Source organism: Enterobacter cloacae complex sp. HYC003_NIDB (assembly GCF_056673375.1).
This window is the reverse complement of record NZ_CP114220.1, coordinates 3,094,546-3,325,231: the sequence shown is the minus strand read 5'-3', so window position 1 is coordinate 3,325,231 and position 230,686 is coordinate 3,094,546. Positions and strand designations below refer to the sequence as shown.

At 56.0% G+C, this 230,686-nt stretch carries 192 protein-coding genes, 2 tRNA genes, 4 pseudogenes and 1 riboswitch (2 of these 199 running past the window's edge); of the genes and pseudogenes, 112 read left to right on the top strand and 86 right to left on the bottom strand.

Going from position 1 to position 230,686, the window contains the following annotated elements:
• From glnP to rhtA, 4 genes are all read right to left on the bottom strand, one after another.
• Positions 1-579: the 5' portion of a glutamine ABC transporter permease GlnP gene (gene glnP / locus O1722_RS15835; protein WP_003858462.1), read on the bottom strand. 81 nt of this gene lie to the left of the window's left edge; 579 of the gene's 660 nt are visible here — the first part of the coding sequence; it begins with the start codon at positions 577-579; its stop codon lies beyond the left edge, outside the window.
• 93 nt (positions 580-672) lie between these two features.
• Positions 673-1,416 carry a glutamine ABC transporter substrate-binding protein GlnH gene (gene glnH / locus O1722_RS15830; protein ID WP_033486359.1) on the bottom strand — a complete coding sequence of 248 codons (744 nt, stop codon included), beginning with the start codon at positions 1,414-1,416 and terminating at the stop codon, positions 673-675.
• Positions 1,417-1,777: 361 nt separating this feature from the next.
• Positions 1,778-2,281, bottom strand: coding sequence for a DNA starvation/stationary phase protection protein Dps (dps, locus tag O1722_RS15825; RefSeq protein WP_000100801.1), 504 nt, complete (start codon positions 2,279-2,281; stop codon positions 1,778-1,780).
• A 298-nt stretch (positions 2,282-2,579) separates the two neighbouring features.
• Complete coding sequence (gene rhtA, locus O1722_RS15820) at positions 2,580-3,467, bottom strand: threonine/homoserine exporter RhtA (protein ID WP_017384917.1); 888 nt, start codon at positions 3,465-3,467, stop codon at positions 2,580-2,582.
• Positions 3,468-3,821: 354 nt separating this feature from the next.
• Between rhtA and ompX the strand changes: the two genes are divergently transcribed.
• Entirely contained in the window at positions 3,822-4,340 is a 519-nt protein-coding gene (gene ompX, locus O1722_RS15815) for an outer membrane protein OmpX (protein WP_003858450.1), read from the top strand.
• Between the two features lie 113 nt (positions 4,341-4,453).
• Here ompX and O1722_RS15810 read toward each other — a convergent pair whose 3' ends face one another.
• Positions 4,454-6,037: a phosphoethanolamine transferase gene (locus O1722_RS15810; RefSeq protein WP_032653046.1), complete on the bottom strand. Its 1,584-nt coding sequence runs from the start codon at positions 6,035-6,037 to the stop codon at positions 4,454-4,456.
• A gap of 269 nt (positions 6,038-6,306) precedes the next feature.
• Entirely contained in the window at positions 6,307-6,435 is a 129-nt protein-coding gene (gene mntS, locus O1722_RS15805; protein ID WP_017384915.1) for a manganase accumulation protein MntS, read from the bottom strand.
• A 183-nt stretch (positions 6,436-6,618) separates the two neighbouring features.
• Between mntS and mntR the strand changes: the two genes are divergently transcribed.
• The 7 genes from mntR to iroN all read left to right on the top strand — a co-directional run bounded on the left by mntR (position 6,619) and on the right by iroN (position 16,149).
• Positions 6,619-7,092: a manganese-binding transcriptional regulator MntR gene (gene mntR, locus O1722_RS15800; RefSeq protein ID WP_015571059.1), complete on the top strand. Its 474-nt coding sequence runs from the start codon at positions 6,619-6,621 to the stop codon at positions 7,090-7,092.
• On the top strand, positions 7,089-8,198 hold the full coding sequence (locus O1722_RS15795) for an anion transporter (RefSeq protein ID WP_017384914.1): 1,110 nt from the start codon (positions 7,089-7,091) through the stop codon (positions 8,196-8,198). The genes mntR and O1722_RS15795 overlap by 4 nt, the downstream gene beginning before the upstream one ends.
• Positions 8,199-8,299: 101 nt before the next feature.
• Positions 8,300-9,394, top strand: coding sequence for an HlyD family secretion protein (locus tag O1722_RS15790; protein ID WP_033486357.1), 1,095 nt, complete (start codon positions 8,300-8,302; stop codon positions 9,392-9,394).
• Complete coding sequence (locus tag O1722_RS15785; RefSeq protein ID WP_015571056.1) at positions 9,391-10,962, top strand: DHA2 family efflux MFS transporter permease subunit; 1,572 nt, start codon at positions 9,391-9,393, stop codon at positions 10,960-10,962. The genes O1722_RS15790 and O1722_RS15785 overlap by 4 nt, the downstream gene beginning before the upstream one ends.
• Positions 10,962-12,485: an efflux transporter outer membrane subunit gene (locus O1722_RS15780; RefSeq protein WP_033486356.1), complete on the top strand. Its 1,524-nt coding sequence runs from the start codon at positions 10,962-10,964 to the stop codon at positions 12,483-12,485. The genes O1722_RS15785 and O1722_RS15780 overlap by 1 nt, the downstream gene beginning before the upstream one ends.
• A 102-nt stretch (positions 12,486-12,587) precedes the next feature.
• Complete coding sequence (locus O1722_RS15775) at positions 12,588-13,628, top strand: aldo/keto reductase (protein ID WP_015571054.1); 1,041 nt, start codon at positions 12,588-12,590, stop codon at positions 13,626-13,628.
• Between the two features lie 346 nt (positions 13,629-13,974).
• Positions 13,975-16,149, top strand: coding sequence for a siderophore salmochelin receptor IroN (gene iroN / locus O1722_RS15770; protein WP_086523929.1), 2,175 nt, complete (start codon positions 13,975-13,977; stop codon positions 16,147-16,149).
• A 44-nt stretch (positions 16,150-16,193) separates the two neighbouring features.
• Here iroN and O1722_RS15765 read toward each other — a convergent pair whose 3' ends face one another.
• The 4 genes from O1722_RS15765 to iroB form a co-directional block, all read right to left on the bottom strand.
• A complete protein-coding gene (locus O1722_RS15765; RefSeq protein ID WP_032670272.1) occupies positions 16,194-17,150 on the bottom strand; it encodes an alpha/beta hydrolase in 957 nt (318 codons plus the stop codon).
• 83 nt (positions 17,151-17,233) lie between these two features.
• Positions 17,234-18,463 (bottom strand): alpha/beta hydrolase-fold protein, encoded by a 1,230-nt coding sequence (locus O1722_RS15760; protein ID WP_032670271.1) that lies wholly within the window; start codon positions 18,461-18,463, stop codon positions 17,234-17,236.
• 101 nt (positions 18,464-18,564) lie between these two features.
• Complete coding sequence (gene iroC / locus O1722_RS15755) at positions 18,565-22,224, bottom strand: salmochelin/enterobactin export ABC transporter IroC (RefSeq protein ID WP_058686644.1); 3,660 nt, start codon at positions 22,222-22,224, stop codon at positions 18,565-18,567.
• A gap of 141 nt (positions 22,225-22,365) precedes the next feature.
• Positions 22,366-23,481 (bottom strand): salmochelin biosynthesis C-glycosyltransferase IroB, encoded by a 1,116-nt coding sequence (gene iroB, locus O1722_RS15750; protein WP_033486354.1) that lies wholly within the window; start codon positions 23,479-23,481, stop codon positions 22,366-22,368.
• 670 nt (positions 23,482-24,151) lie between these two features.
• On the opposite strand from iroB, the gene etsA reads away from it, so the two are divergent.
• From etsA to O1722_RS15720, 6 genes are all read left to right on the top strand, one after another.
• Positions 24,152-25,339 carry a macrolide efflux RND transporter periplasmic adaptor subunit EtsA gene (etsA, locus tag O1722_RS15745; RefSeq protein ID WP_023303343.1) on the top strand — a complete coding sequence of 396 codons (1,188 nt, stop codon included), beginning with the start codon at positions 24,152-24,154 and terminating at the stop codon, positions 25,337-25,339.
• The gene (locus O1722_RS15740; protein WP_023296167.1) at positions 25,336-27,276 is read left to right on the top strand and encodes a MacB family efflux pump subunit; all 1,941 of its coding nucleotides are present in this window, start codon (positions 25,336-25,338) and stop codon (positions 27,274-27,276) included. The genes etsA and O1722_RS15740 overlap by 4 nt, the downstream gene beginning before the upstream one ends.
• Positions 27,277-27,279: 3 nt before the next feature.
• On the top strand, positions 27,280-28,650 hold the full coding sequence (etsC, locus tag O1722_RS15735) for a macrolide efflux RND transporter outer membrane subunit EtsC (RefSeq protein ID WP_032653059.1): 1,371 nt from the start codon (positions 27,280-27,282) through the stop codon (positions 28,648-28,650).
• A gap of 184 nt (positions 28,651-28,834) precedes the next feature.
• Positions 28,835-30,211, top strand: a complete 1,377-nt coding sequence (locus O1722_RS15730; protein WP_033486353.1) for a glycoside hydrolase family 1 protein — start codon at positions 28,835-28,837, stop codon at positions 30,209-30,211.
• A gap of 51 nt (positions 30,212-30,262) precedes the next feature.
• Positions 30,263-31,585: a PTS sugar transporter subunit IIC gene (locus tag O1722_RS15725; RefSeq protein ID WP_023296170.1), complete on the top strand. Its 1,323-nt coding sequence runs from the start codon at positions 30,263-30,265 to the stop codon at positions 31,583-31,585.
• Positions 31,586-31,599: 14 nt separating this feature from the next.
• Entirely contained in the window at positions 31,600-32,316 is a 717-nt protein-coding gene (locus O1722_RS15720; protein ID WP_015571043.1) for a GntR family transcriptional regulator, read from the top strand.
• A 41-nt stretch (positions 32,317-32,357) separates the two neighbouring features.
• On the opposite strand, the gene ldtB is transcribed toward O1722_RS15720, so the two are convergent.
• Positions 32,358-33,278 (bottom strand): L,D-transpeptidase, encoded by a 921-nt coding sequence (gene ldtB, locus O1722_RS15715; protein WP_015571042.1) that lies wholly within the window; start codon positions 33,276-33,278, stop codon positions 32,358-32,360.
• Between the two features lie 222 nt (positions 33,279-33,500).
• Here ldtB and O1722_RS15710 point away from each other — a divergent pair, with 222 nt between their 5' ends.
• The gene (locus O1722_RS15710; RefSeq protein ID WP_003858434.1) at positions 33,501-35,096 is read left to right on the top strand and encodes an ABC-F family ATPase; all 1,596 of its coding nucleotides are present in this window, start codon (positions 33,501-33,503) and stop codon (positions 35,094-35,096) included.
• Positions 35,097-35,188: 92 nt separating this feature from the next.
• On the opposite strand, the gene O1722_RS15705 is transcribed toward O1722_RS15710, so the two are convergent.
• Together O1722_RS15705 and O1722_RS15700 are read right to left on the bottom strand one after the other, a co-directional pair.
• Positions 35,189-37,552, bottom strand: a complete 2,364-nt coding sequence (locus tag O1722_RS15705; protein ID WP_033486352.1) for a glycoside hydrolase family 31 protein — start codon at positions 37,550-37,552, stop codon at positions 35,189-35,191.
• Between the two features lie 17 nt (positions 37,553-37,569).
• Positions 37,570-38,871, bottom strand: a complete 1,302-nt coding sequence (locus tag O1722_RS15700; protein WP_100151222.1) for an MFS transporter — start codon at positions 38,869-38,871, stop codon at positions 37,570-37,572.
• 286 nt (positions 38,872-39,157) lie between these two features.
• On the opposite strand from O1722_RS15700, the gene O1722_RS15695 reads away from it, so the two are divergent.
• Positions 39,158-40,231 carry a LacI family DNA-binding transcriptional regulator gene (locus O1722_RS15695; RefSeq protein ID WP_033486349.1) on the top strand — a complete coding sequence of 358 codons (1,074 nt, stop codon included), beginning with the start codon at positions 39,158-39,160 and terminating at the stop codon, positions 40,229-40,231.
• Here the strand turns inward: O1722_RS15695 and O1722_RS15690 are convergent.
• The 4 genes from O1722_RS15690 to O1722_RS15675 all read right to left on the bottom strand — a co-directional run bounded on the left by O1722_RS15690 (position 40,228) and on the right by O1722_RS15675 (position 46,005).
• Entirely contained in the window at positions 40,228-41,484 is a 1,257-nt protein-coding gene (locus tag O1722_RS15690; protein WP_033486348.1) for a DUF1479 domain-containing protein, read from the bottom strand. The two genes, O1722_RS15695 and O1722_RS15690, sit on opposite strands and share 4 nt — an antisense overlap.
• 150 nt (positions 41,485-41,634) lie before the next feature.
• Positions 41,635-42,450, bottom strand: coding sequence for a Cof-type HAD-IIB family hydrolase (locus tag O1722_RS15685; protein ID WP_032671264.1), 816 nt, complete (start codon positions 42,448-42,450; stop codon positions 41,635-41,637).
• 218 nt (positions 42,451-42,668) lie between these two features.
• Positions 42,669-45,101, bottom strand: coding sequence for a formate C-acetyltransferase/glycerol dehydratase family glycyl radical enzyme (locus O1722_RS15680; RefSeq protein ID WP_033486346.1), 2,433 nt, complete (start codon positions 45,099-45,101; stop codon positions 42,669-42,671).
• 4 nt (positions 45,102-45,105) lie between these two features.
• Positions 45,106-46,005: a glycyl-radical enzyme activating protein gene (locus O1722_RS15675; RefSeq protein WP_032671261.1), complete on the bottom strand. Its 900-nt coding sequence runs from the start codon at positions 46,003-46,005 to the stop codon at positions 45,106-45,108.
• 127 nt (positions 46,006-46,132) lie between these two features.
• On the opposite strand from O1722_RS15675, the gene fsa reads away from it, so the two are divergent.
• Positions 46,133-46,795 carry a fructose-6-phosphate aldolase gene (fsa, locus tag O1722_RS15670; RefSeq protein ID WP_033486343.1) on the top strand — a complete coding sequence of 221 codons (663 nt, stop codon included), beginning with the start codon at positions 46,133-46,135 and terminating at the stop codon, positions 46,793-46,795.
• A gap of 132 nt (positions 46,796-46,927) precedes the next feature.
• On the opposite strand, the gene moeB is transcribed toward fsa, so the two are convergent.
• Together moeB and moeA are read right to left on the bottom strand one after the other, a co-directional pair.
• The gene (gene moeB / locus O1722_RS15665; protein ID WP_023303354.1) at positions 46,928-47,680 is read right to left on the bottom strand and encodes a molybdopterin-synthase adenylyltransferase MoeB; all 753 of its coding nucleotides are present in this window, start codon (positions 47,678-47,680) and stop codon (positions 46,928-46,930) included.
• Position 47,681: 1 nt separating this feature from the next.
• A complete protein-coding gene (gene moeA, locus O1722_RS15660) occupies positions 47,682-48,914 on the bottom strand; it encodes a molybdopterin molybdotransferase MoeA (protein WP_033486341.1) in 1,233 nt (410 codons plus the stop codon).
• A gap of 189 nt (positions 48,915-49,103) precedes the next feature.
• On the opposite strand from moeA, the gene iaaA reads away from it, so the two are divergent.
• From iaaA to gsiD, 5 genes are read left to right on the top strand one after another with little or no spacing between them, the layout of a single operon-like run.
• On the top strand, positions 49,104-50,042 hold the full coding sequence (iaaA, locus tag O1722_RS15655) for a beta-aspartyl-peptidase (RefSeq protein WP_015571030.1): 939 nt from the start codon (positions 49,104-49,106) through the stop codon (positions 50,040-50,042).
• Between the two features lie 11 nt (positions 50,043-50,053).
• Positions 50,054-51,925 carry a glutathione ABC transporter ATP-binding protein GsiA gene (gene gsiA, locus O1722_RS15650; RefSeq protein ID WP_033486340.1) on the top strand — a complete coding sequence of 624 codons (1,872 nt, stop codon included), beginning with the start codon at positions 50,054-50,056 and terminating at the stop codon, positions 51,923-51,925.
• 23 nt (positions 51,926-51,948) lie between these two features.
• Complete coding sequence (gene gsiB, locus O1722_RS15645) at positions 51,949-53,487, top strand: glutathione ABC transporter substrate-binding protein GsiB (RefSeq protein WP_015571028.1); 1,539 nt, start codon at positions 51,949-51,951, stop codon at positions 53,485-53,487.
• Between the two features lie 5 nt (positions 53,488-53,492).
• Entirely contained in the window at positions 53,493-54,413 is a 921-nt protein-coding gene (gsiC, locus tag O1722_RS15640; protein WP_006809475.1) for a glutathione ABC transporter permease GsiC, read from the top strand.
• A gap of 1 nt (position 54,414) precedes the next feature.
• On the top strand, positions 54,415-55,326 hold the full coding sequence (gene gsiD, locus O1722_RS15635) for a glutathione ABC transporter permease GsiD (RefSeq protein ID WP_033486338.1): 912 nt from the start codon (positions 54,415-54,417) through the stop codon (positions 55,324-55,326).
• Positions 55,327-55,389: 63 nt separating this feature from the next.
• Here the strand turns inward: gsiD and rimO are convergent, their stop codons facing one another.
• A complete protein-coding gene (gene rimO, locus O1722_RS15630; RefSeq protein ID WP_017693743.1) occupies positions 55,390-56,715 on the bottom strand; it encodes a 30S ribosomal protein S12 methylthiotransferase RimO in 1,326 nt (441 codons plus the stop codon).
• A 217-nt stretch (positions 56,716-56,932) separates the two neighbouring features.
• Between rimO and bssR the strand changes: the two genes are divergently transcribed.
• Positions 56,933-57,316 (top strand): biofilm formation regulator BssR, encoded by a 384-nt coding sequence (gene bssR / locus O1722_RS15625; protein ID WP_003858412.1) that lies wholly within the window; start codon positions 56,933-56,935, stop codon positions 57,314-57,316.
• A 106-nt stretch (positions 57,317-57,422) separates the two neighbouring features.
• Positions 57,423-58,541 carry a PQQ-dependent sugar dehydrogenase gene (locus tag O1722_RS15620; protein WP_033486337.1) on the top strand — a complete coding sequence of 373 codons (1,119 nt, stop codon included), beginning with the start codon at positions 57,423-57,425 and terminating at the stop codon, positions 58,539-58,541.
• On the opposite strand, the gene O1722_RS15615 is transcribed toward O1722_RS15620, so the two are convergent.
• Positions 58,542-59,168: a glutathione S-transferase family protein gene (locus tag O1722_RS15615; RefSeq protein WP_017384888.1), complete on the bottom strand. Its 627-nt coding sequence runs from the start codon at positions 59,166-59,168 to the stop codon at positions 58,542-58,544.
• Between the two features lie 243 nt (positions 59,169-59,411).
• Between O1722_RS15615 and dacC the strand changes: the two genes are divergently transcribed.
• Entirely contained in the window at positions 59,412-60,617 is a 1,206-nt protein-coding gene (gene dacC / locus O1722_RS15610) for a serine-type D-Ala-D-Ala carboxypeptidase (RefSeq protein ID WP_058686662.1), read from the top strand.
• A gap of 86 nt (positions 60,618-60,703) precedes the next feature.
• Here the strand turns inward: dacC and deoR are convergent, their stop codons facing one another.
• From deoR to O1722_RS15595, 3 genes are all read right to left on the bottom strand, one after another.
• The gene (gene deoR / locus O1722_RS15605) at positions 60,704-61,462 is read right to left on the bottom strand and encodes a DNA-binding transcriptional repressor DeoR (RefSeq protein ID WP_017384886.1); all 759 of its coding nucleotides are present in this window, start codon (positions 61,460-61,462) and stop codon (positions 60,704-60,706) included.
• Between the two features lie 67 nt (positions 61,463-61,529).
• The gene (gene ybjG / locus O1722_RS15600) at positions 61,530-62,138 is read right to left on the bottom strand and encodes an undecaprenyl-diphosphate phosphatase (protein ID WP_015571025.1); all 609 of its coding nucleotides are present in this window, start codon (positions 62,136-62,138) and stop codon (positions 61,530-61,532) included.
• 7 nt (positions 62,139-62,145) lie between these two features.
• Complete coding sequence (locus O1722_RS15595; protein WP_023303358.1) at positions 62,146-62,874, bottom strand: phosphatase PAP2 family protein; 729 nt, start codon at positions 62,872-62,874, stop codon at positions 62,146-62,148.
• Positions 62,875-63,041: 167 nt separating this feature from the next.
• Between O1722_RS15595 and O1722_RS15590 the strand changes: the two genes are divergently transcribed.
• A complete protein-coding gene (locus O1722_RS15590; RefSeq protein ID WP_017693739.1) occupies positions 63,042-64,274 on the top strand; it encodes an MFS transporter in 1,233 nt (410 codons plus the stop codon).
• Positions 64,275-64,363: 89 nt separating this feature from the next.
• On the opposite strand, the gene O1722_RS15585 is transcribed toward O1722_RS15590, so the two are convergent.
• The gene (locus tag O1722_RS15585) at positions 64,364-65,176 is read right to left on the bottom strand and encodes a Cof-type HAD-IIB family hydrolase (RefSeq protein ID WP_022650681.1); all 813 of its coding nucleotides are present in this window, start codon (positions 65,174-65,176) and stop codon (positions 64,364-64,366) included.
• A complete protein-coding gene (locus O1722_RS15580) occupies positions 65,166-66,380 on the bottom strand; it encodes an MFS transporter (RefSeq protein WP_033486336.1) in 1,215 nt (404 codons plus the stop codon). The genes O1722_RS15585 and O1722_RS15580 overlap by 11 nt, the downstream gene beginning before the upstream one ends.
• Positions 66,381-66,462: 82 nt before the next feature.
• Here O1722_RS15580 and O1722_RS15575 point away from each other — a divergent pair, with 82 nt between their 5' ends.
• Complete coding sequence (locus O1722_RS15575) at positions 66,463-67,020, top strand: TetR/AcrR family transcriptional regulator (RefSeq protein ID WP_032647831.1); 558 nt, start codon at positions 66,463-66,465, stop codon at positions 67,018-67,020.
• A gap of 288 nt (positions 67,021-67,308) precedes the next feature.
• Here the strand turns inward: O1722_RS15575 and O1722_RS15570 are convergent, their stop codons facing one another.
• On the bottom strand, positions 67,309-68,994 hold the full coding sequence (locus tag O1722_RS15570) for an aspartate:alanine antiporter (protein WP_026080732.1): 1,686 nt from the start codon (positions 68,992-68,994) through the stop codon (positions 67,309-67,311).
• 274 nt (positions 68,995-69,268) lie between these two features.
• On the opposite strand from O1722_RS15570, the gene O1722_RS15565 reads away from it, so the two are divergent.
• A complete protein-coding gene (locus O1722_RS15565) occupies positions 69,269-69,643 on the top strand; it encodes an inner membrane protein YbjM (protein WP_017384878.1) in 375 nt (124 codons plus the stop codon).
• Positions 69,644-69,673: 30 nt separating this feature from the next.
• Here the strand turns inward: O1722_RS15565 and O1722_RS15560 are convergent, their stop codons facing one another.
• Positions 69,674-69,943 (bottom strand): GrxA family glutaredoxin, encoded by a 270-nt coding sequence (locus tag O1722_RS15560; RefSeq protein WP_006809455.1) that lies wholly within the window; start codon positions 69,941-69,943, stop codon positions 69,674-69,676.
• 185 nt (positions 69,944-70,128) lie between these two features.
• Here O1722_RS15560 and nfsA point away from each other — a divergent pair, with 185 nt between their 5' ends.
• From nfsA to rlmC, 9 genes are all read left to right on the top strand, one after another.
• Positions 70,129-70,851: a nitroreductase NfsA gene (gene nfsA, locus O1722_RS15555; RefSeq protein ID WP_015571015.1), complete on the top strand. Its 723-nt coding sequence runs from the start codon at positions 70,129-70,131 to the stop codon at positions 70,849-70,851.
• 64 nt (positions 70,852-70,915) lie between these two features.
• Positions 70,916-71,818 carry a 30S ribosomal protein S6--L-glutamate ligase gene (gene rimK, locus O1722_RS15550; protein WP_017384877.1) on the top strand — a complete coding sequence of 301 codons (903 nt, stop codon included), beginning with the start codon at positions 70,916-70,918 and terminating at the stop codon, positions 71,816-71,818.
• Positions 71,819-71,881: 63 nt separating this feature from the next.
• Complete coding sequence (locus tag O1722_RS15545) at positions 71,882-72,358, top strand: YbjN domain-containing protein (RefSeq protein WP_100151223.1); 477 nt, start codon at positions 71,882-71,884, stop codon at positions 72,356-72,358.
• Positions 72,359-72,708: 350 nt separating this feature from the next.
• A complete protein-coding gene (gene potF / locus O1722_RS15540; protein ID WP_015571013.1) occupies positions 72,709-73,821 on the top strand; it encodes a spermidine/putrescine ABC transporter substrate-binding protein PotF in 1,113 nt (370 codons plus the stop codon).
• 143 nt (positions 73,822-73,964) lie between these two features.
• Entirely contained in the window at positions 73,965-75,098 is a 1,134-nt protein-coding gene (potG, locus tag O1722_RS15535) for a putrescine ABC transporter ATP-binding subunit PotG (RefSeq protein WP_033486335.1), read from the top strand.
• A 9-nt stretch (positions 75,099-75,107) separates the two neighbouring features.
• On the top strand, positions 75,108-76,061 hold the full coding sequence (gene potH / locus O1722_RS15530) for a putrescine ABC transporter permease PotH (protein ID WP_017693731.1): 954 nt from the start codon (positions 75,108-75,110) through the stop codon (positions 76,059-76,061).
• Complete coding sequence (gene potI / locus O1722_RS15525) at positions 76,058-76,903, top strand: putrescine ABC transporter permease PotI (protein WP_003858378.1); 846 nt, start codon at positions 76,058-76,060, stop codon at positions 76,901-76,903. The genes potH and potI overlap by 4 nt, the downstream gene beginning before the upstream one ends.
• A 42-nt stretch (positions 76,904-76,945) precedes the next feature.
• Complete coding sequence (locus tag O1722_RS15520; RefSeq protein WP_085929694.1) at positions 76,946-77,443, top strand: YbjO family protein; 498 nt, start codon at positions 76,946-76,948, stop codon at positions 77,441-77,443.
• Between the two features lie 40 nt (positions 77,444-77,483).
• A complete protein-coding gene (gene rlmC, locus O1722_RS15515) occupies positions 77,484-78,614 on the top strand; it encodes a 23S rRNA (uracil(747)-C(5))-methyltransferase RlmC (protein ID WP_033486334.1) in 1,131 nt (376 codons plus the stop codon).
• Between the two features lie 90 nt (positions 78,615-78,704).
• Here the strand turns inward: rlmC and O1722_RS15510 are convergent, their stop codons facing one another.
• Positions 78,705-79,154 (bottom strand): hypothetical protein, encoded by a 450-nt coding sequence (locus O1722_RS15510; protein WP_033486333.1) that lies wholly within the window; start codon positions 79,152-79,154, stop codon positions 78,705-78,707.
• Between the two features lie 428 nt (positions 79,155-79,582).
• Between O1722_RS15510 and O1722_RS15505 the strand changes: the two genes are divergently transcribed.
• On the top strand, positions 79,583-80,290 hold the full coding sequence (locus O1722_RS15505; RefSeq protein ID WP_022650690.1) for a response regulator transcription factor: 708 nt from the start codon (positions 79,583-79,585) through the stop codon (positions 80,288-80,290).
• The gene (locus O1722_RS15500) at positions 80,274-81,743 is read left to right on the top strand and encodes a sensor histidine kinase (RefSeq protein ID WP_033486332.1); all 1,470 of its coding nucleotides are present in this window, start codon (positions 80,274-80,276) and stop codon (positions 81,741-81,743) included. The genes O1722_RS15505 and O1722_RS15500 overlap by 17 nt, the downstream gene beginning before the upstream one ends.
• Positions 81,744-81,819: 76 nt before the next feature.
• Here the strand turns inward: O1722_RS15500 and artJ are convergent, their stop codons facing one another.
• The 6 genes from artJ to O1722_RS15470 form a co-directional block, all read right to left on the bottom strand.
• A complete protein-coding gene (gene artJ / locus O1722_RS15495; protein WP_015571008.1) occupies positions 81,820-82,551 on the bottom strand; it encodes an arginine ABC transporter substrate-binding protein ArtJ in 732 nt (243 codons plus the stop codon).
• A gap of 179 nt (positions 82,552-82,730) precedes the next feature.
• On the bottom strand, positions 82,731-83,399 hold the full coding sequence (gene artM, locus O1722_RS15490) for an arginine ABC transporter permease ArtM (protein WP_003858369.1): 669 nt from the start codon (positions 83,397-83,399) through the stop codon (positions 82,731-82,733).
• Positions 83,399-84,115, bottom strand: a complete 717-nt coding sequence (artQ, locus tag O1722_RS15485) for an arginine ABC transporter permease ArtQ (RefSeq protein ID WP_003858367.1) — start codon at positions 84,113-84,115, stop codon at positions 83,399-83,401. The genes artM and artQ overlap by 1 nt, the downstream gene beginning before the upstream one ends.
• 6 nt (positions 84,116-84,121) lie before the next feature.
• A complete protein-coding gene (artI, locus tag O1722_RS15480) occupies positions 84,122-84,853 on the bottom strand; it encodes an arginine ABC transporter substrate-binding protein ArtI (RefSeq protein WP_006174322.1) in 732 nt (243 codons plus the stop codon).
• Positions 84,854-84,871: 18 nt separating this feature from the next.
• Positions 84,872-85,600 (bottom strand): arginine ABC transporter ATP-binding protein ArtP, encoded by a 729-nt coding sequence (gene artP / locus O1722_RS15475; protein ID WP_006809439.1) that lies wholly within the window; start codon positions 85,598-85,600, stop codon positions 84,872-84,874.
• Positions 85,601-85,826: 226 nt separating this feature from the next.
• Entirely contained in the window at positions 85,827-86,345 is a 519-nt protein-coding gene (locus O1722_RS15470) for a lipoprotein (RefSeq protein WP_015571007.1), read from the bottom strand.
• Between the two features lie 97 nt (positions 86,346-86,442).
• Here O1722_RS15470 and O1722_RS15465 point away from each other — a divergent pair, with 97 nt between their 5' ends.
• The 3 genes from O1722_RS15465 to O1722_RS15455 all read left to right on the top strand — a co-directional run bounded on the left by O1722_RS15465 (position 86,443) and on the right by O1722_RS15455 (position 88,482).
• Positions 86,443-86,766: a heavy metal-binding domain-containing protein gene (locus O1722_RS15465; protein ID WP_033486330.1), complete on the top strand. Its 324-nt coding sequence runs from the start codon at positions 86,443-86,445 to the stop codon at positions 86,764-86,766.
• On the top strand, positions 86,763-87,593 hold the full coding sequence (locus O1722_RS15460) for an N-acetylmuramoyl-L-alanine amidase (RefSeq protein WP_033486329.1): 831 nt from the start codon (positions 86,763-86,765) through the stop codon (positions 87,591-87,593). The genes O1722_RS15465 and O1722_RS15460 overlap by 4 nt, the downstream gene beginning before the upstream one ends.
• Positions 87,594-87,858: 265 nt before the next feature.
• Positions 87,859-88,482 (top strand): helix-turn-helix domain-containing protein, encoded by a 624-nt coding sequence (locus O1722_RS15455; RefSeq protein WP_023303371.1) that lies wholly within the window; start codon positions 87,859-87,861, stop codon positions 88,480-88,482.
• On the opposite strand, the gene O1722_RS15450 is transcribed toward O1722_RS15455, so the two are convergent.
• Positions 88,479-89,117, bottom strand: a complete 639-nt coding sequence (locus tag O1722_RS15450) for a hypothetical protein (protein ID WP_033486328.1) — start codon at positions 89,115-89,117, stop codon at positions 88,479-88,481. The two genes, O1722_RS15455 and O1722_RS15450, sit on opposite strands and share 4 nt — an antisense overlap.
• On the bottom strand, positions 89,117-90,679 hold the full coding sequence (locus tag O1722_RS15445; protein ID WP_033486327.1) for an ExeA family protein: 1,563 nt from the start codon (positions 90,677-90,679) through the stop codon (positions 89,117-89,119). The genes O1722_RS15450 and O1722_RS15445 overlap by 1 nt, the downstream gene beginning before the upstream one ends.
• Positions 90,680-90,937: 258 nt before the next feature.
• Here O1722_RS15445 and gspC point away from each other — a divergent pair, with 258 nt between their 5' ends.
• The 15 genes from gspC to O1722_RS15370 all read left to right on the top strand — a co-directional run bounded on the left by gspC (position 90,938) and on the right by O1722_RS15370 (position 107,188).
• Positions 90,938-91,711: a type II secretion system protein GspC gene (gene gspC, locus O1722_RS15440; RefSeq protein WP_050515863.1), complete on the top strand. Its 774-nt coding sequence runs from the start codon at positions 90,938-90,940 to the stop codon at positions 91,709-91,711.
• 13 nt (positions 91,712-91,724) lie between these two features.
• Positions 91,725-93,641 carry a type II secretion system secretin GspD gene (gspD, locus tag O1722_RS15435; protein ID WP_032653096.1) on the top strand — a complete coding sequence of 639 codons (1,917 nt, stop codon included), beginning with the start codon at positions 91,725-91,727 and terminating at the stop codon, positions 93,639-93,641.
• A gap of 14 nt (positions 93,642-93,655) precedes the next feature.
• On the top strand, positions 93,656-95,134 hold the full coding sequence (gene gspE / locus O1722_RS15430) for a type II secretion system ATPase GspE (protein ID WP_032653098.1): 1,479 nt from the start codon (positions 93,656-93,658) through the stop codon (positions 95,132-95,134).
• Positions 95,134-96,342, top strand: coding sequence for a type II secretion system inner membrane protein GspF (gspF, locus tag O1722_RS15425; protein ID WP_033486326.1), 1,209 nt, complete (start codon positions 95,134-95,136; stop codon positions 96,340-96,342). Before gspE ends, gspF begins: the two co-directional genes overlap by 1 nt.
• Before the next feature lie 3 nt (positions 96,343-96,345).
• A complete protein-coding gene (gene gspG, locus O1722_RS15420; RefSeq protein WP_003858352.1) occupies positions 96,346-96,795 on the top strand; it encodes a type II secretion system major pseudopilin GspG in 450 nt (149 codons plus the stop codon).
• Entirely contained in the window at positions 96,795-97,280 is a 486-nt protein-coding gene (gspH, locus tag O1722_RS15415; RefSeq protein ID WP_032670233.1) for a type II secretion system minor pseudopilin GspH, read from the top strand. Before gspG ends, gspH begins: the two co-directional genes overlap by 1 nt.
• The gene (gspI, locus tag O1722_RS15410; protein ID WP_015571001.1) at positions 97,273-97,653 is read left to right on the top strand and encodes a type II secretion system minor pseudopilin GspI; all 381 of its coding nucleotides are present in this window, start codon (positions 97,273-97,275) and stop codon (positions 97,651-97,653) included. The genes gspH and gspI overlap by 8 nt, the downstream gene beginning before the upstream one ends.
• Positions 97,650-98,309 carry a type II secretion system minor pseudopilin GspJ gene (gspJ, locus tag O1722_RS15405; RefSeq protein ID WP_033486325.1) on the top strand — a complete coding sequence of 220 codons (660 nt, stop codon included), beginning with the start codon at positions 97,650-97,652 and terminating at the stop codon, positions 98,307-98,309. The genes gspI and gspJ overlap by 4 nt, the downstream gene beginning before the upstream one ends.
• Positions 98,306-99,316 (top strand): type II secretion system minor pseudopilin GspK, encoded by a 1,011-nt coding sequence (gene gspK, locus O1722_RS15400; RefSeq protein WP_033486324.1) that lies wholly within the window; start codon positions 98,306-98,308, stop codon positions 99,314-99,316. Before gspJ ends, gspK begins: the two co-directional genes overlap by 4 nt.
• Positions 99,317-99,331: 15 nt before the next feature.
• The gene (gspL, locus tag O1722_RS15395; RefSeq protein WP_033486322.1) at positions 99,332-100,465 is read left to right on the top strand and encodes a type II secretion system protein GspL; all 1,134 of its coding nucleotides are present in this window, start codon (positions 99,332-99,334) and stop codon (positions 100,463-100,465) included.
• Positions 100,462-100,947: a type II secretion system protein GspM gene (gene gspM / locus O1722_RS15390; protein WP_033486321.1), complete on the top strand. Its 486-nt coding sequence runs from the start codon at positions 100,462-100,464 to the stop codon at positions 100,945-100,947. The genes gspL and gspM overlap by 4 nt, the downstream gene beginning before the upstream one ends.
• A complete protein-coding gene (locus tag O1722_RS15385; RefSeq protein WP_033486319.1) occupies positions 100,944-101,741 on the top strand; it encodes a prepilin peptidase in 798 nt (265 codons plus the stop codon). The genes gspM and O1722_RS15385 overlap by 4 nt, the downstream gene beginning before the upstream one ends.
• Positions 101,742-101,996: 255 nt before the next feature.
• Positions 101,997-104,699, top strand: coding sequence for a glycosyl hydrolase family 18 protein (locus O1722_RS15380; RefSeq protein WP_033486318.1), 2,703 nt, complete (start codon positions 101,997-101,999; stop codon positions 104,697-104,699).
• Between the two features lie 102 nt (positions 104,700-104,801).
• Positions 104,802-105,242: a type III secretion system invasion protein IagB gene (iagB, locus tag O1722_RS15375; RefSeq protein WP_017384854.1), complete on the top strand. Its 441-nt coding sequence runs from the start codon at positions 104,802-104,804 to the stop codon at positions 105,240-105,242.
• Between the two features lie 134 nt (positions 105,243-105,376).
• Positions 105,377-107,188 (top strand): glycoside hydrolase family 19 protein, encoded by a 1,812-nt coding sequence (locus tag O1722_RS15370; RefSeq protein ID WP_017693713.1) that lies wholly within the window; start codon positions 105,377-105,379, stop codon positions 107,186-107,188.
• A 138-nt stretch (positions 107,189-107,326) separates the two neighbouring features.
• On the opposite strand, the gene O1722_RS15365 is transcribed toward O1722_RS15370, so the two are convergent.
• From O1722_RS15365 to aqpZ, 8 genes are all read right to left on the bottom strand, one after another.
• Complete coding sequence (locus tag O1722_RS15365; protein ID WP_017384852.1) at positions 107,327-108,340, bottom strand: NAD-dependent epimerase/dehydratase family protein; 1,014 nt, start codon at positions 108,338-108,340, stop codon at positions 107,327-107,329.
• A gap of 92 nt (positions 108,341-108,432) precedes the next feature.
• Positions 108,433-109,869, bottom strand: coding sequence for an SDR family oxidoreductase (locus O1722_RS15360; RefSeq protein WP_032653116.1), 1,437 nt, complete (start codon positions 109,867-109,869; stop codon positions 108,433-108,435).
• 10 nt (positions 109,870-109,879) lie between these two features.
• Complete coding sequence (ltaE, locus tag O1722_RS15355) at positions 109,880-110,881, bottom strand: low-specificity L-threonine aldolase (protein ID WP_015570991.1); 1,002 nt, start codon at positions 110,879-110,881, stop codon at positions 109,880-109,882.
• Between the two features lie 38 nt (positions 110,882-110,919).
• Positions 110,920-112,638 carry a ubiquinone-dependent pyruvate dehydrogenase gene (poxB, locus tag O1722_RS15350; RefSeq protein ID WP_017693711.1) on the bottom strand — a complete coding sequence of 573 codons (1,719 nt, stop codon included), beginning with the start codon at positions 112,636-112,638 and terminating at the stop codon, positions 110,920-110,922.
• Between the two features lie 239 nt (positions 112,639-112,877).
• Positions 112,878-113,846: an NADH oxidoreductase gene (hcr, locus tag O1722_RS15345; protein WP_017693710.1), complete on the bottom strand. Its 969-nt coding sequence runs from the start codon at positions 113,844-113,846 to the stop codon at positions 112,878-112,880.
• Positions 113,847-113,856: 10 nt separating this feature from the next.
• Positions 113,857-115,509 carry a hydroxylamine reductase gene (hcp, locus tag O1722_RS15340; RefSeq protein WP_017384847.1) on the bottom strand — a complete coding sequence of 551 codons (1,653 nt, stop codon included), beginning with the start codon at positions 115,507-115,509 and terminating at the stop codon, positions 113,857-113,859.
• 144 nt (positions 115,510-115,653) lie between these two features.
• Positions 115,654-116,553, bottom strand: coding sequence for a LysO family transporter (locus O1722_RS15335; RefSeq protein ID WP_015570988.1), 900 nt, complete (start codon positions 116,551-116,553; stop codon positions 115,654-115,656).
• Positions 116,554-116,729: 176 nt separating this feature from the next.
• Positions 116,730-117,425, bottom strand: coding sequence for an aquaporin Z (aqpZ, locus tag O1722_RS15330; RefSeq protein ID WP_026080729.1), 696 nt, complete (start codon positions 117,423-117,425; stop codon positions 116,730-116,732).
• A 291-nt stretch (positions 117,426-117,716) separates the two neighbouring features.
• On the opposite strand from aqpZ, the gene O1722_RS15325 reads away from it, so the two are divergent.
• A complete protein-coding gene (locus tag O1722_RS15325; RefSeq protein WP_017693708.1) occupies positions 117,717-119,375 on the top strand; it encodes an ATP-dependent endonuclease in 1,659 nt (552 codons plus the stop codon).
• Here O1722_RS15325 and O1722_RS15320 read toward each other — a convergent pair.
• Positions 119,372-120,328: a VirK/YbjX family protein gene (locus O1722_RS15320; protein ID WP_033486314.1), complete on the bottom strand. Its 957-nt coding sequence runs from the start codon at positions 120,326-120,328 to the stop codon at positions 119,372-119,374. The two genes, O1722_RS15325 and O1722_RS15320, sit on opposite strands and share 4 nt — an antisense overlap.
• A gap of 159 nt (positions 120,329-120,487) precedes the next feature.
• Here O1722_RS15320 and macA point away from each other — a divergent pair, with 159 nt between their 5' ends.
• Together macA and macB are read left to right on the top strand one after the other, a co-directional pair.
• A complete protein-coding gene (macA, locus tag O1722_RS15315) occupies positions 120,488-121,603 on the top strand; it encodes a macrolide transporter subunit MacA (RefSeq protein WP_033486313.1) in 1,116 nt (371 codons plus the stop codon).
• Positions 121,600-123,540 (top strand): macrolide ABC transporter ATP-binding protein/permease MacB, encoded by a 1,941-nt coding sequence (gene macB / locus O1722_RS15310; RefSeq protein WP_015570984.1) that lies wholly within the window; start codon positions 121,600-121,602, stop codon positions 123,538-123,540. The genes macA and macB overlap by 4 nt, the downstream gene beginning before the upstream one ends.
• Before the next feature lie 70 nt (positions 123,541-123,610).
• Here macB and cspD read toward each other — a convergent pair whose 3' ends face one another.
• The gene (gene cspD / locus O1722_RS15305; RefSeq protein ID WP_006809408.1) at positions 123,611-123,832 is read right to left on the bottom strand and encodes a cold shock-like protein CspD; all 222 of its coding nucleotides are present in this window, start codon (positions 123,830-123,832) and stop codon (positions 123,611-123,613) included.
• 267 nt (positions 123,833-124,099) lie between these two features.
• Here cspD and clpS point away from each other — a divergent pair, with 267 nt between their 5' ends.
• Together clpS and clpA are read left to right on the top strand one after the other, a co-directional pair.
• Positions 124,100-124,420, top strand: coding sequence for an ATP-dependent Clp protease adapter ClpS (clpS, locus tag O1722_RS15300; protein ID WP_006174393.1), 321 nt, complete (start codon positions 124,100-124,102; stop codon positions 124,418-124,420).
• Positions 124,421-124,447: 27 nt separating this feature from the next.
• Positions 124,448-126,727, top strand: coding sequence for an ATP-dependent Clp protease ATP-binding subunit ClpA (gene clpA / locus O1722_RS15295; protein WP_006809407.1), 2,280 nt, complete (start codon positions 124,448-124,450; stop codon positions 126,725-126,727).
• 204 nt (positions 126,728-126,931) lie between these two features.
• Here the strand turns inward: clpA and infA are convergent, their stop codons facing one another.
• From infA to trxB, 5 genes are all read right to left on the bottom strand, one after another.
• Positions 126,932-127,150: a translation initiation factor IF-1 gene (infA, locus tag O1722_RS15290; RefSeq protein ID WP_002211347.1), complete on the bottom strand. Its 219-nt coding sequence runs from the start codon at positions 127,148-127,150 to the stop codon at positions 126,932-126,934.
• 284 nt (positions 127,151-127,434) lie between these two features.
• Positions 127,435-128,139: a leucyl/phenylalanyl-tRNA--protein transferase gene (gene aat, locus O1722_RS15285; RefSeq protein WP_023296218.1), complete on the bottom strand. Its 705-nt coding sequence runs from the start codon at positions 128,137-128,139 to the stop codon at positions 127,435-127,437.
• Between the two features lie 45 nt (positions 128,140-128,184).
• Positions 128,185-129,906 carry a heme ABC transporter ATP-binding protein/permease CydC gene (gene cydC / locus O1722_RS15280; protein WP_003858307.1) on the bottom strand — a complete coding sequence of 574 codons (1,722 nt, stop codon included), beginning with the start codon at positions 129,904-129,906 and terminating at the stop codon, positions 128,185-128,187.
• Positions 129,906-131,672 carry a heme ABC transporter permease/ATP-binding protein CydD gene (gene cydD / locus O1722_RS15275; protein WP_033486311.1) on the bottom strand — a complete coding sequence of 589 codons (1,767 nt, stop codon included), beginning with the start codon at positions 131,670-131,672 and terminating at the stop codon, positions 129,906-129,908. Before cydD ends, cydC begins: the two co-directional genes overlap by 1 nt.
• Positions 131,673-131,786: 114 nt before the next feature.
• The gene (gene trxB / locus O1722_RS15270; protein ID WP_003858303.1) at positions 131,787-132,755 is read right to left on the bottom strand and encodes a thioredoxin-disulfide reductase; all 969 of its coding nucleotides are present in this window, start codon (positions 132,753-132,755) and stop codon (positions 131,787-131,789) included.
• A gap of 543 nt (positions 132,756-133,298) precedes the next feature.
• Here trxB and lrp point away from each other — a divergent pair.
• The 10 genes from lrp to O1722_RS15220 all read left to right on the top strand — a co-directional run bounded on the left by lrp (position 133,299) and on the right by O1722_RS15220 (position 147,296).
• Positions 133,299-133,793 carry a leucine-responsive transcriptional regulator Lrp gene (gene lrp, locus O1722_RS15265; protein WP_000228469.1) on the top strand — a complete coding sequence of 165 codons (495 nt, stop codon included), beginning with the start codon at positions 133,299-133,301 and terminating at the stop codon, positions 133,791-133,793.
• A gap of 135 nt (positions 133,794-133,928) precedes the next feature.
• On the top strand, positions 133,929-137,597 hold the full coding sequence (locus O1722_RS15260) for a DNA translocase FtsK 4TM domain-containing protein (RefSeq protein ID WP_033486289.1): 3,669 nt from the start codon (positions 133,929-133,931) through the stop codon (positions 137,595-137,597).
• Between the two features lie 127 nt (positions 137,598-137,724).
• Positions 137,725-138,339 carry an outer membrane lipoprotein periplasmic chaperone LolA gene (gene lolA / locus O1722_RS15255; protein ID WP_003858270.1) on the top strand — a complete coding sequence of 205 codons (615 nt, stop codon included), beginning with the start codon at positions 137,725-137,727 and terminating at the stop codon, positions 138,337-138,339.
• Positions 138,340-138,348: 9 nt separating this feature from the next.
• Positions 138,349-139,692: a replication-associated recombination protein RarA gene (gene rarA / locus O1722_RS15250; RefSeq protein ID WP_023296220.1), complete on the top strand. Its 1,344-nt coding sequence runs from the start codon at positions 138,349-138,351 to the stop codon at positions 139,690-139,692.
• 93 nt (positions 139,693-139,785) lie between these two features.
• Positions 139,786-141,078, top strand: a complete 1,293-nt coding sequence (serS, locus tag O1722_RS15245; RefSeq protein WP_003858266.1) for a serine--tRNA ligase — start codon at positions 139,786-139,788, stop codon at positions 141,076-141,078.
• Positions 141,079-141,289: 211 nt separating this feature from the next.
• The gene (dmsA, locus tag O1722_RS15240; RefSeq protein WP_033486286.1) at positions 141,290-143,734 is read left to right on the top strand and encodes a dimethylsulfoxide reductase subunit A; all 2,445 of its coding nucleotides are present in this window, start codon (positions 141,290-141,292) and stop codon (positions 143,732-143,734) included.
• A 10-nt stretch (positions 143,735-143,744) separates the two neighbouring features.
• Positions 143,745-144,362 carry a DMSO/selenate family reductase complex B subunit gene (locus O1722_RS15235; protein ID WP_017384545.1) on the top strand — a complete coding sequence of 206 codons (618 nt, stop codon included), beginning with the start codon at positions 143,745-143,747 and terminating at the stop codon, positions 144,360-144,362.
• Position 144,363: 1 nt separating this feature from the next.
• A complete protein-coding gene (locus O1722_RS15230; protein WP_017693703.1) occupies positions 144,364-145,227 on the top strand; it encodes a dimethyl sulfoxide reductase anchor subunit family protein in 864 nt (287 codons plus the stop codon).
• Between the two features lie 275 nt (positions 145,228-145,502).
• Complete coding sequence (locus O1722_RS15225) at positions 145,503-146,651, top strand: MFS transporter (protein WP_003858254.1); 1,149 nt, start codon at positions 145,503-145,505, stop codon at positions 146,649-146,651.
• A 123-nt stretch (positions 146,652-146,774) separates the two neighbouring features.
• Positions 146,775-147,296 carry an anti-virulence regulator CigR family protein gene (locus O1722_RS15220; protein ID WP_017384833.1) on the top strand — a complete coding sequence of 174 codons (522 nt, stop codon included), beginning with the start codon at positions 146,775-146,777 and terminating at the stop codon, positions 147,294-147,296.
• A gap of 36 nt (positions 147,297-147,332) precedes the next feature.
• Here the strand turns inward: O1722_RS15220 and pflA are convergent, their stop codons facing one another.
• From pflA to ycaO, 4 genes are all read right to left on the bottom strand, one after another.
• A complete protein-coding gene (pflA, locus tag O1722_RS15215; RefSeq protein ID WP_003858250.1) occupies positions 147,333-148,073 on the bottom strand; it encodes a pyruvate formate lyase 1-activating protein in 741 nt (246 codons plus the stop codon).
• Positions 148,074-148,276: 203 nt separating this feature from the next.
• Positions 148,277-150,559, bottom strand: a complete 2,283-nt coding sequence (gene pflB, locus O1722_RS15210) for a formate C-acetyltransferase (RefSeq protein ID WP_015570975.1) — start codon at positions 150,557-150,559, stop codon at positions 148,277-148,279.
• A 51-nt stretch (positions 150,560-150,610) separates the two neighbouring features.
• Complete coding sequence (gene focA, locus O1722_RS15205; protein ID WP_017384832.1) at positions 150,611-151,468, bottom strand: formate transporter FocA; 858 nt, start codon at positions 151,466-151,468, stop codon at positions 150,611-150,613.
• A gap of 406 nt (positions 151,469-151,874) precedes the next feature.
• The gene (gene ycaO / locus O1722_RS15200) at positions 151,875-153,635 is read right to left on the bottom strand and encodes a 30S ribosomal protein S12 methylthiotransferase accessory factor YcaO (protein ID WP_023303388.1); all 1,761 of its coding nucleotides are present in this window, start codon (positions 153,633-153,635) and stop codon (positions 151,875-151,877) included.
• Between the two features lie 127 nt (positions 153,636-153,762).
• On the opposite strand from ycaO, the gene O1722_RS15195 reads away from it, so the two are divergent.
• The 13 genes and pseudogenes from O1722_RS15195 (at position 153,763) to O1722_RS15135 (ending at position 168,557) form a co-directional block, all read left to right on the top strand.
• Complete coding sequence (locus tag O1722_RS15195; protein ID WP_017693700.1) at positions 153,763-154,455, top strand: DUF421 domain-containing protein; 693 nt, start codon at positions 153,763-153,765, stop codon at positions 154,453-154,455.
• 162 nt (positions 154,456-154,617) lie between these two features.
• Positions 154,618-155,777 (top strand): annotated as a pseudogene (serC, locus tag O1722_RS15190) (3-phosphoserine/phosphohydroxythreonine transaminase).
• 68 nt (positions 155,778-155,845) lie between these two features.
• The gene (gene aroA, locus O1722_RS15185; RefSeq protein ID WP_017384828.1) at positions 155,846-157,129 is read left to right on the top strand and encodes a 3-phosphoshikimate 1-carboxyvinyltransferase; all 1,284 of its coding nucleotides are present in this window, start codon (positions 155,846-155,848) and stop codon (positions 157,127-157,129) included.
• A 185-nt stretch (positions 157,130-157,314) separates the two neighbouring features.
• Positions 157,315-157,818 (top strand): annotated as a pseudogene (cmk, locus tag O1722_RS15180) ((d)CMP kinase); the annotation flags it as partial.
• Between the two features lie 92 nt (positions 157,819-157,910).
• The gene (gene rpsA, locus O1722_RS15175) at positions 157,911-159,584 is read left to right on the top strand and encodes a 30S ribosomal protein S1 (RefSeq protein ID WP_003858235.1); all 1,674 of its coding nucleotides are present in this window, start codon (positions 157,911-157,913) and stop codon (positions 159,582-159,584) included.
• Positions 159,585-159,754: 170 nt separating this feature from the next.
• A complete protein-coding gene (gene ihfB, locus O1722_RS15170) occupies positions 159,755-160,042 on the top strand; it encodes an integration host factor subunit beta (RefSeq protein ID WP_003858233.1) in 288 nt (95 codons plus the stop codon).
• A gap of 211 nt (positions 160,043-160,253) precedes the next feature.
• Complete coding sequence (locus O1722_RS15165) at positions 160,254-162,518, top strand: ComEC family protein (protein WP_033487283.1); 2,265 nt, start codon at positions 160,254-160,256, stop codon at positions 162,516-162,518.
• A 36-nt stretch (positions 162,519-162,554) separates the two neighbouring features.
• Positions 162,555-164,303 carry a lipid A ABC transporter ATP-binding protein/permease MsbA gene (gene msbA, locus O1722_RS15160; RefSeq protein ID WP_017693697.1) on the top strand — a complete coding sequence of 583 codons (1,749 nt, stop codon included), beginning with the start codon at positions 162,555-162,557 and terminating at the stop codon, positions 164,301-164,303.
• Positions 164,300-165,277, top strand: a complete 978-nt coding sequence (gene lpxK / locus O1722_RS15155; RefSeq protein ID WP_032670208.1) for a tetraacyldisaccharide 4'-kinase — start codon at positions 164,300-164,302, stop codon at positions 165,275-165,277. Before msbA ends, lpxK begins: the two co-directional genes overlap by 4 nt.
• Before the next feature lie 43 nt (positions 165,278-165,320).
• Positions 165,321-166,550, top strand: a complete 1,230-nt coding sequence (locus O1722_RS15150; RefSeq protein WP_033487282.1) for a winged helix-turn-helix domain-containing protein — start codon at positions 165,321-165,323, stop codon at positions 166,548-166,550.
• 45 nt (positions 166,551-166,595) lie between these two features.
• The gene (gene ycaR / locus O1722_RS15145) at positions 166,596-166,778 is read left to right on the top strand and encodes a protein YcaR (RefSeq protein WP_003858220.1); all 183 of its coding nucleotides are present in this window, start codon (positions 166,596-166,598) and stop codon (positions 166,776-166,778) included.
• Positions 166,775-167,521 (top strand): 3-deoxy-manno-octulosonate cytidylyltransferase, encoded by a 747-nt coding sequence (kdsB, locus tag O1722_RS15140; RefSeq protein WP_015570964.1) that lies wholly within the window; start codon positions 166,775-166,777, stop codon positions 167,519-167,521. The genes ycaR and kdsB overlap by 4 nt, the downstream gene beginning before the upstream one ends.
• A 142-nt stretch (positions 167,522-167,663) precedes the next feature.
• Positions 167,664-168,557, top strand: coding sequence for a YcbJ family phosphotransferase (locus O1722_RS15135; protein ID WP_032670205.1), 894 nt, complete (start codon positions 167,664-167,666; stop codon positions 168,555-168,557).
• Here the strand turns inward: O1722_RS15135 and elyC are convergent.
• Positions 168,534-169,313 carry an envelope biogenesis factor ElyC gene (gene elyC / locus O1722_RS15130; RefSeq protein WP_015570963.1) on the bottom strand — a complete coding sequence of 260 codons (780 nt, stop codon included), beginning with the start codon at positions 169,311-169,313 and terminating at the stop codon, positions 168,534-168,536. The two genes, O1722_RS15135 and elyC, sit on opposite strands and share 24 nt — an antisense overlap.
• A 120-nt stretch (positions 169,314-169,433) precedes the next feature.
• Here elyC and cmoM point away from each other — a divergent pair, with 120 nt between their 5' ends.
• The 7 genes from cmoM to O1722_RS15095 all read left to right on the top strand — a co-directional run bounded on the left by cmoM (position 169,434) and on the right by O1722_RS15095 (position 180,070).
• Positions 169,434-170,213 carry a tRNA uridine 5-oxyacetic acid(34) methyltransferase CmoM gene (gene cmoM / locus O1722_RS15125; RefSeq protein WP_003858212.1) on the top strand — a complete coding sequence of 260 codons (780 nt, stop codon included), beginning with the start codon at positions 169,434-169,436 and terminating at the stop codon, positions 170,211-170,213.
• 3 nt (positions 170,214-170,216) lie between these two features.
• A complete protein-coding gene (mukF, locus tag O1722_RS15120; RefSeq protein WP_015570962.1) occupies positions 170,217-171,539 on the top strand; it encodes a chromosome partition protein MukF in 1,323 nt (440 codons plus the stop codon).
• Positions 171,520-172,224, top strand: coding sequence for a chromosome partition protein MukE (mukE, locus tag O1722_RS15115; protein WP_033487281.1), 705 nt, complete (start codon positions 171,520-171,522; stop codon positions 172,222-172,224). The genes mukF and mukE overlap by 20 nt, the downstream gene beginning before the upstream one ends.
• On the top strand, positions 172,224-176,672 hold the full coding sequence (gene mukB, locus O1722_RS15110) for a chromosome partition protein MukB (RefSeq protein ID WP_033487280.1): 4,449 nt from the start codon (positions 172,224-172,226) through the stop codon (positions 176,670-176,672). Before mukE ends, mukB begins: the two co-directional genes overlap by 1 nt.
• A gap of 179 nt (positions 176,673-176,851) precedes the next feature.
• Positions 176,852-178,675, top strand: a complete 1,824-nt coding sequence (ldtD, locus tag O1722_RS15105) for a L,D-transpeptidase (RefSeq protein ID WP_032647901.1) — start codon at positions 176,852-176,854, stop codon at positions 178,673-178,675.
• A gap of 175 nt (positions 178,676-178,850) precedes the next feature.
• On the top strand, positions 178,851-179,402 hold the full coding sequence (gene mepK, locus O1722_RS15100) for a peptidoglycan L,D-endopeptidase MepK (protein WP_003858202.1): 552 nt from the start codon (positions 178,851-178,853) through the stop codon (positions 179,400-179,402).
• A gap of 20 nt (positions 179,403-179,422) precedes the next feature.
• Positions 179,423-180,070, top strand: a complete 648-nt coding sequence (locus tag O1722_RS15095) for an MBL fold metallo-hydrolase (RefSeq protein WP_032619969.1) — start codon at positions 179,423-179,425, stop codon at positions 180,068-180,070.
• Positions 180,071-180,123: 53 nt separating this feature from the next.
• Here the strand turns inward: O1722_RS15095 and O1722_RS15090 are convergent, their stop codons facing one another.
• From O1722_RS15090 to pncB, 4 genes are all read right to left on the bottom strand, one after another.
• A complete protein-coding gene (locus tag O1722_RS15090) occupies positions 180,124-181,314 on the bottom strand; it encodes an amino acid aminotransferase (RefSeq protein ID WP_017384820.1) in 1,191 nt (396 codons plus the stop codon).
• 184 nt (positions 181,315-181,498) lie between these two features.
• The gene (ompF, locus tag O1722_RS15085; protein ID WP_017384819.1) at positions 181,499-182,557 is read right to left on the bottom strand and encodes a porin OmpF; all 1,059 of its coding nucleotides are present in this window, start codon (positions 182,555-182,557) and stop codon (positions 181,499-181,501) included.
• A 606-nt stretch (positions 182,558-183,163) separates the two neighbouring features.
• Complete coding sequence (asnS, locus tag O1722_RS15080) at positions 183,164-184,564, bottom strand: asparagine--tRNA ligase (RefSeq protein WP_015570955.1); 1,401 nt, start codon at positions 184,562-184,564, stop codon at positions 183,164-183,166.
• A gap of 168 nt (positions 184,565-184,732) precedes the next feature.
• Complete coding sequence (pncB, locus tag O1722_RS15075; RefSeq protein WP_033487278.1) at positions 184,733-185,935, bottom strand: nicotinate phosphoribosyltransferase; 1,203 nt, start codon at positions 185,933-185,935, stop codon at positions 184,733-184,735.
• 254 nt (positions 185,936-186,189) lie between these two features.
• On the opposite strand from pncB, the gene pepN reads away from it, so the two are divergent.
• Positions 186,190-188,802 (top strand): aminopeptidase N, encoded by a 2,613-nt coding sequence (gene pepN / locus O1722_RS15070; RefSeq protein ID WP_032671214.1) that lies wholly within the window; start codon positions 186,190-186,192, stop codon positions 188,800-188,802.
• A gap of 100 nt (positions 188,803-188,902) precedes the next feature.
• Here the strand turns inward: pepN and ssuB are convergent, their stop codons facing one another.
• The 5 genes from ssuB to ssuE are packed head-to-tail and all read right to left on the bottom strand — an operon-like array spanning position 188,903 to position 193,143.
• Positions 188,903-189,673: an aliphatic sulfonates ABC transporter ATP-binding protein gene (gene ssuB / locus O1722_RS15065; RefSeq protein WP_015570909.1), complete on the bottom strand. Its 771-nt coding sequence runs from the start codon at positions 189,671-189,673 to the stop codon at positions 188,903-188,905.
• Positions 189,670-190,461, bottom strand: a complete 792-nt coding sequence (gene ssuC / locus O1722_RS15060) for an aliphatic sulfonate ABC transporter permease SsuC (RefSeq protein WP_003858185.1) — start codon at positions 190,459-190,461, stop codon at positions 189,670-189,672. The genes ssuB and ssuC overlap by 4 nt, the downstream gene beginning before the upstream one ends.
• Positions 190,462-190,470: 9 nt before the next feature.
• Positions 190,471-191,616, bottom strand: a complete 1,146-nt coding sequence (gene ssuD / locus O1722_RS15055) for an FMNH2-dependent alkanesulfonate monooxygenase (RefSeq protein ID WP_017384817.1) — start codon at positions 191,614-191,616, stop codon at positions 190,471-190,473.
• On the bottom strand, positions 191,613-192,575 hold the full coding sequence (locus O1722_RS15050) for a sulfonate ABC transporter substrate-binding protein (protein WP_033487277.1): 963 nt from the start codon (positions 192,573-192,575) through the stop codon (positions 191,613-191,615). Before O1722_RS15050 ends, ssuD begins: the two co-directional genes overlap by 4 nt.
• Positions 192,568-193,143 carry an NADPH-dependent FMN reductase gene (gene ssuE, locus O1722_RS15045; protein WP_032671211.1) on the bottom strand — a complete coding sequence of 192 codons (576 nt, stop codon included), beginning with the start codon at positions 193,141-193,143 and terminating at the stop codon, positions 192,568-192,570. The genes O1722_RS15050 and ssuE overlap by 8 nt, the downstream gene beginning before the upstream one ends.
• Positions 193,144-193,391: 248 nt before the next feature.
• Between ssuE and pyrD the strand changes: the two genes are divergently transcribed.
• Both pyrD and zapC read left to right on the top strand, forming a co-directional pair.
• Positions 193,392-194,402 carry a quinone-dependent dihydroorotate dehydrogenase gene (gene pyrD, locus O1722_RS15040; protein WP_015570907.1) on the top strand — a complete coding sequence of 337 codons (1,011 nt, stop codon included), beginning with the start codon at positions 193,392-193,394 and terminating at the stop codon, positions 194,400-194,402.
• Between the two features lie 166 nt (positions 194,403-194,568).
• Positions 194,569-195,111 carry a cell division protein ZapC gene (gene zapC / locus O1722_RS15035; protein ID WP_015570906.1) on the top strand — a complete coding sequence of 181 codons (543 nt, stop codon included), beginning with the start codon at positions 194,569-194,571 and terminating at the stop codon, positions 195,109-195,111.
• Here the strand turns inward: zapC and O1722_RS15030 are convergent.
• Positions 195,108-196,217, bottom strand: coding sequence for a YcbX family protein (locus O1722_RS15030; protein ID WP_017384813.1), 1,110 nt, complete (start codon positions 196,215-196,217; stop codon positions 195,108-195,110). The two genes, zapC and O1722_RS15030, sit on opposite strands and share 4 nt — an antisense overlap.
• A 98-nt stretch (positions 196,218-196,315) precedes the next feature.
• Here O1722_RS15030 and rlmKL point away from each other — a divergent pair, with 98 nt between their 5' ends.
• From rlmKL to rmf, 6 genes are all read left to right on the top strand, one after another.
• The gene (gene rlmKL / locus O1722_RS15025; RefSeq protein ID WP_033487276.1) at positions 196,316-198,424 is read left to right on the top strand and encodes a bifunctional 23S rRNA (guanine(2069)-N(7))-methyltransferase RlmK/23S rRNA (guanine(2445)-N(2))-methyltransferase RlmL; all 2,109 of its coding nucleotides are present in this window, start codon (positions 196,316-196,318) and stop codon (positions 198,422-198,424) included.
• Positions 198,425-198,436: 12 nt separating this feature from the next.
• On the top strand, positions 198,437-200,344 hold the full coding sequence (locus O1722_RS15020) for an ABC transporter ATP-binding protein (RefSeq protein WP_023296269.1): 1,908 nt from the start codon (positions 198,437-198,439) through the stop codon (positions 200,342-200,344).
• Positions 200,345-200,357: 13 nt separating this feature from the next.
• On the top strand, positions 200,358-201,611 hold the full coding sequence (gene pqiA / locus O1722_RS15015) for a membrane integrity-associated transporter subunit PqiA (RefSeq protein ID WP_017693685.1): 1,254 nt from the start codon (positions 200,358-200,360) through the stop codon (positions 201,609-201,611).
• Positions 201,612-201,615: 4 nt separating this feature from the next.
• Positions 201,616-203,256 (top strand): intermembrane transport protein PqiB, encoded by a 1,641-nt coding sequence (gene pqiB / locus O1722_RS15010; protein ID WP_015570901.1) that lies wholly within the window; start codon positions 201,616-201,618, stop codon positions 203,254-203,256.
• Complete coding sequence (pqiC, locus tag O1722_RS15005) at positions 203,253-203,819, top strand: membrane integrity-associated transporter subunit PqiC (RefSeq protein WP_017384809.1); 567 nt, start codon at positions 203,253-203,255, stop codon at positions 203,817-203,819. The genes pqiB and pqiC overlap by 4 nt, the downstream gene beginning before the upstream one ends.
• 254 nt (positions 203,820-204,073) lie before the next feature.
• Entirely contained in the window at positions 204,074-204,241 is a 168-nt protein-coding gene (rmf, locus tag O1722_RS15000; protein WP_003858162.1) for a ribosome modulation factor, read from the top strand.
• Positions 204,242-204,312: 71 nt separating this feature from the next.
• On the opposite strand, the gene fabA is transcribed toward rmf, so the two are convergent.
• Positions 204,313-204,831, bottom strand: coding sequence for a bifunctional 3-hydroxydecanoyl-ACP dehydratase/trans-2-decenoyl-ACP isomerase (gene fabA, locus O1722_RS14995; RefSeq protein WP_000227926.1), 519 nt, complete (start codon positions 204,829-204,831; stop codon positions 204,313-204,315).
• Between the two features lie 68 nt (positions 204,832-204,899).
• Positions 204,900-206,660, bottom strand: a complete 1,761-nt coding sequence (locus O1722_RS14990) for an AAA family ATPase (RefSeq protein ID WP_033487273.1) — start codon at positions 206,658-206,660, stop codon at positions 204,900-204,902.
• A 186-nt stretch (positions 206,661-206,846) separates the two neighbouring features.
• Here O1722_RS14990 and matP point away from each other — a divergent pair, with 186 nt between their 5' ends.
• A complete protein-coding gene (matP, locus tag O1722_RS14985) occupies positions 206,847-207,299 on the top strand; it encodes a macrodomain Ter protein MatP (RefSeq protein WP_006809347.1) in 453 nt (150 codons plus the stop codon).
• 65 nt (positions 207,300-207,364) lie between these two features.
• Here matP and ompA read toward each other — a convergent pair whose 3' ends face one another.
• Positions 207,365-208,417, bottom strand: coding sequence for a porin OmpA (gene ompA, locus O1722_RS14980; RefSeq protein WP_017694761.1), 1,053 nt, complete (start codon positions 208,415-208,417; stop codon positions 207,365-207,367).
• Between the two features lie 356 nt (positions 208,418-208,773).
• Entirely contained in the window at positions 208,774-209,283 is a 510-nt protein-coding gene (gene sulA / locus O1722_RS14975; protein ID WP_026094322.1) for an SOS-induced cell division inhibitor SulA, read from the bottom strand.
• A gap of 216 nt (positions 209,284-209,499) precedes the next feature.
• Here sulA and O1722_RS14970 point away from each other — a divergent pair, with 216 nt between their 5' ends.
• Complete coding sequence (locus O1722_RS14970; RefSeq protein ID WP_017384804.1) at positions 209,500-210,126, top strand: TfoX/Sxy family DNA transformation protein; 627 nt, start codon at positions 209,500-209,502, stop codon at positions 210,124-210,126.
• Here O1722_RS14970 and yccS read toward each other — a convergent pair.
• Positions 210,083-212,245, bottom strand: coding sequence for a YccS family putative transporter (yccS, locus tag O1722_RS14965; RefSeq protein WP_015570895.1), 2,163 nt, complete (start codon positions 212,243-212,245; stop codon positions 210,083-210,085). The two genes, O1722_RS14970 and yccS, sit on opposite strands and share 44 nt — an antisense overlap.
• An 18-nt stretch (positions 212,246-212,263) precedes the next feature.
• Positions 212,264-212,710, bottom strand: coding sequence for a YccF domain-containing protein (locus O1722_RS14960; protein ID WP_003858149.1), 447 nt, complete (start codon positions 212,708-212,710; stop codon positions 212,264-212,266).
• Positions 212,711-212,832: 122 nt separating this feature from the next.
• On the opposite strand from O1722_RS14960, the gene helD reads away from it, so the two are divergent.
• Positions 212,833-214,887 carry a DNA helicase IV gene (helD, locus tag O1722_RS14955; RefSeq protein ID WP_033487272.1) on the top strand — a complete coding sequence of 685 codons (2,055 nt, stop codon included), beginning with the start codon at positions 212,833-212,835 and terminating at the stop codon, positions 214,885-214,887.
• A gap of 53 nt (positions 214,888-214,940) precedes the next feature.
• Here helD and mgsA read toward each other — a convergent pair whose 3' ends face one another.
• Positions 214,941-215,399, bottom strand: coding sequence for a methylglyoxal synthase (gene mgsA / locus O1722_RS14950; RefSeq protein WP_003858146.1), 459 nt, complete (start codon positions 215,397-215,399; stop codon positions 214,941-214,943).
• 80 nt (positions 215,400-215,479) lie between these two features.
• Positions 215,480-216,142, bottom strand: a complete 663-nt coding sequence (gene csgI, locus O1722_RS14945) for a curli synthesis inhibitor (protein WP_015570892.1) — start codon at positions 216,140-216,142, stop codon at positions 215,480-215,482.
• A 171-nt stretch (positions 216,143-216,313) separates the two neighbouring features.
• Between csgI and O1722_RS14940 the strand changes: the two genes are divergently transcribed.
• Positions 216,314-216,727, top strand: coding sequence for a CoA-binding protein (locus tag O1722_RS14940; RefSeq protein ID WP_006809337.1), 414 nt, complete (start codon positions 216,314-216,316; stop codon positions 216,725-216,727).
• A gap of 32 nt (positions 216,728-216,759) precedes the next feature.
• Here O1722_RS14940 and hspQ read toward each other — a convergent pair whose 3' ends face one another.
• Positions 216,760-217,077: a heat shock protein HspQ gene (gene hspQ, locus O1722_RS14935; protein WP_017693678.1), complete on the bottom strand. Its 318-nt coding sequence runs from the start codon at positions 217,075-217,077 to the stop codon at positions 216,760-216,762.
• A gap of 60 nt (positions 217,078-217,137) precedes the next feature.
• Positions 217,138-218,328, bottom strand: coding sequence for a 23S rRNA (cytosine(1962)-C(5))-methyltransferase RlmI (gene rlmI, locus O1722_RS14930; RefSeq protein WP_033487271.1), 1,191 nt, complete (start codon positions 218,326-218,328; stop codon positions 217,138-217,140).
• Positions 218,329-218,421: 93 nt separating this feature from the next.
• Between rlmI and yccX the strand changes: the two genes are divergently transcribed.
• Positions 218,422-218,703: an acylphosphatase gene (yccX, locus tag O1722_RS14925; RefSeq protein WP_023296278.1), complete on the top strand. Its 282-nt coding sequence runs from the start codon at positions 218,422-218,424 to the stop codon at positions 218,701-218,703.
• Here yccX and tusE read toward each other — a convergent pair.
• Positions 218,700-219,029, bottom strand: coding sequence for a sulfurtransferase TusE (gene tusE, locus O1722_RS14920; protein ID WP_003858129.1), 330 nt, complete (start codon positions 219,027-219,029; stop codon positions 218,700-218,702). The genes yccX and tusE overlap by 4 nt on opposite strands.
• Before the next feature lie 88 nt (positions 219,030-219,117).
• On the bottom strand, positions 219,118-219,777 hold the full coding sequence (gene yccA, locus O1722_RS14915; RefSeq protein WP_003858127.1) for an FtsH protease modulator YccA: 660 nt from the start codon (positions 219,775-219,777) through the stop codon (positions 219,118-219,120).
• A 270-nt stretch (positions 219,778-220,047) separates the two neighbouring features.
• Here yccA and O1722_RS14910 point away from each other — a divergent pair, with 270 nt between their 5' ends.
• Together O1722_RS14910 and O1722_RS14905 are read left to right on the top strand one after the other, a co-directional pair.
• A complete protein-coding gene (locus tag O1722_RS14910) occupies positions 220,048-221,676 on the top strand; it encodes an ABC transporter substrate-binding protein (protein ID WP_033487270.1) in 1,629 nt (542 codons plus the stop codon).
• Positions 221,677-221,820: 144 nt separating this feature from the next.
• Positions 221,821-221,908: transfer RNA gene (locus O1722_RS14905), tRNA-Ser, on the top strand.
• 60 nt (positions 221,909-221,968) lie between these two features.
• Here O1722_RS14905 and O1722_RS14900 read toward each other — a convergent pair.
• Genes O1722_RS14900 through O1722_RS14890 form a run of 3 tightly spaced genes read right to left on the bottom strand, consistent with a single transcriptional unit; the run spans position 221,969 to position 224,762 of the window.
• A complete protein-coding gene (locus O1722_RS14900; protein ID WP_015570887.1) occupies positions 221,969-222,730 on the bottom strand; it encodes an ABC transporter ATP-binding protein in 762 nt (253 codons plus the stop codon).
• The gene (locus O1722_RS14895; RefSeq protein ID WP_032671208.1) at positions 222,727-223,758 is read right to left on the bottom strand and encodes a FecCD family ABC transporter permease; all 1,032 of its coding nucleotides are present in this window, start codon (positions 223,756-223,758) and stop codon (positions 222,727-222,729) included. The genes O1722_RS14900 and O1722_RS14895 overlap by 4 nt, the downstream gene beginning before the upstream one ends.
• The gene (locus tag O1722_RS14890) at positions 223,755-224,762 is read right to left on the bottom strand and encodes an ABC transporter substrate-binding protein (protein ID WP_033487269.1); all 1,008 of its coding nucleotides are present in this window, start codon (positions 224,760-224,762) and stop codon (positions 223,755-223,757) included. The genes O1722_RS14895 and O1722_RS14890 overlap by 4 nt, the downstream gene beginning before the upstream one ends.
• A gap of 173 nt (positions 224,763-224,935) precedes the next feature.
• Between O1722_RS14890 and O1722_RS14885 the strand changes: the two genes are divergently transcribed.
• On the top strand, positions 224,936-226,549 hold the full coding sequence (locus tag O1722_RS14885; RefSeq protein ID WP_033487268.1) for a mechanosensitive ion channel family protein: 1,614 nt from the start codon (positions 224,936-224,938) through the stop codon (positions 226,547-226,549).
• A gap of 40 nt (positions 226,550-226,589) precedes the next feature.
• Here the strand turns inward: O1722_RS14885 and O1722_RS14880 are convergent, their stop codons facing one another.
• Complete coding sequence (locus O1722_RS14880; RefSeq protein WP_023315777.1) at positions 226,590-227,108, bottom strand: LuxR C-terminal-related transcriptional regulator; 519 nt, start codon at positions 227,106-227,108, stop codon at positions 226,590-226,592.
• Positions 227,109-227,362: 254 nt separating this feature from the next.
• On the opposite strand from O1722_RS14880, the gene O1722_RS14875 reads away from it, so the two are divergent.
• Positions 227,363-227,450: transfer RNA gene (locus O1722_RS14875), tRNA-Ser, on the top strand.
• A gap of 42 nt (positions 227,451-227,492) precedes the next feature.
• Here the strand turns inward: O1722_RS14875 and O1722_RS14870 are convergent.
• Positions 227,493-228,510: pseudogene (locus O1722_RS14870) on the bottom strand (magnesium transporter).
• A gap of 60 nt (positions 228,511-228,570) precedes the next feature.
• Positions 228,571-228,740, bottom strand: a riboswitch (M-box (ykoK) riboswitch).
• Between the two features lie 159 nt (positions 228,741-228,899).
• Between O1722_RS14870 and O1722_RS14865 the strand changes: the two are divergent.
• Complete coding sequence (locus O1722_RS14865) at positions 228,900-229,403, top strand: DedA family protein (RefSeq protein ID WP_015570881.1); 504 nt, start codon at positions 228,900-228,902, stop codon at positions 229,401-229,403.
• Position 229,404: 1 nt separating this feature from the next.
• Here the strand turns inward: O1722_RS14865 and O1722_RS14860 are convergent, their stop codons facing one another.
• Positions 229,405-230,154 (bottom strand): SDR family oxidoreductase, encoded by a 750-nt coding sequence (locus O1722_RS14860; RefSeq protein ID WP_033487266.1) that lies wholly within the window; start codon positions 230,152-230,154, stop codon positions 229,405-229,407.
• A 100-nt stretch (positions 230,155-230,254) separates the two neighbouring features.
• Between O1722_RS14860 and O1722_RS14855 the strand changes: the two genes are divergently transcribed.
• Positions 230,255-230,614: a winged helix-turn-helix transcriptional regulator gene (locus O1722_RS14855; protein WP_017384779.1), complete on the top strand. Its 360-nt coding sequence runs from the start codon at positions 230,255-230,257 to the stop codon at positions 230,612-230,614.
• Between the two features lie 66 nt (positions 230,615-230,680).
• On the opposite strand, the pseudogene O1722_RS14850 reads toward O1722_RS14855, so the two are convergent.
• Positions 230,681-230,686: pseudogene (locus tag O1722_RS14850) on the bottom strand (winged helix-turn-helix transcriptional regulator) (its annotated part continues 174 nt past the right edge of the window); the annotation flags it as partial.

The window sequence follows — 230,686 nt, the reverse complement described above, 5'->3', positions numbered from 1 at the left end:
CGCACTCCAGATTTCCAGAGCGCGGAAGTTACCCGCGATGATCTCCTGGCCCTGACGGGTCAGCTCGGCCACGCCGATAACAATAAACAGCGAGGTGTCTTTAATGCTGATGATCCACTGGTTACCCAGCGGCGGCAGCATGCGGCGCAGCGCCAGCGGCAGGATCACGTGACGAATGGTTTCGCGACGGGAAAGACCTAACGCCAGGCCGGCTTCGCTGAAGCCTTTATGAATCGACAGCACCGCACCGCGGGTAATTTCCGCAATGTAGGCGCCGGAGTTGATCATGATGGTGACAACGGCGGCGCTGAACGGGTCGATGCGCAGGTCGGTGAAGGCCATCGGCAGGGCGAAGTAGATGAACATGACCTGCACCACAATGGGGGTGCCGCGGATCACTTCGATGAAAACCAGTGCGATGTGGTTTGCAATCCAGCCGCCGTAGGTGCGGGCGAAACCGGCCACCAGACCGATAATCAACCCGCCAACCAGACCGAGGACCGAAATCCACAGGGTCATTTTAGCGCCTTCAAGCAAGAGAGGAATGGCAGGCCAGATGGCGCTCCAGTCAAACTGCATGATGTATTCCTATATACCGTGGTGAAAAACAAAAAACGTAGGCCCGGTAAGCGGAAGCGCCACCGGGCGTTACAAACCTGAAGTCAGGTGAAATTATTTAGGCTCGGTACCGAACCATTTTTTGTAGATTTCGTTATAGGTGCCGTTCTCTTTCAGGGTTTTCAGCGCGCCGTTAACTTTGTTACGCAGGTCGTCGCTGCCTTTCGGGAACGCAATACCGTACTGCTGAGCTTCCAGGGAATCACCTACCGCTTTGAACTTGCCATTACCGGCGGTTTTGATGAAGTAAAGGATGTTAGGCGTGTCGTGCAGCACCGCGTCAGCGCGGTTGGTGCCCAGTTCCATGTAAGCGTTGTCGATGTTCGGGAACTGACGCAGGTCTTTGGTTTTGATGTTGGCTTTCGCGTAATCAACGGAGCCGGTTCCGCTCTTCACGGCGACCACTTTACCGTCGAGATCTTTCACGCTTTTCACGTCGTTGTTATCCGCTTTCACCATCACCAGCAGGCCGCTTTTGTAGTAGCCGTCAGAGAAGTCGATGGCTTTTTTACGCTCTTCGGTAATGGTGATGCCTGCCAGCGCCAGGTCAACGTTTTTGGTTTGCAGTGCCGGGATAATGCCGCTGAAATCCATTGGCTTCAGGGTGTAATCCAGTTTGAGTTCTTTTGCGACAGCGGCCCACAGATCCACGTCAAAACCAACGTATTTATCACCCTGTTTGAATTCAAACGGTACGAACGCCGTGTCAGTCGCCACAACCAGTTTGTCGGTAGCCTGCGAGGACACCGCAAACGCCAGGGTAAGTGCAGCCAGTGAAACTTTTAATACAGACTTCATAGCATTTCCTTTTATATCCACGGGGCGATCCCCTGCGAGAACCTCAGGCACAATGAAAAAATCGTGCCAATTTTACAAGCTGTTGTTTTGCAAAAGGGATGATGTCACGCATTGCACAAAAAGCGTGGCAATTCTGCCAGGTTGCACCAGAATGGAGCACCGTTTTGGTGCGCTTCGTTAAGGTCTTCTGACAGGGGGATATTTAGCGCAGAATCTGACGAAAAAACAATCTTCCGTTAACGGTTGTGTGAGGTGATTATTACATTTTATTCACTTTTGCGGCCGTTGCGGGCAAAAGTGCGCACCATAAATGTGCAAAACCCCCGCCAGGGGCGAGGGTTATTCGGACAATCCGCAGGGATTATTCGATGTTGGACTCAATGAACCACAGGAACTGATCCAGGTCGCGTGATGCGGCAGTGAAGATATCAGCGGTATCTTCATCTTTGGCTTCGCCAATCGCTTTACGAACATCGTTCGCCACAATCGCATAACGATCCGCCAGCTCTTTCAGGTGATCCTGAACGGTATGGATATCCAGCGGATAGCTTTTCAGTGGCGTTTTGCTGTTGATCACCTGTGTGGTACCCAGTGCCACGCCACCCAGCTGTACGGCACGTTCGGCCATGGTATCCAGGTGAGTCACCAGTGCTGTGCGGAAGCCATCCAGCATTTCATGAACGGCAATAAAGTTTGCACCGCGCATATTCCAGTGGGCCTGTTTGGTGATCAGCGAAAGATCGATGAACTGGACCACCTGGCGATTCAGCAACTCGATGGTCGCTTTTTTATCGCTATCCGATACATCGTTACGGGTATAAAGCAGATTAGACGCTTTCGTTTTCACCAGTTTAGCGGTACTCATAATCTCATATCCTCTTGATGTTTGTGTCCCAGGTAATTACGGGACTAAGTATAGCACCGGATTTTTTCTCTGCGATTTGGCTCTGCCTATTGGTTTAATAGTGAAAGGATGGTTGTATTCTCAATACTTTGAAAAATAAGTGTTTTATTTAAATTGATGCAGATCAATCTTAATTCACTTTCCAGGAAGGCGAGCAGGTGAAATATTTTGGCAATATGAGAGAGTTTGTAAGAAATTATTTGAGCTACTGACGTGGCGTATATTCTGCATGGCGGGTTAGCCATGCAGAATTTAAGGCTTAGTTGAGGTCTATTTTTTCCACTTTAGGTTCCGGACGCATGGTCAGGGTGGAGCCCATTGACGCCGCGATAATGGAACAGAGCGCCAGCGTTTGTACCAGGGTCAGGGTTTCACCGAGGAAAATCATTCCTGAGATGGCGGCCAGCGCGGGCTCCATGCTCATGAGCGTACCAAAAATGCGTGTGGGCAGGCGCGTCAGGGCGATCATCTCCAGAGAGTAGGGCAGCGCCGTGGAGAGAATGGCAACCGCCAGCCCAACCGGCAGGATTGACCATTGCCATATTGAGTCTGTCGCTTGTGCCATTCCAATCGGGACAAAGATAACGGCGGCAATCAGCGAGCCTAAGGCGACCGTCGCGGGGCCGTGCTCTTCCCCCGCACGCTGGCCAGTAAGAATATACACCGCCCAGCATGCCCCCGCGCCCAGCGCCAGAGCTGCCCCTGTCAGATCGATTTGTGAAACGCTTTGCCCGAGCGGCAGCAGGAACCATAGCCCCAGCACGGCCAGTACGACCCAGATAAAGTCTACCGGACGACGAGAAGAGAAGAGGGCAACCGCCAGCGGGCCGGTAAATTCAAGCGCGACCGCGATCCCCAGCGGGATCGTCTGAATAGAGAGATAGAACATGTAGTTCATCCCTCCCAGCGCCAGCCCATAAAAAAGCAGTGGCAGTCGCTGCTCCTTTTTAAACCGTAGCCGCCAGGGTTTAAAAACAACCACGAGGATCAGGGTGCCTAATGCGATACGCAGCGCCGTGACGCCGGGCGCACCAACCAGCGGAAACAGCGATTTTGCCAGCGACGCGCCGCTTTGTATGGACATCATCGCGATAAGTATGACTGCCACCGGCATCCAGACCGACGATTTACGAGGTAAACCTGGCATCCTTTCTCCTGTCAATTTATGTCAAATGAGGTAAAAGTCGCAGTGTAATGGAAATAAGCTGCAACGGTTGAGCTACTGTTGAAAAAAATCCAGGGAAAATCCGTAAAATGAGAAAACGTTGATGATTTTATCGCCTGAAAGATTAGGAATAATCTGGATGAACTAAATGGCGATGACGCGCACTATTAGCATTTACAGGTGAAAATCTGGAGTTATTTGAACGAGATAGCTGGTGCTGGAAATGTTCTGTTACAGGAAAGGTCGCATTAGACATCGTGAATGACAAAGAGTTTCACAGAATTTTTTGATATATTTAAAACTTACGGACTTACTTGAAGCACATTTGAGGTGGTTATGAAAAAAATTGCATGTCTTTCAGCACTGGCAGCTGTTCTGGCTGTTTCCGCAGGTACCGCTGTAGCGGCAACTTCTACTGTAACCGGTGGTTACGCTCAGAGCGATATGCAGGGCGTGATGAACAAAACCAACGGTTTCAACCTGAAGTACCGTTACGAGCAAGACAACAACCCGCTGGGTGTGATCGGTTCTTTCACTTACACCGAGAAAGATCGTACTGAAAATGGCTCTTACAATAAAGGTCAGTACTACGGCATCACCGCGGGTCCTGCTTACCGCCTGAATGACTGGGCAAGCATCTACGGTGTTGTAGGTGTTGGCTACGGTAAATTCCAGCAGACCGAAAACCAGGGTCTGAACCGTACTGCAAGCAACAGCGACTATGGTTTCTCCTATGGCGCAGGTATGCAGTTCAACCCAATCGAAAACGTTGCTCTGGACTTCTCCTATGAGCAGAGCCGTATCCGCAACGTTGACGTTGGCACCTGGATCGCGGGCGTAGGTTACCGCTTCTAATCACTTCGGTGAGCCAGTAAAAAATCCGCCCAATGTGGCGGATTTTTTTGTTTGTACCCTCTCCTCGTGGGAGAGGGCCGGTGAGGGCATCAGCCCGCACGAAACGGCAGAAATTACTTACTCTTAATATCGAAAATATCGGTCCCAAGATGGTTATAGTCGACTTTCTGTAACTTAAAGTTGGTAATGTAAACTGGCGGGCCCTTCTTCCCGGAGATAAACGGATAATCATTTTTTATCTCTTTCGCCTTAATCCCCGTCCATTGTGAGAAGAATTTCAGGAAATCGTTCGCGGAACGGCGCGCTTTGATGATGCGATGCGTTTTGTCATCACTCGACAGCACCATAAACGGTACCTGGAAGTTTTGCTGGAACTTGTCATCGTGTGCCAGATACTGCACCTGTTTACCGCGCTCCTTAAATGCCAGACCGTGGTCAGAGAAATAGACCATCGAGAAGCTGTCGCCGCTGTTGCGCAGCTGTGCGTACAGCTTGCTGAGCAGATCGTCGGTTTGCGTCATGGTGTAGAGATAACACGAGGTCTCTTTGGATTGCACAAACTCCGCATATTTTCCCCCGGTACGATCGCATGCCTGCGGGTGTGACCCCATCAGGTGCAGGACAATCAGCTGCGGCTGGGTGCGCTGAGTAGCAAAGACCTGCGCCGTCATTTTTAGCAACGCTTCATCTTTTGTGTTTTTATCGGCTTCGAAATCACCGCTTTTCAGGAACTGTACCTCGTCGGCACGCTTCGCGATGCTGGCGATGGCGGTATCATACTCGCCGATCTGTCCCTGGTTAGAGAACCACCATGTCTGAAAACCTGCCCGGTTGGCCAGGGTGACAAAATTATCCTGAAACTGCGGTTTTCCATCCACCACGCGGTTGAGCGTCAGACCGAGTGATTTCTGCGTCGAGCCGCTGGCCGCCACGTAGTCGGTAAACAGCGTACCGTTAACGGAGCTGGCAAACGGCGTGTTATCCCAGTGACCGCCAAACGCGCCGAGCGCATCGCGACGCGCGCTTTCCCCGATCACCACCACGTAAGTGTGATACTTCGGTTTCACCGCCAGCACGTTCCAGGTATCTTTCATGGTGGAAAGCTCGGCCATACGCGCCTGCTCGTCGAGCACTTCCTCGTTATTCACCACCACGTCTTTGACGAAGCGAAACACCGGATACCCGGTATCTTTAAGCTTAAACACGCCGCCCCAGGCCAGATTTTGTACCGGTGCAACAAAAAACGTCACCACGCTAAAGGCCAGGCACAGGCTTTCAATTTTACCCCATGCCTTTTTCCCGACGGGCTTACGACGAACCGCAATCACACCGAGGGCAAAAATGAAAAGGCCAACCACGTAGTTGTACCACGGAAAGATCGTCAGGATCTCTGTGGACTCTTCCATATTGGTGGAGTGGAGCGCCAGCAGAGTATTAAAGTTCGGCGCGCCATAGGCCTGGCCAAACGGGAAATAGGCGGCAGCAATCAGAGAACAGATCCCGATAAGCACTTTCTGCACGCGCGGTGCGCTTCGCCAGAGCAGGTGAAGAATACAGGTGAATCCGACGGCATAAAGCAGGCTAAAGGGGTAGCCAAGAGCAAAGTTAATCAACAGCGATTGCAAAAAATAGAATCCCGTCCACGGGCTTAAGGCCCGGCTGCGGGTAACAAGTGTATCAATCAGGGTTACGTTCATAGATCACTATCACGAAAACGCCATGTGCTCACCCTGGCGTCAAGGGTCAAAGCCTGCCGGACAGTGCGTGGAAAGGGAATGAGAGGTCCGCTTCAGCGAGCCGCAAATTGTGCAGGGCTGCAAGAAGATAGTGCGAGCGTGAATTAAGGTCAACAGTTGCTAAACAGATGTTTTGCGAAGGGGGCTGCAAATCCGCAAAAATAATCGGGAACAGGCCAGTTTACAACGTAAGTGTGACGTGAAAATGAAGCGGCGTACCGCGACGCCGCTTAGTGGGAAGAATTGTCGTCCTGCTGCGGTTTGGCGTTAAACATATCGCACAGCATGTTCAACAGCATCAGGCGCACTTTAAAAGGAGAGTGGGTAAACACGTTCATACACCTCTTGAATTCATTCATAAGACCTCCTGATTCATGATCCCTTCGATCCGTGAAGGGTGACTGCATTACATACAGATATAGCACAGGCTATATTGTATAGCTATGGCTAATTCGTTAATTTTTTGTGCTTGTAGAGCTATGGTTTACAATGTGCGCTCCGTTACAGGGCGCTGGAAGCGTCAACCCCATTGAGGAAGCACAATGAACCGTCGCGCAGGTAAGCCAACAACAAAAAAAACGACGCAACTGGTGAACGTTGAAGAGCATGTGGAAGGCTTCCGCCAGGTGCGTGAGGCGCACCGCCGGGAGCTGATTGATGATTATGTCGAACTGATCTCTGATCTGATCCGTGAGGTTGGAGAAGCGCGCCAGGTGGATATGGCCGCACGCCTGGGGGTGTCGCAGCCAACCGTTGCCAAAATGTTAAAACGTCTGGCGTCGGTCGGGCTGATCGAAATGATCCCCTGGCGCGGGGTGTTTCTCACCGCTGAGGGCGAGAAGCTGGCGCAGGAGAGCCGCGAGCGACACCAGATCGTCGAGAATTTTTTACTGGTGCTGGGCGTCAGCCCGGAAATTGCCCGTCGGGATGCCGAAGGTATGGAACACCACGTCAGTGAAGAGACGCTGTTGAAGTTCCGCGAGTTTACGCTCAAATACGGTCCCTCCGCTGAATGAACATCCCCGGCTTGCAGGCCCTGAAACGCGATCGCTTTTTCCATCTTTTACTGATCACTGGCGTTGGGCTCAGCGTCTTTGTGCCCTTCACGCCGCACACCTGGCCGGCGGCCATAGACTGGCGCACCATTATTACTCTGAGCGGTTTGATGATGCTCACCAAAGGCGTGGAGCTGAGCGGCTATTTTGACGTGCTGGGGCGCAAAATGGTGCGCCGCTTCGCCACCGAGCGCAAACTGGCCCTGTTCATGGTCTTTTCGGCGGCGCTGTTGTCGACGTTTCTCACTAATGACGTGGCGCTTTTTATCGTGGTGCCGCTTACGCTCACGCTGCGTAAGCTGTGCGAAATACCGGTTACCCGTCTGATTATCTTTGAAGCGCTGGCCGTCAATGCGGGCTCGCTGCTCACGCCTATCGGTAACCCGCAGAACATTCTGCTGTGGGGACGCTCCGGCCTGTCGTTTACCGCGTTTACCGGGCAGATGGCGCCGCTGGCGCTGGCGATCGTGGCGTCGCTGCTGGCGGTGGGCTGGTTTGCTTTCCCGAATAAATCGTTGCAGTACCACAGCGGTACAACCGGCCCCCAGTGGCAGCCGCGTCTCGTCTGGAGCTGCCTGGGGCTGTATATCGTTTTCCTTATCGCTCTGGAGTTAAACCAGGCGCTGGCGGGCGCGCTGCTGGTGGCGTGCGGCTTCCTGTTCCTCGCCCGGCGGGTGCTGGTGAGCGTTGACTGGACGCTGCTGCTGGTGTTTATGGCGATGTTTATTGACGTCCATCTCCTGATCCAGCTTCCGGTATTGCAGAACGTTCTCCATAGCGTCAGCGGTCTGTCGCAGCCGGGATTATGGCTGACGGCGATTGGTCTCTCGCAGGTGATCAGTAACGTGCCGTCCACCATTTTGCTGCTTAACTATGTTCCCCCAACGGTACTGCTGGCGTGGGCGGTCAACGTCGGCGGCTTTGGGCTGCTGCCCGGCTCGCTGGCTAACCTCATCGCCCTGCGGATGGCCAACGATCGCCGCATCTGGTGGCGCTTCCATTTATGGTCAATCCCGATGCTGCTCTGGTCAGCGGCGGTCGGTTTCGGACTATTCCTTCTCATATAGTGCGCAATTTGTCAGTTTTTCCTGGCAAATGTATAGCAACGTCCTAGCTTTAGTGAACGGCATAGTGTGATGCCGCTCACTGACAGGACCGTTGCTGAACTATGGCAGAAGATCAAAACCCACCTGCTGACGAGCAGGATCAAAACAATAACGAGCGCAAGCGCCCGGGGAAAAAACCGTTAATTATCCTTGGCATCGTGGTCATCGTGATGGTGATTGTGGCGCTGGTCTGGTGGTTTTTAACCCGTAACGAAGAGACCACCGACGACGCCTTTACCGATGGCGACGTAGTAACCATTGCCCCAAAAACGGCAGGCTACGTTACCGAACTTCGCGTGCGGGATAACCAGCGCGTGAAGAAAGGGGATGTGCTGGTGGTGATCGATCCGCGTGATACCACCGCCCAGCGCGATCAGGCCCAGGCCCAGCTTGGGCTGGCGGTTGCGCAGTTGCATAAGGCGCAGGCGCAGCTGGCGCTCTCGAAGGTGCAATATCCCGCCCAGCGCGATGAAGCCAAAGCCCAGGTACTGAAAGCCCAGGCGGATATGGCCAACGCGCAGGCGGAGTACCGCCGTCAGCGCGGCGTTGACCCGCGCGCGACCACGCAACAAAGTATCGATGCCGCGAACGCTCAACTGCGGAGTGCCCAGGCGGGTCTGGCCAGCGCGCAGGCGCAACTGGAAGTGGCGGAGCAGGTTCAGCTGCAAATCCGCCAGCAGGAGACCAACGTCGAAGCCCGCGAACGGCAGGTCGATCAGGCCAGAGCGCAGCTGGAAACCGCCAACCTGAACCTCTCTTATACCGAAGTCCGCGCCCCGTTCGACGGTTTTGTCACCAAACGCAACGTTCAGCCCGGTACGCTGGTGCAGGCAGGTACGGCGCTGTTCTCGCTGGTTTCCCCGAACGTGTGGGTGGTGGCGAACTTCAAGGAGTCGCAGCTTGAGCGCATGAAGCCGGGCGACAAAGTGACCGTGTCCGTCGATGCCTGGCCGGATATGGAGCTGGAAGGCCATATCGACAGCATCCAGCAGGGCAGCGGCTCGCGCTTCTCCGCCTTCCCGTCGGAAAACGCCACCGGTAACTTTGTGAAGATCGTTCAGCGCGTGCCGGTGAAAATCGTCATTGATAAAGGTCTGGATCCGAACAAGCCGCTGCCGTTGGGGCTGTCGGTTGAACCGAAGGTCACCGTGGAATGACGGATCACAGCCACGATAACTGGAAGCCCGCCAGTAACCCGTGGGCGGTGGCGATTGTGGTCACCCTGGCGGTGTTTATGGAAATTCTGGACACCACCATCGTCAACGTGGCGCTGCCCCACGTCGCGGGGTCGCTCTCGGCCAGCTATGACGAATCCACCTGGGTGCTCACCAGCTACCTGGTGGCGAACGGCATCGTGCTGCCGATTTCGGCCTTTCTGAGCCGCCTGTTTGGTCGCAAGCAGTTCTTCCTGATCTGCATTGTGATGTTCACCATCTGCTCGTTCCTGTGCGGCATCGCCACCGAGCTATGGCAAATCATCCTGTTCCGCGTGATGCAGGGGTTCTTTGGCGGCGGGTTGCAGCCTACCCAGCAGTCGGTGCTACTCGACTACTTTAAGCCGGAGGACAGGGGCAAAGCCTTTGGCCTTTCATCCATTGCCATTATCGTCGCGCCGGTACTCGGCCCCACGCTGGGGGGCTGGATCACCGATAACTACTCCTGGCGTTGGGTGTTCTTTATCAATATCCCGGTAGGGATTGTGACGGTGCTGGCTATCTATCAGCTGCTGGAAGATCCGCCGTGGGAGAAAAAGTCGGAAGAGAAGCTCACCGTCGACTGGACGGGGATCGGCCTCATCGCCCTCGGTCTTGGCTGTTTGCAGGTGATGCTCGACCGGGGCGAAGATGATGACTGGTTCTATTCGAACTTTATCCGCACCTTCGCAGTACTGACGCTGGTCGGCATTATCGGCGCGATCTACTGGCTGATGTATGCCAGAAAGCCGGTGGTGGATCTGCACTGTATGAAGGACCGCAACTTTGCGATCTCCAGCCTGCTGATGGCGGGGATGGCGATGATCCTGTACGGCAGTTCGGTGGTTATTCCGCAGCTGGCGCAGCAGGATTTGGGCTATACCGCCACCTGGTCCGGGCTGGTGCTCTCGCCCGGCGCGGTGCTGATTGTGCTGACCATCCCGCTGGTGCTGAAGCTGATGCCGGTGGTGCAGACGCGCTGGATCATCGCCTTCGGCTTTACCTGCCTGGCGGTGTCGTTCTTCTGGTCCCGCACGCTGACGCCGGATATCGACTTCGAAACGCTGGTGCTGTTCCGCAGCGCGCAGTCGATAGGGCTGGGGTTCCTGTTTGTGCCGCTGACCACCATCGCCTTTATCTCGATCCCGAGGCGGCTTAACGCCGACGCGGCGGCGCTGTTTACCATGTTCCGCAACGTGGCCGGCTCGATTGGGATTTCTCTCTCGACGGCGGCGATCACCGAGCGCTCGCAGGCGCACAGCGCGCATCTGGCTTACCACGCTTCGCCGTTTAACGAGCAGTTCCAGCTGGCGATTCGCGAAAGCGCCCAGGCGATCCAGAACTTCACCACTCAGGTGGGCGATCCGACCGGCATTGCCACCGGGCGGATGTACCAGACGATGATCGAGCAGTCGCGCTTTCTGGCCTACATCGACGTCTTCACCATTCTGAGCGCGGTGGCCCTATTACTGATTCCGTTTTGTTTGTTGCTCTCGCCGGTTAAGAGCGAGGGGAGTGCAGGAGCACACTGATGATACACAGACGTTTACACCCCCTGATGATAATGATGCTGCTGGTGGGCTGCGCCGTCGGGCCGGACTACCAACAGCCTGAACCGCCCGCCAGCACGCACTGGAACGATAAGGGCGACAGCGCGGTGAAATCGCAAACTTCCTCCGCGGCCACTAACCCGCGCTGGTGGAAAACCTTCGGCTCGCCGCAGCTCGACAGCCTGATTGAACGCGCCATCGCCGGGAATCTGACGCTACAGCAAACGGTATTACGCATTGCCGGCGCGCGCGAACAGATTAACCAGGCCGGCGGGGCGTTTTTCCCGTCGGTGAATGGCAATGTGCAGGCGACGCGCCAGCAGCTTGGGCTGGAAGGGGAGCTGAAGTCCCACGGCGTGTATGACCAGTTGAATAATGTCGATCCTGAACTGCGGGGCGCGTTAGGCCCGCTGACGCAGCCGATAAACCTCTATCAGGGCAGCTTCGACGCCCAGTGGGAAATCGACCTGTGGGGCAAGGTGCGCCGTCAGGTAGAAGCGGCCGAGGCGCAGCAGCGGGCGGCGATCGAGCAGCGTAACGATGCGCTGGTCTCGCTGGAAGCCGAAGTGGCGCGGGCGTGGCTACAGCTGCGTGGGGCGCAGAGCATCATTGCCACGCTTAATACGCAAATTGAAAGCGCACAGCAGACGCTGGATCTGACCGAAAGCCGCCAGCGGGGCGGGCTGTCGCCGCAGATGGACGTGGAGAACGCCCGGGCGCAGCTGGGCAATCTTGAAGCGCAGCTGCCGCAGTATCAGGCGCAGGAACGCCAGGCGATGAACGGGCTGGCGATCCTGCTCGGCAAACCGCCGGGCGCGCTGGATGCCGAACTGCAATCCGTGCAGCCGATGCCTGCCCTGCCAGATATTGTGCAGACCGGTATTCCGTCCACCCTGGCGCGCCGTCGCCCGGACGTGCGCGAAGCCGAGGCGAATCTCCATGCCGCCACGGCGCAGATTGGCATCTCGGTGGCAGAACTGTTCCCGAGCTTTACCCTCTCCGGACAGTTTGGCCTGCGCAACAGTGAATCTAACTGGCTGACCGACTGGAGCAGCCACTTCTACAGCTTTGGCCCGCAGGTTTCCATACCGATTTTCCAGGGCGGTCGGCTGGTCTCCAGCGTCAAGGTGGCGCGCGCGCAGCAGGGGGCGGCAGTGCTGGACTATCGCCAGACGGTACTGACGGCGCTCGGCGACGTTGAAAACGCGCTGGTGAGCTATCGCACCGACCAGCAGCGTGAAGCGGGCCTGGCGAAAACCATCGACGCGCTGCAAAACGCCTTTGATCTCGCCAGCGACAGCTACCGGCAGGGGATCGCCAGCTTTATTGACGTGCTGGACGCCCAGCGTCAGCTCGCTCAGGCCGAACAGCAGCGGGCGCAGGCGCAGGTGCAGAGCGCGCTTGATCTGGTGGCGCTCTACAAAGCCCTCGGCGGCGGCTGGGAGCCGTATCAGCAGGTGCGGCTGCCAGACTACAGCGTCTTTGGCGACGCCCCACGCGGATAGATTCAGAGGATTGGGCAAGAAACGGACAGGAACGCCACATTCGCGATGGCTGGGGGGCGGGTATAACTAACAGACACCCAATCGACATGCGAGGAAAGCGTTATGCGTTATCAAAAACTGGGCAATACCGGACTGTTTGTTTCTGAACTCTGCCTCGGCACCATGACCTTCGGCGGTGAAGGCGGCATGTGGGGCAAAATTGGTCAGCTTCAGCAAAGCGACGCCGAGCAGCTGGTGGGCCGCGCGCTGGACGCCGGGATCAATTTTATCGACACGGCAGATGTCTACTCGGAAGGGCGTTCAGAGGAGATCACCGGGCAGGCGCTGAAGAACCTGAAAATTCCGCGCGAAAACGTGGTCGTTGCCACCAAGGTGTTCGGTGAAACCGGCACAGCGGGGGTGAACTCGCGCGGTAGCTCGCGCTATCACATCATCAGCGGCGTGAAGGAGAGCCTGCGTCGCTTGCAGCTGGATCATATCGATCTCTATCAGCTACACGGTTTCGACCCCGCGACCCCCATCGAGGAGACGCTTTACGCGCTGGATAATCTTGTGCAGCACGGTCACGTACGCTATATCGGCGTCTCGAACTGGGCGGCATGGCAGATTGCCAAAGCGCTCGGCATCTCTGAGCGTCTGGGGCTGGCGCGTTTTGCCTCATTGCAGGCGTACTACACCATCGCCGGGCGCGACCTTGAGCGCGAACTGGTGCCGATGATGCAGAGCGAAGGCGTCGGGTTGATGGTATGGAGCCCGCTGGCGGGTGGTCTGCTGAGCGGAAAATACGATCGCGACGGGCAGAGCGCGGCCGGTAGTCGTCGCCTGGCGTTCGACTTCCCGCCAGTGAATAAAGATCGCGCCTTCGACTGCGTGGACGTGATGCGTACCATCGCCGAAAGTAAAGGCGTTTCCGTGGCGCAAATCGCGCTGGCGTGGCTGCTGCACCAGAAGGCGGTGACCAGCGTCATCATCGGGGCGAAACGGGTCGATCAGTTGGATGACAACATTGCCGCAACCGGCATTCAGCTGAGCGATGATGAGCTGAAACAGCTGGATGCGGTCAGCGCGCTGCCGCGCGAGTATCCTGGCTGGATGCTGGAGCGCCAGGGCGAGTACCGTCGCAATCAGTTAGCGCAACAATAACCTTTCTTTCCCCGGTGGCGCTTGCGCTTACCGGGGCTGCGTTCCCTTGTAATGACATATTAACGTTATGTCACTACACGAAATACCAATGGGCTGTTCTCTTCTTCCGCTGTTTCAGTATGCCAGCTTTACGAACGCACAGGGCGGTACCCGGGAAGAATCACTCCGGGCCAATGCGTGCGTTTCATTAATGCGCGCATCCGTGTATTAAGGATTGCCTTAATCCTCTCCAAATGATACTAATTATCATTCTTATTATAAAAATAATGGCAGTTTAAAATATCTGGCAAGGATGTGAGCTTAACGATCGATCACTTTTACGTTAGGCATGTATTAGGGAATGGGTATGAGAATTATCAAGATCTTCTGGCCGCTCACTGCGCTCCTGGCAGGGTTGAACAGTCAGGTATCACTGGCAAAATCCTCCGATGATAACGACGAGACCCTGGTGGTGGAAGCCACCGCTGAGCAGGTACTCAAACAGCAGCCGGGCGTGTCGATTATTACCAGCGAAGATATTAAAAAGAACCCTCCGGTCAACGATCTCTCCGATATTATTCGCAAAATGCCCGGTGTCAATCTGACCGGCAACAGCGCCTCGGGTACACGTGGTAATAACCGCCAGATCGACATTCGCGGCATGGGGCCGGAGAACACCTTAATTTTAATTGATGGTGTGCCGGTGACGTCGCGCAACGCCGTGCGTTATAGCTGGCGTGGAGAGCGTGATACCCGCGGCGACACCAACTGGGTGCCACCGGAACAGGTTGAGCGTATTGAAGTGATCCGCGGCCCTGCGGCGGCACGCTACGGTTCGGGCGCAGCGGGCGGGGTGGTGAACATCATTACCAAACGCCCTACCAACGACTGGCACGGTTCGCTGTCGTTATACACCAACCAGCCGGAAAGCAGCGACGAAGGCGCTACGCGTCGCGCCAACTTCAGCCTTAGCGGGCCGCTGGCTGGCGATGCGCTGACCATGCGCCTGTACGGAAACCTGAATAAAACCGATGCCGACAGCTGGGATATTAACTCCTCGGCCGGTACGAAAAACGCGGCCGGGCATGAAGGGGTGCGCAACAAAGATATTAACGGCGTTGTCTCGTGGAAATTAAATCCGCAGCAAATTATCGATTTCGAAGCCGGATATAGCCGTCAGGGGAATATCTATGCGGGCGATACGCAAAATAGTTCTTCCAGTGCCGTCACTGAAAGCCTGGCGAAATCCGGCGAGGAGACGAACCGCCTTTACCGGCAGAATTATGGCGTTACGCACAATGGTATCTGGGACTGGGGTCAAAGCCGTTTTGGTGTCTATTATGAGAAAACCAATAACACCCGCATGAATGAAGGATTATCCGGTGGCGGTGAAGGGCGTATTTCGGCGGATGAAAAGTTCACGACCAATCGCCTGAGCTCCTGGCGAACCAGCGGCGAGCTTAATATTCCGCTGAATGCGCTGGTCGATCAAACGCTGACCGTGGGTGCGGAGTGGAGCCGCGATGAGCTCGACGATCCTTCCTCTACCAGCCTGACCGTGGATGACAGTGATATCGGCGGCATTTCTGGCTCGGCTGCGGATCGCAGCAGTAAAAACCATTCCCAAATCAGTGCGCTGTATATTGAAGATAATATTGAGCCGGTTCCCGGCACGAATATCATTCCCGGCCTGCGCTTTGATTATCTCAACGATTCCGGCGGTAACTTCAGCCCCAGCCTGAACCTCTCGCAGGAATTGGGGGATTACTTCAAAGTCAAAGCGGGGATTGCCCGAACCTTTAAAGCACCAAACCTGTATCAATCCAGCGAAGGTTATCTGCTCTACTCGAAAGGCAACGGTTGTCCAAAAGATATTACATCGGGCGGCTGCTACCTGATCGGTAATAAAGATCTCGATCCGGAAATCAGCATCAATAAAGAAATTGGGCTGGAGTTCGCCTGGGAAGATTACCATGCCAGCGTGACCTACTTCCGCAATGACTACCAGAATAAGATCGTGGCCGGCGATAATGTTATCGGGCAAACCGCTTCCGGCGCATATATTCTCCAGTGGCAGAACGGCGGGAAAGCGCTGGTGGACGGTATCGAAGCCAGCATGGCGTTCCCGCTGGTGAAAGATCGTCTGAACTGGAATACCAATGCCACCTGGATGATCACCTCGGAGCAAAAAGACACCGGTAACCCGCTGTCGATCATCCCGAAATACACCATTAATAACTCGCTTGACTGGACCATCACCCAGGCGTTCTCTGCCAGCGTCAACTGGACGTTATACGGCAGACAAAAACCGCGTACTCATTCGGAAACTCGTAGTGAAGATACTGGCGGTCTGTCGGGTAAAGAGCTGGGCGCTTATTCGCTGGTGGGGACGAACTTCAATTACGATATTAATAAAAATCTGCGTCTTAACGTTGGTGTTAGCAATATCTTAGATAAACAGATCTACCGATCTTCTGAAGGGGCGAATACCTATAACGAGCCTGGCCGGGCTTATTATGCCGGTGTTACCGCGTCATTTTGATCGTAGTGTTACAGGTGTACTGCCCGCGTCAAGGCGGGCAGTGTTTAGCGGCTTAATGAATGACAGCCTGCTGTGTTACCTGCGTTTTCACCACTGATATCTAACAGCGCTCCGCGGAAGGAGGCGTTGAACATCGGCCCGTGTCCCAGGTTTGGGAAATCCCAAAAGGCGGCATTGACGCCTTTATCTTCCAGCGTGGCGAGGGTGGCATGAATTTTCGTCAGCACTCCGGCAGCATGCGTTTCCCGGTTATCGCCCGGCGTCGCCGAACCTTCCATTATCATCAGGCGCCTGGCGCAGTATTGCGACGGCTCAACCGCCGTGATGCGGCTCAGTAGCGCATCATGGCCTCTGCCCAACGACGGGCTGGCGCTGTAATACGTCCGGAAATAAGGGGAAGACAGCCATGCATCCAGCACGAACAGGCCGCCGTAGGAGTGCCCCCACAGGCCGCGACGCTGCCGATCGATATTCAATCCCTGTTCCACCTTTGGCGCTATACGCGTTTCCAGTAACTGGCGAAAGTCGTTGCTACCCCCACTCTTACGGCTAAAACGCCCGTTGCGGGTATCCGTTTTGCCGCTTTCTGCTGCTGGCGTATAGTCGTAGGCCCTGCCGTTGAGATCGAAGGGGAGGTTGGTCTGATACCCGACAGCCACAATCACCGGCGGTGATTTTTCTGCCAGCTGTTTGAGCAGGTCGTCGTTCAGGCGGTCCATAACTGCGTTGCCGTCGAGCATATATAAAATCGGGTAGCCCGACGCCGGTGCGGCTTTATTTGGCACGGCCGTCCATACCCGATAATGGCGGCTGCCATCGTCGGAGTCGAACGAGTTGACGCTGAAATGGTAAAACGCAGAGCCTTTATCGGCGATATTCGGCCCCAGTGGCTGCATATCCGGCTTTGCGAAAGCGTGCGCATTCCAGATAAGGCTGAGACCAGAAAGAAGAGTGACAAGCGCCTTGCGTGAGCGTGTTGGGCGATACTCGCGGGCATACATCTGATGTTTATTCCTTTTCCGCAGGTGACATTTTCTTTATTCAGGAAGCCTGTACAGTTGCCTGAAAGTGTTCGCGGGTCAAGTCAACCCTGGAGTAAACCAAGCCCGTCAATCAGTGCGCCGCGCCACCATGCGTAATCGTGACCCCCGGTATACATTGCGCAATGGCTGTCGACGCCAGCGGTAAGCAACTGCTGATGCAGCCGCTGAACGTGGGGTACCGTCGAACCTTCCAGCGATCCCACGCACAGGCGGATGCGCACGCCCTGCGGCGGGGCAGAAAGCAGATGTTCGCTCACCCATGACGAATCGGTTTCGCTGAACACGTTTGGCCGGCTGGCACCCTCTGGCGTCCACCACATCGAAGGGGAGTGGCTGAGCGCCAGCCCGAACGTTTCCGGTGCGTAACGAGCGGCCATGAGCGCGCTGACCCCGCCGAGGCTCTGTCCGGCCAGCACGGTGCGCGAACGGTCTGCCCACCGCCGCTGCGGGTGTTCGGCGCGGATCGTCGGCAACAACTGGTCGGCGATATCCTTTATCAGCTCGCTGCGCCCGCCGAGTATCGCAGTTCGCTCGTGTTCATCGATATTGTCGATGCCAAGTACAGCCACAGGCACGATGCGTCCGTTGTTTATGGCGGCGTCAATTGCCGCGCATACGCCAAGGTGATCGAACCAGGTTTCACCATCGGGCAGTACCACCAGGCCGAGGGGCTGCGAAACATCAACGTCCGGCAGATAGAGCCGAACCCGGCGCGATTCCCCGGCGAGAGTGCGCGCCGAGGTAAGCAATTGCCCGCTGGGTGACCCGCCGCGCCATTCGGACTGGGCGGGGGCTTTATCAAGCGCCAGCACCGACTCCTGTGTGCTTCCCCGAACGTTGATCCCCGGCGTTTTGTTTAGCGGATCGACGTGCCCGACGAGGGTAGCAAAGCGGCCTCCGGACTGTGCAATCGTCTCGGCCGGGGTGCCGGGGGGGATTTCCACCAGCGAATAGGAGCCGCAGTAGCTTGCGGGTAAACGCAGTGTCAGAGTCCAGATATCCGTCGCGGGAAGGGCGGTCATCATCCCTTTCGCCACGTGCTCTTTATCCGTCACCCGATTCAGACGCAGATAAACGCCCTGTAGAGGGTGCCTGGCGCGCCACAGAAATGTCACATCACGCTCGTCTTTCGCTCCGTCGACTGGCGTCACCAGCGGTACATTTAGCGACTCAGCGTCTCGCCAGAAGTCAGAAAGGTTAGCAATGTGGCCTGCTGCCAGCTGGCTGCGCAGCCTGGCGATAGCAGAGGGATGTTGTTGCATGTTCAGCATTCACTCTCTTTGAATATGAAGGGTGTCAGTATAAATAGCTAAAGCGGCTATTCCGGGAACAGCCGCTTTAGCGCGTGTTTTGTAATGTCTTACGTGCGCAATTACTCTTCCACGATTTCCCCCGTGATGTCGTGCTGGCGATGGGGAACAGAGCTGCCGACGCTGTCATGCCACAAGCGGGTGTAGAGGCCGCCGGCCGCTAACAGCTGTTCGTGGGTGCCGTATTCCGCAAGCTGCCCCTTATCGATAACGGCAATCAGATCGCAGCGCTGCGCGGTGGTCAGACGGTGCGCCACAATCAGCGCCAGGTGCTTCCCGGTGTGCGCGACGTCTGTTAACGATGACATCAATCGCTCTTCGGATGTGCGATCCAGGCGTGACGTGGCTTCATCGAGCAGCAGGATGTGAGCATTCGCCAGTTGTGCGCGGGCCAGCGCAATCAGCTGGCGCTGACCTGCGGACAGATCGGCACCGCCGTTATTCACCGGTGTGCGGAATCCCTGCGGCAGATTGCGCACCGTCTCATACAGCCCTGCCCGTTGAGAGGCAATCTCAATGTCGTCATTGGTACTGGATGGCCGTGAATAACGAATGTTTTCCGCGATATCACCACTAAACAACGCCACATCCTGATCGACCAGCCCAATCTGGCGACGGTAATCGGCAAGCGAGGCATCATCAATCATCCGATCGCCAATGCTGATCCTGCCGTGGGTGGGGGAATACAATCCGGCGATCAGCTTAATCAGCGTTGACTTACCCGCACCGCTGCGACCAACGACCGCGACGACCCTTCCCTCAGGGATTGTCAGGGTAAGTTTGTTCAGCGCGGGTTCAGGGCTGTCGGGATAACTGAACGTGACCTCATCAAGATGCAGCGCGCCGGTGGCGGGCGGTGCGGAAGAGGGCTCGATGTTCTCTGTGCCTTCGGTCGCCAGTAGTTCATTGATATGTTTGCCGCTGGCCGTCGCCTGCTGCCAGGCGTCGACAATTCCTGATAACTGCTGCACTGGCCCATAGAATTGCCCCAGCAGCAGGAAGAAAGCCGCCAGCACCCCGGCGGTCATTTCGCCTTCGGCGACCCGCGATGCACCCACCAGAAGAACGGCGGCATAGGAGGCCTCGGTGCAGAAGGTCAGGAACGGGAAATAGACGGCAAGGTATTTTTGCGCACGTACGCGGGTCGCACGGAACCGATCCGATAACGCGCGCAGCCGGGCGGCTTCCTGTTCCTGCTGGCCATGCGATTGCACAACGCGCAAGCCGGAGACTTTCTCCTGCAGGGTGCTGTTGACTTTGCCTATTTCCAGCCGCGCCTGCGCATAAGCAGGGGAGCTGAGGCGGCGATAAATCCAGGTTGCCAGTGCGACCACTGGCACCGCGCTTAATGCCGTCAGCGCCAGGAGCGGGTCGAGCCAGAACATGGCGGCGGCGATGGCGAACATTGTCACCAGGCTGGTGGCTGCACCGGCAAGGCCGTTTTGCAGAAAGCGGGCGAGAGAGTCCACATCTACGGTCATGCGGGTCAGACGTGAATCGACATGCTTTTCATGCCAGGGGAGACCAAGACGCAGCATATGGCCGAAGCTGCGCAAGCGCACCGTATGCTGGACTGACTCTGCCGCTCTGGCGGCGAAGACAGTCTGTAGTGAATAACAGCACCAGCTCACGGCCACCAGGCACAGGGCGAATAGGGCACAGAGGCCGATAGTCGACATATCGCCTGTGGCAACGCCGGAGTCAATGCCGCGCTGCAGCAGTATAAGTACCCCGACGCCTGCCGCCGAATCGAGGGCGATCAGCAGGGCGGCGATGACGAACATCCACGCCACGGGCTTCAGCAGCGACGTAACTTTGCGGCCTTTACCGGCCAGCGCCTGCTGTACTGCATTTTCCGGCACGCGCGTCATACGGGCGACAAAGCCTTTATCCCCCGTCTGCGCCGCATCGTCTTGTGCCGCTGGTACGGTCGGCCACAATCCGTTAGGCCCACTGTGGGAAGGCGCGAGGAAATCGCCGTCGCCGGTCATCAGCGCGCGGAACGCCGGACAGCGCGCTTCAAGTTCTGCCTGGGTTCCGGTGTCCACCACCCGGCCCTTATCCAGCACCACAATCCGGCTGGCTAACTGAAGCGTCGAACGGCGTCGGGCAATCACCAGCAGCATATGCTTTTCGTCAGCATAGCGACTCAGCGCGGTGTTGATCTCCGCTTCAGTACCGGCATCGACCGCCGAGGTGGTGTCATCGAGGATCAACACTTCCGGCGCGGTAATGAGCGCCCGTGCCAGCGCGATTCGCTGCCTCTGTCCGCCGGAAAGATTCGTACCGCGTTCGGTTAATTGGGTATCGAAGCCTTTCGGCAGGGCGTTGATAAAATCGCTGGCTCCTGCTGCCCTCGCCGCGAGGCGAATGTCGTCCGCCGTTGCCTGAGGGTGCCCGTAGGCGATATTTTCCGCCACCGTACCGGCAAACAGAAAAGCATCCTCAAACACAACGCCTACCCGACGACGAAGCGCCTCCAGCCTGAGATCGCGGAGGTTCTGTCGGCCTGCGCTGGTGTTGAGCCATATCTCTCCGGCGCTGGGATCGTAAAAACGCGCCAGCAGCATCAGCAGCGTGGATTTCCCGGAACCCGATGCGCCCACTACCGCCACCGTTTCACCGGCGTGCAGGGAAAAGGAGACATCGCTGAGGATGCGTCTGCCGCCACGGTACTCGAAGCTCATATTCTCCAGTTGCAGCCCGATAACCTGACCGTTAACCGCCTCCGTCCCGTCTTCCATCTGCGAACGGGTGTCGATCAGAGCAAACACGCGCTCCACGGACGCCTGGGTGCGCTGGGCGATAACCAGAAACGATGCCAGTACACGGGTTGGCCCGGTCAGCATCGCGAGGAAGCTGGCAAACGCCACGAAGGTGCCGAGATCGATGCGCCCGTGCATAACCGACCAGCCGCCGTAGCACAGCAGGACGATTTGCCCGAGCACCGGTAGCGCCAGCATGGTGGCACCTGGCATCGCCTGCGAGATGGCCGCGCCGATGCGTACCCGCACCATCTGCCGCGACTGGCGATCCAGCCAGCGCGTTTCACGCAGCTCCGCCACGCAGGATTTTACCACTGAGATCTGCGCCAGCACCTCGCGCATATGTTCGGTGAGATTTGCCAGTCGGTCCGAGGCCAGCCCGGTTTGCGCAAAGACCCGGCGACGCGCGCGCAGAGCAGTGATAGCCAGGCATGCCAGTACGCACACGACGATGAGCGTCATGGCGGGTGACATCCACAGCATCACGGCAATGCCGGCAATGTAATAAGTGAACACCGCCAGCGGCACCGGGCACATCTGTAGCAGGGTATGTACCTGCTGCAGATCGCTGTTGGTCCGTGAAATCACCTGCCCGGTGCGCAGTGCGTCCTGGCCTGCGCCGTCAAGTTTTTGAATACTGTCGAATGCCCGTCCTCGCAGGGTGTGCTGCACCCAGAGCGAGAGCTCCCCGGCATAACCGCGGCGCACGTAGTTACCGATGAAATCAAAAAAGGCAATCAGCAATAGCCCGCAGGCCAGCCACGGCAGACGAGTCGGATTGCCCGCCAGCGCGTCGTTCACCGCTTGCCTTGTCAGCAACGGCGTCAGCGCGGCCAGCAGAATGGTCGAGACCGACGCTACCACTACGATGATGCTAAGTTTCTTACGTTCCCAGCACACGCGTGCCAGGCGAACTATCCAGGACCGCGCAGGAGTGGGAGAGTGAGTCGCAGGCATTAAGCCTCCTCCGTCTGTAAACAATAGGATCCAAGTCGGATCGCTGTGCAAAAAAAAGCGCCAGCCCGATCCGGTCCCGCATTGTTACGGGCGTATCTCCTGGATGCGTGCTGGCGTATGATCGTCATGACGGCGTAGTGGCTACCCTTTCTGTACCCTCGCGATCAGGCTTTTCGCCACCTCGCTCGGACAGGGTTGCGCTGCCATTTCCGCCGCTACCTCTTCAGAGGCGTCGCGAAGCGCGCGATTGTCGAGGAAAGCATTGATCATGCTGCTCGACAGGCCGTCGTCGCCGGGGATGATCCCGCAGCCGCGTTCGACAACAGCGCGGGCATTTACCGGGCGATCGGCACCCTGGCCGAAGACGATCTGTGGAATACCGGCGTGCAGCGCCGTCAGGGTATTGCCCGCGCCACCATGATGAATGAAGCCATCTGCGCCGTTCAGGAAGGCTCCCATGGGTATCCAGTCGACCAGGCGAACATTTGAGGGCAGTGAGCGCAGATCCGACCGCGCATTGGCCGAAAGATGCAGGATGATCTCGGCATCGACTTCACTGGCGGAATCCATCACCCAGGCGATCAGGTCAAGGCCGTCGACCATCGGTTTGACGGTACCGAGACTCACCAGCAGACGTTTACGGTCGGGCGTCCTCTCCCACCACGGTTCCCACACCGCGCCGCCGTTGTACGGGACGTACTGCATGGGAATAATGGGTTCTCCGTCGTTTTCAAGAATGCTCATGCTCGGTGGTGTTACGTCGATCCAGGCCATATCGCGCGGTGCGGCCCCAACGCCGTGGCGATGATAGGCGTCCGCGAGCGAACGCGTTACGCCTTTGATATGCCAGGGCGTATGGCCGAAGCCGACGGTTTGCATTACGACCGGTATATCGTATTTGGCGGCAATCAGAGGCCCGATGACCCCGAGCGGCGGGTAGATGACGAGATCGGGCCGCCAGTGTCCGGCAAACTCCACCAGGTGGTCGGCCATCTCTTCGCTGAAGAATGAGAAGTTGCCCATTTTTGTGCCGATGTTGCTTTCTTTTCGCTGTGCCTCGCGGCGGCGATAGTCAGCTTCAGAATCAAAACCGGGTGCGGCGTCAAATACCACCAGCCCTGCTTCTGCCGCTTTTTGGGCGAATTTTCCTCCGCTGGCGATCAGCACTTCATGGCCGTTAACGCGAAACGCCTGTGCCAGAGACAGCACAGGATACAGCAGCCCATAGAGAGGCGGGCCTACAAACAAAATACGCATGAGAAAATCCCTCTCCGCTTGACGAACTAAATCAGGAAGTCGACGCAGTCATATGCCAGCAGCAGGACGTTAATTTTCGTTAAGCCTGCTTTGACAGACGCTGCGTCCTTTTTGAGTTTCACCAGCCTTACGAACGGTCCTGTCGCTGACTATTCCGTGACGTAGGCTGGTGAATCGGGAATTCCTTGTCCCGGCTTCCATTAACGCTTACGCGCCGTTGTCCTTTTGAACAGCCCAGGCGGCGTCGTGCTGCCACGCCGCGGTGTTCAGATGCATTTGTTGAGTGTGAGACCGTTCAACAAACCTGGAGAGGCTTGTTTCCTGATACCTCTGTATACCTTGCCAGATAAACCATCAGTGCAAATGCTAATGATAATAATTACTATTATCATGTGTGGGTTGCAACTATAATTAAGCACTTAATGCACAATGAATCGATTATGGGAAAAATCGCAGGTGGGGCTCAGCAAAAGGGGACTCTGTGGATTTAGGCACAAAATCCCACGCTTGCGGCGGTTTACAGGCGGACCTGGTGATTCTGTGTAATTGATGGCGGGGGTCTACGATGACGCTACTTCACCAAATAGCGCGGGTTTACCTCCCGTAAATACTGGCGATGTTACTATGATGCCTGATTCACTGCTGTTTATCGTTATGGAAAACCTGCGTAATGTTAACAAAATTCCCTCCCCGACGCGTAATGACCTGTGCTGCGGCTCTGCTAATTATTTTTAGCATCGCCTTGTTCTTCTTCCTGAGAAGCCCCGAGGTTCCTGAGTATGTTACCGCTCCAGTACGCATCGGCGATATTGAAAACGCCGTACTTGCTACCGGTCGAATTGATGCGATTGAGCGGGTCAACGTTGGGGCACAGGTTTCTGGCCAGGTTAAGTCGCTGAAGGTGAAGTTAGGCGATCGTGTCACTAAAGGACAGCTCATCGCTGAAATTGATGACGTGCCGCAGCGGAATGATTTACGCAACGCAGAAGCTGCTCTCAACGTGGTAAAAGCGGACCTTCAGGCTAAGCAGGCGCAGTTGAAGCAAGCCTCATTGCGTTTTAAGCGCCAGCGCCAGATGTTAAATGAGGATGCCAGCTCGAGAGAAGATTTCGAAACGGCTGAAACCACGCTGGCCAGTACCCGCGCTGAGCTATCGGCACTGAACGCCAAACTCGTCCAGGCGCAAATTGATGTCGACAAGAAAAAGGTCGATTTGGGTTATACAAAAGTTGTTGCTCCCATGGACGGCATTGTTATTGCCGTTGTCACCCAACAGGGCCAAACGGTTAACTCCAGCCAAAGTGCGCCGACCATTATCAAACTCGCACGTCTGGACGTGATGACAATTAAAGCCCAGATCTCTGAGGCGGATATCACGCGAATTTCACCGGGACAGAAAGCCAGATTCACCATTTTCTCTGAGCCGGATAAGCATTATGACGCCACGTTACGTACCGTTGAACTGGCACCTGAGTCGGTTATGAAAGATGATAGCCTTGCCAGCAGTAGCTCAGCCTCAGGGTCAGGCACGTCAAATGCTTCGGTGTACTACAACGCGCTGCTGGATGTCCCCAATCCAGAAAATCGGCTGCGAATTGCCATGACAGCACAGGTGACCTTGCTGGCTGGAGAAGCTAAAAATACGTTACTGGTGCCGATTCAGGCTGTGCACAAGGTGAGTGGCAACAAACAGCAGGTGCAGATATTGACCAGTGATAACCGGCTGGAAACCCGTGAGGTCAAAACCGGCATTACTAACAGTGTGGATATCCAGATCCTGGACGGTGTAAAAGTCGGGGAACATGTTGTGTTATCGCAGCCGGGTGAAAAAGCGCCCGGGGAAGGGTTTGTATCTTGAGTAATATCATAGAACTCAAGGGCATCAGCCGCACCTACAGGAACGGTGGACAGGATCTCACCGTGCTTAAAGGGATTGATTTGACTATCGCTGCTGGGGAGATGGTCGCGATCATCGGCGCCTCCGGTTCCGGTAAGTCAACCCTGATGAATATTATGGGCTGTCTCGATGTCCCTGATTGTGGCGATTACTTTATCAGCGGTCAAAATGCCGCCCAGCTTTCACCTGACGATCTGGCAAGGATCCGCCGTGAGCACATCGGTTTTATCTTCCAGCGTTATCATTTAATGCCCGACCTGAGCGCGTTAAGTAACGTTGAAATTCCGGCGATTTATGCCAACAGTGAGCGCGAAAAGCGCCGTCTGCGCGCGGCGACATTGCTTGGAAGACTCGGGCTGGAAGGTCGTGAACATCATAAGCCGGGAGAGCTTTCAGGCGGCCAGCAGCAGCGTGTGAGTATTGCCCGCTCGCTGATTAACGGCGGTGAAATCATTCTGGCGGATGAACCCACCGGCGCGCTGGATACGCAGTCCGGTCAGGAGGTACTGTCAATACTCAGTGAACTGAATCAGCGTGGCCATACCGTGGTTATGGTGACACATGATATGAAGGTAGCGCAGCATGCTAACCGTATTATTGAGCTGCGTGACGGTGAAATTATTTCTGATACCGGCAGTCGTGTTACCTCCGGGGTTGCCCTTAAACGACCTGACAGCGTTCAGCAAAGCTGGTGGCAAAGTATTGTTGACCGTACCCGTGAATCCCTGCACATGGCGTTAAAAGCGATGAATGCGCATCGCCTGCGCACGACGTTAACCATGACGGGCATTATTTTTGGTATCGCCGCGGTTGTTACGGTGGTGGCACTGGGAGAAGGCGCGAAACAGCGAACCCTTGATAATATCAAGGAGCTTGGAACCAACGTGGTGAGCATCTACCCGGGAAGGGATTTCTTTGACGACAGCACTGAAGCCATTCGTACACTGGTCCCGGCAGACGCCGAAGCATTAGCAAAGCAGGGGTTTGTTGACAGCGTCAGCCCCGAAGTTAACGCTTCCGACAACATTCGCTTTCTGGGTAAATCCGCTACCGCCACGATCAATGGCGTTGGGCGCGATCATTTTCGCGTAAACGGTATTGAACTGTTGCAGGGATCAACTTTCCAGGACGATCGAAATGCCTCGCAGGAAGTCATCATTGATGAAAACGCCCGCAAGGCGTTATTTGACGATGCGGGACTCAAGGCACTTGGGCAAATCGTTTTTCTGGGTTCCGTGCCTGCACGGGTTGTCGGCATCGCCAAAGGGAACAGCCGAAGCTATGCGCCTAATCGCATTAACGTCTGGATGCCTTACAGCACGGTGATGTATCGAATGACAGGAAAACCGGTGTTGACCAGCATCAGCGTAAGGCTTAAGGATGATGTTGCCAACGAGGCAGCGGTCAGCGCTATTTCTCAGCTTCTCACTCAACGCCACGGCGTGAAAGACTTCCAGCTTTATAATTTCGAGCAGATTCGACAATCAATCGAACGGACCTCAATGACCTTTAGCATCCTGATTCTGATGGTGGCCTGCATCTCGCTGATGATCGGCAGCATTGGGGTGATGAATATCATGCTGGTGTCGGTCACGGAACGGACCCATGAGATTGGCGTACGAATGGCGGTCGGTGCGCGTCAGGGCGATATCATGCAGCAGTTTATGATTGAGGCTGTGCTGGTATGTCTAATAGGCGGAGTGTTAGGTATTGCACTGTCGTATGCCGCCGGAGCGCTGTTCACCGCGCTGGCAGGGGGCATTTTCACCGCCATTTATTCGTGGCAGGCCGCTGCTGCCGCATTCTTCTGCTCAACTTTAATCGGCATGATCTTTGGTTATCTCCCTGCCCGCAAGGCAGCAAGGATGGATCCGGTCGTTTCACTGGCCAGCGAGTAACCCATTAAAATATTATCCCCTTTAACGGTATGCCTTGCTGTCCTGCTTAGTGCTGGCTGCGCCGACTCTCTGAAAAGCGACTATCAGCCTCCTGAGGTGAAATACCCTGCCAACTGGTATCAGGCGGATGCTGCGGAGGAGAGGATGCCGTTCGACTGGCAGGCCTTTAACGATCCAGACCTCGACGGCTGGCTGCGGCAGGTGATGGTGCGCAATAACGATGTCGCTGGAGCGGTATTGCGTGTTTATCGCGCCCGCCTGGAAGAAGAGCGGATTGGCATCACAAACGATCCGGGACTAAAAGGTTCGCTCGCGCTTGACGGTAAAAAACAGCTGAACAGCTCAGCCCACTGGAGCAGGGGCAGCGTTGCCAGTATTAATACCAGCTATGAGCTGGATCTGTGGGGCAAAATAGCGCGGCAGCGCGATGCGAAGGCGTGGGCACGTTTTGCCTCGGAAGAGGATCTGCGTTCTGCACGCCTGACGCTGCTTTCAAATGCCAGTAATAATTACTGGCGCTTAGGCTTTATTAACCAGCAGCTGTCTGTCCTGCAACAAAGCATCAACTATGCAAAAGAGACGCTGCGCCTGGCTAACGCGCGCTATGCCGCGGGCGGTGCCTCCTCTCTGGATGTTGTGGATGCTCAGCAGGGCGTGCTTTCGCAGGAAAACAGGCTGGCGGCGTTGAAGAATGAACGTTTACAGGCGCTCAATCAGCAAGCCGTTTTGCTTGGAACCGCGCCGGGCAGCGCGATAGTCGAGCCGAAAACGTTACCAATGGGACCACTGCCGCAGGTCAGTGGAAAGATCCCGGTCAACGTGCTGCGGCATCGACCCGATATCAGCGCTAAAGAGTGGCGGGTACGGGAAGCATTGGCCACCGTTGATGTCCAGCGTACTGCATTTTATCCAGCGTTTAGTCTGACCGGCTCGCTTGGCACCAGCAGCAGCAGCCTTATGGCCTTCATGGAAAATCCTGTAGGCTCTGTTGGAGCAAACCTGACCCTGCCGTTCCTGGAATGGAGAGAAAGGGGCATGGACGTGAAGATTGCCCGCAACGACTACGAGCAACGGGTTCTGGAGTTTAAACAGGAACTTTACAAGGCGATGAGTAGCATAGAAGATGCGCTTGCTTTGCGTCATCAACTCCTGGAGCAGGAGACGCTTCTACGTGAAGGCCTGGAACTGGCGAAAAAATCAGAGAGGTTAAACGAAGTTCGCTATCGCCAGGGCGCGGTGCGAATTTCTTTCTGGCTTGATGCTCAGGAGAAACGCCGACAGGCCGAACTGGCACTGTATGAAAATCGCTTTAACCAGTTAAATAATCTGGCAAAAATCTATATGGAGTTCGGCGGTTCGGTATCTTTCCCCTGAATTGCGCAGACTCATTTACGTCTGGCAGCAATATGACTTGCTGCCAGGGCGCAGTTCGCAAGACATCCCTCGTCATTATTCAAACCCATCTCACAAAAATCGTTCCTCCCCTTTGATCGAAATTTCATCTCCGGCTATATGACTAGTCATATCATTTAAATGACTAGTCATATAGGAGGCAACCATGAATCAATCACTGCCAGCCAACTTCTTATGGGGCAACTCGGTGTCGAGCATGCAGACGGAAGGGGCCTGGAATGAGGGCGGAAAGGGGATGTCGGTGTATGACATTCGCGAAGCCGGTGAAAATATCTCTGACTGGAAAGTGGCCACCGACTCCTACCACCGCTACCGGGAAGATTTCGACCTGATGCAGGATCTGGGCATGAACTGCTACCGCTTCCAGATCTCCTGGAGCCGCGTCTGCCCGCAGGGTGACGGCGAGTTCAACGCCGAAGGCATCGCGTTTTATGACCGTTTTATCGACGATCTGATCGCCCGCGGTATCGAGCCGATGGTCTGCCTCTACCACTTCGATATGCCGCTGGCGCTGGCACAGGAGTACAACGGATTTAACGATCGTCGCGTGGTGGAGGCGTTTATCCGCTACGGCAAAAAGATGATCGACTGCTACGGTGACCGGGTGAAGTACTGGCTGACCTTTAACGAGCAGAATATTTTCCACATGCCGATAGCCTTCCGCATCTCCGGCTATATGAAGGGGGAGGAAACCCTGCGCGAGCTGTACGAAGTGCAGCATCACACCATGGTGGCGCACATGGCGCTGACCGAGTACCTGCACCAGACTAAGCCGGGCAAGCTGATGGGCGGCATGCTGGCGCACCAGCTGATTTATCCGGCCACCTGCAAACCGCGTGACATCTTCTGCGCCCAGCAGTACGACGAATTCCTTAACCAGAACCTGCTGCGCGTCTTCGCGGGCCAGGGCTACAGCCCGGCGGTGATGGCGGTGGTGGAGCAGGAAGGCTTCGGCGATATCTACCGCGCAGACGATCTCGCGCTGTTTGCGCGCACGAAGAACGACTTTATGGCCTTCAGCTACTACGCCAGCAAAACGCTGGACAGCGATGCCATCCCGGAAGGCACGCCGGTGAACTATTACCTGCTGCACGGCGAGAAAAACAATCCGTACCTGAAGGCCACCGAGTGGAACTGGCAGATCGATCCGCTGGGCTTTCGCACCATCATCACCCGCTATGCCAACGACTGGCGGATGCCAGTATTCCCGATTGAGAACGGCATTGGGGTGATTGAGTCCTGGGATGGCGTAAACCCCATAGAGGATACCTACCGCATCGACTACCACCGGGCGCATATCAAGGCCATGAAAGAGGCGATGTTCGAGGACGGGTCAGAGGTATTGGGCTATCTCGGCTGGGGGTTGATTGACATTCTCAGCTCCCAGGGTGACATGCGCAAGCGCTACGGCGTGGTCTACGTCAACCGTGAAAATCACGACCTGAAAGACCTGAAGCGCGTGCCGAAGAAGAGCTATGCGTGGTTAAAACAGGTAATCCATACCAACGGACGCGAGATGTAAGCCGTACGCTGCCGGGCCGTTTTTGTGACTGATTGATGGGAACTATCCGCTATGTCTGAAACAAAAATAACACCGCACATGCAGTCTTTTGTCGATAAATTTGTTGAGTTCTCGGCGCGCCTGGCAAACCAGGTGCATCTTCGCTCTCTGCGCGATGCCTTCGCCACGGTAATGCCGATTTTCATCCTTGCCGGTCTGGCGGTGCTGGTGAACAACGTGGTGTTCCCCTGGATCTTAGAGGGCGACACGCTCACGCAGTTTAAGGTGTGGGGCGAGGCGATCATCAACGGCACGCTGAACATCGCCGCGCTGCTGCTGGCGCCGATGATCGCCTGGTCGCTGGCGCGCAACAAAGATTTCGACAATCCGGTCTCGGCAGTGGTTATCGCCGTCAGCAGTTTCATCATCATGATGCCGATGCGCTTACAGATTACCCCCGTCGGCAGCGACGCCACGGTAAACGTTACCCAGGTGCTGACGTTCGCCAATATCGGCTCCACCGGGATTTTCGCCGGGGTGCTGATTGGGCTGCTCTCAACCGAGCTGTTTATCGCCATTTCACGGCTGAAGGCGCTGCACATTTCGCTGGGGGAGAACGTACCGCCAGCGGTGAGCAAATCCTTTACCGCGCTGATCCCGACGATCCTCACGCTCTCCCTGTTTGCGGTGCTGGCGGCTATACTGGCGAACGTGCTGCACACGGATCTGATCCATCTCATTACGACATTTATTCAGCAGCCGCTGCGGCTGATCAACACCAGCCTGCCCGGGACGATCTTCATTTACAGCTTCGGTAACTTCCTGTTCACGCTCGGTATTCATCAGTCGGTGGTCAACAGCGTGGTGCTGGAGCCATTCCTGCTGATCAATACCAATGAGAATATGCTGGCCTTTGCCAACGGCCAGCCGATCCCGCACATCATCAACAACATCTTTGTGCCGACCTTTGGCATGGTGGGCGGGACGGGCAGCACAATCTCATTGCTGATTGCTATCTTCATCTTCTCAAGACAGAAATCAGCGAAGCAGGTGGCGCGTCTGTCGCTGGCGCCGGGTCTGTTTAACATCAACGAGCCGGTGATTTTCGGCCTGCCGATAGTCTTTAACCTGCCGCTGATGATCCCGTTTGTGCTGCTGCCCGCTATCGGGATTTACTTTGCGTGGCTTTGTACCACGCTGGGGCTCATGTCGCGCTGCGTGGTGATGATCCCGTGGACGACCCCGCCGATCCTCAGCGCCTGGCTGGCGACGGCGGGGGACTGGCGGGCGGTGGTGGTGCAGTTGGCAATCATCGTATTTGGTGTATTCTTCTACCTGCCTTTCCTCAAAGTTGCCGAGCGAGTGGCGTTGAAAAACAGCGGGACAGAACACTAATTTAAGGAAGGACGATGGCGGCGAAGTACATCACCATAGCGCGGGAAATTAAGAAACGCATTATCACCCAGCAGTACGCCGCCAATGAACCTCTGCCGGACCAGTTCGCGCTGGCGGCGGAGTTCAGCACCAGCCGGATGACCATTCAGCAGGCGATGCGTCAGCTGATCGTAGAAGGGCTGGTCTATACCCGACAGGGGCAGGGCACGTTCATCCGCAAAAATTTCCTCCAGCTTTCCCAGTGGGATCTCTCCGGCAGCGACTACTTCGGGGCGACCAAAACCTGGGAACATTTGGGCACGGTGACGAGCCAGGTGGTGCACTTCGAACTGCGCTTCCCGAACGAGAAAGAGCAGGCATCGCTGATGATAAATCCGGATACGCCGATCTATGACTTTATCCGTCTGCGTTTACTGAACGGTGAGCCGATGTCTCTGGACGCTACGGTAATGCCGCTCAATCTGGTGCCCGGTCTGAACAAAACCCATCTTGAAAGTTCGGTATTCCGGTATGTACAGGAGACGCTGGGGCTGAAGATCATGGGATCGTATCGGGTGGTGCGGGCGCTGAAGCCCAGTGCGCTGGATATGCAACACCTTGTCTGCGAGCCAACCGACCCGGTGCTGGAGGTAGAGCAGGTGATCTATCTTGAAGATGGTACGCCGCTGGAGTACGCCCATTGTCACTATCGCTATGACCATGGCGGCATCGTTATCGTGAATAACGGATAAAAAAAAGCGGGCCCCGCGGCCCGCTTTTTTAATTCTCACGATTAGTTCAGACGCACCGGCATACCGGAACGGTTCTGAATCGCCTGGTCAACGATGGTCGTGTCAACATCCGCCTGAGAGGTGACGGACTGCACCGCGCTGGTCAGCTTAATCGGTACGATTTCGTTGTTGTTGATCTGATCTTCGCTGGTGGACAGCGGGTTATGCACTTCAATGTAACGGCTGCCGTCCGGCTCTGACGTCGCTTTCACCGGTTCGTTAATGAACTGCACGCGCGTACCGACCGGCACGTTATCGAACAGGAATTTGATGTCTTCATTACGCAGACGCACGCAGCCGTGGCTTACGCGCAGGCCGATACCGAAGTTGGCGTTAGTACCGTGGATGGCATACAGACGTCCAATGTACAGCGCGTACAGACCCATCGGGTTATCCGGGCCGGCAGGCACAACGGCTGGCAGCGGTTCGCCGGCAGCAATGTACTCAGCGTGCATTTTGGCGGTCGGCGTCCAGGTTGGGCCCGCTTTCTTACGCTCCACTTTGGTGGTCCAGTTCAGCGGAGTGTCTTTACCCAGCTGACCGATACCGATAGGCAGCACGATCACGGTGTTGGTGCCTTTCGGGTAGTAATACAGACGCATTTCGGCGCTGTTAATCACGATACCTTCGTGCACGGTATCCGGCAGGATCAGCTGCTGTGGAATGTTGAGTACGGTACCCGCTTTCGGCAGATACGGGTCAACGCCCGGGTTCGCCTCCAGCATGTTCGACAGACCGAGCTGATACTGCGCCGCGAAGTATTCCAGCGGCTGAGAGTTCCCTTCCGGCACCGTCACCACCTGGTTTTCACCCACCAGACGGCTTCCGTCTGTCGGCAGGGGATACGTCACCGCAGACGCGGTCTTACAAAAACCTACTACGGCTAACGCCGCCGCAAAAAGCGTTGTTAATTTCATGTTCATGTTATGCGAGGTATCTAAGCCATTCTGGCGATGAGTTGATAAGTCTGAATCGGTAATGGGAGCGCATTATATGTGCATTCCCGTTAACTGGGAATTCAGATGTGTACGAAATCACATTTTTTTCGATTTTGTTAAAGTTTAGTGGATTACCGCAACACGGGATCTCAATTCGGAATTGTGGCATAATGCCGCGTTTATCACACTTTTCGCAGGAATCTCTCCGTGTTAGTTACCAGCAACGTCACTATGCAGTTTGGCAGTAAGCCGCTGTTCGAAAACATTTCCGTCAAATTTGGCGGCGGCAACCGTTACGGCCTGATTGGTGCCAACGGTAGCGGAAAATCCACCTTTATGAAGATCCTCGGCGGTGACCTGGAGCCAACGCTCGGTAACGTGTCGCTCGACCCTAACGAGCGCATCGGTAAGCTGCGTCAGGATCAGTTCGCCTTCGAAGAGTTCACCGTGCTCGACACCGTGATCATGGGGCACGCGGAGCTGTGGGAAGTGAAGCAGGAGCGCGATCGTATCTACGGTCTTGCTGAGATGAGCGAAGAAGATGGTTACAAAGTGGCCGACCTGGAAACGCAATACGGCGAAATGGACGGCTACTCTGCGGAAGCGCGTGCGGGCGAACTGCTGCTGGGCGTCGGTATTCCGGTTGAACAGCACTACGGCCCGATGAGCGAAGTCGCGCCAGGCTGGAAGCTGCGTGTGCTGCTGGCGCAGGCGCTGTTCTCTAACCCGGACATCCTGCTGCTCGACGAACCGACGAACAACCTGGACATCGACACCATCCGCTGGCTGGAGCAGACCCTGAACGATCGCGACAGCACCATGATCATCATCTCGCACGACCGTCACTTCCTGAACATGGTGTGTACTCACATGGCGGATCTGGACTACGGCGAGCTGCGCGTTTATCCGGGCAACTACGATGAGTACATGACGGCGGCAACCCAGGCGCGCGAGCGTCTGCTGGCCGACAACGCCAAGAAGAAAGCGCAGATTGCTGACCTGCAATCCTTCGTCAGCCGCTTCAGCGCCAACGCCTCTAAATCGCGCCAGGCAACGTCGCGTGCCCGTCAGATCGACAAAATCAAGCTGGAAGAGGTTAAAGCCTCCAGCCGTCAGAACCCGTTCATCCGCTTCGAGCAGGACAAGAAGCTGTTCCGTAACGCGCTGGAAGTGGAAGCCCTCACCAAAGGCTTCGATGAAGGCCCGCTGTTCAAAAACTTCAACCTGCTGCTGGAAGTGGGCGAGAAGATTGCCATCCTAGGCGCCAACGGCGTGGGTAAATCCACTATGCTGAAAACCCTGGTCGGTGAACTGCAACCGGATAACGGTACCGTGAAATGGTCTGAAAACGCGCAGATTGGTTACTACGCGCAGGACCATGAATATGAGTTTGAAAACGATCTGACCGTCTTCGACTGGATGAGCCAGTGGAAGCAGGAAGGCGACGACGAACAAGCGGTACGCAGCATTCTGGGGCGTCTGCTGTTCAGCCAGGACGACATCAAAAAGCCCGCCAAAGTGCTCTCCGGTGGTGAAAAGGGCCGTATGCTGTTCGGCAAGCTGATGATGGAAAAACCGAATATTCTGGTGATGGACGAACCGACTAACCACCTGGATATGGAATCTATTGAGTCGCTGAACATGGCGCTGGAGATGTATCAGGGCACCCTGATCTTCGTCTCTCACGACCGGGAGTTCGTCAGCTCACTGGCGACCCGCGTGATCGAAATTACGCCAGAGCGCGTGGTGGACTTCACCGGTAACTACGAAGATTACCTGCGCAGTAAAGGTATCGAGAGTTAAAAAAATAGCCGGGTGGCGGCTTCGCCTTACCCGGCCTACGTTCTATCCCCTCTCCCTGTGGGAGAGGGTTAGGGTGAGGGCAACAGGCCGCACTATACCACCCACTCGCCCCCTTCAACTCCGTTCACCCGCAGCGTACGTTTTTCCCCCGCCGGTAATGACACCTTCAGCGCCTTCCATGCCGGACGATAGTCGCCGCGCGCATTCACCTTCAGGTTGATACTTGCGCCGTCGCACACCATCTCCCATTCCACCCACAGCGCATTGCCGTTCTGGTAGCCCCAGCTTTCGCCGTCATCCTCAAACAGCAGCCCGGCGGTGGTGCCGACGCCTTTCACCGGGAACAGTTTCAGCTCACGGGTATCGTCTTTATCGGCGCTCACGTGACGGATGCGTTCGCTGAGCGGCAAACCGGCCCCGGCGCGTACCAGCAGCGGCAGCTTTTCCAGCGGCGCATCAAGGACGATCGCCTGGCCGCCCGCATACCACGCGTGAGTGTAAAAATCGTACCAGCCGGTTTCGTTATCCGGCAGCCAGACGCGGCGCTCGCGCTGCCCGGCTTCGACGACGCTGGCCACCAGCAGGTCACGGCCCAGCAGGAAATCGTCGCACTCTTCAAACGTCTGCGCATCGTGCTCATGATCGAGGAAGGTCGGGCGCAGCATCGGCTCGTCGTCGGCGTGCGCCTGCCAGAGCAGGGTGTAGAGATACGGCAGCAGGCGGTAGCGCAGTTCAATGGCGCTGCGAATCGCAGGCGTGACGCCCGGGTACATCCACGGCTCGTTCACCGTGTGATCATCGTTCCACGAGTGAATGGTAAAGCGCGGGTGCATCACGCCGTTCTGTACCCAGCGCACGAACAGCTCGGCATCCGGCTTGTCGCCGGAGAAACCGCCGACGTCGTGACCGACGTTGAACAGTCCGGACAGGCTCATGCCCAGCCCCATGCGGATGTTATAACGCAGGGTGTCCCAGTTGGTGCGGTTGTCGCCGCTCCAGGTCTGAACGTAGCGCTGCATTCCGGCGCAGCCGGAGCGGGAGATCAGATACGGACGTTTCTCCGGCGCAAAGCGCTGCTGCGCTTCCAGCGAGGCGCGCATCATCAGCAGCGGCATCACCGGGCGAATGTGCTTGATGGCGATCTCCTGACCGAAGCCATAGCAGCGCGCTTCCCCGTCCCACACTTCATACTCGTTGTTGTCGTTCCAGGTGGAGTCGATGCCCATCTCCAGCAGCTGCGTGGTCACGCCGTTCTGCCACCACTGCACCGTCTGCGGGTTGGTGAAGTCGAGATGCGATCCTTCGTCATCCCAGAAGCTGGAACGTTCAGGCGCATCGGTTTCTGAATCACGAATGAACAGGCCGCGTTCCGCCACTTCGCTGTAGCGGGGATGATCCTGCAACAGACACGGCTTGATGTTGGCCGCAAGCCGCAGCCCCGCGTCGTGGAATGCCTGGCTCATCACCTTCGGCTGCGGCACTTTGTCGTAGTTCCAGTTAAAGACGTAGCGCTTGCCGTTAATCGAGGTATAGCCGGAGGAGAGCTGGAACGAGTCGCACGGAATGGCATGCTCATCGCACAGGCGGATGAAGTTCATCAGCTGGTTCTGCGCATCCGGCGCGTCGGTGTAGTGCATGGTCGAGCCGCTGTAGCCCAGGCTCCACTTCGGTCCAAAGAGCGTTTTCCCCGTCAGGCGCACGAAGGCTTTCGTCACGTCCAGCGCACGCTTGCCGGTAAAGATGTAGTAGTCAATATCGCCCGCTTCCGCCTGCCAGCGGCGGTAGGCGGTGTGATAGTTGTCGATCTCGTTACCCAGATCCAGCCAGCAGCTGCTCAGGTTATCGTAGAACAGACCGTAGCTCACGTCATCGCGACGGGTAAGGGTGAACGGGATGTGCTTGTAAAGCGGATCGGTGCTGGCCGCGTTATAGCCCATCGCGTCCAGGTTACGCATCTCATAGCGTTTGCCGTTGCGCTGTAAATCACCCGCTTTCTCACCCAGACCGTAAAAACGTTCATCCTTACGACGGCTAAGATAGTGCGCCACGCCGTCACCGTGGGCGTTCAGCAGGTAGGCGCTGGTCGGGCGGTCATTGACCAGCGGCTGCCACTCGCCCGCCTCATTGCGGTAGTGCCACTCCAGCCACAGCGGCTGGTGGACGGTGACGCGCAGCTGTTCAGTCGCTACGGTTAACGTGTCGTCCTGCTGCGTCAGCGTCCAGGCAGGGCAGGTGAAGCCGCTGACATCGTCACGACGGCGGCCTTCCCACGGCACATCTTGTTCCGGCGCGATGCTCCAGGTGCGGTTCAGCGCCAGCTCGCCTTTACGTTTGATCAGCACACGGAACAGATTCTCTTCCAGCACATACAGGCACAGGCGGTGCTGGTTATCGATTAGCAGTTCCAGATGATTCGCCGACTGCGTATCGACGGTCCAGTTTTTCAGGTTTTTCATATGCAATACATCCACTATCAGGCGCGCTTGGCGCGACGTTCAGCAATAAATGCCACCAGGAAGACAGCGCCAAGCAGGTCAAAGAAGCCCATGGCGATAAAGAGCGGGTTGAAGCCGATTTTGTCGGCGGTCACCCCAATCAAAAGGGAGAACAGGAAGCTGGCGATCCACGCCGCCGAGCCGCGCATGCCGTTGACCGTCGCCATCTGGCCTTTGTCGAACGACTCCACGACCAGCGCGCTAAGCATGCAGGAGATGATCTGGTGCCCGAAGCCGCCGATGGAGATCAGCACGATGGTGATATACGGGTCGCGGGTCACGGCTACGACGGCCAGAGAAATCATCAGAAACGCGCCGGTGACGGAGCTGGCTACCACCGAGTTGACGCGGGTGCAGCCAAAGCAGCGGGTGTAGAGCCGGGTCAGGTAGCCGCTCGCCACGCTGCCGAGGTCGGCGGCCAGGAACGGCAGCCAGGCGAACATCGCGATCTGTTTCAAATCCATACCATGCTCTTTGGCGAGGTACAGCGGCACCCAGAAGCTCAGCACGGCCCAGGCCGGTTCCGCCATAAAGGCCGGGATGGCGATACCGTAGAACCGTTTGTTCTTCGAGACGGTTTTCAGCGCGGTCAGGAAGGGCAGTTTGACCGGCGCAGGTTCGTTATCCTGCTTGATAAACGCCAGCTCATCGCGGCTCAGGTTTGGGTGCTGTTCCGGGTCGTGATAAAACGCCCACCACAGGATCACCCACAGCAGCGCCAGCACGCCGGTAAACATAAACGCACCCTGCCAGCCGAACGACGCGTGAGCAAAGTAGATGATAGGCGGGGCCAGCATGGCCCCAATGGAGAAGCCTACCCCCGCCCAGCCTGCGGCAACAGGGCGCTCTGATTTCGGGAACCATTCACCGATGGTTTTGGCGTTCGCTGGCGTGGCGGCGGCTTCGGACGCACCCATAAAGAAGCGCAGAATCGCCAGGTGCAGCCAGCTTCCGGCACCCGCGTGGAAGATACACATCAGCGCCCAGATCCCGGCGCAGACCATAAAGCCGATTTTCAGGCCGATAACGTCAATCAGCCAGCCGCACAGGGGCTGGAAAATGGTGTAGGCGATCTGGAACGCGCCGACGATCCAGGAGTACTGCTCGGTGGTGATCCCGAGGCTCTCTTTCAGTTCAGGGGCGAGAATACCTAACGAGTTACGGGTGATGTAGTTAACGGTCACGCCGAGAAGAAACAGCACCAGTACGTACCAGCGCAGGTTCCTGATGACGCGACGTGTTTTGCTTGTCGCTACGGTGTTATTGATGTCCTGACTCATTTTCTTCTCCACAAGACGGACGGTAAGGGGACAAAGGTTCAGGTGTCACACAGCGTCAGGCGTTTGAAAGTTATCTGTTTTAGAGCGCTAAGCTGCTATACAACTAGTATGGAAGTTGTGTGACAGGTTCACCTTAAGAAAGAAATTGGGCAGGGAATAGTGGATTTTGTGCAAACTTTCTCATAACCGAGGTTTAATTTTCGGCATTATGACCTTCTCGCAAGTTATTACCTGATAAACAAGTTGTGAAAATTTTTTCATTTCACATCCGGAGCCAGATCACAAAATGGACAAAAGGCTTAAAATCACCGAAATCGCCGCCCGGACGCAGCTCTCCATCAGCACCGTTTCTCGCGTGCTGGCGGGGAAGGCAAACACCAGCGAAAAAGCACGGGCAAAGGTGCTGGCGTGCGCGCGGGAGCTGGGGGTAATGGACGGCATGGCGGCGGGGCGTCTGCTGCTTAACAGCCTGGTGGTGTTTGCCCCGCAGCGGGCGTTTGACGAGCGGTCCGACATCTTTTACTACCGCGTCATCCAGAGCGTGAGCAAAGGGCTGGCCTCGCATGAGGTTCGCCTGCGTTACTGTGCGCTGGAGGAGAACGACAGCGATGCCCAGCTGTTTCTGGCCCGCATGAACGAAGTGGACACCCAGGCGGCGATCCTCCTTGGTATCGACGATCCGCATATCCACGATCTGGCGGTAGACGTGGGCAAACCCTGTATGCTGATTAACTGCCGGGACCGCCACATGCGCCTGCCCGCCGTCGCGCCGGATCATCGCGCGATTGGCGAGCGGGCGGCAGAGTACCTGTTCGAGATGGGGCACCGGGAGGTGATGAACGTGCTGTGCCTGCGTCGCTACACCATGGAGCTGCGCCTGTCCGGGATCCGCGACGCGTGGCACGGTCATAACCTCAGGTTCAGCGACAGGCGCGACCTGCTGATGGTGTCCAGCTTCAGCGCCAGAGAGACGGAGCAGCTGGTAAGCGAGTGGCTTCACCAGCAGAAAGGGAAGGACCTGCCAACGGCGTTCCTGGTTGGTGGTGATTTTATGGCGGCGGGGACCATCAGCGCGCTGCAAAACCACGGTCTGCGCGTGCCGCATGATGTCTCGGTGATGAGCATCGACGGCTTTAATCTCGCGGCGATTCAGGATGTGCCCTTAACCGCGGTACATGTTCCGCGTGATGAGCTGGGAACGGAAGCGGTGCATATGCTCCAGCAGCGGCTGATGCGCCCGGACGCGCCGGTGGGAACATTGCTGCTAAACGGCACGCTGACCGTGCGGGAGTCGGTCCGGCGGATACGTCAGGGGAAACGACGTACCGCCGTAGAGCGGGAAGGGCTGTACGACGGTTAAGCCATGCCCAGCGCGCGCCTGCCGTGGATGTTGAGATCGGCCACGGTAAAGCGGCCCTGCCAGCTTTTCTCATAATCCTCGCGCGGGAAATCGCCCGGTGACGCGCCGGTTTCCAGCGCTTCCTTGACCTTTTTCGCATAGGCGAGATTCTTCTCGCACATTGGCGCGGCAGGAATATACATCACGTTGCCCCAGCCCTGCTGATTTTCCACCGGCGCGACGGAGTGGATCACATCGCAGTGCCACCACACGGAATCACCGGCTTCCAGCGCCGGAATGCTGGTTAACGCTTCGATCAGCAGCGGATGCCACTTCTCAGAAATCGGCAGCACGCGCCCCGGCGCCACGCCGCACAGCTCGTCTTCCGGCACGTCGTCCAGCAGCGGACGCAGCAGAATATAGGCCATTGCCTCCGGGATCGGCACCACGTGCAGCAAGCCCTGTCCGGGGATCATGTCCGACAGCGCCGTCCAGCCCTGGAAGGTGCGGAACACCGAGCATTTGGTGGTGTTATCGACGGTGTACTCTTCCACTTCGGTACGATGCGCGGCATTCCACGGATCGTATTTCTCAACGTTGCCGTCAAACACGCGGGCAAAGACCTGCTGATAAGCGGGCAGCAGCCAGCGCTCCAGCGCGCCAGAATCGGTGTGTGCGCCAAGTCCTTTCGAGGTGGTTCCCGGCGGGCGGCGGCGGATGCGGTCAGGGTAAATCACGCTCACGTCCGGGTCGAACCACTGTTTACCGTTGCTCTCAAATGTCCATAAACGGTTCAGGAATGACTGTACCTGCGCCATCTCTTCACTCTGGCGCGCCTGCATTTGCGCCTGAGACCAGTAGATCGGATAAATCTCCGGACGAGAGGCCGTTAAGGTGCCGAAGAAGTTATCGCCGGGTCCTTTGTACACCTCGTCAAATTTGTTCAGATCGAGGTAGTCGAGCATCGACTGATCCCACGCCAGCGCCTGCTCGCGCGGGAAGTGGCCTTTGATCACCGCGCAGCCGCGAAGTTTAACGGCTTCGCGCTGTTCGGCGGTGATCGTGCCGTTTTTCACGTCGGCAAAAGGGATCACTGGCCAGACGGTTTCGCCTTTGTTTTTGAGAGCGTTGATTTCCGCCACGCGGGTGGCGATTTTATCGCTGAGCCGGTCGAACACCGCCTGCACGTCGCCGATCTGCGCGCGTAATTCACGTTTCATCTGACGGATTGCCGCTTTATGGTCCGCTGGCAACGTTTCGCTGGTAAAGGTCATAACTGCCTCGCATCTTTCATTCGAAAGTAAAAGTGTCTACAAGTGATACTTTAAGTTAAAAAAAAGTTAATGCAAGTTTAAAACCTTGACGGGTGCCACAGGATGGGAAAAGAGTGAGAGGCCGGAGCGAGGCTCCGGCAGGTAGGGGGATCAGGCGTCGAACGGGGAGTGCGCGTCGAGCACGGCCTGAATCACATTCAGCGCGCCCTGATGGTTGTTATCGTCGGTAGTGTAACGGCTGACCTCTTTAATGGTGTCCGCCGCGTTGCCCATCGCAAAGGAGTATTTCACCAGCTTCAGCATTTCCGCATCGTTGCCGCTGTCGCCAATGCCGACGCACGCCTGAGGTGAGACTTTCCAGCGTTTAAGCAGGCGGCTGATGCCGTTGGCCTTGTGCAGGCCGGGGATAATCAAATCGACAAAACCGAAGCCGCTGGTGACCGGCTTCATGATGCCGTCCAGGGAGACATGCAGTTTATCAACCAGATTCGGGATATCGCTGTCCGGCAGGTTCAGGGAGAATTTAAACAGCACGTCGTCAATTTCTCGGTAATCGCTGATGGGTTTTAAGCGATGGTAGTGTTTCGACATCAGCTTCACGAACGCTTCTGGTGCTTTATCGCTGACGTACGCGCTCTCCAGCCCGCAGGCCACAAAGTTCAGCCCTTTGTCTTTCAGCAACTCGCCAATGACGATCTGCGACTCATGACGCGTCAGTTCGCCGTGGAAAATCTGTTCGCCGTGATCGAAGACCAGCGCGCCGTTTTCCGCGACGAAGGAGATCTGATCTTTCAGCTCCGGGAAGAAGGAGATGAGCTGGTAATACTGGTTGCCGCTGGCGACAACAAATTCAATGTCGCGGGCTTTAAGCTGCTCAAACTGTGCCTGGAAGCGGTCACGATCGTACTGCTTGGCATCATCAAGGAAAGTTCCGTCCATATCGGTGACGATAACTTTTACGGTCATACTGTGCTCCTGGGTCACTGCGTTTGAAACATTCTAATAACAAGGTGACGGGGAGCACAAATTTAATTTCATTCGAAAGTCAAAGCAAAACGGCAACCGAAGTTGCCGTTTTTAGTGTTTTCTCCCTCTCCCCGTGGGAGAGGGCCGGGGTGAGGGCATCAGGGTGCGCATTTCCCCCTCACCCTAACCCTCTCCCTCAAGGGAGAGGGGATAAACCGTTACAGCGTATGCTCAGTACGAGCGATAATATCGTCCTGCGCATCCGGCGACAGGGCGGTGAAGAACGCCGAGTAACCCGCGACGCGCACCACCAGGTCACGATACTGATCCGGGTGTTTCTTCGCTTCCAGCAGCGTTTCGCGGGAGACGATGTTGTACTGAATGTGCCAGCCTTTATGCACCTCGAAGAAGGTGCGCAGCAGCACCATCAGCTTCTGGCGATCGCTGTCGTTTTCCAGCGTCGACGGGTTCAGCTTCTGGTTTAGCAGCACTCCGCCGAGAATCGCTTCCGTCGGCAGTTTACCCACGGAGCCAATCACCGCCGTCGGGCCGAGGTGGTCGGTACCGGAGGCCGGGCTTGCCCCTTCCGCCAGCGGGGTGTGGGCTTTACGGCCGTCCGGCGTTGCCATGGTTGCTGCGCCAAACGGCACGTTTGCGGAGATAGACGACGTGCCCGCATAGTAGTTACCCCCAATCGGGCCGCGGCCGTAGCGTGGGTTATGGTACTGCTTCAGCTCTTCAATGTAGGTTTCGTAGGCACGGGTCAGCAGCAGGTCCACGCTGTCGTCGTCGTTGCCGTACTTCGGCGCGCCGTTGATCAGGCGCTGGCGCAGCTGCTCGTGGGTCAGCCCCTCGAAGTCATCCGCCAGCGCCGCCGCCAGCTGTTGCTGACCGATAACGCCCTGGTCAAACACCAGCTTCTTCACCGCTGCCAGGCTGTTGCCGAGGTTGGCGATCCCCACCTGTAGGCCGGAAACCCAGTCATACTTCGCGCCGCCCTGCTTAATGCTTTTCGCGCGTTCGATACAGTCGTCCACCAGCGCCGAGCAGAGAATATCGTGGACGTTCTCTTCCAGCATGGTGTCCACCACGTACTCGATCTCAATGGATTTGCGGGTGTAGTAGCGGATCTGGTTATCCCACGCCGCCATGACCTCATCAAAATTCCCGAAGTTACCGGCAGAAAGCGCTTTTTCCTGCGGCAGGAACACCTGGCCGCTGGTGGCGTCGCGACCGCCTTCCAGCGCCGCCAGCATCACGCGGGCGAAGTTGATAAAGCTCATGCCGGTGCAGCGATAGCCCCACTTGCCGCCAACGGCGGTTTCGATGCAGCCAATCGCCGCATAGTCATACGCGTCCTCTCGTTCCACGCCGAGCTTGATAAATTCCGGGATCACGATTTCATCGTTGTTAAACGCCGGCATCCCGAAGCCGCAGCGGATCACCTGCACGCAGGCGTCGAGGAAGTCGTTGCTCATGCCCGCGTGGTAGCGCACGCTCAGGTTTGGCTGAGTGGAGCGCAGGCGACCGCAGGATTCGAGAATGGCGTAAGAGAGCGGGTTGACCGCGTCCATCGGTTCACCGTTGACCAGCTTCTGGCCGCCGATGGTGACGTTCTGATACAGCGGACTGCCCGCAGAGGCTTTGGAGTGCGAGCCGGAGCGGATTTTGTTCACTTCCAGCAGCTTCAGCCAGCAGCTGTGCAGCAGCTCAATGGCGTGCTCGCGATCCAGACTCTGGTCCAGCTCCACGTCGCGGCGATAGTACGGGTAAAGGTACTGGTCCATACGGGCAAAGGAGACGGAGTGACCGTTGGACTCAATTTGCAGGATTAGCTGAATGAAGTAGCACAGCTGTAGCGCCTGCCAGAAGGTTTTTGGCGGCTCGTGAGCAATCACGTCGCAGTTTTCCGCCATGGCCAGCAGCTCGTCGCGGCGGCTGTCGCGGGTTTCTGTCGCGGCCATTTCACGCGCCAGGTCGGCAAAGCGTTTGATGTGCAGGCTTACGGCTTCCAGCACGATATCAATGGCTTTCAGGAACTGATCGCCGTGCAGATCGTCCAGCACCGTCAGGTTGATGCGCGACCGGCGCTCGGCCACTTTCGCGCGCAGGCCGTCAAGCCCTTTCTCCAGCACCAGCGGGAAATTCACCGCCAGGTGTGCGTCACCGGAGGTCATGTTGCCTTCCGCTTTGATGATGCCGGTTTCCAGCAGGCCTTTCTGCTCGTCGGTGAACATGCCGTAGCAGCGGTCCTGCACCGTCTGGCCGCGCCACCACGGGCAGATCTCATGCAGCACGCGCTTGTTCTCTTCGCTCACCGCAAAGCCTGCGCCCGGGCGGTCCGCCAGATCGTCGATCTCTTTCTCAATCCAGGAGACGGTGTATTCCGGGAAAATCGGCGCGGCGCGCACTTCGCTTGCCTGGTTACCGATAATCAGCTCGTCATGCTTGATCCAGATGGTACGCTCGGCCAGGTGATGCGCCAGCGCCAGTGCGCGACGTACCGGGATCGGCTTGTCCAGATGCTGCTGATACATTTCGGTATAATGCTGTGCGCGCTCGGTACAGACCGGCGGCTTAACGATATGCACCAGCGCCGTTTTGTGCGCCTTAATGCGCTCGCTGAGGGTGTTGAGATTCAGGGTTGTCATAGGTTTATCCTCGTAAGGTCGCGGTTAACCCTTTCTGGCAGGCGTACTGCTGCGCAAAGTCCAGCAGGGCAGGGTTATCCAGCGGTTTGTCAGGGGCAGAGTAGGGTTGGCCGAGCAGGGTGTATTTGTTCATGCCCAGCGTGTGATACGGCAGAAAATGAATATCGTGAACGCCGAGTTCGTCGGCGGCGAAATTGGTAATGGCGGTAACCGACGTTTCATCGGCGTTAAAGCCCTGGATCAGCGGCACGCGAATGGTGATTTTTTTCCCGGCGGCAGCCAGGCGCTTCAGGTTGTCCAGGATCCGTCTGGCTGAGCCATCGGTCCACTGTTTGAATACGTCACTGTCCACATGCTTCAGGTCCGCCAGGAACAGATCGACATACGGCAGTGACGGCTCGATATAATGCCAGGGGACGTGAAGGCAGGTTTCAACGGCGGTATGAATGCCTTGTTCATGGCTGGCTTTAAACAGGGCATGTGCCAGCGCCGGGTTCATGAACGGCTCGCCGCCGGAGAGGGTGATCCCGCCGCCGCTGCGGTCGTAGAAGGGCTTGTCGCGCAGCACGGTGGCCATAATCTCCTCCACCTGCTTCTCTTCACCGCAGACGGTAAGCGCCTGGGTCGGGCAGCAGTCGGTAAGGGCAGTGAGCGTCTCGTCGTTAAGCTTCTCACGATGAATGACCAGCCCGTTCAGCGCGCGTTCAACACACCCCGGCGCGGCCTGCTGACACAGGTCACAGCCGTCCAGGCACAGACGGGCATCAAACAGGACGTCCCGCGTGCGGGAGCGGCTTTCCGGGTTCTGACACCAGCGACAGCCCAGCGAGCAGCCTTTCAGGAATACTACGGTTCGAATACCGGGACCGTCGTGGGTGGAGTAACGCTGTATATTGAAGATCATTTTCTTGCCCTCGAATTACATATGAAGATTAAATTACTTTCGAATGAAAGTTATCTTGATATGGGTCAATTCCTGAGCAGGTTTTGCTGTGATAGGGTAAGTGCAGGCTAATTTTGAGGGTGACATCATGGAACTTTATCTCGACACATCTGACGTTGCGGCAGTCAAAAAGCTGGCGCGTATCTTCCCGCTGGCGGGCGTGACCACTAACCCAAGCATTGTGGCGGCGGGTAAAACGCCTCTGGAAGAGCTGCTGCCTGCGCTGCACGACGCGCTGGGCGGCAAGGGCCGGCTGTTCGCTCAGGTGATGGCGAAGACCGCCGAGGGAATGGTGGAAGACGCACGTAAGCTGCGCACGATAATCAATGACCTGGTGGTGAAAGTGCCCGTGACCGCAGAAGGGCTGGCGGCGATCAAAATGCTGAAAGCAGAAGGGATCCCGACGCTGGGTACGGCGGTGTACGGCGCAGCACAGGGGATGCTCTCCGCACTGGCGGGGGCTGAGTATGTGGCTCCTTACGTGAACCGCGTGGACGCGCAGGGCGGGGACGGGATCCAGACGGTAGTCGAACTGCAACAGCTGCTGACCCTGCATGCCCCGCAGTCAAAAGTGCTGGCGGCGAGCTTTAAAACCCCGCGCCAGGCGCTGGACTGCCTGCTGGCAGGGTGCGAGTCCATCACGCTGCCGCTGGACGTGGCGCAGCAGTTTATTACCTCTCCGGCCGTGGATGCGGCAATTGTGAAGTTTGAGCAGGACTGGCAGGGGGCGTTTGGACGGACGTCTGTCTGATGCTGTTGCCGGGTGGCGCTAACGCTTACCCGGCCTACGTTTGCATCGCTGTTGCCGGGTGGCGCTGACGCTTACCCGGCCTACGCTCGGGCCGTTGTAGGTCGGGTAAGGCGAAGCCGCCACCCGACTTTTTTACTGGCTACACACCTCACACCCGGGATTACGCATCAGCTTCATCTCGCGGAACTGGCAGGTCATCGCGTCATACATCACGATTTTACCCGCTGCGGGCGTGCCGTAGTGCGCCAGCACTTTGATCGCCTCCATCGCCTGCAAGGAACCGATAACGCCAACCAGTGGCGCCATCACGCCCGCCTCGACGCAGGTCAGCGCATTCTCGCCAAACAGACGGCTCAGGCAGCGGTAGCAGGGCTCTCCTTCAGCGTAGGTGAAGACGCTGATTTGCCCCTCCATGCGGATGGCCGCGCCGGAAATCAGCGGCGTTTTACGGGCAAAGCAGCCCGCATTGAGCTGGTTGCGAATGGCGACGTTATCGGTGCAGTCCAGCACCAGGTCATGCCGTGCAATCTGCGCAAACAGCGCGTCGTCATCCAGCATCGCGTCAATCAGGGTGAACTGAACGTTGGGGTTAATGCGCGCCAGCGCCGTGCGTGCTGATTCCACTTTAGGCTGACCGACCGTCGCGTCGCTGTGCAGCGTCTGGCGTTGCAGGTTGGACACCGACACGGTGTCGAAATCCAGCAGCGTCATGCTGCCGACACCCGCCGCAGCCAGGTATTGCGCCGCTGCGCAGCCCAGACCGCCCAGGCCCACAACCAGCACGCTGGCCGCCTTGAGCGCTTCCTGGCCCTCGAAATCAAACCCGCGTAGCACGATCTGGCGGTTATAGCGCATCATCTCCGGGTCGCTCAGTTCCACCGTCATGTCAGCCTCCGAACAGGTGGTTAAAGCGTTCCACTTCAACCCATTCGCCCGCCTCAACGTGGCCGCGATCGCGCTCCAGCACGATAAAGCAGTTACCCTGACTGAAGGAGCTAAAGATGTGCGAACCCTGATGCCCGGTGGTGCTCACCTCCAGCTCGCCGTCGGCGTTGCGCGCCAGAATGCCGCGCTGGAAATCGAGACGGCCCGGTGATTTTTTGAGGCGCGTTGCCGCCCGCACGCGCACACGCTCCGGCAGCGGGCTGGCATTGTTGCCTGAAAGCTTCGCCAGCAGCGGGATCACCAGCTGGTAGAAGGTCAGCGCGGCAGAGACCGGGTTACCCGGCAGGCCACAGAACCAGCTGTGCGGAAGTTTGCCAAACGCGAACGGTTTGCCCGGTTTAATCGCCAGCTTCCAGAAGGCGATTTCGCCCAGCTCTTCAAGCAGGCTTTTGGTGTAATCCGCTTCGCCAACCGATACGCCGCCGGAGCTGATCACCACGTCGGCAGAGGCGTCAGCGTCGATAAACGCCGCGCGCAGTTTTTGCGGATCGTCAGGAATGATACCGAGGTTAATCACCTCACAGCCCAGCTGCTCAAGCATCAGGTGCACCGCCAGACGGTTGGTGTCGTAAATCTGCCCCTCGTTCAGCGGCTGACCCGGAAGCTGTAGCTCGTCTCCCGTGGAGAACACCGCCACGCGCACTTTGCGGACCACGTCAATCTCCGCGATGCCAAGCGATGCCAGCACCGGCAGTTCGGCGACCGTCAGCTTTTGCCCGGCGGCAAAGACCGTTGCGCCCAGGGTAATGTCTTCCCCGATGTGGCGGATATTTTGTCCCGCTTTGACGCTGGCGGTAAAGCGCACGCCGTCGTCCGTTTGTTCGGTCTCTTCCTGCATCACCACGGCTTCACAGCCCTTTGGCACCGGTGCCCCGGTCATAATGCGCACGCAGGTGCCCGCTGGCCACTCACCGTTAAACGGCTGCCCGGCAAACGCTTTACCTGCCACCGGCAGCGGCTGACCCGTTTGCAGATCCGCCAGACGTACGGCATAGCCGTCCATCGCCGCGTTATCGAACCCCGGCACGTTCAGCGGCGAGACGATATCGCGCGCGGCAATACGGCCAAAACAGCGCACAAGCGGCAGTGTCTCAACGTCGTGCAGGGGAGTAATACGATCAAGCATCTGCGAGAGTGCCGTCTCAAGCGGCATCAGTCCGGCGGTAAAATCCATGGTGGGCTCCTGCGGAGTAACAACGAAAGCGCTCATTATGGCAGAAAAGTGCGGCTAACTGTATGACCCGATGGGTGTACGCTTTACATCACAGTTGCGTCTTTCTATATTCAAAAATCATCTGAAGATTCGTCGACGATAATGATATTTATAGAAAAAGCAGCCAGCCAGGCTGATGGGTGATGCGAAATGAGTAAAGCGGTTATCGCAATTCATGGCGGTGCCGGGGCAATCACCCGTGCACAGCTCAGTCCCGAGCAGGAGAAGCGTTATATTGATGCGCTGAACGCCATTGTGGAAACAGGCCAGCGCATGCTGGAAGCGGGCGACAGCGCGCTGGACGTGGTGACCGAGGCGGTACGTCTGCTGGAGGAGTGCCCGCTGTTTAATGCCGGTATTGGCTCGGTCTTTACGCGCGATGAAACGCACGAGCTGGATGCCTGCGTGATGGACGGCGTCACTCTGAAGGCGGGCGCGGTAGCGGGCGTCAGCCGTCTGCGTAATCCGGTGCTGGCCGCGCGTCTGGTGATGGAACAAAGCCCGCATGTGCTGCTGGCCGGGGCGGGGGCGGAAAAATTTGCCGTCGAGCACGGGATGGACACGGTCTCGCCCGATCTTTTTTCCACCGAGGAGCGTTACCGGCAACTGCTGGAGGCCCGTACAGCGGGGATGACGCAGCTGGACCATGCCGCGCCGCTCGATGAACGCAGCAAAATGGGCACGGTAGGCGCGGTGGCGCTGGATAAAGCCGGTAATCTCGCCGCCGCGACGTCGACAGGCGGTATGACCAACAAACTTCCCGGTCGCGTCGGCGACAGCCCGCTGCCGGGGGCCGGGTGTTACGCCAATAACGCCACCGCGGCGGTGTCATGCACCGGCACCGGCGAAGTGTTTATCCGCGCGCTGGCGGCCTACGACATTACCGCGCTAATGGATTACGGCGGATTAAGCCTGAGTGAGGCCTGCGAGCGGGTAGTGATGGAGAAACTGCCGGCGCTGGGCGGGATTGGCGGCTTAATTGCGGTGGATCGGGAGGGCAACGTGGCTCTGCCGTTCAACAGTGAAGGGATGTACCGGGCGTGGGGGTATGCCGGCGATGCGCCCAGCACAGGCATTTATCGTGAATAAGGGGGCATTGCGTGCCGCACCGTGAAGAGCTGGACAACTGCGAAGTGCTGGCTGTCCACCAACTGAATATTGCGTTTCAGGAAGAGCGGCAGTTCATCCCCGCAGTACAGAATTTATCGTTTTCGCTCAGGCGCGGCGAGACGCTGGCGATTGTTGGCGAATCAGGTTCCGGTAAATCCGTTACCGCGCTGGCGCTGATGCGTCTGCTTGAGCAGACGGGCGGGCAGGTCACCAGCGAGCGGATGCTGTTGCGCCGTCGCAACCGTCAGGTTATCGATCTCAACGAGCTGAGTGCGTCCCAGATGCAGGGGGTGCGCGGGGCAGATATTGCGATGATTTTTCAGGAGCCGATGACCTCCCTGAACCCGGTTTTTCCGGTGGGCGAGCAGATTGCCGAATCTATCCGCCTGCATCAGGGACTGAGCGGTGATGAGGCGCTCAACGAAGCAAAACGGATGCTGGAGCTGGTGCGTATCCCTGAGGCGCACGCGATTTTGTCCCGCTATCCGCATCAGCTTTCCGGCGGCATGCGCCAGCGGGTGATGATTGCGATGGCGCTGTCGTGCCGTCCGGCGGTACTCATTGCGGACGAACCCACCACGGCGCTGGATGTCACTATTCAGGCCCAGATCCTGCAACTGATTAAGGTGTTGCAGCAGGAGATGGAGATGGGGGTGATTTTCATCACCCACGATATGGGGGTGGTGGCGGACATTGCCGATCGGGTGCTGGTTATGCATCAGGGCAATGCCGTGGAAACCGGCACGGTGGAGCAGGTCTTTCATGCGCCGGTGCATTCTTATACCAAAGCGCTGCTGGCGGCGGTCCCGCGTCTGGGGGCCATGAATGGCAGTGATTTTCCGCGCCGTTTTCCGCTGATCTCACAGACCGAACAGGGCCAGCAGGAAGACGAAACCGAGCAGGATACGGTGGTTCCCGGCAGGCCAATTCTCGAAGTGCGTGACCTGGTGACCCGTTTTCCGCTACGTAGCGGGATCCTCAATCGCGTGAAGCGCGAAGTGCATGCGGTTGAAAACGTCAGTTTTGATCTCTGGCCGGGTGAAACGCTGGCGCTGGTGGGGGAGTCCGGCTGCGGTAAATCCACCACCGGACGGGCGCTGCTCAGGCTGGTGGCGTCGCAGGAGGGGAGCATCACCTTCAACGGTGAGCGCATCGACACGCTTCCTAACAGTAAATTGCAGGCGGTGCGCCGGGATATTCAGTTTATATTCCAGGATCCTTATGCGTCGCTCGATCCGCGCCATACGGTGGGGTACTCGATTATGGAGCCGCTGCGGGTGCATAACCTGCTCGACGGTGAAGCCGCGCAGCGCCGCGTCGCATGGCTGCTGGAGCGCGTGGGCCTGAAGCCGGAGCATGCCTGGCGTTATCCGCACGAATTTTCTGGCGGTCAGCGTCAGCGTATCTGCATTGCGCGGGCATTGGCCCTCAATCCGAAAGTGGTGATTGCGGATGAGTCCGTGTCAGCGCTGGATGTCTCTATCCGCGCGCAAATCATCAATCTCCTGCTCGATTTACAGCGGGATTTGGGCATTGCGTTTCTGTTTATCTCCCACGATATGGCGGTGGTGGAGCGGATCAGCCATCGCGTGGCGGTGATGTACATGGGGCAAATTGTTGAAATCGGCCCCCGTCGGGCGGTGTTTGAAAACCCGCAGCACCCGTACACCCGCAAGCTGATGGCTGCCGTACCGGTTGCCGATCCTGAGCATCGTCACGCCCAGCGCGTGCTGTTGCAGGACGAAATGCCGAGCAATATTCGTAAACGGGGCGAAACCCTGGAGCGCGTGGCGCTGCGTGAGGTGGGACCCGGTCATTTTGTCGCACCACCGCGTCAGGGCAATGCATTCTCGCGGTTATAACTTACAACAGGCAGGAGAACACAATGGTTCCTTTTGTTGCTCGTAAATGGCTGCTGGCCGCGAGCGTGACGGCTGCGCTGGCCGCCGCCCCCGCGTTCGCGGCGAAAGATGTGGTGGTGGCTGTGGGGTCTAACTTCACGACCCTGGATCCGTATGATGCCAACGACACCCTTTCTCAGGCGGTGGCAAAATCCTTCTACCAGGGGCTGTTCGGCCTGGACCGCGAAATGAAGCTGAAAAACGTGCTGGCGGAAGGCTATACCGTGTCGGACGACGGGCTGGTCTATACCGTTAAGCTCCGTACCGGCGTGAAGTTCCAGGATGGCACCGACTTCAACGCCGAGGCGGTTAAGGTCAACCTGGATCGTGCCAGCAATCCTGAAAACGGTCTTAAGCGCTACAACCTGTATAAAAATATCGCCCAGACCGAGGTGGTTGATCCGGCGACGGTGAAGATCACCCTCAAAGAGCCGTTCTCGGCGTTTATCAATATCCTGGCGCACCCCGCGACGGCGATGATTTCGCCCGCCGCCCTGAAAAAATACGGCAAAGAGATTGGCTTCCACCCGGTGGGGACCGGACCGTACGAACTGCTCACCTGGAACCAGACCGATTTTGTGAAGGTGAAAAAATTCGCCGGATACTGGCAGCAGGGGCTGCCGAAGCTGGATACCATCACCTGGCGGCCGGTAGTAGACAACAACACCCGCGCCGCAATGCTGCAAACCGGCGAAGCGCAGTTTGCCTTCCCGATCCCGTACGAACAGGCGGCGCTGCTGGCGAAAAACAGCAAGCTGGAACTGGTGGCCAGCCCGTCGATTATGCAGCGCTACATCAGCATGAACGTTACGCAGAAACCGTTTGATAACCCGAAGGTGCGTGAAGCCATCAACTACGCCATTAACCGCCAGGCGCTAGTGAAGGTGGCCTTTGCCGGCTACGCCACCCCGGCGACGGGCGTGATGCCGCCAACCATTGAGTACGCGCAAAGCTATCAGCCGTGGCCGTACGATCCGGCGAAAGCGCGGGAACTGCTGAAAGAGGCGGGCTATCCGAACGGCTTTAGCACTACGCTGTGGTCGTCGCATAACCACAGTACCGCGCAGAAGGTGCTGCAATTTACCCAGCAGCAGCTGGCGCAGGTGGGCATTAAAGCCAGGGTTACGGCGATGGATGCCGGACAGCGAGCGGCGGAAGTGGAAGGCAAAGGACAGAAAGAGAGCGGCGTGCGGATGTTCTACACCGGCTGGACGGCTTCAACCGGAGAAGCGGACTGGTCCCTGTCGCCGCTTTTTGCTTCCCAGAACTGGCCGCCAACGCTGTTCAATACCGCGTTCTACAGTAATCCGCAGGTGGATAAAGATCTGGCCGATGCCCTGAAAACCACCAAACCGGAAGAGAAAGCACGCCTGTACAAAGAGGCGCAGGACATTATCTGGAAAGAGTCGCCGTGGGTGCCGCTGGTGGTGGAAAAACTGGTCTCAGCCCACAACAAAGCGCTGACCGGTTTTTACATCATGCCGGATACGGGCTTTAGCTTTGATGACGCGGATTTGAAATAAAACTCATGCTGAATTATGTGTGTAAACGCCTGCTGGGGCTTATCCCGACGCTGCTGATTGTGGCCGTGCTGGTGTTTTTGTTTGTCCATATGCTGCCCGGCGATCCGGCGCGTTTGATTGCCGGACCGGAAGCGGATGCGACGGTTATTGAACTGGTGCGTAAACAGCTCGGTCTTGACCAGCCGCTGTACAGGCAATTTCTGCGTTACATTGGCAATGTCCTTCAGGGCGATTTCGGCATCTCAATGGTGTCGCGTCGTCCGGTGTCGGAGGAGATTGCCAGCCGCTTTATGCCTACCTTCTGGTTAACGATTGCCAGTATGAGCTGGGCGGTTGTCTTTGGCCTGGGCGCGGGGATTGTCGCCGCCGTCTGGCGCAACCGCTGGCCGGATAAGCTCGGTATGGCGCTGGCGGTCACCGGCATCTCTTTCCCGGCGTTTGCGCTGGGCATGCTGCTGATGCAGATTTTCTCCGTCGAGCTGGGCTGGTTGCCGACCGTCGGGGCCGACACCTGGAAGCACTACATTCTGCCCTCTATGACGCTAGGCGCGGCCGTTGCGGCGGTTATGGCCCGGTTTACCCGCGCCTCGTTTGTCGACGTGCTGAGCGAAGATTACATTCGCACCGCGCGGGCAAAAGGGGTGAGTGAGAAATGGGTCATTCTGAAGCATGGTTTTCGTAATGCGATGATCCCGGTGGTCACGATGATGGGGCTACAGTTCGGCTTCCTGCTGGGGGGCTCTATCGTGGTTGAGAAGGTCTTTAACTGGCCGGGGCTGGGGCGCCTGCTGGTCGACTCGGTCGATATGCGTGACTATCCGGTTATTCAGGCTGAAGTCCTGCTTTTCTCGCTGGAGTTTATTCTTATCAACTTAGTGGTGGATGTGCTTTACGCCGCCATTAACCCGGCCATCAGGTATAAGTAAGATGCGATTACTGAACTGGCGTCGCCAGGCCATTTTAAACGCTATGCCGGGGATCAGGCCGGACCATATTCGCACCCCGTGGGTTGAGTTCTGGCGTCGATTCCGTCGTCAGCCCGTCGCTATGGTCGCCGGGTTGTTTGTGTTACTGCTGATCCTGGTGGCGATTATCGCCCCCTGGATAGCCCCGTTTGATGCGGAAAACTACTTCGACTACGACCGGCTGAACGATGGTCCGTCGATGATGCACTGGTTTGGCGTTGACTCGCTCGGGCGCGATATTTTCAGCCGCGTGCTGGTAGGGGCGCAGATCTCGCTGGCTGCCGGGGTCTTCGCGGTGCTGATGGGCGCAGCAATTGGCACCGTGCTGGGGCTGGTGGCCGGGTACTACGAAGGCTGGTGGGACCGCATCATCATGCGTATCTGCGACGTGCTGTTTGCCTTTCCCGGTATTCTGCTGGCGATTGCCGTGGTGGCGGTGATGGGCAGCGGCATGGCGAACGTCATTATCGCCGTGGCGGTATTCTCGATTCCCGCTTTCGCGCGTCTGGTACGTGGCAACACGCTGGTGCTGAAGCAGCAGACCTTTATCGAGTCGGCGCGCAGCATGGGAGCCAGCGATGGCACCATCCTGTTCAGCCATATTCTGCCGGGAACGGTCTCGTCTATCGTGGTCTATTTCACCATGCGCATAGGCGTGTCAATTATCTCGGCGGCCAGCCTGTCGTTTCTGGGGTTAGGGGCACAGCCGCCGACGCCGGAGTGGGGCGCGATGCTGAACGAGGCGCGGGCGGATATGGTGATTGCGCCACACGTGGCGATCTTCCCGAGCCTGGCGATTTTCCTGACCGTGCTGGCGTTTAACCTGCTGGGGGATGGGCTGCGCGACGCGCTGGACCCGCGGATAAAAGGGTAGTGCTGTGGAATGTGCCGGGTGGCGGCTACGCCTTACCCGGCCTACAAAAGGGAAGCAGGGTGTTTAAACCCGGCTACCCCACAGGTCATACTCATCCGCGTTTTCAACCTTCACGCGAATAATATCACCCGGCTTAACCTGTGTTTCGCCGTTCAGGTACACCGCGCCATCGATTTCCGGTGCATCCGCCATGCTGCGGCCAATCGCGCCTTCTTCGTCCACTTCGTCGATAATCACCAGAATTTCGCGGCCCACTTTCTCCTGCAAGCGTTCAGCAGAGATCTGCTGTTGCAGCTGCATAAAGCGGTTCCAGCGCTCCTCTTTTACCTCTTCCGGTACCTGGTCCGCCAGCTCGTTGGCCGTTGCGCCTTCAACCGGGCTGTACTTGAAGCAGCCGACGCGATCCAGACGCGCCTCTTTCAGGAAGTCGAGCAGCATCTGGAAATCTTCTTCGGTTTCACCCGGGAAGCCGACAATAAAGGTGGAGCGCAGGGTCAGATCCGGGCAGATCTCACGCCACTGCTTGATGCGCGCCAGTTGGCGATCCACGGAGCCAGGACGTTTCATCAGCTTCAGAATGCGCGGGCTGGCGTGCTGTAGCGGGATATCCAGATACGGCAGGATTTTGCCTTCCGCCATCAGCGGGATCACATCGTCAACGTGCGGATAAGGGTAGACGTAGTGCAGGCGCGTCCAAATCCCGAGCTTAGCCAGCTGCTCGCACAGGCCGACCATGCTGGTTTTCACCGGCTCGCCGTTGTGGAAACCGGAGCGGTGTTTGACGTCCACACCGTAGGCGGAGGTGTCCTGGGAGATGACCAGCAGCTCCTTCACGCCCGCGTCGGCCAGGCGTTTGGCTTCTGCCAGCACCTCGCCAATCGGACGGCTCACCAGATCGCCACGCATCGACGGGATGATGCAGAAGGTACAGCGATGGTTGCAGCCTTCGGAAATTTTCAGGTAGGCGTAGTGGCGCGGCGTCAGCTTCACGCCCTGTTCCGGCACCAGGCTCAGGAACGGGTTGTGCTTTGGTTTGGGGACGTAGTGATGAACATGTTCCAGCACCTGCTCGTAGCTGTGCGGGCCGGTGATCTCAAGCACTTTCGGGTGCACTTCGCGGATCTGATCCACCTTCGCGCCCAGGCAGCCGGTGACAATCACTTTGCCGTTTTCCGTCAGGGCTTCACCAATGGCTTCCAGTGACTCCTGGACCGCGCTGTCAATGAACCCGCAGGTGTTGACGATCACCATGTCGGCGTTGTCGTAGCTTGGCACCACGTCATAGCCTTCAGTGCGAAGTTCAGTCAGGATGCGTTCGGAGTCCACCAGGTTCTTCGGGCAGCCGAGGGAGACAAAGCCGATTTTCGGCGGGTGCGTAACATTGCTCATAGGTTAAAAATTCATCAATTATGGAGTTATCAGGGCGGGATTTTACAGCGTATCGCGGGGGATTTATACACTCTTGATGGCGCAGTTGAGGCGGGCAATCGTTGTAACATTGTAAAGAATGTTAATCAGTTATCGTTTATTGATCTCAGGCATTACATTGTACAAAAAATGACCTTATCCTTAATAAGGTAACATGGCTGACAGGGGAGGAAATAGCATGTCCGTTGACAGACTGAAACGCGATCTGCTTAACAAGCTGATCAACGCCCGAATCGACCTGGCCGCATATCTGCAACTCCGCAAGGCGAAAGGGTATATGTCAGTCAGCGAAAGCGAAAATCTGCGTGATAACTTCTTTGAACTTTGCAATTTCATGCGTGAAAAAGCACCCATCCTGAAAGCGCACTACGCTGAAAGCGAATTAGTGGCGCTGCGCCGCGCCGCCGAGGTGCTCTCCATCGCCGGGGTCTGTTTGATGAACGGACGTCACGACTGCCCGAATTTTATTGCCGTTAACGCGGAGAAGCTTGAAAACTGCCTGACCACGCTCGCGCTTTGCATCATGTGTCTGAACAAGCCGGAAACGCTTGCCCGGCACTGAACCCGGGGGAGGCAACTCCCCCTTCTGATTAAGCTTTTGTAAAAGTGGTAACGCACCCGAGAACAGTGGCTAATCTTTAAGCCATATGTCGATAAAGGAGTGCGTTATGCCTCAATCCTCGCTGATTTTCCTTCCAGTCTTGTTATTCCCGCTTTCACTGCTTGCAGCACCTGAGACGGTTAAGGTCGACGTGCTACAGACAAAACTGGATCACCCCTGGTCGCTGGCGTTTCTGCCAGATAACAAGGGGCTGCTCATCACGCTCAAAGACGGGCAGCTTAAGCACTGGCAGGCAGGAAAAGGGCTCTCCGATCCGATTGTCGGCGTGCCGAAAGTGTGGGCGAGCGGCCAGGGCGGACTGCTGGACGTCGCGCTGGCCCCGGATTTTGCACAGTCACAGCGGGTCTGGCTCAGCTTCGCCGAGGCAGGTAATGATGGCAAAGCGGGTACCGCCGTGGGCTACGGGCGGTTGAGCGATGACCTTTCGCGCATTGAGGGCTTCCAGGTGGTGTTCCGACAGATGCCGAAGCTCTCTACCGGCAACCACTTTGGCGGACGGCTGGTGTTCGACGGCAAAGGCTATCTCTTTATTGGCCTGGGTGAAAACAACCAGCGCCCGACGGCGCAGGAGCTGGACAAGCTTCAGGGCAAGGTGGTGCGCCTGACGGAGGACGGAAAAGTGCCGCCGGATAATCCGTTTGTGAACACCGCCGGTGCGCGCCCGGAAATCTGGTCCTATGGCATTCGCAACCCGCAGGGGATGGCGATGAATCCGTGGAGCGACACGCTGTGGCTCAACGAACACGGACCACGCGGTGGGGATGAGATTAACATTCCTGAGAAGGGCAAAAACTACGGCTGGCCCCTGGCGACGCACGGGATTAATTACAGCGGCCTGAAAATCCCGGAAGCGAAAGGCGAGCACGTTGAGGGCACCGAAAAGCCGCTGTTTGTCTGGAAAGTATCGCCCGCCGTCAGCGGCATGGCGTTCTACAACAGCGACGTCTTCCCGCAGTGGAAAAACAAGCTGTTTATCGGCGCGCTGAAGGAGAAAGACGTGATCGTGCTGAGCGTGAAGGGCAATAGCGTGACGGAGGACGGACGCATTCTGGGCGATAAAGATCAGCGTATTCGCGATGTGCGCGTCGGGCCGGATGGCTATCTGTACGTGCTGACTGACGAGACGGACGGGCAACTGCTGAAAGTCAGCCCGTCCAGGTCGTAATCAGGTCACCGGGATCATCACCACGTTGCGATACGCCGGGCGCTCGCTAAGCTGTTGGATCCAGCGCTCCAGGTGAGGGCGCGGGCTCCAGCTAAGACCCATGTTAGTGAGGTTCCAGACGAAGGGGGCGACGGCGATATCGCCCACGCCGAAGGTGTCGCCGGAGAACCAGGCGTGCTTCGCCAGTTCGTCGTCCATCATCGCGAACAGGGATTCGCAGGCGTCCTGGGCGGCATGAATGGCGGGATAATCACGTTCGGCTTCCGGCGTGCGGACAAGCCCCATCAGGATCACCCGGTGCGTGGGGGAAAGCGTCTGGTTTGCCCAGTCCATCCATTTTTCGCCCTGCGCGCGGCGGGCTGGATTTTCAACCCACAGCCGACCCTGGCCGTACTGCGCGGCGAGATAACGCACGATGGTGTTGGACTCCCACAGCGTGGCGTCTGTCTCGTCATCGCGCAGCAACGGCACCAGTCCGTTTGGGTTCATCGCCAGATAGTCGGCGTCTTTATTCACCCCGAACGCCATGCCAGCCATGATTTGGTTGAACGGTAAATCCAGCTCCTCCAGCGTCCAGAGCACTTTCTTCACGTTAGTCGAATTGTTCCTGCCCCACAGCGTAATCATATTTACTCCCGATGAGATGTGAATCCGAGTCAGCTTTTCGCCATGGTGAGATAAACCTAACAATTACGCAACAGATGCTAAAAAAAACGCCGCAATCAAAGCGTATCTGAATGTTATTGCATAAACTTTAAAAACTTTACCTGGAACAGGTTTCTTTGAACGCTGTAGTGCGCTATTACTCATCGCTTCTTGCGACACGGTGATTGTGACGTGATTTTTAGAATGGACACTCGGGTGGCATTTATGACGCAAAAAACTTCTTCTCTGCGCAGCCTGGCGGCAGGCTCGGCGCTGCTTTTCCTTTTTGCCCCAACGCTCCATGCGGCGGAACAGACGGCGCCCGAAGCGCCGCCTGTCGATGCGCGCGCCTGGATCCTGATGGATTACGCCAGCGGGAAAGTGCTGGCGGAAGGTAACGCCGACGAAAAACTCGACCCGGCGAGCCTGACGAAAATTATGACCAGCTATGTGGTCGGTCAGGCGTTGAAAGCGGGCAAGATCAAGCTGGATGACATGGTCACCGTCGGCAAAGATGCCTGGGCGACGGGTAACCCGGCGCTGCGCGGCTCGTCCGTCATGTTCCTGAAGCCCGGCGATCAGGTCTCCGTTTCCGATCTGAATAAAGGGGTCATTATTCAGTCGGGAAATGATGCCTGTATTGCGCTGGCCGATTACGTCGCAGGCAGTCAGGACTCATTCATTGGGTTGATGAATGGCTACGCGCAAAAACTGGGTCTGACCAACACCATCTTTAAAACCGTTCACGGCCTGGATGCGCCCGGTCAGTTCAGTACCGCGCGCGATATGGCGCTGCTGGGCAAAGCGCTGATCCATGACGTGCCGGATGAGTACGCCATCCATAAAGAGAAAGAGTTTACCTTCAACAATATCCGCCAGCCTAACCGTAATCGTCTGCTCTGGAGCAGTAACGTTAACGTGGACGGCATGAAAACGGGGACGACCGCCGGGGCCGGATACAACCTGGTGGCCTCCGCGACGCAGGGCGACATGCGCCTGATCTCGGTGGTGCTGGGGACGAAAACCGACCGCATTCGTTTTAATGAATCCGAAAAACTGCTGACCTGGGGTTTCCGCTTCTTTGAAACCGTCACGCCGATTAAGCCGGACGCCACCTTCGTCAGCCAGCGCGTCTGGTTTGGGGATAAAAGCGAAGTGAACCTGGGGGCAGGTGAAGCGGGTTCTGTCACCATTCCACGCGGTCAGCTGAAAAACCTGAAAGCCAGCTATACCCTGACCGAGCCACAGCTGACCGCGCCGTTGAAAAAAGGCCAGGTGGTCGGGACGATAGATTTCCAGCTTAACGGCAAATCCATTGAGCAGCGTCCGCTGGTGGTGATGGAAGCGGTGGAAGAGGGCGGCTTCTTCAGCCGGATGTGGGACTTTGTGTTAATGAAGTTCCACGGCTGGTTTGGCAGCTGGTTCAGCTAGGTTTTTGCCGGGTGGCGCTGCGCTTACCCGGCCTTCGTTTGAGCCGTTGTAGGCCGGGTAAGGCGAAGCCGCCACCCGGCACAACCTCAATACATCAACTTCACCTGCTGCGCCTTTGCATACGACACCAGCTCGTCATCCGGGCGGCAATCACTGACGATGGCGTCAAAGCGCGACAGTTCCCCCATCCTTGCCGGACGAACCTTGCCAAATTTACTGTGATCAACCACCAGCACATGCTGCTGTGCGGCGTTGAGCGCCCACTGTTTCACCGGTAACTCTTCAAGATTAAAACAGGTTGCCCCCTGTTTCACATTCACACCCGCCGCAGAGTAAAAGGCGATATCCGGACATACATTGCTCAGCGTGTCCTGAATATTCAGCGGTTTGAAGATGGCGTTGCTGGCATGAAACTCGCCGCCGCACAAAATCACCCGGCACGCCGGTTTCTCCTGCAAGGCCAGGAAGGTGTTTAGCGAATAACAGACGGCGGTAAAGGGAACGGTGCTGTCGATGGCCTCGATGATCCACGGGGTTGTCGTACCGCAGTCAAAAAACAGCGTTTGATGCGGCTGCACCAGCGAGGCGGCGAGCCGCGCGGCTTTGCGCTTCTCTTCCACCAGGCGTGTTTTTTGATCGCTTAACAGATAATGGCTGGCGCTACGCGGCTCCAGAACAATATACCCGCCAAGCAGCACAACGGGGGCGCTGTCGCTGTTCAGATCGCGACGAATGGTCATTTCAGACACGCCAAGCAGGGTAGCGGCTTCCTTAAGATGCAGCTTATCGCTGCGCTTCAGCGCCTGAAGTAGCTGAGCAATGCGGTCATCGCGACGTGTTTCCATAGATCCTCGGGCTAAAAAAGTGAGCCCCCGCAGGGCGGGGGCTCAAGTGTAACCTGACGGACCGGGGTTAGTCACGTATCCAGCCTTTGCGGATCGGAAGGGCAAACAGAACGCGATAGGCCTGTGATAATCCACGATAAAGCGCCGGACCAAAGAGGCTCCACAGGATGGCTGCGCTGACGCAGCCCATCAGCCCCACCAGGAAACCGCCGACCATATCCAGCGGCCAATGTACGCCCAGGTAGACGCGGGACCAGGCGATGGCGACCGCCACGCCCATCAGCACCATGCCGGACCACAGGCGATGCCAGAACAGGAAGGCCAGCGCAAAGGTGAAGATCACCGTGCCGTGATCGCTCGGGAACGAGTCATCCGGCGCATGGTGCAGGAAGTTGTAGCCGACGCGATCGACAAACGGACGATCGTGCGGGAAGGCGTGGCCCAGCACGTAGCTTGCCAGCACGCTCACGCCGATCGCCATCGCCATTTTGATCACCAGATGGCGCTGGGCGGTGACCTGTGTACGAGGTCCCCATAACCAGAGGATCACCGCCAGCGCCGGTACAATGCTGATCACATCTTTCGCAATGAAGGTGGCGAGATCGATCATCCATTCCGGTGATGCTGGCGTGGCGTTGAGCAGGTAAAACAGTTCGTAGTTCAGATTTTCTAACATAATCTCGTTACTCTTTAGCAAACCAGGTGGAAACCAGCCCGTAAACCAGCACCTGGGAAAACCAGACCCACCACCCGGCCCACAGGTTGTGAGAGAAAAAATGCGCGCCGCGCATGACCTGCCCGAATCCCATCAGCAGCCCCATAACAACGCCTAACGCGACAAAGGACCAGGCCAGGCGCGGACGTTCACGCCAGAAGGCAAAAAACAACCCCATCACCATAAACCCGCTTGAGGCGTGGCCGCCGGGAAAGCAGCGTCCCGGTCCGCTGTCTGCCGGAACGGCGCTGAACAGGGGATACGAGACGGCTTTGCCGCCATACTCCACCAGATCCCACGGACAGCTGTGGTGGCTTATGCTTTTCAGCACCCCAACTACCAGCGCCCCCAGCCCCATCAGAAGCGCGGCCGTCACCAGCCGGGCATTGCGTTTGTAAGCGCCGTAAATCAGCGATGCGGCAGCCAGCGCAATGGTCACATATTTCGCCAGCCGATGGTTCAGCAGATCCAGCAGCGGGTTTTGCTGTAGCGGGAAATGGTGCGTCGCCGCGTCATACCAGAAGCCGGTTATCCATCGGTCAAGCGATTCATCGCGCGAAAGCCAGGTAAAAAGCAGCGCAAGGACGATCAGCCCGAAAAGCTGATAACCATAAAAGCGGGCAGGCAAACGGTAAAGGCTTTTTGTCTTATTTGTCGGTAACTTAGATAATTCTGAAGGGCTGACGGCGTGTGTCATAGTTTCGGTCAATAACGTGAAATAGCACTATCATAGGGAGGGCAACTTAAGGAAACCTTAAACAATAACGATAAGTGCCTTATTTCTGTGTTTTCACGTGATTATGCTATCTCAGACAGCGGCAATTCATTACACTCATCGCGATTTTTTCATACTAAAGAGATTGCATGATAAACCGTTCTTCTTCCGGTAATCGTCTGGGTCGTCAGGCGTTACTTTTTCCTCTGTGCCTAGTGCTTTACGAATTCTCTACCTACATCGGCAACGACATGATCCAGCCAGGCATGCTGGCTGTGGTTGAGCAGTACAACGCAGGTATTGAGTGGGTACCTACATCCATGACCGCCTATCTGGCGGGCGGCATGTTTTTACAGTGGCTTTTAGGGCCGCTGTCGGATCGTATTGGCCGCCGCCCGGTGATGCTGACGGGCGTGGTGTGGTTTATCGTCACCTGTCTCGCCACGCTGCTGGCGCAGAACATTGAGCAATTCACGCTGCTGCGTTTCCTTCAGGGCGTGAGCCTGTGCTTTATTGGCGCCGTGGGCTACGCCGCTATTCAGGAGTCGTTTGAGGAGGCGGTATGTATCAAAATAACCGCGCTGATGGCGAACGTGGCGCTGATTGCGCCGCTTCTGGGGCCGCTGGTGGGAGCCGCATGGGTCCACGTTGCGCCGTGGGAAGGGATGTTCGTCCTCTTTGCCGCGCTTGCGGCCATCTCTTTCTTTGGGCTGCACCGTGCGATGCCGGAGACCGCCACCCGCCTGGGCGAAAAGCTCTCGCTTAAAGAGCTGGGGCGTGACTATAAGGCGGTGCTGAAAAACGGTCGTTTTGTCGCGGGCGCGCTGGCGACGGGCTTTGTCAGCCTGCCGCTGCTGGCGTGGATTGCCCAGTCGCCGGTCATTATCATCAGCGGCGAACAGCTTAGCAGCTATGAGTATGGCCTGTTACAGGTGCCGATTTTTGGCGCGCTGATTATCGGTAACCTGGTGCTGGCGCGTCTGACGTCGCGACGTACCGTGCGTTCGCTGATTATTATGGGTGGCTGGCCCATAGCGGCAGGGCTGATTATCGCGGCGGTGGCGACCGTAGTCTCGTCCCATGCGTACCTGTGGATGACGGCGGGGCTGAGCGTTTATGCGTTTGGTATTGGCGTGGCGAATGCCGGCCTGGTGCGCCTGACGCTGTTCGCCAGTGAAATGAGTAAAGGCACGGTGTCTGCCGCGATGGGGATGCTGCAAATGCTGATTTTCACCGTCGGTATTGAGGTGAGCAAGCATGCCTATGCTTTCGGCGGTAACGGACTGTTCAGCCTGTTTAACCTCGCCAACGGCGTGCTGTGGATTGCCCTGATGGTGGTATTCCTGAAAGACAAACGCGTCGGAAACGCCCTGCAACCGTAATCCTTATTCCCTCTCCCCCGTGGGCGAGCTCGGGACAGTCCCCTCTCCCTGTGGGGGAGGGTAGGATGAGGGCACCAGAGCGCACGGAATCAATTAAACGGCGCCTCCCCGTCCAGCACCCTATCAATTACGTCCAGCACCCCTTCGTCATTATTGTTCGGTGCTTCATAGCGGGCCACCGCCTTAATGTGTGGTCTGGCATTGGCCATCGCGAAGCCAAACCCAGCCTGGCGCAACATCTCCACGTCGTTACCGCTGTCGCCAAAGGCCACCACTTCACTGTCCTCAATGCCCCAGCGCGCTTGCAGGATCCGCAGGCCGTTAGCTTTGTGTACGCCGGGGATAATCAGGTCGATACTACCGTGTCCCGTGGTCACCGGCACCATGATGTCGCCAAGCTTCTCATGCAGCAGCGCCTGAATGCGCGGAATTTCGTCGTCAGAGACGTTTAGCCCGAATTTGAAGAAAATATCGTTGAGGTTGTCAAAGCTGCTGACGCTTTCAAGGCGGTGATAGTATTTCGCAGCAATCTCTTTGAAGAGGTCGTTATACGTTTTCAGCGTGTAGGCGCTGTTTTTTCCGCAGGCAATTATCTCAATGCCGGGCACGTCGTTTAACAGGGTGGCGACGGTCAGAAAATGCTCTTTCGACAGTTCGCCGTTAAACACGTCTTCGCCCGCATCCACCACCCAGCCGCCGTTTTCGGCGACGAAGGCAATTTCATGGGCGATCTCCGGGAAAAATGAGATCAGCTGGTAGTACTGGTTTCCGCTGGCGACCACAAAACGGATGCCTTGCGCTTTCATGCGCGCGTACTGCGCCAGAAAACGCGCGCGGTTATAGGTTTTCGCATCGCTCAGGAAGGAGCCATCCATGTCGACTGCAATCAGTTTAACGCTCATATCCCTTCTCCATTGACGTTGTTTCTGCTTCCGGTTTTGCCACCGCTCGCGCCACCAGGGCGGCAATAATGACTAACCCTAAGACCACCAGCATCGCGCTGCGTAACCCGTAGTGCTCACCGAGGAATCCAAGCAGCGGCGGGCCCACCAGGAAAGCGAGGTAGCCCGTGGTCGCCACGACGCTCACGCGCGTCGGCGCGTCGGGGCCGGTATCGCTGGCAGCGGAAATGGTCAGCGGGAAGCCAAGGGAGGCGCCCAGTCCCCACAGGATCACCGACACGCCGGCAATCCAGTCCACATCCACAAAGATAATCATCGCGATGCCCAGCCCACCCAGCAGGGCGCTGGCACGGACGACAGCCACGCGGCTGTAACGGTCGATAAACCAGCCCCCGGTAAAGCGTCCGACGGTCATGCCGAGCGTAAACCCGGCGTAAATCAGCGAGCCGGAGGTGGGGCTAAATCCGTGCCCGTCCACCATCAGCAACGGTAGCCAGTCGTTGGCGGAGCCTTCAGCAAACGCCATCGCCAGTACCACCACGCCAATCAGCATCAGCTGGAAATCGCGATAGAAGGGCAACCCTTTTGCCGCAGACTTCTGTTCGTCCGAGGCATTTTGTCCTGTGCCTGCGGGAATAGCCCTGATGCCGGTGAGGATCGGGATAATGCAGACCAGCGCCGCGAGTAAAATGTGCACATTGGCCGCAATGCCCAGCGCCGTCAGCGCCATCCCTATGCCCGCGCCCGCCAGCGTGCCGAGGCTGTAAAAGCCATGCATCATCGGCAGCACCGTTTTGTTCATCGCCTGTTCAACGGAGGCCCCCTCGACGTTAATGGCCACTTCCGCCGCACCAAAGCTGCCGCCAAACACCATCAGGCCAAGGGCAAACATCAGCGGCGAGGCGAACCACAGCGCCACGCTCAGACCGAGCATTCCCACCACGGCGCAGCACATGGTGGTGCGGATCACCGCGCGCGTGCCAAAGCGTTTCACCAGCCAGGCCGAGCAGAGAATGCCGCTCATCGAGCCAATCGACAGGCCAAACAGCACGATCCCCATCTCCGCCGTCGAAACGGATAGCGTATCGCGGATTGCCGGGGTGCGCGTTGCCCAGGAAGCCATCAGCAGCCCGGGGATGAAGAAGAACATAAACAGCGCCCACATGCGCAGATGCAGGGCTTTGCGAGGAGAAGTTAGCGTCATTGGGATCAGCACCAGAAGTACAACAATAGCGACAACACTAGCAACTTTGTGTACATTTGTACATAAACCGGATGAGGATTTTATGAGCAGACCACCGAACGACCCTAACCGCCGCGAGAAGATACTCCAGGCGACGCTGGACACCATTGCTGAGCACGGTATTCATGCCGTCACGCACCGCAAAATTGCCACCTGCGCAGGCGTGCCGCTGGGGTCGATGACCTACTATTTCGACGGGATGGAGTCGCTTCTGGAGGAGGCATTCACGTGGTTTACGCAGCAGATGTCTCAGCAGTACCGGGATTTCTTCGCGGGGGTTACGGGGCGCGAGAGGGCGTGCGAGGCCATTACCACGCTGATCCACAGTTCAGCCGTGACCACGCCACACAATATGGCGCTGATGTATCAGCTGTACGCGTTTATGCACCGCAGCGCCGCGCTGAAAACGGTGATGCAGGACTGGATGAAGATGAGCCAGGCTACGCTGGAGCAGTGGTTTGATCCGGCCACCGCCCGCGCGCTGGATGCGTTTATCGAGGGGATGACGCTGCATTTTGTGACCGATCGGTCGCCGTTAACTCGGGAGGAGATCCGGGTGATGGTGGGGCGAATTGCCCGTGAGCAGATGCCACGCGATTAGCAGAAGGGCACCATGATGTTACCGGCCCAGAACTTTTGCCTGGAGTCGATTCGACTACTCTGCTTGCCGGGTACCGGCTTCGCCTTACACGGCCTACAATCCTGAATCTTAAATTTGTATTTCTTCAGGCAACAAAAAACCCATCAACCTTGAACCAAAACGGCGGGGTTGATGGGCTCCACAAATTGGGGACATCAAAGAAAAGCAGTGGCACTAGTTATGACTGCACCCTGCGTAAAAAGTTCTGCGCGTAACGAAAATTTTTTGCGCCACACGCAAACTTGAGATTTATCCGAGTCCAGGCCAGATAATGATGATCAGCGTACCTGCCAGCGTCAGCAGCACGTTGGCGATTGCGTACGTGCCTGCATAGCCCAGCGCCGGGATATTGCTGCGCGCGGTGTCGCTGATGATCTCCATCGCCGGTGCGCAGGTGCGCGCGCCCATCATCGCGCCGAAGAGCAGGGCGCGGTTCATGCGCAGCACGTAGGCGCCGAAGAGGAAACAGATCACCACCGGTACCAGGCTGACGATAAGTCCGGAAACCAACATTTGCCAGCCGACCGCGCCCAGGCCGTTGCCAATGCCGCTCCCGGCGCTTAATCCGACACCCGCCATAAAGACCATCAGACCGAACTCTTTCACCATGTTCAGCGCCCCCTGAGGGATATAGCCGAAGGTGGGATGGTTCGCTCGCAGGAAGCCCAGCATGATCCCGGCGAACAGCAGACCGGCTGCGTTACCAATGCCGAAGCTAAAGTTGCTGAACTGGAAGGTTATCATCCCGATCATCAGGCCGACAATGAAGAAGGCGCAGAAGGCTAACAGGTCCGTCACCTGGCTGTGGATCGAGATAAAGCCGATACGGTCGGCAACGGTTTTAACCCGTCGGGCATCGCCGCTGACCTGCAACACATCGCCTTTATTGAGCACCACGTTATCGTCGATAGGCATTTCAATCTGGCTGCGGATCACGCGGTTGAGGAAACAGCCGTGGTCGGTCAGCTTCAGCTGTGCCAGACGGCGGCCCACGGCGTTGTGGTTTTTCACCACAATCTCTTCGGTGACGATACGCATGTCCAGCAGGTCGCGGTCAAACACCTCTTTCCCGTTGCGGAAGCTCGGATCGAGACGCGCGTGGGCGTCCGGGTAGCCAACAAGGGCGATGTCATCGCCCATCTGGAGCACCGCGTCACCGTCCGGGTTTGCCAGAATGCCGTTACGACGGATACGTTCGATGTAGCAGCCGGTCTGACGGTAGATCCCCAGCTCGCGCAGGTTTTTCCCGTCGGTCCAGGCAACCAGCTCCGGCCCGACGCGGTAGGCGCGGATCACCGGCAGGTAAACTTTACGTTTGGAGTCCGTGTCCAGGCCGCGCTCGCGGGCGATGGTCTGGGCGCTGGTCTGAAGATCCTGATGCTGAAGTTTTGGCAGATAGCGCGCGCCAACAATCAGGCTCACCAGACCAATCAGATAGGTCAGGGCATAGCCCAGACTCAGGTTGTCTAGCGCGGAGGAAAGCTGCGTGCCTGCCATGCCAGAATGACGAAGCGTATCCCCCGCGCCAACAAGCACCGGCGTGGAGGTCATCGAGCCTGCCAGCATACCGGCCGTTAAGCCGATGTCCCAGCCAAACAGTTTGCCCAGCCCTAACGCAATCAGCAGGGCGCTACCGACCATCACCAGCGCCAGCATCAGGTAATTTTTGCCGTCTCGGAAGAAAATGGAAAAAAAGTTCGGACCGGCTTCCACGCCTACGCAAAAAATAAACAGCATGAAACCTAAGTTAAGCGCGTCCGTGTTAATACTGAAATGTTGTTGACCTAATAACAGGGAGACGACTAAAACGCCAATGGAATTACCAAGTTGAACTGAACCCAGGCGTAATTTACCCAGACAAAGGCCCAGCGCCAGTACCACAAATAATAACAGGATGTAATTCCCATTTAACAAGTCTGCGACGTTTATATTCACGGAGGCTAACTTCTTGTTTACCAGTAAGTTGTTGAATGAAAGGACTATTTGGGCTACTGTTTTCAGAGTCAGGGAATCACTTTGCATCTCCCTGCTTCCTGATAAATACCCTAAACACTAGCAGTCGGTTAGTTTAATCGTAATAGCTACCGACAGCCACCTATTATCGCACGACTTTTGTGCGTGCTTTGGCAAGGATTGCCGCATTGCTTTATCTGACTGGGCGTCCACCGGACGATTTTTGTATTTGATAGAGATAAGTCAGGAGGATAGTTTGAACTTTAAACGAAACTGGGCTGGCGTAATCAGCTGTTTTTTGCTGTTTACGGTCGTTTGCATGTCGCTCGCTTTTAACGTGAAAGGCGCCTTCAGAGCGTCCGGTCATCCCGAGCTGGGCCTGTTGTTCTTCATCCTGCCGGGGGTAGTCGCCGGTTTTCTCTCGCGTAAAGGCGAGGTGGTGATGCCGCTTATTGGGGCAATGCTTGCGGCCCCGCTCTGCCTGCTTCTGATGCGCGTGCTGTTTCTCTCGTCGAGAAGCGTCTGGCAGGAAGTGGCGTGGCTACTGAGTGGCGTTTTCTGGTGTGCGCTGGGCGCGCTCTGTTTCTTATTTACGCGCAGCCTGCTGCAACAGAGGAAGCACCGTAAATAAAAACGCCCTCAGGGTGAGGGCGTCTTCGCATTACTGAGCCGCAAACAGGCCCAGGTGTTCTTTGGCGTAGGCCTCAAAATCAGTGCAGCCGCCGATGTGTTTCTGATCGAGGAAGATCTGCGGCACGGTTTCAACCGGTTTACCCACGGTTTTTTCCAGATCGGCTTTAGTGATGCCTTCCGCGTGGATATCCACGTAACGGAAGTTGAAATCATCACGTTCTTCAGTCAGTTTCTCTGCCAGCTCTTTCGCGCGTACACAGTAAGGGCATCCTGGACGACCAAAAATTACTGCAAACATTTCTCTCTCCTCAAAAAACAAGCCTGACGGCGAATGGCGCCTATAGTGCACGATAACCTGCCGTCATGGAAAGAAGGTTTCACCTGTCACTTTGATACAGTCAGGCTATGTTTCGCCAATTACATCAGGTGGATCATTGCCTATACTGGCTGCCATACGTTTTACGCAACACAAAGAGAGACAAAATGACGCCAACCATTGACCTGCTTCGTTCCCACCGTTCCATTCGCCATTTCACCGATGAGCCGATTACCCAGGCGCAGCGGGAAGCGATCATCGACAGCGCAAGAGGCACCTCCAGCTCCAGCTTTTTGCAGTGCAGCTCCATTATCCGCATCACCGATCCGGCGATGCGTGAGCAGCTGGTAACGCTGACGGGCGGACAAAAGCACGTTGCCCAGGCGGCTGAGTTCTGGGTGTTCTGCGCCGATTTTAACCGTCATCTGCAAATCTGCCCCGAGGCCGAGCTGGGGCTGGCGGAACAGCTGCTGCTGGGCGTGGTGGATACGGCGCTGATGGCGCAAAACGCGTTCACGGCGGCGGAATCGCTGGGGCTTGGCGGCGTCTATATTGGCGGGCTGCGTAACAACATCGAAAGCGTGACGGAACTGCTGAAGCTGCCGAAACACGTGCTGCCGCTGTTTGGTCTGTGCCTCGGCTGGCCGGCGGATAACCCGGATCTGAAGCCGCGCATTCCTGCTGCGATGCTGGTGCATGAAAACCACTACCAGCCGGTCGACCAGGACGTTCTGCATCAATACGATGAAGAGCTGGCGAACTACTATCTGACGCGCGACAGCAACAACCGCCGCGACACCTGGAGCGACCATATTCGTCGCACCATCATTAAGGAGAACCGCCCGTTCATTCTCGATTACCTGCACAAACAGGGCTGGGCAACGCGGTAGTCCATTCCTCCTGCGCCTCGTGTATGATAGGCAGGCTTTTACCATGTCTTTAGAGAGGTGCAGGGTGAAAATTGCCATATTGTCCCGGGATGGAACGCTCTATTCATGTAAACGCCTGCGAGAAGCGGCGGCGAAACGCGGACATCAGGTTGAGATCCTCGATCCGATGTCCTGCTATATGAACATCGACCCTGCGGCATCGTCGATTCATTACAAAGGCCGCAAACTCCCGCATTTTGATGCGGTAATTCCCCGCATTGGCTCCCAGATCACCTATTACGGTACGGCTGCGCTGCGCCAGTTTGAAATGCTGGGAAGCTATCCGCTCAACGAGTCCGTGGCGATCTCCCGCGCCCGCGATAAGCTGCGCTCGCTGCAACTGCTGGCGCGCCAGGGGATCGATCTGCCCGTCACCGGGATTGCCCACTCCCCGGACGACACCAGCGATTTAATCGACATGGTGGGCGGTGCGCCGCTGGTTATTAAGCTGGTGGAAGGTACGCAGGGTATTGGGGTGGTACTGGCGGAGACGCGTCAGGCGGCGGAAAGCGTGATCGACGCGTTTCGCGGTCTGAATGCCCATATTCTGGTGCAGGAGTATATTAAAGAGGCCAACGGGTGCGACATCCGCTGCTTTGTAGTGGGCGATGAAGTGGTGGCCGCCATAGAGCGGCAGGCGAAAGAGGGCGACTTCCGCTCTAACCTACACCGCGGCGGTATCGCGCGGGTGGCCCTTATTAGCGAGCGCGAGCGCGAGATTGCGGTGAAAGCAGCGCAGACGCTGGGCCTGGACGTGGCGGGGGTCGATCTGCTGCGTGCCGGGCGCGGGCCGCTGGTGATGGAAGTCAACGCCTCGCCGGGGCTGGAAGGGGTGGAAAAAACCACAGGCGTCGATATTGCAGGTAAAATGATCGCATGGATTGAACGCCATGCGACGCCGGGATTTTGCCTGAAAACGGGCGGTTAAATGGATCGGCGCGCACTTTTTGCGTAATCTGGACAACGTTTTTATTTAAGAGGCTGCACAGCGATGGATTTACAGGTCGTACCTACACTGGATACGTTACGTCAATGGCTCGATGATGCCGGTATTACTTTCTTCGAATGCGACTCCTGCCAGGCGCTGCATCTGCCTCACATGCAAAATTTCGACGGCATTTTCGATGCCAAAATCGATCTGATCAACGACGTGATCCTTTTCTCCGCGCTGGCCGAAGTAAAGCCTTCAGCGCTGCTGGCGCTGGCCTCTGATCTGTCAGCGATCAACGCCAGTTCTTTGACGGTGAAAGTGTTTCTCGGCATACAGGATGATAATCTGCCAAAGCTGGTGGTTTGCCAGTCTTTATTCTCCGGCGCGGGGCTCTCCTTCAAGCAGTTCGCCTGGTTTATGCGCCTGAGCGAAGAGCAAATTTCCATGGTAATGATGGAAGCCAACGCACATCACCTGCTGTATAGCGCGGAAGATGACGCCGAGAATAATGATGCATCTCCCAATTTTCTCCACTAAGCCTGTCTGACTTTTGCGCAGTCGCTGCCAGAGCGGCTGCATAACACCGTTTTTTCTGCTGCTTTTAACCTTTCTTTAAAGAGTTTTTCACCTCCTCTGCGGCCGTTTCGGCTTATCACGTAGACATAATCTGCATAAAAAATTGATAAAAGGCGTTTTTTCGTCTGGGCTATAGCCGGAGACACGGGCTACAGTTATTCTTGCGGTGCTTAAAAAAGCGAGCGGAACCTGCCGGAATGAGGGGGGTATTTTATTTCGGGCAGAGCGACAAACTATGCATGATTATTGCATATCTTCAGGCTGCACAGTTTTGGTTCGTTTGTTAACGAACTTTCAGAAGGAATAACAATATGATCGCCTTGAATAAAAAATGGTTATCGGGTCTGGTTGCGGGTGCTCTGATGGCCGTCTCTGCCGGCACGCTCGCTGCGGAACAAAAAACGCTGCACGTCTATAACTGGTCTGACTATATTGCGCCGGACACCGTCGCGAATTTTGAAAAAGAGACCGGCATTAAGGTTGTCTACGACGTATTCGATTCCAACGAAGTGCTGGAAGGCAAACTGATGGCGGGCAGCACCGGTTTCGATCTGGTGGTGCCGTCGGCAAGCTTCCTGGAGCGTCAGCTGACCGCCGGTGTCTTCCAGCCGCTGGACAAGAGCAAATTACCGAACTGGAAAAACCTCGATCCGGACGTGCTGAAGCTGGTGGCGAAGCACGATCCTGAGAATAAATACGCGATGCCTTACCTGTGGGCGACCACCGGTATTGGCTATAACGTGGATAAAGTCAAAGCGGCGCTGGGCCCGGACGTCAAGCTGGACAGCTGGGACGTGGTGCTGAAGCCGGAAAACCTCGAGAAGCTGAAAAGCTGCGGCGTCTCTTTCCTCGATGCGCCGGAAGAGATTTTCGCCACCGTGCTTAACTATCTCGGCAAAGATCCTAACAGCAGCAAGGCCGACGACTACACCGGTCCGGCAACCGACCTGCTCCTGAAGCTGCGTCCGAATATTCGCTACTTCCACTCCTCTCAGTACATCAACGACCTGGCTAACGGGGATATCTGCGTGGCCATCGGCTGGGCGGGCGATGTCTGGCAGGCGGCGAACCGCGCGAAAGAGGCCAAAAACGGCGTAAATGTTTCCTACTTCATTCCGAAGGAGGGGGCGCTGGCGTTCTTCGACGTCTTCGCGATGCCGGCTGATGCGAAAAATAAAGAGGAAGCGTATCAATTCCTCAACTACCTGATGCGTCCGGAGGTGATTGCCCACATCAGCGACCATGTCTACTACGCCAACGGTAACAAGGCCTCCGTGCCGCTGGTGAGCGAAGAAATCCGCAATAATCCGGCGATCTATCCGCCAGCCGATGTGTTTGCCAAGCTCTTCACCCTGAAAGTGCAGGAACCGAAAATTGACCGTGTGCGTACCCGCGCGTGGACCAAGGTGAAAAGCGGTAAGTAACGGCGTTTGATATCGTTGCCCGGTGGCGCTGTCGCTTACCGGGCCGACAGATCCCGTAGGCCGGGCAAGCGTTAGCGCCGCCCGGCGATGCGCACCCTGACGGTGCGTTTGCACCAGTGTTGATCTATGCCGGAGAACACCCCGTGAATGACGCGATCCCCCGCCCGCAGGCGAAAGTCCGTAAAGCGCTGACCCCGCTTCTTGAAATTCGTAACCTCACCAAATCCTTCGACGGCCAGCATGCCGTGGACGATGTCAGCCTGACGATCTACAAAGGTGAAATTTTTGCTTTGCTCGGCGCATCGGGCTGCGGCAAATCCACACTGCTGCGTATGCTGGCAGGCTTTGAACAGCCTACCGCCGGGCAGATCGTGCTGGATGGGGTAGACCTCTCCAGCGTGCCGCCGTACCTGCGGCCCATAAACATGATGTTCCAGTCCTATGCCCTGTTCCCGCACATGACCGTTGAGCAGAACATCGCCTTCGGCCTGAAGCAGGACAAACTGCCGAAAGCCGAAATCACCGCGCGCGTGGCAGAGATGCTGAGCCTGGTGCATATGCAGGAGTTTGCGAAGCGTAAGCCGCATCAGCTTTCCGGCGGCCAGCGTCAGCGCGTGGCGCTGGCAAGAAGTCTGGCGAAGCGTCCAAAATTATTACTGCTCGACGAGCCGATGGGCGCGCTGGATAAAAAGCTGCGCGACCGGATGCAGCTGGAAGTGGTGGATATCCTCGAGCGCGTGGGGGTGACCTGCGTGATGGTGACCCACGATCAGGAAGAGGCGATGACCATGGCCGGGCGCATTGCGATCATGAATCGCGGTAAGTTCGTGCAGATCGGCGAGCCGGAAGAGATCTATGAACACCCGACAACCCGCTACAGCGCGGAGTTCATCGGCTCGGTAAACGTCTTCGAAGGGCTACTGAAGGAACGCCAGGAAGACGGTCTGGTGATTGAATCGCCGGGGCTGGTGCACCCGCTGAAGGTTGATTCTGATAACTCCGTGGTGGACAACGTGCCGGTTTACGTTGCCCTGCGCCCGGAAAAAATCATGCTTTGCGATGAGCCGCCCGCCGATGGCTATAACTTTGCCGTGGGCGAAGTGGTACACATTGCCTATCTCGGCGATCTGTCGATTTACCATGTGCGCCTGAAAAGCGGCCAGATGCTCAGCGCCCAGTTACAGAACGAACACCGGTATCGCAAGGGACAGCCAACCTGGGGCGACGAAGTGAGCCTCTGCTGGGATGCGGACAGTTGCGTAGTCCTGACGGTATAAGGAGCGGTCATGAGCACACTTGAACCTCCAGCCCGCGTCAAAAAACCGGGCGGTTTCGCGCTCTGGCTGGCGCGCATGCAGATGGCGCATGGCCGCAAGCTGGTCATCGCCATGCCCTATATCTGGCTGATCCTGCTGTTTCTGCTGCCGTTCCTGATCGTCTTTAAGATCAGCCTGGCGGAGATGGCGCGGGCGATCCCACCGTATACCGATCTGTGGGAGTGGGCCGACGGGCAGCTGACGCTGACCTTAAACCTCGGTAATTTCCTGCAACTGACCGACGATCCGCTCTATTTCGAAGCCTATTTGCAGTCGTTACAGGTTGCGGCTATTTCTACGATTTGCTGCTTGTTGATGGGCTACCCGCTGGCGTGGGCAGTGGCGCACAGCAAGCCGTCGACGCGAAATATTTTACTGCTGTTGGTCATTTTACCGTCGTGGACGTCGTTCCTGATCCGCGTGTACGCGTGGATGGGGATCCTGAAGAATAACGGCATACTGAATAACTTCCTGCTGTGGCTTGGGGTCATCGACCAGCCGCTGACGATCCTGCACACCAACCTTGCGGTGTATATCGGGATTGTCTATGCCTATCTGCCGTTTATGGTGCTGCCAATCTATACGGCGCTGACGCGAATCGATTACTCGCTGGTGGAAGCCTCGCTGGATCTCGGCGCACGCCCGTTGAAGACTTTCTTCAGCGTCATTGTGCCGCTCACCAAAGGCGGGATCATCGCCGGGTCGATGCTGGTGTTTATCCCGGCGGTCGGGGAGTTTGTGATCCCGGAACTGCTCGGCGGCCCGGACAGCATCATGATTGGCCGCGTGCTGTGGCAGGAGTTCTTCAATAACCGCGACTGGCCGGTGGCCTCGGCGGTGGCGATCGTCATGTTACTGCTGCTGATCGTGCCGATCATGTGGTTCCACAAACATCAGCAGAAACAGATGGGAGACCACGGATGAACAACTTACCGGTAGTACGCTCCCCGTGGCGAATTGCGATCCTGATTATCGGCTTTACCTTCCTGTATGCGCCAATGCTGATGCTGGTGATCTACTCGTTCAACAGCTCTAAGCTGGTCACCGTCTGGGCGGGCTGGTCCACGCGCTGGTACAGCGAGCTGTTCCACGATGATGCGATGATGAGCGCGGTGGGGCTGAGCCTGACCATTGCGGCGCTGGCGGCGACGATGGCCTGCGTGCTGGGCACTATCGCCGCGCTGGTGATGGTGCGCTTTGGCCGTTTCCGCGGGGCGAATGGTTTCGCGTTTATGATCACCGCCCCGCTGGTGATGCCGGACGTCATCACCGGCCTGTCGCTACTGCTGCTGTTTGTCGCGCTGGCGCACGCCATCGGCTGGCCAGCGGATCGCGGGATGCTCACCATCTGGCTGGCACATGTCACCTTCTGTACGGCGTATGTGGCGGTGGTGATCTCCTCGCGGCTGCGCGAGCTGGATCGCTCCATTGAAGAGGCGGCGATGGATCTCGGCGCAACGCCGCTGAAGGTCTTTTTCATCATCACGCTGCCGATGATTATGCCGGCGGTGATCTCCGGCTGGCTGCTGGCGTTCACGCTCTCGCTCGACGATCTGGTTATCGCCAGCTTTGTGTCGGGGCCGGGCGCGACGACGCTGCCGATGCTGGTCTTCTCCAGCGTGCGGATGGGGGTGAATCCGGAGATCAACGCCCTGGCCTCCATCATCCTTGGCGTGGTCGGAATTGTCGGATTTATCGCCTGGTATTTGATGGCGCGCGCGGAAAAACAGCGTGTGCGCGATATCCAGCGTGCAAGACGCGGCTGAAGGAATTACTATTTCCAGTGATGTGCCGCGTATGACGCGGCACTGTTTTTCAGGGAAGTAAAAACATTGGGATTCTTACAAAAAACACGTCATTCGCACGCTCGTCCGAACGTCCCTGCACTGGTGCAGGTGGCGGCGCTCGCCATTATTATGATCCGCTGCCTGGATGTGCTGATGATAATGAACACGCTGGGTCCGCGCGGAATGGGGGAATTTATTCACCGCAGCGCGCAGACGTGGAATCTGACGCTGGTGTTTCTCAGCAGCCTGATGCTGGTGTTTATTGAGATCTACTGTGCGTTCTCGCTGGTGAAAGGACGTAACTGGGCGCGCTGGGTGTATCTGCTTACGCAGATCACCGCCGCAGGCTACCTGTGGGCCGCCTCGCTGGGCTATGGCTATCCGGAGCTGTTCAGCATACCCGGTGAGTCGCGACGCGAGATTTTCCATTCACTGGTGATGCAAAAACTGCCGGATATGCTGGTGCTCTGCCTGCTTTATCTCCCGGCTTCCAGTCGGCGGTTCTTCCGCCTGCAATAATGTGTATAATCGCAGCCCTCGTGTTTCTTAAGGTTTTCATATGCAGTGCGCACTCTATGACGCCGGACGCTGCCGCTCCTGTCAGTGGATAGAACAGCCGGTCTCTCAACAACTCACCGCCAAAATGGCCGACCTGCAACAGCTGCTGACAGCACATGCGGTGGGCGAGTGGTGCGCACCCGTCAGTGGCCCGGAACAGGGCTTTCGCAATAAAGCCAAAATGGTGGTCAGCGGCAGCGTTGAAAAGCCGCTGCTGGGGATGCTGCACCGCGACGGCACCCCGGAAGATTTAACCGACTGCCCGCTGTATCCCGCCTCGTTTGAGCCGGTGTTTAGCGCGCTGAAACCGTTTATCGCCCGGGCGGGGTTAACGCCCTATAACGTTGCCCGCAGGCGCGGCGAGCTGAAATACCTTTTGCTGACCGAAAGCCAGATCGACGGCGGGATGATGCTGCGCTTTGTGCTGCGTTCGGAAAACAAGCTGGAGCAGCTGCGCGCGGCGCTTCCGGGGTTGCAGGAACAGCTTCCGCAGCTCAAGGTTATCACCGCGAATATTCAGCCGGTGCATATGGCGATCATGGAAGGGGAGAAAGAGATTTTCTTCACCGAACAGCATGCGCTGGCGGAGAGCTTTAACTGCGTGCCGCTGTGGATCCGTCCGCAAAGCTTCTTTCAGACTAACCCCACCGTCGCCAGCGCGCTGTACGCCACCGCGCGCGACTGGGTGCGTGCGTTACAGGTTCATCACATGTGGGATCTGTTCTGCGGCGTCGGCGGCTTTGGTCTGCACTGTGCCACGCCAGACATGCAGCTCACCGGAATTGAGATCTCCGCCGAAGCGATTGCCTGCGCGAAGCAGTCCGCCGCAGAGCTGGGGCTGACGAATCTGCACTTCCAGGCGCTAGACTCGACCCGGTTCGCCACCGGACAGGGCAACGTGCCGGAGCTGGTGCTGGTGAACCCGCCGCGCCGGGGTATCGGCCAGGCGCTCTGCGACTACCTGAGCCAGATGGCGCCGGAGTACATTGTCTACTCCAGCTGTAACGCGCAGACCATGGCGAAGGATATCGCCAGCCTGCCGGGCTACCGCATTGCGCGCGTTCAGCTTTTCGATATGTTCCCCCATACCGCCCATTATGAAGTGTTGACGTTGTTGGTGAAAACGCGTTAATCCTCAACATCGCCCGGTGGCGCTGCGCTTACCGGGCCTACGATCCGGAGTAGGCCGGGTAAGGCGTAGCCGCCACCCGGCTTTGTTTGCTCAACCCATGAATGCGACTCCCGCCTCTGTTTTAAGCCAGCGTGGCGCTTTCAATTGGTCGGCAAAATAGCCTGTCAGCTCAAAGAGCAGATCACCCATCACGCGGGCTGACTCCGGCGCAAGTACTCCCCCTATTAAGAGTTGCGTAATCTCCTCACAATAACGGCACAGTTGATCAGGCTCTGCGTTGAATACAGGTTCGCTTTCTGGTAAAACATCCACCGTTAATCGTTCATACAAATGCTCCGGCACAGGTTCAAGCAGCATCGGGCGGAGCAAGGCAAGACAGGTGGCGAGGCGGCCACAGAGCGCGATTTTTCTGGCAGGATCGATTTCTTCAACTAGTGCTTCACAGTAGCGTTGGCAGTTGTCGGCCAGATCGGTGAAATCGGTATTGTGATTAACAGGAAGGGTGAGAAGTGTGTCTGAAAAAGGCGAGACGATCGACATATAAACATCCTCAGTATGTTGGTTTGTCACCGCCACTGAAAATGCCAATTTTCTTTGGTGGCGGAGTCGAACGAGGTTGGCATAACCGGACATACTGAGAACCGGCGCGCTTTTCAGCGCCCTCGTCCGACTCACCATTGAAGTGTAACCGGACGCACAGCGTAAAAAAAGTCTCACGCCGTCAGTATGTTATGCAGGATGCCAATCCCGACACCAGATTTTGCTGGTGTGAGCTGAACATACGCCGGTAAAACCTTAATAAAAAGAGGGGGGAAAGGAGAATTTAAATCCTGCGAGGCTGCTTCAGAAAATACAGAGGAGACCGGTTGTGTGGTTTGTTAACCTCCAAATCTTCAACAAAATGTGAACTCTTCCCCCGCTCGAAATCAGGTAAGCTTACGTCATAACAAATGATTGAAGGCTTACCCATGAAGCAGATCCTGCTGGTAGAAGACGACCACGATATCGCGGCACTCCTGCGTCTTAATCTGGAAGATGAAGGCTACGCCATTACCCACGAGCCCGACGGGGGCAACGCCTTACAGCGTCTTGAAACACAGCCGTGGGACGCGGTGATCCTCGATCTGATGCTGCCGAATGTTGATGGTCTGGAGATTTGCCGCCGTATCCGCCAGATGACCCGCTACCTGCCCATTATCATCATTAGCGCCCGCAGCAGTGAAACTGACCGTATTACCGGCCTGGAAACCGGGGCGGATGATTATCTGGCAAAACCTTTCTCGGTGCAGGAGCTGATTGCCCGCATTAAGGCGCTGTTTCGCCGTCAGCAGGCGATGGGCCAGGCGCAGACGGACGGCATTATTCAGGCGCACGGACTGACTATCGATCCGCTGGCGCGCACCGTGCGCCTTAACGGCCAACACGTCGATCTCACCCCGCGCGAATTTGAACTGCTCTATTTCTTTGCCCGCCATCCCGGAGAGGTCTTTTCGCGGCTGGCACTGCTGGAGCAGGTATGGGGGTATCAGCACGAAGGCTACGAACACACCGTCAATACCCACATTAACCGCCTGCGCATTAAAATAGAGAAAGATGCCGCCGAGCCGGAGATCGTTCGCACCGTCTGGGGCAAAGGCTACAAATTTGCGGAGCAGAATCATGATGCGTCGCTTTAGCCTGAGCCAGCGCCTGACGCTGCTGTTTACGGCGTTACTGCTGCTCTGCGCCACCGTCGCCTGTGCGGTGCAGCTCTACAGTAGCATGCAGTACGGCAATGCGATGGTGCAGCGGCTCTCCGGCGGGCTGGCGCAGCAGATTGTGCAGCGGGAAGCGATTGTGGATGCGCAGGGCAGGGTGGATCGCAGCGCCTTAAAACCGCTGTTCGACCGGCTGATGACCTTTAATCCGAGCGTCGAGCTGTATGTTGTCTCGCCAGATGGCGATATCCTGGCCGATGCCGCCCCGCCAGGGCACATTCAGCGGCAAAAAATTGACCTCGTGCCGATACAGAATTTCCTCAGCGGGACGGTGATGCCGGTGTTTGGCGACGATCCCCGAAGCCAGAATAAGAAAGTCTTCAGCGCCACCCCGCTGCGGCAGGACGGTGAGCTGAAGGGGTATCTGTACATTATTTTGCAGGGGGAGGAGTCCAACGCGCTGGCGGATATGGCCTGGCACAAAGCGCTCTGGAGTACGGCGCTATGGTCGATGCTGCTGGTGGCGCTGTTTGGTCTGCTGGCGGGGTTGCTGCTCTGGTACTGGGTGACGCGCCCGGTTAAAGAGCTCACGCTGGACGTGGCCGGGCTGGAGCAGGACAGCATCAGCGCGATTAAGCAGCTGGCGGCCCAGCCGCTTGAGCCTGCCGGCCAGGATGAAGTGGCGATCCTGCGCAATACCTTTATCGAGCTGGCGCGCAAAATCACCTCTCAGTGGGATCGGCTGGCCGACAGCGACCGCCAGCGCCGGGAGTTTATCGCCAACATTTCGCACGACTTACGCACCCCGCTGACGTCGCTGCTGGGTTATCTGGAAACGCTGTCGCTGAAATCCGCAACGCTGTCGCCGCAGGAGCATCAGCAGTACCTCGCTACCGCGCTGCGTCAGGGGCAAAAGGTACGCCATCTGTCGCAGCAGCTGTTCGAGCTGGCGCGTCTTGAGCACGGCGGCATCAAGCCCCAGCGCGAGCGTTTTGCCATGGCTGAACTGATTTCCGACGTGGCGCAAAAGTTTGAACTCGCTGCCCGCACGCGTGAGTTAAATCTGCACATTGACGTCCCGGGTCCGCTGCCGCAGGTGTTGGCCGATGTTTCCATGATTGAACGGGTGGTGACGAATCTGCTGGATAATGCGATACGCCATACCCCAGCAGGTGGAGACATTCGTCTGGCGGTGTGGCAGGAGAACGACCGGTTACAGGTTGAAGTGGCCGACAGCGGAACGGGTGTTGATGCCGCATTACGGGACGATCTGTTCCAGCGTCCGTCAGCGTTAAATCCACAGGCCTCGCGGGAGCACCGGGGCGGGTTAGGGCTGTTAATCGTGAAAAGAATGCTGGAGCTGCACGGCGGGGGGATCAGGCTGATGGAGTCCGTGAGCGGGGCACGGTTCAGGTTCTTTGTGCCGCTTTAAGAAATTGCCGGGTGGCGGCTTCGCCTTACCCGGCCTACAGACCACCCCCGTAGGCCAGGTCACCCGGCAAAAAAGGTTATTGCGGGAACCACTGCTCGCTGATTTTCTGGTATGTGCCGTCAGCTTTGATCGCTTTCAGCGCGCCGTTCAGTTTCTCAAGCAGAGCCTTGTTATCCGGACGCACGGCAATACCGAGGCCAGTGCCGAAATACTGCGGATCGGTCACTTTCTCCGTCGCTGTACCCAGCTGCGGGTTGGTTTTCAGCCACTCATTCACGACCGCGGTGTCGCCAAATACGCCATCAATACGGCCATTTTTCAGGTCGATAATGGCGTTCTGGTAGCTGTCGTAGGCCACGGTTTTCACTTCAGGATGCTTGTCCTGGAGGTATTTCTGGTGTGTGGTGCCGTTCTCCATGCCGATGCGCTTGCCTTTCAGCTCGTCGAAAGATTTATAAGCCCCTTTCTTCGCAATCACCACCGCAGAGTTCGCGTAGTACGGGTCGGTGAACGCGACCTGCTTGCTGCGCTCTGGCGTGATGTCCATGCCGGAGATCACCGCGTCGTACTTTTTAAATTTCAGGGACGGGATCAGGCTGTCAAATGCGTGGTTAGTAAAGGTGCAGTCGGCCTGCATCTGCTTGCACAGCGCTTTCGCCAGGTCGATGTCGAAGCCGACGATCTGGTTGCTGGCATCCAGCGATTCAAACGGCGGATAGGTGGCAGAAACGCCGAAATTGATTTTATCGGCGGCGGATGCGCCAGCGGCGAAGGTTGCGAGTAATGCGGCCAGAACTAACTTTTTCATTGTAATGCTCCCGTCTGTCAATCTTGTCATTATGCGCCGTGTCTGCGGCATGGATGTACAATGCCACTCAATGAATTTATATGCAATAAATATGATTAAATATTATTTAATGCATAAAAAAAAGCGGGTAACCCATCAGGTTACCCGCACTACGAAAACAGCTTTATGCATTAAGTCGATTAATTTCTGCGCTCAAACGCCAGCGCCTTACGCTCGATAAGACGCATCATCAGGGTCAGCAGACCGTTGACCACCAGATAGACCAGACCCGCCGCACCGAACACCATCACGTCGTAGGTGCGTCCGTACAGCAGCTGTCCGTGGCCCATCACTTCCATCAGGGTGATGGTGTAGGCCAGAGAGGTACTTTTGAACACCAGCACGACTTCGTTGGAATAGGAAGAGAGGGCGCGCTTAAAGGCATAAGGCAGCAGGATCGCCAGCGTATCCTTCTTGCTCATGCCCAGCGCCCCGCAGGACTGCCACTGGCCTTCCGGGATCGCGCGAATGGCGCCGTAGAACAGCTGCGTGGTATAGGCCGCGCTGTTCAGGGAGAGGGCAATCAGGGCGCAGAGCCATGGCTCAGAGAGCAGATGCCAGATAACCGGATATTCCTGTAACGACGGGAACTGGCCCGGGCCGTAGTAAATCAGGAAGATCTGCACCAGCAGCGGCGTTCCGGTGAAGAGCGTAATGTAGCCACGTACAATCCACACCAGCACCGGCGTTTTCAGCGTCAGGACGATGGTGAAGATCAGCGCCAGGATCAGCGCCACGATGATAGACGCGACGGTCAGCGTCAGGCTGGTGTGCAGCCCTTTCATCAGTTCGGGTAAATAATCCAGCATCAGCCTGGTCTCCGTTCAAAACGCGTTGCGCGCAGATCAATACGCTTCAGAACGTACTGGCTCAGCAACGTGATCACCAGGTAGATAGCCGCCGCGACGATGTACCAGGTAAACGGCTCCTGCGTACGGGTGGCGATACTTTTTGTTTGCAACATCAAATCGTTCACGCTGATCAGGCTCACCAGCGCGGTATCTTTCAGCAGTACCAGCCACTGGTTACCCAGCCCTGGCAGGGCATGACGCCACATCTGCGGCATCACCAGGCGGAAGAAGATCGCCGCTTTCGACAGACCCAGCGCCTGGCCGGATTCCCATTGACCCTGCGGTACCGCTTTCAGCGCGCCGCGCAGCGTTTGTGACGCATAGGCCGAATAGAGCAGGGAGAGCGCAATCACGCCGCACAGGAACGGGCTGACGTCGAAGTTCTCAATCTGCATCTGCACCGGGATCTGCGCAAAGCCGAGATTAATCGTGAAGCCGTCCGACAGCGTTAACAGCAGCTGTGAGGAGCCGAAATAGATAAACAGGACCACCAGAATTTCCGGCAGTCCACGCAGCACAGTCACCAGCGCTGAACCGAGCCATGCGACAGGGCGCCACTTAACGGACTCCCACACCGCAAAGAACATCGCCAGTACGAGGCCGATAATCAGTGCACAAACGGCAAGGCCGACGGTCATCCCGGCGGCGCTTGCTAAAGGAAAAATTTCATTCATCAGGAATTACTTCTGGAACCATTTTTTGTAGATGGTTTCGTAGGTGCCGTCTTTCTTCACTTTTTCCAGCGCAGCGTTGAATTTCTGCTGCAACTCGGTATTGCCCTGACGTACGGCAATACCCAGACCTGTACCGAAGTAGTCTTTATCGGTCACCTTGTCACCCACGGCGGCCAGCTTGTCGTTCGCTTTCAGCCATTCAGTCACAACAGCCGTGTCCCCGAACACCGCATCGATACGACCGTTTTGCAGGTCCAGCTTCGCATTCTGGTAGCTGTCATACGGCACGGTGGTGATTTCCGGATGCTTATCCATGATGAATTTCTGGTGCGTGGTGCCGTTCTGCACGCCGACTTTCTTGCCTTTCAGCAGGTCAACGGAGGCGTATTTACCTTTCTGACCGATGAACAGGGCCGAGTTGTCATAGTAAGGGGTGGTGAACAGAACCTGCTTTTCTCGCTCCGGAGTGATGTCCATTCCGGCCATTACGGCGTCGATACGGCGGAACTTCAGGCTTGGGATCAGGCTGTCGAACGCCTGGTTGCTGAAGGTACAGGTCGCGTCGATCTCTTTACACAGGGCGTTTGCCAGGTCCACGTCGAAGCCAACAATCTTGTTGTTCGCATCAATGGATTCAAACGGAGGGTAGGACGCTTCAGTGGCGAAACGGATGGTCTGGGCTGCGGTAGCGGAAAGGCTGACGCTAGCAAGCAGCGCGGCAATCAATACTTTTTTCATTATAATTTCCCTAACACATTAGTGTGATAAGTAGTTTTTGAAGGCATCGGTTTGCGGGTTAGTGAAGCAGCTCGCGTCACCCTGCTCAACGATATACCCGTTTTCCATATAAACCACGCGGCTGGCGGTTTTGCGCGCCACTTCCACCTCGTGGGTCACGATGACCTGGGTAATGTTGGTTTCCGCCAGCTCACGAATAATGCTCACGATCTGGGCGGTAATTTCCGGGTCCAGCGCCGCGGTTGGCTCGTCAAACAGCAGCACCGCCGGCTCCATCATCAGCGCACGGGCGATCGCCACACGCTGTTGCTGACCACCAGAGAGGTGTAAAGGATACCGGTCGCTGTACGGTTTCAGACGCAGACGTTCCAGCAGCTTTTCCGCACGCGCCATCGCCTGGTCTTTGCTTAAGCCAAGCACGCGGCACGGGGCTTCAATCAGGTTTTGCACCACCGTCAGATGCGGCCAGAGATTGTATTGCTGGAAAACCATGCCCACGTTTTGACGCAGTTCACGAATCGCTTTATCAGACGGGGTTTTCGCGAAGTCAAAATGGTTACCGGCGATGGCCAGCGTCCCCGAACGGGGCATTTCAAGCAGATTAAGAACACGCAGAAGGGAGCTTTTTCCCGCGCCGCTTGGGCCGAGCAAAACCAGCGTTTCGCCCTCCGGGCAACTCAGCGTAATGTCGAACAGCGCCTGGTGTGCGCCGTAGAAGCAGTTAATGCCGTTTAGTTTAATACTCATCGGGGCAGTCTTTACTCATCCAGGCAATCTATAGCAATTGAGGCCGCAGATAGTACCGTTGACAGAATAGTTATGCAATATTTCTGCGTTAAAAGTTAAATATAACCCGTGTTTCCTCTTAAACATAGCACAAAATAGCGACGGGAAAGGGGGGCGAGTATAAATGTCGGCATTCCGCAGGAAATGCCGGACATTTTACGGGGTTAACGTTTATTGAACGGAGGCGTTAGCGGTTCTCGATCGACTGGCGAAGGGTGCCCGCCGGGGCATGAACGCTGCCGCCAATGTAGCGCACATCGTCTATTGCCCAGCACTGGCCTTCACGGATCATCAGCACCTCATCCTGCCAGGTTTGCGTCCCCTGGGTGAGCTTCACGCGCAGGGGAATATTGCGTGCGTCGGTATTCGGTATGGTGGACGCGCTGGCGACGTCGGCGCTGTCCGGCAGCGTGGCGCGGCTGGAGAACGGATCGGATGACAGCAGGGCGTTGTGCTGCGGATCGCGCGAAGCGTCGGTGAGCAGTTTCGCCAGATTATCGCTCAGGTACGGGCGCAGGGCGGTCAGGTCATTACCGCGATGCTGAATACGGTAATCATAAAATTGTTGCGCCACGGCATCCGGGCCACCCTCAATACAAGGGCCGCTGCGGGTTCCGATATCCTTAAAGGCTGGCGTGACCGGCGTTGTGCAGGCGCTGAGCACCAGCGCGCATGGCACTAAAAGCGTTAAAGCAGAGTAGCGCATGTTGATTTCCTTATTTATTAACTATCCTTTCAATCATAGCGTAACGAACCGATAATGCTGTCGCTAACGCATTGAACGCTAAAGAAGGAGAGAAAGTATGCAATTTTCAACAACGCCAACCCTGGAAGGTCAACCGATTGCCGAGTACTGCGGCGTGGTCACCGGTGAGGCGATTCTGGGCGCAAACATTTTCCGCGATTTCTTTGCCGGCATTCGGGATATCGTCGGGGGTCGCTCCGGCGCGTACGAGAAAGAGCTGCGTAAGGCGCGCGAGATTGCTTTTAAGGAGCTGGGCGAGCAGGCCAAAGCGCTGGGCGCGGATGCGGTGGTAGGCATTGATATCGACTACGAAACGGTCGGGAAAGATGCCAGCATGCTAATGGTGAGCGTAAGCGGCACGGCGGTGAAGACCCGTCGATGAAGCGTTCGCTCTCAACCCTCCTGCTGGCGATGTTGCTGGCAGGATGCGCCTCGGAAGAGGGCATTGTTGATAAAGGCGCGTACGAGCTGGATACGCGCCATCAGGCGCAGGCGACCTACCCGCGTATAAAGGTGCTGGTTATTCACTACACCGCCGATGATTTCGACACCTCGCTTGCGACCCTGACCGATAAAAACGTCAGCTCTCACTATCTCATCCCCGCAAAGCCGCCAGCTCCGCAGGGCAAACCGCGTATCTGGCAGCTGGTCCCGGAGAGCGAACTGGCCTGGCATGCGGGCATCAGCTTCTGGCGTGGCACCAACCGCATAAATGATACCTCCGTCGGCATTGAGCTGGAAAACCGCGGCTGGCGGAAAACCGGTGACGTGAAAACCTTTACCCCCTTCGAACCGGGGCAAATTGCGGCGCTGATCCCGCTTGCCAGAGACATCATCGCCCGCTACGACATTAAACCGCAGAACGTGGTGGCACACTCGGATATCGCCCCGCAGCGTAAAGACGATCCTGGGCCACTGTTTCCTTGGCGCGAACTGGCGCAGCAGGGTATCGGAGCCTGGCCCGATCCGGGGCGCGTGAATTTTTATATCAACGGGCGACCGCATTATCAGCAGGTTGATACCGCAGCACTGCTCGATTTGCTGGCGCGCTACGGTTACGAGGTGCCAGAAAACAGTACGCCCGAACAGCAAAAACGCATCATCATGGTTTTCCAGATGCATTTTCGTCCGCAGTTATGGAGTGGCGTTGCAGATGTTGAAACCATGGCGATTGCTGAAGCACTTTTAGAGAAATACGGACAGGGGTAAGCCTTCGGATTACCCCCGAATGAGTATATTTTAGCAAGTTTCTATCAGATTAATCTTAAGTACAAACTCATTTCATTTTTAGTTAATTGACTTAAAATTATCCGGATTTAAGATGGACATATAGCACGCTAAGTAATTTGGCGAATAAAAAATCTTCACACTTTTATTTTTATTCTTGACGTTTTCATCAGGAAAAATATTTATGGCTCGGTATGAATGCCGTTGCCATGCTTTTTAAAAATCACATCTTAAATCGGGTATAACCATGTTAAGCATCTATGGAAAAAAATTACGTCCGCAACATGAAATGGAAAAGATCATTTCTGCAACCTCAGGCGTTGAAGAAAGAACATTAAAAAAATGGCAGAAAATTTCCACTTCTGATTCCGGCTATATTCATATTATCGTCAGCGGTGAAGTCGAATTTCGACGTGAATCTGACGAACTGTGCATGTTCACCGTCACCGGGCAATGCATTTTCGGCCTGTCGTCAATGTATTACAGCGCCACCCATATGTACGGCCTTGTTCGGACGAATACGGTTGTTCGCTCGATCAAGAAAGAGGTCTTCGCCCAGCTGATGACCGAAAAAAATCTGTGGCCAGAACTGACCAAAGTCCTTTCCTGGTACATCTGCATGCTGAGCAAACGTGATGATGTTCTGGTTGCCCGCAGTGCGTATTCCGTTGTCCGCGAATTTTTATATGAGATTAACGACCTGATTGTTCAACAACAGCGTGATATTAACGTTTATGATTACATTCAGGAATACACTAACCTGGCACGTAGCACTATTATTAAAATCCTCTCCGATCTGAAAAAGGGTCAATATATTGTGGTGGAAAAAGGTCGACTGCTTAACCTTACCGCACTGCCTGAAAAATATTAATACCTGCTCCCGCCGTCTCCTTTTTTACTGAAAGGAGAACGGCTATTTCCACTGTTTTTTACACTGGCTTGTGAATTATCCTGCGTTTCGTCAACCGGCGGCGCGGGAATTTTTCCTTGAGAATAATCCTGCTCCTGCTCTTTTAGCGCCTGCTTAAATAATTCCGTTAATGATGACTCTTCACTGCCCGTGCTGGCGGGAGCGTTATCGTACTCATGCGCTTCGGTCCCGGGTAAGGTATCCCGCGAGGCGTCGTGTGGCACCGCGCCGTCGGGCGCCTGCTGCCAGTCGCCATCATCACTGTTGATCGGCAGATCCTGCATCGATGGAACATCAACTGGCACTGGCGCAGCTTTAGGCTGCGGATGCGGGAACGGTTTACTCACGTACACGTAATGCATATCCGAAAGCTGCGTTTCCGGTTTCGCAACGCTGGCGTTGACCGGTTCAGGCGCCGGGTGGTGCAGGTTCCAGTAGACGTGCATATACAGGCCGACAACCAGCATGACGCAAAGCCCGACCAGCCATAACGCTGTTTTGCCGAATACGTTTTTCAGGCTGGGGAGACGGTACGAAAACCAGACCGCTTCCCCGGTTGTATAGCTGCGCTGGGCCGCAAGACAGATGGTCGACATTAGGCTTTCTTCTCCTGCATTTTCGCGTCCGGGGCGGTGCGGGTGGCCTGAATCAGTACGCCCGGCGTGCTGTTGGTCACGCGCATCAGCTGCATCAGCGTATCTTCGCCGGGGATGCCATCCACGTGCAGATGCATTTTTTGCTGGAACTCGCGGGTGCGTTTCATCATCTCTGTGGTCCAGATCCGGGCATGCGTTTCGGGCTGGCTCAGCGCCAGGCTTAATTGCTGATCCAGCCAGGCCATATCTTTGCTGTCGCTGGCCGCGCCGATCGCGTCTTTACCTTCCGGTGTCAGGCGGTGCAGCTGGGTGAAGTTGCCGGTCGCGTGCCGGTTAAACCAGCTGCGGCTCACCTGCCAGGTCCGGTTATTCATTAACAGGTCAATGGACGTGTTCCCGACCCTGGCGACCACCGCATAGTTAAGATGGCCGCTGGTTTTCAGTTCACTGACCCACGGATACCCTTCCTGCGCCAGCGTCTCCGGCGACGCGTTCCCCTGTTTACACATCAGGTTCACTTTGGCGGCGTTCTGGCACAGCGCATCTTCGGCCGAGGCGTCATACCCCCACATGAGATACAGCTGATGCATCGCATCCGGCTGATTAACTATTTCGTTGTCGATAACCGGCACTACGGGCGCTTCGACTTTTAGCGATTGCTGTTTCCAGCTGACGGGCACCGGCAGCTGGATCGGCAGGCGTGCGCCGATCGATGAGGTCAAATACCAGCCGCAGGCGGCAAACAGCACGGACGCAAACAGCCCCACGGTCGCCAGGCGCTTACCGTGTTTTTGGGCGGGCAGGATCTCTCCCGCCGCAAGACGTAAATGACGTGGGCTGACCTGGGCCACGCGTTCCGTCCAGGCGGCGAGCATTGACAGGTGCGCCAGCGCGTTCAGATTGCTGAAGTTGCCTTTGGTTAGCGTGTGCATTTTGCGCACGCGGGCAGGCGGCAACGGCGAGTTTTCGCAGCCGTGTTCTTCGCACTGGGCCTGAACATAGCTCAGGTATTCACGGCAGGTCAGGGGGCGCAGGGCATGATGCGTGTGCGTATATTCGCGCAGTTCAGGTTGCTTTAGCAGGATCTCCTGATCCGCAGTGCCCGTCAGTACCACGGCTAGCCGGAAGTTCAGCTCCTGGGCGCGCGTAAGCAGCGTTCCCAGGACTTCACGGCAGCTCTCCTTCATGGCTTCGGAATGGGCGATCGTCACTACTCTGGATTTCGCTTTCCCCTCCTGCCACTGGCGCAGGACGGCATCCACCGCCTGCATGCGATCTTTAATCGCTTTCGTTCCCGGGTTGAGTTTGTACAGCAGGCTACTGGCACTCAGTTTGGGAAACGCGTTGATGGCAAGAACGGTATGGTTGCTGGCTTTAAGCGCGTCGATGAACTGACCCAGAAGCGGAGCGTCGTCGCAAAAAAGCCCGATAATTCCCGCCAGCTGGGTTTTCTCTTTCAGCAGGTTGAACACGTCCTGATGATAAGGCACCAGAAAATCACCGGATAAACGAGTGATTGTCCTGAATGGCGGATTGTTAAAATTAAAGTGGCTCTGATACATAACGACTTACCGTCTCTGATTAGGAATAGCAACAGCAGCAGAAAGTAAGGTAATGCCCCTGAGCGGTCAATTTGCAGACAGAGTAAAAATATCCAGCCGGCTGCGACTAACATCTGGAATTTATACGGTCAATATTTTTCTTTATGAAAGTTGGTGGCGAAGTCAGTGGTCGCGTTTGCAGCAGCTTATTACTATTTTCCTCCATATTGGCGCAGTATGACGCTGCTTATTTTTGCTTTGCTATAGGCCGGATAAAAAATGAGGTTCTCATTTCTGTCACGGTGGATAACGCCTTGTATTACGTTTTTGCTGCTCATTTTTTGCGGCCAGCAAGGCTATCTCACCTTTAAAGATTATAAAAAAGTTACGAATAAGTTTGCTAATTCTGACCTACAGCCGCTGAAAAAACCGCGCGAAGACAAACCCTTCACGCTTTTTACGGCTGCTGTCCGTCAGGAGAACTTATCGGCTGCGGCAAAACCCCCGCTGGCGGCGGAGATTGAAGGCATTGTGCGCAGTGATGACGCCTGGCTCTCCTTCGCTGTCATCAAAACCCCGGGCGGCCAGCGAAGCTACCGCGAGGGTGAACCGCTCGCCGGGTTTAACGACGCATTTATTCAGGAAATAAACAAAGATAATGTGGTGGTTAATTATGAAGGTGCTACGCAGGTACTGGCGTTAAATAAACCGGACTATTTTAAGGGGGGCGTGGAGAGCGGCCCGGTTACAAAAACGACGAAAGATGCTGGCGCAGAGAGTGTGCATCTTGATGATTATCTGGTGTTAAAACCCATCATTGAAAAAGGCCGGCTGGAAGGCTACTGGATAAACCCAAGGAATGCCTCCGCCTTTTACAGTCAGTCAGGTCTGGAAAAAGGCGATGTGGCGATTCAGGTTAACTCTGTCGATATGACCGATGAAGCAAAAGCGAAAAGCATTATTGCCAACTGGTCGAAAATGAAAGAAGCGGAGGTCATCGTACGACGTCACGCTCACCTTGAAAATATTCGGGTTAATGTTCTAAACAATTAATAAGTGTGCAGACATGAAAAAATTTCCCTGGGCGTGCGTGGCACTGACCGCATTGTCGTTATATTCCAGTTCGCTGCTTGCAGCTAACTTTAGCGCAAGTTTTAAAAATACTGATATTCGCGAGTTTATCGATACGGTAGGTCGCAATCTCAACAAAACTATTCTGGTCGATCCGTCCGTCCAGGGAACCGTCTCGGTCAGAACCTACAACGTGCTGACGGAGGATGAGTATTACCAGTTCTTCCTGAGCGTGCTGGATCTCTACGGCCTGTCGGTGATCCCGATGGACAACGGAATGGTCAAAGTGGTGCGCTCAAGCGTAGCGCGTACCGCCGGTGCGCCGCTGGCAGACAGCAAAAACCCGGGCAAAGGTGACGAGATTATCACCCGCGTGGTGCGCATGGAAAACGTACCCGTTCGCGAGCTGGCCCCGCTGCTGCGCCAGCTCAACGATGCCACCGGCATCGGGAATGTGGTCCACTTTGAGCCGTCCAACGTCCTGCTGTTAACCGGTAAAGCCTCGGTGGTGAATCGACTGGTGGATCTGGTGCAGCGCGTCGATAAAGACGGTATTCAGCGCCGCGAAATCGTCCCGCTGCGCTTTGCCTCTGCCAAAGAGCTTTCGGATATGTTGAACAACCTCAACAACGAAGAGCAGAAAGGGCAGAACGCGCCGCAGCTGGCGACCAAGGTGGTGGCGGATGACGAAACCAATAGTCTGGTGATCAGCGGCTCGGAAGATGCGCGGGCGCGTACCCGTTCCCTTATCCATCAGCTGGATCGCGAGCAGAATAACGAGGGGAACACCCGCGTCTTCTACCTCAAATATGCCAGCGCCACCAAAGTGGTACCGGTGCTGACGGGGATTGGCGAGCAGCTGAAAGACAAGCCGGGCGCGGCCAAAGCGAAAACCGCGAGCGCCTCAACCGACCTGAATATTACCGCCGACGAGTCGACCAACTCCCTGGTGATCACCGCGCAGCCTAACGTGATGAACTCCCTGGAGAAGGTGATCGACAAGCTGGATATTCGCCGTCCGCAGGTGCTGGTGGAAGCGATCATTGCCGAAGTGCAGGACGGCAACGGCCTGGATCTTGGCGTGCAGTGGACCAGCAAGCACGGCGGCGTGCAGTTTGGCGCTACCGGCCTGCCAATCAGCCAGATTAAAAATGGCACCATGAAAGGGGCGAGCTTCACGGGCCTTGCGACCGGCTTCTTTAACGGTGATTTCGGTGCGCTGGTGACCGCGCTCTCCACCGACGGTAAAAACGACATCCTCTCCACGCCAAGCGTGGTCACGCTGGATAATAAAGAAGCGTCGTTCAACGTCGGTCAGGATGTGCCGGTGCTTTCCGGTTCGCAAACCACCAGCGGCGACAACGTCTTTAACTCGGTTGAGCGTAAAACCGTGGGGACCAAGCTGAAGATTGTGCCGCAAATCAACGATGGCGACATGATCCACCTGAAGATTGAGCAGGAAGTATCCAGCGTCGACAACAGCGCAACGGAAGATTCCAGCCTCGGCCCAACCTTCAACACGCGCACGATCAATAACGAAGTGATGGTCCACAGTGGCCAGACGGTGGTGCTCGGCGGCCTGATGGAAAATGTGACCAAACAGTCGGTCTCCAAAGTGCCGCTGCTCGGCGATATCCCGCTGGTCGGGCAGCTGTTCCGCTACACCTCGCAGGATACTTCCAAACGCAACCTGATGGTGTTTATTCATACCACCGTCCTGCGTGACGACGACAACTACAGCGCAGCCTCGAAAGAGAAATATGATCAGATCCGGGTGCGCCAGATGCAGCGCGTGGAAGAGAAAAAGCTCGGTATTGTCGAGCCGAGCGACAACGCCGTACTGCCAGCGTTTCCTGCCGCCAGCACTGCACCCGTGAAAACCCACGCGGCACGCAATCCGTTTAAAGAGTAAGGCGGAGGGGAAACGTGGACGAACTGACTAAAACCCTGTGTAGCAGCAACTACGCAAAAGAAAACGGCGTTCTGCTTTACAACAATGACGTCTATATCCGTGAGGACACCCCGGCGTTAGCGCTGCTGGAGGTGCGCCGGGTGCTGGGATGCGCGTTTGTCCCGGTTACCCTGGCGCCGGAAGCGTTTGACGAGATGCTGGCCAAAATCTGGCAGCAGAGCAGCGGCGTGTCGCAGCAGCTGGTGGACGATATGGACGCGGATATCGATCTGATGGCGTTAACCGAGGAGATCCCGGATAACGAAGATCTGCTCGATAACGATGAAAACTCGCCGGTGATCCGCCTGATCAACGCCATTCTCGGCGAGGCGGTGAAGGACGGCGCGTCGGATATTCATATCGAAACCTTCGAGCGCACCCTGAGCATACGCTTTCGCGTTGACGGCGTGCTGCGCCCGGTGCTGCAACCGGCGCGTAAGCTCGCCCCGCTGCTGGTGTCGCGTATCAAGGTGATGTCGAAACTCGACATCGCCGAGAAACGCCTCCCGCAGGATGGCCGTATCTCCCTGCGCATCGGTCGCAAGGCCATCGACGTGCGCGTCTCGACCATTCCGTCCCAGTACGGCGAGCGCGTGGTGATGCGCCTGCTCGATAAAAGCAATCTCAAGCCCGACATCAACAAGCTGGGGCTGATTGATGAAGAGCTGGAGAAGCTGAAAGGGCTGATCGACCGCCCGCACGGGATCATCCTCGTTACCGGCCCGACGGGTTCCGGTAAAAGTACCACGCTGTACGCCATTCTTTCGGCGCTGAACGGCCACGAACGCAACATTCTGACCGTGGAAGATCCGATTGAGTACGAGCTGGAAGGGGTGGGGCAGACGCAGGTTAACCCGCGCGTGGACATGACCTTTGCCCGCGGGCTGCGCGCCATTCTGCGTCAGGACCCGGACGTGGTGATGATCGGGGAAATTCGCGACGGTGAGACCGCCCAGATTGCGGTGCAGGCGTCGCTGACCGGTCACCTGGTGATGTCGACGCTGCACACCAACAGTGCCGCAGGGGCGATAACCCGTCTGCGGGATATGGGGCTGGAGTCCTTCTTAATCGGTTCATCGCTGCTCGGTGTCATTGCCCAGCGTCTGGTGCGTCGGCTGTGTACGCACTGCCGGACCACCAGTCCGCTGGACGCCAATGAAAAAGCGCTGTTCAGCTTTATGGCCGCGCCGCCAGACGCGATTTACCGCGCGGTGGGGTGCGAACACTGCCGTCAGAGCGGCTATCAGGGCCGCGCCGGTATCCATGAATTCCTGGTGGTGGACAGCGCCATGCGCCGCGCCATCCATGAAGATAAGGACGAAATGTCCCTCGAAACGCAGCTTTTTAAGCATGCCTACAGCCTGCGTGAAAACGGGCTGCTGAAGGTGATCGGCGGCGTGACGTCTCTGGAAGAGGTCATGCGCGTCACCGCCGAACGTGGGGGGGATGCGTAATGGCTTTCTACGCCTGGACGGCGACGGATGCCGCGGGGAAAACCCAGCGCGGGACGTTACAGGCCGAGGGGCAGAAGCAGGTTCGCCAGTGGCTTCGCGAGCAAAAGCTGATGCCCGTCAGCATCACCGAAACCCGCGAAACGGCGGCTGGCGGGAAAGCGAAAACCGGGGTGAAGCTCTCTACTCCGGTGCTGTCGATGTTTACCCGTCAGCTTTCGACGCTGGTCAACGCCGCGCTGCCGCTGGAGAGCGCGCTGAAAGCGATCTCGAAGCAGACGGAAGACAAAAAGCTGGCGGCGATGGTGGTGGAGATCCGCGAGAAGGTGGTGGAAGGCCACACCCTGTTCGATGCCTTCAGCCAGTTTCCGCGCACCTTCGACAAGCTTTACTGCACGCTGGTGATGGCCGGGGAGAAAACCGGTCACCTGGGCGACGTGCTGGAAAAGCTGGCGGAGTACAACGAGCAGCGCCAGAAGATGAAAAGCAAGCTGACGCAGGCAATGGTCTACCCGATAACCCTCACCGTGGTCGCCATCGCGGTCATCAGCATCCTGCTGGTGGCGGTGGTGCCGCAGGTGATCGAGCAGTTTACCCACATGAAGCAGCAGCTGCCGATCACCACCCGGACGCTGATTGCGGTCAGTGATTTCCTGCAAGCCTGGGGCATTTATATTGTGGGCATTCTGGGGGGCGGCTTTATCGGCTTCAAAACCTGGCTGAGGAATGCCAAAAACCGTTTTCGCTGGCACAGCTGGCTGGTGAACGGCTCGCCGATTAAAAAGCTGGTCTGCGTCATCAACAGCGCCCGCTATATCCGTACCCTGAGCATTTTGCAGGCCAGTAGCGTGCCGCTGCTGGAGGGAATGTATATCGCGATGGACGGTATTGAAAACCGCTATGCCCGGCAGGTGCTGGAGCAGGCCGCCGACACCGTGCGCCAGGGGGCGTCGCTGTATGCGGCGCTGGAACAGGCGAAATTATTCCCGCCCACCATGCTGTATATGATTGCCTCCGGTGAAGAGAGCGGGGAATTAGGTAATTTAATGGATCGCGCGGCGGAAAATCAGGAATCGGCCTTACAACATCGAATTACATTAACGCTGTCGGTCTTTGAGCCGGCGCTGGTGGTATCCATGGCGACGATTGTTTTATTCATCGTTCTGTCAATATTACAACCGCTTCTGCAACTTAATAATATGGTAGGTTAAATCATGGCTTTAAAACGTAAAAACCTGGCTCGCCAGGCGGGCTTTACATTGCTCGAATTAATGGTGGTCATTGTTATTCTCGGCGTACTGGCGAGTATGGTGGTGCCAAATTTAATGGGCAATAAGGAAAAAGCCGATACGCAAAAAGCAACCAGCGATATTGTCGCGCTCGAAGGCTCGCTGGATATGTACAAGCTGGATAACCACCGCTACCCGACCACAGAGCAGGGGTTGCAGGCGCTGGTGACCAAACCTGAAATCGCGCCAATTCCGAACGGCTACCGCACGGACGGCTATATCCGTCGCCTGCCGCAGGATCCCTGGGGCAATGATTATCTTCTGGTGAGCCCGGGTGAACACGGCGCGGTGGACGTCTTCTCAGCCGGTCCGGACGGCGAAGCCAATACCGCCGATGACATTACCAACTGGTCTCTGGATAAAAAAGAGAAATAATGAAAAATCAACGCGGCTTTACGTTGCTGGAAATTATTCTGGCGCTGGTGATATTTGCCAGTTGCGCCATGATGGTGGTTTCCACCATTCCTTCGCGCAGCGGCGCGGATATATTTGGCCAGCAACTCAAAGCGCTCGTTGATTATGGTTCAGACCGTGCGGTGATGGACGGAAATATTGTCGGGCTGGTGATCGCCACCGATAAATATCAGCTGGTGACGATCGCCGATAAAAAAGGCGAACGTCACTGGGTGCCATTATCTGCCGGACGTATTACCACCAAAGGTGATTTTCCGGAAGAGATGCACGTGTCGCTTTCGCCGCAGCGCCTGGCCGCGACGGTGGCGTCCGAGCCGCAGGTGATCTTTCTACCGGACGGTGAAATCAGCCGCTTTACGCTGACGCTGCAAAGTTACGACAAACAGCACCATTTCCGCGTGGTGTCGCACGGTGCGGCGCCGGTATCGGTAGAAAACGATGGCTAACGGCAACAAAAAGCAAAAGGGGATGACGCTGCTGGAGGTGATGGTCGCTCTGGTGATTTTCTCCACCGCCGCGCTGGCACTGATGAACTCGGTCTCCCTGAACGTGCGTTTTACCCATGGCCTGGCCGATACCTTGCAGGCCAGTTGGGTGGCGGAAAATCAGCTGGCGGAAGCACAGCTCACCCGAACCGACTTCCCGGATGCTGAACAGCAGGGGACGGAAATCATGGGCGGGCGCAGCTGGAACTGGCGTAAGCAGCGGGTGAAAACCGCCGACAACGTCTGGGCGAATACCCTACGCGTATATGCAGAAAGCGATGAGAGCCAGCCGGTTATCTCCCTGCGCATCATTCCGCCGGGAGAGAGCAAGTGAAGAAAACGCGACGCCAGCGCGGATTTACCCTGCTGGAGATCATGATTGCGCTGACTATCTTCGCGGTGATCAGCACCCTGGCCTGGCAAATTCTGGACGGCGCGATGCGTACCAGCTCGGCCACCGATGCCAGCGCCGCAAAGCTCAACCAGCTTCAGCGCGCCTGGAGTCTGATGGAGCGTGATTTTTTCCAGCTTCAGGCGCGCGCCCCGCGTAATGAGCCGGAGCTGTTTCGTCAGGAGGGCGATGCTCTTGAACTGACCACCCTGAATGGCGTGAGCGGAACGGTCCAGCTGGAGCGCGTGCGCTGGCGGCTGGAAGAGGGGCGTTTGTATCGCGACGTCTGGCCGGTCATTGACGGCCCGGCGGACGTTAAGCCTGACGAGGTGCCGATTGTCAGCGGCGTAAAATCATTGCAGTGGCGGTTTTATCGTCAGGGCTGGCTGACCGCCTGGCACGACGCCGCCCATCTGCCGGACGGCGTGGAGGTTACGTTGACGATGGAAAACGGGGATACCTGGCGCTGGGTGTTCACTACACCGGGTGATATGCCGGAGGTGGCCGCTGCCGCAGCGCCAGAGAAAGCCGCCGACGCGCCTGCGCCGACCCCGGACGCAGCCCCTGCGCCAGCGCCTTCGCCGGAGACCAGACCATGAAACGGATCCGTCAACAACAGGGCGTCGCCCTGCTGGTGGTGCTGATTTTGCTGGTGATGATGTCGGCGCTGGCCGCCAAAATCAGCCAGCAGTTCTGCCGTAATTTGCAGAAAACGCATTATCAGGTAAGCCAGCAGCAGCTGCGCTGGGCGATGCAGACCCAGGAAAAAGTGGTGAAGGACCGGTTACAGACCGACGCCAGCGGCGAGAGCAAGCCGCTGGCCCTGGACGGCGACTGGCATCAGCCGCTGGAGACGCAGGGTGAGGACTATACGGTCGTGAGCCAGGTGGAAGATGCGCAGGACTGCTTTAACGTCAATAACCTGTTGACCGCCGACATCGCACCCCAGGGGCAAAGCGCTCCCGCGGTGGCGGAAACACCGCGTAAAGCGCGGATTGTTGAACAACTTCTGACGGAAAGCGGCCTCAGCCCGGGCACGGCGGAGGCGGTCTATTTCCAGCTGGTGGATTATCTCGATGGTGACAGCACCACGGCGAAGGAGGGGGCCGAAAGCGATGCGTGGGCTGGCGTCGTGCCCGCGCGGCAACCGGCAAATCAGATGATGCGCAGCATCGCGGAAATCAAACTGCTGCCGGCGTTCCCTGTTACGGCGTATCCGAAGGTGAGCAAGCTGTTATGCGCGCTGCCGGACGCTGCCAGCAAGGTCGATGTCAACACCCTGCAACCGGAACAGGCCGCCGTGCTGGCTGCCATGTTCCCCGGAAAACTGACGCGGGATGACGCCGTTCGCCTGTTGGATGCGCGTCCGGAATCGGGCTGGGAAAATATGGAAGCGTTCAGCAAAGCGCTGGAGCAGGCCTTCCCGCAGTTAAAAGACGATCTCCCGCAGGTGGCGGATCAATTTTCTATAAACAGCCGGTACTTCCGCGTGAATTACACCGGCAATACCGATGAATTAACGCTTCGCGTGGTCAGCCAGCTTCAGGTGAATAACGAAGCCGGTGAGATCGTGACGTGGCAGCGTCGTTACCGAATGATTGAATAAGAAAAGTAGAACGTTATGAAACAGGTACTTTTTGTTCGTCCCGACAGCCGCGAGGGCGGGAAAATAATGTGGTGTGAGTCCGGCAGCGAGCGCGACGAGGTGGTCGACAGCCTGGAGATGCTGGCCGAACACCCCCTGGCTACGCGCGTTTGTCTCCTGTTGCCCGCCAGCGACATGATTTTCCGCCATTTTACGCTGCCGAAAAAGATGGCTTCTCAGGCGATGGCCTTCTCGTGGATGGCGGAAGAGACGCTGATTGGCGACGTGGACAACCTCCACTGGACGGTACTCCACAAAAAAGGCGCCGACGTCGACGCCGTGGCCATTGACGCCGACCGCCTGCGCGCGGCATTAACCCGCTGTCAGGAGGCCGGATTAAACGTGATTCAGGCCCTGCCTGATGCCTGGCTGCTACCCGTGACGACAGGGGGCAGCACGCTGGTCGCACAGGATGATAGCTACTGGCTGCGTTTATCGCCCCATGTGGCAGGTGAAATGGAGGCAACCCTGTTGCCGCTGTTAATGCAGAAAGCCGGGGTCGGGGAAGTGTGGTGTTACGGCGATGCGCCTGCGAAGGTGCACGTTGACGTGCAGCATGCCTGGCAGCATCCGTTGGCACTGATTCAGCCGCAGTGGCAAACCTGCCGCGTTAACCTGCTTCACGGTGAATTCAGCCTTAAGGCCGGTAATGGGCGGGCGGCGAAAAGTATGAAAGCCGCGATGGTGGCGGCGGGCGTGCTGTCTGTTGCTCTGCTGCTGGGGCCACGCATTGCAATGGCCTGGATGCTTGTGCAGCAGGAAAATCGGGTGCAGGAGGAGATCGTCCAGGTTTATCAGCACCATTTCCCCAGCATGCGCCAGCAGACCAATATCAAATATCACTTTGGTCAAAGCCTGAAAAAACAGAGCAAGGGATTCTTTCTTCAGCTTGATGAGCTGGAGAACGCCCGGCAGTCAGTTCCTGCGATGGAGATCGATCTGCTGGAGTACGATGCGCAGCAAAACACCCTGACGCTGAGCGTCAGCGCGCAAAACCAGCCCGCGTTGCAGGCGTTTGTTAACCAGACCAGTGAGAATTTTGATTTTACCTTACAGCCTGTTTCAACAACCGAACCGTATACCGCCATGATCGCAGGGAAACATAAATGAAAGAGCGAATCGCGCAGCTGAAGTTACGCTATCAGAATTACAGCACCCGGGAAAAAATTATTTTAAAAATATGTGCCGTTGCTATTGTGGGGGCCGCGGTGTATTACACGGGAGTGATCCCCCTGGATAATATGATTCAAAATAGTAAGTCGACGCTTAAAAGACAAAAAGAGACCCTTAACTGGATGCGCAGTGAAATTGATAAAAATCATCTTCAGGTCCAGATAGTCAAAACGAATAATCCGCGTACGGTGGTCGAGAACAGCGCCCATGAAATTAACCTTTCACTGACGGATATGCGCCAGGAGGGACAAACTTTATCGTTCGTGGTGAATCGGGTGAATGTGTATGAATTAAAAAGCTGGCTGCGCGAAATTAATCAGACCACCGGCGTGAGACTGCAAAAAATAAACCTCACGCCGGTGGACCACCTGAGCGACGTAAAAGCGCAGGTGCAGCTCACCTGGTCAAGAAACGCATGAATACCTTTTCGCTGATGCGGGACGCCTGCCCGGTAGGGTTCCCGATAATGAGTGCGATCCTGGGCGGCATTGTGGGCAGTTTTCTTGGCGTTGTCGCCGAGCGCGTACCGGGGATGGTGATGGATGAGGAGGGGAGTGGCAATCTGCTCTTTCCGGCCTCGCACTGTCCGGTGTGCCAGCACGCGCTTGCCGCGTGGGAAAACATCCCGCTGCTCAGCTGGCTGTTATTACGGGGGCGCTGCCACCAGTGCGGCAGCGCGATCCCGCTGCGACTCCTTTTGGTCGAACTGATCTCCGCCTTGTTTTTTGGCATCACGGCCTGGTGCATGCCGGACGTTCAGGCGCTGTTCTCTTTGTGGTTACTGGCGGCTTTTTTACTGCCGCTGGCCATGATCGACTGGCAGCACCAGCTGCTTCCGGACTGCCTGACCCAGCCGCTGCTGTGGGCGGGGTTAGTGCTCCATGCGTTTGACCACACGTTGCCGCTACGCGATGCGCTGTTCGGCGCAGTGGCGGGCTATCTGTCGCTCTGGCTGCTCTACTGGGCTTTTCGTCTGATCACGGGACGAGAAGGTCTGGGTTACGGGGATTTTAAGCTACTGGCGGCGCTGGGCGCCTGGTGCGGCTGGCAGGCGTTGCCCTCCATTGAACTGGCGGCAGCGTTAAGCGGTATTGTCGGTTATTTCGCCGTAAATAATTCAAATAAAAATAACCTCACTATTTCTTTTGGTCCTTATCTCGCCTTTGCTGGAATAGGGGTGTTTATGAGTCAGCAATTTGCTTTTACATTTTAAATATACAGGTCAAGATTTTTTATGAGTTTTTTCGATGGTAGAAGAGAAGGACGTCTCTTTATGCTCAGCGTATCGTAAAGGATATAAGCTACACGGAATTTGGGCTTGTATCTTTTAATGGAGGAATACAACGCAGCAACAATTTTTTTGTTCACGACACTCACGTTGGTTAAATACGCATTACGCGAAACGCATCCATGATCTCACGGAAGACATGGGTTATTACGTTACGAATAAATTTATCAGGAAATAAAAATGAAATTTATGAAGCCAAAATATCTGGCGCTCTTTATTGCGGCGGCAACCAGCTCCGCATTTGCAGCAGCGCCAGGTGCACCGACGATCGGCTATGGCAATGACAAATTTGCCCTGGTGGAAGTGGATCAGGCAGCCCAGGATTATAACAATCTTGTCAAAGTGCATAACGATGGCGTGGATGTAAAAGTTGAGTGGAACGTCTGGAGTGGTGATGCGCCAACTTCAGCGAAAGTTCTGCTGGACGGACAAACCGTATGGACCGGCGCAGCCGGCGCGACGGGCTCTGCAACGCTTAAAGTGAAAAAAGGCGGGCGTTATCAGGAACAGGTTGAAGTCTGTAACGCCAGCGGCTGTGCGAAAAGCGCCAGCAAGCTGATTATTGTGGCAGACACCGACGGTAGCCACCTGCTGCCGCTGAATACGTCTCTCAAAGAGAATAACAAAGCGTTTGCGAAGCATACCGATAAAGTGGTTGCGGCCTACTTCCCGGAGTGGGGCGTTTATGACCGTAACTTCCCGGTTGATAAGATCCCTGCGGCAAACCTCAACCACATTCTGTACGGCTTCATTCCAATCTGTGGCGGTGACGGCATCAACGACGGCCTGAAAACCATTGAAGGCGGCAACAGCTTCCGCGTGCTCCAGAACGACTGTAAGGGCCGACCTGACTATACCGTGGCGATCCACGACCCATGGGCTGCGCTGCAAAAACCACAGGCTGGCGTCTCCGGCTGGGACGACCCGTATAAAGGTAACTTTGGCCAGCTGATGGCGCTGAAAAAAGCGCATCCGGACCTGAAAGTGCTGCCATCTATCGGCGGCTGGACGCTCTCCGATCCCTTCTTCCACATGGGGGACCCGGCTATCCGCGCACGCTTTGTCTCTTCTGTGAAAGAGTTCCTCCAGACCTGGAAATTCTTTGACGGCGTGGATATCGACTGGGAATTCCCTGGCGGCGGCGGTGTGAGCGAAAACCTGGGCAATCCGCAGCAGGATAAAGCGACCTATACCGCGCTGATGCACGACCTGCGCACCATGCTGAACGAGCTGTCTGCACAGACGGGCCGTACCTATGAACTGACCAGCGCCATCGGTGCAGGCCGCGATAAGATCGAAGACGTGGATTACACTGCCGCTCAGCAGTACCTCGACCACATCTTCCTGATGAGCTATGACTTCTACGGCGGCTGGAGCAACACCGTTCTCGGCCACCAGGCGGCGCTGCGCGCGCCAGCATGGCGTCCGGACACTGACTACACCACTGAAAATGGCGTTAACGCGCTGCTTTCTCAGGGCGTACAACCAGGCAAGATCGTGGTGGGTGCGGGAATGTATGGCCGCGGCTGGACCGGCGTGCATGGCTACACCGGTAACAATCCATTCACCGGCACCGCTACAGGTATGGTGAAAGGGACCTGGGAACCCGGCGTGGTTGACTATCGTCAGATCGTTAACGAATACAAAGGCAAACCAGGCTGGGAATACGGCTACGACGCTGATGCGGAAGCCCCTTACGTCTTCAACAAAACTACCGGCGACCTGATCACGTATGAAGATGCGCGTTCAACTACGGCGAAAGGTAAGTATGTTCTGGCGAATAAACTGGGTGGCCTGTTCGCATGGTCTATCGACTCTGACACCGGTGACATCCTGAACGCGATGAACGAAAGCCTGCTGGGCGGCGACGCTACGCCGGTTGATCCGGAGGTCACCAACCACGCGCCAATCGCGTCCTCTGCCGATCAGAACGTGTCTGGCCCGGTAACCGTCACGCTCGATGGCTCTGCTTCAAGCGATCCTGATGGCGATGCGATTACCTACAAATGGACTCAGGTCTCTGGTCCGTCGGTCACCATCACCAACAGCACCAAAGCGAAAGCGACCTTTAACGTTGCCGCCGCGACGTCCGACCAGACCATGGTGTTCCGCCTGACGGTGACCGATGCAAAAGGCCTGAGCAACGCGATTGATGTCCAGGTGGTGAACAAGGCGCCGAAAGCTAACCAGGCACCGGTTTTAAACCCAATGGAAGCGATCACGCTTGAATCAGGTGAAACCTATGCGCTGCATGCCCAGGCCGCGGATCCAGACGGAGATGCGTTGACCTACGCCTGGAGTGTACCAGCAGATATGCACGCTACCGGGACTGACTCCGCGAACGTGAACATCACTGCGCCGGAAGTGAGCTCGACGTCTACCTACACCCTGAGCGTGGTGGTGAGCGACGGTAAGACCAGCGTGCAGTCTAACGTCCAGGTCACCGTGAATCCGAAAGCGGCGCCTGCACCTGTGCCAGATGACGAAGACACTAACCCGGCGGATGACGTTACCCCTCCGGCTGATGATGTGACTCCACCGTCTGACAAAGGGAGCTGCGATGCACCTGTGGATGCTAACGCCAGCAAATATGCGGCGTGGGAATCCAGCAAAATCTACAACGGTGGCGATACCGTAAGCTTCGACCATCTGGTGTGGAAAGCGAAGTACTGGACTCAGGGCAATCAGCCTGGCTTCGGTGTGGATGCATGGGAGCTGGTAAGCAACGTGAAGATGAACTGGCGTTCTGACCTGGTCTACAACGGCGGCGACACCACCACCTATGAAGGAAACGTTTACCGTGCGAAATGGTGGACCCGTGGTGATAATCCAGCCAACAGCGACGTATGGGTAAAAGAAGGCGCATCAACAGACTGCAAATAATCTAACCCATTAATGACTCCCCCTTTTAGAGGGGGAGTGATTCAAAATTCATTTTACAGGATGTTGGTAAGGAGAAATAACCGAAACTGTCAGCAGGTAAAAATGAAAAAGTTGATTTTGTTGTTATTGATAATAAGCCAAAGCGCTCTGGCAAACTGTTGGAATAAAGCGGCGCATTATTATCATGTCGACCCTTATTTACTGTACGCGATAGCGAATGTGGAATCCGGAATGAACCCGTATGCGGTTGGGCAAAACCGCGATGGCACGCGGGATGTCGGGCTGATGCAAATCAACAGTTCGCATTTTACCGCGCTGGAAAGCAGAGGAATCGACGAATACCGGTTAATCACGGAGCCGTGTACCTCGATCATGGTCGGGGCTTCTATCCTTGCCGGGATGATCAGGGTGTATGGCTATAACTGGGAAGCCGTTGGCGCGTATAACGCCGGACTGAAAAAAGAAAATTATCCGCAGAGGATGAAATATGCCCATAAGGTCTGGGCCAAATATCAGCAACTCAAATTAGCAGCACGTTATTAACGTTTTTTATTTTTGAAGAATTCCTGAAGGTGTTCTTCGAAAAGTGAAAACAGCTGAATGTGGTTTATGTATTAACGGAGTAATACCTAAGCCGGGATTATAACATTTAATTTTAAACGAACAGGAAAACTGAAATGAACAAAAGGACGTTACTGAGTGTACTCATTGCGGGAGCCTGCGTGGCGCCACTCATGGCTCAGGCTGCTAACCTGAAGGAGACCAGCAGTGAGCCGTACACCATCAAAGCCAGCGATCTGGCGAAGAAAGAGAAGGAACTGACGGACTTCCCGCTGATGGCTTCGGTTAAAGAGACCATCCAGACGCTGGATAACGCGCAGGTTGAATTGATTGAGCCAGGCCGGGCGGCGAACCCGGACAACGTTAAACGCGTTGAAGGGATTGTGAAAGCCAGCGACTGGGAATATCTCTTCCCGCTGCGCGCGCAGGCCTATACCTACAGCAACTTCCTGAAAGCCGTGGGTAAATTCCCGGCGCTGTGTAAGACCTACAATGACGGTCGTGACAGCGACGCCATCTGCCGCAAAGAGCTGGCCACCATGTTTGCCCATTTTGCCCAGGAGACCGGCGGCCACGAAAGCTGGCGTCCGGAAGCCGAATGGCGTCAGGCGCTGGTCCACGTACGTGAAATGGGCTGGAGCGAAGGGCAGAAGGGCGGTTATAACGGCGAATGTAACCCGGACGTCTGGCAGGGGCAGACCTGGCCTTGCGGTAAAGATAAAGACGGCGATTTCCTGAGCTACTTCGGTCGTGGTGCGAAACAGTTGTCCTACAATTACAACTACGGCCCATTCTCTGAAGCGATGTACGGCGACGTGCGTACGCTGCTCGACAAACCTGAGCTGGTGGCGGACACCTGGCTGAACCTGGCGAGTGCGATCTTCTTCTTCGCCTATCCGCAGCCGCCAAAACCAAGCATGTTGCAGGTGATCGACGGTACATGGCAGCCGAACGATCACGATAAAGCCAACGGTCTGGTTCCGGGCTTTGGTGTGACCACCCAGATCATCAACGGCGGCGTTGAGTGCGGCGGCCCGACTGAAATTGCGCAGTCTCAAAACCGTATCAAGTACTACAAAGAGTTCGCGAACTACCTGAAAGTGCCTGTTCCGGCGAACGAAGTGTTGGGTTGCGCCAACATGAAGCAGTTCGACGAAGGTGGCGCAGGCGCCCTGAAGATTTACTGGGAACAGGACTGGGGATGGAGCGCGGATACTCCGGACGGCAAAACCTACTCTTGCCAGCTGGTGGGTTACCAGACCCCGTTCAGCGCATTTAAAGACGGTGACTACAGCAAGTGCGTGCAGCACTTCTTTAACGTGAAAATTGTTAACGACGAGGGTTCTTCCGAGACCCCGGACGAAACGCCGGTCACGCCAACACCGACGCCATCCGACGATGAAACGCCGGCACCAACCCCAACGCCGGATGAAACGCCGGTTGTGGTGAACCACGCGCCGGTTGCGCAGATTGCCGGTCCGATCGGTGCAGTGGAAGCGGGTGCGCAGGTTTCTCTGAGCGCCGAAGGCTCTACCGATCCAGATGGTAACACGCTGACGTATACCTGGCGTTCCCAGGATGGTCAGACTGTTACCGGTCAGGACAAAGCGGTTGTGACCTTTACAGCACCAGAGTCTGCGACGGCGCAGCAGTATGAAGTGAGCCTGACCGTCAGCGATGGCGAACTGAGCAGCACCACGTCTTACCTGCTGAACGTGAAAGCGAAAGCGGCAACGCCATCCGGAGAAGATACGTCTTACCCGGCATGGAGCGCGAACAGCAAGTACAACGCCGGTGATATCGTGAACAACCACGGTAAACTGTTCCAGTGCAAACCGTTCCCGTACAGCGGCTGGTGTAACAATGCGCCGACGTACTATGAACCTGGCGCAGGTCTGGCATGGGCTGAAGCCTGGACGGCATTATAAACAGCAAACGGCAACCCCCAGGGTTGCCGTTTTAGTGTCTGCTCTTTCCCCTCACCCTAACCCTCTCCCCAGGGGGGCGAGGGGACAGTACGGTGCAGTTGTAGGCCCGGTAAGGCGCAGCCGCCACCGGGCAAAAGGCTAACGATGAAGTTTCCCGTGATCCCGTAACCACGCCGCCGTACGCACTATCCCTTCATCCAGCGATACAATCGGTTTATATCCCAGCTCGTTCTCCGCCCGCGAAATATCCAGCGTAAAATCAAAGTTGAGCTTCGACACACCGTAATGCGTCAGCGCAGGCTCTTTCGCCGATTTACTGCCAAAGCGTTCCATGCTGCGGGCAATCATGTCCAGCATCGGGTAAGGAACAGAACGGATCCGGCAGTCGATCTTTAACTCGTCAATCAGCCTTTGCACAATGCTGCGCAGGGTACAGGGTTCGCCGTTGGTGATGTTGTACGCGCGGCCCGATACCAGCTTATCGCATTCCGGCTGGCTCGCCAGCCACATGGCGTGAACGGCATTTTCGTAATAGGTCATGTCCACCAGCGCATCGCCGCCGCGCGGTAACAGCACGCTGCCGTAGTGGTGCATCATCTGGGCCAGTCGCGGGATAAAGACTTTGTCGTGCGGCCCAAACAGGCTCTGCGGACGCAGCACGGTAAAGCGGGTGTGCGGGTTTGACTGGGCCAGCAGGTCGATCACCTCTTCGCCCGCCGCTTTACTGCGGGCAAACTCACAGGCGAAGCGCGCCGGGCGGAAATCTTCCTGAATATCACGATGGTGGTGATAGTCGAAATAGAGCGACGGGGAGGAGATATGAATAAAGTTACGCACGCCCCAGGCGACGGCCCATTCGCCCAGACGACGCGTGGCGCGCACGTTGGCGAGATCAAAGGCTTCCTGGGTACCCCACGGAGAGGTAAAACTGGAGCAGTGCCACAGCGTATCGATACCGGCGAGCATCACCTTGGCCTGAGAGGAGACCAGCTCCGTCAGATCGGCATGGACAAATTCAGCGCCCATTTTTTGCAGGAGCTTACCCATCGCCTCATTGCGACCGGTGGCCCTCACGCTGATGCCTTTGTTGCGCAGAAACTCGACCGCATTTCGGCCTAAGCCGCTGGTCGCCCCGGTAACCAGTACCTTCATAACAATCCACTGTGTAGAAAAGAATTTCGTGCGCATTCTTTCGTGAATTACGATGTGTTGCAATGGGAAAGGTGAAAGATTAAGAGTTTTATTTAGTTATTTTCCCGCTTTTCTTCTGCCAGTTGCGCAATCCGTTTCGCCATTCCGCGGAAGATAAACAGGTGTGCCGGGATCATCAGCAACCAGTAAAACAGACCCGGCATTCCGTGCGGATGCCACCATGCCCGAACGTCAAGTTCACGATGGTCGCCGTTGTCCTTGAGGGTGAAGCAGAGCCGCCCCAGCCCCGGCGCCTTCATGCCAAACAGCAGCGCCAGCTGTTTTTCCGGCTCAACAATAATCACTTTCCAGCTGTCGACGGTATCGCCCACCTTCAGCCAGGGATGGGCAGGGCGGCCTTTTGCCAGCCGGTGACCGACCAGCAGATCCAGCGCGCCGCGCGTTTGCCACAGAATATTGCCGAAGAAATAGCGCTCTTTGCCGCCGATCTGGTTCACAACTTCCCACAGCGCTGCCAGGCTGGCCGTGGTTTTTACCGTACAGCCCGCCTGTTTCGGATAATAGCCGTACTCGGGCCGCCAGCGGGCAAACGCCTGCGCGTCATAACCCCAGTCGCTGGAGTTCACCAGCTTCTCTTCCTCTTTCAGCGTGTTGCGCACCGCGTCGTCAAAGCGGATGAGTTCCTGGGGAATTAAGGCGCGCAGCGCGCGATCGTCCGCCAGCAGATCGTGCTTCAACCCCTGGATAAGCGCTTTGGCGGTCGTCGGCGGCACGGAGGTGATCACATTCAAAAACCACACCGATATCCAGCGGGTCGGGAAGGGGATGGGGATCAGCCAGCGGTGGCGGCCACTCACCCGCATAAAATGTTCGAACTGCGCCTGATAGCTCAGCACTTCCGGACCTGCCGCCTCCAGCACGCGATGCTGCTCCGCCGGGTGAGCCAGCAATGCCACCAGATAATGGAGTAAATTCTCCAGCGCAATGGGCGTGGTGCGCGAGCGTACCCAGCGCGGCGGCGTCAGCACAGGCAGGTTGTAGACCATATCGCGCATCACTTCGAACGCGGCGGAACCCGCGCCGACGATGATCCCTGCCCGCAGTTCGGTAACGGGGATACGGGCGCTCCGCAGCATTTCTGCCGTCAGCTGTCGGGCGCGCAGATGGTCTGACTGCTCGTGCTCAGGCGCCTGGAGCGAGCTTAAAAAAATCACCTGCTTCACCGGCGTTTGCAGCAGCGCATCACGAACGTTCATCGCCACCTGACGCTCGTGGGCGATAAAATCGCCGCCTTCGCCCATGCTGTGGACAAGGTAGTAAAGCGTATCGACCCCTTCCAGCAGCGCAGGAAGCGCTTTCGGCCAGCTAAGGTCAACGTTGTGACACGTCACGCCAGGCAAATGTAGCTTTTGCAGACGTTCCGTGTTGCGTGCCGCTGCCAGCACCTGGTGCCCCTGCTGGCTTAACGCAGTGGTCAGATGCTGACCGATATACCCGCTGGCGCCGAGCACCAGAATACGTTGCGGCACGGTATGCTCCTTAACGCTGTAAAAACGCCTGCCAGTGTTTCACCACCTCGGTCAGCTGCTCGCGGTTAACGTCAAGGTGCATCACCAGCCGTACGACCGGGGAGGCGTTAATCAGCACGCCTCGGGCTTTCATAAAGTCGCCCAGCGCGGCAGCATGCTCATCGCCGACGCGGACAAACAGCATGTTAGTGTCGTGACGCATGACATCAGCGCCGATTTCACGCAGCTGCGCTGCCATCCACGCCGCATTGTCGTGATCGTCTTTCAGGCGTGACACGTTATTTTTCAGGGCGTACAGTCCGGCAGCCGCCAGAATACCCGCCTGACGCATCCCGCCGCCGGTCATTTTGCGCCAGCGGTTGGCGCGCCTGATGTAGTCCGCGCTGCCAACCAGCAGAGAACCTACCGGCGTACCCAGCCCTTTAGAGAGGCAAATGGTGAACGAGTCGCAATATTGGGTGATCGCTTTCAGCTCGCAGCCGTACTCCACCACGGCGTTGAAGATACGTGCGCCGTCAACGTGCAGGCCGAGCTTACGCTCGCGGGTAAAGTCCCATGCCGCTTTCAGGTATTCGCGCGGCAGGACTTTACCGTTATGGGTGTTTTCGAGGCTCAGCAGTTTAGTGCGGGCGAAGTGAATATCGTCGGCTTTGATTTTCGCCGCGACTTTGTCCAGCGGCAGCGTACCGTCCGGTGCGGCATCGATCGGCTGCGGCTGGATGCTGCCAAGCACCGCCGCACCGCCGGCTTCGTACAGGTAGTTATGCGCCCCCTGGCCGACGATATACTCCTCGCCGCGCTCGCAGTGGCTGAGCAGCGCCACCAGGTTAGCCTGCGTGCCGGTGGGCAGGAACAGGGCAGCCTCTTTACCGCTCAGCTCTGCCGCATAGCGCTGGAGTTCGTTGACCGTCGGGTCATCGCCGTAGACGTCGTCCCCGACCGGGGCGGCCATCATCTCTTCGAGCATGGCGCGGCCCGGACGGGTAACGGTATCACTACGTAAATCAATCATTTCACATCCCTTTAATTTAAGAGGTCTTGTGAAATGTTTTACCTGAGCCAGTTGGTTTTTGCCAGTTCGATCACTTCGTCACCGCGCCCGCTGATGATGGCGCGCAGCATGTAGAGGCTAAAACCTTTGGCTTGTTCCAGCTTGATTTGAGGCGGGATCGCCAGCTCTTCTTTGGCGACCACCACATCCACCAGCACCGGGCCGTCGATGGCGAAGGCGCGTTGCAGGGCGTCGTCCACCTCTGAGGCTTTCTCCACCCTAATACCGGTGATACCGCAGGCTTCGGCGATGCGGGCGAAGTTGGTGTCGTGCAGTTCGGTGCCGTCCGTGAGGTAGCCTCCGGCCTTCATCTCCATCGCCACGAAGCCCAGAACGCTGTTGTTAAAGACCACGATTTTGAGCGGAAGCTTCATCTGCGCCACCGACAGGAAATCCCCCATCAGCATACTGAACCCGCCGTCGCCGCACATCGCCACCACCTGACGTTCCGGTGCCGTCGCCTTTGCACCCAGCGCCTGCGGCATGGCGTTGGCCATTGAGCCATGGTTGAACGACCCAAGCAGGCGACGTTTGCCGTTCATTTTCAGATAGCGCGCGGCCCAGACGGTGGGCGTTCCTACGTCGCAGGTGAAGATGGCATCGTCGTCGGCGAAGTGGCTGATCTGCTGCGCCAGATACTGCGGGTGGATCGCTTTTTCGCTCGGTTTGGCGAGATCGTCCAGCCCCTTGCGCGCATCGCGATAATCGCTCAGGGCTTTATCGAGGAATTTGCGGTCCGTTTTTTCTTCCAGCAGCGGCAGCAGGGCGGCGAGGGTGGATTTGATATCGCCGATAAGCGCCATATCCACCTTGCTGTGCGCGCCGATGCTGCCGGGATTAATGTCGATCTGGATAATTTTGGCATCCGTCGGGTAGAACGCGCGGTACGGGAACTGGGTGCCGAGCAGGATCAGCGTGTCGGCGTTCATCATGGTGTGGAAGCCGCTGGAAAAACCGATCAGCCCGGTCATGCCGACATCGTACGGGTTATCGTATTCAACGTGCTCTTTCCCGCGCAGGGCGTGCACAACTGGCGCCTTCAGCTTACCGGCAAATTCCACCAGCTCTTTATGCGCGCCGGCGCAGCCGCTGCCGCACATCAGGGCGATATTGCTGGAGTATCGCAGCAGCTGTGCCAGCTTTTTCAGCTCTTCTTCGGCAGGGGTAATGGTTGGCTGGGGCGCAGAGTACCAGTGGGTGGTGGCGGTTTCAGGTGCGGCCTTCAGCGCCACGTCCCCCGGCAGCACAACCACCGAAACCCCGCGATTCAGGATCGCCTTACGCATGGCTATCGCCAGCACCTGTGGGATCTGCTCCGGCGATGAGACCAGCTCGCAATAGTGGCTGCATTCACGGAACAGCTCCTGCGGATGCGTCTCCTGAAAATAGCCGCTACCGATTTCAGATGACGGAATGTGAGCCGCAATCGCCAGCACCGGAACATGGTTGCGGTGACAGTCGAACAGACCGTTGATGAGGTGCAGGTTTCCCGGTCCGCAGGAACCTGCACAGACGGCGAGTTCACCCGTAAGCTGCGCTTCGGCACCGGCGGCAAAGGCGGCGACTTCTTCATGGCGGGTGGGCATCCACTCAATAGTTTTCATCTTGTTAAGGCTATCGCTGAGTCCGTTCAGAGAATCGCCAGTGACGCCCCAGATACGCTTTACGCCAGCCTGCTCAAGGGTTTTCGCTATGTATGCAGCCACAGTTTGTTTCATGGTTGTCCGTCTCCTTTTTGTGATATCGCTTACAAGCTTAGAAGAAAGTCGCTGTATTGCCTGCTCAGTATTCCTTAAGTACAGGTGGTTTTTCTGCGCGACGCGCTTGGCAAAGTCAAAAAAATAACGGGCTGCCGTACAGGCAGTAGGCACAATGTAGGCCGGGTAAACGTAGTGCCACCCGGCAAAAAGCCCGGTGGCGCTGACGCTTACCGGGCCTACAGGTGAACCACGACAGATTATGCGAGGACAAGATCGCCCTGCGGATGGCACGAACATGCCAGCACATAGCCCTCCGCGATTTCCGCGTCGGTCAGCGTCATGGTGCTGGTGACCGTGTACTCACCGGAAACCACTTTGGTCTTACAGCAACCGCACACCCCGGCGCGACAGGCCGCTGCCACCGGTACGTTGTTGCTTTCCAGCGCTTCAAGCAGCGTGGTGCCCACGCGGCCAAAGAAGGTCTGCGCCGGTTGCAGCTTCGTGAACTTCATCCCGCTGGTCGCCGCTTCCGCTACAGGCGTGAAGAACTGCTCTTTGAAGAAGCGGGTCACGCCGAGCGCTTTCACTTCTTTCTCCACGATCTCCATGTACGGCGCCGGGCCGCAGGTCATCACGATGCGGTTCGCAATATCCGGCACGCTTTGCAGCAGCTCGCGGCTCAGGCGCCCCGCGACAAAACCGTGCGTCGCGTTGTGCTCGGCCACCAGCGTCACCGGATAGTTGCGCCATTCTTCGGCAAAAATCACATCTTCCGGGGAACGAACGCTGAAAATCACCTGCACGTTGGCCTGAGGTCGGTATTTCGCCAGCCAGCGACGCATCGACATAATCGGCGTCACGCCACAGCCCGCCGCCAGCAGCAGGAATTTATCTTCCGTCTTGTCGTCACAGGTAAACTCGCCCTGCGCGTCAGACAGCCAGATGTAATCCCCGCGCTTCACGTCCCGGGTCAGCCACTCGGATCCTGCGCCGTCATCAATACGACGAACGGTGAGCGTAATGTACTCGCTCACGCCCGGCGTGGAGGAGATCGTGTAGGCGCGCAGAGTATCCGCCGAATTACGCACGCTCACCAGCGCATACTGGCCCGCGCGGTACGGATAATAGTCATGGCACAGCAGCGACAGCGTCCACACATCCGGCGTCTCCTGATGGATGTGATGAACCTGCATCCGCCACGGACATTGTGAGGTTGGCATGGTCATGAGTTACTCCTTACGCGCTCAGCAGTTGCTTCATATCATCTTCAACGTTGGTCACAGAACGCAGACCAAATTTCTCGTTCAGGATGGCCAGCAGGTCCGGCGTCAGGAAGCCTGGCGCGGTCGGCCCGGTGACGATGTTGGTCACGCCGAGAGAGAGCAGGGTCAACAGGATAACGATCGCTTTCTGCTCGAACCAGGAGAGCACCAGCGACAGCGGCAGATCGTTCACGCCGCAGCCCAGTTTTTCTGCCAGCGTGACCGCCAGAATGATGGCTGAATATGCATCGTTACACTGACCCGCATCCACCAGGCGCGGCAGACCTTCGATGTTGCCGAAGTCCAGCTTGTTGAAACGGTACTTACCGCAGGCCAGGGTCAGGATCAGACAGTCTTCCGGTACGCGGGTGGCGAAATCGGTGAAGTAGTTACGTTCCCCGCGCGCGCCGTCACAGCCGCCGATCAGGAAGATGTGACGCAGTTTTTCACGGCTGACGAGGTCAATCAGGGAATCCGCCGCACCCAGCAGGGTTTCACGACCAAAACCGACGGTGATGAGGTGCGGAATTTCGCTGTACGGGAAGCCTGCCATCTGCTGCGCCTGAGCGATAACCGGACCGAAATCGTCGCCTTCAAGGTGGCTCACGCCCGGCCAGCCGACGATGCTGCGGGTCCAGATACGGTCGTCATACGCGCCGACGGTCGGGTCGATGATGCAGTTAGAGGTCATGACGATTGGGCCAGGGAAGCGGGCGAACTCCACCTGCTGGTTCTGCCAGCCGCTGCCGTAGTTACCGATCAGATGCTTAAATTTACGCAGCTCCGGGTAACCGTGCGCGGGCAGCATTTCGCCGTGGGTATAAACGTTAACGCCGGTGCCTTCGGTCTGCTTCAGCAGGTTGTAGAGATCTTTCAGGTCATGACCGGAGATCAGAATGCATTTGCCTTCGGTCGCTTTGACGTTGACCTGCGTTGGCGTTGGGTGGCCGTAGGTGCTGGTTTCACCGGCATCCAGAATGCTCATCACTTTGAAGTTCATCTGGCCGATTTCCATCGAGCATTCCAGCAGGGCGTTCATATCGGAAGGCCAGGTGCCCAGCCAGGCCATGATTTTGTGGTACTGGGCGTAAATAGCGTTGTCGTACTGGCCGAGTACGTGCGCGTGTTCCATATAGGCCGCAGCACCTTTCAGACCGTACAGGCACAGCAGGCGCAGGCCGAGGATGTTTTCGCCAATCGCCGCTTTGTCTTTATTGGGAGTAAATTCTGCGGCCTGACGCTGTAGCTCGCCCAGGTCGTCGCTCACCAGCTGTAGCTCCGCCATCGGGTTGTCCACGCGGGCGCTGGCGTCGGCATTCAGGCACTGCGCTTTCAGGGCTTCACGCAGGGCAATCGCTTCGCGGGCATAGCCCACAATGCGTGGAGAATCGAAGTTAACGTTGGTCAGCGTGGAGAAAAATGCGCGCGGCGCAAAGCTGTCGACATAGTGATCAACAATGCCATATTCACGGGCTTTGAAGGCCCAGGCGGACAAGCCTTGCAGCGCCGCAATCAGCAGATCCTGGAGATCGGACGTTTCTGCGGTTTTGCCGCACATACCCTGCGCGTAAGAGCAGCCGTTGCCTGCTGGGGTACGGATGGTTTGTTCACATTGCACACAAAACATAATCACACCTGTTAAAGTTATATTTGAGATACATGTTTAAGGTTATGCTTGTGCCACAACGGAGAAAAGTGCTTTCTTATACTAAGTGGAGGGTTATTGATTTAGCGCAATTTTGGCGGCAGGTTCACTACCGCCAAAGCAGTATCAGGCTGAGAAGAACGCCATCAGAATGGGTACCAGCAGGCTCAGAATAAAACCGTGTACGATGGCGGCAGGAACCATCTCCAGCCCTCCCGAGCGCTGTAACACCGGCAGGGTAAAGTCCATTGAGGTGGCCCCGCACAGGCCCAGCGCGGTAGAGCGGCTGCGGCGTACCAGGCCGGGGATCAGCATGATGGCTATCAGCTCGCGCGCCAGATCGTTAAAGAAGGCGGCGCTGCCGATCACCGGACCAAACGATTCGGTCAGCAGAATACCGGAGAGCGAATACCAGCCGAAACCGGACGCCATCGCCAGGCTGGTTTTCAGCGGCAGATCGAGAATAAAGGCGTTAATCACTCCCCCCGCCAGTGAGCTGGCCACAACGATAACGGCAACCATCATGCCCCGGCGGTTAAGGACAATCTGTTTCAGCGTCATGCCATTATTTCGCAGCTGAATACCAATCAGGAAGAGCAGGAAAATAAGCGTATATTCGCTGGCTTCCGTTGCGTGCTGTAAAAATGCCCAGCCGGTCAGCCCCAGTAAAAAACCGAGAACCACCACGCCGCACAGTTTTAATGATTCCAGCGCCATCGCAATACGGGAGGGAAGCTTTTCCTGATGGTGGTGATTTTTCCAGGGAATAGTGCGTTCCAGCCAGAACAGCGCAGCAATATTGCACAGCAGAATAACCACTACCGTAACCGCAGAATAATGCAGGATGGAAAGCAAGTTCGTCGCCAGATTATCCAGGAAGGCCAGGCTGATCCCCATAAAGAACAGAATGACGTAAACAATCCAGCTGAGAAAACGATTAATAAGCTTTAAGGCCGATTCATGACGCAGCGGAATAAGGTAGCCCACAATCAGGGGCAGAAGAATGATGAGGAGTCCTGAGAACATGAACAGCCGGTCCTTTTGAGTTTTCGTTAAGCGCCAGAGACACTACCCAATAAAGGCTGTGAGGTAAAGCTACAAAAAAAGCCGGGTGGCGGCTACGCCTTACCCGGCCTACAAAGTGCACACTAACGTAGGTCGGGTAAGCTTTAGCGCCACCCGACATTACAGACCGCACTTAATTAATCGCGTTTTTCCAGCAGGGTGCGATACAGCACGCCGCCCAGAATACCGCCGATAATTGGCATCACCCAGAACAGCCACAGCTGTTCAAGCGCCCAGCCGCCCTGGAAAATAGCCACCGCGGTGCTGCGCGCCGGGTTAACGGAGGTGTTGGTCACCGGAATGGAGATGAGGTGGATCAGCGTCAACGCCAGACCAATAGCGATGGGGGCAAAGCCCGCAGGCGCGTATTTGTCCGTTGCGCCGTGGATCACCAACAGGAAGCCTGCGGTGAGCACAATTTCAATCACGATGGCAGACAGCATCGAGTAGCCGCCTGGAGAGTGTTCGCCGAAGCCGTTCGACGCAAATCCGCTGGCCGCGGCGTCAAACCCGGCTTTTCCGCTGGCAATTACGTACAGCACCGCCGCGGCAATAATACCGCCAATAACCTGGGCAATAATATAGCCAATAATATCTTTTGCCGGGAAACGTCCGCCCGCCCATAATCCTAATGTGACGGCCGGGTTGAAATGACCGCCGGAAATATGCCCCACGGCGAATGCCATGGTTAATACAGTTAAGCCGAATGCCAGCGCGACGCCGACAAAGCCAATACCTAATTCCGGAAATGCGGCTGCCAGTACTGCGCTACCGCAGCCACCAAACACCAGCCAGAATGTACCAAAGCATTCTGCCGCTAATTTTCTGAACATAACCACCTCAATAATAAACGTCCGCGCCCATTCCTGCGCGCGGGTTATATCGCCATAAAGGGATGACGACTCAAAGAGCCAGTATTTTGAAACCATCAACATCCCTTCGCCACTCAAATAAATTCACTAAATTTGATTTAAGGCAATGTGATGTCAATCCTTGTTCAGATCGGAGGTAATAAGAGCATAGCCCAATAATTAAGGGGGCGTATATTCTGCTGTCGTGACCCACAGCCTGCCGCTATACTGCTGATAACTTGAAGGAAAAAGTGGCCGAATTGCGGGGGATGTATGCTACTCGAACGTGTGGAGATTGTCGGGTTTCGCGGGATTAACCGCCTGTCGCTGCAACTGGAACAGAACAACGTCCTGATAGGCGAAAATGCCTGGGGTAAATCCAGCCTGCTGGATGCCCTGACGCTGCTACTTTCGCCCGAAGAGAACTTGTACCACTTCGTTCATGATGACTTCTGGTTTCCGCCAGGGGATGTCAACGGACGCGAGAAACACCTGCATATCATTCTGACCTTCCGCGAATCCGAGCCCGGTCGCCATCGCGTGCGTCGTTTTCGCCCTATGTCGCCCTGCTGGGTGCCCTGTGAAGATGGTTTCCAGCGTATTTTCTATCGCCTTGAGGGCGAAATGGCGCAAAACGACGGGGTGTTAACCCTGCGTGAATTTCTTGATGAGAAGGGAAATCCGATCCCGCTCGATAATATTGACGAGCTTGCCCGCCATCTTATCCGCCTCTCCCCCGTGCTGCGCTTACGAGACGCGCGCTTTATGCGGCGGATCCGTAACGGCACCGTGCCGAATATGCCCGAGGTGGAGGTGACCGCCCGCGAACTGGATTTCCTCGCCCGTGAACTGGTCTCACGGCCGCAGAACCTCACCGACGGCCAGATCCGTCAGGGACTGTCTGCCATGGTGCAACTGCTGGAGCACTATTTCTCCGAGCAGGGAACGGGGCAGGCGCGCCACCGTCTGATGCGTCGCCGCTCGCACGATGAACAACGAAGCTGGCGCTATCTCGATATTATCAACCGCATGATCGACCGCCCCGGCGGGCGCACGCATCGGGTGATCCTGCTGGGATTATTCTCCACGCTTTTACAGGCGAAAGGGACGGTGCGCCTGGATCGGGACGCGCGCCCGCTGCTGCTGGTGGAAGATCCGGAAACGCGGCTGCACCCGATTATGCTTTCCGTGGCGTGGCATCTTCTTAATTTGCTGCCGTTGCAGCGAGTCACCACCACGAATTCCGGAGAGCTGCTCTCTCTGACGCCGGTGGAGTATGTCTGCCGCCTGGTGCGTGAATCCTCGCGGGTCACCGCCTACCGGCTCGGGCCCGGCGGGTTAAATGCCGAAGATGGCCGACGAATTGCGTTTCATATCCGTTTTAACCGTGCCTCTTCCCTGTTTGCCCGCTGCTGGTTGCTGGTGGAAGGGGAAACGGAAACCTGGGTGATAAACGAGCTGGCTCGCCAGTGCGGACACCACTTTGACGCCGAAGGGATCAAAGTGATCGAATTTGCTCAGTCTGGCTTAAAACCGCTGATCAAATTTGCGCGCCGGATGGGGATAGAGTGGCACGTACTGGTGGATGGCGATGAGGCGGGTAAAAAATATGCGGCGACCGTGCGCAGCCTGCTCAATAACGATCGTGAAGAGGAGCGGGAACATCTGACCGCGCTGCCTGCGATGGACATGGAGCACTTTATGTACCGCCAGGGATTTGACGACGTCTTTCACCGCGTAGCGATGATCCCGGTAGATGTGCCCATGAATATGCGCCGGGTGATTGCCAAAGCTATCCATCGGTCGTCAAAACCGGATTTGGCCATTGAAGTTGCGACGGAAGCGGGCAGGCGAGGCGTGGAGTCGGTGCCCACGCTGCTGCGTAAAATGTTCTCCCGCGTCCTCTGGCTGGCTCGCGGGAGGGCCGATTAACGGGCAGTCGCCTGCGAAACCTGTTGGATCAGGCTATCAAGCAGGGCATAGCGGCGGCGGTATTCGGACCGTTTTTTACTCGCAATCTCTTCCATCGGTTTGCGTGGCATGGTCAGTGGCAGGGCAAAGTTGCCGTTATCCTGCTGCTGTCCGCCAAGGGAGCGCCAGAAGCTGTCATAGTCAGCCAGCAATTTTCCCTCTTTTTTCTTGCGATAGCGCCAGCTGCGGTAGATGTGGGTGGCGTTACTCACCGCGAGGATCTGCTCGACCGGGAAGGCGCCTGCCAGCGTCATGACCGCTTCAACCAGCAGACGTTTTGGGAACAGTCCGTGACAGGCTTTGGTCGCCAGCTGAATGTGCTCGTGCGGGACATGCGCTTTCGCCCCCTGCATTCCGCCGATGAAGAGCGTTGGCTTGCCCTGGTATGTGCACAGCGTAAAGGTCAGCTCGGCCAGCACCGTGTTCTGGTGGTCGCAAAAAGTGAGGGTCGCTTCCCCTTCTTTGTCCAGAAACGCATCCGCGCTCAGGCGAACGCTAAACTGCTGCTCCTCTTTGCCCGTTAACGTCACCAGCATAATGCCCTGGCTGGAGAGGTAACCGTTCAGCAGCGACGCCGGAAGATGGCGGCTCATCATCTCATAGTGATCGTTCAATGCGTCCAGCGTAGTCTGACGGCCCATATTGACGGTCAGCCACGGCCGGTGCAGGCGGCACGGCAGGCCGGGCTGCACGCGCAGGATCTGCATCAGACGGGGCTGTTTTGCAAGATTTCCGAGCAGGCGCGCAGTGGTGAACGGCGTTGCCAGCGAGCGCAACATAAACTTACGTCGATAGGCCGGATTTTGCCACGCCAGCCCCGGCGTGAGGGAACCCGATGCCAGGCTTTTAAACAGTTGCCAGCCCGATTTAGGCTGGGGCAGCGTTGAATAAGGTGTATCGACGATGGAAGACATGTTAGATCCTGCTTCTTGTGGAATATCGCTATTTCAGCAGGCGCTTTATCAACATCGGGTAAACAATTCCCGACGATTACGGGGATCGGGGGTTTCGTTGAGGAGTGGTTTAGATAAAATCAACGGTGATGATAGCCAGAACAATTATTTGGAATATTTATGAACCTGAAGGGAAAACGCAGAAAGCTGTTTCTGCTGCTGGCGGTAGTGGTGTTAGCGGGCGGATTCTGGTTATGGAAGGTACTGAACGCGCCGGTACCACAGTATCAAACGCTGATTGTTCGTCCGGGCGAGCTGCAACAAAACGTGCTGGCGACGGGGAAACTGGATGCCCTGCGTAAGGTTGACGTGGGCGCGCAGGTCAGCGGTCAGCTTAAAACCCTGTCAGTTGAGATTGGCGATAAGGTTAAAAAAGGCCAGCTGCTGGGCGTGATCGATCCTGAGCAGGCGCAAAACCAAATCCGCGAAGTGGAAGCGACGCTGATGGAGCTGCGCGCGCAGCGCGCGCAGGCTCAGGCGGAGCGTAATCTCGCTCAGGTCACCCTGACGCGCCAGCAGGCGCTGGCGAAAACGCAGGCTATCTCGAAACAGGATCTGGACACAGCCGCCACGGAGCTGGCGGTGAAGCAGGCGCAGATTGGCACCATCGATGCGCAAATCAAACGGAATCAGGCCTCGCTGGATACGGCGAAAACCAACCTCGATTACACGCAAATCGTTGCGCCAATGGCCGGGGAAGTGACGCAGATAACCACCCTGCAAGGCCAGACGGTCATCGCCGCGCAGCAGGCGCCGAACATCCTGACCCTGGCGGATATGAGCACCATGCTGGTGAAAGCCCAGGTATCCGAAGCGGACGTCATTCACCTTAAGCCGGGGCAGAAAGCCTGGTTTACGGTGCTGGGCGATCCGCAAACCCGCTATGAAGGGGTGCTGAAAGATATCCTGCCGACGCCGGAGAAGGTCAACGACGCCATCTTCTACTATGCGCGTTTTGAGGTGCCAAACCCGCAGGGCGTGCTGCGTCTGGAGATGACCGCCCAGGTGCATATCCAGCTGACCGGCGTGAAAAACGTGCTGACGGTTCCGCTCTCCGCGCTGGGTGAATCCGCCGGGGACAATCGCTACAAGGTGAAAGTGCTGCGCAACGGCGAAACCCGCGAGCGGGAAGTGGTGATTGGCGCACGTAACGACACCGATGTGGTGGTGGTAAAAGGGCTGGAAGAGGGTGAGGAAGTGGTCACCAGCGAAACCCTGCCCGGAGCCGCGCAATGACGGCGCTGCTTGAGCTGAATGACATTCGTCGCAGCTATCCGTCCGGCGACGGGCCGGTGGAGGTGCTGAAGGGCATCTCCCTGCGCGTTGAAGCCGGTGAAATGGTGGCGATTGTCGGGGCGTCGGGCTCGGGTAAATCAACGCTGATGAACATTCTTGGCTGTCTGGATAAGCCCACCAGCGGCACCTATCGCGTGGCCGGGACGGATGTTTCCACCCTGGACGGCGACGCGCTGGCGAAGCTGCGTCGCGAGCATTTTGGCTTTATTTTTCAGCGTTACCATCTGCTTTCACACCTGAGCGCGGCGCAGAACGTGGAGGTGCCGGCGGTGTATGCGGGCGTCGAGCGCAAAAAACGCCTTGAACGCGCGAAGGCGCTGTTAACGCGTCTTGGGCTGGCGGAGCGTGTTGATTATCAGCCTTCGCAGCTTTCCGGCGGTCAGCAGCAGCGCGTGAGTATTGCCCGTGCGCTGATGAACGGCGGACAGGTGATTCTCGCTGATGAGCCAACCGGTGCGCTCGACAGCCATTCCGGTGAAGAGGTGATGGCGATCCTGCATCAGCTGCGCGATCAGGGGCATACGGTGATTATTGTCACCCACGATCCGCAGGTGGCAGCGCAGGCGGAACGCATCATTGAGATCCACGACGGCGAGCTGGTCAGCAACCCGCCGCCACGTCAGTCCAGAGCGGCGGCGCCGAAAGAAGCCTTACCTGCGTCCACCGGCTGGGGACAGTTCTCCAGCGGCTTTCGTGAAGCGCTGACCATGGCCTGGCTGGCGATGGCGGCCAACAAAATGCGCACCCTGCTGACCATGCTCGGCATCATTATCGGTATTGCCTCGGTGGTGTCGATTGTGGTGGTGGGCGATGCGGCGAAACAGCTGGTGCTGGCGGATATTCGCGCCATCGGGACTAACACCATCGACGTTTACCCCGGCAAAGATTTTGGCGACGACGAGCCGCAGTATCAGCAGGCGCTGAAATACGACGATCTGGCGGCTATTCAGAAGCAGCCGTGGGTGAACTCCGCCACGCCTGCCGTGTCGCAAAACCTGCGTCTGCGCTACGGCAACATCGACGTGGCGGCCAGCGCTAACGGCGTCAGCGGAGATTACTTCAACGTCTACGGCATGACCTTCAGCGAAGGGGCGACCTTCAACGCGGAACAGCTGGCGGGCAGGGCGCAGGTGGTGGTGTTAGACGCTAACTCGCGCAGACAGCTTTTCCCCAATAAAACCCGCGTGGTGGGGGAAGTGATCCTGGTGGGTAACATGCCCGCCACGGTGATTGGTGTGGCGGAAGAGAAACAGTCCATGTTTGGCAGCAGCAAGATCCTGCGCGTCTGGCTGCCGTACAGCACCATTTCCGGGCGCATTATGGGACAGTCCTGGCTCAACTCCATTACCGTGCGAGTGAAAGAGGGCTACGACAGCGCGCTGGCGGAACAGCAGCTCGAGCGGCTGTTAACGTTGCGCCACGGGAAAAAGGATTTCTTCACCTGGAACATGGACGGCCTCTTGAAAACGGCCGAAAAGACCACACGTACTCTTCAGCTGTTCCTTACGCTGGTGGCGGTGATTTCGCTGGTCGTCGGCGGGATAGGGGTGATGAACATTATGCTGGTGTCGGTGACCGAACGTACGCGGGAGATCGGCATTCGCATGGCGGTCGGGGCCAGAGCCAGCGATGTGCTCCAGCAATTTTTGATTGAAGCGGTGCTGGTGTGTCTGGTGGGAGGCGCAATGGGGATTGCGCTCTCGATGATGATCGCCTTCGCGCTCCAGCTCTTTTTACCGGGGTGGGAGATTGGCTTCTCACCGATGGCGATCCTCACCGCGTTTTTGTGCTCCACCTTTACCGGCATTTTGTTTGGCTGGCTGCCGGCACGAAACGCGGCGCGGCTGGATCCGGTGGATGCGCTGGCGCGGGAATAACCCGAAAATAAAAATGCCAGCCGATCGGGCTGGCATTTTGCCTGCGGGGTGTACACAATGAATCAGAGAGCTATGCAACCGTTTCTGCTTCAACGGGCACGATAAGACTGGCGTGATTGCCTTTTGGCCCCTGGTGTACATCGAACCGGACGGACTGCCCGGCTTTGAGCGTCCTGTAACCATCCATCTGAATGGTGGAATAGTGAGCGAAGATATCCTCGCCGCCGCCTTCGGGGCAAATGAAGCCAAACCCCTTGGCGTTGTTGAACCACTTAACAGTACCCATTTCCATGCTTCGACATCCTTCGTAAATCTTATAAATTAAGATGGAATGAACCGGTGGTGGAGTGGGGGCTGTTCAAAACCTCGCCAACTCACGCTTGTACAATTTAGAGAAACGGAAGAAGCCGTCAAGCGTTTGGCGCTGGAGTTGGGACAATAATCAACCAAAATTTGAGGCAGTTAACGCTATTGCAACAGTTTGTGACAGACATCGCGGATGACAGTAATAGATGATTGTTATCTAACATCTGAGGTAGATTCAAAGTGGTTATGCATAATGGGTAAGACCAACGATTGGCTGGATTTTGACCAGCTGGCGGAAGATAAAGTGCGCGACGCGCTAAAACCGCCATCTATGTATAAAGTTATGTTAATGAACGATGATTACACGCCGATGGAATTTGTTATTGACGTGCTACAAAAGTTCTTTTCTTATGATGTTGAACGTGCAACGCAACTGATGCTTACCGTTCATTATCGTGGCAAAGCGATCTGCGGCATCTTTACTGCCGAGGTTGCGGAAACCAAAGTAGCGATGGTGAACGACTATGCAAGGGAGAACGAGCATCCGTTGCTGTGTACGCTGGAAAAGGCCTGATAAGGCATAAAATTGGGGGAGGTGCCTATGCTCAATCAAGAACTGGAACTCAGTTTAAACATGGCTTTCGCCAGAGCGCGTGAGCACCGACATGAGTTTATGACCGTCGAGCACCTGCTGCTCGCACTGCTTAGCAACCCATCTGCCCGCGAAGCGCTGGAAGCCTGCTCCGTGGATCTGGTGGCGCTACGTCAGGAACTCGAAGCCTTCATCGAACAAACTACACCGGTGCTGCCAGCCAGTGAAGAAGAGCGCGACACGCAGCCGACGCTCAGCTTCCAGCGCGTGTTGCAGCGCGCGGTTTTCCACGTCCAGTCTTCCGGACGTAGCGAAGTGACTGGCGCCAATGTCCTGGTCGCCATCTTCAGCGAGCAGGAGTCCCAGGCGGCCTACCTGCTGCGTAAACACGAAGTCAGCCGGCTCGACGTGGTCAACTTCATCTCTCACGGAACGCGAAAAGACGAGCCTAACCAGGCATCGGATCCCAGCGGACAGATCAACAGCAATGAAGAGCAAGCAGGCGGGGAGGATCGTATGGAAAACTTCACCACCAACCTTAACCAGCTTGCTCGCGTTGGCGGTATCGACCCGCTGATTGGTCGCGACAAAGAGCTGGAGCGTGCCATCCAGGTGCTGTGCCGCCGCCGTAAGAACAACCCGCTGCTGGTGGGGGAATCTGGCGTGGGTAAAACCGCGATTGCCGAAGGGCTGGCCTGGCGCATTGTGCAGGGCGACGTGCCGGAAGTGATTGCCGACTGCACCATCTACTCGCTGGATATTGGCTCGCTGCTGGCGGGCACCAAATACCGCGGTGATTTCGAAAAACGTTTCAAAGCGCTGTTAAAACAGCTGGAGCAGGACACCAACAGCATTCTGTTTATCGATGAGATCCACACCATCATCGGCGCAGGTGCGGCCTCCGGTGGCCAGGTGGATGCCGCTAACCTGATCAAACCGCTGCTCTCCAGCGGCAAGATCCGCGTGATGGGCTCCACGACGTACCAGGAGTTCAGCAACATCTTTGAGAAGGATCGTGCGCTGGCGCGTCGTTTCCAGAAAATCGACGTGACCGAGCCGTCGGTTGACGAAACGGTGCAGATCATCAACGGCCTGAAAACCAAGTACGAAGCGCACCACGACGTGCGTTACACCGCGAAAGCGGTCCGTGCGGCGGTGGAACTGGCGGTGAAATACATCAACGATCGTCATCTGCCGGATAAAGCGATCGACGTGATTGATGAGGCGGGTGCGCGTGCACGCCTGATGCCAGCCAGCAAGCGTAAGAAAACCGTGAATGTGGCGGATATCGAGTCCGTGGTGGCCCGCATCGCGCGTATTCCTGAGAAGAGCGTTTCTCAGAGCGACCGTGATACGCTGCGGACCCTCGGCAATCGCCTGAAAATGCTGGTCTTTGGTCAGGATAAAGCCATTGAGGCCTTAACCGAAGCGATCAAGATGGCCCGTGCTGGCCTGGGGCATGACCACAAGCCTGTCGGTTCCTTCCTGTTCGCCGGCCCGACCGGGGTGGGTAAAACCGAGGTGACGGTTCAGCTCTCCAAAGCGCTGGGCATTGAGCTGCTGCGCTTTGATATGTCCGAGTATATGGAGCGTCATACCGTCAGCCGTTTGATTGGTGCGCCTCCGGGATACGTGGGCTTTGACCAGGGCGGCCTGCTTACGGACGCGGTTATCAAGCACCCGCACGCGGTACTGCTGCTCGATGAAATCGAGAAAGCGCACCCGGACGTGTTCAACATCCTGTTGCAGGTGATGGACAACGGGACGCTGACCGATAACAACGGGCGCAAGGCCGATTTCCGCAACGTGGTGCTGGTGATGACCACCAACGCCGGGGTGCGGGAAACCGAGCGTAAATCCATCGGCCTGATCCACCAGGATAACAGCACCGATGCGATGGAAGAGATCAAGAAGATCTTCACGCCGGAGTTCCGTAACCGTCTGGACAACATTATCTGGTTCGATCATCTGTCTACCGAGGTGATTCATCAGGTGGTGGACAAGTTCATCGTCGAGTTGCAGGTTCAGCTGGATCAGAAAGGCGTGTCGCTGGAAGTGAGCCAGGAGGCCCGCAACTGGCTGGCTGAGAAAGGCTACGACCGTGCGATGGGCGCCCGTCCGATGGCGCGCGTGATTCAGGACAACCTGAAGAAACCGCTGGCGAACGAGCTGCTGTTTGGCTCGCTGGTGGACGGCGGCCAGGTAACGGTGGGGCTGGATCAGGCGAAGAACGAACTGACGTACGATTTCCAGAGTGCGGCGAAGCACAAGCCGGAAGCGGCTCACTGATTTTCTTTAGTGTAAAAGCCGGGTTTTTAACCCGGCTTTTTTGTGTCCGCTTTTCTCCCTCTCCCTGTGGGAGAGGGTCAGGGTGAAGGCATCAGAACGCACTAAAATACCTCTTCCTGAACAGCCACACTAAAGCCATAAATAAAAAAGGCCGGGATTGTCCCGACCTTTTAAATATTCATCTGCCATTACAGGCGAAAACAATTAGCGACTACGGAAGACAATGCGGCCTTTGCTCAGGTCGTACGGGGTCAGCTCAACAGTCACTTTGTCGCCCGTCAAAATGCGGATATAGTTTTTGCGCATTTTACCGGAGATGTGCGCAGTTACCACGTGACCGTTTTCCAGTTCTACGCGAAACATGGTATTAGGCAACGTATCAAGTACGGTACCCTGCATTTCAATATTGTCTTCTTTGGCCATCTAATCCTCTGGGGTATCACTACCAAGTTTTGAACCGGCAAGATAATGCCGAAATTCCTCAATTAAGTAAAGAATTGCGCGTTTAAAACGCAGCAAAACAGTCTCAGCGTATTGCCCAAGCGTCACGGTACAACCGAACGGAAAGCGCATTCGTAAAGGGGAGACGACAGGATAAACGTAAGGACGTTATCTGAAGCGAGGGTCCCAAACGGCGGCGGGGCAACAGGCAGAAGCTACTCTGCGGCGTAATTATAACACCCTCATAAAAAATATGCGGAAAACATTTAGGCATTGGGTATAAAGAGCGTTCTGGGAACCCAAAAATCGCGTGGTAGGGTCTCCTTTCGGCACTGTTCCAGGTGTTCGATATAGTGTCGGCGGGAGATTTCAACGGCGCCGAGCGAGGCGGTATGCTCATTCAGCACCTGACAATCCATTAACTGTCCTCCACGTCGGGCAAATTCCTGGCTAAAAACCAGCAGCGCGGTTTTCGACGCATTCGTGGAGCGGGAGAACATCGACTCGCCGCAGAACAGCGTACCTTGCGCCACGCCGTACATGCCCCCGACGAGGTCGTCCCCGCTCCACACTTCGATCGAATGCGCGTACCCCAGCTCATGAAGCTGGTGATAGGCGATAATGATATCGCGGGTTATCCAGGTGCCTTCGTGACGATCTTCAGCGCAGCCTTCGATAACCTGGCCGAAGGCGTGATTAAGGGTGACGCGAAAGGGTGATTTTGCATGAAAACGCTTCATGCTGCGGCTCAGGTGAAACTGCCCAGGCCACAGCACGGCTCGCGGGTCGGGAGACCACCATAAGATCGGGTCGCCAGGAGAAAACCACGGAAAGATGCCGCGCTGGTAAGCCATTAAGAGCCGTGCCGGGCTGAGATCGCCGCCCAGAGCCAGCAAGCCGTTAGGTTCACGCAGCGCCCCCTCCGGAGAAGGGAACGCAATATTATGGCGAGAAAGCTGCACCAGGCGCATGACAACAGAACTCCAGTACGCGAGAGAGGACGCTACAAATATAGTCTACAGGCGCTGTTTAAACTGGTAGTAGCGACCTTGTTTTGCCAGCAGCTCTGCGTGACTACCTTGCTCAATTATGTGTCCGTTGTCCATCACAATTATCTGATCGAAATTCACCAGCCCTCGCAGACGGTGCGTGACCATCAGCACGGTTTTACCTTTCATCACATTCGCCAGTAAATCAAGGATTTGGCTCTCTGTCGTGGCATCCAGTCCTTCTGTCGGTTCATCCAGCAGCATCAGCGGCGCATCGTGCAGCAGCGCACGCGCAATGGCCAGACGACGCAGTTCGCCGCCGGAAAGCTGTCGACCCCCTTCACCCAGCCAGCTGTTCAACCCGTCGTCTTCAAGCAGCTTGTGCAGCCCAACCTGCTCCAGCATTGCCCGCAGCGTATCGTCGGAGGCGTCTGGTGCCGCCAGAAGAAGATTATCGCGCAGCGTAGCGCTGAACAGATGCACCCGCTGGGGCACGACGCTGACCGTTTTACGCAAGGCCGCTTCGCTAAAACCAGACAGCGGAACGTCGTTAAACCGAATCTCGCCCTGCTGTGGGTCCCACGCGCGCGTGAGAAGTTGCAGAAGTGTCGATTTCCCACATCCCGTACGGCCAAGGATCGCAATGCGCTGCCCGGCATCAACAGAAAGGGTGATGTCTTCCAGCGCGTTTTGCGCCTGCTTGTCGTAGGCGAAAGTGACATTGCTGAGCGTCAGCGCGACCTGCTCTGGCACAGCGGTTTGACCCGCGCTGAACTTCACTTCCGGCTCCTGCTCGGCAATATCCGTAATGCGCAGCGCAGAGGCAATCACCTGGCCGAGATGCTGAAAGGCGCCCGTGACCGGGGCTAAGGCTTCAAAGGCTGCCAGGGCACAGAAAACAAACAGCGCAATCAGCGGGCCAGGCTGCGCGTTACCGCCCACGCCACCGGAGGCCATCCAGAGCATGGCGATGACGGCAATCCCACCAATTAACATCATCAGCGCCTGGGAGAACGCGGTCAGTTCAGACTGGCGCCGCTGGGCTTCATGCCAGTTCAGCTCCGTATTTTCCATGCGGGCGCGGTACCGTTTGCTGGCACCAAAAAGGGTGAGCTCGGCCTGTCCCTGCAACCAGGCGGTGAGCTGCTGGCGATATTCCCCTCGCAGGCGCGTCAGGTTTTCCCCGGTGGTTTTACCTGCACGATAAAACAGGGGCGGCAGAATAATCAGCGTCATCAGCATGATGCCGCCGAGCGTCAGTGCGATGGGAACATCCAGGAAACTCAACCCCAGCGTGACCACGACAATCACTACAAACGCGCCCACCATAGGTGAAATGACGCGCAGGTAGAGGTGATCCAGCGTATCCACATCTGCGACCACGCGGTTGAGTAATTCGCCCTGTCGAAAACGTGCCAGCCCGGCAGGGGAGAGGGGCAGCAGTTTGCTGAAGGTGTAAATACGCAGGTGTTGCAGCACGCGGAAGGTCGCGTCGTGGCTGACCAGACGTTCGAAGTAGCGTCCGGCAGTTCGCGTAATTGCCGTGCCGCGCACCCCGGCGGCAGGCAGCATGTAGTTAAAGCTGTACAGCCCGGCAAAGCCTGCGGCCGCAGATGCGGAGAGGAACCAGCCGGAAAGCGTAAGCAGACCGATGCTGGCCAGCAGAGTGACGATCGCCAGCACGATCCCGAGCGTCAGCATCCATTTGTGGCGTTTATACAGTGCAAGATACGGAAGCAGGGCGCGCATCAGATATCCTCCTGACGGTTCGCCAGCAGGGTCGCAAACGGCCCCTGCGCGGCAACAAGCGCGGCGTAATCGCCTTGTTCAACAATGTGTCCGTTTTCCATCACCCAGATCTGATCCCAGTCGGCAATACCTTCCAGCTGGTGAGTCACCATCAGGGTGGTTTGCTGGCGTGAGGCTGCGTTAAGCGCATCCATCACGCGCTGCTCGCTGTGAGCGTCCAGGCTGGCGGCGGGTTCGTCCAGCAGCATTAGCGAAGAGGGATTCAGCAGCGCACGGGCAACCGCGACGCGCTGTGCCTGGCCAACTGACAGCCCGGCAGACTGATCGCCAATGACGGTATCGACACCCTGCGCAAGCAGCGGCAGAAACTCGCTGACCCAGGCGCGGTCGAGGACCGATTGCAGCTCATCTTCACGCGCATTCGGGCGTGCCAGCAGCACATTCTCGCGCAGCGTCGGAGCTGGCAGCTGAGGGTTTTGCCCCACCCAACTCAGCTGTTTACGCCAGGCATCAGGATCGAGCTCGCGCAGCTCCGTTTTATTGATACGCAGCGATCCGGTGTACGCCATAAAACCTGACAGCGCATTCAACAATGAGCTTTTACCTGAGCCGCTGGTACCCACCAGCACCACACGTTGCCCGGCAGGCAGGGTAAAGTTCAGCGGACCGGCCAGCACTTTGCCTTCAGGCGACAGAACAGAAAAATCCTGTGCTTCAATGGTCACCGGATCGTTCGTATTCAGCGTTACCTCACCACGCTCTGGATTCGCCAGCGGCGTTTCCATGAAGGTTTTCAGGCTGTCGGCAGCACCCACCGCCTGCGCTTTGGCATGGTAAAAGGTGCCGAGATCGCGAAGCGGCTGGAAAAATTCCGGGGCCAGGATCAGCGCCAGGAACCCGGCGGAAAGCGTGACCGCCGTACCGTAGTGGCCAAAGTCCAGCGCGCCGAGGTAGGAGAAGCCAAAGTAAACCGCCACCAGCGCAATCGACAGGGAGGTGAAAAATTCGAGCACGCCAGATGAGAGAAAGGCCATGCGCAACACTTCCATGGTGCGCTGACGGAAATCCTGCGACGCCAGACGAATGTTTTCGGTTTCCGCTTCACCACGACCGAAGATCCGCAGGGTTTCCATTCCGCGCAGACGGTCCAGGAAATGACCGCTCAACCGACCCAGCGCCAGGAAGTTACGACGGTTAGCATCTGCCGCGCCCATGCCGACCATCGCCATAAACAGCGGGATGAGCGGGGCGGTGCCCAGCAGGATCAACGCCGCCACCCAGTTAACAGGGAAGATGGCGATAACAATCATCAGGGGCACAAATACTGCCAGCGCCATCTGGGGAAGATAACGCGCGTAGTAATCGTGCATATCGTCGATTTGCTCAAGGATCAGCGTCGCCCAGCTGCCGGCTGGCTTACCCTGGATCCACGCAGGCCCGGCTTCCGAAAGCCGATCGAGCACCTTGCGGCGAATCTCATAGCGGATGTGCTGCCCGGCGTGGAACCCAACCCGCTCGCGCAGCCAGACCACCCACGCACGCAGAACGAAAACCAGCACCAGAACGATAAACGGCAACAGCAGCGCTTCGCGCGGGATGTTCTCCATGATCATATGGTTGAGAATGCGGGCCAGCAGCCATGCCTGGGCAACAATCAACAGACCGCTGATGAATCCCAAAACGCGGGAAATCATAAGCCAGCGGCGGGACAGAACGCTTTGCTGTTTCAGCCAGCGGGTTAACTCTTGTTGACGGGTTTTTTCCATTGCGTACTTTGCAGGTGACGTTATAAGAAATTAGACCTCTGCATGTTACACGCGAGCAAAAATAAAGGCGACCAGTGGCCGCCTTTATTTACGTTTGTTACTGACTTGTAAAGATTATTTGCCTTGTTCAGCCAGCCCGTCCAGGTAGCGTTCTGCGTCCAGCGCGGCCATACAACCGGTGCCCGCAGAGGTGATCGCCTGACGATAAATATGGTCCATCACGTCGCCAGCTGCGAAGACACCCGGAACGCTGGTCTGGGTGGCGTTGCCGTGAATGCCAGACTGCACTTTGATGTAGCCGTTCTCCAGCTCCAGCTGGCCTTCAAAGATAGCCGTGTTCGGGCTGTGACCGATTGCCACAAACAGGCCTGCCACTTCCAGCGTTTCGACGTTATCGGTGTTCTGGGTATCACGGATACGCAGTCCCGCCACGCCCATCTGATCGCCAGTCACTTCTTCCAGCGTACGGTTGGTATGCAGCACAATGTTGCCGCTCGCCACTTTGTCCATCAGGCGTTTAATCAGGATCTTCTCCGCGCGGAAGGTGTCGCGACGGTGAATCAGGTGTACTTCTGAGGCAATATTTGCCAGATACAGCGCTTCTTCCACAGCGGTGTTGCCGCCGCCGATAACCGCAACTTTCTGGTTGCGATAGAAGAAACCGTCGCAGGTCGCGCAGGCTGACACGCCGCGGCCTTTGAACGCTTCTTCAGACGGCAGGCCGAGATAGCGGGCAGAGGCGCCGGTGGCGATGATCAGCGCATCGCAGGTGTATTCGCCGCTGTCACCCGTCAGGCGGAACGGACGGTTCTGCAAATCCACTTTATTGATGTGGTCGAACAGGATTTCGGTTTCGAATTTGGCGGCATGCTCGTGCATGCGCTCCATCAGCAGCGGCCCGGTCAGGTCGTTCGGGTCGCCAGGCCAGTTTTCCACTTCCGTGGTGGTGGTCAGCTGACCGCCTTTTTCCATCCCGGTGATCAGTACCGGTTGCAGGTTAGCGCGTGCAGCATAGACCGCTGCGGTATATCCCGCAGGTCCAGAACCAAGGATTAGCAGCTTACTGTGTTTGGTCGTGCCCATGAGATCCCCATTGTTGTTGGCAGGCAATGGGCTGGATTGTAGGGAATTTGTTGCCGTAAAAAAAGAGCAGGAGAGTTTTGCTTCCGATATATGCAATAGACGCGCCCTATGGGTCAGAGGCGGTCACATCACTTCTGCTACTGAAAACCGCGCGTTTATAAGGCAATAAAATGAGGATTAATACCCCTCCGTAATGAATATCCGGCATGTTGTACTAAAAATCGATGTTTTGCTTTGACAATCCCCTGCGCTTTTGCGAAAACATTCAAGGAAGAAAAAAAGACGCACGAACTGCATGCCGCATAGACATGCACGGAAATGCCATTTTTACCGGGTCAGTGAAATCTACGCATGGTGTGGACAGACGCCATACGTGATGTCTGTGACTGCTTTCGGGCAACGGTCTTCTTACCGCAGAACCCGAATCTACATCGCGTCTAATACATAACCAGGCGATGTGATGAATAACGGGTCCAGGCTCTGAACAGTGATGTGCACAGGGTCCAGGCAGGAGTAGGGAAGGAATACAGAGAGACAATAATAATGGTAGATAGCAAGAAGCGCCCTGGCAAAGATCTCGACCGTATCGATCGTAACATTCTTAATGAATTGCAAAAGGATGGGCGTATTTCCAACGTCGAGCTTTCAAAACGTGTGGGACTTTCCCCGACGCCGTGCCTTGAGCGTGTGCGTCGACTGGAAAGACAGGGTTTTATTCAGGGCTATACGGCTCTGCTGAACCCGCATTATCTGGATGCCTCACTTCTGGTATTTGTTGAGATTACTCTGAATCGTGGTGCACCAGATGTGTTTGAGCAATTTAACGCCGCTGTACAAAAACTTGAAGAAATTCAAGAGTGTCATCTGGTTTCCGGTGATTTTGACTACCTGTTGAAAACCCGTGTGCCTGATATGTCCGCCTACCGTAAGCTGCTGGGTGAAACCCTGCTGCGTCTGCCAGGCGTGAACGACACCCGTACTTATGTGGTGATGGAAGAGGTCAAACAGAGCAATCGTCTGGTTATTAAGACGCGCTAACACGGAACAGGTGCAAAATCAGTGTAGTTTGATTACACTCCTGTTAATCCATACAGCAACAGTGCCGGGAAGTCCCGGCGCTGTTGTCCGTTTTAGCACACAGGCAGGACATGCCTGATACCTGGAGAGCCTTTCTTGAGCCAGGAATACACTGAAGACAAAGAAGTCACATTATCTAAGCTAAGCAGCGGACGTCGTCTCCTTGAGGCGTTACTGATTGTTATTGCCCTTTTTGCCGTCTGGCTGATGGCTGCCTTACTCAGTTTCAACCCCTCAGACCCCAGCTGGTCGCAAACCGCATGGCATGAGCCTATCCATAATTTAGGTGGTGTTCCCGGTGCCTGGCTTGCGGACACGCTCTTCTTCATTTTCGGTGTGATGGCCTATACCCTTCCCGTCATCATTATTGGCGGATGCTGGTTTGCCTGGCGTCATCGACAGAACGACGACTACATCGATTATTTTGCCGTTTCGCTGCGCCTGATTGGCGCCCTGGCGCTGATCCTCACCTCCTGCGGACTGGCGGCGATCAACGCCGATGACATCTGGTACTTCGCCTCCGGCGGGGTGATTGGCAGCCTGTTGAGCTCCGCGCTGCAACCGATGCTTCACAGCAGCGGCGGCACGCTGGCGCTGCTTTGTATCTGGGCAGCGGGCCTGACGCTGTTTACCGGCTGGTCCTGGGTGAGCATTGCCGAAAAAATCGGCAGCTTTATTCTGACTCTGCTGACGTTTGCCAGCAATCGCACCCGTCGTGACGATACGTGGGTCGATGAAGACGAATATGAAGATGAGTACGAAGAGGAAGACGAGGCACCCGTGCAGCGTCGTGAATCCCGCCGTGCCCGTATTCTGCGCGGTGCTCTGGCGCGCCGCCAGCGCGTTGCTGAAAAATTCGCTAACCCGTTAGGCCGTAAAACGGATGCCGCGCTTTTCTCCGGCAAACGTATGGATGAAGAGGAGCAGATTGAGTATCGCGGCGCGGCCGTCGATCCTGATGATGTGTTGTTCTCTGGTCATCGAGCTACGCCGGGTGAGTATGATGAATACGATCCGCTGTTGCATGGTCATTCCGTGACTGAACCGGTAGCCGCTGCTGCTGCCGCAACGACGGCTGCGCAGGCCCATGTTGCGCCTGTTGAAGCCGTGATGCCGTCCTCGCCTGTTCCTGCACCGGAGTCCGCGATCCAGCAACCGCAGGTGGACTGGCAGACTGCGCCAGGCGTCCATACGCCTGAACCGACCATTGCGCCGGAGCCTGAAAGCTATATTCCTGTGCAGCAGGAACAGTGGCAGCAACCGTATCAGCCGCCTGAGCCTGCCAGCGAGCCGCAACAGCCGTATCAGGCTTATACGCCCGAACCTGCTGAACCTGAACAGCCATACGTTGCGCCGGTGTCTGAACCCGAAGTGGTGGAGGAAGCGAAGCCATCCCGTCCGCCATTGTACTATTTTGAAGAGGTGGAAGAGCGCCGTGCCCGAGAGCGCGAGCAGCTTGCCGCCTGGTATCAGCCCGTGCCTGAGCCGGTGCAGGAGCCTGTTGTAAAAGCGCCTTCTGCGAGCGTTGCACCTGTAGATCCAGCGCCAGCCGTTGCGTCAGGAGCGGAAACCGTGAAGCAGGCAACGGCAGCCGCTGCCGCGTCCGCTCCGCTATTCAGCCCGGCAACCGACGGTGCGCCGCGTCCTCAGGTAAAAGAGGGCATTGGTCCACAATTGCCGCGCCCTAATCGCGTGCGCGTACCGACGCGCCGGGAGCTGGCCTCTTATGGCATTAAACTGCCTTCCCAGCGTATGGCGGAAGAAAAAGCCCGTGAGTCCGACTACGAAGATGATGCCGACGAACTGCATCAGGATGAGCTGGCGCGTCAGTTTGCCGCCCAGCAGACTCAACGCTACGGGAATGAGTACCAACACGATGTTCATTCTCAGCAGGATGAAGATGATGCTGCCGAAGCGGAATTAGCGCGTCAGTTTGCGGCCACGCAACAGCAACGTTATTCCGGTGAGCAGCCTTCGGGGGCAAACCCGTTCTCGCTCTCGGATTTTGAATTTTCACCGATGAAAGATCTGGTGGATGACGGTCCGAGCGAACCGCTGTTCACGCCGAGCGTGATGCCAGAAGCGGAACCGGTGCGTCAGGCGCCAGCGCCGCAGGTTAATGCGCAGCCACAACAGCCAGCGCCGCAGGCTTATGCGCAGCCGCATACACCGCCGGCCCAACCGCCGCAGCCGCAGTTCCAGCAGCCAGCACCACAGCCGCAGGAAAGCCTGATTCACCCGCTGCTGATGCGTAACGGAGACAGCCGTCCGCTGCAACGACCAAGTACGCCGTTGCCGTCGCTGGATCTGTTAACGCCGCCGCCAGCGGAAGTCGAACCGGTGGATACTTTTGCTCTTGAGCAGATGGCCCGTCTGGTGGAAGCGCGTCTGGCTGACTTCCGTATTAAAGCGGACGTGGTGAACTACTCCCCTGGCCCGGTGATCACCCGTTTCGAACTGAACCTGGCGCCAGGCGTAAAAGCGGCGCGTATTTCTAACCTGTCCCGTGACCTGGCGCGTTCTCTGTCGACCGTGGCGGTACGCGTGGTGGAAGTGATCCCTGGTAAGCCTTACGTTGGCCTTGAGCTGCCAAACAAGAAACGCCAGACCGTTTATCTGCGTGAAGTTCTGGATAACACCAAATTCCGCGACAACCCGTCCCCTCTGACCGTGGTGTTGGGTAAAGATATCGCTGGCGATCCGGTGGTTGCCGATCTCGCGAAGATGCCGCACCTGCTGGTTGCGGGTACCACCGGCTCCGGTAAATCGGTCGGGGTGAACGCCATGATCCTCAGTATGCTCTACAAAGCGCAGCCTGAAGATGTGCGTTTCATCATGATCGACCCGAAAATGCTTGAACTGTCCGTCTACGAAGGCATTCCGCACCTGTTAACGGAAGTAGTGACCGACATGAAGGACGCCGCCAACGCATTGCGCTGGAGCGTCAATGAAATGGAGCGTCGCTACAAGCTGATGTCTGCGCTGGGCGTGCGTAACCTGGCCGGTTATAACGAGAAAATCGCTGAGGCGGCACGTATGGGCCGTCCGATTCCGGACCCATACTGGAAGCCGGGTGACAGCATGGATGCCCAGCATCCGGTGCTGGAAAAACTGCCTTACATCGTGGTGCTGGTGGATGAGTTCGCCGACCTGATGATGACCGTTGGCAAGAAAGTGGAAGAGCTGATTGCGCGTCTGGCACAGAAAGCGCGTGCGGCGGGCATCCACCTGGTGCTGGCAACGCAGCGTCCGTCCGTAGACGTTATCACCGGTCTTATTAAGGCAAACATCCCGACCCGTATCGCGTTTACCGTGTCGAGTAAAATTGACTCGCGTACTATCCTTGACCAGGGCGGTGCAGAGTCGCTGCTGGGGATGGGTGATATGCTCTATTCCGGCCCGAACTCCACCTCGCCGGTGCGTGTCCACGGTGCATTTGTTCGCGACCAGGAAGTGCATGCGGTGGTGCAGGACTGGAAAGCGCGCGGTCGGCCGCAATACGTTGACGGCATCACCTCCGACAGTGAAAGCGAAGGTGGCGGCGGTGGTTTTGACGGCGGCGAAGAGCTGGATCCGTTATTTGACCAGGCGGTTAATTTCGTCACCGAAAAACGTAAGGCGTCCATCTCCGGCGTCCAGCGCCAGTTCCGTATTGGCTACAACCGCGCGGCACGTATCATCGAGCAGATGGAAGCCCAGGGCATCGTGAGCGAACAGGGGCATAACGGTAACCGTGAGGTGCTGGCGCCACCGCCGTTTGATTAACCTTCAGCGATTGCAAAGAAGGGTAAATCAGCAAAAATTAAGCATATTCTTCTGTCGCCTGCCTTCGGGCAGGTCCAGAATAGAAACGGAACCCCCATATCGGGAAGACGTATTTTAAGGAATAACAATGAAAAAAATCGCCATCGCCTGTGCATTACTCTCCAGTTTTGTTGCCAGCAGCGTCTGGGCTGATGCAGCCAGCGACCTTAAAAGCCGACTGGATAAAGTGAGCAGCTTCCACGCCAGCTTCACGCAAAAAGTGACTGACGGCAGTGGCAACGCGGTGCAGGAAGGTCAGGGGGATTTGTGGGTGAAACGCCCGAATCTCTTCAACTGGCACATGACCCAGCCGGATGAAAGCGTGCTGGTGTCTGACGGGAAAACCTTATGGTTCTACAACCCGTTTGTTGAGCAGGCGACCGCCACCTGGCTGAAAGACGCGACCAGCAATACGCCGTTTATGCTCATTGCCCGTAACCAGTCCAGCGACTGGCAGCAGTACAACATTAAACAAAACGGTGATGAGTTCGTCCTGACACCAAAAGGCAGCAACGGTAACCTGAAGCAGTTCACCATTAACGTGAGCAGCAACGGTACCATTAATCAGTTCGGTGCGGTTGAGCAGGACGATCAGCGCAGTAGCTATCAGCTTAAGTCTCAGCAAAACGGCGCTGTAGATGCTTCGAAATTCACCTTTACCCCGCCGCAGGGCGTAACGGTGGACGACCAACGTAATAAGTAAGAGGCATGAGTGAGCAACCTGTCGCTCGATTTTTCAGATAATGCGTTTCAACCTCTGGCCGCCCGTATGCGGCCAGAAAATTTAGCGCAGTACATCGGCCAGCAACACCTGCTGGCTGCGGGGAAACCCTTGCCGCGCGCCATAGAGGCCGGGCATCTGCACTCCATGATCCTCTGGGGGCCACCCGGCACCGGCAAAACAACCCTCGCTGAAGTGATCGCCCGCTATGCTAACGCGGACGTTGAGCGCATCTCGGCGGTTACCTCCGGCGTAAAGGAGATTCGTGAGGCGATCGAGCGCGCGCGGCAAAACCGTAATGCCGGGCGCCGCACCATTCTTTTTGTTGATGAAGTCCACCGCTTCAACAAGAGCCAACAGGATGCGTTTCTGCCGCACATTGAAGACGGCACGATTTTCTTCATCGGCGCAACCACGGAAAACCCGTCGTTTGAGCTGAACTCTGCGCTCCTTTCCCGCGCCCGCGTTTACCTGCTTAAATCCCTGACTACAGAGGATATCGAAAAGGTTCTGACCCAGGCGATGGAGGACAAAGCGCGGGGTTACGGCGGACAGGATATCGTTCTGCCGGACGACACGCGTCGTGCGATCGCTGAACTGGTCAACGGCGATGCGCGTCGGGCGCTGAATACGCTGGAAATGATGGCCGATATGGCCGAAGTGGATGATGCCGGCAAGCGCGTACTGAAACCTGAATTGCTCACCGAAATAGCCGGTGAACGCAGCGCACGCTTCGATAATAAAGGCGATCGTTTTTACGACCTGATCTCTGCATTACATAAGTCCGTGCGCGGCAGCGCCCCGGATGCGGCGCTCTACTGGTACGCGCGTATCATTACCGCCGGTGGCGATCCGTTATATGTCGCGCGTCGCTGCCTGGCCATCGCGTCAGAAGATGTCGGTAATGCCGATCCACGCGCCATGCAGGTCGCTATTTCCGCCTGGGACTGCTTTACCCGCGTCGGACCCGCGGAAGGTGAGCGTGCCATTGCGCAGGCAATTGTCTATCTGGCCTGCGCGCCGAAAAGTAACGCGGTGTATACCGCCTTCAAAGCGGCGATGTCAGATGCACGTGAACGTCCGGACTACGATGTGCCGGTTCATCTGCGCAATGCGCCAACCAAATTGATGAAAGAGATGGGGTATGGGCAGGAGTATCGCTACGCCCATGATGAACCCAATGCCTACGCCGCCGGCGAGGAGTATTTCCCGCAGGAGATGGCACAAACCCGCTATTATCATCCCACAAACAGAGGTCTTGAGGGTAAGATTGGCGAAAAGCTCGCCTGGCTTGCCGGACAGGATCAAAATAGCCCTATAAAACGCTACCGTTAGTTCAATCGTTGCGGTAATGTTGGCAATATATCTCTGTGGCCGCAGGCTGTGGTCACTTTTTCCTTTTTTCAATTCGATAAGCACAGGATAAGCATGCTCGATCCCAATCTGCTGCGTAATGAGCCAGACGCAGTCGCTGAAAAACTGGCACGCCGGGGCTTTAAGCTGGATGTAGATAAGCTGCGCGCTCTTGAAGAGCGTCGTAAAGTTTTGCAGGTACAAACTGAAAATCTGCAAGCAGAGCGTAATTCTCGATCGAAATCCATTGGCCAGGCGAAAGCGCGCGGGGAAGATATTGAGCCATTACGCCTGGAAGTGAACAAACTGGGTGAAGAGCTGGATCAGGCGAAAGCTGAACTGGATGTTCTTCAGGCTGAAATTCGTGATATCGCTCTGGCGATCCCGAACATTCCTGACGACAGCGTGCCTGTCGGCAAAGACGAAAACGACAACGTTGAAGTGAAACGCTGGGGCACGCCTCGCGAGTTTGACTTCGAGGTGCGCGATCACGTCACGCTGGGCGAAATGCACGCGGGCCTGGACTTTGCGGCTGCGGTTAAGCTGACGGGTTCTCGCTTTGTGGTCATGAAAGGTCAAATTGCCCATCTGCATCGCGCTCTGGCGCAGTTCATGCTGGATCTGCACACCGAGCAGCACGGCTACAGCGAAACCTACGTTCCGTATCTGGTTAACCACGATACGCTGTACGGTACCGGCCAGCTGCCGAAATTTGCCGGCGATCTGTTCCACACCCGTCCGCTGGACGAGGAAGCAGACAGCAGCAACTACGCGCTGATCCCAACCGCGGAAGTGCCGCTGACCAACCTCGTGCGTGATGAGATCATCGACGAAGACGATCTGCCAATCAAACTGACCGCGCACTCTCCATGTTTCCGTTCTGAAGCCGGTTCTTACGGTCGCGATACGCGCGGTCTGATCCGTATGCACCAGTTCGATAAAGTTGAGATGGTGCAGATCGTTCGTCCGGAAGAGTCTATGGACGCGCTGGAAGAGATGACCGGTCATGCTGAGAAAGTGCTGGAGCTGCTGGGCCTGCCGTACCGCCGTATGGCGCTGTGCACCGGCGACATGGGCTTCGGTGCCTGCAAAACCTTCGACCTTGAAGTCTGGGTGCCTGCGCAGAACACCTACCGTGAAATCTCCTCCTGCTCCAACGTCTGGGATTTCCAGGCGCGTCGTATGCAGGCGCGTTGCCGCAGCAAATCTGACAAGAAAACCCGTCTGGTTCATACCCTGAACGGTTCCGGTCTGGCAGTAGGCCGTACGCTGGTTGCTGTGCTGGAAAACTACCAGCAGGCTGACGGACGCATTGAGATCCCTGAAGTGCTGCGCCCTTACATGAAAGGCCAGCAGTTCATCGGCTAATTATTTGCTCTAAGACAAAAAAGCGCCTCAGGGCGCTTTTTTTATGCCTCTGATTTGATACGAAGCAATAACCCCTCCCTCTAAAGTAGTAATACTCCTCCGAACGAAAGTCAGCATAAAACACTGATAACCAAAAATATCGTTATACATAAAACTATATAGCGGTGTGTGCCGCCCTTTATTTCTTTGTGAGCAACCAAAGTGAGTCTTTATGAAAATCAAAGCGCCTGAAGCGTTAATGGCTGCCGAGGTCACTCGCCGTGGGTTGATGAAAACCACGGCAATAGGCGGTCTGGCGGTTGCCAGCAGCGCCTTTACGCTCCCTTTTACCCGTCTGGCGTCGGCGGCGGAGGCTCTGTCTCCCGCTTCAGCCCCGGAAAAAGTGGTGTGGAGTGCCTGTACCGTTAACTGTGGTAGCCGTTGTCCTCTGCGTATGCATGTTGTGGACGGTGAAATCAAATATGTCGAAACAGACAATACCGGCGATGATAACTACGAAGGGTTACATCAGGTTCGTGCCTGTCTGCGTGGTCGTTCAATGCGCCGTCGCGTTTATAACCCGGATCGTCTGAAATACCCAATGAAGCGCGTCGGTAAGCGTGGGGAAGGGAAGTTCGAGCGTATTAGCTGGGACGAAGCCTACGATATTATCGCGACTAACATGCAGCGCCTGATCAAAGAGTATGGCAACGAATCCATCTACCTCAACTACGGCACCGGCACGCTGGGCGGTACCATGACCCGCTCCTGGCCGCCGGGTAAAACGCTGGTGGCGCGCCTGATGAACTGCTGCGGCGGCTATCTCAATCATTACGGCGACTACTCTTCCGCACAGATTGCTGCGGGGCTGAACTACACCTACGGCGGCTGGGCAGACGGTAACAGCCCGTCGGATATCGAAAACAGTAAACTGGTGGTGTTGTTCGGTAACAACCCAGGCGAAACCCGGATGAGCGGCGGTGGGGTAACCTATTATCTTGAGCAGGCGCGCGCCAAATCCAACGCACGTATGATCATCGTCGATCCGCGCTATACCGATACCGGCGCGGGACGTGAAGACGAGTGGATCCCTATTCGCCCTGGTACCGATGCGGCGCTGGTCAATGCGCTGGCGTATGTGATGATCACTGAAAACCTCGTCGATCAGCCGTTCCTTGATAAATACTGCGTGGGTTATGACGAGAAGACCCTGCCAGCCAGCGCACCGGCTAACGGGCATTACAAAGCGTACATTCTTGGTCAGGGCAGCGACGGGGTAGCGAAAACCCCTGAGTGGGCATCCACCATTACCGGCATTCCAGTCGAGCGTATTGTTCAGCTGGCCCGTGAAATTGGTTCAGCAAAACCGGCTTATATCAGCCAGGGATGGGGACCACAGCGTCACGCGAACGGCGAAATTGCCACCCGCGCTATTTCTATGCTCTCGATTCTGACTGGCAACGTTGGTATTCACGGCGGTAATAGCGGGGCGCGTGAAGGCTCGTATGAAGTCCCGTTTGAACGTATGCCAACGCTGGATAACCCGGTTCAGACCAGCATCTCCATGTTTATGTGGACGGACGCGATCGAGCGCGGTCCGGAAATGACCGCGCTGCGTGACGGTGTTCGAGGCAAAGATAAGCTGGACGTGCCGATCAAAATGATCTGGAACTACGCCGGTAACTGCCTGATCAACCAGCACTCTGAAATCAACCGCACCCATGAAATTTTGCAGGACGACAAGAAGTGCGAAATGATTGTGGTGATCGACTGCCACATGACCTCATCGGCGAAGTATGCCGATATTCTGCTCCCAGACTGCACTGCGTCTGAGCAGATGGATTTCGCGCTGGACGCCTCCTGCGGCAACATGTCCTATGTGATCTTCACTGACCAGGCCATCAAACCGCGCTTCGAGTGCAAAACCATCTATGAGATGACTTCCGAGCTGGCGAAACGTCTTGGCGTTGAGCAGCAGTTCACTGAAGGACGTACTCAGGAAGGGTGGATGCGCCATCTGCATGAGCTCTCACGCAAAGCCATTCCTGACCTGCCGGACTTCGATATCTTCCGCAAGCAGGGCATGTACAAGCAGCGCGATCCCGAAGGGCATCACGTGGCGTATAAAGCCTTCCGCGACGATCCGCAGGCCAATCCGCTGACCACGCCGTCGGGCAAAATCGAGATCTACTCCGAAGAGCTGGCAAAAATTGCCGCAACGTGGGAATTGCCGGAAGGGGACGTTATCGATCCGCTGCCGATTTATACGCCAGGCTTCGAAAACTACAACGATCCGCTGACGGCGAAATTCCCGCTTCAGTTGACCGGTTTCCACTACAAAGCGCGTGTTCACTCCACCTACGGCAACGTTGACGTACTGAAAGCGGCCTGCCGACAGGAGATGTGGATCAACCCGATGGATGCGAAAGCGCGCGGCATCAGTAATGGCGATCGCGTACGTATCTTCAACGGACGTGGCGAAGTGCATATCGAAGCTAAAGTGACTCCGCGTATGATGCCTGGCGTTGTCGCGCTGGGGGAAGGGGCCTGGTATAACCCGGATGCGAACCGTATCGATCAGGCGGGCTGCATCAACGTTCTCACTACGCAGCGTCCGTCGCCGCTGGCGAAGGGCAACCCATCCCACACAAACCTCGTTCAGGTTGAAAAGGCGTAAGGAGTAACCGATGACAACCCAGTATGGATTTTTTATTGATTCCAGCCGCTGCACCGGGTGCAAAACCTGCGAGCTGGCCTGTAAGGATTACAAAGATCTGACCCCGGACGTCAGCTTCCGGCGTATCTATGAATACGCGGGCGGCGACTGGCAGGAGGACAACGGCGTCTGGCATCAGAATGTCTTCGCCTATTACCTGTCGATTGCCTGCAACCACTGCGAAGATCCGGCCTGCACCAAGGTCTGCCCGAGCGGGGCAATGCACAAGCGCGACGACGGTTTTGTGGTGGTGGACGAGGATGTCTGCATCGGCTGTCGCTACTGCCACATGGCCTGCCCGTACGGCGCGCCGCAGTACAATGCCGCCAAAGGCCACATGACCAAGTGCGACGGCTGCCACAGCCGCGTGGCGGACGGCAAAAAGCCCATCTGCGTCGAATCCTGCCCGCTGCGCGCGCTGGACTTTGGCCCGATTGAAGAGCTGCGCAAAAAACACGGTCAGCTTGCTGCCGTCGCGCCGCTGCCGTCTGCGCACTTCACGAAGCCGAGTATTGTGATTAAACCTAACGCCAACAGCCGTCCGACGGGTGACACCACCGGCTACCTGGCAAACCCGAAGGAGGTGTGAGATGGGAAGTGGATGGCATGAATGGCCGCTAATGATCTTCACGGTCTTTGGGCAGTGCGTGGCGGGCGGGTTTATCGTCCTTGCGCTGGCGCTGTTAAAAGGGAACCTCAATGCTGAACAGCAGCAGCGTTTGGTGTTAAGCATGTTTGGCCTGTGGGTGTTGATGGGCATTGGGTTTATCGCCTCTACGCTGCACCTGGGCTCACCGATGCGCGCGTTCAACTCCCTGAACCGCGTAGGTGCCTCTTCGCTGAGTAACGAGATTGCCAGCGGGGCAATCTTCTTTGCCGTTGGCGGGCTGGGGTGGTTACTGGCAGCGGTGAAAAAGCTGCCGTCAGGGTTACGCGCGTTGTGGCTCATCGTCACCATGGTACTGGGCGTTGTCTTCGTCTGGATGATGGTCCGGGTGTACAACACCATCGATACCGTTCCGACCTGGTACAGCGTCTGGACGCCGATGAGCTTCTTCCTGACCATGTTTATTGGCGGGCCGCTGCTGGGTTATCTGCTGCTGCGTGTGGCTGGCATTAATGGTTGGGCGATGCGCCTGCTGCCCGCGGTCTCGCTGCTGGCGCTGGTAATCAGTACCGTTGTCGCGCTCATGCAGGGAGCGGAGCTGGCGACCATTCACAGCTCTATCCAGCAGGCTTCGGCGTTGGTGCCGGATTACGGTTCGCTGATGGCCTGGCGTGTGGTGCTGCTGACGGCGGCGCTGGTGTGCTGGATTGCCCCTCAGCTTAAAGGTTACTCGCCTGCGCTGCCGTTACTGTCCCTGGCCTTTGTGCTGGTGCTGGCAGGGGAGTTAATTGGTCGCGGCGTATTTTACGGTCTGCATATGACGGTCGGTATGGCTATCGCCAGCTAATTTTTAGATTTTGTTATAAAAAGCCGGGACATAGCGCCCGGCTTTTCTTTTTTCATTCATGAAATTTTTCGACTGATGTTTCGTTGTAAAAATTCCCGGAAATAAATAAAAACAAATAGATAATTAATATCAGTAGCAGGCTTTGCATTAGCAGGATGAGTTTTTTAAATCGACAAGGCGCATAACGTGCGTGACGCCTGAACCGGTGGATTGACTTTGTTTTTGCCAGTGGCATGATGCGCACGAAATCTGAACTTCCTCACGGTTTTTAATCCATGACCACCTATACCCGCCCGGTGCTTTTGTTGCTCTGTGGCCTGCTTTTGCTGACCCTGGCGATCGCGGTGTTAAACACACTCGTCCCGCTATGGCTCGCCCATGAAAACTTACCGACCTGGCAGGTGGGTATGGTTAGCTCGTCCTTTTTTACGGGCAATCTGCTGGGCACCTTATTAACGGGCAGCCTTATTAAGCGCTTTGGTTTTAACCGCAGTTATTATCTGGCGTCGCTGATCTTTGCCGTCGGCTGCGCCGGTTTAGGCCTCATGGTCGGCTTCTGGAGCTGGATGGTCTGGCGCTTTATTGCGGGCGTCGGCTGCGCCATGATCTGGGTGGTGGTTGAAAGTGCGCTAATGTGCAGCGGAACGTCCCGTAATCGCGGGCGTCTGCTGGCGGCCTATATGATGGTTTACTACGTCGGTACCGTTCTGGGACAGCTGATGGTCAGCAAACTGCCAACCGACCTGATGAGCGTGCTGCCGTGGGTGACGGGCATGGTTCTGGCGGCGATCCTACCGCTGCTCTTTACCCGCATTGTGAATCAAAACAGCGAGCATCAGGAAGCTACCCACGTCTGGCCGATGCTGAGACTGCGCCAGGCGCGTCTGGGGGTTAACGGCTGCATTATTTCCGGGATTGTGCTGGGCTCGCTCTATGGTCTGATGCCGCTTTATCTTAACCATCAGGGCGTCAGTGATTCCGGGATCGGTTTCTGGATGGCGGTGATGGTCAGCGCGGGGATTGTCGGGCAGTGGCCGATTGGCCGTCTGGCGGACCGCTTTGGTCGTCTGCTGGTGCTGCGCGTCCAGGTTTTCGTGGTCATCATGGGCTGTCTCGCCATGCTCAGCAACGCCGCAATGGCGCCTGCGCTGTTCATTCTGGGAGCTGCGGGCTTTACGCTCTATCCGGTCGCGATGGCCTGGGCCTGTGAGAAAGTTGAGCATCACCAGTTGGTTGCAATGAACCAGGCTTTGTTGCTGAGTTACACCATCGGCAGTTTACTGGGTCCGACGTTTACCGCTATGCTCATGCAAAATTATTCTGACAATCTGCTGTTTATTATGATCGCCAGCGTGTCGTTTATTTATCTGTTAATGCTGCTGCGCAAAGTGGGCGAACATCCAACGCCAGTGGCCCATGCCTGACTTATTAAAAGCCTGTCGATGACAGGCTTTTTTGTCCCTGTCACATATAAGACTTTTACTTATTGTGAGTTTTTACTGCCCGGCGATAATTCAAATGAGTTATACCACTAAAAGGCAGCAATCATGTCTACTCGTCGTTTTTCCACTACAGCACTTGCCGTAGTGTTGGCTTTAACGTTTGCAACGGCTCCGGCCATGGCTAATCCTGGAAACGGGAATGGCGGTGGTCACGGAAACGGTGGCGGACAAGGTAATAGCGGCAATCATGGTAACGGGAACGCTGGTAACCATGGTAATAAACACAATAACGGTCAGGATAACCCTGGGAAATCGGATAAGAGCTTTAAAAACAGCAAAGATGTCGGTAATGATGTGGATGCTCGCGTGAGCTTCGATCATGCCCGCCATCTGGCACTGAATTACGGCTTAACGGGCTACGACTCTCTGCCTCCGGGAATTGCGAAAAACCTGGCGCGCGGTAAGCCACTGCCTCCGGGCATTGCGAAGAAAACCGTGCCAGCCGATATGCTGGGTCAGCTTCCTTCCTATCCGGGCTATGAATGGCGCGTGGTAGGTGACGACCTGGTCTTAATTGCGCTGAGTACGGCGATTGTGACTTCCGTTATTAATGGCGTCTTTAAATAGAATATAAAAAGGCCCGGTTTTCACCGGGCCTTTTCGTTAATACATGACCTTGTGGCCATACTGCTCAAGAATACCTTTGACGCGCTCCATCGTCTCTTTTTTCGGCGGCTTCACGCCATCGAGTTTGTACTCTTCACCCATCGCCACCCATTTATGTTTACCCAGCTCGTGATAGGGCAGGAGTTCAATTTTCTCCACGTTACCCATATCCCGGGTAAATTCACCCAGACGATGTGCAGAGTCATCATCATCTGACCAGCCCGGCACCACCACGTAGCGGATCCAGGTCTTGACGCCTTTATTGGCAATGTATTTGGCAAATTCCAGCGTACGGTGGTTTGAAACGCCAACCAGATTCTGGTGGATCTCATCGTTCATCTGCTTGAGATCGAGCATCACCAGATCGGTCACTTCAAGCAGTTCATCAATAACCGGATCGTAACGGCGCACAAAGCCGTTGGTGTCGAGGCAGGTATGAATGCCTTCTTTGTGGCAGGCGCGGAACCAGTCGCGCACAAATTCAGCCTGAAGAATGGCTTCACCGCCGGATGCCGTCACGCCACCGCCGGACGCGTTCATGAAGTGGCGATAGGTCACCACCTCTTTCATCAGATCCTCAACGGTGACTTCTTTACCGCCATGGGTGTCCCAGGTGTCACGGTTATGGCAGTACAGGCAGCGCATCAGGCAGCCCTGGAAGAAAGTGATAAAGCGGATCCCCGGGCCATCGACGGTGCCACAGGATTCAAAGGAGTGAATGCGACCAATAATTGACATTGCGGTGATATCTCCGAATTTGGCCCATCCTGGGGCCTATGTAGATGCACAGCTCAAAGGCTATGTCGAGTCTGTTTTGGCTGTTATCCATTAAGTATAGATAGCGGACAAAAGAGACTGATGAAGCGAGGGTGTTAAAAAGGCCCCACTTGCGTGGAGCCTTTATTGTACGCTTTTTAACGCGTGATTTCAGTCAATTCCACTTACATGGACTGAGTGAAAGTACGGGTAATAACGTCCTGCTGCTGTTCTTTCGTCAGGGAGTTAAAACGTACTGCGTAGCCAGATACGCGGATGGTCAGCTGAGGATATTTCTCAGGGTGTTCCATCGCGTCGAGCAGCATTTCACGGTTCATCACGTTCACGTTCAGGTGCTGACCACCTTCGATGGACGCTTCGTGGTGGAAGTAACCATCCATCAGACCCGCGAGGTTAGTTTTACGCACTTCGTCGTCTTTACCCAGCGCGTTTGGCACGATAGAGAAGGTGTAAGAGATACCATCTTTCGCGTAAGCAAACGGCAGTTTAGCAACGGAGGTCAGAGAGGCAACCGCACCTTTCTGGTCACGACCGTGCATTGGGTTAGCACCTGGGCCGAATGGCGCGCCAGCACGACGACCGTCTGGGGTGTTACCGGTTTTCTTACCATACACAACGTTAGAGGTGATGGTCAGAACAGACTGAGTCGGGATAGCGTTACGATAGGTAGTGAGTTTCTGAATTTTCTTCATGAAACGTTCTACCAGGTCAACCGCCATGTCATCAACGCGAGCGTCGTTGTTACCAAACTGCGGATATTCGCCTTCGATTTCGAAGTCGATAGCCAGACCATCTTCGTCACGAATTGGTTTAACTTTCGCATATTTGATTGCAGACAGGGAGTCAGCAGCAACGGACAGACCTGCGATACCACACGCCATGGTGCGAACGACGTCACGGTCGTGCAGCGCCATCAGAGAGGCTTCGTAGCTGTACTTGTCGTGCATGTAGTGGATAACGTTCAGCGCGGTCACGTACTGTTTAGCCAGCCAGTCCATGAAGTGGTCCATGCGCTCCATGACTTCGTCATAGTTCAGCACGTCGCCTTTGATCGGTTCAGACTTAGGACCAACCTGCATTTTCAGTTTTTCATCAACGCCGCCGTTGATTGCGTACAGCATGGTTTTCGCCAGGTTTGCACGCGCACCGAAGAACTGCATTTGCTTACCAACAACCATTGGACTTACGCAGCAAGCGATAGCGTAGTCATCGTTGTTGAAGTCAGGACGCATCAGGTCATCGTTCTCGTATTGCAGAGAAGAGGTGTCGATGGACACTTTAGCGGCGAATTTCTTGAAGTTCAGAGGCAGTTTTTCAGACCACAGAACGGTGATGTTCGGCTCCGGAGAAGGACCCATGGTGTACAGGGTGTTCAGGAAGCGGAAGCTGTTTTTGGTTACCAGAGTACGGCCATCTACGCCCATACCGCCGATAGATTCGGTTGCCCAGATTGGGTCACCAGAGAACAGCTCATCATATTCTGGGGTACGCAGGAAGCGAACCATACGCAGTTTCATGACCAGGTGGTCAATCATTTCCTGAGCGTCTTGTTCGGTGATTTTGCCTGCTTTCAGGTCACGTTCGATGTACGCATCCAGGAAGGTGGATACGCGGCCGAAGGACATTGCTGCGCCGTTCTGAGACTTAACAGCGGCCAGGTAGCCGAAGTAGGTCCACTGGATAGCTTCCTGAGCGTTGGTTGCAGGACCAGAGATATCGCAGCCGTATTTAGCAGCCATCTCTTTGATCTGACCCAGCGCACGGTGCTGTTCAGCGATCTCTTCACGCAGACGGATAGTCGCTTCCAGGTTTACGCCGTTTTCCAGGTCAGACTGGAGAGAGACGAACTGTGCGTATTTGTCTTTCATCAGGAAGTCGATACCGTACAGCGCAACGCGACGGTAGTCACCGATGATACGGCCACGGCCATAGGCATCTGGCAGACCGGTCAGAACGCCAGATTTACGGCAGTTCAGAATGTCTTTGGTGTAAACATCGAATACGCCCTGGTTATGGGTTTTACGGTATTCGGTGAAGATTTTTTTCAGCATTGGGTCCAGCTCGCGGTTATACGCTTTGCAGGAACCTTCAACCATTTTGATACCACCGAACGGGATGATTGCGCGTTTCAGTGGTGCTTCAGTTTGCAGACCAACGATTTTCTCAAGGGCTTTGTTGATGTAGCCAGCATCGTGAGAAGTGATGGTAGAAGCAACGGAGGTGTCAAAATCAACTGGCGCGTGAGTGCGGTTTTCCAGTTTAACGCCTTCCATTACGCTGTCCCACAGCTTGGTGGTTGCGTCAGTCGCACCAGCCAGGAAGGATTCGTCACCTTCATACGGGGTATAGTTTTTCTGAATGAAGTCACGGACGTTGACTTCATTCTGCCAGTCACCTTTCGTAAAACCTTCCCAGGCTGTGGCTAACTTTTCATTAAGCTCGGACATGTAACACCTACCTTCTTAAGTGGATTTTTTATTTACTGCCTGAGACAACCATTAATGATGATCGCCGCCACGCAGGTAAATGACCCAGTATGTCAACCCAACTAACAGACCCCCACCGATAATGTTCCCGATAGTGACGGGGATCAGGTTATCAGTAATGAAGTTCATAATAGTCAGGTGTGAAAAACTTTCCGGGGTTGAACCTACAGCAGTCCAGAACTCCGGGCTTGCAAAGTTGCGGATAACAATCCCCATCGGGATCATGAACATATTCGCAATACTGTGCTCAAAGCCGCTGGCAACAAACATCGCAACCGGCAGAACCATAATCATGGCTTTATCCATCAGGCTACGACCAGAGTAGCTCATCCAGACCGCCAGGCAGACCATCAGGTTTGCGAGGATGCCGAGAGCAACAGCTTCGATAAATGTATGGTGCATTTTGTGGTCGGCGGTTTGCAGGACGTTAAGCCCCCAGCCGCCGTTGGCGGTCATATACTCGCCAGAGAGCCACATCAACAGAACAAAGAGCAGACAGCCAATCAGGTTGCCAACGTAAACGTTGAGCCAGTTGCGCCCCAGTTGACCCCAGGTAATTCTTCCGCTGGCTTTTGCCACCACAATCAGCACCGTTGAGGTGAAGAGGTCGGCGCCGCAGATGACGCAGAGAATCAGGCCCAGTGAGAAGCAAATACCACCAATCAGTTTCGCTATGCCGAAAGGCATCCCGGCAGTGCCGGTGGTGGCTGTGATATAGAAGACGAAAGCGATGGAGATGAACACCCCAGCCGTAATGGCCAGAAAGAACGTCGTCATCGGATGTTTCGTGGCTTTGTAGACACCCGCTTCTTCGGCAACTTTCGCCATCGCAGCGGGGAGTAATAGATCAAAAGGGTTGTCAGCTTTCACACTAACTCTCTCTTTATTAAGTCGGCGACGAGATACTAACAAAGCATTATAGAAGAGAAATTGATATAGATCATATCTCGCCTGGCTTATAGGCCCGCAGTGTGTATGGTTTTACAGCAAAAGCGGAGTAAGTATTTGATTATCCGTATAAAAATAAATTTTAAAACTTATGAAAAGAGTTGAATTTTTTCCTTCAGCCTCCCGTGGAACAGTTAATTAAAATGGAGTATTTATTATAATTAGTAACAGTAAAGCTCAGGTAAGCGTTTTTATATTTACCCGTGGTTAACTTAATTATTACAATTAAACGTCATTGCGGAAAAATAAAAAAAAAGGGGCAATGAAATTGCCCCGTAATATAGCTCAGGCGATTGAATACGCCTACAGCCATTAATGTTATATGCGCTTATTTTGACCAGTAAGCGGCTTTTGCCTTCTGCAATTTTTCATACGCATTCAGCAGTGACTGATGCGCCGGGAAGGCTTTCAGATCGCTGTCAACCGCTTGCAGGCCGTAGAATGGTTCTTCACCGCTCAGCGCCGCGCTGGCAGCTTCAACGGCATCCGCACCGTACATACGCACAAAGGCATTCAGATACTGCAATGGCTCGCGGTCGTCTTCCTGAGAAAGCAGGAGCAGCGTTTGCAGGCAACGGTAATAGTTTGTGCGCTCGGCGGAGAAGACGGACTGGTTAAACTCCATCGTCCACTCGGTCCAGGCCAAAGCCTGATCCAGATCGCCGCCCGCCAGCGCCAGCATCGCTTTCAGCTCGCCGATGCGCAGGGTGTACCAGCCGTTATCTTTTCCGGTCGCCAGACCCAGCAGTTCGCGCACGCGGGTGAAATCATCGTGTCCTTCTTCGTCCAGCTGGGCGATCAGGTTCAGATAATCTTCTTTATCCCACTCGCTGCCTGGCAGGGCCAGCAGGGTTTCACGCAGATGCGCGCCCATGCTGTTGTTCGCCAGCCACAGATCTTCTGCCGGATAAATGTCCGACATACCTGGCACAATAATACGGCACGCGTAAACGCCGAGGTGTTCATAGTCGGCAATGTAAACTTCCTGATCTTCCGCGTTGAAGATCGCCATCAGGGTGGCGAATTCTTCTTCCGTCGTACCGGCAAAGCTCCAGTCCACGAACGGATAGTCCGCGTCCTGTTTGAACATATCCCAGGAGATCAAACCGCTGGAGTCGATGAAGTGTGTTTCGAGGTTGGTGTGCTCGGCGACTTCTTCGTCATCAAAGGTTGGCGGAGTAAAGACATCGAGATCTTTCAGGCTACGACCTTGCAGCAGTTCGGTTACGGTACGCTCCAGCGCCACGCCGAAGTCCGGGTGCGCGCCGAAGGAGGCGAAACAGGTGCCATTTGCCGGGTTGAACAGTACCACGCAGATAACCGGATATTTGCCGCCCAGAGAGCCGTCATAAGCAAAGATTGGGAAACCTTCTGCTTCCAGTTTGGCGATGGATTCCACCACGCCCGGGTAGCGCGCCAGCACGTCAGCCGGGATCTCCGGCAGGCTGATGGATTCAGCAATAATGCGGTTTTTGATATGACGCTCGAAAACTTCAGACAATCCCTGCACGCGCGCTTCGTTGCGGGTATTACCGGCAGACATGCCGTTAGACACATACAGGTTGCCGACGATGTTCATCGGGATATAAACGGTCTGCTCGTCAGACTGACGGGTGAACGGCAGGGCGCAGATCCCACGATCCTCATTGCCGGATTGCAGGTCGATCAACATGCTGCCGGTCAGTTCGTTTTCCGGATCGTAGAACGCGCGCAGGCGGGCATCGAGAATGCCTTCCGGCAGTTCATCGTTTTCGGTCAGCGGGAACCATTTTTCGTTCGGATAGTGAACGAACGGACCGTTGGCAATAGTTTCGCCCAGCCAGAAGTCGGCGAAGAAGTAGTTGGTGGACAGACGCTCAAAATACTCACCCAGTGCAGAGGCCAGCGCCGCTTTTTTGGTCGCGCCTTTACCGTTGGTAAAGCACAGCGCACAGTCTTTGTCGCGAATATGCACGGACCAGACGTGAGGCACCGGATTCAGCCAGGAGGCTTCTTCGATATTAAAGCCCAGGTCGGTCAGTTTCTGCTGGAAGCGAGCGATGGAATCTTCCAGAGCGGCGTCTTTGCCGGGGATAAACGTTTGAGTCATGGCGTTCACTTTTATCGTACGTAAAGCGCGCAATGATACGGGTTTTGCGTGACGGGTGCTATCTCCGGCGAAAATAAATGGCTGGACTATGCTTATAAGCAGTAACCTACTGTTAAGGCATAAAAAAATGAAAGCTTTCGATCTCCAGCGGATGGCGTTTGATAAAGTCCCTCCTGAGTTTTTAGGCGAAGTAGCGCTGCGCAGCCTGTACACCTTTGTACTCGTTTTCCTGTTTCTGAAAATCACCGGACGTCGCGGCGTGCGGCAGATGTCGCTGTTTGAAGTGCTGATCATCCTGACGCTGGGGTCGGCGGCAGGGGACGTTGCCTTTTATGACGATGTGCCGATGGTGCCGGTCTTTATCGTCTTCGTGACGCTTGCACTGCTGTACCGGCTGGTCATGTGGCTGATGTCGAAAAGTGAGAAACTGGAAGATCTGCTCGAAGGGAAGCCGGTGGTGATTGTCGAAGATGGTCAACTGGCCTGGGAGAATGTGCAAAGCGCCAATATGACGGAGTTTGAGTTCTTTATGGAACTCCGTTTGAGCAGCGTTGAGCAACTGGGGCAGGTGCGTCTGGCGATTATGGAAACGAATGGTCAAATCAGCGTCTATTACTATTCCGACGATGAGGTGAAGCCCGGCCTGTGCATCCTGCCGGATATGCTCATCGAGCGATACAAAACTGTACCTGAAGCGGGCGAGTACGCCTGCATAAAATGTAGTCATGTCGTGGTTATGCAGGCGGGCGATCATCAATTATGCCCCCGCTGTACGAATCCAGAATGGACGAAGGTTAGCCGGGCTAAACGTAACACCTGACAGCGATTTTGTCGGTTTTGTGACAACGGTACGGCAGATTGTATTGTGTGACGAGGGGCACATTTCTTCGGCCATCAGTTTTAGACATTGCGGCGCGTGTCACTGAATGATAAAACCGATATCCACAGTTATAACTTATGGCTTTTAGCGTGGTGAGGGGAAATGGCTCAAGTCTTTAATTTCAGTTCAGGTCCGGCAATGTTACCGGCAGACGTGCTCAAACAGGCTCAACAGGAGCTGTGTGACTGGAACGGTCTGGGTACGTCGGTGATGGAAGTCAGCCACCGGGGTAAAGCGTTTATTCAGGTGGCGGAAGAAGCAGAAAAGGATTTTCGCGATCTGCTGAACATTCCCTCGAACTACAAAGTATTGTTCTGTCACGGCGGTGGACGCGGCCAGTTTGCGGGTATCCCGCTCAATCTACTGGGCGACAAAACCACCGCTGATTACGTTGATGCCGGCTACTGGGCGGCCAGTGCGGTAAAAGAAGCGCACAAATATTGCAAACCACCGCTGATTACGTTGATGCCGGCTACTGGGCGGCCAGTGCGGTAAAAGAAGCGCACAAATATTGCACGCCGAATGTCATCGATGCCAAAGTGACCGTTGACGGTCTGCGCGCCGTGAAGCCGATGAGTGAGTGGCAGCTTTCTGACAACGCCGCTTATCTTCACTACTGCCCGAACGAAACCATCGACGGTATTGCCATTCACGAAGAGCCAGACTTTGGCGAAAATGTCATTGTGACGGCGGATCTCTCTTCAACCATTCTGTCCACCCCGCTGGATGTCAGCCGCTACGGCGTCATCTACGCGGGTGCCCAGAAAAACATCGGTCCTGCGGGTCTGACTATCGTTATTGTGCGTGAAGACCTGCTGGGGAAAGCCCATAAGTCTTGCCCGTCAATTCTGGATTACACCGTCCTGAACGACAACGATTCCATGTTCAACACCCCACCAACGTTTGCCTGGTATCTCTCCGGCCTGGTCTTCAAATGGCTGAAGCAAAAAGGCGGTGTGGCGCAGATGGATAAGATCAATCAGCAAAAGGCTGAACTGCTGTACGGCGTGATCGACAAGAGCGATTTCTACCGTAACGATGTCGCCAAAACTAACCGTTCGCGCATGAACGTGCCGTTCCAGCTGGCGGACAGCAACCTGGATAACGTGTTCCTGGAAGAGTCCTTCGCGGCGGGTCTGCATGCGCTGAAAGGCCACCGTGTGGTAGGCGGAATGCGCGCCTCTATCTATAACGCCATGCCGCTGGAAGGCGTTAAAGCCCTGACTGATTTCATGATCGACTTCGAACGTCGTCACGGTTAATTGGCTGTTTTTCACCCCCGCAGCGTTCCTGCGGGGTTTTTATTATGTTGAGTTGAGAGTTGAGTTTCATGGAATCCCTGACGTTACAACCTATCGCGCGGGTAGATGGCACCATTAATCTGCCTGGTTCAAAAAGTGTCTCGAACCGCGCTCTGCTGCTGGCAGCTCTGGCAAACGGCACCACCGTCCTCACTAATCTGCTGGACAGCGATGACGTGCGCCATATGCTCAATGCACTGAAAGCGTTGGGCGTTCAGTACGCGCTGTCTGACGATCGTACCCGTTGTGAAGTCACCGGTAACGGCGGCGCGTTACATTCTGCTGAAGCGCTGGAGCTTTTCCTGGGTAACGCCGGTACCGCGATGCGTCCTCTGGCCGCTGCGCTGTGTCTGGGGAGTAACGATATTGTGCTGACCGGTGAGCCGCGAATGAAAGAGCGTCCGATCGGCCATCTGGTGGATGCCCTGCGTCAGGGCGGCGCGCAGATTGATTATCTTGAGCAGGAAAATTACCCGCCCCTGCGTCTGCGCGGGGGATTCACTGGCGGCAATGTTGAGGTTGACGGTAGCGTTTCCAGCCAGTTCCTGACCGCGCTGCTGATGACCGCACCGCTGGCACCACAGGACACCGTCATCAACATTAAAGGCGACCTGGTTTCTAAGCCGTACATTGATATCACCCTGCACCTGATGAACACCTTTGGTGTTGAGGTGGAAAACCAGTCTTATCAGCGTTTCGTGGTGCGCGGAGCGCAGCAGTATCAGTCCCCGGGCCACTACCTGGTTGAAGGCGATGCTTCATCCGCCTCCTATTTCCTTGCCGCAGGTGCGATTAAAGGCGGTACGGTAAAAGTGACGGGCATTGGCCGCAACAGCGTGCAGGGCGATATCCGTTTTGCTGACGTGCTGGAAAAAATGGGCGCGGTGGTGACCTGGGGCGATGACTTCATCTCCTGTACCCACGGTGAGCTGAACGCCATCGATATGGATATGAACCATATTCCGGATGCGGCGATGACCATTGCCACCGCTGCGCTGTTTGCGAAAGGCACCACCACGCTGCGAAACATTTACAACTGGCGTGTGAAAGAGACGGACCGCCTGTTCGCGATGGCAACCGAGCTGCGTAAAGTGGGGGCTGAGGTAGAAGAGGGCGAAGACTACATTCGCGTCACGCCGCCGGCAAAACTGCAATTTGCAGAAATTGGCACCTACAACGATCACCGCATGGCGATGTGTTTCTCGCTGGTGGCGTTGTCAGATACGCCAGTCACTATCCTTGATCCGAAGTGTACGGCAAAAACGTTCCCGGACTACTTCGAACAGCTGGCGCGCATTAGCACCCTGGCCTGATGATGGTATGCCGCATCACCTGATGCGGCATTTCCTTACGCTTTCTGACACTCATCCTCTTTCATTTCTTCTACACTCTGCTTCAATCATTCCGTAATTTGCACGCAAAGGTAACAGTTGCGCACGTTGGCGCGTATAATGCGCGGCGTTCATGTAAACGGTATGCCTTAATTAAGGAGAAAAAGATGACGGCAATTGCCCCGGTAATCACCATTGATGGGCCAAGTGGCGCAGGGAAAGGTACTCTGTGCAAAGCGATGGCGGAAGCATTGCAATGGCATCTTTTAGATTCGGGAGCAATCTATCGCGTGCTGGCGCTGGCTGCGCTGCATCATCATGTGGATGTTGCGTCTGAAGAAGCGCTGGTACCGCTGGCTGCGCATCTGGATGTGCGCTTTGTCTCGACCGATGGCAACCTTGAAGTGATCCTGGAAGGGGAAGATGTCAGCGGTGAAATCCGTACCCAGGAAGTGGCCAATGCGGCCTCTCAGGTGGCGGCTTTCCCACGCGTTCGTGAAGCGCTGTTACGTCGCCAGCGCGGTTTCCGTGAAGCGCCGGGGCTGATCGCCGACGGCCGCGACATGGGAACCGTGGTATTCCCCGATGCGCCAGTGAAAATTTTCCTTGACGCCTCTTCAGAAGAACGTGCTCAACGCCGCATGCTTCAGTTGCAGGAAAAGGGGTTCAGTACCCCCGCTGCAATGGATTGACGGCGGGTATGTGAAACAACCCCATCCGGCACGGAGCCAGGTGGACGTTAATATTAACCTGAAGATTAAACATGACTGAATCTTTTGCTCAACTGTTTGAAGAATCCTTAAAAGAAATCGAAACCCGTCCGGGTTCCATCGTTCGTGGCGTTGTTGTTGCTATCGACAAAGACGTTGTACTGGTTGACGCCGGTCTGAAATCTGAGTCTGCCATCCCGGCTGAGCAGTTCAAAAACGCCCAGGGCGAGCTGGAAATCCAGGTTGGTGACGAAGTTGACGTTGCTCTGGACGCAGTAGAAGACGGCTTCGGCGAAACCCTGCTGTCTCGTGAGAAAGCTAAACGTCACGAAGCATGGATCACGCTGGAAAAAGCTTACGAAGAAGCTGAAACTGTGGTCGGTGTTATCAACGGCAAAGTTAAAGGTGGCTTCACTGTTGAGCTGAATGGTATTCGTGCGTTCCTGCCAGGTTCTCTGGTAGACGTTCGTCCAGTCCGTGACACCCTGCACCTCGAAGGCAAAGAGCTTGAGTTCAAAGTAATCAAGCTGGACCAGAAGCGTAACAACGTTGTTGTTTCCCGTCGTGCCGTTATCGAATCCGAAAACAGCGCAGAACGCGATCAGCTGCTGGAAAACCTGCAGGAAGGCATGGAAGTCAAAGGTATCGTTAAGAACCTCACTGACTACGGCGCATTCGTTGACCTGGGCGGCGTTGATGGCCTGCTGCACATCACCGACATGGCGTGGAAACGCGTTAAGCACCCAAGCGAAATCGTGAACGTGGGCGACGAAATCACTGTTAAAGTGCTGAAGTTCGACCGCGAGCGTACTCGTGTATCCCTCGGCCTGAAACAGCTGGGCGAAGATCCATGGGTAGCTATCGCTAAGCGTTACCCAGAAGGTACTAAACTGACTGGTCGCGTTACCAACCTGACTGACTACGGCTGCTTCGTTGAAATCGAAGAAGGCGTTGAAGGTCTGGTGCACGTTTCCGAAATGGACTGGACCAACAAAAACATCCACCCATCCAAAGTTGTTAACGTTGGTGATGTAGTGGAAGTGATGGTTCTGGATATCGACGAAGAACGTCGTCGTATCTCCCTGGGCCTGAAGCAGTGCAAAAACAACCCATGGCAGCAGTTCGCGGAAACCCACAACAAGGGCGACCGTGTTGAAGGTAAAATCAAGTCTATCACTGACTTCGGTATCTTCATCGGCCTGGACGGCGGCATCGATGGCCTGGTTCACCTGTCTGACATCTCCTGGAACGTTGCAGGCGAAGAAGCAGTTCGTGAATACAAAAAAGGCGACGAAATCGCAGCAGTTGTTCTGCAAGTTGACGCAGAGCGTGAGCGTATCTCCCTGGGCGTTAAACAGCTCGCAGAAGATCCGTTCAACAACTGGGTTGCACTGAACAAGAAAGGCGCAATCGTAAACGGTAAAGTGACTGCTGTTGACGCTAAAGGCGCAACCGTAGAACTGGCTGACGGCGTTGAAGGTTACCTGCGCGCTTCCGAAGCTTCACGTGACCGCGTTGAAGATGCAACTCTGGTTCTGAGCGTTGGTGACGACGTTGAAGCTAAGTTCACCGGTGTTGACCGTAAGAACCGTGCAATCAGCCTGTCTGTTCGTGCTAAAGACGAAGCTGATGAGAAAGATGCAATCGCAACTGTGAACAAACAGGAAGATGCAAACTTCTCTAACAACGCAATGGCTGAAGCTTTCAAAGCAGCTAAAGGCGAGTAAGTTCAGGTTCGCACCATCATTTGAGCTGTAACGCATTTACAGCGCGAAGGATGGAGAGCAGACTTGACAGATTGCAGGATTCGTCCTGTAATCAATAACAAAGGGCGGCTACGGCCGCCCTTGTTTAATAAGCTGTTCAGCTAATGGGTTTGAAAGGAACCGGAGGAATCATGACCAAGTCAGAATTGATTGAAAGACTTGCCAGTCAGCAACCGCATATCCCTGCCAAGGCTGTGGAAGATGCCGTTAAAGAGATGCTGGAGCATATGGCTACCACTCTTGCCCAGGGCGAGCGCATTGAAATCCGCGGTTTCGGTAGTTTTTCTCTGCACTATCGTGCACCACGTACCGGGCGTAACCCGAAGACTGGCGATAAAGTGGAGCTGGAAGGAAAGTATGTTCCGCACTTTAAGCCGGGTAAAGAACTGCGCGATCGCGCCAATATTTACGGTAACTGAGTTTAATCATCAGGGTTAAACTGAGTTTAAAGAAAGCACCTTAGGGTGCTTTTTTTGTATCCCGCCCCTGCATTTCTGAATACGCGCCGCATTTAAATTTTCTCTTTGCTGTAAGCGCTTAAAACGTTGCAGCGCCCGCTGTAAATCACGTTTTTTCTGTCTGACGACGCATCAGTCCCGCCGCATAATCGCCTGAAACATGGAGGTGAAGATGGGGATCCACGTTATCAGTATGTGCGCCATTCTGGCCATAATCCCGCTCTATTGGTTACCCGTTTTGCCTGATTTGCATATTGTCTGGTTGCTGATTGCCGCAGGAATTGCGTTATCCGTACAGCAGAGAAAATGGCTCAGGTTTTCAGGCCTCGCATTGCTTTTTATGTGCTGGGGGATCCTGGCCGCTCAGGAAAGCGTGTGGCAGATGAACTATTTAACGCAAGCACCGCAGCAGGCCGAGGTGGTCATTACCGCAACGGACGGCGCAACGATGCATCAGGGAAGGATTGTCAGCCTCAATGGAGAACGCGTGTGGGCTGCCATGGGCGTGGCGCTGTATGGCAACTATTTGCCGCATAACGTCTGCGTGGGTCAACGCTGGGCAATGACCCTGCGGCTCAGGGCGGTACACGGAGAACTCAACGATGGCGGCTATGATTCACAGAAAAATGCCTTTGCCCGACACCAGACGCTGAGTGGACGGTTTACCCATGCGGCGCTCGTTGACGAAGGCTGTAGTCTGCGTGCGCAATACCTGACATCACTACAGAATACTCTTTCAGCATATCAGTGGGGACCCGTGATCCTGGGGCTGGGGATGGGGGAGCGGCTGTCGGTCTCGCGGGAGATAAAAAACCTGATGCGTGATACCGGAACGATGCATCTGATGGCAATCTCGGGATTACATATTGCGCTGGCCGCTTCTGTCATCTGGTTTCTGGCGCGGGGCATCCAGTTCTTCCTGCCGGGCCGCTGGATTATCTGGCAAATCCCCTTGCTGGCAGGGCTGATTTTTGCCGCGTTTTACGCATGGCTAACGGGCTTGCAGCCGCCCGCGCTGCGCACGGTTATCGCGCTTGTGGTACTGGCAGCATTAAAAATGAGCGGTCACCAGTGGTCGCCCTGGCAGGTATGGCTTACCTGCGTGGCGGCGATCTTGGTTTTCGATCCACTGGCGGTCCTGTCACAAAGCCTGGCGTTGTCAGCGTTTGCGGTCGCCGCGCTTATTTTTTGGTATCAGTGGTTGCCTCTCCCGCACTGGCAACGTGGCCGGTGCCTGCGGCCGCTGGTTACGCTGTTGTATTTGCAGGTCGGAATGCTGCTGCTTCTGTTGCCGCTTCAGGTCCTGATTTTCCATGGTTTCAGCCTCTCCTCGCTGGTGGCGAACCTGTTTGCCGTTCCTCTGGTCACGTTTATCTCAGTTCCGCTGATCCTGCTCGGCATGTTTCTGCATCTGTTTCCGGTCGCTGCGCTGGAAAGTATCGTCTGGCTGGCTACTGATAAATCTCTGGCAGGGCTTTTCTGGCTATTGATGCGTTTACCGAATGGCTGGCAGGACGTTGATGAACGCTGGCAATACCTGACGTTACTGCCGTGGCTGCTGGTCATTGGCTGGCGATTCAGGGCCTTCAGCGCAGCACCCGCAGTCTGTCTGGCAGGCAGCGTGGTGCTGGCCTTTCCCCTCTGGCACAGGGTTAAAACAGACAGCTGGTCCCTGCATATGCTGGATGTAGGGCAGGGGCTGGCGATGGTCATTGAGCGTCACGGCAAGGCCATTCTGTATGACACCGGGCTGGCATGGCCCGGTGGGGACAGTGCGCAGCAGCTGATTATCCCCTGGCTACGCTGGCATCATCTGAAACCGGAAGGGGCGATCCTGAGCCATGAACATCTCGACCACGCGGGGGGACTGGCATCGCTAAAAGCTGCCTGGCCCGCAATGTGGATCAGGAGCCCCTTATCCTGGTCCGGACATCTTCCGTGCTTTCGAGGACAGCGATGGCAGTGGCAGGGTTTAACGTTCTCCGTGCACTGGCCACCCGAAAACACCTCGGCGAAAGGTAACAACCGCTCCTGCGTGGTAAAAATCGATGACGGCGAACAGAGCGTTTTACTGACCGGAGACATTGAAGCGCAGGCAGAACTGGCAATGCTTAGCCACCGCTGGCGTCAGCTTGCGTCTACACTGATTCAGGTGCCGCATCATGGAAGTAACACGTCATCTTCAACACCGTTGCTACAGCGCGTAGAGGGGCAGGTTTCGCTGGCCTCGATGGCTCGCTATAACGCGTGGCGTTTCCCTTCTATTAAAGTGGTCCGGCGCTATCGAACGGAGGGATATCTCTGGCTTGATACCCCGCATTCCGGGCAGATATCTGTGACCTTTTCGCACCATAGTCGGCAAATTCGTCGCTTACGCGAACACTATTTACCGCGTTGGTATCATCAGTGGTTTGGCGCGCCCGTAGATAACGGGTAGAATATGCGGCTATTTCAACAAATGCTGGTTTTTTGAATGCATAACGACAAAGATCTCTCCACGTGGCAAACGTTCCGCCGGCTCTGGCCGATGATTGCTCCTTTCAAAACAGGCTTGATCGTGGCGGGCGTAGCGTTAATCCTCAACGCAGCCAGCGATACGTTTATGTTATCGCTTCTCAAACCGTTACTGGATGACGGTTTCGGTAAAACGGATCGTTCAGTGCTGCTATGGATGCCGCTGGTGGTTATTGGGCTGATGATCTTACGCGGAATCTCCAGCTATGTATCCAGCTACTGCATCTCCTGGGTATCCGGTAAAGTGGTGATGACCATGCGCCGTCGATTATTCAGTCATATGATGGGGATGCCGGTCTCATTCTTTGACAAACAGTCAACCGGCACCCTGCTGTCGCGTATTACCTACGATTCAGAGCAGGTGGCGTCGTCCTCTTCCAGCGCACTGATTACCGTTGTGCGTGAAGGCGCATCCATCATCGGCCTGTTCGCGATGATGTTCTATTACAGCTGGCAACTGTCGCTGATCCTTATTGTGCTGGCGCCGATTGTCTCCATCGCGATCCGCGTGGTATCAAAGCGTTTTCGCAACATCAGTAAAAATATGCAGAATACGATGGGGCAGGTGACTACCAGCGCCGAGCAGATGCTGAAAGGCCATAAGGAAGTGTTGATTTTCGGCGGTCAGGAAGTCGAAACCAAACGCTTTGACAAGGTCAGCAACAGAATGCGCCTGCAAGGAATGAAAATGGTATCGGCCTCGTCGATTTCCGATCCGATCATTCAGCTGATTGCCTCTCTGGCCCTGGCCTTCGTCCTGTATGCCGCCAGTTTCCCGAGCGTCATGGAAACCCTGACTGCGGGTACTATTACCGTGGTGTTCTCATCCATGATTGCGCTGATGCGTCCGCTGAAATCGCTGACTAACGTCAACGCCCAGTTCCAGCGCGGGATGGCAGCCTGTCAGACGCTGTTCAGCATCCTCGATTCCGAACAGGAAAAAGATGAAGGTACACGCGTGATCGAGCGCGCTAAAGGCGACCTGGAATTCCGTAACGTCACCTTTACCTATCCAGGCCGTGAAGTGCCGGCGCTGCGTGATATCAGCCTGTCCATCCCGGCGGGTAAAACCGTTGCGCTGGTCGGTCGTTCCGGTTCGGGCAAGTCGACCATTGCCAGCCTGATTACCCGTTTCTACGATATCGACCAGGGCGAGATCCTGCTTGATGGTCACGACCTGCGGGAATATACCCTCCAGTCGCTGCGTAACCAGGTCGCGCTGGTCTCGCAGAACGTGCATCTGTTCAACGATACGGTGGCGAACAACATTGCGTATGCCCGTACCGAAGAGTACAGCCGTGAAGAGATTGAGAATGCGGCGCGTATGGCCTATGCGATGGACTTCATTAACAAAATGGATAACGGTCTGGATACGATCATTGGCGAAAACGGGGTGCTGCTCTCCGGTGGTCAGCGTCAGCGTATCGCGATTGCCCGTGCGCTGCTGCGCAACAGCCCGATTCTGATCCTCGATGAAGCAACGTCCGCACTGGATACGGAATCTGAACGCGCTATCCAGTCTGCTCTGGATGAATTACAGAAAAACCGTACCTCGCTGGTTATCGCGCACCGTCTGTCGACCATCGAACAGGCTGACGAAATCGTGGTGGTGGAAGATGGCGTGATCGTTGAACGCGGCAGCCATGCGGACCTGCTGGAACAGCGTGGTGTTTACGCGCAGCTTCATAAAATGCAGTTCGGTCAATGATTGCACGCATCTGGTCGGGTGAATCCCCTCTGTGGGTGCTGCTTCTCCCGCTCTCCTGGCTGTATGGCCTGGTGAGCGGTACTATTCGTCTGCTTTACCGCCTCGGGATCAAGCGCGCCTGGCGCGCACCGGTACCGGTGGTGGTGGTCGGCAACCTGACGGCGGGTGGAAACGGCAAAACCCCGGTGGTGATCTGGCTGGTAGAACAGCTCCATAAACGTGGTATCCGCCCGGGAGTTGTCTCACGCGGTTACGGTGGTAAAGCGGCGCAGTATCCACTGGTGCTGAGCCCAGCTACGACAACCGCTGAAGCCGGTGATGAGCCGGTACTGATTTACCAGCGTACCGGCGCGCCGGTTGCGGTATCGCCGGTGCGCAGTGATGCCGTGAAGGCACTGCTTGCGGAGCATGACGTACAAATCGTTATTACCGATGATGGTTTGCAGCATTACGCGCTGGCGCGTGACAAAGAGATCGTGGTCATTGACGGCGTGCGGCGTTTTGGCAACGGCTGGTGGCTGCCAGCCGGTCCAATGCGTGAGCGTGCGTCGCGCCTGAAGAGCGTCGATGCCGTGATTGTGAACGGTGGTGAAGCCAGAGCGGGCGAAATCCCGATGTATCTTCGTCCCGGACAGGCCGTGAATATCTTGACCGGCGTGCGTAAAGACGTCGCGCAACTGGAACATCTGGTTGCGATGGCCGGTATAGGTCATCCGCCGCGTTTCTTCGCAACGCTGGAGCAGTGCGGCGCAAAGCTTGATAAACGGGTGCCGCTGGCCGATCACCAGGCGTTAGTTGCCGAAGAGGTTGAAAGGCTGGCAGCGCCGGGACAGACGCTGATCATGACGGAAAAAGACGCGGTAAAATGCCGGGCCTTTGCGAAAGAAAACTGGTGGTATCTGCCGGTTGACGCTGAACTCAGCGGCGAACAGCCGGAACATTTGCTCAAGGAACTGCTCGCGTTAGTGCAGTAACTTCTACGCGGTTCCGGTGGCGCTTTGACTGACAGGAAAACGCATGTCTCTACCGCAATTCTCACTTGCAGCCGCACGAAACCTGCATCTTGCCGCCCAGGGGCTTCTGAAAAAGCCCCGCCGCCGCGCGCAGCCAGCTGATATCCTCTCTACCGTGCAACGCATGTCGTTGCTGCAAATCGACACCATTAACATCGTGGCGCGTAGCCCGTATCTGGTCCTGTTTAGCCGCCTGGGAAACTATCCTCCGCAGTGGCTGGATAATGCGCTAAGTCAGGGCGAACTGATGGAATACTGGGCGCATGAAGCCTGTTTTCTCCCGCGAAGCGATTTTGCACTGGTGCGTCACCGCATGCTCGCCCCGGACAAAATGGGCTGGAAATACCGTCAGGAGTGGATGGTGGAACACGCGGATGAAATAGAGCAACTGATTGCCCATATTCAGGAAAACGGGCCGGTACGCTCCGCGGATTTTGAACACCCGCGAAAAGGCGCAAGCGGATGGTGGGAGTGGAAACCGCACAAACGCCATCTTGAAGGGCTGTTTACGTCGGGCAAAGTGATGGTGGTCGAGCGCCGCAACTTTCAGCGCGTCTATGACCTCACGCACCGTGTTATGCCTCACTGGGACGATACGCGTGACCTGCTGTCTCAGGACGCAGCCGAAGCCATCATGCTCGGGAACAGCGCCCGCAGCCTTGGCATTTTCCGCCCACAGTGGCTGGCGGATTATTATCGTCTGCGTCAGCCGCAGCTAAAACCACTGCTGGAATTGTGGCAGCGCGAACAGCGCGTCATGCCGGTCTCGGTAGAGTCGTTAGGTGAAATGTGGTTGCATGCGGATTTGTTCCCTCTGCTGGCGCAGGCGCAGGAGGGCAAACTCCAGGCGACCCACAGTGCCGTGCTGTCGCCGTTCGACCCCGTGGTCTGGGACAGAAAGCGGGCCGGGCAGTTGTTTAATTTCAGCTACCGTCTGGAATGCTACACTCCGGCGCCCAGGCGGCAGTATGGTTATTTTGTTTTGCCGCTGCTGCACAAAGGCCAGCTAGTCGGGCGCATGGACGCTAAAATGCACCGTAAAACCGGCATGCTTGAAATTATCGCGCTCTGGCTTGAAGAGGGCATAAAGGTGACGGCTGGCCTGGAAAAAGGGTTAACGACTGCGCTCAGTGAATTTGCCCGCTGGCAGGGGGCGCATGAAATTGTACTCGGTCGCGTGCCTGCGGGGCTGTTTACGACCTGTCGAGGTGGCTGGGAAACAGGCACTCCCTGAAAAGGGAATGTGATAAGCTTTAGCGATTACCCATACGGAGGAACTATGGATCACCGTTTACTTGAAATTATTGCCTGCCCGGTGTGCAACGGCAAACTGTATTACAGCCAGGATAAACAAGAGCTGATTTGCAAACTGGACAGCCTGGCGTTCCCGCTGCGTGACGGTATTCCGGTACTGCTGGAAAATGAAGCCCGTTCCCTGGTGGCAGAAGAGATCAAACCATGAGTTTTGTTGTCATTATCCCTGCGCGTTATGCTTCAACGCGCCTGCCAGGTAAACCGCTGGTGGATATCAATGGCAAACCGATGATTGTGCATGTCCTTGAACGGGCACGCGAATCGGGCGCCGGACGCGTCATCGTCGCCACCGATCACCCAGATGTTGCGCGCGCGGTTGAGGCCGCGGGTGGGGAAGTGTGCATGACCCGTGCCGATCATCAGTCAGGCACCGAGCGCCTGGCGGAAGTCGTCGAAAAATGCGGTTTCAGCGACGAGACGGTGATTGTGAACGTGCAGGGCGATGAGCCGATGATCCCGGCGGCGATTATCCGTCAGGTGGCCGACAACCTGGCACAGCGTCAGGTCGGGATGGCGACCCTCGCGGTGCCGATTCACCACGCTGAAGAGGCGTTCAATCCGAATGCGGTGAAAGTGGTCATGGACGCAGAGGGCTACGCGCTCTATTTCTCCCGCGCCACCATTCCGTGGGATCGCGATCGTTTCGCGCAATCGAAAGAGACAATCGGCGAAACCTTCCTGCGCCACATCGGTATTTACGGCTACCGCGCTGGCTTTATTCGTCGCTACGTCGCCTGGGCACCAAGCCCGCTGGAGCATATTGAAATGCTCGAACAGCTTCGCGTGCTGTGGTACGGCGAGAAAATTCACGTTGCGGTTGCCCAGGAAATCCCAGGCACCGGCGTGGATACCCCTGAAGATCTCGAGCGCGTACGCGTCGAAATGCGTTAATTCGCTGGCATCCCCTCGTCTGGGGGGATGTTCTCCCGCCTGGCTATTTTCCTTTTCTTTTTCATTATTGATCTCTACCGGGTGACATCCGGGTTTCGCGCGCTCATTATAAAAGCAGTAGTCTTAATGGGGGTAATCTCATATGGAACAGCTGCGTGCTGAACTCAGCCATCTCCTTGGCGAAAAGCTAAGCCGGGTGGAATGCGTGAATGAAAAGGCCGATACCGCACTCTGGTCGTTGTACGACAGCCAGGGAAACCCCATGCCGCTGATGGCCAGAAGTTTTACCTCGCCGGGCGTCGCCAGACAGCTGGCCTGGAAAATGTCGATGCTGGCGCGGGAAGGGACTGTCCGCATGCCGACGGTCTACGGCGTGATGACCCATGAGGAGCATCCCGGCCCGGATGTTCTGCTTATCGAACGTTTACGCGGGGTTTCTGTTGAAGCCCCGACGCGTACACCGGAGCGCTGGGAACAGCTGAAAGATCAGATTGTCGAGGCTCTGCTTGCCTGGCATCGGCAGGACAGCCGGGGTCTTGTTGGCGCGGTGGACAGCACGCAGGAAAACCTGTGGCCGCTGTGGTATCGCCAGCGTGTTGAAGTGCTGTGGGGCACGCTGAACCAGTTCAACAACACCGGTTTAACGATGCACGACAAACGTATTTTATTCCGCACCCGGGAGTGTCTGCCGACGCTGTTTGAGGGTTTTAACGACAACTGCGTGCTGGTTCACGGCAATTTCACGCTGCGCAGTATGCTTAAAGACTCGCGCAGCGACCAGCTGCTGGCGATGGTCGGGCCGGGGATCATGCTCTGGGCGCCGCGCGAGTACGAACTGTTCAGGCTGAGCGAGGGCGGGGCGGCGGAAGATTTGCTCTGGCACTATCTTCAGCGCGCCCCCGTTGCGGAGGCCTTTCTCTGGCGACGCTGGCTCTATCTTCTCTGGGATGAGGTGGCGCAGCTGGTCAACACCGGGCGCTTTAATCGCGCCAGTTTCGATCTGGCCGCAAAATCACTCCTGCCCTGGCTTGCCTGACGAACCTTTGAGCCACTGCCAGAGGCGGCCAAGCGTCTCGTAGCCGACACGATCGCTGTGCATCAGCCATACCGGGGACGGGATTATCCGTTCCCACGGATTGAGCGGGGCGTCAATAGCCATCTGGTTTGCCGGAGCAGGAAGCGGATGCAGGCCCTGCTTCTCAAAGAAAATCATTGCGCGCGGCAGGTGTGAAGCAGAGGTCACCAGCAGGAACGGTACATCACCGATGGCCTGTTTCACCGCCGCCGCCTCTTCTTCGGTATCTTTTGGGCTATCCAGCGTGATGATGGCGGACCGTGGTACGCCAAGCGATTCAGCCACTCTTGCTCCTGCTTCAGCGGTACTGACCGGGTTGGTTTTTGCCGCAGCGCCCGTGAAGATCATCTTCGATCCAGGATTGGCCAGCCACAGGCGGATCCCCTCGTTCAGGCGCGGCAGGCTGTTGTTGATCAGGTTCGAGCTGGGCGCCCAGTTCGGATCCCAGGTATACCCGCCGCCCAGCACGACGATATAGCCCACCTTCTGATTTCCCTGCCATGTCGGGTAGGTGTTTTCAATCGGACGTAATAAACCGTCAGCGACCGGTTGCAGGCTGAGTAACAGCAGCGCCAGCCAGCCCACGGTAACGAGGGATTTACCGCTTTTCTGAAAGCGGCTAAACCATATCAATGCCAGCCCCAGCGCGATGAGAAGTAACAGCAGGGGAAGGGGAAGCATCATGCCTCCGATATATTTTTTTAGGGTAAAAAGCATCCTTTTTGGTTCCTTTTTTAACCATACAGCAGGCGATTGTCGGTGATATTACACCAGAGTGGTTCATTCTCCGCGCGGGTGTGACAAAATAGCGGTTTTGCAGTGAGTGGAACCCTCCCAATGCGGGATCGCAATTTTGATGACATCGCGGAAAAGTTTTCGCGCAACATTTATGGCACCACCAAAGGTCAGCTTCGTCAGACGATCCTCTGGCAGGATCTGGACAAGCTGCTGGCTGAATTCGGTGACCGACCGTTGCGCGTGCTGGATGCCGGCGGTGGGGAAGGTCAGACTGCAATTCTGATGGCGCAGCGGGGACATCACGTCACGCTTTGCGATCTTTCTGCCGAGATGGTTGCGCGTGCAGGGCGAGCGGCAGAAGAGAAAGGTGTGAGCGACAACATGCATTTTATACATTGCGCCGCTCAAGACATTCCGCAGCATTTGGAAACGCAGGTTGATCTGATATTGTTTCATGCTGTGCTCGAATGGATCGCTGAACCACAAGCGATGTTAAAAACGCTGTGGTCGATGTTGCGCCCGGGCGGTGCGTTATCGCTGATGTTTTACAATGCCAACGGCCTGCTAATGCGAAACGTGCTGGTCGGCAATTTTGGCTATGTACAGCAGGGCATGTATAAAAAGAAACGACGCACGCTTTCACCGGATTTCCCTCGTGAACCGCAGCAGGTCTATGGCTGGCTGGAGGAGATCGGTTGGGAAATTACCGGCAAAACCGGCGTGAGGGTGTTTCATGATTATCTGCGTGATAAACAAAAACAGGATGACTGTTTAGACGCCTTAACAGAAATAGAGACGCGGTACTGCCGCCAGGAGCCTTATCTGAGCCTTGGCCGCTATATACACGTCACCGCGCGCAAGCCGCAGATGCAAGGATAATCTATGAGTGAATTTTCCCAGACAGTCCCCGAACTGGTTGCCTGGGCCAGGAAAAACGATTTCTCCATCTCGCTGCCGGTAGACAGACTCTCATTCCTGCTGGCGGTTGCGACGCTAAACGGCGAACGCCTGGATGGCGAAATGAGTGAAGGCGAACTGGTGGATGCGTTCCGCCACGTCAGTGATGCGTTTGAGCAAACCAGCGAAACCATTAGCGTGCGTGCCAACAACGCAATCAATGATATGGTGCGTCAACGTCTGCTGAACCGCTTTACCAGCGAGCAGGCGGAAGGAAACGCCATCTATCGTCTTACGCCACTGGGCATTGGCATTACCGACTATTACATCCGCCAGCGCGAATTTTCCACGCTGCGTCTCTCCATGCAGCTCTCTATTGTTGCAGGTGAGCTGAAGCGTGCCGCCGACGCGGCTGATGAAAACGGTGATGAATTCCACTGGCATCGCAACGTTTACGCGCCGCTGAAATATTCGGTTGCCGAGATTTTCGACAGTATCGATCTGACTCAACGTCTGATGGACGAACAGCAGCAGCAGGTGAAAGACGATATCGCTCAACTGCTTAATAAAGACTGGCGTGCGGCCATCTCCAGCTGTGAACTCTTGCTGTCAGAAACGTCGGGTACGCTGCGTGAGTTGCAGGATACGCTGGAGGCGGCGGGAGATAAGCTACAGGCCAATCTGCTACGCATCCAGGACGCGACGATGGCGCACGACGATCTGCATTTTATCGACCGTCTGGTGTTTGATTTGCAGAGCAAGCTTGACCGCATTATCAGCTGGGGCCAGCAGTCGATCGACCTGTGGATCGGTTACGACCGCCACGTGCATAAATTTATCCGTACCGCCATCGATATGGATAAGAATCGCGTCTTTGCTCAACGTCTGCGCCAGTCGGTACAGACCTACTTCGATGCGCCGTGGGCGCTGACCTACGCCAACGCCGATCGTCTGCTGGATATGCGCGACGAAGAGATGGCGCTGCGTGATGAAGAGGTCACCGGTGAACTGCCGCCGGATCTGGAATACGAAGAATTTAACGAAATTCGCGAGCAGCTTGCGGCGATGATCGAAGAACAGCTCGCTGTCTACAAAACCAGACAAGCACCGCTGGATCTTGGCCTCGTGGTACGCGACTATCTGGCGCAGTATCCGCGCGCGCGCCACTTCGATGTTGCCCGCATTGTTGTAGACCAGGCGGTGCGCCTGGGCATCGCACAAGCCGATTTCACCGGACTGCCGCCGAAGTGGCAGCCGATTAACGATTACGGAGCCAAGGTACAGGCGCATGTCATTGACAAATATTGAACACGTGATGCCAGTTAAGCTGGCACAGGCGCTGGCGAATCCGTTGTTTCCGGCGCTGGATAGCCAGCTGCGTGCCGGTCGTCACATTGGCCTTGACGAGCTGGATAATCACGCCTTTTTGATGGACTTTCAGGAGTACCTGGAAGAGTTTTACGCTCGCTATAACGTTGAGCTGATCCGCGCGCCGGAAGGTTTTTTCTACCTGCGTCCGCGCTCTACCACGCTTATTCCGCGCTCGGTGCTTTCCGAACTGGATATGATGGTCGGCAAAATTCTCTGCTACCTCTATCTCAGCCCGGAACGTCTGGCGAATGAAGGGATCTTCACCCAGCAGGAGCTTTACGATGAGCTGCTGTCGCTGGCGGATGAAAGCAAGCTGCTCAAGCTGGTCAATAACCGCTCAACGGGGTCCGATCTGGACCGTCAGAAATTACAGGAAAAAGTTCGCTCTTCCCTGAACCGTCTGCGCCGTCTGGGAATGGTCTGGTTCATGGGTCACGACAGCAGCAAGTTCCGTATTACCGAATCGGTCTTCCGTTTTGGCGCCGACGTGCGTGCGGGTGACGATGCGCGTGAAGCGCAGCTGCGCATGATCCGTGACGGTGAGGCGATGCCGGTGGAAAACCATTTGCAGCTCAATGACGAGCCTGAAGACAATCAGCCGGATAGCGGGGAGGAAGAGTAATGATTGAACGCGGTAAATTTCGCTCACTAACGCTGATTAACTGGAACGGTTTCTTTGCCCGAACCTTTGATCTCGATGAGCTGGTGACAACGCTCTCCGGCGGTAACGGTGCGGGTAAATCCACCACCATGGCGGCCTTTGTGACGGCGCTGATCCCTGATTTGACGCTGCTGCACTTCCGTAACACCACCGAAGCGGGGGCGACAAGCGGCTCTCGTGATAAAGGCCTGCACGGTAAGCTCAAAGCTGGCGTCTGTTATTCGGTGCTGGATGTGATCAACTCCCGTCACCAGCGTGTGGTGGTGGGCGTGCGTCTGCAGCAGGTCGCCGGTCGCGATCGAAAAGTGGATATCAAACCGTTCGCGATTCAGGGGCTGCCAACCTCAATGCAGCCAACGGCGCTGCTGACGGAAACGCTCAATGAGCGTCAGGCGCGCGTACTGACGCTGCAGGAGCTGAAAGACAAGCTCGAAGCTATCGAAGGCGTGCAGTTCAAGCAGTTCAACTCAATTACCGACTACCACTCCCTGATGTTCGATCTGGGCGTGGTGGCGCGTCGTCTGCGTACCGCATCCGACCGCAGCAAATATTACCGTCTGATTGAAGCCTCCCTGTACGGCGGGATCTCCAGCGCCATTACCCGCTCCCTGCGCGACTACCTGTTGCCGGAAAACAGCGGCGTGCGTAAGGCCTTCCAGGACATGGAAGCCGCGCTGCGTGAAAACCGCATGACGCTGGAAGCGATTCGCGTTACCCAGTCTGACCGCGATCTGTTTAAACACCTGATCAGTGAAGCCACCAACTATGTGGCGGCGGATTATATGCGTCACGCCAACGAGCGTCGCGTGCATCTCGATCAGGCATTAGAGTACCGCCGCGAGCTGTTCACCTCGCGTAAACAGCTGGTGGCCGAGCAGTATAAGCACGTTGAAATGGCCCGTGAACTGGGCGAACACAACGGGGCAGAGGGCGATCTGGAAGCCGATTACCAGGCGGCCAGCGATCACCTGAACCTGGTGCAGACCGCGCTGCGTCAGCAGGAAAAAATCGAGCGCTATGAAGCCGATCTGGATGAGCTGCAAATTCGTCTTGAAGAGCAAAATGAAGTGGTGGCCGAAGCTGCCGAATTGCAGGAAGAGAACGAAGCCCGCGCGGAAGCCGCCGAGCTGGAAGTGGATGAGCTGAAAAGCCAGCTTGCTGATTACCAGCAGGCGCTGGATGTGCAGCAGACGCGTGCGATTCAGTACAACCAGGCGTTGCAGGCGTTGCAGCGTGCCAAAGAGCTGTGCCATCTGCCGGACCTGACCCCGGAAAGCGCTGACGAATGGCTGGATACCTTCCAGGCCAAAGAGCAGGAAGCCACTGAGAAACTGCTTTCTCTCGATCAGAAAATGAGCGTGGCGCAAACGGCGCACAGCCAGTTTGAGCAGGCGTACCAGCTGGTGGTGGCGATCAACGGTCCGCTGGCGCGTAACGAAGCGTGGGACGTTGCCCGTGAGCTGCTGCGCGACGGCGTCAATCAACGCCATCTGGCCGAACAGGTGCAGCCGCTGCGCATGCGCCTGAACGAGCTGGAACAGCGTCTGCGTGAACAGCAGGAAGCCGAGCGTCTGCTGGCGGAATTCTGCAAGCGTCAGGGTAAAAATTACGATTTCGACGAGCTTGAGGCCCTGCACCAGGAGCTGGAAGCGCGTATTGCGGCCCTGTCGGATACCGTATCGAACGCCAGCGAACAGCGCATGACGCTGCGTCAGGAGCTGGAACAGCTTCAGTCGCGTTCGAAGACGCTCTTACAGCGTGCGCCGATCTGGCTGGCTGCACAAAGCAGCCTGAACCAGCTCAGCGAACAGTGTGGCCAGGAGTTTTCCTCCAGCCAGGACGTCACCGAATACATGCAACAGCTGCTGGAGCGCGAGCGTGAAGCGATTGTTGAGCGTGACGAAGTGGGTGCGCGCAAGCGTGACGTCGATGAAGAGATTGAGCGTTTAAGCCAGCCTGGCGGCTCAGAAGATCCGCGCCTGAATGCCTTAGCCGAGCGTTTCGGCGGCGTGCTGCTGTCTGAAATTTACGACGATGTCGGCCTGGACGATGCGCCGTACTTCTCCGCGCTGTACGGTCCATCCCGTAACGCGATTGTGGTGCCGGATCTGTCGCTGATTTCGGACCAGCTTGCAGGGCTGGAAGACTGCCCGGAAGATCTCTACCTCATCGAAGGGGATCCGCAGTCGTTTGATGACAGCGTATTCAGCGTCGACGAGCTGGAAAAAGCGGTGGTGGTGAAAATCGCCGATCGCCAGTGGCGCTATTCGCGCTTCCCGGAACTGCCGCTGTTTGGCCGCGCCGCGCGTGAAAACCGTATTGAAAGCCTGCACGCTGAGCGCGAAACGCTTTCTGAACGTTTTGCAACCCTGTCGTTTGATGTTCAAAAAACGCAGCGTCTGCATCAGGCGTTCAGCCGCTTTATCGGCAGCCACCTGGGCGTTGCCTTTGAGCCCGATCCGGAAGCTGAAATTCGCAAGCTCAACACCCGTCGTGGAGAGCTGGAGCGTGCGCTTGCCAGCCATGAAAATGACAACCAGCAAAGCCGCGTGCAGTTCGAGCAGGCGAAAGAGGGCGTTGCGGCCCTTAACCGCATCCTGCCGCGCCTGAACCTGCTGGCGGACGATACGCTCGCCGACCGCGTGGACGAAATTCAGGAACGTCTGGACGAAGCGCAGGAAGCGGCGCGCTTTGTGCAGCAGCACGGCAATCAGCTGGCAAAACTGGAGCCGATGGTTTCCGTTCTCCAGAGCGACCCGGAACAGTTTGAGCAGTTAAAAGAGGATTATGCCTGGTCACAGCAGGTGCAGCGCGAAGCGCGTCAGCAGGCGTTTGCCCTGACGGAAGTGGTGCAACGTCGCGCACACTTCGGCTACTCCGATTCAGCAGAAATGCTGAGCGGGAACAGCGATCTTAATGAAAAGCTGCGCCAGCGTCTTGAGCAGGCCGAAGCAGAGCGTACGCGCGCCCGTGAAGCGATGCGTACTCACGCCGCACAGCTGAGCCAGTACAGCCAGGTCATGGCCTCGCTGAAAAGCTCCTTCGACACCAAGAAAGAGCTGTTAAACGATCTGCATAAAGAGTTGCAGGACATCGGCGTGCGCGCCGACAGCGGTGCAGAAGAGCGGGCGCGTATTCGCCGCGATGAGCTGCATGCTCAGCTCAGTAACAACCGCGCGCGTCGTAATCAGCTGGAAAAAGCGCTGACCTTCTGTGAAGCAGAGATGGACAACCTGACGCGACGCCTGCGCAAGCTGGAGCGTGACTATCACGAGATGCGTGAACAGGTTGTGACCGCGAAGGCGGGGTGGTGCGCGGTGATGCGCATGGTGAAAGATAACAACGTGGAGCGTCGTCTGCATCGTCGCGAGCTGGCGTACCTGTCAGCCGATGAACTGCGCTCTATGTCGGATAAGGCGCTGGGCGCGCTGCGTCTGGCGGTGGCGGATAACGAACATCTGCGCGACGTGCTGCGTATGTCCGAAGATCCGAAGCGTCCTGAGCGCAAAATTCAGTTCTTCGTGGCGGTTTATCAGCACTTACGCGAGCGTATTCGTCAGGACATCATCCGTACCGACGATCCGGTGGAAGCGATCGAACAGATGGAGATCGAGCTGGGCCGACTGACGGAGGAGCTGACCTCCCGCGAGCAGAAGCTGGCAATCAGCTCCCGCAGCGTGGCGAATATTATTCGTAAAACCATTCAGCGCGAGCAGAACCGTATCCGTCAGCTGAACCAGGGCCTGCAAAGCGTGTCGTTTGGCCAGGTCAACAGCGTGCGGCTGAACGTGAACGTGCGTGAGGCGCACTCCACGCTGCTGGACGTGTTGTCTGAACAGCACGAACAGCATCAGGATCTGTTCAACAGTAACCGCCTGACCTTCTCCGAAGCGCTGGCGAAGCTATATCAGCGTCTGAATCCGCAGATTGACATGGGCCAGCGTACGCCGCAAACCATCGGCGAGGAGCTGCTGGACTACCGCAACTATCTGGAAATGGAAGTTGAGGTTAACCGTGGCTCAGACGGCTGGCTGCGCGCGGAATCCGGTGCGCTCTCTACCGGTGAAGCTATCGGTACCGGTATGTCGATTCTGGTGATGGTGGTGCAGAGCTGGGAAGATGAAGCGCGTCGTCTGCGCGGCAAAGACATCTCGCCATGCCGTCTGCTGTTCCTCGATGAAGCCGCGCGTCTCGACGCCCGCTCCATCGCCACGCTGTTTGAGCTTTGCGAGCGACTCGATATGCAGCTCATCATCGCGGCGCCGGAAAACATCAGTCCGGAAAAAGGGACAACCTATAAGCTGGTGCGTAAGGTGTTTCAGAACAGTGAACACGTACACGTCGTGGGCCTGCGTGGTTTCGCCCCGCAGCCACCGGAGTCATTACCGGGCACGGCTGACGCCTCTTAACCCGGGGTGCGACAAATAGCGGCGCTCATGCGCCGCTTTTTTTATTCACTTAACTTGTGTTCAGGGCTGCGTTATCTTTAAACTTCTTTACATAAGGTAAGGCAGCAGCGAGTATGCCTTTCTATACTGAAGGAAATCTCCAGAATAATGGGCATGTCGTGAAAAACAGGGGGCAAGGGATGTTGCTTAAGAAAAATCGTGGTCGTCAGCTGTCTGCGCTGAGTTTGTGCCTGACAGTGATGTTTGCTCCACTGTTTACCGCTCAGGCCGATGAGCCTGAAATTGTACCGACTGACAGCTCCGCGACGATGGGCGCGCAGCCGACGTCGCTGTCACAACCGCTGGATCAGTCTCCGGCGACGGCCATCATGGCCGGCATTAAACCGCTGCCGGAAGGCATCGATACTGAATCATTACGCCAGCAGCTTATGACCGGCCTGCCCTCGGGCTATACTCCTGCTTATATTAACCAGCTCACGCTGCTTTACGCTGCGCGCGATATGAAACCGATGTGGGAAAATCGCGAGGCGGTACGAGCCTTCCAGCAGCAGCTGGCTGAAGTGGCGATTGCAGGCTTTCAGCCGCAGTTCACGACCTGGGTTGAGCTCCTGACCGACCCTGCCGTTACCGGACAGGCGCGTGACGTGGTGCTGTCTGATGCCATGATGGGCTACTTACAGTTTGTGGCGGGGATTTCGGTGAACGGCAACCGCTGGTTATACAGCAGTAAACCGTACAAGCTGGCGACGCCTGCGCTGTCCGTCATTAATCAGTGGCAGCTGTCGCTGGATAACGGCGAACTGCCGCGCTTTATCGCAAGCCTTGCGCCTGCCCATCCGCAATATGCCACGATGCATCAGTCGCTTCTTGAGCTGGTTGCGGATTCCCGCCCGTGGCCTCAGCTGCGTGGCACCACAACGCTGCGTCCGGGGCAGTGGAGCAGCGATGTGCCTGCGATCCGCGAAATTATGAAACGCTCCGGCATTCTTGACAGCGGCCCTAAAATTGCTCTGCCCGGTGACGAGACGCAAAATGCGGTCGTCAGCCCGTCGGCGCCGGTAAAAGAGAAAACGGCCGTTGCGTTGAGCAATAAGCCCGCCGCTTACGATCGCGAGCTGGTCGCCGCAGTGAAGCAGTTCCAGGCCGCGCAGGGGCTTGGCGCTGACGGCGTGATTGGTCCATCTACTCGCGACTGGCTGAACGTCTCTCCGGCCCAGCGGGCAGGAGTGCTGGCGTTGAATATCCAGCGCTTGCGCTTGCTGCCGGGCACGTTATCCACCGGCATTATGGTCAACATTCCGGCGTACTCCCTGGTCTACTATCAGGACGGTAGCGAAGTGCTGGCGTCCCGCGTGATTGTCGGCCGACCTGACCGAAAAACGCCAATGATGAGCAGCGCGCTGAATAACGTGGTGGTTAACCCGCCGTGGAACGTGCCGCCGACGCTGGCGCGCAAAGATATCCTGCCTAAGGTATGGAATGACCCAGGTTATCTGGAGCGACATAACTATACGGTGATGCGTGGCTGGAACAGCAAAGAAGCGATTGATCCCTGGATGGTCGACTGGTCAACGATTACGCCTTCGAACCTGCCGTTTCGTTTTCAGCAGGCACCTGGCGCACATAACTCGCTGGGACGTTACAAATTCAATATGCCAAGTTCGGACGCTATCTACCTGCATGATACCCCAAACCATAATCTGTTCCAGAAAGATGCACGCGCGCTCAGCTCGGGCTGTGTCCGCGTGAACAAGGCCTCCGAGCTGGCGAATATGCTGTTGCAGGATGCAGGCTGGAACGATACGCGGATATCAGATGCCCTGAAGCAGGGGGATACGCGTTACGTCAATATTCGCCACAATATTCCGGTCAATCTTTACTATCTGACGGCGTTTGTAGGCGCGGACGGACGCACCCAGTATCGTACAGATATTTACAATTATGATCTGACAGCGCGATCCGGCGCACAAATTTTGCCAAAAGCGGAACAATTAATCAGGTAAATGAAGTAGTTCGGTAAAAATGATTGTCGTAAGTTATGGTGAATATGAGGCGATCTGGCTGCAAGCCGCGTATTCACTGGGGTTGGGCGCCTTGACGTAGCAGGCTTTGCCAGTTATGGTGCCCTTCGTGCGCTAAGCATATTGACAATTTCTTTTACCTGTAGACCTGATTATCATGGACAAATTTGACGCTAATCGCCGCAAATTGCTGGCGTTAGGTGGCGTTGCGCTGGGCGCAGCAGCCATCCTTCCGACGCCAGCATTTGCCACCCTCTCGACACCTCGTCCGCGTATTTTAACGCTCAACAATCTGCATACTGGTGAGACGCTTAAAGCGGAATTTTTCGATGGCAGAGGCTATATTCAGGATGAATTAGCAAGACTCAACCATTTTTTCCGTGATTTCCGCGCGAATAAAATCAAAGCCATCGACCCTGGATTATTCGATCAGCTTTACCGCTTGCAGGGACTGCTGGGGACCAAAAGGCCGGTGCAACTCATTTCTGGCTATCGCTCTCTGGATACCAACAATGAACTGCGCGCCCACAGCCGTGGGGTAGCGAAAAAAAGCTATCACACTAAAGGGCAGGCGATGGATTTCCATATTGAAGGCGTTTCGTTAGCCAATATTCGCAAAGCGGCGTTATCTATGCGCGCAGGTGGTGTAGGATACTACCCACGTAGCAACTTTGTGCATATTGATACCGGGCCGGTTCGGCACTGGTAATAACGAAACACAGGAGCAGTATGAACTATCGTATTATTCCGGTTACCGCGTTCTCACAGAACTGTTCATTGATCTGGTGTGAACAAACTAAACTGGCCGCGCTTGTCGATCCCGGTGGAGACGCCGGGACAATCAAGCAGGAAGTCGCTGCCAGCGGTGTAACGCTGATGCAGATTTTACTCACCCATGGCCATCTCGACCATGTGGGTGCAGCGGCAGAACTGGCTGAACACTACGGTGTGCCGATTATCGGCCCGGAAAAAGAAGATGAGTTCTGGCTTCAGGGGCTACCTGCCCAAAGCCGTATGTTTGGTCTGGATGAGTGTCAGCCACTGACACCGGACCGCTGGCTGAACGAAGGCGATCGCGTTAACGTGGGGAATGTAACTTTACAGGTGTTGCATTGCCCCGGGCATACGCCCGGCCATATTGTCTTCTTTGATGACGTGTCGCGCCTGCTGATTTCCGGTGACGTGATTTTCAAAGGGGGCGTAGGACGCAGTGATTTCCCACGCGGCGATCACGGTCAGCTGATTCAGTCGATTAAGCAGAAGTTATTGCCGTTAGGTGATGATGTGACGTTTATCCCTGGACACGGACCGATGTCGACGCTGGGCGATGAGCGGTTGCATAACCCGTTCCTTCAGGATGAAATGCCTGTCTGGTAAACCCGGTAAAATAAAAAAGCCTGCGCGATGCAGGCTTTTTTTATGGGTGCAGGTTACAGCACCGCGACAATGGCTTCGCACAGCGGCGCCATGTTGTCAGGCGTCATACCTGCAACGTTCACGCGGCCAGAGGCAACGGCATACACGCCAAACTCTTCACGCAGGCGCAGCACCTGCTCTTTGGTCAGGCCGCTGAAGGAGAACATGCCGTTCTGCTTGATGATGAAGCTGAAGTCACGGTCAGCGCCTTTCTCAGCCAGCGTGTTCACAAACAGCAGACGCATGCGCTGAATGCGCTGACGCATATCGTTCAGCTCTTGTTCCCAGATTGCGCGCAGCGCATCGTTGCTCAGGATCGTCGCGACCACAGACGCACCGTGTGCCGGTGGGTTAGAGTAGTTAGCGCGGATCACGGACTTCATCTGGCTGAATGCGCGATCGACGGTTGCTTCGTCAGCAGCCACCAGCGTACAGGCGCCGACACGCTCGTTATACAGACCAAAGTTCTTGGAATAGGAGCTTGCGACAATCAGCTCCTGATGCACGGCGGCGAATGCGCGCAGACCTTCTGCATCTTCTTCCAGACCACGGGCAAAGCCCTGGTAAGCGAAGTCGAACAGAGGCAGCCAGCCTTTTTCAACGGACAGCTTAGCCAGCTGTTCCCACTGCTCAAGCGTAGGATCGATACCGGTTGGGTTATGGCAGCAGCCGTGGAACAGCACCACATCGCCCGCCTGGGCTTCGCTCAGGCTGGCCAGCAGACCGTCGAAATCCAGCGCGTGGTTTGCCGCGTCGTAGTAGGCGTATTCACGCACTTCCAGACCCGCAGAATTAAAAACGCTCTTGTGGTTCGGCCAGCTTGGATTGCTTACCCACACACGCTTCACAGAGGTGTTTTTCGCCAGGAAATCTGCCGCCACGCGCAGTGCGCCGGTACCGCCTGGGGTCTGCGCCGTGCGGGCGCGTTTTTCGCTCACAATGGTGCTGCCTTTGCCGAACAGCAGCTCCTGGGTGCAGCGACCAAATTCAGGGATACCATCAATACCGAGGTAGTTTTTGGTGGTTTCGTTTTCCAGCAGATACTGCTCAGCTTTTTTGACGCTGGTCAGTACCGGAGTTTTGCCGGTTTCATCTTTATATACACCAATACCCAGGTTGATTTTGCCAGGGCGGTCGTCGGCACGAAACAGATCGGCCAGGCCCAGAATTGGGTCGGCAGGAGCGGCAGTAATGTTCTCAAACATGACGAAGTTCCATTGTGATTACAGAAGTGAAATCCGCTATCAGGTTAACGGTAGATTTACAAAATGCCAACCGTTTGCGACGAAAAGCGTGCGGCTTTTCAAAAGTCGCTATTATTTTCTCTCAGGAATAAAAAAACAGGGCCGAAGCCCTGTTCATTAAGCATATAACAACGAGGTGTGCTGATTAGAACTGGTAAACCAGACCCAGAGCCACGATATCGTCGTTGTTGATGCCCAGCTTGTTGTCGTCTTTCAGCTGGTTGATCTGATAGTCAACATAGGTAGACATGTTTTTGTTGAAGTAGTATGTCGCACCAACGTCGATGTAGTTGATGTAGTCTTCGTCACCGATACCTTCTACGTCTTTCGCTTTAGATTTGTAGTAAGCGATGGATGGACGCAGACCGAAGTCGAACTGGTACTGAGCGACGACAGAGAAGTCCTGAGACTTGTTAGCGAAACCACGGCTGCCCAGACGCGCTGCGTTACGCATTTCGCCATAAATAGCTGCCAGGTAGATGTTGTTCGCGTCATATTTCAGGCCGGTTGCCCACTGTTCAGCTTTGTCACCTTTACCCCATTCCAGCGTCTGCTGGTTGTTGGTACGGTCAGCTGCACCATAAGCACCCACAATGCCGAAACCGTCGAAATCATAGCTCAGAGAGGTTGCCCAGCCGTCACCGTTGGAACGTACTGCGTCATCACGTTCATTTTTGCCCAGGTACTGAACACCAAAGTTCAGACCGTCAACCAGGCCGAAGAAGTTGCTGTTACGGTAAGTCGCCAGACCACCCGTACGGCCTGCGAAGAAGTTATCGCTCGCGCCGGTGTCGCCGCCGAACTCAGGCAACATATCGGTGATGCCGATTGCGTCATAGACCAGACCGTAGTTACGACCGTAGTCGAAGGAGCCTGCGTCACCAAATTTCAGACCTGCGAATGCCAGACGGGTTTTGTTGCCGTTCTGTGCATCGCCACCTTCAGAGTTGTTACCCTGGAAGTTGTATTCCCACTGACCGTAGCCAGTCAGCTGATCGTTGATCTGAGTTTCACCTTTGAAGCCCAGACGCGCGTAAGTGTTGTCGCCATCGTTGCCCGCGTAATCAGAGAAGTAATGCAGGCCAACTGCTTTCCCGTAAAGATCTAATTTGTTGCCGTCTTTGTTATAGATTTCAGCAGCGTTTGCTGCACCGGCTACCAGCAGGGCAGGGACTACCACTGCCAGGATATTGCGCTTCATCATTATTTATTACCCTCATTGGTTTTTTTATGACACTCGCCACTGCCGCCAATAAATTCTGTCAATAAATATTTCCGGAACTATTGATGAGAGTTAGGTGTCTTTATGTGTCTGACAGGCATCTTTCCATTCATAGAACCGTTTCGCTACACTGAAAGTGCTACAATCTTCAAGATTCAGTTACCAAAAGAAAATATATGTAACTAAATATGTATTTTTGGGAACTTTGTGAAGCACCTCAAATTTCAGTGCCACCTGGCGAATTAAACATCCGCTTTATTCTTATATATATGATTTCCTTATGTTTAATTTAGCTAAAGGCCTTTCGTATAAACAGAAGTTAAACGGCTCATTTTTTCTTATGATCGATAAAAGCCATCCAGATGGCTGTGAAATTGGTTGTTTTTTATGCTAATGCGTAAGGATTGTTTTAAGCGCAATAAGAATGGGGTTATTTTTTTGTCTCAGGATATTTCGTGGAAACAAAACGTAACAGGTAGAGGTAATAGCGGGGTTGTGGTTTAAAGACGCTTACTTCTGACTGACGAAAACTGACATTGCAGGATAAAATAATGGCCAGCATTTGCTGGCCATTAATGATTTGGTCGGTTAGAAACTTGCGTTACGCGGTGTGCGTGGGAATGGAATCACATCACGTACGTTCTGAACACCTGTTACGTAAGCAATCAGACGTTCGAAGCCCAGGCCAAAGCCGGAGTGTGGAACGGTGCCGTAGCGACGGAGATCGCGATACCAGCTGTAGTCCGCCGGGTTCAGGCCCATCTCCTGCATACGCGCGTCCAGCACATCCAGGCGCTCTTCACGCTGGGAGCCACCGATGATCTCACCGATGCCCGGCGCGAGGACATCCATCGCGGCAACGGTTTTACCGTCTTCGTTAAGGCGCATATAGAACGCCTTAATGTCTTTCGGATAGTTTTTCACCACAACCGGTGCTTTAAAGTGCTTCTCTGCCAGATAACGTTCGTGCTCGGAGGAGAGATCCACGCCCCAGTAAACCGGGTTTTCGAATTTCTCACCGCATTTTTCCAGGATTGCGACCGCGTCGGTGTAATCGACCTGCGCGAAGTCTGCGGAGACGAAGCGCTCAAGACGGGCGATGGCGTCGTTATCGACACGCTCAGCGAAGAATTTCATGTCGTCTGCGCGCTCTTCGAGAACGGCTTTAAACACGTATTTCAGCATCGCTTCTGCCAGGGCTGCCGCGTCATTCAGATCGGCAAAGGCCACTTCCGGCTCCAGCATCCAGAATTCCGCCAGGTGACGGCTGGTGTTGGAGTTTTCCGCACGGAAGGTTGGGCCGAAGGTATAGATCTTAGACAGCGCACAGGCGTAGGTTTCACCGTTGAGCTGGCCGGAAACCGTCAGGAAGGCTTCTTTACCAAAGAAGTCTTTGTCGTAATCGACTTTACCTTCCGGCGTACGCGGCAGGTTTTCCATATCCAGCGTTGAAACGCGGAACATTTCACCTGCGCCTTCGGTATCGGAAGCCGTGATCAGCGGAGTAGAAACCCAGAAGTAACCCTGCTCGTCAAAGAAGCGATGCAGCGCCTGCGCCAGCGTATGACGCACGCGGGCAACCGCACCAATCAGGTTGGTGCGCGGACGCAGGTGCGCGACTTCACGCAGATATTCGATGCTGTGACGCTTTGCAGCCATCGGGTAGGTGTCAGGATCTTCAACCCAGCCGGTCACTTCCACCGAGGTCGCCTGAATTTCGTAGCTCTGACCCTGGCCCGGAGAGGCCACCACAACACCGGTGACGATCACGGAACAGCCGGTTGTCAGGTGCAGAACGTCATCATTGTAATTGGGCAGAGAATTATTAATGACGGCCTGTACAGGATCAAAGCAGGAACCGTCATAGACGGCGAGGAAGGAGATGCCAGCTTTAGAATCTCGGCGAGTACGCACCCATCCGCGCACGGTGACCTCCTGGTCAACGGCGACACGGCCCTGGAGTACGTCGGCTACAGGCACAACGCTCATAATATTCTCTCTGTTAATAGTCGGAAAAAATAAACACTTGTCCGCCCTTATAGGGGGGATATCTATGTTACCTGCCATCCGCTATCAGACAAGTAAATTTCACCTTCTTAAGAGAAGAAATAAGAAATTAATAAGAGAAGGGGAGCCATGAAGGCTCCCCCGAAGCCGTTAACTGGCTTTTTTAACCTGAGGCAAATCGAAGGCTTTACGTAATGCGCGGACAAACGCTTTGTCATGGCAGATGGTTTTGCCCGGACTGTCGGAGAGCTTCGCGACCGGCTTACCGTTACATTCCACCAGTTTTATCACGATGTTCAGCGGTTTCACCTGAGGAATATCACAGGTTAACCGCGTACCAATCCCGAAACTCAGGTTCACCCGCGATGAGAAATGGCGATAAAGGTCGACGGCTTTCGCCAGGTCAAGGTTATCGGAGAAGACCAGCACCTTACTCATGGGGTCGATGCCCAGTTTTTCGTAATGGGCGATGGCTTTCTCACCCCATTCAACCGGGTCCCCGGAATCATGGCGCAAACCCTGGTAGCGTTTGGCAAACTCAGGGCCAAAGTCGCGCAGGAACGCGTCCATGGTAATGCAGTCGGTAAGGGCAATACCCAGCCGATCCGGGTATTCCTCTAGCCACGCGGCGAGGGCGGCGCGCTGGCTGTTGGCAAGGTCAGGGCTGATCTGCTGGTGCGCCTGGAACCATTCGTGCGCCTGGGTGCCCATCGGCGTTAAATCAAGGCGACGTGCCAGATCGTAGTTACTGGTGCCAACGAACCACGGCTCCTGTTGCAGACGTCTGACAATGGCTTCCTGAACCTCGCGAGAGAAGCGGCGGCGCGTGCCAAAGTCCATCAGACGGAATCGGGACATATCCAGCCCTTCGGTCAGTCTGGAAAACTCAACGAGTTTATTCTCCAGAGCGGCAACCGCCTGCGTCACACCGGTTTCAGGGGAGCGATAGCGGTGGGCCAGCTCGCTGATCACGGCCAGAAGCGGCACTTCCCACATGATCACCTCGCGCCACGGGCCGGTCAGACGAATGTCCAGCTTGCCGTTATCATTGGTGACGGTGACCTGTTCCGGGTTATAGCGGAACTCACGCAGCCAGTTCAGATAATCCGCTTTAAAGAAAGGCAGGCCTGAAAGCCACTGATATTCGTCATCGGTGAGCGCCAGATGCTGCATGGCCTCGACCTGTTCACGAATGGAATCTGCGTAGATACCCAGCAAGTCGTCACCCCGGCAGCGAAATTCCGCCGCAACATGGACATCATGATAGTGGTGAAACACGGCTTGCTGCATATGCAGCTTGTACGCGTCGGTATCCAGCAACGTATGCAGAACCGGAGAAGCGAATTGAGTCATAGGTGCGCTGTAGCATCCTCTCACGGGAGCGTTTAGTACAATAAACAACTCCGGAGTATACCCTGTTTAGTGATTTATTGAACCCCGATCACAACATAAGCACACTTTATGGTCGAGAGCATTTCGTGCCCCGTGTTATAAAAATGTAGCTAAAAAGGGCGTTGTGCCTGAAAAGATGAACATTCTGCATAGCGCGTTTTACACAACAGGAATATATTGAATCGTTACTCGACAAACGATGCATAAGGTTTTCTATGACACAACAGCCACAAGCTAAATACCGCCACGACTATCGTGCGCCGGAATACCTGATAAGCGATATCGATCTGACTTTCGACCTGGATGCCACAAAAACCGTGGTGACGGCGGTAAGCCAGGTGACGCGCCAGAGCGCGACAGCCGTGCCGCTGCGTCTGGATGGTGAAGACCTGACGCTGGTTTCCCTGCATATTAACGATGAAGCCTGGTCAGACTATAAAGAAGAAGGCAACCAGCTGGTCATCGACAACCTGCCGGAACGCTTTACCCTGCGCATCGTGAATGAAATTAGCCCTGCCGCCAATACCGCGCTGGAAGGACTTTACCAGTCAGGCGTAGCCCTGTGTACCCAGTGTGAAGCCGAAGGTTTCCGCCACATTACCTGGTATCTGGATCGCCCGGACGTCCTGGCGCGCTTTACCACCAAAATTATTGCCGACAAAACGCTGTACCCGTACCTGCTTTCCAACGGCAACCGGATTGGTGAAGGGGAACTGGAGAATGGCCGTCACTGGGTACAGTGGCAGGATCCGTTCCCGAAACCCTGCTATCTGTTTGCGCTGGTGGCGGGAGATTTCGATGTCCTGCGCGACACCTTTAAAACGCGCTCTGGCCGTGAAGTCGCGCTGGAGCTGTTCGTGGACCGTGGCAACCTTGACCGCGCACCGTGGGCAATGACCTCCCTCATCAACTCCATGAAGTGGGATGAAACGCGCTTTGGCCTCGAATATGACCTCGACATCTATATGATCGTTGCGGTCGATTTCTTCAACATGGGCGCGATGGAGAATAAAGGTCTTAACATCTTTAACTCTAAATACGTGCTGGCGCGTACCGATACCGCCACGGATAAAGATTACCTCGATATCGAACGCGTTATCGGCCACGAATATTTCCATAACTGGACCGGGAACCGCGTCACCTGCCGCGACTGGTTCCAGCTGAGCCTGAAAGAGGGCTTAACCGTCTTCCGCGATCAGGAGTTCAGCTCCGATCTGGGATCGCGGGCGGTAAACCGCATCAACAACGTGCGCACCATGCGTGGTCTGCAATTTGCAGAAGATGCCAGCCCAATGGCGCACCCGATCCGCCCGGATAAAGTCATTGAGATGAATAACTTCTACACCCTGACGGTGTATGAAAAAGGCGCTGAAATTATCCGTATGATCCACACCCTGCTGGGTGAAGAGAATTTCCAGAAAGGGATGCAGCTTTACTTTGAGCGTCACGACGGCAGTGCGGCCACCTGCGACGATTTTGTTCAGGCGATGGAAGACGCCTCTAACGTCGATCTGTCTCATTTCCGCCGCTGGTACAGCCAGGCCGGTACGCCGATTGTGACGGTCAAAGACGACTACAACCCGGAAACCGAGCAGTACACGCTGACCATCAGCCAGCGCACGCCGCCAACTGCCGAGCAGGAAGAGAAACATCCGCTGCACATTCCGTTCAGCGTTGAGCTGTACGACAACGAAGGCAACGTGATCCCGTTACAGAAGGGCGGCCACCCGGTGCATAACGTGCTGAACGTGACCCAGGCAGAGCAGACCTTTATCTTCGATAACGTCTATTTCCAGCCCGTTCCCGCCCTGCTGTGCGAATTCTCCGCGCCGGTGAAACTCGAATACAAGTGGAGCGATCAGCAGCTTACGTTCCTGATGCGTCACGCGCGCAACGATTTCTCGCGCTGGGATGCGGCACAAAGCCTGCTGGCGACCTACATCAAGCTGAACGTCAACCGTTACCAGCAGGGCCAGCCGCTGACGCTGCCGGTTCATGTGGCAGACGCGTTCCGTGCCATCCTGCTGGATGAGAACATTGACCCGGCGCTGGCGGCTGAAATTTTAACGCTGCCTTCTGCGACTGAAATCGCCGAGCTGTTTGACATCATCGACCCGATTGCCATCGTCGCCGTGCGTGAAGCGCTGACCCGCACGCTGGCGACCGAACTGGCAGATGAGTTCCTCGCCATTTACAACGCCAACAAGCTGGACGGGTATCGGGTGGAACATGCGGATATCGGTAAACGTTCCCTGCGCAATACCTGCCTGCGCTATCTGGCGTTTGGTGAGGCAGAGCTGGCGAACACGCTGGTCAGCAAGCAGTACCACGAAGCCGATAACATGACGGATGCCCTGGCCGCGCTGGCCGCAAGCGTTGCCGCCGAGCTACCGTGCCGCGATGCGCTGATGCAGGAGTACGACGACAAGTGGCATCAGGATGGTCTGGTGATGGACAAGTGGTTCATCCTTCAGGCCACCAGCCCGGCAGCCGATGTACTCAGCAAAGTACGCAGCCTGCTGAAGCACCGTTCGTTCACCATGAGCAACCCGAACCGCGTCCGCTCTCTGATTGGTGCCTTCGCCAGCAGCAACCCGGCCGCGTTCCATGCCGAAGACGGCAGCGGTTATCAGTTCATGGTTGAAATGCTGACCGAGCTGAACAGCCGTAACCCGCAGGTGGCGTCTCGTCTGATTGAGCCGCTGATCCGCCTGAAACGTTACGATGCGCAGCGTCAGGCGAAAATGCGCGCCGCGCTTGAGCAGCTGAAAGGGCTGGAAAATCTGTCTGGCGATCTGTACGAGAAGATTGCTAAGGCGCTGGCCTGATGTAAAAAAGCCCGGTGGCGCTACGCTTACCGGGCCTACGTGGGGTCGCGGGGCATCGGTTTTCTCCCTCTCCCTGTGGGAGAGGGCCGGGGTGAGGGCATCAGGCATTAGCCTTTATCCGCTGAATCTCCGCTTCCCCACGTTTCATCACCCGATCCAGTACTTCGGCTTCCAGCTCCGCCAGTCTGGCCGATCCCACGCGGCGAGGACGTGGAATATCTACCGTCAGATCCAGACCAATTTTGCCCTCTTCTATTAACAGCACCCTGTCTGCCATTGCCACGGCTTCACTGACATCATGCGTCACCAGCAGTACCGTAAAGCCGTGCGTCTGCCAGAGGGTTTCAATCAGATCCTGCATCTCGATCCGCGTCAGCGCATCAAGCGCGCCGAGCGGTTCATCAAGCAGCAACAGGCCGGGACGGTGAATCAGCGCGCGTGCCAGCGCTACGCGCTGCTTTTGTCCACCCGACAGGGCCGCAGGCCACTCTCCCGCGCGATTCTCCAGCCCTACCGCAGCGAGTGCCTGCCGGGCGTCCTCCCGCCAGCTGCCCTTCAGGCCCAGCCCGACGTTATCCATCACCGTTTTCCACGGCAGCAGACGCGCGTCCTGAAACATCATGCGCGTATCATCCTGAATCGTGGCCAGAGGCGTAGTGCCTGCCAGAATGTCACCGCTGTTTGGCGCTTCCAGCCCGGCTAAAAGACGCAGCAGGGTACTCTTGCCGCCACCGCTGCGGCCGACAACGGCCACGAACTGTCCGGCAGGAATATGCAGATCCAGTGCATTCAGAATGGTGTTGTCGCCGTAGCGTTTGGTCACGCCGTTCAGCAGTAACGGTGTTCCCTGGTTCAGTCGTGCAGTATTCATGCTTTCGCCTCCTGAGCGGTGTAGGCCGGGTTCCAGCGCAGCCAGCTACGTTCCAGCCACTGGGCGCTGACGTCCGCAAGTTTGCCGAGCAGGGCATAAAGGATAATGGCAACCACCACCACGTCCGTTTGCAGGAACTCGCGGGCGTTCATCGCCAGATAACCAATGCCGGAGTTAGCCGAAATGGTTTCCGCCACGATCAGGGTTAGCCACATCAGGCCGAGCGCAAAACGCACCCCAACCATAATGGAGGGCAGGGCGCCCGGCAGGATCACATGGGTAAACAGGGCAAAACCTGACAGGCCATAGCTGCGGGCCATCTCCACCAGACCGCGATCGATATTACGGATCCCATGCCAGGTATTGATATAAATCGGGAATAACGTTCCCAGCGCCACGAGGAAAATTTTGGCGCTCTCATCAATGCCAAACCACAGAATAACCAGCGGAATAAGCGCCAGATGCGGCACGTTGCGCAGCATCTGAACGGAGGTATCCAGTAGCCGCTCACCCCAGCGTGACAGGCCGCTGATCAGCCCCAGCGTCAGGCCGATGCTTCCGCCAATCGAAAAGCCAATTACCGCGCGCCAGGAGCTGATGGCAAGATGTTGCCACAGCTCACCGCTGGCGCTTAGCGACCAGAACGCTTCCACAACGCCCTCCGGAGAGGGCAAAATGCGGCTCGACAGCCAGCCAGTTGAAGACGCCAGTTGCCAGACGAGGACAATGCCGACGGGCAGAAACCACGGCGCGGCGCGCAGCAGCCATTTTTGTGCGGTTGCAGACATGGTGGCTCCTTAGCTTTGCGCGACTTTTCTCGGGATAAACGCGTTCGCCACGGCTTCGCCCTGCAACTGAAGCTGACGTGGCTGCGGAATTTCCGGGATAGCGACATCCAGGTGCGGGAACAGCAGTTCACCCACCTTGTACGCCTCCTCCAGATGTGGGTAGCCAGACAGGATAAAGCTGTCGATCCCCAGCGCCGCATATTCATTAATGCGTGCCGCTACGGTTGGACCGTCGCCGACCAGTGCCGTGCCGGCGCCGCCGCGCACCAGACCTACCCCGGCCCACAGGTTCGGGCTGATCTCAAGGTTTTCACGCTTGCCGTTGTGCAGGGAGGCCATCCGATGCTGGCCCACGGAGTCGGTTTTGGCAAACGCTGCCTGTGCTTTAGCGATAGTGTCGTCGTCCAGATGAGCGATCAGACGGTCGGCGGCTTGCCAGGCCTCGTCGTTGGTTTCGCGGACGATCACGTGCAGGCGAATGCCGAAGCGTACCGTACGGCCATGTTCTGCGGCTTTAGCGCGTACCTGAGCAATTTTCTCTTTCACCAGCTCCGGTGGCTCGCCCCAGGTCAGATAGAGATCGACCTGCTCAGCCGCCAGTTCCTGCGCCACGTCCGACGATCCGCCGAAATAGAGAGGAGGGCGCGGCTGCTGTACCGGCGGGAAGTAGAGCTGCGCATCGCGAACGTGGATATGTTTCCCTTCGAAGGTGACAGTTTCCCCTTCCAGCAGACGTCGCCAGACGCGGGTGAACTCTGCGGAGGCTTCATAGCGCTCGGTATGATCGAGAAAGACGCCATCGCCCGCCAGCTCCTGCGGATCGCTGCCCGTCACCAGGTTGAACAGCGCACGGCCGTTGGAAAGCCTGTCCAGCGTTGCCGCCTGACGCGCCGCGACGGTGGGCGACACCACGCTCGGGCGCAAGGCTACCAGGAATTTCAGACGCTGGGTGACGGGGATCATTGACGCGGCAACCAGCCACGCATCCTCACACGAGCGGCCCGTCGGGATCAGTACCCCGGTAAAACCGATGCGGTCTGCCGCCTGGGCGATCTGCTGTAGATAGCCGTGATCGACCGGGCGGGCGCCTTCTTCTGTGCCAAGATAGTGTCCATCACCGTGGGTGGGTAAAAACCAGAAAAGATTCAGACTCATGATTTTTTTCCTTCAATGCCAGCGGGTTGCCAGATGCGTTCGCGAATATTCACCTGCTTTGGAACCAGGCGGTTTTGATAAAAGAGGTCTGCCGTTTGCTGCTGGAGAGCGGCAACGTGGGCGTCAATCGGTGCTATGGTGGTGGGAGGACGGTGGTCAAGATAGGTGGCGATCACCGGTTCAGGCAGGCCCATGGTTTTTGCCAGCAGCGTGATGCTCTGCTGACGCTGGCTTTGGGTCAGCGCATCGGCCTGAGAGAAGGTATCCAGCACCTGCTGAATAAATGCGCCATTTTTCTCAGCGTAAGGACGTGCCGCCAGGTAGAACGAACCGGTCTGCTTCAGGGTGGTGCCGTCTTTCAGCACCCGCACACCGCCCTGCAACAGTGCGGCGGAGTAGTACGGATCCCAGATAGCCCAGGCATCAACATTTTTTTGCTGAAACGCCGCGCGCGCATCGGCAGGCGTCAGGTAAACGGGCTGGATATCGGTGAATTTAAGGCCGGCCTCCTGCAACGCGCGCAGCAGCAGGTTGTGCGAGCTGGAACCTTTCTGGAAAGCAACCTTACGGCCTTTGAGGTCGGCGACGCTTTTGATCTCACTGTTTTCCGGCACCAAAATAACCTCTGCCTTCGGCTTGGCGGGCTCAACGCCAACGTAAACCAGATCCGCCCCGGCAGCCTGCGCAAAGATTGGCGGGATATCGCCGGTGCTGCCTAAATCAATACTCCCGACGTTCAGCGCCTCCAGCATCTGTGGTCCGGCAGGGAACTCGACCCATGAGAATTTGGTCTCCGGGAAACGCTTCTCAAGCAACGCATGGCTTTTCGCCAGCACCATGCTGACGCTGCCTTTCTGATAACCGATACGCAGGCTCTCCGGCGCTTTCTCCGCCGCCTGAGCCAGCGACGCCACTGCCAGCAGACCTGCCAGCCCGATACGGGTAACTGTTTTAAACATGCGCCACTCCTTGTGATTGATGAAATGCTGCCGCGTGGCGATCCCGACGGTTCAGGGCGTGCCAGAAGGTTTCGAGCGCACTGTCGAGGCGGGTTTGCAGATTCGGCGTGAAATGGGGTTTATGCTGGTAGTCGATTATCTGTGAGTCGTCAGCGAAGACGCCATGCAGGATCTCCTGCGCTTTCAGCGCGTTCAGAACCGGCTTGAGGGCATAATCCACCGCCAGTAAATGGGCTACCGTACCGCCTGTGGCCAGCGGCAGGACGACCTTACCGTCCAGCGCGCGTTCGGGCAGCAGATCGAGCAGCGTTTTCAGTGCGCCGGAAAAAGAGGCTTTATAAATCGGTGTCGCGACGACCAGCCCGTCAGCACTCTTAAGTTGTTCGATCAGGGTTTTCAGCGCCGGGCTGTCGAAACGGGCGTAGAGCAGATCTTCAGGCGCGAAATTGTGCAAATTCCAGTGACACACTTCGACATCCAGAGCATTAAGCTTTTCGCGAGCGTATTCCAGCAGTGCGCTGGAGCGAGAGGGGAAGCGGGGGCTTCCGGCCAGGGTAATGACGCGCATGGTTGCTCCTTATAACTAATTGTTTGCTTTTATCTAACATTCATAACAATTTCAGGAGTGTGACATTGCGTGGTTATTCCACTAAATGATTTATCCTCAGGATGAATGCAGAAAAATGCATAAGAAGCGAACCGATAAGTAAACGATTGCGTTTTACGTGGCTTTTTTTGCCACAGGTCAATTCCCTTTCCGGGCGGAATCGCACATAATCCCCTCCCGGTTTGCACACCGGGAATCCAGGAGAGTTCATGTACTACCCCTTCGTTCGTAAAGCCCTTTTCCAGCTCGATCCTGAGCGCGCTCATGAATTTACATTTCAGCAGTTACGCCGTATTACAGGAACGCCTCTGGCCGCGCTGGTGCGTCAAAACGTGCCGGAAAAACCAGTTCAGTGCATGGGCCTGACTTTCAAAAATCCACTGGGCCTGGCGGCCGGTCTGGACAAAAATGGCGAATGCATTGATGCACTCGGTGCGATGGGCTTTGGCTCGATCGAAATCGGGACGGTGACGCCGCGTCCGCAGCCGGGAAATGACAAGCCACGTCTGTTTCGCCTGGTTGAAGCCGAGGGGCTGATCAACCGCATGGGCTTTAATAACCTTGGCGTCGATCATCTGGTTGAGAACGTTAAGAAAGCCCATTTTGATGGCGTGCTGGGTATTAATATTGGCAAAAATAAAGACACGCCGGTCGAGCAGGGTAAAGATGACTATCTGATTTGTATGGAAAAAGTCTATGCCTATGCCGGTTATATTGCGGTGAATATATCTTCGCCTAACACCCCAGGGCTGCGTTCATTACAATATGGCGAAGCGCTCGACGATCTTCTTAGCGCCATTAAAAATAAACAAACGGCGCTACAGGCGATCCACCATAAATATGTTCCGGTCGCGGTTAAGATCGCCCCGGATCTTTCGGCAGAAGAATTGATCCAGGTTGCCGACAGTTTAGTTCGCCATAATATTGATGGTGTGATTGCAACCAATACAACACTCGATCGCTCTCTCGTTCAGGGAATGAAAAACTGTGACGAAGCGGGTGGATTAAGTGGCCGTCCGGTACAATTAAAAAGCACCGAAATTATTCGCGCACTCTCCGCAGAATTAAAAGGTCAGCTGCCGATTATTGGCGTGGGTGGCATTGACTCTGTCATCGCTGCACGTGAGAAGATGGCGGCAGGTGCATCGCTGGTGCAAATTTATTCCGGCTTTATTTTTAAAGGGCCGCCGCTGATTAAAGAAATCGTCACGCATATCTAATCTTTTCTCTTAATCAGACAACCAGGGCTTTATTTCCAGCCCTGGTTGTTTTATATTCCGTCATTGTTGCTTATTTAAACATTATAGTCTTTTATTACTAGTGTTATAAGCGAAGCGGCAAACAGGACATTTTTAGTACAGGACGTTTAGGGGACGGGAGAGAAACATGCGAATTAAACCTGACGATAACTGGCGCTGGTATTTTTGTGACGAGCATGACCGTATGATGCTCGACTTAGCCAATGGCATGTTGTTTCGCTCTCGTTTTGCGCGCCGAATGTTAACGCCAGACGCGTTTGCTCCCTCAGGCTTTTGCGTTGACGACGCTGCACTCTATTTCTCTTTTGAAGAAAAATGCCGCGAGTTCGATCTCTCCAAAGAACAGCGCGCTGAACTGGTACTAAATGCGCTGGTGGCGATCCGTTTCCTGAAACCGCAAATGCCGAAAAGCTGGCATTTTCTCGCCCACGGCATGTGCTGGACCCCGGCTATCGGCGATGCGGCGAGCGTCAATCTGAGCGATACCGAAGAAGAGGTGAATTTGCTGGTGGTTGAACCCGGTGAAAACGCTGCGCTCTGTTTGCTGGCCCAACCCGGCGTGACCATTGCCGGGCGAGTTATGCAGTTAGGTGATGCCATCAAAGTGATGAATGACAGGCTGAAGCCACAGCTGCGCGTTGATTCCTTCAGCCTTGAACAGGCAGTTTAAGCTTCCAGCTGTACGGATGTTTTCGGGACACAGCTACAGCACAGGATCGTGCCGTCACTGCCAATCGCAGATTTCTTCAGGGCACTTACTTCACCATCGACCAGTTTAATGCGACAGCATCCGCAAATCCCCGCGCGACAGGAATACGGTACGCGGATACCTGCCTGCTCCAGCTGTTCCAGTAGCACCTGCTGATTGTTACCACGGATAACCTTGCCTTCCCAGTGAATATCCACCGCGGAAGCGACGTTGGTGACAACGTCAACCATCTCTTCTTCCTGACCTGCGCCGTACACCCTGGCAGGCCCGCGGGTGAGAATTTCGACCTCGTCGCCCACGCGGATCACGCCGCTGGAGCGGGGGATCAGGTTCTGGCCGAAGTCGACATCGCCGTTATCCTGCGCGGTACGAAATGACTGCAAGGTTTTCAGCGGTTCGCCGGAAGGGTGTTTCTGACCTTTCTCCGGGCTGACGGTGGTAAAAATACAGCGGCTGCACGGCTTCACGACATCAAAAATAACGCTGCCGATGCGGATCACTTTCCAGGTATCTTCATCCCAGGCATTCGCTCCGGTCACCACCAGATTCGGGCGAAACTGCTCCATCTGCACGCTGGCTTTGCAACGATTTTGTAAATCACGCAGCGAGGCCTCGCTGGTCAGCAGGAAGGGAAAACCATCCGCGAAGGAGAGAGGAACCGCATCGTGGCGCTTCACGCGACGGGTCAGCGCAGGCCCAACCCAGCGCAGCTGAACGTCACGGGAGAAAAAGCCGCTCAGCCACTGGTTAATGTTATCCGGCGCGATACGCGCGGTAAAATGATTGCCCCACACTTCCGTTGGCGCATCAAGCGGCGCAAAATCAGCAAAGCGGATCACGACGCTTGAACCGTCCGGCGCAGTCAAATGCAGCCCGTCATGAAGCGGGGAAGGGGTAAAGCGAACCATCTGCGGGAACTGACGTGCGGTGATAAACGTACCGTCAGGCTCGGTGACCATAAAAATACGATCGAAGGCGAATCCGCTCATATCGGCCAGCGCGTGAGAGACGCCGATGCCGCGCATGGATTTCACCGGATGAATAAAAAGCCTGGATAACGTCGCCACTGCACACTCCCGCTAAAGAAAATAAGCCTTCAACTTTATGACATACACGCCATATTAGCTATAATGCGCGACAATTTTCTTTGAGTAAAAGTGACGATATGAATTCTCTGTTTGCCAGTACGGCCCGTGGGCTGGAAGAGCTGTTAAAAACTGAACTGGAAGCCCTGGGCGCGAAAGAGTGCCGGGTGGTTCAGGGTGGTGTCCATTTTGAGGGCGACACGCGGCTTATTTACCAGAGCCTGATGTGGAGCCGTCTGGCGTCGCGCATCATGCTGCCGATGAAAGAGTGCAAGGTCTACAGCGATCTTGATCTCTACACCGGCGTACAGATGATCGACTGGACAGAGATCTTCACCCCGGACGCTACCTTTGCGGTGCATTTCAACGGCGTCAACGATGAGATCCGCAACAGCCAGTATGGTGCCCTGCGCGTTAAGGATGCCATTGTGGACTGCTTCACGCGTCGCAATAAAGAACGTCCGAACGTTGACCGTGAAAACCCGGATCTGCGTATCAACGTCTGGCTGAACGGCGATACGGCCAGTATTTCCCTGGATCTGAGTGGAGCAGGCCTGCATCTGCGCGGCTATCGCGATCGCACCGGGATGGCGCCGATCAAAGAAACGCTGGCTGCCGCTATCGTGATGCGCTCCGGATGGCAGCCAGGTACGCCGCTGCTCGATCCGATGTGCGGTTCCGGTACGCTGCTGATTGAAGCCGCGATGCTGGCCACCGACCGTGCGCCAGGGCTGCACCGCGGCCACTGGGGCTTCAAAGGCTGGGCGCAGCACGATGAAGCCATCTGGAAAGAGGTCAAAGACGATGCGCAGACCCGCGCCCGTAAAGGGCTGGCGGAGTACACCTCTCACTTTTACGGTTCGGACAGCGACGCACGGGTGATTGAACGCGCGCGCAGCAACGCCCGTCGTGCCGGTATCGGCGAGCTGGTGACCTTCGAGGTGAAGGACGTGGCGAATCTGACCAATCCTCTGCCAAAAGGCCCGTACGGTACGGTGATCAGCAACCCGCCGTATGGTGAGCGTCTGGACAGCGAGCCGGCGCTGATTGCACTGCACAGCCTGCTGGGCCGCAACATGAAAGCGCATTTCGGCGGCTGGGACCTCTCCCTGTTTAGCGCCTCGCCGGAGCTGCTGAGCTGCCTGCAATTGCGTGCCGATCGCCAGTTCAAAGCGAAAAACGGCCCGCTGGACTGCGTGCAGAAAAACTACCATCTGGCAGAGGTAGCGGCGGATAGCAAACCGTCAGGCGTGGCGGAAGATTACGCCAACCGCCTGCGCAAAAACCTGAAGAAATTTGAAAAGTGGGCGAAGCAAGAAGGCATCGAATGTTATCGCCTGTACGACGCTGACCTGCCCGAGTACAACGTGGCGGTTGACCGCTATGCGGACTGGGTGGTGGTTCAGGAATACGCCCCGCCGAAAACTATCGATGCGCAAAAAGCGCGTCAGCGTATGCTGGATGTGATTGCGGCCACCATCGCCGTTCTCGGCATTTCGCCAAACAAGCTGGTGCTGAAAACCCGTGAGCGTCAGAAAGGTAAAAATCAGTATCAGAAGATGGGCGAGAAAGGCGACTTCCTCGAAGTGGGCGAATATAACGCGCGCCTGTGGGTTAACCTGACCGACTACCTTGATACCGGCCTGTTCCTCGATCACCGTATCGCCCGCCGCATGCTGGGCCAGATGAGCAAGGGGAAAGACTTCCTGAACCTGTTCTCCTATACCGGCAGCGCCAGCGTTCATGCGGGGCTTGGCGGCGCGCGTAGCACCACCACGGTAGATATGTCCCGGACTTATCTGGAGTGGGCAGAGCGCAACCTGCGTCTTAACGGCTTAACCGGCCGTCAGCATCGCCTGTTACAGGCCGACGTGCTGGGCTGGCTGCGCGATACCGACGAGCAGTTTGACCTGATCTTTATCGATCCGCCGACCTTCTCTAACTCCAAGCGTATGGAGGATAGCTTTGATGTTCAACGCGATCACCTGCGCCTGATGACCGACCTGAAGCGTCTGCTGCGTAAAGGCGGCACCATTATGTTCTCGAATAACAAGCGCGGATTCCGCATGGATCACGACGGCCTGGCCGAACTGGGACTGAAAGCACAAGAAATCAGCCAAAAAACGCTGTCTCAGGACTTTGCCCGTAACCGTCAAATCCACAACTGCTGGCTGATCTCCGCGGTCTGAAAGGAAAAATAAATGTCTTTAATTAGTATGCACGGCGCGTGGCTCTCTTTCAGCGACTCACCGCTTCTCGATAATGCAGAGCTGCATATCGAAGATAACGAGCGCGTCTGTCTGGTGGGCCGTAACGGCGCAGGTAAATCGACGCTAATGAAAATCCTCAACCGTGAGCAGGGGCTGGATGACGGCCGTATTGTTTACGAGCAGGATCTGATCGTCTCTCGTCTGCAACAGGATCCGCCGCGTAACGTCACCGGCAGCGTGTACGATTTTGTGGCCGAAGGGATTTCAGAGCAGGCGGAATACCTCAAGCGTTATCACGAGATTTCGCATCTGGTGATGACGGACCCGAGCGACAAGAATCTCAACGAGCTGGCAAAAGTGCAGGAGATGCTCGATCACCACGGCCTGTGGCAGCTGGAAAACCGCATTAACGAAGTGCTGGCCCAGCTTGGCCTGGAAGCGGATATGGAGCTGTCGGCGCTCTCCGGCGGCTGGCTGCGTAAAGCGGCGCTGGGTCGTGCCCTGGTGAGCGGGCCTAAGGTGCTGCTGCTGGACGAACCGACGAACCACCTGGATATCGAAGCGATTGACTGGCTGGAAGGGTTCCTGAAAACCTTTAACGGCACCATTATCTTCATCTCCCACGACCGTTCGTTCATCCGCAACATGGCCACGCGCATTGTCGATCTCGATCGCGGCAAGCTGGTGACCTATCCGGGCGATTACGATACCTATCTGCTGGAGAAAGAAGAAAACCTGCGCGTGGAAGAGCTGCAAAATGCCGAGTTCGACCGCAAGCTGGCCCAGGAAGAGGTATGGATCCGTCAGGGCATTAAAGCGCGTCGTACCCGTAACGAAGGCCGCGTTCGCGCCCTGAAGGCGATGCGCCGCGAACGTAGCGAACGCCGTGAAGTCATGGGTAGCGCCAAAATGCAGGTGGAAGAGGCGTCCCGCTCGGGCAAGATTGTCTTCGAAATGGAGAACGTGAATTATTCGGTTGACGGCAAAGTGCTGGTGAACGATTTCTCCGCTCAGGTTCAGCGCGGCGACAAAATTGCGCTGATCGGCCCGAACGGGTGCGGTAAAACCACACTGCTGAAACTGATGCTCGGTCAGCTCCAGGCCGACAGCGGTCGTATCCACTGCGGTACCAAACTGGAAGTGGCGTACTTCGACCAGCACCGCGCCGAGCTGGATCCAGACCGTACGGTGATGGATAACCTCGCCGAGGGTAAACAGGAGGTCATGGTTAATGGCAAGCCGCGTCACGTGCTGGGCTACCTTCAGGACTTCCTGTTCCACCCGAAACGCGCTATGACGCCGGTGCGCGCGCTGTCCGGGGGAGAACGTAACCGTCTTTTGCTGGCGCGTCTGTTCCTGAAACCCAGTAACTTATTGATTCTCGATGAACCGACTAACGATCTGGATGTCGAAACGCTGGAACTGCTGGAAGAGTTGATTGATGGTTATCAGGGAACCGTGATGCTGGTCAGCCACGATCGTCAGTTTGTCGATAACACCGTGACCGAGTGCTGGATCTTCGAAGGCAAAGGACGCATCGGGCAATATGTGGGCGGCTATCATGACGCGCGTGGACAGCAATCGCAGTCGCTGGCGCAAAAACAGGCGAAGACCAAAAATGTCGCTGAACCTGTTGTTGCAAAGGCAGAAACTGTCAAAAAGTCTCCTGCTAAAATGAGTTATAACTTGCAGCGCGAGCTGGAAGGGCTGCCGCAGCGTCTGGAAGAGCTGGAAGCTGCACTGGAAGCACTGCAAATCCAGGTCGCTGATGCGTCATTCTTTACGCAGCCTCACGACTATACTCAGAAAGTATTGGCTGAACTCTCCCAGGCTGAACAGGCGCTGGAAGAGGCATTTGAGCGCTGGGAGTACCTTGAGTCTCTGAAAAACGGCGCATAAACAGGGATAATCTATGTGTGACCAGCACCATGCCGATCGGCATATATTATGCTCGCAATGCGATATGCTCGTGGCGTTGCCAGAGCTTGGTCACGGACATAAGGCTGCCTGCCCGCGCTGCGGCGCTACGCTGACGACCGAGTGGGACGCGCCAAGGCAGCGTCCTACGGCTTATGCGCTGGCAGCCTTATTCATGTTACTGCTCTCCAATCTCTTCCCTTTCATCTATATGAAAGTGGGCGGGATGACCAGCCAGGTGGATTTACTGGAAATACCAGGCGTGATGTTCTCGGAAGATTACGCCAGCCTTGGCACCTTCTTTCTTCTTTTCGTGCAGATCGTCCCGGCTTTTTGCCTGGTCGTCATTCTGCTGCTGGTCAACCGCGTCAGGATGCCCACTGTCCTTAAAATCAAACTCGCGCGGATCCTGTTCCAGTTGAAAAGCTGGGGGATGGCGGAAATTTTTCTCGCGGGTATCCTGGTCAGCTTCGTGAAGCTGATGGCCTACGGCGATGTGGGGATTGGCAGCAGCTTTATTCCGTGGTGTCTGTACTGCGTGCTACAACTGCGCGCGTTCCAGTGCGTGGACCGACGCTGGGCCTGGGACGATATTGCCCCGGCGCCGACGCTCTCGCAGACGGTAAAGGTGGGCGTACCGGGTATCCGTCAGGGGCTTCGCTCCTGCTCGTGCTGCACCGCCGTGCTGCCCGCGGATGTCGAGGTGTGTCCGCGCTGTGAAACAAAAGGTCACGTCCGGCGCAAAAATAGCCTGCAATGGACCATGGCGCTGCTGGTGACCTCTGTCATGCTCTATCTGCCCGCCAATATCTTGCCGATCATGATCACCGATCTGCTCGGCGACAGAATGCCCTCGACCATACTGGCCGGGGTGATTTTGCTGTGGAGCGAGGGGTCTTACCCTGTAGCAGGCGTCATATTCCTCGCCAGTATTATGGTTCCGACCTTAAAGATGATTGCCATTGCCTGGCTTTGCTGGGATGCAAAAGGGCACGGTAAGCGAGACAGCGAGCGTATGCATCTGATTTATGAGGTCGTGGAATTTGTTGGCCGCTGGTCGATGATTGACGTGTTCGTGATTGCGGTTCTCTCAGCGCTGGTGCGTATGGGGGGGCTGATGAGTATTTATCCCGCTATGGGGGCGCTGATGTTTGCGTTGGTCGTCATTATGACCATGTTTGCGGCCATGACCTTCGACCCTCGTTTATCGTGGGATCGTGAGCCCGATTCAAGCCATGAGGAAGAGTAAGAGCATGGAAAATAAGAGTGGAGAGGCTAAAGTGCAGAAGGTCAGAAACTGGTCGCCGGTGTGGATTTTCCCCATCGTGACCGCGCTGATCGGTGCATGGATCCTGTTTTATCATTACAGCCATCAGGGACCGGAAGTCACGCTAATTACTACCAATGCAGAGGGGATTGAGGGCGGAAAAACCACCATCAAGAGCCGCAGCGTGGATGTGGGTGTCGTGGAAAGCGCGACCCTGACGGATGATTTAACCCATGTTGAAATCAAGGCCCGCCTGAATGCCGGCATGGAAAAACTGCTCCATGAAGATTCTGTTTTTTGGGTAGTGAAACCGCAGGTCGGGAGAGAAGGGATCAGCGGCTTAGGGACGCTATTGTCCGGGGCTTATATTGAACTCCAGCCCGGCAACAAAGGCGCCCAGCCAGCAAACTATCAGCTGCTGGATTCACCGCCGCTTGCGCCTCCGGATGCAAAAGGGATCCGCGTTATTCTGGACAGCAAAAAAGCGGGCCAGCTCTCGCCGGGCGATCCGGTGCTGTTCCGTGGATATCGCGTCGGTTCGGTTGAAACAAGCACCTTCGATCCGCAAAAACGGACCATCAGCTATCAGCTTTTTATCAATGCGCCTAATGATCGCCTGGTGACCAGCAACGTTCGCTTCTGGAAAGACAGCGGGATCGCGGTGGATCTGACCTCTGCGGGGATGCGCGTTGAGATGGGTTCACTCACCACGCTGTTTGGTGGGGGCGTCAGTTTTGATGTGCCGGAAGGTATCGATCTGGGACAACCGGTGGCGGAGAAAACCGCCTTCAGGCTGTTTGACGATCAAAAAAGCATTCAGGATGCGCTCTATACCGATCACATCGACTACCTGATGTTCTTTAAGGACTCTGTACGCGGCTTGCAGCCTGGGGCGCCAGTTGAGTTCCGGGGTATCCGTCTGGGGACCGTGGGACAAGTGCCTTACTTTGTTCCGGGACTCAAGCAGATGCTTGATGATGATTATCGTATTCCGGTGCTGATCCGCATTGAGCCTGAGCGTTTGATTAACCAGATAGGCGAGGACCAGGATATTGGGGAGCATATCAGCGATCTGATGAATCGCGGTCTGCGTGGCTCGCTGAAAACTGGCAACCTGGTCACAGGGGCGTTATATGTCGATATGGACTTCTATCCAAAAGCGCCACCAATGACGGGGATCCGTGAATTTGGCGGCTACAAAATTATTCCTACGGTCAGCAGTGGCCTGGCGCAGATCCAACAGCGCCTGATGGAAACGCTGGATAAGATCAACAATCTGCCGCTGAATCCAATGCTTGAGGCCGCGACGGGATCACTGCATCAGAGCCAGGCGACGATGCAACGTCTGCAAACCACGCTGGATAATATCAACAAGATCACTGCCAACCAGTCCATGCAGCAGCTGCCGCAGGATATGCAGAAAACGTTGCGCGAACTGAATCGCAGTATGCAGGGCTTCCAGCCGGGCTCAGCGGCTTACAACAAGATGGTGGCGGATATGCAACGTCTTGATCAGGTTTTACGCGAGCTACAGCCCGTTCTGAAAACGCTCAATGAAAAGAGCAACGCGCTGGTGTTTGAAGCGAAAGACAAAAAGGATCCTGAGCCTAAGAGGGCGAAACAATGAAAAAATGGCTAATCATCGCAGGCGCACTGGTATTAACGGCCTGTAGCTCTGGAAGCGATAACAAAAGCTACTACCAGTTGCCGTTAAGCGCGCAATCCGGTGCGCAGAGTAGCACCTCGCAGGGCAGCCGTCTGCTGTGGGTTGAACAGGTTGCCGTGCCAGATTATCTGGCGGGCAACGGGGTGGTCTACCAGACCAGCGATGTGCAGTACGTTATCGCCAACAATAACCTGTGGGCCAGCCCGCTGGATCAGCAGCTACGCAATACGCTGGTGGCGAATCTGAGCAGCCAGCTTCCTGGTTGGGTAGTCGCCTCGCAGCCTCTGGGAAGCGATCAGGATACCCTGAATGTTAACGTGACGGGATTCCATGGCCGCTATGATGGTGCGGTTGTTATCAGCGGGGAGTGGCTCTTGAATCATCAGGGCCAGCTGATTAAGCGTCCTTTCCATCTGGAACTGAAGCAGCAGAAAGATGGCTATGACGAAATGGTGAAAGTGCTTGCGCAGGGGTGGGCACAGGAGTCGGCTGCTATCGCAAGAGAGATTTCCCGGCTGCCATAAGTAAAATTCATCGACGAAAGCCGCACTCAGCTCCTTGCTGATTGCGGCTTTTTTTTTGTTTTATGTTCAGTTTGTTACTTGTCCCGCGTCACATTTTTTGTACAAACGATCTTCCATGTAGCTCACAAATATGACACCCGTATGAATTTTGAACGTTGACGCTGACGCCGATTCGGGGTATTCGTTAACTGTGCTTGCACATATTGCAACCACTGTTTTCTTTCCACCAGACAAAAGAATGAGGGAAACGAGGCATGAAGAGACAGAAACGAGATCGCCTGGAAAGGGCTCATCAACGTGGTTATCAGGCTGGCATCGCCGGACGTTCAAAAGAAATGTGTCCCTATCAGGCCCTGAATCAAAGGTCCCAATGGCTAGGGGGCTGGCGAGAAGCCATCGGAGACAGGGCAGTACTTGCTTGATACCGTCTCTTTAAAAAGAAACCTCCGCAATGCGGAGGTTTCGCCTTTCTGGAAGGGGCTAAATGCCGTTATCAGAAAGCGGAGGTATCCTGGAACAGACCCACTTTCAGGTCGTTCGCGGTATAGATAAGACGACCATCTACCAGCACTTCACCGTCCGCCAGGCCCATAATCAGGCGGCGGTTAACGATGCGTTTGAAATGGATACGGTAGGTGACCTTCTTCGCGGTAGGCAGAACCTGACCGGTGAATTTCACTTCGCCTACGCCCAGCGCACGGCCTTTACCTTCACCGCCAAGCCAGCCCAGATAGAAGCCAACCAGCTGCCACATGGCATCGAGGCCCAGGCAGCCAGGCATTACCGGATCGCCAATAAAGTGGCAACCGAAGAACCACAGGTCCGGGTTGATATCGAGTTCTGCTTCTACGTAACCCTTATCAAAGTTGCCGCCGGTTTCGGTCATTTTCACGACACGGTCCATCATCAGCATATTTGGGGCCGGTAACTGCGGGCCTTTCGCACCAAACAGTTCACCGCGACCAGAGGCAAGAAGGTCTTCTTTAGTATAGGATTCGCGTTTATCTACCATGTTCTCAGTAAGCCTTATTTTAGTGAAGGACGCAGGATAGCTAACACGTGTACGCTGAACAAGTCCGATCAGTTAGCACTAAACCAACTTAACCAGCGTAACGGCCACGGATAACGATGACGAGCATCCTGCTGTGTCGCCTGAGCTATACGTTCCTGAATGGTCTGCATCAGGGTTGTCTGGCCTTCGCCGTCCCAGACCAGGTTTGTCAGTAAGGGTAGAGCATCCTCAACCCCTTCGATGGCCCAGACGGCGAATTGTTCCTGCTCTACCGCATCCAGAATCGCCTGACTCAGGCTCAAATGGCGAGCGTTAGGCGCCGGAATAATCACGCCCTGTTTGCCGTTTAAACCTCGCTGCTGGCAGATAGCAAAGAAGCCTTCGATTTTCTCATTCAGTCCACCCACCGGTTGAGCACGACCAAACTGATCTACGGAACCGGTAATCGCAATATTCTGATTAATCGGTACGTCTGCAAGCGCGCTGATCACGGCGCACAGCTCTGCCATCGAGGCGCTGTCGCCGTCGACTTCACTGTAGGACTGCTCAAAGGTCAACGAGGCAGAGAAGGGGATCTGCTGCTCCAGCTGAAGTTCAGACATCAGGAATGCCTGCATGATCATCATGCCTTTGGCATGAATGTTTCCGCCCAGTTCGGCCTTGCGTTCGATATCGGTAAATTCGCCGTCACCAATGTGCACGACACAGCTGATACGGGAAGGCTCGCCAAAGGCGCGCGGGTGTCCGGGGAACTCGATGACGGACAAGGCGTTGATTTGCCCGATACGTTCGCCTTCGGTCTCCACCAGAATCTGTTCCAGCAGAATTTCATCCTGCATACGGTCAGCAAGATAACCTTCACGCCATTCACGCTGGGCCAGCATCTGGCTAAGCTGCTCACCAGTAAACGGACCGTTGCCGCTGATAACGCCCACTTCACGCAGCTGTTTACCGATCCAGAGCGGGCAGAGCGGCAGGGTTTCCTGATCGCCAGTGTAGCGTACGGCCTCGCGGATTAAGCCCGGCCACGCATCCTCGGCAGGCGAGGGCAGCGCGAAACGTTCCGCCACGGCCATAACCCACTGACACCACTGCGCCATGTCATCGGCATCGGCGATCTGAATATTGTCTTCAAATTCACTGTAAACCGCCTGCTCCGCGAGTTCTGGCTCCATTTCCTGGAAATCAGCCAGAGATTCACGGTCACCCGTCAGCACGACGGTCAGCGACAGCGGCATAGACGGAATGGAAACAGGCAGCGGACGTGAATCGTCGTAGCCTATCCAGTCAAAACGTTGCTGCATCACCACCGTTTTCAGGCGCATCCACAGCAGAGGCTGTGCGAGCAGGGTGCGAAGGGAGATGAGCAACACACCACCGTTCGCGCGGTGTACCAGACCGGGTTGCAGTGACACATCGCCATTGAACTGACGAAGGCAGCCGAACAGCTGTTCTGCTTCCACCCAGTTGGCGGTGATCACTTCGCCTTTTGCAGCGAATTGTCCGTCTGCCTGCGTGGCAGGTCCGAAGGTCACGTCACGTCCGGCAATATGATACTGACCACCAAAAACGGCATTCGTTTTTGGATGCAACTGGCGCATGGCATCACCGAGAAGCGTCAGATACTCGGCTTCTTCCGGGGCTTTGAGCAGCATGAAAGGAGATGTAGCCCATGGGGATGACATCTGCTCCAGCGCGTAATGCAAACGCGGTTGTGTATCGCTAAGTATGAATTCGTGTTCTTTTGTGAGGTCTGGCTGTGCAAACAGCTCCTGATAGCTCTCGGTATCCGGAACCAGGTCACGCCATGCAAGTTTCGTAATGGTCAAAGTTGATGTTTTTTAGTCAGAAGTAAAACCGTGGAGTATACCGTAAGCGGCGCACTCTGCCCAATCAGGATTCGGGTTTTCGTCATGCGGATCGCCTGCGGCGTTTCACAGGATATGATTTCTTTTCAGCAGATTGCCAAAAAACTGATATTCTGAACAGAGTTACACGGTAACACTGAGATCGCAATGAAATATCAACAACTGGAAAACCTCGAAAGCGGCTGGAAATGGAAGTACCTGGTCAAAAAGCACCGTGAAGGGGAGCTGATCACCTGCTACATCGAAGCCAGCGCGGCACAAGAAGCTGTGGATATGTTGCTGACCCTCGAAAACGAACCGGTACAGGTCAACGGCTGGATTGAGAAACACATTAATCCGGCCTTGTTAAACCGGATGAAGCAAACTATCCGTGCTCGTCGTAAACGGCATTTCAATGCCGAGCATCAGCACACCCGTAAGAAATCCATCGACCTGGAGTTCATGGTCTGGCAGCGTCTGGCCGGGCTTGCGCAGCGGCGCGGAAAAACCCTGTCGGAAACGGTGGTGCAGCTGATTGAAGATGCCGAGCACAAAGAGAAGTATGCCAGCCAGATGTCGACGCTGAAGAACGATCTACAGGCACTGTTAGGTAAAAAATAAGCTTTTTACTTTTCTTCAGATAATAAAAAACCCCGCATCGCGGGGTTTTTTTATAAGACGATAACTTATGCCGCAGGCTGAGTTACAACGTCTTTGATACCTTTAACTTCGATCTCTACGCGACGATCTGGTGCCAGGCAGTCGATCAGTGCAGCGCGTGGTTTCACGTTGTCACAGGTAGAACCGGTAACTGGGTTAGATTCGCCCATACCACGTGGGGAGATCTTGTTAGCTGGGATACCTTTAGATACCAGGTAATCAACTACAGACTGAGCACGTTTCTCAGACAGACCCTGGTTGTAAGCGTCAGAACCGATACGGTCGGTGAAGCCCAGAACCACTACAGAACCGTCTTTAGGATCCAGGTTGCTCAGCTGGGTGTACAGCTGATCCAGTGCCTGCTGACCTTCTGGTTTCAGGGTAGCTTTGTTGAAGTTGAACAGAACGTCAGACTTCAGAGTGAAGTGCTTGGTCTGTACTTCTGGAGCTGGAGCCGGAGCTGGAGCTACGACTGGCGCATCTTCCTGCTGACCGAAACGGTAAGAAACACCAACGCTCAGCATGCCGTTGTCTGGACGAACGCCAACGGTAGCACCGTCACCGATGTTGTTAACCCACTGGTATTCCAGACGGGTAGCGATGTCACGGGTCATTGCCCACTCAACGCCACCAGCGAATACTGGGGAAACACCAGTGTCGTGGTCGTCACCAGCGATGCTGTTGCTGGAGTCTGCACGCCATACCATGCCGCCCAGACGGGTGTACACGTCCAGATCGTCAGTTACTGGGTAACCCAGTTTAGCGGTCAGCTGTACGCCTTGAGCTTTGAAAGCGCCATTTACGTTGTCGCCTTTGTAAGGCATACGACCTAACCAGTCGTAACCCATTTCAAAGCCAACATACGGGTTAACCTGATAGCCACCGAACGCACCTGCACCCAGCTGGCTCTCGTGAGTAGGGCCATCGTTGTTCAGGCTGCTGTTGTACCAACCGGTGTCATGGAACTGAGACCAGCCCAGTTTACCACCTGCATACCAGGTATTATCTTTCGGAGCGGCCTGCGCTACGGTAGCGAAGCCAGCCAGTGCCACTGCAATCGCGATAGCTGTCTTTTTCATTTTTTGCGCCTCGTTATCATCCAAAATTTGCCATGAATATCTCCATCGGAGGAATCACGGTTAAATCCTTCACCGGGGGGCGTGGTCAAATATAAACCTACCGATATCTTCGGCTTAGGCCGAGCACCCCTGGCGATGTAAAGTCTACAACGTAGCTGAAAACTTACAAGTGTGAAGTCCGTCAGGCATATGAAAAAAAAAGTTCCGTATACCTAATATTTAACAATTTTTGAACGAATTTTGTGCAGTAAAATTAACGAGAACCGCGTCAGACAAGCCTTGCCGCAGTTTTGGCGCGTTGAACTTTTTTTGCATACTGCGGTCGAAAAAAATTCCAGGAAAACTCTTAAAATGACTCAATGGTACACATTTGAGTGAATTTTTAGCCCGGGATGTTGTCCTCTGCGATAGGAATCTCCACGAACCGGCCGCATGATGAAACCCATCGCGTTACCTTCTTCAGCCGCTTCAGTCAGACGCAAATGTTCCTCTTGCGACAGATCCTCAGGCAACCACCCAATCACGACGCTATAGTTCCCGGTACGTAATGCCCGGACCATCGACTCGACCGTATCGCAAGGGGAGAGTTGATTAATCTGCATCACCTTCGCTAACGGCAGGCCAGCCGACTGAACCCATTCACGACTTAATTTTTGCTGTGGCGTCAGCCAGAGCTGCCAGCGAGACTGTTGCCCGAGCTGCTGCAAAAGCGGCAGGAGTAAGAGTTGTGTTAACAGCGGCTGGTCTTCACGGTAAACCACTTCACTGATAAGCCCTGTCGATACACGCCCGATAGAATTCTGCGCAGCATTGCCTGCGGCAGAAGTGGAAGGTGTTAAGTGATTTGCATAGCCTGAAGTGTACATATTCATTCCAGCCCTGTAGTTACTGTATGGATATACAGTAACCCCTGTGTGCATAAAGATCAACCTCATTTTCGGAAAGCGACTCGCAAATTTCATCCATTCCTGGTGAACCTGAAAAAATCATCTTGCCCAACGGCAATAAGTTGCCTATTTTCCTGCTAACGGATCCGTTAGTAAGAAATATCGTGTTTACTGTATGATTTTAATGGAATTATCATGAAAAAGATATCTTATGATCGGATTTATCAATCTCAGGAATACCTCTCTCCGCTGGGCGAAATTCATCATCGCGCCCTGTTTGGCGGTTATACCCTGGCCGTGGATGAAGCGGTGTTCGCGATGGTGTCTGACGGCGAGCTGTACCTTCGCGCCTGTGAGCAAAGTGCAAAATACTGTGTAAAAAACGCCTCCTCTTTTCTGACCCTGATGAAACGAGGACGGCCAGTGCTGCTTAATTACTACCGTGTGGATGAAGGTCTGTGGCAAAACAGGGAAAAGCTGCTTCAGCTCTCCTCGTTTGCGCTCGATGCCGCCAGGAAAGAGCGCTACCAGCGCCATCAGCGTAACCGGCTTAAGGATCTGCCGAACCTGACCTTTCAGATTGAGGTCCTGCTTATGGAGGCGGGCATTACCAATGAAGAGACGCTACGACAGTTGGGGGCGAAGACGAGCTGGCTGAAAATGCGCTCTAAGAATAAAGCGCTGAGTATCCGGGTATTGTTCGCGCTTGAAGGCGCCATCGAAGGGTTACATGAAGCGGCACTCCCGGCGGATATTCGCCGGGAGCTTATGGAGTGGTTTAATGCGCTGCCTGAGTCGCAGGGCCATCATTCCGCCAGGTAGCGATCTTCTGTCGCAGCCGACAAATTTCCGGCAGCAAAGCGATAAGCAGGCCAATTTGCTGTAGGACCAGCGGAGCTTTGTTGTCGGTGCCAGGATCAAGGTGTGCGATACGTTGCACCAGTTCATCCAGTGCCTGGTGAACCCGTGGCTCATCCGCAGGTTGATGATGAAGCGCATCATCAACGTAGCAAACGGCGTCGTCCAGCAGCGCCAGGATGCCCGGATTTGTCAGTTTCTCACGGTGGGCGCCAAGGGTAGAGATATAGCTGGTGAACGTGTGGTTCAGACACAGCAGGCGGAAGGCTGTCTCCCGGATTTCTGCCGTGGCGCGCGGCTCAGTTGACATATTCGAGACAACGGAAGCCAGCTCTGCGTCCGTGTTATGCGCATCGCGACGGGCAATCCGATAGGCCAGACGGTTATCGCGACCCTGATGGTATTGCTCAAGAATAGCATCCAGATAGCGGCAGTTGGCGTTCATCGCTCTGTCGGACACGCGCGGTAAGTTACGAAAACGCCAGTCCGGCCAGATAAAGCTCACCGCCGCCCAGGCAATGGCGCAGCCGATTAGCGTGTCGATAACGCGAGGAAGGGCCACTTCAAAGCCTTCACCCAGCAGATTGAAGCAGAGCAGCACCAGCAGCGTGATGAACATCGTGGCGTGGGCGTACTGCACATTGCGGAAGGCGAAAAACAGTACACCGGTAATCACAATCAGGATCAGTTGCCCTTCTACGGATGGCACAAAGTAGAGCACCGGCAGCCCGATGGCGACCCCGACTAATGTCCCGACAATACGCAGCGCGAGCCGATGGCGGGTAGCGTTATAGTTCGGCTGGCAGACAAACAGGCTGGTCAGCAGGATCCAGTAACCGTGGTGCAATCCTGTTATCTGGATAAACGCGTAGCCGACGCACAGAACCAGCGACATCCTTACCGCATGGCGAAAGAGGGCGGATTCCGGCGTAAAATGACGGCTCAGGCGCAGCCACATATCGCTGAAACCGTTGAGACTGTCGTCGGCAAGCTGGTTGTCGGCGTCATTGCCCGGCATTGCCATCGCCTGTTCAGACTCAATGGTGGCGAGCTGAGCATCGATGGCTCTCAGGTTGTTGAGCAAGAATCCCAGGGCTTTGAACTGTTCCGGCGATGTCCCACTGGCCTGAACGCGATCGAGGGCCGCATCCAGATGACTGAATGCCCGTTCAAAGCGAGGATCGTGCTGATAGGGCGTGCGCAGTAGTATTGAGCGCGCAAGTTGCTGGCAGGCCTGAGACTGCATCGACAGCAGGCGCTGGAAACGGAACATCACGTCGCTGTAACGGAATTTCTCGCGCAGGTCAGCGTACTGCACATGCGAGGAGCTGGCGCGCTCGTGAATATCCTGGGCAACAAAGTAGTAGTGCAGTGTGCGCCGGGTACCGCGCTGACCGCGATCGCCGCGCAGACGGGTGAGCAGAGACGCTTTGGTCTGATTCAGCGTGGCGACCAGCTGGCCATTTGCCAGCGCCAGATCGTACAGGGGCGCCTGGCTGTCCTCTTCAATATCCGGATCAAACAGCCGGGATTTCAGCTCCAGATAGTGGGCCAGCTGTTCGTAACTGCGGGCAATGTTGTCCTGTAAGGCACGAACCGGAAAAATAAGATGTCCGGTTAAGGTCAGCAGGTTATACCAGATAGCGCCCAACAGCAGCAGGACCGGTTGCTGATACCACTGATCGTAAAGAGAGACGCCCAGCATGGTGTAAATGGCAATCAGCAGGGCGCCAAACGCGATAGTGGCGTAGCGTTGCCCGAGGCCGCCGAGCAAAATGAAGCCGCTGGTAGACACCGTCAGCCCTAAGGCAAACAGCCAGGGCCAGGGGAAAAGCAGCTCAACGGAGGCGGAAGCAATAAAGAAGCAGACCAGCGTGATGACCAGATTACGCAAACGACCGGCCAGGCGGTCGTCGAGATCCGCCAGCGCACCGGCCACCACCCCAAGCGTGAGGGGGATGGTGAGCTTCACGTCATTTAGCCACCACGGCAGAGCGACGGTGCCGCAGAGGGCGATAAAGATCCTGACGTTATACAGCCAGTTACTGTTCCACGTATAGCGACGAAGCAGGGGGCTTAGCATGAGTGCGGCCAGTCCTTATTACTGAAAACGGCGACGGGCGTTGGCTTCACGCGCGGCTTGCGCGACTTCGACCGGGACAACACGGCGTCCTACCGGCCACAGGGCGATGGTAGCAATTTTGAAATTAGCGATGCCAACCGGAATGCCTATAATCGTGATGCACTGGGCGATACCGGCGAAGATATGCATCAGACACAACCACCAGCCAAAGAAGATCAGCCATAAAATATTCAGCAGCGTGCCGCCGGTATTCATCAGGGCATTTTTTCTTTCCGGCTCCAGCTCATCCACGTGTACGGCTTCATTTCCATAAGGAACGAGGGACAGTTTGGTGATTTCCCAGCAGGAGCGCGTCAGCGGAAGGGTGAAGATGAGCACGATGCTCACCAGGGTGGCAAAAAGCCAGGAAAGGGTGGTGGCAAAACCGCCAAGGACAAAATTCAACACATTCAGAACGGTACGCATAAACCCTCATTTCCTTCGATATGATTAACGCCCGGTGATTGTAACGTTTTTTTGGGCTGGAGCACCTTAAAACTGGCAGTTAAACTGTCTGACAAATTATGACCTCGTGGATCCGGCAGGATATGGAACTGAAAGCAACTTCAATGGGCAAACGCCTGGCGCAGCACCCTTACGACAAGATTGTCCTGCTCAATGCAGGAGTGAAAGTCTCCGGTGAACGCCACGAATACCTTATTCCGTTTAATCAGCTACTGGCCATTCATTGTAAACGAGGGCTGGTATGGGGGGAGCTGGAGTTCGTCCTGCCGGCAGACAAAGTGGTGCGACTCCACGGGACCGAGTGGGCGGAAACCCAACGCTTCCACCATCATCTGAACACGCGCTGGCAGCAGTGGAGCCAGGAGATGAGCGTGATTGCCGCACAGGTGCTGCAACAGGTGCTGGACGATATCGCGCTAAGCAATACGCAGCAGAAGTGGCTGACGCGCCAGCAAACCGCCGGGCTTCAGCAAAAAATCGCCCAGGCGCTGACGGCATTGCCTTTACCGGTGGCGCGGCTTGAGGAATTTGAGAACTGCCGCGACGCGTGGCGGAAGTGCCAGGCCTGGCTGAGCGATATCGAGAAAAGCCGTCTGGCGCATAACCAGGCCTGGACTGAGGCGATGCTTACGCAATATGCCGACTTCTTCAGTACGGTGGAGTCATCGCCCCTCAATCCTGCCCAGGCGCGCGCCGTGGTGAATGGCGAGCAGTCTTTATTGGTGCTGGCAGGTGCCGGGAGCGGCAAAACGTCGGTGCTGGTGGCGCGCGCGGGCTGGCTTCTGGCAACGGGCGAGGCGGTTGCCGACCAGATTTTGCTGCTGGCCTTTGGTCGCAAGGCTGCGCAGGAGATGGATGAGCGCATTCAGGCGCGTTTGCATACCCAGGATATCTCGGCGCGCACGTTCCACTCCCTCGCTTTACACATCATTCAACAGGGCAGCAAAAAAGTTCCTGTTGTCAGCAAGCTGGAGAACGACGCTCAGGCTCGCCAGGCGCTGTTTATCAAGGCATGGCGTCAGCAGTGCAGTGAAAAAAAGGCGCAGGCGAAAGGCTGGAGTCAGTGGCTTGAAGAGGAACTCAACTGGGAGGTGCCGGAGGGCAGCTTCTGGCAGGATGAAAAGCTGGCGCGCCGGCTGGGCTCTCGTCTCGACCGGTGGGTAAGCCTGATGCGCATGCACGGCGGCTCTCAGGCGGAGATGATAGAAAGCGCACCGGAGTCGATCCGCGCTGTGTTTTCTAAGCGGGTTAAGCTGATGGCGCCGATGCTGAAAGCGTGGAAAACCGCGCTGAAAGACGAAAACGCGGTCGATTTTTCGGGGCTGATCCATCAGGCCATTATCATTCTGGAGAAAGGGCGCTTCGTCAGCCCGTGGAAACACATCCTGGTGGATGAGTTTCAGGATATCTCGCCGCAGCGCGCTGCGCTGCTTTCGGCGCTGCGGGCGCAGAATAAACACACGTCGCTGTTTGCCGTGGGCGATGACTGGCAGGCTATCTACCGTTTCAGCGGGGCGCAACTATCCCTCACAACGGCCTTCCACCACTATTTTGGGGAAGGCGATCGCAGCGATCTGGACACCACCTACCGCTTCAACTCGCGGATTGGCGAAATAGCCAACCGTTTTATTCAGCAGAACCCGCATCAGCTGTCGAAACCGCTTAACAGCCTGACGTCGGGTGATAAAAAGGCCGTCACGCTGCTGGCGGACGATCAGCTGGAACCGCTGCTGGATAAACTGAGCGGCTATGCGAAACCGGATGAGCGTATTCTGGTGCTGGCGCGTTATCACCACCTCAAGCCGACGGCGCTGGAAAAAGCGGCGACGCGCTGGCCAAAACTTCAGCTCGATTTTATGACCATTCACGCCAGTAAAGGGCAGCAGGCCGACTACGTGATTGTGGTGGGGCTAAAAGAGGGGAGCGACGGTTTCCCGGCACCGGCGCGGGAATCCGTGATGGAAGAGGCGTTATTACCTGTTCCGGAAGATTTCCCGGATGCAGAGGAGCGGCGTTTACTGTACGTGGCGATAACCCGCGCGCGCCATCGCGTGTGGCTCTTGTTCAACAAAGAGGAGCCGTCGGTGTTTGTCGATATTTTGAAGAGTATTGACGTGCCGGTGGCGAGAAAGCCGTAACGCGCCGGGCAAATTCTGTAGGCCCGGTAAGCGCAGCGCCACCGGGCAAAAAACTACTTCAGTCTCTCCGCAAGATAACGTTGATAATCCGGGATCAAAATCTCCACCGGATCGTTAAACTGCGGCGATTCAATGATGAAATCTGCCGTTGAAAGATTGGTGGCTACCGGAATGTTCCACACCGTCGCCAGACGCAGCAGCGCTTTAACGTCCGGATCATGCGGAACCGCGTTCAGCGGATCCCAGAAGAAAATCAGAACGTCAATTTTACCTTCTGAAATCTGAGCACCTACCTGCTGGTCACCCCCCATCGGGCCGCTCAGCATGGCATTCACTTCCAGACCGGTTTCGCGGTGGATCAGGTTGCCGGTTGTTCCCGTGGCAGAAAGGGCATGATGCTGTAAAAGAGGCTGATGGCGACGAACCCAGTTAAGCAGCATTTGTTTACAGTGATCGTGCGCAACCAGAGCAATGTGCTTGCGCGCCGGAAGTGTGCGTGTTGTCAGTTCCATAATCTTATCCGTGAGGTTACCTCGTTACACGATGACGGGAACTGGCTGATGCTGCAAGAGAAAGGACGAAAAAATGTGGCTTACGACGAAGGTTGTTGCTTCGCCCATTGCAGAAAACGGGCGCGCGTGTCCGGATCGGCATTCTGGAACCAGAACTTGAGGCGTTGCTCAGTAAGGGTCTGCGACTGAGGGGGGAGTACATCCAGCTCCGATACGCCCGAAAGCAGGGTACTGTCATCCGCCATCATGGTGGCGAACTGGGGCAGCGAGGCGCGCCTGCTGGCCCTGTTGTAGGTCTCGGTGTCCGCTTCATAGTCTGTTCCCTTTGGCCTTTTTGTCAGCGCCAGAATATCCAGTTTTACCGGGATGGGCATGGAGTCCCCGTCCACCAGTTCAATGCGCGGCGAGGCATCAAATGCCAGTGACTCCTTTTCTGTCTCAAGGCGCGGGAGACGAAAATTGACCTGGCTGATACGCTGGGTATTAAAGCTGACCACCAGCGGAGGCGAAATGTACACCTGCTGTTCGTTGTCGGCGAGGCGAATGGTCTTTTCCACCCGAAAAACCACCTGGTGCGGGCCGTTATCCAGCTCGATACTGTCTGCACCCCGCAGCAGGGAGCTGGAGACTTTTTTCCCGTCCAGCACCAGCAGGTCAATGTCGGTTGAGAGTCTGAGGGTGGTTGCGAAAACACAAACCGGCATGATTAACGCAACCATAGCCCAGGCAATGCCGGTTTTCATAGCAGACTCCTGTAGACAAACTACCCGGTAAGAATGTATCAAAAGTTTTCGACAAACACGTTTACTAACATATAGACATATTCTGCCGTTTTGCCCTCATACTTCTGTATGGGATGCGTGGTTGAGATGTCCGCTTTGACGTACACTTTGAAAAAAGCCAGGAGGAAGAGCATGAAAGAGAACGACATTGTCGAGATTCTGACGTCCACGCGCACTATCGCGCTGGTCGGCGCGAGCGATAAACCGGATCGCCCAAGCTATCGGGTCATGAAATACCTTCTGGATCAGGGTTATCACGTGATCCCGGTCTCGCCGAAGGTGGCGGGGAAAACGCTGCTGGGCCAGCAGGGCTATGCGACGCTCGCGGACGTGCCGGAAAAGGTGGATATGGTGGACGTTTTTCGCAATTCAGAGGCGGCCTGGGGCGTGGCGCAGGAGGCGATTGCCATCGGCGCGAAAACGCTGTGGATGCAGCTGGGCGTGATTAATGAGCAGGCGGCCGTGCTGGCGCGCGATGCCGGGCTGAAGGTGGTGATGGATCGCTGTCCGGCAATCGATATTCCCCGTCTGGGGCTGGCAAAATAAAAAAAGCCCGTTTGACGGGCTTTTTTACACCTTTAGTTGCGCAGTCTTGGTGCCTGTAACTGTTTGCGGATGGTCTGAGCAAGCTCGTCCATAGTGGGTTGTTCCGGATGCTCATCCTGTAGTTCACCACTCAGCTGCGCTTCGGCAAGATAGGTATGGACAGGCTGACCATCGTCGCCCTCCATAACCACATGATACCAGGGCGCGGCGCGAAGCGCTGCGTCAACGGCCAGATCGTCTGCTGACGGTTCATCAAGGGAATACTCCGGGTCGATATCCACGACCACACCCAAATATCCAAGCAAGGTGTGGCGGACCTGCTGGCCGATACCGAATTTGCTGGCAATCATAGTCACCTCCCGGGAAACATTACATACACACTATGTGCGGGCAATATTTCTCTTTTCAAGTTACATGACGCGACAGGCAAACCCTTTCAGATACAGCCCTTCCGGGTAGGTAGCGATCACCGGGTGATCGGCGGCCTGACGGAACTGCTCTATAAATTGTACATCACGACCCGCATCTATTGCGGCATCGGCGATGATTTTTTGGAATAAATCTGTCGTCATCAGGCCAGAGCAGGAGAACGTCAGCAGCACGCCGCCCGGGTTCAGCAGCTGGATCGCCAGCATGTTGATGTCTTTATAGCCACGGCAGGCGCCCATCAGCTGGCTTTTGTTTTCAACAAACTTCGGCGGGTCCATCACGATGACGTCAAATTTCTCGCCCTGGTCGCGGTATTTACGCAGCAGTTTGAATACGTCGTCGCGCACAAACTCCGCTTTGCTCAGATCCAGCTTATTCAGCTCAACGTTCTGCTTCGCCACGTCCAGCGCTTCCTGTGAGGTGTCGACGCTCACCACCTGAGCACAGCCGCCCATCAGGGCAGAGACCGCAAAGCCGCCGGTATAAGAGAAGCAGTTCAGCACGCGTTTATCGGCAACGTACTGGCGCGTTGCCAGACGGCTGTCACGCTGGTCGAGGTAATAACCGGTCTTATGGCCGCCCTGGATATCCACCAGCAGCTTCATGCCATGTTCTTCGATAGGCAGCAGGGCAGGCGGCAGTTCGCCGGTGACCGGGCCTTGCGTCAGCTCCATGCCCTCTTTTTTACGTACCGCCACGTCGCTGCGGTCGTAAATGGCACATTCCGGGAACAGGGTTTGCAGGGCGCTAATCAGCGCGGCACGCTGGTATTCCGCCCCGGCGCTCAGCAGCTGCAACACCAGGAAATTGCCGAAGCGGTCAATGGTCACGCCCGGCAGCCCGTCGGACTCTCCGGCAATCAGACGATAGCTGTCCAGCCCGTCACGCTTTGCCAGCCACTCGCGCCACTGCTGCGCCTGTTGCAAACGACGGGCAAAGAAGTCGATATCGATGGTTTCTTCTTTATCGAACGTCCAGACGCGCGCGCGGATCTGAGATGCTGGCGAGTATGCGCCGCGTGCTAACCATTTCCCCTGATGGTCAACAATATCGATGGTTTCACCGAGGCTGGCTTTACCTTCCATGCGGGCAACCGCGCCGGAAAAGACCCAGGGATGACGGCGCAGTAATGACTTCTCGCGCCCTTTGGCTAACACTAAACGTACACTCATAATTTGCTATTCTGTCGATTCCAATGAAATGGCCGCCATTTTCCCGACTTCAGTGAGGAAATGCAACGCGCCAGTCGGATAAGGAGAAGGATGATGTCAAATGTTTGCACCATTGCCTGGGTTCATGGCCTTGTACAGGGCGTCGGATTCCGCTACAGCACCCAGCGCGAAGCCCTTCAGCTCGGGCTGACAGGGTATGCGCGTAACATGGATGATGGCAGCGTGGAGGTTGTGGCCTGCGGTGAGGCGGATCGGGTTGAGAAGCTGGTGGCGTGGCTGAAAGCGGGCGGACCGCGCAGCGCGCGGGTTGATAAGGTGCTAACGGAACCGCATCAACCCGACCGGGAATACGCTAACTTCAGTATTCGCTATTAAATGCATTTTACCGGCTTTGGCAGGCCGGCGATTTTTGTCGCCTGTTTAGCCGGGCCTTTCGGAAACAGGCGATACAGATAACGGCTGTTGCCTTTCTCTTCGCCAAATTTATTCGCCATGGCTTTGACCAGCATGCGGATAGCCGGCGAGGTGTTGAATTCAAGGTAAAATTCTCGCACGAAGCGCACCACTTCCCAGTGTTCCGGGGAGAGGGTAATTCCTTCGTTTTCCGCAATTTTCTCCGCCAGCGCTTCGCTCCACTGGCTGCTCTCTTTCAGATAACCGTCGTTATCGGTTTCGATCTCTTTGCCTTCAAAACTCAACATATTCATTCACACGTTAGTCAAAAACCGCCTAAGTCTACCAAAAAAACAAAGCCCCGCATAAGCGGGGCCCTGTTCACAGCACGGTGAGTTAATCGCGGCTGGCGAAGCCCAGGATGCTCAGCAGGCTGACAAAAATGTTGTACAGCGACACATACAGGCTCACGGTGGCGCGGATATAGTTCGTCTCACCGCCGTGAATGATGTTGCTGGTTTCATACAGGATTGCGCCGGATGAAATCAGGATAAACACCGCGCTGATTGCCAGATGCAGCGCAGGCAATTGCAGGAAGATGTTCGCCAGCATACCGACCAGCACAATCACGATACCTGCCATCAGCATACCGCCAAGGAAGGACATGTCCTTACGGGTGGTCAGCACGTAGGCCGAGCAGCAGAAGAACACCAGCGCGGTACCGCCCAGCGCCATACCAATCACGTCGCCCATTCCGGCAGACAGATAGGCATTCAGGATTGGCCCCAGAATGTAGCCCAGGAAGCCGGTAAAGGCGAACGCGGAGAGAATACCCACCGGTTTATCCGCGGTTTTGTAGGTCAGGAACATCAGACCGTACATACCTACCAGCGTGAGGATCAGGCCCGGAGAAGGCAGCATCAGTACGGTGCTGGCCGTCGCGGTAATCGCCGAAAACGCCAGCGTCAGGCTGAGCATGAAATAGGTATTGCGCAGCACCTTATGGGTGCTGAGTAGCGATGTGCGGTCGCGTGAAGAAGTAATTATACGATCCATGAGTCACTCTCTTATGACAGATGTAATTAGCGCAAAGAATAGGAAACGGCGCGGCAGACGCAAAGTGGTTTTACCCATCTTTACTCAGCCCCTTAGGGATTATACTGGTTTTTTATTCTGGCAAAGCCTTTGTACTCAGAATGAAGTGCGGTTTGTAGGGCGTATTCAGATCAACCTCTTATAGGTCACTGAAAAATATTGCGTTATTTCTCTAAGGCCGCTAAGAGTTATTTCCGGATCGTCATAAAAACAGACAATAAGGCGAAGGAAATGAAACCACAAACACGCACGCACTTTACACTCTCTTTGTTAACCGCAGGGATCCTGTGCGCCAGCACGGCAACCTGGGCGGCTAACGTGCCGGCAGGAACCCAGCTGGCAGATAAGCAGGAACTGGTCAGGAACAACGGCAGTGAACCCGCCTCGCTCGACCCGCATAAAGTCGAAAGCGATGTCGAATTCAATATTATCAGCGATTTATTCGACGGGCTGGTCAGCGTCTCTCCGGCAGGTGAAATCCAGCCGCGCCTGGCGGAGAAATGGGAAAATAAAGACAACACCGTTTGGACGTTCCATCTGCGTCCGGGCATTACCTGGAGCGATGGAACCCCCATCACCGCGGAAGATATTGTCTGGAGCTGGCAGCGGCTGGTCGACCCGAAAACCGCCTCTCCGTATGCCAGCTATCCCGGTAGTATGCGTATCGTCAACGGCACTGATATCGCAGAAGGCAAAAAAGCGCCCGAGTCGCTGGGGGTGAAAGCCATCAATGACACCACGCTGGAAGTTACGCTCACGCAACCTAACGCCGCTTTCCTGGCGATGCTGGCTCACCCGTCTCTGGTGCCAATTGATAAAGTCCTGGTAGGCCGTTTCGGTGATAAGTGGACCAAACCGGAGCACTTCGTCAGCAGCGGGGCCTATAAACTGTCACAGTGGGTGGTTAACGAACGCATTGTGGCGGTGCGTAACCCGAAATATTGGGATAACGAACATACCGTCATCAACAAGGTGACCTATCTGCCCATTTCCTCTGAAGCTGCTGACGTCAACCGCTACAAAGCGGGCGAAATCGACATTGTTTACACGGTGCCGATCAACCAGTTTGCTCAGCTGAAGAAAACGCTGGGGAGCGAGCTGGACGTTTCACCGCAGCTTGCCACCTATTATTATCAGTTCAACACCACCCGGCCGCCGTTCAACGACGCCCGCGTGCGCAAGGCGCTGAACCTGGCGCTGGATAAAGACATCATCGCCGGGAAAGTATTAGGGCAGGGCCAGCGCCCGGCATGGCTGATCAGCCAGCCGGATATTGGCGGCGTCAAGCTCCAGAACCCGGATTACGCCAGCTGGTCGATGGATAAACGCATTGCCGAGGCGAAAAAGCTGCTGGCCGAAGCCGGATTTAACGACAGCCATCCGCTCAGCTTTAATCTCCTCTATAACACCTCGGAATCGCACCAGCGTATTGCCATTGCCGCCAGCTCAATGTGGAAGAAGAACCTCGGCGTGGAGGCGAAGCTGCAAAATCAGGAGTGGAAAACCATGCTTGATACCATGCACACCCATAACTTTGACGCGGTACGCTACGCCTGGATTGCCGATTACGACGATGCGGCAACCTTCCTGAACAACTTCCGTACCGGGGATAGCCAAAACACCACTCAGTACAGCAATCCGGACTACGATCGGGCACTGGTGAACGCGGCGAAATCGAAAACGGCGGAGGAGCGCGGTAAATTCTACCAGCAGGCAGAAGATCTGCTGGGACGGGATGTACCGGCGATCCCGGTCTATCATTACGTGCGCACGCACCTGGTGAAACCGTGGGTAGGGGGCTTCACGCCAGACAAGCTCGGGTACTACTACACCAAAGATATGTACATCAAAAAGCACTAACGATCCGCGGTGGATATTATGCTGCCAAAATGGCCAATCTGTCGTCTATTCAACCGATTAAACGCATTTTGGCTATTTTTAAAGCGAACGAATGCGCGCACTCTTTACAGCGCGCGGTGAGGTGTTTATAGTTCGCCTCACTTAGGAAGCGTGGCCGAGCGGTTGAAGGCACCGGTCTTGAAAACCGGCGACCCGAAAGGGTTCTAGAGTTCGAATCTCTACGCTTCCGCCAAATTCGAAACCCCTGCGATAGCAATATCGCAGGGGTTTTTGTTTTTGCGCCAGTCTTCCGTCATGCCACCATGTTGTAGCTTATCGTGATCCCGGCGTCGGCCTTGCAGACCTGAGCTTTTACGCACCAGGTGTCCTCGATGTTTGCCGGCGTCAGAACCGCTTCTGGCGCGCCCGTGGCGGCGATCTGCCCGGCCTTCAGGAGGATCAGACGCTGGCAATAATTGGCCGCAAGATTGAGATCGTGCAGTGCAACCACCACCGTAAGCGGCAGCTGTGAAACGAGCCGCATCAGCTCCAGCTGGTGCTGAATGTCCAGGTGGTTTGTCGGTTCATCGAGCAACAGCACCTGCGGCTGCTGGGCCAGCGCGCGGGCTATCTGGCTTCGCTGGCGTTCTCCGCCAGACAAAGAGTGCCATCGCCGCTGGCGTAAGCGGCATAACTGCATCAGGCCAATCGCCTGCTCAACCGCAGCCTCATCGTCGCGCGAGGTTTTCTGGAATGTTTTCCGGTAGGGCGTACGCCCCAGTCTGACAATGTCCTCAACGGTCAGTTCTCCGTCGACCTCAGCATGTTGCGGGACAAACGCCATGTGCTGCGCGCGTTTTTTCAGCGGCATCATGCCTAGCGTTGTGCCATTAAGCGCCACGCGTTCGCTGAGTCGTGGAAACAGCCCGGCGAGACAGCGCAGCAGCGTCGACTTGCCCGAGCCGTTTGGCCCTAACAGGCCGATAATCTGCCCGGATGGCAGGTCGAGATCGATATCCTTAAGCACCGTCTGCGCTTGTCGGGTTACGGTTAACCCGGCCACAGTAATATTCATGGATGCTCCTTTCGGTTTTGATAAAGCAACGCCACAAAGACGGGGGCGCCCACCAGCGCAGTCACCACCCCGATGGGCAGAACCTGGTGCACAATCAGCGTGCGTGAGACGATATCGGCGAGGATCATAAAGTGGGCGCCGATAAGAAACGTCAGCGGGATAGATAGACGATGGCCCGGCCCACATAGCATGCGCGTTACATGGGGAATGACCAGCCCGACAAACCCCACTGCGCCCGTGGCGCTCACCAGCGTTGCGGTAACAATGGCACAGGTAAGCAATAAGACAATACGCACGGCGGTAACCGGGATCCCCAGCGTGGTGGAGACCTCATCCCCGAAGGTGAAGGTGTCCAGCGCCCGTGAAAAGAGCAATACCACCAGTAAACCCGCAAGAGTAACGGCCAGCGCCAGCAGCGCGTCAGGCCAGCGCACGCCGCTCAGACTTCCCAGCAGCCAGAACATGACGCTACGGGACTGCTCGGCATTGGCGGATGTGCTGACGACGTACGCGGTCATGGCGTTGAAGAGCTGGGTGCCCGCAATGCCAGCCAGCAAAATGCGCGACGGGCTTTCACTCATCCCGTTCGTAATCACCATGATGAGCGCAAAGGCGGCGCATGAGCCGACAAACGCACCGCTGCTTACGCCAATCACGCTCCCCCCGATGCCGAGAAGCATCACGCAGACGGCCCCCAGCGATGCGCCCGCGGAAATCCCCAGCAGATAAGGCTCAGCCAGAGGGTTACGCAGGATCGACTGTAACACCAGCCCGCACAACGCCAGGCCGCCGCCGTTGCACGCGGCCATTACTGCCCGGCTCATGCGATATTGCCAGACGATACCTTCCTCCGTTTGCGGCAACGTATAAGAGGTCAAACCCAGTCCGTTGAGGATCGCTTTCCCGGTACTGGCATACGACACCGGCATATCACCGATACTGGCGGCAAAGACCAGCATCAGCGGCAGCGCCATGGCACCTGCTGCCAGTAAACCCTGCTGGCGGCGGTCAAAAGCGAAATGACTCATTGTTCATCCCGGAAAGAAGCCAGCCGATCGCTGATAAGCTCAACCGCATCGACGTTACGCAATGAAGGGTTTAACGACATCGCTGGCACCACGATGATGTGGTTGTTCCTGACCGCAGGCATGTTCTTTGTCACCGGGTCACTGCGCAAGAACGCTTTTTTTACCTCAACGTCATCGGCAGGGTAGAGCCTGCGGGACATCCCGGCGATAACAATCACGTCCGGCTGCGAGCGGGCAATATGTTCCCACGTTACAGCGGGCCATTCGTCGTGAGAGTCAATAATGTTCTTCAACCCCAGCGTGCGGCTGATCCAGCCAGGCGCGCCGTAATTCCCGGCCACCCAGGGATCGCCATTCAGACGGCTGCTGGAGAACCAGAATACAACGCTAAGCGGTTTCGCGGAGGCGCGCGCCTGGGCCTTTTTAATACGCTCCGCCAGCGCACGATTGAGCTGCTCACCTCGCGCGGAAACATCAAAAATCGTCGCCAGATCTGTCACTTCCCGTGTAATTTCCGCCAGTGAAAACGGCGCGCTACGTGCTCCGTCTGCGTTTGAGGTTTCCGTTACCGTTTTATCCGTGCAGTCGGCAGGGGAGATCCACGTATTAATCCCCAGCGACGCAAACTGCTCACGGGTTCCCACTTCTCCCTGCGGACCAATGTGCCAGTGATACTGTGCGAGAACGAGTTCAGGTTTCTGTCCTACCACGGCCTCAAAGGAGGGGGAATTATCCGCAAGCCGGGGGAGGTTTTTCCCGGCATCCTCCAGCGTGGGTGGGAGCTTGCCGAACCAGACTGACGTCGCGGCGATCGTTTTCTCCAGCCCCAGTGCGAGCAGTAATTCTGTTTCATGCTGACCCACGGTCACGACGCGCTGAGGAGCCTGCGTAAAGGTCTGCTTAACGCCGCAATTTTCAATCGCGAGGGGCCAGGTGGTTGCGGTGAAAGCGGCAGGCGCCATGGAGAGCAGTGAAGCCAGAAATAACCCATTTTTAAGTAACATAGAACGCAATCCGAAATTGTTATGTTATAACATAATACATATATTGTGACTGAGAGCAACACGCTCACCGTCGCTTGTTGCAGAAACGAAAGGCTGGACTATTCTCAACATACCCACCTGGCATTCGCGGGTTGCCTGAAAAATAACAAGATTTCTGACCTGGGGTAGTAAGGATGAAAAAGATCCTGCTCGCGTTTGCGTTCTGTTTTGCCGCCCTGAGCGCCTTCTCATCGTATGCCGCAGAGCCCCGCCAGGCGCCTACGGAGCAGGAGCGCGCCCGAACGGTCTACATCTTCCATCAGCCCATCGTCATGCTCCAGGCGAAATTTGGCCTGACCACGCCGGAAGAACGCGTTTTACGCATCCGCAACACCCTGCGCAATTTTACCGAGGCGGATGTGCGTGAGCCGCTCAGCATCGTTCCCGTGACCCGCTATAACCAGCAGGGACGGCTGATAGTGATGAACGGGAAACCTGTGATGCTGCTGACGGAAGGGGATTTGGACGAAGGGGACGATCTTACCCTCGATCAGGCCGCACAGCGCGTGCTGGCGCGCATGGAAGCGCAAAGGATGGCGCTGCGCGATCAATACGATACCGGCTGGCTGGCGCTGTCGACGGTAAAAACAGCCGCTGGCCTGCTGGCGCTGTTGCTGCTCTGCTACGGCGCGTGGCGATCCTGGCGCTGGTTCCGGCGCGTCTACCGTCGGCGTATTGTGGAGAATCGCAGCCGGGTGCCGCAAAGCTGGCGGCGCTACATTGGCGCAATTGAGATTCGGCTTTACGCCTTGCTGATGTTCCTGCTGGGGTTGATCGGCTTTTACGTCTGGCTGAGCTGGGCATTCAGTCTGTTTCCGTGGACGCGGGTGTGGGGCACGTCGCTGGGAGACTGGACGCTTCGCGTGGTGCAGCAAATCGCCCTGGCGATTGTCTCGGCCTTGCCGGGGCTGACGATTGTGCTGATCATTTTCCTCATTACCGCATTTATTCTGAAGCTTCTCAGGATGGTGCTCAATCAGGTGGAGGCTGGTCGTCTGCAACTTCCCAGCGTACATCCGGAAACCGTGGGGGCTACCCGTAAGCTCATTTCCGTTGCCGTCTGGCTATTTGCTCTCTCCGCCGCCTGGCCGTTTCTTCCCGGTGCAAACTCGCTGGCGTTTAAAGGTATTAGCGTCTTCTTTGGCCTGATGTTAACGCTGGGCTCGGCAGGGGTGATGAACCATGCCATGAGCGGTCTGGTCCTGATTTACTCCCGCGCTCTGCGCAAAGGCGATGTCATTCGGGTGGCGGATAACGAAGGCAAGGTCAGTGAAATTGGCATGCTGGCGACCAAAATTATTACCCGGGAAAATTATGTCGTTACCGTGCCCAACGCGGTGGTGGTGAGCGGTAAGATCACCAATCTGAGCGCGCTACAGCCCGATGGCAGCCTCAATCTGACGGTCAGCGTCACGATCGGTTATGACACCCCATGGCGTCAGGTGCATGCCATGCTGGAGCTGGCCGCGAAACGGGCAAAAGGGATTGACCTTTCCGAGCCGCCGCTGGTACGCCAGTTAGGGTTAATGGACTGGTATATCGCTTACGAATTGCAGGTCCGTCTGCTGCCCGAACAGTCCCTCGCGGTTGCCCGCAATGAACTGCATAGCCAGATACAGGATGTGTTTAACGAATTTAACGTGCAGATCATGTCCCCGAATTTTGTTATGCAGCCAGAGGGCAGCGTAATGGTTGCCAAAGAGAACTGGTATACCGCGCCAGCCAAACCCCCTCAGGGCGAAACGTGACGGCCCGGTTTTTTTGTGGCAAGGCAAAATGTTACAGCTTTTAATCGACGATCGCCGATTTTACACGGGTCATCGCCAGAATGTTTTTTGAGCGCATATTTAATTTCTCGAGGATCCTCACGCGGTAGGCGCTGGTCGTTTTTTGTGACAGTTGCAGCTTTTTCGCGATCTCATGGTTTTCCAAATGAAACAGCTTCAGCACGTCATATTCGCGTCGCGTAAAGGAGTGTGTCCTGAGCGCCCGGTAAAAGCGCATCAGCTGCTGAAAAGGGTGAGCAGTAAAATGCATCGACGAATAGATAATATTATCGATTCTCACTGCGCGGTTGGCTTCTATCTCATGCATCAGGACAATGTAATCACGCTTAACTTTTTTGACCTGCCGAATGGTTTTATTGCGTAACTTATCCTGTTCAATCGCAATGATAAAATCCATCGCCTGATCGACCCCATCAAGATCGTGAATATCCGCGTCATCGCGAATCAAATGGGTTGATGTCAGGGAGCTTGATACACCATGGCAAAGGTAATAGTTATCACTGATAAATAAAAAATTCATAATCGTCGTTAAATAAAGTCATGGCTAATCTCTTATCGCAGTGATCCACGGTTAATGGGTGTTGTACGAAAAAGAGTCTAAATGACCACCCGCGAATCTAATAAACGTTATGAATGTAAAAATAAATGTTTACATTTTAGCCAGTCGATGGCGAAGAAATCAGCGGGACGGAAGGGGAGGACGGAAGACGTGTAATGTTATGCAAATTCGTGCTTTACATCATGCTCAGAGATGTTTATAGTGCGCCTCACTTTGGAAGCGTGGCCGAGCGGTTGAAGGCACCGGTCTTGAAAACCGGCGACCCGAAAGGGTTCTAGAGTTCGAATCTCTACGCTTCCGCCAAATTCGAAAACCCTGCGATAGCAATATCGCAGGGTTTTTTCGTTATTCCAGCCCCAGCGTATACTGCGCGATTTTGAAGTAGATAATCAGCCCGGTGCCGTCGATTAGCGTGGCGATAAACGGTGCGGAGACCACCGCCGGATCGATTTTGCAGCGTTTCAGTACCATCGGGATCACCGACGAGACGATGGCGCTCCACAGCGTAATGCAGACCAGCGTCAGGCTGACGATGAGCGTGATTTCCATCCCAATACCCATCATCCAGGCGCGAACGCAGCCCGCCAGACCCAGCGTGGCGGCAATCATTAACGAGGTGCTGATCTCTTTGCGCAGCACGCGACTCTTTGCGCAGCACGCGACCCACATCGCGAAGGTGGACTTCACCCAGCGCCATGGCGCGCACCAGCGTCGAGGTGATCTGCGTCCCGCTGTTTCCGCCGGTGCCAATCAGCAGCGGAATAAAGAACGCCAGCGCGATGGCAGATTCCAGCGCCTCTTCAAAATGCTGGATCACCGAACTGGTATACGCTTCCGCAACAAACAGCAGCAGCCAGACGGAGCGTTTCTTCCACAGGCTGAAGGCGCTGGTTTCCAGATAGGGCTTCTCCAGCGGCAGCGTCGCCCCCTGAAGCTGGGCATCTTCAGTAACATCATCTTCCAGCAGATGGGCGATTTCACGCTCGGTAAGGCAGCCCACCAGCTTGCCGTGGGTCACCACCGGCACTACATCCGCACCCGCGTGCGCCAGCAGCCCGGCGACATCCGCCCGCTCATCTTCCGGTTTGAGCTGAATAAAATCCGATATCATCAACCCCTTAACAGGCTGCACGGTGTCCGTGGCCTGCAATAATTTGCGTACGGCGATTAAACCCGCGAGGCGACCGTTATCTTCGATAAAAATATGCGACGGAATATCATCATCTTTTAATTTTTCAAAGAACTGCTCGCGTGCCAGAGCTACGCATAATGAAATATCGATAACGATAAAATCGGTATTCATATATTGCGCGATGGCGCTGTCATTAAAAGCCAGGTTTTGGTTATGAATAGCGTAAGACATAGTAAATTCCCTTTGAATAATAAAATCTCTCAGGGGCGAGCAAGACAGGGCATGTCGGAAAGGAGATCCCCACGTCCTGGGTTCAGCACTGTACACCGTATCCCACAAGGGAAGTTATACTGACAAAGCCTTGATTCGACAGTGCCTGTTTTACCCTGTGCCGGTTCTCTCGAACCCACCAGAGCGATAACGTGTATTTGTACAGGAGCCTCGCCATAACGAGATCGTTGTAAAACGAGAGGGATAATACGCCTGTTTAAATTTAGTGCTCAGAAAATTAAATAATGTTTAAGAACGGTTTAGGTAAATCTTATTAATAAAATGTTGAGGGTTTATTTAAGGTTATTCATTTTAAATGGACAATTAAATTATTAACGGGGGAGGGGAAAATGACATGGTTTGATAACCTGCTGAATCATTTTGCGCTGTATCCGGCACATCTGTTTGTGCTGTTATTCGTGATGGCGCTGAGCAAATCGACGGTGCTGATCTCCTCCGTGCTGCCGCCTGCGTCGGTGATGCTGCTGGCGGGCATTACCGTCAGCCAGGGGAGCATGCATCCTGCGCTGACGTGGCTCGCCGTGGTGATGGGGGCAACGGCGGGTTCGGTGCTGAATTACCATATCGGCCAACTGATGGGGCATACCCGGATGGTCACGCGCTTCACCTCAAAGCATGCCAATAAGTTCCTGCGGGTCCAGCATCAGCTGCAAAAGAACGGGGTCATCGTGCTTTTTACGTCGCGCTTCCTGGCGGTGTTGCGTTACATCGTCCCGCTGGCGGCCGGGATGCTCAGGCTGAACGCCGTCAAGGTCTACGCCGTCAGCCTGCTTTCCGCCTGTGCGTGGGCGGCGCTGTATGTCGGCGCGGTCACCGGCATCAGCGCCTTTTGAATTACAGGCTCCCCATTCCGCCGTCCACCAGCAGTTCCGTTCCCACCGTGTAGCTCGACTCGTCGGAGGCCAGATAGAGTGCGGCTTTTGCCAGCTCGGTCGTCGAGCCCATTCTGCCCAGCGGCACCAGCTTAATGACCTCTGCCATCATCGCGTTAAGCGCCTCGTCGCTTAAGCCCGTTTTCGTAAACGCCGGGGTTTCCACCGGACCGGGGCTCAGACCGTTAACGCGGATCCCGCGCGGCAGCAGTTCCGCCGACAGCGTGCGCGCCAGCGACAGCAGGGCGGCCTTGCTCGCGGCATACGCGCTGCTGGTGGGCAGGCCGATGCGCGCGCTCACGGAGCCGCAGAGGATCACCGAGGATGGGTTATTCAGCAGCGGCAGCAGTGCCTGAATTAAAAAGAACGGTCCCTTCAGGTTGATGTTCATCAGACGGTCCCAGGCCTCCTCCTGCCAGGCTTCCAGCGGCGCGTGCGTCACGTCACCGGCGTTGAGAAAGACCGCGTCCAGGCGTGGCCAGCGGGCGGCGAGGGTCTCCGCCAGCGCTTTTTGCGACGAAATATCGCCTGCGTCGGTTGGGATCACCCAGGCCTTATCGCCCAGAATGCGCTCTGCTTCGGCGAGGGTATCCGGGTTGCGTCCGGTCACGGCGACGCGCGCCCCTTCGGCGATAAACGCCTGCGCGGTGGCGAGACCGATACCGCTGGTGCCGCCGGTAATCAACGTATACTTATCGGTTAAACGACCCATGTTCTTCTCCTGAAATGTCTCTGGAGAAAGCACTATAGAAACGTTAGTATCGAAAGGAAACCAGGTACCAAATGGATACTAACGAGGCAAGAGGTGTGAAATGGCAGAGCTACTGGAAGCGTGCTGCGAAAAAAAATCTGAGGCGTATACCTGCCCGATGACGCAGTTTGTGAACCTGATTTCCGGTAAGTGGGCGATCCCCATTCTCTATCGCCTGATTGTGTTCAATACGCCCGTTCGCTTTGGCGATCTGCTGCGTGCCGCTGCCCCCATCACCCAGAAAGAGCTGACGAAGCAGCTGCGCCTGTTTGAGCAGCGCGGGCTGGTGACGCGAACGGTCTACCCGGAGATCCCGCCGCGCGTGGAGTATCAGATCACCGAGCTGGGGCTAACCCTTCAGGACGCACTCTCGCCGCTGGCCGCCTGGATGAGCGAATACGGCGACCAGCTTCAGCGTTAGGCTACTGTTTTACGTAGCGCGGATCCCCGCTTCATCGGTGAGATCGGCCACCAGAATATCGACTGCGACCCC

Excerpts from the sequence above, each read along its gene's own strand:
- iagB (WP_017384854.1), top strand. The coding sequence starts at position 104,802 with ATGAAAAAGTTGATTTTGTTGTTATTGATAATAAGCCAAAGCGCTCTG.
- ycaR (WP_003858220.1), top strand. The coding sequence starts at position 166,596 with ATGGATCACCGTTTACTTGAAATTATTGCCTGCCCGGTGTGCAACGGC.
- artP (WP_006809439.1), bottom strand. The coding sequence starts at position 85,600 with ATGAGTATTAAACTAAACGGCATTAACTGCTTCTACGGCGCACACCAG.
- O1722_RS15690 (WP_033486348.1), bottom strand. The coding sequence starts at position 41,484 with ATGACCTTTACCAGCGAAACGTTGCCAGCGGACCATAAAGCGGCAATC.
- rlmI (WP_033487271.1), bottom strand. The coding sequence starts at position 218,328 with ATGAGTGTACGTTTAGTGTTAGCCAAAGGGCGCGAGAAGTCATTACTG.
- O1722_RS15775 (WP_015571054.1), top strand. The coding sequence starts at position 12,588 with ATGCGTTATCAAAAACTGGGCAATACCGGACTGTTTGTTTCTGAACTC.
- O1722_RS15760 (WP_032670271.1), bottom strand. The coding sequence starts at position 18,463 with ATGCTGAACATGCAACAACATCCCTCTGCTATCGCCAGGCTGCGCAGC.
- ssuE (WP_032671211.1), bottom strand. The coding sequence starts at position 193,143 with ATGCGCGTCATTACCCTGGCCGGAAGCCCCCGCTTCCCCTCTCGCTCC.
- O1722_RS15455 (WP_023303371.1), top strand. The coding sequence starts at position 87,859 with ATGTTAAGCATCTATGGAAAAAAATTACGTCCGCAACATGAAATGGAA.
- O1722_RS15370 (WP_017693713.1), top strand. The coding sequence starts at position 105,377 with ATGAACAAAAGGACGTTACTGAGTGTACTCATTGCGGGAGCCTGCGTG.
- O1722_RS15020 (WP_023296269.1), top strand. The coding sequence starts at position 198,437 with ATGTCTTTAATTAGTATGCACGGCGCGTGGCTCTCTTTCAGCGACTCA.
- O1722_RS15460 (WP_033486329.1), top strand. The coding sequence starts at position 86,763 with ATGAAGCGTTCGCTCTCAACCCTCCTGCTGGCGATGTTGCTGGCAGGA.
- O1722_RS15725 (WP_023296170.1), top strand. The coding sequence starts at position 30,263 with ATGTCTGAAACAAAAATAACACCGCACATGCAGTCTTTTGTCGATAAA.
- gspH (WP_032670233.1), top strand. The coding sequence starts at position 96,795 with ATGAAAAATCAACGCGGCTTTACGTTGCTGGAAATTATTCTGGCGCTG.
- ldtB (WP_015571042.1), bottom strand. The coding sequence starts at position 33,278 with ATGAACATGAAATTAACAACGCTTTTTGCGGCGGCGTTAGCCGTAGTA.
- rlmC (WP_033486334.1), top strand. The coding sequence starts at position 77,484 with ATGCAGTGCGCACTCTATGACGCCGGACGCTGCCGCTCCTGTCAGTGG.
- O1722_RS15090 (WP_017384820.1), bottom strand. The coding sequence starts at position 181,314 with ATGTTTGAGAACATTACTGCCGCTCCTGCCGACCCAATTCTGGGCCTG.
- lolA (WP_003858270.1), top strand. The coding sequence starts at position 137,725 with ATGAAAAAAATCGCCATCGCCTGTGCATTACTCTCCAGTTTTGTTGCC.
- cydD (WP_033486311.1), bottom strand. The coding sequence starts at position 131,672 with ATGGAAAAAACCCGTCAACAAGAGTTAACCCGCTGGCTGAAACAGCAA.
- fabA (WP_000227926.1), bottom strand. The coding sequence starts at position 204,831 with ATGGTAGATAAACGCGAATCCTATACTAAAGAAGACCTTCTTGCCTCT.
- macA (WP_033486313.1), top strand. The coding sequence starts at position 120,488 with ATGAACCTGAAGGGAAAACGCAGAAAGCTGTTTCTGCTGCTGGCGGTA.
- infA (WP_002211347.1), bottom strand. The coding sequence starts at position 127,150 with ATGGCCAAAGAAGACAATATTGAAATGCAGGGTACCGTACTTGATACG.
- potI (WP_003858378.1), top strand. The coding sequence starts at position 76,058 with ATGAACAACTTACCGGTAGTACGCTCCCCGTGGCGAATTGCGATCCTG.
- pepN (WP_032671214.1), top strand. The coding sequence starts at position 186,190 with ATGACACAACAGCCACAAGCTAAATACCGCCACGACTATCGTGCGCCG.
- O1722_RS15505 (WP_022650690.1), top strand. The coding sequence starts at position 79,583 with ATGAAGCAGATCCTGCTGGTAGAAGACGACCACGATATCGCGGCACTC.
- ihfB (WP_003858233.1), top strand. The coding sequence starts at position 159,755 with ATGACCAAGTCAGAATTGATTGAAAGACTTGCCAGTCAGCAACCGCAT.
- gspM (WP_033486321.1), top strand. The coding sequence starts at position 100,462 with ATGAAAGAGCGAATCGCGCAGCTGAAGTTACGCTATCAGAATTACAGC.
- pqiA (WP_017693685.1), top strand. The coding sequence starts at position 200,358 with ATGTGTGACCAGCACCATGCCGATCGGCATATATTATGCTCGCAATGC.
- trxB (WP_003858303.1), bottom strand. The coding sequence starts at position 132,755 with ATGGGCACGACCAAACACAGTAAGCTGCTAATCCTTGGTTCTGGACCT.
- O1722_RS15585 (WP_022650681.1), bottom strand. The coding sequence starts at position 65,176 with ATGAGCGTTAAACTGATTGCAGTCGACATGGATGGCTCCTTCCTGAGC.
- pflB (WP_015570975.1), bottom strand. The coding sequence starts at position 150,559 with ATGTCCGAGCTTAATGAAAAGTTAGCCACAGCCTGGGAAGGTTTTACG.
- O1722_RS15695 (WP_033486349.1), top strand. The coding sequence starts at position 39,158 with ATGGACAAAAGGCTTAAAATCACCGAAATCGCCGCCCGGACGCAGCTC.
- ssuB (WP_015570909.1), bottom strand. The coding sequence starts at position 189,673 with ATGAATACTGCACGACTGAACCAGGGAACACCGTTACTGCTGAACGGC.
- pyrD (WP_015570907.1), top strand. The coding sequence starts at position 193,392 with ATGTACTACCCCTTCGTTCGTAAAGCCCTTTTCCAGCTCGATCCTGAG.
- O1722_RS15335 (WP_015570988.1), bottom strand. The coding sequence starts at position 116,553 with ATGTTCTCAGGACTCCTCATCATTCTTCTGCCCCTGATTGTGGGCTAC.
- O1722_RS15220 (WP_017384833.1), top strand. The coding sequence starts at position 146,775 with ATGTCTACTCGTCGTTTTTCCACTACAGCACTTGCCGTAGTGTTGGCT.
- O1722_RS14970 (WP_017384804.1), top strand. The coding sequence starts at position 209,500 with ATGAAAAAGATATCTTATGATCGGATTTATCAATCTCAGGAATACCTC.
- gspC (WP_050515863.1), top strand. The coding sequence starts at position 90,938 with ATGAGGTTCTCATTTCTGTCACGGTGGATAACGCCTTGTATTACGTTT.
- O1722_RS14880 (WP_023315777.1), bottom strand. The coding sequence starts at position 227,108 with ATGAATTTTTTATTTATCAGTGATAACTATTACCTTTGCCATGGTGTA.
- pncB (WP_033487278.1), bottom strand. The coding sequence starts at position 185,935 with ATGACTCAATTCGCTTCTCCGGTTCTGCATACGTTGCTGGATACCGAC.
- rhtA (WP_017384917.1), bottom strand. The coding sequence starts at position 3,467 with ATGCCAGGTTTACCTCGTAAATCGTCGGTCTGGATGCCGGTGGCAGTC.
- mntS (WP_017384915.1), bottom strand. The coding sequence starts at position 6,435 with ATGAATGAATTCAAGAGGTGTATGAACGTGTTTACCCACTCTCCTTTT.
- O1722_RS15050 (WP_033487277.1), bottom strand. The coding sequence starts at position 192,575 with ATGTTTAAAACAGTTACCCGTATCGGGCTGGCAGGTCTGCTGGCAGTG.
- O1722_RS15195 (WP_017693700.1), top strand. The coding sequence starts at position 153,763 with ATGAAAGCTTTCGATCTCCAGCGGATGGCGTTTGATAAAGTCCCTCCT.
- artM (WP_003858369.1), bottom strand. The coding sequence starts at position 83,399 with ATGCTGGATTATTTACCCGAACTGATGAAAGGGCTGCACACCAGCCTG.
- O1722_RS15580 (WP_033486336.1), bottom strand. The coding sequence starts at position 66,380 with ATGACGCTAACTTCTCCTCGCAAAGCCCTGCATCTGCGCATGTGGGCG.
- macB (WP_015570984.1), top strand. The coding sequence starts at position 121,600 with ATGACGGCGCTGCTTGAGCTGAATGACATTCGTCGCAGCTATCCGTCC.
- O1722_RS15165 (WP_033487283.1), top strand. The coding sequence starts at position 160,254 with ATGGGGATCCACGTTATCAGTATGTGCGCCATTCTGGCCATAATCCCG.
- O1722_RS15235 (WP_017384545.1), top strand. The coding sequence starts at position 143,745 with ATGACAACCCAGTATGGATTTTTTATTGATTCCAGCCGCTGCACCGGG.
- O1722_RS14890 (WP_033487269.1), bottom strand. The coding sequence starts at position 224,762 with ATGTTACTTAAAAATGGGTTATTTCTGGCTTCACTGCTCTCCATGGCG.
- potH (WP_017693731.1), top strand. The coding sequence starts at position 75,108 with ATGAGCACACTTGAACCTCCAGCCCGCGTCAAAAAACCGGGCGGTTTC.
- artQ (WP_003858367.1), bottom strand. The coding sequence starts at position 84,115 with ATGAATGAAATTTTTCCTTTAGCAAGCGCCGCCGGGATGACCGTCGGC.
- ldtD (WP_032647901.1), top strand. The coding sequence starts at position 176,852 with ATGTTGCTTAAGAAAAATCGTGGTCGTCAGCTGTCTGCGCTGAGTTTG.
- O1722_RS15365 (WP_017384852.1), bottom strand. The coding sequence starts at position 108,340 with ATGAAGGTACTGGTTACCGGGGCGACCAGCGGCTTAGGCCGAAATGCG.
- ssuC (WP_003858185.1), bottom strand. The coding sequence starts at position 190,461 with ATGTCTGCAACCGCACAAAAATGGCTGCTGCGCGCCGCGCCGTGGTTT.
- O1722_RS15780 (WP_033486356.1), top strand. The coding sequence starts at position 10,962 with ATGATACACAGACGTTTACACCCCCTGATGATAATGATGCTGCTGGTG.
- rlmKL (WP_033487276.1), top strand. The coding sequence starts at position 196,316 with ATGAATTCTCTGTTTGCCAGTACGGCCCGTGGGCTGGAAGAGCTGTTA.
- rpsA (WP_003858235.1), top strand. The coding sequence starts at position 157,911 with ATGACTGAATCTTTTGCTCAACTGTTTGAAGAATCCTTAAAAGAAATC.
- O1722_RS15135 (WP_032670205.1), top strand. The coding sequence starts at position 167,664 with ATGGAACAGCTGCGTGCTGAACTCAGCCATCTCCTTGGCGAAAAGCTA.
- yccA (WP_003858127.1), bottom strand. The coding sequence starts at position 219,777 with ATGGATCGTATAATTACTTCTTCACGCGACCGCACATCGCTACTCAGC.
- yccX (WP_023296278.1), top strand. The coding sequence starts at position 218,422 with ATGTCAAATGTTTGCACCATTGCCTGGGTTCATGGCCTTGTACAGGGC.
- clpS (WP_006174393.1), top strand. The coding sequence starts at position 124,100 with ATGGGTAAGACCAACGATTGGCTGGATTTTGACCAGCTGGCGGAAGAT.
- sulA (WP_026094322.1), bottom strand. The coding sequence starts at position 209,283 with ATGTACACTTCAGGCTATGCAAATCACTTAACACCTTCCACTTCTGCC.
- O1722_RS15575 (WP_032647831.1), top strand. The coding sequence starts at position 66,463 with ATGAGCAGACCACCGAACGACCCTAACCGCCGCGAGAAGATACTCCAG.
- O1722_RS15765 (WP_032670272.1), bottom strand. The coding sequence starts at position 17,150 with ATGTATGCCCGCGAGTATCGCCCAACACGCTCACGCAAGGCGCTTGTC.
- O1722_RS15560 (WP_006809455.1), bottom strand. The coding sequence starts at position 69,943 with ATGTTTGCAGTAATTTTTGGTCGTCCAGGATGCCCTTACTGTGTACGC.
- msbA (WP_017693697.1), top strand. The coding sequence starts at position 162,555 with ATGCATAACGACAAAGATCTCTCCACGTGGCAAACGTTCCGCCGGCTC.
- ompF (WP_017384819.1), bottom strand. The coding sequence starts at position 182,557 with ATGATGAAGCGCAATATCCTGGCAGTGGTAGTCCCTGCCCTGCTGGTA.
- matP (WP_006809347.1), top strand. The coding sequence starts at position 206,847 with ATGAAATATCAACAACTGGAAAACCTCGAAAGCGGCTGGAAATGGAAG.
- helD (WP_033487272.1), top strand. The coding sequence starts at position 212,833 with ATGGAACTGAAAGCAACTTCAATGGGCAAACGCCTGGCGCAGCACCCT.
- O1722_RS15095 (WP_032619969.1), top strand. The coding sequence starts at position 179,423 with ATGAACTATCGTATTATTCCGGTTACCGCGTTCTCACAGAACTGTTCA.
- O1722_RS15795 (WP_017384914.1), top strand. The coding sequence starts at position 7,089 with ATGAACATCCCCGGCTTGCAGGCCCTGAAACGCGATCGCTTTTTCCAT.
- O1722_RS15620 (WP_033486337.1), top strand. The coding sequence starts at position 57,423 with ATGCCTCAATCCTCGCTGATTTTCCTTCCAGTCTTGTTATTCCCGCTT.
- gspG (WP_003858352.1), top strand. The coding sequence starts at position 96,346 with ATGGCTTTAAAACGTAAAAACCTGGCTCGCCAGGCGGGCTTTACATTG.
- cydC (WP_003858307.1), bottom strand. The coding sequence starts at position 129,906 with ATGCGCGCCCTGCTTCCGTATCTTGCACTGTATAAACGCCACAAATGG.
- O1722_RS15465 (WP_033486330.1), top strand. The coding sequence starts at position 86,443 with ATGCAATTTTCAACAACGCCAACCCTGGAAGGTCAACCGATTGCCGAG.
- O1722_RS15225 (WP_003858254.1), top strand. The coding sequence starts at position 145,503 with ATGACCACCTATACCCGCCCGGTGCTTTTGTTGCTCTGTGGCCTGCTT.
- hcp (WP_017384847.1), bottom strand. The coding sequence starts at position 115,509 with ATGTTTTGTGTGCAATGTGAACAAACCATCCGTACCCCAGCAGGCAAC.
- tusE (WP_003858129.1), bottom strand. The coding sequence starts at position 219,029 with ATGTTGAGTTTTGAAGGCAAAGAGATCGAAACCGATAACGACGGTTAT.
- gspL (WP_033486322.1), top strand. The coding sequence starts at position 99,332 with ATGAAACAGGTACTTTTTGTTCGTCCCGACAGCCGCGAGGGCGGGAAA.
- pqiB (WP_015570901.1), top strand. The coding sequence starts at position 201,616 with ATGGAAAATAAGAGTGGAGAGGCTAAAGTGCAGAAGGTCAGAAACTGG.
- clpA (WP_006809407.1), top strand. The coding sequence starts at position 124,448 with ATGCTCAATCAAGAACTGGAACTCAGTTTAAACATGGCTTTCGCCAGA.
- O1722_RS15500 (WP_033486332.1), top strand. The coding sequence starts at position 80,274 with ATGATGCGTCGCTTTAGCCTGAGCCAGCGCCTGACGCTGCTGTTTACG.
- rimO (WP_017693743.1), bottom strand. The coding sequence starts at position 56,715 with ATGAGCAATGTTACGCACCCGCCGAAAATCGGCTTTGTCTCCCTCGGC.
- O1722_RS14860 (WP_033487266.1), bottom strand. The coding sequence starts at position 230,154 with ATGGGTCGTTTAACCGATAAGTATACGTTGATTACCGGCGGCACCAGC.
- glnH (WP_033486359.1), bottom strand. The coding sequence starts at position 1,416 with ATGAAGTCTGTATTAAAAGTTTCACTGGCTGCACTTACCCTGGCGTTT.
- ompA (WP_017694761.1), bottom strand. The coding sequence starts at position 208,417 with ATGAAAAAGACAGCTATCGCGATTGCAGTGGCACTGGCTGGCTTCGCT.
- gspI (WP_015571001.1), top strand. The coding sequence starts at position 97,273 with ATGGCTAACGGCAACAAAAAGCAAAAGGGGATGACGCTGCTGGAGGTG.
- artI (WP_006174322.1), bottom strand. The coding sequence starts at position 84,853 with ATGAAAAAAGTATTGATTGCCGCGCTGCTTGCTAGCGTCAGCCTTTCC.
- O1722_RS15595 (WP_023303358.1), bottom strand. The coding sequence starts at position 62,874 with ATGACACACGCCGTCAGCCCTTCAGAATTATCTAAGTTACCGACAAAT.
- ssuD (WP_017384817.1), bottom strand. The coding sequence starts at position 191,616 with ATGAGTCTGAATCTTTTCTGGTTTTTACCCACCCACGGTGATGGACAC.
- deoR (WP_017384886.1), bottom strand. The coding sequence starts at position 61,462 with ATGGAAACACGTCGCGATGACCGCATTGCTCAGCTACTTCAGGCGCTG.
- gsiB (WP_015571028.1), top strand. The coding sequence starts at position 51,949 with ATGGTTCCTTTTGTTGCTCGTAAATGGCTGCTGGCCGCGAGCGTGACG.
- gsiD (WP_033486338.1), top strand. The coding sequence starts at position 54,415 with ATGCGATTACTGAACTGGCGTCGCCAGGCCATTTTAAACGCTATGCCG.
- elyC (WP_015570963.1), bottom strand. The coding sequence starts at position 169,313 with ATGCTTTTTACCCTAAAAAAATATATCGGAGGCATGATGCTTCCCCTT.
- pflA (WP_003858250.1), bottom strand. The coding sequence starts at position 148,073 with ATGTCAATTATTGGTCGCATTCACTCCTTTGAATCCTGTGGCACCGTC.
- aat (WP_023296218.1), bottom strand. The coding sequence starts at position 128,139 with ATGCGCCTGGTGCAGCTTTCTCGCCATAATATTGCGTTCCCTTCTCCG.
- asnS (WP_015570955.1), bottom strand. The coding sequence starts at position 184,564 with ATGAGCGTTGTGCCTGTAGCCGACGTACTCCAGGGCCGTGTCGCCGTT.
- dacC (WP_058686662.1), top strand. The coding sequence starts at position 59,412 with ATGACGCAAAAAACTTCTTCTCTGCGCAGCCTGGCGGCAGGCTCGGCG.
- O1722_RS14885 (WP_033487268.1), top strand. The coding sequence starts at position 224,936 with ATGAAAAAGATCCTGCTCGCGTTTGCGTTCTGTTTTGCCGCCCTGAGC.
- O1722_RS14865 (WP_015570881.1), top strand. The coding sequence starts at position 228,900 with ATGACATGGTTTGATAACCTGCTGAATCATTTTGCGCTGTATCCGGCA.
- lpxK (WP_032670208.1), top strand. The coding sequence starts at position 164,300 with ATGATTGCACGCATCTGGTCGGGTGAATCCCCTCTGTGGGTGCTGCTT.
- artJ (WP_015571008.1), bottom strand. The coding sequence starts at position 82,551 with ATGAAAAAGTTAGTTCTGGCCGCATTACTCGCAACCTTCGCCGCTGGC.
- etsA (WP_023303343.1), top strand. The coding sequence starts at position 24,152 with ATGTTAACAAAATTCCCTCCCCGACGCGTAATGACCTGTGCTGCGGCT.
- iroN (WP_086523929.1), top strand. The coding sequence starts at position 13,975 with ATGAGAATTATCAAGATCTTCTGGCCGCTCACTGCGCTCCTGGCAGGG.
- lrp (WP_000228469.1), top strand. The coding sequence starts at position 133,299 with ATGGTAGATAGCAAGAAGCGCCCTGGCAAAGATCTCGACCGTATCGAT.
- mukB (WP_033487280.1), top strand. The coding sequence starts at position 172,224 with ATGATTGAACGCGGTAAATTTCGCTCACTAACGCTGATTAACTGGAAC.
- moeB (WP_023303354.1), bottom strand. The coding sequence starts at position 47,680 with ATGACGGTGGAACTGAGCGACCCGGAGATGATGCGCTATAACCGCCAG.
- zapC (WP_015570906.1), top strand. The coding sequence starts at position 194,569 with ATGCGAATTAAACCTGACGATAACTGGCGCTGGTATTTTTGTGACGAG.
- pqiC (WP_017384809.1), top strand. The coding sequence starts at position 203,253 with ATGAAAAAATGGCTAATCATCGCAGGCGCACTGGTATTAACGGCCTGT.
- O1722_RS15730 (WP_033486353.1), top strand. The coding sequence starts at position 28,835 with ATGAATCAATCACTGCCAGCCAACTTCTTATGGGGCAACTCGGTGTCG.
- nfsA (WP_015571015.1), top strand. The coding sequence starts at position 70,129 with ATGACGCCAACCATTGACCTGCTTCGTTCCCACCGTTCCATTCGCCAT.
- O1722_RS15230 (WP_017693703.1), top strand. The coding sequence starts at position 144,364 with ATGGGAAGTGGATGGCATGAATGGCCGCTAATGATCTTCACGGTCTTT.
- yccS (WP_015570895.1), bottom strand. The coding sequence starts at position 212,245 with ATGCTAAGCCCCCTGCTTCGTCGCTATACGTGGAACAGTAACTGGCTG.
- O1722_RS15680 (WP_033486346.1), bottom strand. The coding sequence starts at position 45,101 with ATGACAACCCTGAATCTCAACACCCTCAGCGAGCGCATTAAGGCGCAC.
- O1722_RS15150 (WP_033487282.1), top strand. The coding sequence starts at position 165,321 with ATGTCTCTACCGCAATTCTCACTTGCAGCCGCACGAAACCTGCATCTT.
- iaaA (WP_015571030.1), top strand. The coding sequence starts at position 49,104 with ATGAGTAAAGCGGTTATCGCAATTCATGGCGGTGCCGGGGCAATCACC.
- mepK (WP_003858202.1), top strand. The coding sequence starts at position 178,851 with ATGGACAAATTTGACGCTAATCGCCGCAAATTGCTGGCGTTAGGTGGC.
- O1722_RS14900 (WP_015570887.1), bottom strand. The coding sequence starts at position 222,730 with ATGAATATTACTGTGGCCGGGTTAACCGTAACCCGACAAGCGCAGACG.
- mntR (WP_015571059.1), top strand. The coding sequence starts at position 6,619 with ATGAACCGTCGCGCAGGTAAGCCAACAACAAAAAAAACGACGCAACTG.
- potF (WP_015571013.1), top strand. The coding sequence starts at position 72,709 with ATGATCGCCTTGAATAAAAAATGGTTATCGGGTCTGGTTGCGGGTGCT.
- ybjG (WP_015571025.1), bottom strand. The coding sequence starts at position 62,138 with ATGTTAGAAAATCTGAACTACGAACTGTTTTACCTGCTCAACGCCACG.
- poxB (WP_017693711.1), bottom strand. The coding sequence starts at position 112,638 with ATGAAACAAACTGTGGCTGCATACATAGCGAAAACCCTTGAGCAGGCT.
- O1722_RS15720 (WP_015571043.1), top strand. The coding sequence starts at position 31,600 with ATGGCGGCGAAGTACATCACCATAGCGCGGGAAATTAAGAAACGCATT.
- O1722_RS15545 (WP_100151223.1), top strand. The coding sequence starts at position 71,882 with ATGGATTTACAGGTCGTACCTACACTGGATACGTTACGTCAATGGCTC.
- mgsA (WP_003858146.1), bottom strand. The coding sequence starts at position 215,399 with ATGGAACTGACAACACGCACACTTCCGGCGCGCAAGCACATTGCTCTG.
- ltaE (WP_015570991.1), bottom strand. The coding sequence starts at position 110,881 with ATGATTGATTTACGTAGTGATACCGTTACCCGTCCGGGCCGCGCCATG.
- rmf (WP_003858162.1), top strand. The coding sequence starts at position 204,074 with ATGAAGAGACAGAAACGAGATCGCCTGGAAAGGGCTCATCAACGTGGT.
- gspK (WP_033486324.1), top strand. The coding sequence starts at position 98,306 with ATGAAACGGATCCGTCAACAACAGGGCGTCGCCCTGCTGGTGGTGCTG.
- O1722_RS15380 (WP_033486318.1), top strand. The coding sequence starts at position 101,997 with ATGAAATTTATGAAGCCAAAATATCTGGCGCTCTTTATTGCGGCGGCA.
- gspD (WP_032653096.1), top strand. The coding sequence starts at position 91,725 with ATGAAAAAATTTCCCTGGGCGTGCGTGGCACTGACCGCATTGTCGTTA.
- O1722_RS15325 (WP_017693708.1), top strand. The coding sequence starts at position 117,717 with ATGCTACTCGAACGTGTGGAGATTGTCGGGTTTCGCGGGATTAACCGC.
- O1722_RS14940 (WP_006809337.1), top strand. The coding sequence starts at position 216,314 with ATGAAAGAGAACGACATTGTCGAGATTCTGACGTCCACGCGCACTATC.
- cmoM (WP_003858212.1), top strand. The coding sequence starts at position 169,434 with ATGCGGGATCGCAATTTTGATGACATCGCGGAAAAGTTTTCGCGCAAC.
- bssR (WP_003858412.1), top strand. The coding sequence starts at position 56,933 with ATGTCCGTTGACAGACTGAAACGCGATCTGCTTAACAAGCTGATCAAC.
- O1722_RS15320 (WP_033486314.1), bottom strand. The coding sequence starts at position 120,328 with ATGTCTTCCATCGTCGATACACCTTATTCAACGCTGCCCCAGCCTAAA.
- kdsB (WP_015570964.1), top strand. The coding sequence starts at position 166,775 with ATGAGTTTTGTTGTCATTATCCCTGCGCGTTATGCTTCAACGCGCCTG.
- O1722_RS15705 (WP_033486352.1), bottom strand. The coding sequence starts at position 37,552 with ATGAAAAACCTGAAAAACTGGACCGTCGATACGCAGTCGGCGAATCAT.
- O1722_RS14910 (WP_033487270.1), top strand. The coding sequence starts at position 220,048 with ATGAAACCACAAACACGCACGCACTTTACACTCTCTTTGTTAACCGCA.
- iroC (WP_058686644.1), bottom strand. The coding sequence starts at position 22,224 with ATGCCTGCGACTCACTCTCCCACTCCTGCGCGGTCCTGGATAGTTCGC.
- O1722_RS15790 (WP_033486357.1), top strand. The coding sequence starts at position 8,300 with ATGGCAGAAGATCAAAACCCACCTGCTGACGAGCAGGATCAAAACAAT.
- hcr (WP_017693710.1), bottom strand. The coding sequence starts at position 113,846 with ATGACCATGCCAACCTCACAATGTCCGTGGCGGATGCAGGTTCATCAC.
- moeA (WP_033486341.1), bottom strand. The coding sequence starts at position 48,914 with ATGGATTTTACCGCCGGACTGATGCCGCTTGAGACGGCACTCTCGCAG.
- O1722_RS15675 (WP_032671261.1), bottom strand. The coding sequence starts at position 46,005 with ATGATCTTCAATATACAGCGTTACTCCACCCACGACGGTCCCGGTATT.
- ompX (WP_003858450.1), top strand. The coding sequence starts at position 3,822 with ATGAAAAAAATTGCATGTCTTTCAGCACTGGCAGCTGTTCTGGCTGTT.
- O1722_RS15445 (WP_033486327.1), bottom strand. The coding sequence starts at position 90,679 with ATGTATCAGAGCCACTTTAATTTTAACAATCCGCCATTCAGGACAATC.
- O1722_RS14855 (WP_017384779.1), top strand. The coding sequence starts at position 230,255 with ATGGCAGAGCTACTGGAAGCGTGCTGCGAAAAAAAATCTGAGGCGTAT.
- O1722_RS15385 (WP_033486319.1), top strand. The coding sequence starts at position 100,944 with ATGAATACCTTTTCGCTGATGCGGGACGCCTGCCCGGTAGGGTTCCCG.
- cspD (WP_006809408.1), bottom strand. The coding sequence starts at position 123,832 with ATGGAAATGGGTACTGTTAAGTGGTTCAACAACGCCAAGGGGTTTGGC.
- O1722_RS15785 (WP_015571056.1), top strand. The coding sequence starts at position 9,391 with ATGACGGATCACAGCCACGATAACTGGAAGCCCGCCAGTAACCCGTGG.
- aqpZ (WP_026080729.1), bottom strand. The coding sequence starts at position 117,425 with ATGTTCAGAAAATTAGCGGCAGAATGCTTTGGTACATTCTGGCTGGTG.
- O1722_RS15700 (WP_100151222.1), bottom strand. The coding sequence starts at position 38,871 with ATGAGTCAGGACATCAATAACACCGTAGCGACAAGCAAAACACGTCGC.
- mukF (WP_015570962.1), top strand. The coding sequence starts at position 170,217 with ATGAGTGAATTTTCCCAGACAGTCCCCGAACTGGTTGCCTGGGCCAGG.
- O1722_RS15685 (WP_032671264.1), bottom strand. The coding sequence starts at position 42,450 with ATGACCGTAAAAGTTATCGTCACCGATATGGACGGAACTTTCCTTGAT.
- aroA (WP_017384828.1), top strand. The coding sequence starts at position 155,846 with ATGGAATCCCTGACGTTACAACCTATCGCGCGGGTAGATGGCACCATT.
- O1722_RS15450 (WP_033486328.1), bottom strand. The coding sequence starts at position 89,117 with ATGTCGACCATCTGTCTTGCGGCCCAGCGCAGCTATACAACCGGGGAA.
- O1722_RS14895 (WP_032671208.1), bottom strand. The coding sequence starts at position 223,758 with ATGAGTCATTTCGCTTTTGACCGCCGCCAGCAGGGTTTACTGGCAGCA.
- ycaO (WP_023303388.1), bottom strand. The coding sequence starts at position 153,635 with ATGACTCAAACGTTTATCCCCGGCAAAGACGCCGCTCTGGAAGATTCC.
- O1722_RS15510 (WP_033486333.1), bottom strand. The coding sequence starts at position 79,154 with ATGTCGATCGTCTCGCCTTTTTCAGACACACTTCTCACCCTTCCTGTT.
- csgI (WP_015570892.1), bottom strand. The coding sequence starts at position 216,142 with ATGAAAACCGGCATTGCCTGGGCTATGGTTGCGTTAATCATGCCGGTT.
- hspQ (WP_017693678.1), bottom strand. The coding sequence starts at position 217,077 with ATGATTGCCAGCAAATTCGGTATCGGCCAGCAGGTCCGCCACACCTTG.
- iroB (WP_033486354.1), bottom strand. The coding sequence starts at position 23,481 with ATGCGTATTTTGTTTGTAGGCCCGCCTCTCTATGGGCTGCTGTATCCT.
- O1722_RS15590 (WP_017693739.1), top strand. The coding sequence starts at position 63,042 with ATGATAAACCGTTCTTCTTCCGGTAATCGTCTGGGTCGTCAGGCGTTA.
- O1722_RS15615 (WP_017384888.1), bottom strand. The coding sequence starts at position 59,168 with ATGATTACGCTGTGGGGCAGGAACAATTCGACTAACGTGAAGAAAGTG.
- dmsA (WP_033486286.1), top strand. The coding sequence starts at position 141,290 with ATGAAAATCAAAGCGCCTGAAGCGTTAATGGCTGCCGAGGTCACTCGC.
- dps (WP_000100801.1), bottom strand. The coding sequence starts at position 2,281 with ATGAGTACCGCTAAACTGGTGAAAACGAAAGCGTCTAATCTGCTTTAT.
- fsa (WP_033486343.1), top strand. The coding sequence starts at position 46,133 with ATGGAACTTTATCTCGACACATCTGACGTTGCGGCAGTCAAAAAGCTG.
- mukE (WP_033487281.1), top strand. The coding sequence starts at position 171,520 with ATGTCATTGACAAATATTGAACACGTGATGCCAGTTAAGCTGGCACAG.
- gspF (WP_033486326.1), top strand. The coding sequence starts at position 95,134 with ATGGCTTTCTACGCCTGGACGGCGACGGATGCCGCGGGGAAAACCCAG.
- gsiC (WP_006809475.1), top strand. The coding sequence starts at position 53,493 with ATGCTGAATTATGTGTGTAAACGCCTGCTGGGGCTTATCCCGACGCTG.
- O1722_RS14960 (WP_003858149.1), bottom strand. The coding sequence starts at position 212,710 with ATGCGTACCGTTCTGAATGTGTTGAATTTTGTCCTTGGCGGTTTTGCC.
- serS (WP_003858266.1), top strand. The coding sequence starts at position 139,786 with ATGCTCGATCCCAATCTGCTGCGTAATGAGCCAGACGCAGTCGCTGAA.
- O1722_RS15810 (WP_032653046.1), bottom strand. The coding sequence starts at position 6,037 with ATGAACGTAACCCTGATTGATACACTTGTTACCCGCAGCCGGGCCTTA.
- O1722_RS15470 (WP_015571007.1), bottom strand. The coding sequence starts at position 86,345 with ATGCGCTACTCTGCTTTAACGCTTTTAGTGCCATGCGCGCTGGTGCTC.